At 63.3% G+C, this 228553-nt stretch carries 215 protein-coding genes and 4 pseudogenes (2 of these 219 running past the window's edge); 134 read left to right on the top strand and 85 right to left on the bottom strand.

The features are described from left to right. Positions 1-2397, bottom strand: partial view of a GH36-type glycosyl hydrolase domain-containing protein gene (locus JWJ88_RS11970; protein WP_205295577.1) — the 5' portion only. 5943 nt of this gene lie to the left of the window's left edge; 2397 of the gene's 8340 nt are visible here — the first part of the coding sequence; it begins with the start codon at positions 2395-2397; its stop codon lies beyond the left edge, outside the window. A 212-nt stretch (positions 2398-2609) separates the two neighbouring features. Between JWJ88_RS11970 and JWJ88_RS11975 the strand changes: the two genes are divergently transcribed. The 4 genes from JWJ88_RS11975 (at position 2610) to JWJ88_RS11990 (ending at position 7348) form a co-directional block, all read left to right on the top strand. Continuing rightward, positions 2610-3953: an esterase-like activity of phytase family protein gene (locus JWJ88_RS11975; protein WP_205295578.1), complete on the top strand. Its 1344-nt coding sequence runs from the start codon at positions 2610-2612 to the stop codon at positions 3951-3953. 162 nt (positions 3954-4115) lie between these two features. Continuing rightward, positions 4116-4457 carry a COG4315 family predicted lipoprotein gene (locus JWJ88_RS11980; RefSeq protein WP_407673905.1) on the top strand — a complete coding sequence of 114 codons (342 nt, stop codon included), beginning with the start codon at positions 4116-4118 and terminating at the stop codon, positions 4455-4457. 75 nt (positions 4458-4532) lie between these two features. Then, positions 4533-6113 carry a hypothetical protein gene (locus JWJ88_RS11985; RefSeq protein WP_205295192.1) on the top strand — a complete coding sequence of 527 codons (1581 nt, stop codon included), beginning with the start codon at positions 4533-4535 and terminating at the stop codon, positions 6111-6113. Then, the gene (locus tag JWJ88_RS11990) at positions 6110-7348 is read left to right on the top strand and encodes a hypothetical protein (protein ID WP_205295193.1); all 1239 of its coding nucleotides are present in this window, start codon (positions 6110-6112) and stop codon (positions 7346-7348) included. The genes JWJ88_RS11985 and JWJ88_RS11990 overlap by 4 nt, the downstream gene beginning before the upstream one ends. Before the next feature lie 9 nt (positions 7349-7357). On the opposite strand, the gene JWJ88_RS11995 is transcribed toward JWJ88_RS11990, so the two are convergent. Next, entirely contained in the window at positions 7358-9007 is a 1650-nt protein-coding gene (locus JWJ88_RS11995; protein ID WP_205295194.1) for a peptidoglycan-binding domain-containing protein, read from the bottom strand. A gap of 153 nt (positions 9008-9160) precedes the next feature. Continuing rightward, complete coding sequence (locus tag JWJ88_RS12000; protein ID WP_205295195.1) at positions 9161-9712, bottom strand: helix-turn-helix domain-containing protein; 552 nt, start codon at positions 9710-9712, stop codon at positions 9161-9163. 146 nt (positions 9713-9858) lie between these two features. Between JWJ88_RS12000 and JWJ88_RS12005 the strand changes: the two genes are divergently transcribed. From JWJ88_RS12005 to JWJ88_RS12095, 19 genes are all read left to right on the top strand, one after another. Beyond that, positions 9859-12306: a GcvT family protein gene (locus tag JWJ88_RS12005; RefSeq protein ID WP_205295196.1), complete on the top strand. Its 2448-nt coding sequence runs from the start codon at positions 9859-9861 to the stop codon at positions 12304-12306. Positions 12307-12631: 325 nt separating this feature from the next. Beyond that, a complete protein-coding gene (locus JWJ88_RS12010) occupies positions 12632-13147 on the top strand; it encodes a molybdopterin-dependent oxidoreductase (protein ID WP_240200231.1) in 516 nt (171 codons plus the stop codon). Continuing rightward, positions 13144-14571, top strand: coding sequence for a sensor histidine kinase (locus JWJ88_RS12015; protein ID WP_205295197.1), 1428 nt, complete (start codon positions 13144-13146; stop codon positions 14569-14571). Before JWJ88_RS12010 ends, JWJ88_RS12015 begins: the two co-directional genes overlap by 4 nt. After that, on the top strand, positions 14525-15169 hold the full coding sequence (locus JWJ88_RS12020) for a response regulator transcription factor (RefSeq protein WP_205295198.1): 645 nt from the start codon (positions 14525-14527) through the stop codon (positions 15167-15169). Before JWJ88_RS12015 ends, JWJ88_RS12020 begins: the two co-directional genes overlap by 47 nt. 65 nt (positions 15170-15234) lie before the next feature. Next, positions 15235-15576: a zinc ribbon domain-containing protein YjdM gene (locus JWJ88_RS12025; protein ID WP_205295594.1), complete on the top strand. Its 342-nt coding sequence runs from the start codon at positions 15235-15237 to the stop codon at positions 15574-15576. Between the two features lie 135 nt (positions 15577-15711). Continuing rightward, on the top strand, positions 15712-16452 hold the full coding sequence (fhuF, locus tag JWJ88_RS12030; protein WP_205295199.1) for a siderophore-iron reductase FhuF: 741 nt from the start codon (positions 15712-15714) through the stop codon (positions 16450-16452). Continuing rightward, positions 16449-17396: an AraC family transcriptional regulator gene (locus JWJ88_RS12035; protein WP_205295200.1), complete on the top strand. Its 948-nt coding sequence runs from the start codon at positions 16449-16451 to the stop codon at positions 17394-17396. The genes fhuF and JWJ88_RS12035 overlap by 4 nt, the downstream gene beginning before the upstream one ends. Positions 17397-17456: 60 nt before the next feature. After that, positions 17457-19583, top strand: a complete 2127-nt coding sequence (locus JWJ88_RS12040; RefSeq protein ID WP_205295201.1) for a TonB-dependent siderophore receptor — start codon at positions 17457-17459, stop codon at positions 19581-19583. A 69-nt stretch (positions 19584-19652) separates the two neighbouring features. Next, a complete protein-coding gene (locus JWJ88_RS12045) occupies positions 19653-21356 on the top strand; it encodes an ABC transporter ATP-binding protein (protein ID WP_205295202.1) in 1704 nt (567 codons plus the stop codon). Next, positions 21353-22324, top strand: a complete 972-nt coding sequence (locus JWJ88_RS12050; protein ID WP_205295203.1) for an ABC transporter substrate-binding protein — start codon at positions 21353-21355, stop codon at positions 22322-22324. Before JWJ88_RS12045 ends, JWJ88_RS12050 begins: the two co-directional genes overlap by 4 nt. Continuing rightward, entirely contained in the window at positions 22321-23295 is a 975-nt protein-coding gene (locus tag JWJ88_RS12055; RefSeq protein WP_205295204.1) for a FecCD family ABC transporter permease, read from the top strand. The genes JWJ88_RS12050 and JWJ88_RS12055 overlap by 4 nt, the downstream gene beginning before the upstream one ends. Next, the gene (locus JWJ88_RS12060) at positions 23292-24272 is read left to right on the top strand and encodes a FecCD family ABC transporter permease (RefSeq protein ID WP_205295205.1); all 981 of its coding nucleotides are present in this window, start codon (positions 23292-23294) and stop codon (positions 24270-24272) included. The genes JWJ88_RS12055 and JWJ88_RS12060 overlap by 4 nt, the downstream gene beginning before the upstream one ends. After that, positions 24269-25054, top strand: a complete 786-nt coding sequence (locus JWJ88_RS12065; RefSeq protein WP_205295206.1) for an ABC transporter ATP-binding protein — start codon at positions 24269-24271, stop codon at positions 25052-25054. The genes JWJ88_RS12060 and JWJ88_RS12065 overlap by 4 nt, the downstream gene beginning before the upstream one ends. A 175-nt stretch (positions 25055-25229) precedes the next feature. Next, positions 25230-27302: a TonB-dependent receptor gene (locus JWJ88_RS12070; RefSeq protein ID WP_205295207.1), complete on the top strand. Its 2073-nt coding sequence runs from the start codon at positions 25230-25232 to the stop codon at positions 27300-27302. 8 nt (positions 27303-27310) lie between these two features. Further along, complete coding sequence (locus JWJ88_RS12075; RefSeq protein WP_205295208.1) at positions 27311-27673, top strand: hypothetical protein; 363 nt, start codon at positions 27311-27313, stop codon at positions 27671-27673. After that, positions 27666-29093 (top strand): heme anaerobic degradation radical SAM methyltransferase ChuW/HutW, encoded by a 1428-nt coding sequence (gene hutW / locus JWJ88_RS12080; RefSeq protein ID WP_205295209.1) that lies wholly within the window; start codon positions 27666-27668, stop codon positions 29091-29093. The genes JWJ88_RS12075 and hutW overlap by 8 nt, the downstream gene beginning before the upstream one ends. After that, a complete protein-coding gene (gene hutX / locus JWJ88_RS12085; protein WP_205295210.1) occupies positions 29090-29611 on the top strand; it encodes a heme utilization cystosolic carrier protein HutX in 522 nt (173 codons plus the stop codon). The genes hutW and hutX overlap by 4 nt, the downstream gene beginning before the upstream one ends. Further along, positions 29608-30531, top strand: a complete 924-nt coding sequence (locus JWJ88_RS12090; RefSeq protein WP_205295211.1) for an SDR family oxidoreductase — start codon at positions 29608-29610, stop codon at positions 30529-30531. The genes hutX and JWJ88_RS12090 overlap by 4 nt, the downstream gene beginning before the upstream one ends. 111 nt (positions 30532-30642) lie before the next feature. Then, positions 30643-31587 carry a cation diffusion facilitator family transporter gene (locus JWJ88_RS12095; protein WP_240200232.1) on the top strand — a complete coding sequence of 315 codons (945 nt, stop codon included), beginning with the start codon at positions 30643-30645 and terminating at the stop codon, positions 31585-31587. A gap of 24 nt (positions 31588-31611) precedes the next feature. Here JWJ88_RS12095 and JWJ88_RS12100 read toward each other — a convergent pair whose 3' ends face one another. After that, positions 31612-32661 carry a substrate-binding domain-containing protein gene (locus JWJ88_RS12100; protein ID WP_205295212.1) on the bottom strand — a complete coding sequence of 350 codons (1050 nt, stop codon included), beginning with the start codon at positions 32659-32661 and terminating at the stop codon, positions 31612-31614. Between the two features lie 194 nt (positions 32662-32855). Between JWJ88_RS12100 and JWJ88_RS12105 the strand changes: the two genes are divergently transcribed. From JWJ88_RS12105 to JWJ88_RS12185, 17 genes are all read left to right on the top strand, one after another. After that, a complete protein-coding gene (locus JWJ88_RS12105) occupies positions 32856-33902 on the top strand; it encodes an ABC transporter substrate-binding protein (protein WP_205295213.1) in 1047 nt (348 codons plus the stop codon). A gap of 121 nt (positions 33903-34023) precedes the next feature. Further along, positions 34024-34833 carry an ATP-binding cassette domain-containing protein gene (locus tag JWJ88_RS12110; RefSeq protein WP_205295214.1) on the top strand — a complete coding sequence of 270 codons (810 nt, stop codon included), beginning with the start codon at positions 34024-34026 and terminating at the stop codon, positions 34831-34833. Then, entirely contained in the window at positions 34830-36071 is a 1242-nt protein-coding gene (locus tag JWJ88_RS12115; RefSeq protein WP_205295215.1) for a sugar ABC transporter permease, read from the top strand. Before JWJ88_RS12110 ends, JWJ88_RS12115 begins: the two co-directional genes overlap by 4 nt. An 83-nt stretch (positions 36072-36154) precedes the next feature. Then, entirely contained in the window at positions 36155-37051 is an 897-nt protein-coding gene (locus JWJ88_RS12120; protein ID WP_205295216.1) for a sugar phosphate isomerase/epimerase family protein, read from the top strand. Positions 37052-37233: 182 nt separating this feature from the next. Then, positions 37234-38340, top strand: coding sequence for an acyltransferase family protein (locus tag JWJ88_RS12125; protein WP_205295217.1), 1107 nt, complete (start codon positions 37234-37236; stop codon positions 38338-38340). Between the two features lie 167 nt (positions 38341-38507). Then, complete coding sequence (locus tag JWJ88_RS12130; protein ID WP_205295218.1) at positions 38508-39704, top strand: efflux RND transporter periplasmic adaptor subunit; 1197 nt, start codon at positions 38508-38510, stop codon at positions 39702-39704. A gap of 6 nt (positions 39705-39710) precedes the next feature. Beyond that, positions 39711-42815 (top strand): efflux RND transporter permease subunit, encoded by a 3105-nt coding sequence (locus tag JWJ88_RS12135; protein ID WP_205295219.1) that lies wholly within the window; start codon positions 39711-39713, stop codon positions 42813-42815. A 401-nt stretch (positions 42816-43216) separates the two neighbouring features. Continuing rightward, positions 43217-44440 carry an urea ABC transporter substrate-binding protein gene (locus JWJ88_RS12140; protein ID WP_205295220.1) on the top strand — a complete coding sequence of 408 codons (1224 nt, stop codon included), beginning with the start codon at positions 43217-43219 and terminating at the stop codon, positions 44438-44440. A gap of 9 nt (positions 44441-44449) precedes the next feature. Beyond that, positions 44450-45319: an ABC transporter permease subunit gene (locus JWJ88_RS12145; RefSeq protein WP_205295221.1), complete on the top strand. Its 870-nt coding sequence runs from the start codon at positions 44450-44452 to the stop codon at positions 45317-45319. Continuing rightward, complete coding sequence (locus tag JWJ88_RS12150; RefSeq protein WP_205295222.1) at positions 45319-46323, top strand: ABC transporter permease subunit; 1005 nt, start codon at positions 45319-45321, stop codon at positions 46321-46323. The genes JWJ88_RS12145 and JWJ88_RS12150 overlap by 1 nt, the downstream gene beginning before the upstream one ends. Next, positions 46320-47051, top strand: coding sequence for an ATP-binding cassette domain-containing protein (locus JWJ88_RS12155; protein ID WP_205295223.1), 732 nt, complete (start codon positions 46320-46322; stop codon positions 47049-47051). The genes JWJ88_RS12150 and JWJ88_RS12155 overlap by 4 nt, the downstream gene beginning before the upstream one ends. Then, positions 47044-47748 carry an ABC transporter ATP-binding protein gene (locus JWJ88_RS12160; RefSeq protein WP_205295224.1) on the top strand — a complete coding sequence of 235 codons (705 nt, stop codon included), beginning with the start codon at positions 47044-47046 and terminating at the stop codon, positions 47746-47748. Before JWJ88_RS12155 ends, JWJ88_RS12160 begins: the two co-directional genes overlap by 8 nt. A gap of 3 nt (positions 47749-47751) precedes the next feature. Continuing rightward, on the top strand, positions 47752-49266 hold the full coding sequence (locus JWJ88_RS12165) for an amidase (protein ID WP_205295225.1): 1515 nt from the start codon (positions 47752-47754) through the stop codon (positions 49264-49266). Next, the gene (locus JWJ88_RS12170; RefSeq protein WP_205295596.1) at positions 49266-50417 is read left to right on the top strand and encodes a transporter substrate-binding domain-containing protein; all 1152 of its coding nucleotides are present in this window, start codon (positions 49266-49268) and stop codon (positions 50415-50417) included. Before JWJ88_RS12165 ends, JWJ88_RS12170 begins: the two co-directional genes overlap by 1 nt. Further along, positions 50410-51045 (top strand): ANTAR domain-containing response regulator, encoded by a 636-nt coding sequence (locus JWJ88_RS12175; protein WP_205295226.1) that lies wholly within the window; start codon positions 50410-50412, stop codon positions 51043-51045. The genes JWJ88_RS12170 and JWJ88_RS12175 overlap by 8 nt, the downstream gene beginning before the upstream one ends. A gap of 82 nt (positions 51046-51127) precedes the next feature. Beyond that, positions 51128-52573: an NAD-dependent succinate-semialdehyde dehydrogenase gene (locus JWJ88_RS12180; RefSeq protein WP_205295227.1), complete on the top strand. Its 1446-nt coding sequence runs from the start codon at positions 51128-51130 to the stop codon at positions 52571-52573. 66 nt (positions 52574-52639) lie between these two features. Beyond that, a complete protein-coding gene (locus tag JWJ88_RS12185; RefSeq protein WP_205295228.1) occupies positions 52640-53806 on the top strand; it encodes an iron-containing alcohol dehydrogenase in 1167 nt (388 codons plus the stop codon). 92 nt (positions 53807-53898) lie between these two features. On the opposite strand, the gene JWJ88_RS12190 is transcribed toward JWJ88_RS12185, so the two are convergent. The 9 genes from JWJ88_RS12190 to JWJ88_RS12230 form a co-directional block, all read right to left on the bottom strand. Beyond that, positions 53899-54723 carry a sugar phosphate isomerase/epimerase family protein gene (locus tag JWJ88_RS12190; protein WP_205295229.1) on the bottom strand — a complete coding sequence of 275 codons (825 nt, stop codon included), beginning with the start codon at positions 54721-54723 and terminating at the stop codon, positions 53899-53901. Then, positions 54720-55412, bottom strand: a complete 693-nt coding sequence (locus JWJ88_RS12195) for an HAD family hydrolase (protein ID WP_205295230.1) — start codon at positions 55410-55412, stop codon at positions 54720-54722. The genes JWJ88_RS12190 and JWJ88_RS12195 overlap by 4 nt, the downstream gene beginning before the upstream one ends. Continuing rightward, complete coding sequence (locus tag JWJ88_RS12200) at positions 55409-56167, bottom strand: glycerophosphodiester phosphodiesterase family protein (protein ID WP_205295231.1); 759 nt, start codon at positions 56165-56167, stop codon at positions 55409-55411. Before JWJ88_RS12200 ends, JWJ88_RS12195 begins: the two co-directional genes overlap by 4 nt. Before the next feature lie 21 nt (positions 56168-56188). Next, entirely contained in the window at positions 56189-57037 is an 849-nt protein-coding gene (locus tag JWJ88_RS12205; protein ID WP_240200260.1) for an ABC transporter permease, read from the bottom strand. A gap of 56 nt (positions 57038-57093) precedes the next feature. After that, positions 57094-58023 (bottom strand): ABC transporter permease, encoded by a 930-nt coding sequence (locus JWJ88_RS12210; protein ID WP_205295233.1) that lies wholly within the window; start codon positions 58021-58023, stop codon positions 57094-57096. A 7-nt stretch (positions 58024-58030) separates the two neighbouring features. Then, a complete protein-coding gene (locus tag JWJ88_RS12215; RefSeq protein ID WP_205295234.1) occupies positions 58031-59008 on the bottom strand; it encodes an ABC transporter ATP-binding protein in 978 nt (325 codons plus the stop codon). Continuing rightward, on the bottom strand, positions 59005-59994 hold the full coding sequence (locus JWJ88_RS12220; protein WP_205295235.1) for an ABC transporter ATP-binding protein: 990 nt from the start codon (positions 59992-59994) through the stop codon (positions 59005-59007). Before JWJ88_RS12220 ends, JWJ88_RS12215 begins: the two co-directional genes overlap by 4 nt. A gap of 64 nt (positions 59995-60058) precedes the next feature. Continuing rightward, positions 60059-61690 (bottom strand): ABC transporter substrate-binding protein, encoded by a 1632-nt coding sequence (locus JWJ88_RS12225; protein WP_205295236.1) that lies wholly within the window; start codon positions 61688-61690, stop codon positions 60059-60061. Between the two features lie 345 nt (positions 61691-62035). After that, positions 62036-64201, bottom strand: coding sequence for a FepA family TonB-dependent siderophore receptor (locus JWJ88_RS12230; RefSeq protein ID WP_205295237.1), 2166 nt, complete (start codon positions 64199-64201; stop codon positions 62036-62038). A 229-nt stretch (positions 64202-64430) separates the two neighbouring features. Between JWJ88_RS12230 and JWJ88_RS12235 the strand changes: the two genes are divergently transcribed. From JWJ88_RS12235 to JWJ88_RS12265, 7 genes are all read left to right on the top strand, one after another. Continuing rightward, positions 64431-65150: a response regulator gene (locus JWJ88_RS12235; protein WP_205295238.1), complete on the top strand. Its 720-nt coding sequence runs from the start codon at positions 64431-64433 to the stop codon at positions 65148-65150. After that, the gene (locus JWJ88_RS12240; protein WP_205295239.1) at positions 65147-66514 is read left to right on the top strand and encodes an ATP-binding protein; all 1368 of its coding nucleotides are present in this window, start codon (positions 65147-65149) and stop codon (positions 66512-66514) included. The genes JWJ88_RS12235 and JWJ88_RS12240 overlap by 4 nt, the downstream gene beginning before the upstream one ends. A 31-nt stretch (positions 66515-66545) precedes the next feature. Beyond that, positions 66546-67670, top strand: coding sequence for a class I SAM-dependent methyltransferase (locus tag JWJ88_RS12245; RefSeq protein ID WP_205295240.1), 1125 nt, complete (start codon positions 66546-66548; stop codon positions 67668-67670). Positions 67671-67703: 33 nt separating this feature from the next. Beyond that, positions 67704-67904, top strand: a complete 201-nt coding sequence (locus JWJ88_RS12250; protein ID WP_205295241.1) for a hypothetical protein — start codon at positions 67704-67706, stop codon at positions 67902-67904. A 204-nt stretch (positions 67905-68108) separates the two neighbouring features. Beyond that, positions 68109-69305, top strand: a complete 1197-nt coding sequence (locus JWJ88_RS12255; RefSeq protein WP_205295242.1) for a calcium-binding protein — start codon at positions 68109-68111, stop codon at positions 69303-69305. A gap of 261 nt (positions 69306-69566) precedes the next feature. Then, positions 69567-70745 carry a glycosyltransferase family 87 protein gene (locus tag JWJ88_RS12260; protein WP_205295243.1) on the top strand — a complete coding sequence of 393 codons (1179 nt, stop codon included), beginning with the start codon at positions 69567-69569 and terminating at the stop codon, positions 70743-70745. 23 nt (positions 70746-70768) lie between these two features. Then, a complete protein-coding gene (locus JWJ88_RS12265) occupies positions 70769-72253 on the top strand; it encodes a UbiA family prenyltransferase (RefSeq protein ID WP_205295244.1) in 1485 nt (494 codons plus the stop codon). 17 nt (positions 72254-72270) lie between these two features. Here the strand turns inward: JWJ88_RS12265 and JWJ88_RS12270 are convergent, their stop codons facing one another. Continuing rightward, positions 72271-72636 (bottom strand): hypothetical protein, encoded by a 366-nt coding sequence (locus JWJ88_RS12270; RefSeq protein ID WP_205295245.1) that lies wholly within the window; start codon positions 72634-72636, stop codon positions 72271-72273. A gap of 270 nt (positions 72637-72906) precedes the next feature. Between JWJ88_RS12270 and JWJ88_RS12275 the strand changes: the two genes are divergently transcribed. Further along, positions 72907-74310 carry a hypothetical protein gene (locus tag JWJ88_RS12275; protein ID WP_205295246.1) on the top strand — a complete coding sequence of 468 codons (1404 nt, stop codon included), beginning with the start codon at positions 72907-72909 and terminating at the stop codon, positions 74308-74310. Between the two features lie 60 nt (positions 74311-74370). Here JWJ88_RS12275 and JWJ88_RS12280 read toward each other — a convergent pair whose 3' ends face one another. Further along, positions 74371-75855, bottom strand: coding sequence for an inorganic phosphate transporter (locus tag JWJ88_RS12280; RefSeq protein ID WP_205295247.1), 1485 nt, complete (start codon positions 75853-75855; stop codon positions 74371-74373). A gap of 267 nt (positions 75856-76122) precedes the next feature. On the opposite strand from JWJ88_RS12280, the gene JWJ88_RS12285 reads away from it, so the two are divergent. From JWJ88_RS12285 to JWJ88_RS12315, 7 genes are read left to right on the top strand one after another with little or no spacing between them, the layout of a single operon-like run. Further along, positions 76123-77085 carry an AAA family ATPase gene (locus JWJ88_RS12285; protein WP_205295248.1) on the top strand — a complete coding sequence of 321 codons (963 nt, stop codon included), beginning with the start codon at positions 76123-76125 and terminating at the stop codon, positions 77083-77085. After that, positions 77079-77915 carry a DUF58 domain-containing protein gene (locus tag JWJ88_RS12290; RefSeq protein WP_240200233.1) on the top strand — a complete coding sequence of 279 codons (837 nt, stop codon included), beginning with the start codon at positions 77079-77081 and terminating at the stop codon, positions 77913-77915. Before JWJ88_RS12285 ends, JWJ88_RS12290 begins: the two co-directional genes overlap by 7 nt. Beyond that, positions 77902-78231 (top strand): hypothetical protein, encoded by a 330-nt coding sequence (locus JWJ88_RS12295; protein WP_205295249.1) that lies wholly within the window; start codon positions 77902-77904, stop codon positions 78229-78231. The genes JWJ88_RS12290 and JWJ88_RS12295 overlap by 14 nt, the downstream gene beginning before the upstream one ends. Further along, positions 78228-79154 (top strand): VWA domain-containing protein, encoded by a 927-nt coding sequence (locus JWJ88_RS12300; RefSeq protein WP_205295250.1) that lies wholly within the window; start codon positions 78228-78230, stop codon positions 79152-79154. Before JWJ88_RS12295 ends, JWJ88_RS12300 begins: the two co-directional genes overlap by 4 nt. Next, on the top strand, positions 79151-80020 hold the full coding sequence (locus tag JWJ88_RS12305; RefSeq protein ID WP_205295251.1) for a VWA domain-containing protein: 870 nt from the start codon (positions 79151-79153) through the stop codon (positions 80018-80020). The genes JWJ88_RS12300 and JWJ88_RS12305 overlap by 4 nt, the downstream gene beginning before the upstream one ends. After that, a complete protein-coding gene (locus tag JWJ88_RS12310; RefSeq protein ID WP_205295252.1) occupies positions 80017-80628 on the top strand; it encodes a tetratricopeptide repeat protein in 612 nt (203 codons plus the stop codon). The genes JWJ88_RS12305 and JWJ88_RS12310 overlap by 4 nt, the downstream gene beginning before the upstream one ends. After that, positions 80622-81806 carry a BatD family protein gene (locus JWJ88_RS12315; RefSeq protein WP_205295253.1) on the top strand — a complete coding sequence of 395 codons (1185 nt, stop codon included), beginning with the start codon at positions 80622-80624 and terminating at the stop codon, positions 81804-81806. Before JWJ88_RS12310 ends, JWJ88_RS12315 begins: the two co-directional genes overlap by 7 nt. Positions 81807-81810: 4 nt before the next feature. Here the strand turns inward: JWJ88_RS12315 and JWJ88_RS12320 are convergent, their stop codons facing one another. Further along, positions 81811-82566, bottom strand: coding sequence for an IclR family transcriptional regulator (locus JWJ88_RS12320; RefSeq protein WP_205295254.1), 756 nt, complete (start codon positions 82564-82566; stop codon positions 81811-81813). A 106-nt stretch (positions 82567-82672) separates the two neighbouring features. On the opposite strand from JWJ88_RS12320, the gene JWJ88_RS12325 reads away from it, so the two are divergent. The 9 genes from JWJ88_RS12325 to JWJ88_RS12365 all read left to right on the top strand — a co-directional run bounded on the left by JWJ88_RS12325 (position 82673) and on the right by JWJ88_RS12365 (position 89834). Beyond that, positions 82673-83665, top strand: coding sequence for a TRAP transporter substrate-binding protein (locus JWJ88_RS12325; protein ID WP_205295255.1), 993 nt, complete (start codon positions 82673-82675; stop codon positions 83663-83665). A 60-nt stretch (positions 83666-83725) separates the two neighbouring features. After that, positions 83726-84232 carry a TRAP transporter small permease gene (locus JWJ88_RS12330; protein ID WP_205295256.1) on the top strand — a complete coding sequence of 169 codons (507 nt, stop codon included), beginning with the start codon at positions 83726-83728 and terminating at the stop codon, positions 84230-84232. Further along, positions 84229-85509 carry a TRAP transporter large permease gene (locus JWJ88_RS12335; RefSeq protein WP_205295257.1) on the top strand — a complete coding sequence of 427 codons (1281 nt, stop codon included), beginning with the start codon at positions 84229-84231 and terminating at the stop codon, positions 85507-85509. Before JWJ88_RS12330 ends, JWJ88_RS12335 begins: the two co-directional genes overlap by 4 nt. Further along, positions 85509-86570, top strand: a complete 1062-nt coding sequence (locus JWJ88_RS12340; RefSeq protein ID WP_205295258.1) for a beta/alpha barrel domain-containing protein — start codon at positions 85509-85511, stop codon at positions 86568-86570. Before JWJ88_RS12335 ends, JWJ88_RS12340 begins: the two co-directional genes overlap by 1 nt. Before the next feature lie 16 nt (positions 86571-86586). Next, the gene (locus JWJ88_RS12345) at positions 86587-87486 is read left to right on the top strand and encodes a DUF6282 family protein (RefSeq protein WP_205295259.1); all 900 of its coding nucleotides are present in this window, start codon (positions 86587-86589) and stop codon (positions 87484-87486) included. Continuing rightward, positions 87483-88232 carry an HpcH/HpaI aldolase family protein gene (locus JWJ88_RS12350; protein ID WP_205295260.1) on the top strand — a complete coding sequence of 250 codons (750 nt, stop codon included), beginning with the start codon at positions 87483-87485 and terminating at the stop codon, positions 88230-88232. Before JWJ88_RS12345 ends, JWJ88_RS12350 begins: the two co-directional genes overlap by 4 nt. 26 nt (positions 88233-88258) lie before the next feature. Continuing rightward, a complete protein-coding gene (locus tag JWJ88_RS12355; protein ID WP_205295261.1) occupies positions 88259-89161 on the top strand; it encodes a cupin domain-containing protein in 903 nt (300 codons plus the stop codon). Positions 89162-89298: 137 nt separating this feature from the next. Then, the gene (locus tag JWJ88_RS12360) at positions 89299-89535 is read left to right on the top strand and encodes a type II toxin-antitoxin system CcdA family antitoxin (protein ID WP_205295262.1); all 237 of its coding nucleotides are present in this window, start codon (positions 89299-89301) and stop codon (positions 89533-89535) included. Further along, the gene (locus JWJ88_RS12365; protein WP_205295263.1) at positions 89535-89834 is read left to right on the top strand and encodes a CcdB family protein; all 300 of its coding nucleotides are present in this window, start codon (positions 89535-89537) and stop codon (positions 89832-89834) included. Before JWJ88_RS12360 ends, JWJ88_RS12365 begins: the two co-directional genes overlap by 1 nt. Before the next feature lie 61 nt (positions 89835-89895). Here the strand turns inward: JWJ88_RS12365 and JWJ88_RS12370 are convergent, their stop codons facing one another. Genes JWJ88_RS12370 through JWJ88_RS12380 form a run of 3 tightly spaced genes read right to left on the bottom strand, consistent with a single transcriptional unit; the run spans position 89896 to position 93977 of the window. Further along, positions 89896-91002, bottom strand: coding sequence for an aminotransferase class I/II-fold pyridoxal phosphate-dependent enzyme (locus JWJ88_RS12370; RefSeq protein ID WP_205295264.1), 1107 nt, complete (start codon positions 91000-91002; stop codon positions 89896-89898). A gap of 12 nt (positions 91003-91014) precedes the next feature. Beyond that, on the bottom strand, positions 91015-92424 hold the full coding sequence (locus JWJ88_RS12375) for an FAD-binding oxidoreductase (protein ID WP_240200234.1): 1410 nt from the start codon (positions 92422-92424) through the stop codon (positions 91015-91017). Continuing rightward, positions 92421-93977, bottom strand: a complete 1557-nt coding sequence (locus tag JWJ88_RS12380; RefSeq protein WP_205295265.1) for an ABC transporter substrate-binding protein — start codon at positions 93975-93977, stop codon at positions 92421-92423. Before JWJ88_RS12380 ends, JWJ88_RS12375 begins: the two co-directional genes overlap by 4 nt. A gap of 172 nt (positions 93978-94149) precedes the next feature. On the opposite strand from JWJ88_RS12380, the gene JWJ88_RS12385 reads away from it, so the two are divergent. The 3 genes from JWJ88_RS12385 (at position 94150) to JWJ88_RS12395 (ending at position 97360) form a co-directional block, all read left to right on the top strand. After that, complete coding sequence (locus JWJ88_RS12385) at positions 94150-95082, top strand: LysR substrate-binding domain-containing protein (protein ID WP_205295266.1); 933 nt, start codon at positions 94150-94152, stop codon at positions 95080-95082. 80 nt (positions 95083-95162) lie between these two features. Continuing rightward, positions 95163-96203, top strand: a complete 1041-nt coding sequence (locus tag JWJ88_RS12390) for an aromatic ring-hydroxylating dioxygenase subunit alpha (RefSeq protein WP_205295267.1) — start codon at positions 95163-95165, stop codon at positions 96201-96203. A 2-nt stretch (positions 96204-96205) separates the two neighbouring features. Next, the gene (locus JWJ88_RS12395) at positions 96206-97360 is read left to right on the top strand and encodes a 2Fe-2S iron-sulfur cluster-binding protein (protein WP_205295268.1); all 1155 of its coding nucleotides are present in this window, start codon (positions 96206-96208) and stop codon (positions 97358-97360) included. 55 nt (positions 97361-97415) lie between these two features. On the opposite strand, the gene JWJ88_RS12400 is transcribed toward JWJ88_RS12395, so the two are convergent. From JWJ88_RS12400 to JWJ88_RS12415, 4 genes are read right to left on the bottom strand one after another with little or no spacing between them, the layout of a single operon-like run. Then, the gene (locus JWJ88_RS12400) at positions 97416-98447 is read right to left on the bottom strand and encodes a M14 family metallopeptidase (protein WP_205295269.1); all 1032 of its coding nucleotides are present in this window, start codon (positions 98445-98447) and stop codon (positions 97416-97418) included. Between the two features lie 12 nt (positions 98448-98459). After that, the gene (locus JWJ88_RS12405) at positions 98460-100070 is read right to left on the bottom strand and encodes an ABC transporter ATP-binding protein (protein WP_205295270.1); all 1611 of its coding nucleotides are present in this window, start codon (positions 100068-100070) and stop codon (positions 98460-98462) included. Positions 100071-100074: 4 nt separating this feature from the next. Continuing rightward, positions 100075-100878: an ABC transporter permease gene (locus tag JWJ88_RS12410; protein ID WP_205295599.1), complete on the bottom strand. Its 804-nt coding sequence runs from the start codon at positions 100876-100878 to the stop codon at positions 100075-100077. 59 nt (positions 100879-100937) lie between these two features. Then, positions 100938-101888, bottom strand: a complete 951-nt coding sequence (locus JWJ88_RS12415; RefSeq protein WP_205295271.1) for an ABC transporter permease — start codon at positions 101886-101888, stop codon at positions 100938-100940. Positions 101889-102097: 209 nt separating this feature from the next. Here JWJ88_RS12415 and JWJ88_RS12420 point away from each other — a divergent pair, with 209 nt between their 5' ends. Beyond that, positions 102098-102751 carry a GntR family transcriptional regulator gene (locus tag JWJ88_RS12420; RefSeq protein ID WP_240200235.1) on the top strand — a complete coding sequence of 218 codons (654 nt, stop codon included), beginning with the start codon at positions 102098-102100 and terminating at the stop codon, positions 102749-102751. A 163-nt stretch (positions 102752-102914) separates the two neighbouring features. Here the strand turns inward: JWJ88_RS12420 and JWJ88_RS12425 are convergent, their stop codons facing one another. Then, on the bottom strand, positions 102915-104348 hold the full coding sequence (locus JWJ88_RS12425; RefSeq protein ID WP_205295273.1) for a helix-turn-helix domain-containing protein: 1434 nt from the start codon (positions 104346-104348) through the stop codon (positions 102915-102917). A 146-nt stretch (positions 104349-104494) separates the two neighbouring features. On the opposite strand from JWJ88_RS12425, the gene aceB reads away from it, so the two are divergent. Beyond that, a complete protein-coding gene (aceB, locus tag JWJ88_RS12430) occupies positions 104495-106120 on the top strand; it encodes a malate synthase A (RefSeq protein WP_205295274.1) in 1626 nt (541 codons plus the stop codon). Positions 106121-106239: 119 nt separating this feature from the next. Further along, the gene (locus tag JWJ88_RS12435; RefSeq protein ID WP_205295275.1) at positions 106240-107850 is read left to right on the top strand and encodes an isocitrate lyase; all 1611 of its coding nucleotides are present in this window, start codon (positions 106240-106242) and stop codon (positions 107848-107850) included. A 104-nt stretch (positions 107851-107954) separates the two neighbouring features. Here the strand turns inward: JWJ88_RS12435 and metE are convergent, their stop codons facing one another. After that, a complete protein-coding gene (gene metE / locus JWJ88_RS12440; protein WP_205295276.1) occupies positions 107955-110291 on the bottom strand; it encodes a 5-methyltetrahydropteroyltriglutamate--homocysteine S-methyltransferase in 2337 nt (778 codons plus the stop codon). A gap of 93 nt (positions 110292-110384) precedes the next feature. Here metE and JWJ88_RS12445 point away from each other — a divergent pair, with 93 nt between their 5' ends. Then, positions 110385-111275, top strand: a complete 891-nt coding sequence (locus tag JWJ88_RS12445) for a LysR substrate-binding domain-containing protein (RefSeq protein WP_205295277.1) — start codon at positions 110385-110387, stop codon at positions 111273-111275. A gap of 18 nt (positions 111276-111293) precedes the next feature. Here the strand turns inward: JWJ88_RS12445 and JWJ88_RS22270 are convergent. Next, positions 111294-111443, bottom strand: a pseudogene (locus tag JWJ88_RS22270) (ATP-grasp domain-containing protein); the annotation flags it as partial. A gap of 52 nt (positions 111444-111495) precedes the next feature. Here JWJ88_RS22270 and JWJ88_RS21775 point away from each other — a divergent pair. Then, a pseudogene (locus JWJ88_RS21775) lies at positions 111496-111715 on the top strand (integrase core domain-containing protein); the annotation flags it as partial. A 143-nt stretch (positions 111716-111858) separates the two neighbouring features. Here JWJ88_RS21775 and chrA read toward each other — a convergent pair. After that, a complete protein-coding gene (gene chrA / locus JWJ88_RS12455) occupies positions 111859-113049 on the bottom strand; it encodes a chromate efflux transporter (RefSeq protein ID WP_205295279.1) in 1191 nt (396 codons plus the stop codon). A 219-nt stretch (positions 113050-113268) separates the two neighbouring features. Between chrA and JWJ88_RS12460 the strand changes: the two genes are divergently transcribed. Then, entirely contained in the window at positions 113269-113409 is a 141-nt protein-coding gene (locus JWJ88_RS12460; protein ID WP_205295609.1) for a hypothetical protein, read from the top strand. 318 nt (positions 113410-113727) lie between these two features. Here JWJ88_RS12460 and JWJ88_RS12465 read toward each other — a convergent pair whose 3' ends face one another. The 3 genes from JWJ88_RS12465 to JWJ88_RS12475 all read right to left on the bottom strand — a co-directional run bounded on the left by JWJ88_RS12465 (position 113728) and on the right by JWJ88_RS12475 (position 114696). Continuing rightward, positions 113728-114096 (bottom strand): DUF6481 family protein, encoded by a 369-nt coding sequence (locus tag JWJ88_RS12465; protein WP_205295280.1) that lies wholly within the window; start codon positions 114094-114096, stop codon positions 113728-113730. 43 nt (positions 114097-114139) lie between these two features. Next, a complete protein-coding gene (locus tag JWJ88_RS12470; RefSeq protein ID WP_205295281.1) occupies positions 114140-114364 on the bottom strand; it encodes a hypothetical protein in 225 nt (74 codons plus the stop codon). A gap of 119 nt (positions 114365-114483) precedes the next feature. Continuing rightward, the gene (locus JWJ88_RS12475) at positions 114484-114696 is read right to left on the bottom strand and encodes a cold-shock protein (protein ID WP_205295600.1); all 213 of its coding nucleotides are present in this window, start codon (positions 114694-114696) and stop codon (positions 114484-114486) included. Positions 114697-114723: 27 nt separating this feature from the next. On the opposite strand from JWJ88_RS12475, the gene JWJ88_RS22065 reads away from it, so the two are divergent. From JWJ88_RS22065 to rsgA, 6 genes are all read left to right on the top strand, one after another. Then, a complete protein-coding gene (locus tag JWJ88_RS22065; RefSeq protein ID WP_322985392.1) occupies positions 114724-115428 on the top strand; it encodes an MFS transporter in 705 nt (234 codons plus the stop codon). After that, positions 115391-115744, top strand: a complete 354-nt coding sequence (locus JWJ88_RS21780; protein WP_240200236.1) for a hypothetical protein — start codon at positions 115391-115393, stop codon at positions 115742-115744. Before JWJ88_RS22065 ends, JWJ88_RS21780 begins: the two co-directional genes overlap by 38 nt. Before the next feature lie 343 nt (positions 115745-116087). Next, positions 116088-117068 carry a zinc-dependent alcohol dehydrogenase family protein gene (locus JWJ88_RS12485; RefSeq protein WP_205295601.1) on the top strand — a complete coding sequence of 327 codons (981 nt, stop codon included), beginning with the start codon at positions 116088-116090 and terminating at the stop codon, positions 117066-117068. After that, complete coding sequence (locus JWJ88_RS12490; protein WP_205295282.1) at positions 117065-117424, top strand: DUF4186 domain-containing protein; 360 nt, start codon at positions 117065-117067, stop codon at positions 117422-117424. Before JWJ88_RS12485 ends, JWJ88_RS12490 begins: the two co-directional genes overlap by 4 nt. A 20-nt stretch (positions 117425-117444) precedes the next feature. After that, on the top strand, positions 117445-117987 hold the full coding sequence (locus tag JWJ88_RS12495) for a flavin reductase family protein (RefSeq protein ID WP_205295283.1): 543 nt from the start codon (positions 117445-117447) through the stop codon (positions 117985-117987). A 106-nt stretch (positions 117988-118093) separates the two neighbouring features. After that, positions 118094-119140 (top strand): ribosome small subunit-dependent GTPase A, encoded by a 1047-nt coding sequence (gene rsgA / locus JWJ88_RS12500; RefSeq protein WP_205295602.1) that lies wholly within the window; start codon positions 118094-118096, stop codon positions 119138-119140. Positions 119141-119240: 100 nt separating this feature from the next. Here the strand turns inward: rsgA and JWJ88_RS22185 are convergent, their stop codons facing one another. The 3 genes and pseudogenes from JWJ88_RS22185 to JWJ88_RS12510 all read right to left on the bottom strand — a co-directional run bounded on the left by JWJ88_RS22185 (position 119241) and on the right by JWJ88_RS12510 (position 120703). Continuing rightward, positions 119241-119399 (bottom strand): P-loop NTPase family protein, encoded by a 159-nt coding sequence (locus JWJ88_RS22185; protein WP_240200263.1) that lies wholly within the window; start codon positions 119397-119399, stop codon positions 119241-119243. Between the two features lie 128 nt (positions 119400-119527). Next, positions 119528-119892 (bottom strand): annotated as a pseudogene (locus JWJ88_RS22190) (ABC transporter ATP-binding protein); the annotation flags it as partial. Positions 119893-120172: 280 nt separating this feature from the next. Further along, positions 120173-120703: a dihydrofolate reductase family protein gene (locus JWJ88_RS12510; RefSeq protein WP_205295284.1), complete on the bottom strand. Its 531-nt coding sequence runs from the start codon at positions 120701-120703 to the stop codon at positions 120173-120175. Positions 120704-121086: 383 nt separating this feature from the next. Here JWJ88_RS12510 and JWJ88_RS12515 point away from each other — a divergent pair, with 383 nt between their 5' ends. Genes JWJ88_RS12515 through JWJ88_RS12530 form a run of 4 tightly spaced genes read left to right on the top strand, consistent with a single transcriptional unit; the run spans position 121087 to position 123255 of the window. Further along, entirely contained in the window at positions 121087-121446 is a 360-nt protein-coding gene (locus JWJ88_RS12515) for an ArsR/SmtB family transcription factor (RefSeq protein WP_205295285.1), read from the top strand. A 2-nt stretch (positions 121447-121448) separates the two neighbouring features. Next, on the top strand, positions 121449-121874 hold the full coding sequence (gene arsC / locus JWJ88_RS12520; protein ID WP_205295603.1) for an arsenate reductase (glutaredoxin): 426 nt from the start codon (positions 121449-121451) through the stop codon (positions 121872-121874). 14 nt (positions 121875-121888) lie between these two features. Further along, entirely contained in the window at positions 121889-122965 is a 1077-nt protein-coding gene (gene arsB / locus JWJ88_RS12525; protein WP_205295286.1) for an ACR3 family arsenite efflux transporter, read from the top strand. Further along, positions 122962-123255, top strand: a complete 294-nt coding sequence (locus JWJ88_RS12530; protein WP_205295287.1) for a hypothetical protein — start codon at positions 122962-122964, stop codon at positions 123253-123255. The genes arsB and JWJ88_RS12530 overlap by 4 nt, the downstream gene beginning before the upstream one ends. An 8-nt stretch (positions 123256-123263) precedes the next feature. Here the strand turns inward: JWJ88_RS12530 and JWJ88_RS12535 are convergent, their stop codons facing one another. Genes JWJ88_RS12535 through JWJ88_RS12545 form a run of 3 tightly spaced genes read right to left on the bottom strand, consistent with a single transcriptional unit; the run spans position 123264 to position 126625 of the window. Further along, positions 123264-124382, bottom strand: coding sequence for a TRAP transporter substrate-binding protein (locus JWJ88_RS12535; RefSeq protein WP_205295288.1), 1119 nt, complete (start codon positions 124380-124382; stop codon positions 123264-123266). A 48-nt stretch (positions 124383-124430) separates the two neighbouring features. Further along, positions 124431-126068 (bottom strand): TRAP transporter large permease subunit, encoded by a 1638-nt coding sequence (locus tag JWJ88_RS12540; protein ID WP_205295289.1) that lies wholly within the window; start codon positions 126066-126068, stop codon positions 124431-124433. Between the two features lie 8 nt (positions 126069-126076). Then, entirely contained in the window at positions 126077-126625 is a 549-nt protein-coding gene (locus JWJ88_RS12545) for a TRAP transporter small permease subunit (RefSeq protein ID WP_205295290.1), read from the bottom strand. Between JWJ88_RS12545 and JWJ88_RS12550 the strand changes: the two genes are divergently transcribed. From JWJ88_RS12550 to JWJ88_RS12560, 3 genes are read left to right on the top strand one after another with little or no spacing between them, the layout of a single operon-like run. After that, positions 126612-126989, top strand: a complete 378-nt coding sequence (locus tag JWJ88_RS12550; protein ID WP_205295291.1) for a hypothetical protein — start codon at positions 126612-126614, stop codon at positions 126987-126989. The genes JWJ88_RS12545 and JWJ88_RS12550 overlap by 14 nt on opposite strands. Positions 126990-127001: 12 nt before the next feature. Next, on the top strand, positions 127002-127205 hold the full coding sequence (locus JWJ88_RS12555) for a hypothetical protein (protein WP_205295292.1): 204 nt from the start codon (positions 127002-127004) through the stop codon (positions 127203-127205). Continuing rightward, positions 127180-128163: an aldo/keto reductase gene (locus tag JWJ88_RS12560; protein WP_205295293.1), complete on the top strand. Its 984-nt coding sequence runs from the start codon at positions 127180-127182 to the stop codon at positions 128161-128163. Before JWJ88_RS12555 ends, JWJ88_RS12560 begins: the two co-directional genes overlap by 26 nt. A 260-nt stretch (positions 128164-128423) precedes the next feature. On the opposite strand, the gene JWJ88_RS12565 is transcribed toward JWJ88_RS12560, so the two are convergent. Beyond that, entirely contained in the window at positions 128424-129329 is a 906-nt protein-coding gene (locus JWJ88_RS12565; RefSeq protein ID WP_322985193.1) for a GlxA family transcriptional regulator, read from the bottom strand. Positions 129330-129441: 112 nt separating this feature from the next. Between JWJ88_RS12565 and JWJ88_RS12570 the strand changes: the two genes are divergently transcribed. Genes JWJ88_RS12570 through JWJ88_RS12580 form a run of 3 tightly spaced genes read left to right on the top strand, consistent with a single transcriptional unit; the run spans position 129442 to position 133426 of the window. Further along, on the top strand, positions 129442-130602 hold the full coding sequence (locus JWJ88_RS12570; protein ID WP_205295295.1) for an acyl-CoA dehydrogenase family protein: 1161 nt from the start codon (positions 129442-129444) through the stop codon (positions 130600-130602). Positions 130603-130616: 14 nt separating this feature from the next. Further along, positions 130617-132650, top strand: coding sequence for an acetate--CoA ligase family protein (locus JWJ88_RS12575; protein WP_205295296.1), 2034 nt, complete (start codon positions 130617-130619; stop codon positions 132648-132650). Continuing rightward, the gene (locus JWJ88_RS12580) at positions 132647-133426 is read left to right on the top strand and encodes a carnitinyl-CoA dehydratase (RefSeq protein WP_205295297.1); all 780 of its coding nucleotides are present in this window, start codon (positions 132647-132649) and stop codon (positions 133424-133426) included. Before JWJ88_RS12575 ends, JWJ88_RS12580 begins: the two co-directional genes overlap by 4 nt. Here the strand turns inward: JWJ88_RS12580 and JWJ88_RS12585 are convergent. Further along, complete coding sequence (locus JWJ88_RS12585) at positions 133423-134364, bottom strand: GlxA family transcriptional regulator (RefSeq protein ID WP_205295298.1); 942 nt, start codon at positions 134362-134364, stop codon at positions 133423-133425. The genes JWJ88_RS12580 and JWJ88_RS12585 overlap by 4 nt on opposite strands. Positions 134365-134445: 81 nt before the next feature. Here JWJ88_RS12585 and JWJ88_RS12590 point away from each other — a divergent pair, with 81 nt between their 5' ends. The 7 genes from JWJ88_RS12590 (at position 134446) to JWJ88_RS12620 (ending at position 142689) form a co-directional block, all read left to right on the top strand. After that, positions 134446-135333 (top strand): BKACE family enzyme, encoded by an 888-nt coding sequence (locus JWJ88_RS12590; protein ID WP_205295299.1) that lies wholly within the window; start codon positions 134446-134448, stop codon positions 135331-135333. Positions 135334-135364: 31 nt separating this feature from the next. After that, a complete protein-coding gene (locus tag JWJ88_RS12595; protein WP_205295300.1) occupies positions 135365-136933 on the top strand; it encodes an ABC transporter substrate-binding protein in 1569 nt (522 codons plus the stop codon). Further along, complete coding sequence (locus tag JWJ88_RS12600) at positions 136930-138381, top strand: carnitine 3-dehydrogenase (RefSeq protein ID WP_205295301.1); 1452 nt, start codon at positions 136930-136932, stop codon at positions 138379-138381. The genes JWJ88_RS12595 and JWJ88_RS12600 overlap by 4 nt, the downstream gene beginning before the upstream one ends. Continuing rightward, positions 138378-139343 carry an ABC transporter permease gene (locus JWJ88_RS12605; RefSeq protein ID WP_205295302.1) on the top strand — a complete coding sequence of 322 codons (966 nt, stop codon included), beginning with the start codon at positions 138378-138380 and terminating at the stop codon, positions 139341-139343. The genes JWJ88_RS12600 and JWJ88_RS12605 overlap by 4 nt, the downstream gene beginning before the upstream one ends. A gap of 76 nt (positions 139344-139419) precedes the next feature. Beyond that, positions 139420-140202 (top strand): ABC transporter permease, encoded by a 783-nt coding sequence (locus JWJ88_RS12610; protein WP_240200237.1) that lies wholly within the window; start codon positions 139420-139422, stop codon positions 140200-140202. 4 nt (positions 140203-140206) lie between these two features. Then, on the top strand, positions 140207-141808 hold the full coding sequence (locus JWJ88_RS12615) for an ABC transporter ATP-binding protein (RefSeq protein ID WP_205295304.1): 1602 nt from the start codon (positions 140207-140209) through the stop codon (positions 141806-141808). Further along, entirely contained in the window at positions 141805-142689 is an 885-nt protein-coding gene (locus JWJ88_RS12620; RefSeq protein ID WP_205295305.1) for an alpha/beta hydrolase, read from the top strand. The genes JWJ88_RS12615 and JWJ88_RS12620 overlap by 4 nt, the downstream gene beginning before the upstream one ends. 174 nt (positions 142690-142863) lie before the next feature. Here JWJ88_RS12620 and JWJ88_RS12625 read toward each other — a convergent pair whose 3' ends face one another. The 6 genes from JWJ88_RS12625 to JWJ88_RS12650 form a co-directional block, all read right to left on the bottom strand. Beyond that, a complete protein-coding gene (locus JWJ88_RS12625) occupies positions 142864-144927 on the bottom strand; it encodes an ASKHA domain-containing protein (protein ID WP_205295306.1) in 2064 nt (687 codons plus the stop codon). A 15-nt stretch (positions 144928-144942) separates the two neighbouring features. Then, positions 144943-145890: a methyltetrahydrofolate cobalamin methyltransferase gene (locus JWJ88_RS12630; RefSeq protein WP_205295307.1), complete on the bottom strand. Its 948-nt coding sequence runs from the start codon at positions 145888-145890 to the stop codon at positions 144943-144945. Between the two features lie 31 nt (positions 145891-145921). Next, positions 145922-147088 (bottom strand): methylenetetrahydrofolate reductase, encoded by a 1167-nt coding sequence (locus tag JWJ88_RS12635; protein ID WP_205295308.1) that lies wholly within the window; start codon positions 147086-147088, stop codon positions 145922-145924. Then, a complete protein-coding gene (locus tag JWJ88_RS12640; protein WP_205295309.1) occupies positions 147085-147675 on the bottom strand; it encodes a methylenetetrahydrofolate reductase C-terminal domain-containing protein in 591 nt (196 codons plus the stop codon). Before JWJ88_RS12640 ends, JWJ88_RS12635 begins: the two co-directional genes overlap by 4 nt. A 196-nt stretch (positions 147676-147871) precedes the next feature. Next, positions 147872-148444, bottom strand: coding sequence for a DUF1638 domain-containing protein (locus JWJ88_RS12645; protein WP_322985206.1), 573 nt, complete (start codon positions 148442-148444; stop codon positions 147872-147874). A gap of 163 nt (positions 148445-148607) precedes the next feature. Further along, entirely contained in the window at positions 148608-149303 is a 696-nt protein-coding gene (locus JWJ88_RS12650) for a corrinoid protein (protein WP_205295310.1), read from the bottom strand. A gap of 201 nt (positions 149304-149504) precedes the next feature. On the opposite strand from JWJ88_RS12650, the gene JWJ88_RS12655 reads away from it, so the two are divergent. Beyond that, entirely contained in the window at positions 149505-151076 is a 1572-nt protein-coding gene (locus JWJ88_RS12655) for a trimethylamine methyltransferase family protein (protein WP_205295311.1), read from the top strand. Positions 151077-151490: 414 nt separating this feature from the next. Here JWJ88_RS12655 and JWJ88_RS12660 read toward each other — a convergent pair whose 3' ends face one another. Then, positions 151491-152534: a GlxA family transcriptional regulator gene (locus tag JWJ88_RS12660; protein ID WP_205295605.1), complete on the bottom strand. Its 1044-nt coding sequence runs from the start codon at positions 152532-152534 to the stop codon at positions 151491-151493. 209 nt (positions 152535-152743) lie between these two features. Between JWJ88_RS12660 and JWJ88_RS21790 the strand changes: the two are divergent. Both JWJ88_RS21790 and JWJ88_RS12665 read left to right on the top strand, forming a co-directional pair. Beyond that, positions 152744-152977, top strand: a pseudogene (locus JWJ88_RS21790) (IS5/IS1182 family transposase); the annotation flags it as partial. Between the two features lie 129 nt (positions 152978-153106). Then, positions 153107-154201 carry an IS630 family transposase gene (locus JWJ88_RS12665; RefSeq protein WP_205295312.1) on the top strand — a complete coding sequence of 365 codons (1095 nt, stop codon included), beginning with the start codon at positions 153107-153109 and terminating at the stop codon, positions 154199-154201. Positions 154202-154427: 226 nt separating this feature from the next. Here the strand turns inward: JWJ88_RS12665 and JWJ88_RS12670 are convergent, their stop codons facing one another. The 5 genes from JWJ88_RS12670 to JWJ88_RS12690 all read right to left on the bottom strand — a co-directional run bounded on the left by JWJ88_RS12670 (position 154428) and on the right by JWJ88_RS12690 (position 159373). Continuing rightward, a complete protein-coding gene (locus JWJ88_RS12670) occupies positions 154428-155513 on the bottom strand; it encodes an ABC transporter ATP-binding protein (RefSeq protein ID WP_205295313.1) in 1086 nt (361 codons plus the stop codon). Between the two features lie 4 nt (positions 155514-155517). After that, on the bottom strand, positions 155518-156336 hold the full coding sequence (locus JWJ88_RS12675; RefSeq protein WP_205295314.1) for an ABC transporter permease: 819 nt from the start codon (positions 156334-156336) through the stop codon (positions 155518-155520). Beyond that, on the bottom strand, positions 156333-157178 hold the full coding sequence (locus tag JWJ88_RS12680) for an ABC transporter permease (protein ID WP_205295315.1): 846 nt from the start codon (positions 157176-157178) through the stop codon (positions 156333-156335). The genes JWJ88_RS12675 and JWJ88_RS12680 overlap by 4 nt, the downstream gene beginning before the upstream one ends. A gap of 58 nt (positions 157179-157236) precedes the next feature. After that, positions 157237-158364 (bottom strand): polyamine ABC transporter substrate-binding protein, encoded by a 1128-nt coding sequence (locus JWJ88_RS12685; protein WP_205295316.1) that lies wholly within the window; start codon positions 158362-158364, stop codon positions 157237-157239. A 115-nt stretch (positions 158365-158479) separates the two neighbouring features. Further along, entirely contained in the window at positions 158480-159373 is an 894-nt protein-coding gene (locus JWJ88_RS12690; RefSeq protein WP_205295317.1) for a LysR substrate-binding domain-containing protein, read from the bottom strand. 97 nt (positions 159374-159470) lie between these two features. On the opposite strand from JWJ88_RS12690, the gene JWJ88_RS12695 reads away from it, so the two are divergent. Continuing rightward, positions 159471-160250: a creatininase gene (locus JWJ88_RS12695; RefSeq protein WP_205295318.1), complete on the top strand. Its 780-nt coding sequence runs from the start codon at positions 159471-159473 to the stop codon at positions 160248-160250. Between the two features lie 68 nt (positions 160251-160318). Here the strand turns inward: JWJ88_RS12695 and JWJ88_RS12700 are convergent, their stop codons facing one another. Next, the gene (locus JWJ88_RS12700) at positions 160319-161533 is read right to left on the bottom strand and encodes a M24 family metallopeptidase (RefSeq protein ID WP_205295319.1); all 1215 of its coding nucleotides are present in this window, start codon (positions 161531-161533) and stop codon (positions 160319-160321) included. Positions 161534-161942: 409 nt separating this feature from the next. Here JWJ88_RS12700 and JWJ88_RS12705 point away from each other — a divergent pair, with 409 nt between their 5' ends. Together JWJ88_RS12705 and JWJ88_RS12710 are read left to right on the top strand one after the other, a co-directional pair. Next, positions 161943-162284 carry an ArsR/SmtB family transcription factor gene (locus tag JWJ88_RS12705; RefSeq protein WP_205295320.1) on the top strand — a complete coding sequence of 114 codons (342 nt, stop codon included), beginning with the start codon at positions 161943-161945 and terminating at the stop codon, positions 162282-162284. After that, entirely contained in the window at positions 162281-162757 is a 477-nt protein-coding gene (locus tag JWJ88_RS12710; protein WP_205295321.1) for an SRPBCC family protein, read from the top strand. The genes JWJ88_RS12705 and JWJ88_RS12710 overlap by 4 nt, the downstream gene beginning before the upstream one ends. On the opposite strand, the gene JWJ88_RS12715 is transcribed toward JWJ88_RS12710, so the two are convergent. Next, positions 162733-163161, bottom strand: a complete 429-nt coding sequence (locus JWJ88_RS12715; RefSeq protein ID WP_205295606.1) for a Hint domain-containing protein — start codon at positions 163159-163161, stop codon at positions 162733-162735. The two genes, JWJ88_RS12710 and JWJ88_RS12715, sit on opposite strands and share 25 nt — an antisense overlap. 682 nt (positions 163162-163843) lie before the next feature. On the opposite strand from JWJ88_RS12715, the gene JWJ88_RS12720 reads away from it, so the two are divergent. Continuing rightward, a complete protein-coding gene (locus JWJ88_RS12720; RefSeq protein ID WP_240200238.1) occupies positions 163844-164359 on the top strand; it encodes a helix-turn-helix transcriptional regulator in 516 nt (171 codons plus the stop codon). A gap of 281 nt (positions 164360-164640) precedes the next feature. Here the strand turns inward: JWJ88_RS12720 and JWJ88_RS12725 are convergent, their stop codons facing one another. Continuing rightward, positions 164641-165618, bottom strand: a complete 978-nt coding sequence (locus JWJ88_RS12725; RefSeq protein WP_205295323.1) for a multicopper oxidase family protein — start codon at positions 165616-165618, stop codon at positions 164641-164643. Continuing rightward, positions 165585-166061, bottom strand: coding sequence for a multicopper oxidase domain-containing protein (locus JWJ88_RS12730; protein WP_205295324.1), 477 nt, complete (start codon positions 166059-166061; stop codon positions 165585-165587). Before JWJ88_RS12730 ends, JWJ88_RS12725 begins: the two co-directional genes overlap by 34 nt. A 206-nt stretch (positions 166062-166267) precedes the next feature. On the opposite strand from JWJ88_RS12730, the gene JWJ88_RS12735 reads away from it, so the two are divergent. Together JWJ88_RS12735 and JWJ88_RS12740 are read left to right on the top strand one after the other, a co-directional pair. Further along, on the top strand, positions 166268-167023 hold the full coding sequence (locus tag JWJ88_RS12735) for a FadR/GntR family transcriptional regulator (RefSeq protein ID WP_205295325.1): 756 nt from the start codon (positions 166268-166270) through the stop codon (positions 167021-167023). Next, positions 167020-168015 (top strand): MDR family oxidoreductase, encoded by a 996-nt coding sequence (locus JWJ88_RS12740; RefSeq protein WP_205295326.1) that lies wholly within the window; start codon positions 167020-167022, stop codon positions 168013-168015. The genes JWJ88_RS12735 and JWJ88_RS12740 overlap by 4 nt, the downstream gene beginning before the upstream one ends. 36 nt (positions 168016-168051) lie before the next feature. On the opposite strand, the gene JWJ88_RS12745 is transcribed toward JWJ88_RS12740, so the two are convergent. From JWJ88_RS12745 to JWJ88_RS12795, 11 genes are read right to left on the bottom strand one after another with little or no spacing between them, the layout of a single operon-like run. Continuing rightward, positions 168052-169710: an acyl-CoA synthetase gene (locus JWJ88_RS12745; protein WP_205295327.1), complete on the bottom strand. Its 1659-nt coding sequence runs from the start codon at positions 169708-169710 to the stop codon at positions 168052-168054. A 36-nt stretch (positions 169711-169746) separates the two neighbouring features. Next, complete coding sequence (locus JWJ88_RS12750; protein ID WP_205295328.1) at positions 169747-170139, bottom strand: rhodanese-like domain-containing protein; 393 nt, start codon at positions 170137-170139, stop codon at positions 169747-169749. Between the two features lie 2 nt (positions 170140-170141). Then, positions 170142-170711 carry a peroxidase-related enzyme gene (locus JWJ88_RS12755; RefSeq protein WP_205295329.1) on the bottom strand — a complete coding sequence of 190 codons (570 nt, stop codon included), beginning with the start codon at positions 170709-170711 and terminating at the stop codon, positions 170142-170144. Then, positions 170708-173023 carry a molybdopterin guanine dinucleotide-containing S/N-oxide reductase gene (locus tag JWJ88_RS12760; protein WP_205295330.1) on the bottom strand — a complete coding sequence of 772 codons (2316 nt, stop codon included), beginning with the start codon at positions 173021-173023 and terminating at the stop codon, positions 170708-170710. Before JWJ88_RS12760 ends, JWJ88_RS12755 begins: the two co-directional genes overlap by 4 nt. Before the next feature lie 12 nt (positions 173024-173035). Next, a complete protein-coding gene (locus tag JWJ88_RS12765; RefSeq protein WP_205295331.1) occupies positions 173036-174580 on the bottom strand; it encodes an acetolactate synthase large subunit in 1545 nt (514 codons plus the stop codon). Further along, positions 174577-176070, bottom strand: coding sequence for an FGGY family carbohydrate kinase (locus JWJ88_RS12770; RefSeq protein WP_205295332.1), 1494 nt, complete (start codon positions 176068-176070; stop codon positions 174577-174579). The genes JWJ88_RS12765 and JWJ88_RS12770 overlap by 4 nt, the downstream gene beginning before the upstream one ends. A gap of 3 nt (positions 176071-176073) precedes the next feature. Further along, positions 176074-176751: an L-fuculose-phosphate aldolase gene (locus tag JWJ88_RS12775; protein ID WP_205295333.1), complete on the bottom strand. Its 678-nt coding sequence runs from the start codon at positions 176749-176751 to the stop codon at positions 176074-176076. Positions 176752-176759: 8 nt separating this feature from the next. Beyond that, the gene (locus JWJ88_RS12780; RefSeq protein ID WP_205295334.1) at positions 176760-177806 is read right to left on the bottom strand and encodes a 2-hydroxyacid dehydrogenase; all 1047 of its coding nucleotides are present in this window, start codon (positions 177804-177806) and stop codon (positions 176760-176762) included. After that, positions 177803-179002: a CaiB/BaiF CoA transferase family protein gene (locus JWJ88_RS12785; protein WP_205295335.1), complete on the bottom strand. Its 1200-nt coding sequence runs from the start codon at positions 179000-179002 to the stop codon at positions 177803-177805. Before JWJ88_RS12785 ends, JWJ88_RS12780 begins: the two co-directional genes overlap by 4 nt. Then, positions 178999-179763, bottom strand: a complete 765-nt coding sequence (locus JWJ88_RS12790) for a CoA transferase (RefSeq protein ID WP_205295336.1) — start codon at positions 179761-179763, stop codon at positions 178999-179001. The genes JWJ88_RS12785 and JWJ88_RS12790 overlap by 4 nt, the downstream gene beginning before the upstream one ends. Continuing rightward, the gene (locus JWJ88_RS12795) at positions 179760-180557 is read right to left on the bottom strand and encodes a CoA transferase subunit A (protein ID WP_205295337.1); all 798 of its coding nucleotides are present in this window, start codon (positions 180555-180557) and stop codon (positions 179760-179762) included. Before JWJ88_RS12795 ends, JWJ88_RS12790 begins: the two co-directional genes overlap by 4 nt. Positions 180558-180781: 224 nt before the next feature. On the opposite strand from JWJ88_RS12795, the gene JWJ88_RS12800 reads away from it, so the two are divergent. The 4 genes from JWJ88_RS12800 to JWJ88_RS12815 all read left to right on the top strand — a co-directional run bounded on the left by JWJ88_RS12800 (position 180782) and on the right by JWJ88_RS12815 (position 185669). Continuing rightward, positions 180782-181930, top strand: a complete 1149-nt coding sequence (locus JWJ88_RS12800) for an ABC transporter ATP-binding protein (protein ID WP_205295338.1) — start codon at positions 180782-180784, stop codon at positions 181928-181930. Then, entirely contained in the window at positions 181927-183708 is a 1782-nt protein-coding gene (locus JWJ88_RS12805; RefSeq protein WP_205295339.1) for an ABC transporter permease subunit, read from the top strand. Before JWJ88_RS12800 ends, JWJ88_RS12805 begins: the two co-directional genes overlap by 4 nt. A 30-nt stretch (positions 183709-183738) precedes the next feature. Then, positions 183739-184818: an extracellular solute-binding protein gene (locus JWJ88_RS12810; RefSeq protein ID WP_205295340.1), complete on the top strand. Its 1080-nt coding sequence runs from the start codon at positions 183739-183741 to the stop codon at positions 184816-184818. Positions 184819-184913: 95 nt separating this feature from the next. Further along, a complete protein-coding gene (locus JWJ88_RS12815) occupies positions 184914-185669 on the top strand; it encodes an IclR family transcriptional regulator (RefSeq protein WP_205295341.1) in 756 nt (251 codons plus the stop codon). A 74-nt stretch (positions 185670-185743) separates the two neighbouring features. Here the strand turns inward: JWJ88_RS12815 and JWJ88_RS12820 are convergent, their stop codons facing one another. The 3 genes from JWJ88_RS12820 to JWJ88_RS12830 all read right to left on the bottom strand — a co-directional run bounded on the left by JWJ88_RS12820 (position 185744) and on the right by JWJ88_RS12830 (position 190756). Continuing rightward, positions 185744-186850, bottom strand: a complete 1107-nt coding sequence (locus JWJ88_RS12820; RefSeq protein ID WP_205295342.1) for a transglutaminase-like domain-containing protein — start codon at positions 186848-186850, stop codon at positions 185744-185746. Positions 186851-187139: 289 nt separating this feature from the next. Continuing rightward, positions 187140-189965: a hypothetical protein gene (locus tag JWJ88_RS12825; protein WP_205295343.1), complete on the bottom strand. Its 2826-nt coding sequence runs from the start codon at positions 189963-189965 to the stop codon at positions 187140-187142. Positions 189966-190129: 164 nt separating this feature from the next. Further along, positions 190130-190756 (bottom strand): TetR/AcrR family transcriptional regulator, encoded by a 627-nt coding sequence (locus tag JWJ88_RS12830; protein ID WP_240200239.1) that lies wholly within the window; start codon positions 190754-190756, stop codon positions 190130-190132. A gap of 249 nt (positions 190757-191005) precedes the next feature. Between JWJ88_RS12830 and JWJ88_RS12835 the strand changes: the two genes are divergently transcribed. From JWJ88_RS12835 to JWJ88_RS12850, 4 genes are all read left to right on the top strand, one after another. Then, the gene (locus tag JWJ88_RS12835; RefSeq protein WP_240200240.1) at positions 191006-192109 is read left to right on the top strand and encodes an acyl-CoA dehydrogenase family protein; all 1104 of its coding nucleotides are present in this window, start codon (positions 191006-191008) and stop codon (positions 192107-192109) included. A 100-nt stretch (positions 192110-192209) separates the two neighbouring features. Next, positions 192210-193415 (top strand): acetyl-CoA C-acetyltransferase, encoded by a 1206-nt coding sequence (locus tag JWJ88_RS12840; protein WP_205295345.1) that lies wholly within the window; start codon positions 192210-192212, stop codon positions 193413-193415. Between the two features lie 13 nt (positions 193416-193428). Further along, positions 193429-194688: an enoyl-CoA hydratase-related protein gene (locus tag JWJ88_RS12845; RefSeq protein ID WP_205295346.1), complete on the top strand. Its 1260-nt coding sequence runs from the start codon at positions 193429-193431 to the stop codon at positions 194686-194688. 72 nt (positions 194689-194760) lie between these two features. Beyond that, positions 194761-196347 (top strand): acyl-CoA synthetase, encoded by a 1587-nt coding sequence (locus tag JWJ88_RS12850; RefSeq protein ID WP_205295347.1) that lies wholly within the window; start codon positions 194761-194763, stop codon positions 196345-196347. 625 nt (positions 196348-196972) lie between these two features. Here JWJ88_RS12850 and JWJ88_RS12855 read toward each other — a convergent pair. Then, positions 196973-197545: a LuxR C-terminal-related transcriptional regulator gene (locus JWJ88_RS12855; RefSeq protein WP_205295348.1), complete on the bottom strand. Its 573-nt coding sequence runs from the start codon at positions 197543-197545 to the stop codon at positions 196973-196975. Positions 197546-197662: 117 nt separating this feature from the next. On the opposite strand from JWJ88_RS12855, the gene JWJ88_RS12860 reads away from it, so the two are divergent. Both JWJ88_RS12860 and JWJ88_RS12865 read left to right on the top strand, forming a co-directional pair. Further along, entirely contained in the window at positions 197663-198376 is a 714-nt protein-coding gene (locus JWJ88_RS12860; RefSeq protein ID WP_205295349.1) for a CoA transferase subunit A, read from the top strand. Next, positions 198376-199020 (top strand): 3-oxoacid CoA-transferase subunit B, encoded by a 645-nt coding sequence (locus tag JWJ88_RS12865; protein WP_205295350.1) that lies wholly within the window; start codon positions 198376-198378, stop codon positions 199018-199020. Before JWJ88_RS12860 ends, JWJ88_RS12865 begins: the two co-directional genes overlap by 1 nt. Before the next feature lie 467 nt (positions 199021-199487). Here JWJ88_RS12865 and JWJ88_RS12870 read toward each other — a convergent pair whose 3' ends face one another. The 6 genes from JWJ88_RS12870 to JWJ88_RS12895 form a co-directional block, all read right to left on the bottom strand. Next, positions 199488-200108 carry a class I SAM-dependent methyltransferase gene (locus tag JWJ88_RS12870; protein WP_205295351.1) on the bottom strand — a complete coding sequence of 207 codons (621 nt, stop codon included), beginning with the start codon at positions 200106-200108 and terminating at the stop codon, positions 199488-199490. A gap of 9 nt (positions 200109-200117) precedes the next feature. After that, entirely contained in the window at positions 200118-200861 is a 744-nt protein-coding gene (pssA, locus tag JWJ88_RS12875; RefSeq protein ID WP_205295352.1) for a CDP-diacylglycerol--serine O-phosphatidyltransferase, read from the bottom strand. After that, positions 200861-201541, bottom strand: coding sequence for a phosphatidylserine decarboxylase (locus JWJ88_RS12880; protein WP_205295353.1), 681 nt, complete (start codon positions 201539-201541; stop codon positions 200861-200863). The genes pssA and JWJ88_RS12880 overlap by 1 nt, the downstream gene beginning before the upstream one ends. 149 nt (positions 201542-201690) lie before the next feature. Then, a complete protein-coding gene (locus tag JWJ88_RS12885) occupies positions 201691-202965 on the bottom strand; it encodes a solute carrier family 23 protein (RefSeq protein WP_205295354.1) in 1275 nt (424 codons plus the stop codon). Between the two features lie 208 nt (positions 202966-203173). Next, a complete protein-coding gene (locus tag JWJ88_RS12890; RefSeq protein ID WP_205295355.1) occupies positions 203174-203782 on the bottom strand; it encodes a cytochrome b/b6 domain-containing protein in 609 nt (202 codons plus the stop codon). Position 203783: 1 nt separating this feature from the next. After that, positions 203784-204239, bottom strand: a complete 456-nt coding sequence (locus JWJ88_RS12895) for a c-type cytochrome (RefSeq protein ID WP_205295356.1) — start codon at positions 204237-204239, stop codon at positions 203784-203786. Positions 204240-204407: 168 nt separating this feature from the next. Between JWJ88_RS12895 and JWJ88_RS12900 the strand changes: the two genes are divergently transcribed. After that, the gene (locus JWJ88_RS12900) at positions 204408-204728 is read left to right on the top strand and encodes an ArsR/SmtB family transcription factor (protein WP_205295357.1); all 321 of its coding nucleotides are present in this window, start codon (positions 204408-204410) and stop codon (positions 204726-204728) included. A 27-nt stretch (positions 204729-204755) separates the two neighbouring features. On the opposite strand, the gene JWJ88_RS12905 is transcribed toward JWJ88_RS12900, so the two are convergent. The 4 genes from JWJ88_RS12905 to JWJ88_RS12920 are packed head-to-tail and all read right to left on the bottom strand — an operon-like array spanning position 204756 to position 206716. Beyond that, entirely contained in the window at positions 204756-205193 is a 438-nt protein-coding gene (locus JWJ88_RS12905; protein ID WP_205295358.1) for a YeeE/YedE family protein, read from the bottom strand. A 1-nt stretch (position 205194) separates the two neighbouring features. Continuing rightward, positions 205195-205620, bottom strand: coding sequence for a YeeE/YedE family protein (locus tag JWJ88_RS12910; RefSeq protein WP_205295359.1), 426 nt, complete (start codon positions 205618-205620; stop codon positions 205195-205197). After that, positions 205617-205820: a YgaP-like transmembrane domain gene (locus tag JWJ88_RS12915; protein ID WP_205295360.1), complete on the bottom strand. Its 204-nt coding sequence runs from the start codon at positions 205818-205820 to the stop codon at positions 205617-205619. The genes JWJ88_RS12910 and JWJ88_RS12915 overlap by 4 nt, the downstream gene beginning before the upstream one ends. A 2-nt stretch (positions 205821-205822) precedes the next feature. Further along, positions 205823-206716 carry an MBL fold metallo-hydrolase gene (locus JWJ88_RS12920; RefSeq protein WP_205295361.1) on the bottom strand — a complete coding sequence of 298 codons (894 nt, stop codon included), beginning with the start codon at positions 206714-206716 and terminating at the stop codon, positions 205823-205825. A gap of 222 nt (positions 206717-206938) precedes the next feature. Between JWJ88_RS12920 and JWJ88_RS12925 the strand changes: the two genes are divergently transcribed. The 4 genes from JWJ88_RS12925 to JWJ88_RS12940 all read left to right on the top strand — a co-directional run bounded on the left by JWJ88_RS12925 (position 206939) and on the right by JWJ88_RS12940 (position 209935). Continuing rightward, positions 206939-207253, top strand: coding sequence for a ribbon-helix-helix domain-containing protein (locus tag JWJ88_RS12925; protein ID WP_205295362.1), 315 nt, complete (start codon positions 206939-206941; stop codon positions 207251-207253). Positions 207254-207356: 103 nt separating this feature from the next. Next, entirely contained in the window at positions 207357-207752 is a 396-nt protein-coding gene (locus tag JWJ88_RS12930; RefSeq protein ID WP_205295363.1) for a VOC family protein, read from the top strand. Between the two features lie 50 nt (positions 207753-207802). Continuing rightward, the gene (locus tag JWJ88_RS12935) at positions 207803-208345 is read left to right on the top strand and encodes a Twin-arginine translocation pathway signal (RefSeq protein ID WP_205295364.1); all 543 of its coding nucleotides are present in this window, start codon (positions 207803-207805) and stop codon (positions 208343-208345) included. Positions 208346-208354: 9 nt separating this feature from the next. Next, positions 208355-209935: a GMC family oxidoreductase gene (locus JWJ88_RS12940; RefSeq protein ID WP_205295365.1), complete on the top strand. Its 1581-nt coding sequence runs from the start codon at positions 208355-208357 to the stop codon at positions 209933-209935. A 69-nt stretch (positions 209936-210004) separates the two neighbouring features. Here the strand turns inward: JWJ88_RS12940 and minE are convergent, their stop codons facing one another. Genes minE through minC form a run of 3 tightly spaced genes read right to left on the bottom strand, consistent with a single transcriptional unit; the run spans position 210005 to position 211865 of the window. After that, entirely contained in the window at positions 210005-210271 is a 267-nt protein-coding gene (gene minE, locus JWJ88_RS12945) for a cell division topological specificity factor MinE (RefSeq protein WP_205295366.1), read from the bottom strand. A gap of 2 nt (positions 210272-210273) precedes the next feature. Then, positions 210274-211092: a septum site-determining protein MinD gene (minD, locus tag JWJ88_RS12950; protein ID WP_205295367.1), complete on the bottom strand. Its 819-nt coding sequence runs from the start codon at positions 211090-211092 to the stop codon at positions 210274-210276. Positions 211093-211115: 23 nt separating this feature from the next. Further along, positions 211116-211865 (bottom strand): septum site-determining protein MinC, encoded by a 750-nt coding sequence (gene minC / locus JWJ88_RS12955; protein WP_205295368.1) that lies wholly within the window; start codon positions 211863-211865, stop codon positions 211116-211118. 319 nt (positions 211866-212184) lie between these two features. Here minC and JWJ88_RS12960 point away from each other — a divergent pair, with 319 nt between their 5' ends. The 9 genes from JWJ88_RS12960 (at position 212185) to JWJ88_RS13000 (ending at position 220212) form a co-directional block, all read left to right on the top strand. Next, a complete protein-coding gene (locus JWJ88_RS12960) occupies positions 212185-212832 on the top strand; it encodes a phosphoribosyltransferase (protein ID WP_322985245.1) in 648 nt (215 codons plus the stop codon). Positions 212833-212948: 116 nt separating this feature from the next. After that, entirely contained in the window at positions 212949-213917 is a 969-nt protein-coding gene (locus tag JWJ88_RS12965; protein ID WP_205295370.1) for a TRAP transporter substrate-binding protein, read from the top strand. 4 nt (positions 213918-213921) lie between these two features. Continuing rightward, the gene (locus JWJ88_RS12970; protein ID WP_205295371.1) at positions 213922-214416 is read left to right on the top strand and encodes a TRAP transporter small permease; all 495 of its coding nucleotides are present in this window, start codon (positions 213922-213924) and stop codon (positions 214414-214416) included. After that, entirely contained in the window at positions 214409-215698 is a 1290-nt protein-coding gene (locus JWJ88_RS12975; RefSeq protein WP_205295372.1) for a TRAP transporter large permease, read from the top strand. The genes JWJ88_RS12970 and JWJ88_RS12975 overlap by 8 nt, the downstream gene beginning before the upstream one ends. A gap of 330 nt (positions 215699-216028) precedes the next feature. After that, positions 216029-216208 carry a periplasmic nitrate reductase, NapE protein gene (gene napE / locus JWJ88_RS12980; protein ID WP_205295373.1) on the top strand — a complete coding sequence of 60 codons (180 nt, stop codon included), beginning with the start codon at positions 216029-216031 and terminating at the stop codon, positions 216206-216208. A gap of 9 nt (positions 216209-216217) precedes the next feature. After that, positions 216218-216556 carry a chaperone NapD gene (locus JWJ88_RS12985; RefSeq protein WP_205295374.1) on the top strand — a complete coding sequence of 113 codons (339 nt, stop codon included), beginning with the start codon at positions 216218-216220 and terminating at the stop codon, positions 216554-216556. Next, positions 216553-219048, top strand: a complete 2496-nt coding sequence (gene napA, locus JWJ88_RS12990) for a periplasmic nitrate reductase subunit alpha (RefSeq protein WP_205295375.1) — start codon at positions 216553-216555, stop codon at positions 219046-219048. The genes JWJ88_RS12985 and napA overlap by 4 nt, the downstream gene beginning before the upstream one ends. Further along, a complete protein-coding gene (locus JWJ88_RS12995; RefSeq protein WP_205295376.1) occupies positions 219021-219506 on the top strand; it encodes a nitrate reductase cytochrome c-type subunit in 486 nt (161 codons plus the stop codon). The genes napA and JWJ88_RS12995 overlap by 28 nt, the downstream gene beginning before the upstream one ends. Position 219507: 1 nt before the next feature. After that, on the top strand, positions 219508-220212 hold the full coding sequence (locus JWJ88_RS13000) for a cytochrome c3 family protein (protein ID WP_205295377.1): 705 nt from the start codon (positions 219508-219510) through the stop codon (positions 220210-220212). A gap of 25 nt (positions 220213-220237) precedes the next feature. Here the strand turns inward: JWJ88_RS13000 and JWJ88_RS13005 are convergent, their stop codons facing one another. Beyond that, entirely contained in the window at positions 220238-220996 is a 759-nt protein-coding gene (locus JWJ88_RS13005) for a prephenate dehydrogenase/arogenate dehydrogenase family protein (protein ID WP_205295378.1), read from the bottom strand. A gap of 505 nt (positions 220997-221501) precedes the next feature. Between JWJ88_RS13005 and rnk the strand changes: the two genes are divergently transcribed. Next, the gene (rnk, locus tag JWJ88_RS13010; protein WP_205295379.1) at positions 221502-221915 is read left to right on the top strand and encodes a nucleoside diphosphate kinase regulator; all 414 of its coding nucleotides are present in this window, start codon (positions 221502-221504) and stop codon (positions 221913-221915) included. Between the two features lie 226 nt (positions 221916-222141). Beyond that, positions 222142-222864 (top strand): spermine/spermidine synthase domain-containing protein, encoded by a 723-nt coding sequence (locus tag JWJ88_RS13015; RefSeq protein WP_205295380.1) that lies wholly within the window; start codon positions 222142-222144, stop codon positions 222862-222864. Here the strand turns inward: JWJ88_RS13015 and JWJ88_RS13020 are convergent. Then, entirely contained in the window at positions 222861-223763 is a 903-nt protein-coding gene (locus JWJ88_RS13020) for a mechanosensitive ion channel family protein (RefSeq protein WP_205295381.1), read from the bottom strand. The two genes, JWJ88_RS13015 and JWJ88_RS13020, sit on opposite strands and share 4 nt — an antisense overlap. Before the next feature lie 417 nt (positions 223764-224180). Next, positions 224181-225395, bottom strand: a complete 1215-nt coding sequence (locus JWJ88_RS13025) for a PQQ-dependent sugar dehydrogenase (RefSeq protein ID WP_205295382.1) — start codon at positions 225393-225395, stop codon at positions 224181-224183. 410 nt (positions 225396-225805) lie between these two features. On the opposite strand from JWJ88_RS13025, the gene JWJ88_RS13030 reads away from it, so the two are divergent. The 3 genes in view from JWJ88_RS13030 to JWJ88_RS13040 are tightly spaced (at most 12 nt apart) and all read left to right on the top strand, a layout consistent with a single transcriptional unit that may run on beyond the window. Further along, entirely contained in the window at positions 225806-226807 is a 1002-nt protein-coding gene (locus JWJ88_RS13030) for a glycosyltransferase (protein ID WP_205295383.1), read from the top strand. After that, entirely contained in the window at positions 226804-227709 is a 906-nt protein-coding gene (locus JWJ88_RS13035; RefSeq protein WP_205295384.1) for an NAD-dependent epimerase/dehydratase family protein, read from the top strand. Before JWJ88_RS13030 ends, JWJ88_RS13035 begins: the two co-directional genes overlap by 4 nt. 12 nt (positions 227710-227721) lie before the next feature. Beyond that, positions 227722-228553, top strand: partial view of a hypothetical protein gene (locus JWJ88_RS13040; RefSeq protein ID WP_205295385.1) — the 5' portion only. Its footprint extends 743 nt past the window's final position; the window shows 832 of its 1575 coding nt (coding positions 1-832); the start codon lies at positions 227722-227724; its stop codon lies off the right edge, out of view.

Raw genomic sequence — 228553 nt, forward strand, 5'->3', positions numbered from 1 at the left:
CGCCACCAGACCCGCCAGCATCAGCAGCACCGGCAGCAGGGTGCGGCGCAGGTTGTCGACGATGCGGAACCGCGCCAGCGCATCCAGACCGTTACGCAGATCCAGCAGATAGGGCAGCAACTGCCAGTCGCCGCGTGCCCAGCGATGCTGGCGAGACAGGTCCACGTCGAACCGCTTGGGATATTCCTCGATAAAGTTCACGTCGGTCGCCAGCGCGGCGCGCAGCCATGCACCCTCGATCAGGTCGTGGCTCAGGACCGTGTTCTCGCGGATCCCGTCCCGGGCCACGGCGAAGGCATCGACGTCATAGATCCCCTTGCCGGTATAGGTGCCCTGACCGAACAGATCCTGATAAAGATCGGATACGGTAAAGACATAAGGGTCCAACCCCTTGTCCTGCGACAGGATGCGCTGAAAGGGCGAGGTCTGGCTGCCGTGTTTCAAAAGCGAGGTGACGCGCGGCTGGATCAACCCGTGGCCACGCGTGATGCGCTGCCGCGCCGGATCATAGACCGGGCGGTTGACCGGATGGGCCATCATGCCCACCAGCATGCGCACGGTATCGCGCGGCATCCATGTATCGGCGTCCAGCGTCACGACATAGCGGATGCCCTGCGGCAGGCGCGGGCCGACATCGACAAAGCTGGTGTCGCGGCTGCCGCGCAGCAGGGCGTTCAGCTCGACCAGCTTGCCGCGTTTGCGCTCCCATCCCATCCAGACGCCCTCGGCCTCGTTCCATTGCCGACGGCGGTGCAGCAGGTAAAAGCGTTGCCCGGTGTGGGCGTATTTATCCGACAACGCCGCGATGCCACGGCGCGCATAGACCAGAAGCCCGGCGTCGCGCGGAGTGGTTTCCTCGGGCGCATCGGTGAAATCCGTCAGCAGCGCAAAGCTGAGCGCCGGGTCGGGATTGGCAAGGTAATGCACCTCGAGATTGTTGAGAAGGTCGTCGATGGTGTCGAGGCTGGTCAGCAGGCAAGGGATCACCACCAGCGTCGCGTATTCGGGCGGGATGCCGTCCTTGAAACCATAGGCGGGCAGTTGCGACGGCGCGATCAGCCGGCTGGCCAGAAAACGCATCAGCGCCAGCCCCGCATCCAGAAAGGCGGCCAGCGACAGCACGATCAGCGTGGCGGCCAATGCGCCGCTGGTCTGCGAGGGAACATAGACCAGACAGACCGCGATGGTCAGCACCATCAGCCCCGCCAGCGGCACGATCAGGCTGAGGATGCCATTGCGGCGCGCAAATCGCGCCAGCCGCTCGCGCCAGACCGGGCGATAGCCGCAATCGGCCTCGAACCGGGCGGCGTCGTCGCCCAACAGCACCACCGAAACCGGGATATCCGGCCGCCCCGCCGCCGCCAGAGCACGCTCGGCCACCTCGGGCTCAGTCAGATCGGAATGGCGCGCGATCATCTCGATACGGTTGCGGATCGCGTTGCGGGTCTGGGGCGCCAGATTCTGGTGGTCGGGATCCTCGCGCAGGATGGCTTCGGTCCGGCTGGTCGCCTCGAACCATTCGCGCCAGTTGATCTCGTCCAGACGCTTCAGCGCGCGGATGATATGGGCAGCCGAGACGTTGTTCGCGGTCTGGCGGTCATGTTCGCTGGCCAGCACCTGTTCGGCGGTCTTGCCCTGCGCCTCGAGCCGGCGGGCCAGTTCGGTGGTGATGGCATGGGTAAGGTCCATGCCCGCATGCAGGCGATAGATCACCTGCGCGACAAAGGCGGGGTTCTGCAAGGCCGGGCCAGAGACCACCTGATCGAATTCCGCAGGCCCCGGTTCATCCTGCGCCATCAGCCGGTCCATGGCGGTGTTGGCGTCGCGCCGGCCGCTGCGGGCGTGCTCAGTCTCTTCGCTCAGCCGCAACATGCGCAACAACAGCGCATAGCGCAGCATCGAGGGCAGCGACCACAGCTCTCCGATGGTCAGCCAGTCGACCTGCTGCGCGCCGGCGATGAAATCGGCAAAGCTGCGCTCGCGCAGATCGCCGTCCACCATGGCGACGTAATCCCATGCCAGCGCCAGCACGCGGGGAATCGGCTCGGCCGCCGGGGGGAAATGGTCGCGCGGCAACGAGCGCAGGAAGGTCGGGCTCAGGTCGCGGGTCAGGTGGCGATAGGTCTCGGCAATGGTGTGGTAATTGTCCAGCAGCCAGCGCGTGGCGGTGGTGATATGTTCGCTCTCGGCATCGGCCTTGAGCGCGGCCTGATACAGCGCGCGCTGATCGCGCGCCGCCTGACCCACATCGAAACGCGCAGCGCGAGGGTCGAAACCCGGGATCTGCAACCCCTGCTGCTGAAGCACCGCGCGCCCCGCCGCCTCGAAGACAGAGGCCGCCGTTGCCCCTGTTCCATCGCCGTCCCGGGTGTCGACCCCGGCCCCATCTGCTTGCATGGTTCCGTCTCACCCCGTCATTATGCCCCAGAGGAAAGGGCCGGGACCGCGGCGGGGTTCCAAAAAACCTGCACACATCGCCGTGCGGCAGGATATCCCCTCTGCAAGTCGCGTGGCCCGCCCGGCGTCACGAAGCTGACACCGCGCCGCCGCATCGCTGTCATCTGCCGGACTTAAAGAGGCGCATCGCGACGAAAAAAGGATTTCGAACCATGCGTCTTGGCCTTGCCCTGCTTGCCTGCTCCATCGCCCCCGCCGCCCTTGCCGAAGAGGTCTTTCCCGCCCGGCTGGCCGGTCACGCCGTCCTGCCCGCCTTTACCATGGTCCCGCCGCCGGCGGACGCCCCGCGAGATCTGTGGATTTCGGGTCGGTTCGCCGCAGGCGCGCGCAACGACGTGCCCATGTCCGTGATGGGCGATACCGGAGCGGCCTATGGCAGCCACCAGACCGGCATCGCGCTGCCGTTTCTGGGCCAGCCGGTGCAGGGCATGTCAGGCTTTGCCATGAACCGGGCCGAGGACGGCAGTTGGTTCACCCTGACCGACAACGGCTTTGGCGCCAAGGCGAACAGCCCCGACGCACTGCTGTTCTTTCACCGCATGCAGCCCGATTTCGCCTCGGGGCAGGTGACGCGGCTGGAAACGGTGTTCCTGCACGATCCCGACCGCAAGGTTCCCTTTCGCATCGCCAACGAGACGACCGAAAGCCGCTATCTGACCGGCGCCGATTTCGATCCCGAAAGCATCCAGTATCAGGACGGCGAGATCTGGATCGGCGACGAGTTCGGCCCCTATATCCTGCGGGCAACGCCGCAGGGGCGGGTGGTATCGGTGCATCAGACCATGCTGGAGGGTGCGGCGCTGGCCGGTCCCGACACCCCCGGCGTCGTCGTTCCCGCGCAACCGGGCACGGATTTCCGCGTGCAGCGTTCCGGCGGTTACGAAGGCATGGCATTGCAGCCGGGCACGGGCCTGCTTTGGGCGATGCTGGAAAAGCCGCTGTTGGGCAGCGACGGCCAGCCCGAGGGCGATTTCCTGCGGGTCATGACCTTTGACACCGCCAAGGCCGATTGGACGGGCGACAGCTATCGCTTCCGCCTGTCCGAGGGTGCCACGGCGATCGGCGATTTCAACTTTATCGACGAAACCCGCGCATTGGTCATCGAGCGCGACAACGGCGAAGGCGACGCCGCCCGCGCCTGCCCCGAGGGCGGCAGCGATCTGTCGGCCTGCTATCCGCAGCCAGCACAGGTGAAACGCGTGGTTCTGGTCGATACCGCCGGCACCGACGACGAAGGTTACATCCGCCGCATCGGCCATATCGACCTGCTGGACATCGCCGACCCAGACGGCAAGGCGCTGGCCGGCCTGCACCCGGCCGAGGGGAATTTCACCTTCCCCTTCTTCACCATCGAAGACGTGGCGCGGGTCGATGACAGCCACATCATGCTGGCCAATGACAACAACCTGCCCTTCTCGGGCGGGCGGCAGATCGGCAAGGCGGCGGACAACGAATTCATCCTGCTGTCGGTGCCGGAACTGCTGGCGGCGAAATAACCGCCGGGGCGCGCGGCGGCCCCGAAAACAATCGACGCCGGGCGGGGACGGGCCTATCATGTTCCCTGGCCGGCAGTCATGCGCCCCGCAAGGGAGCAGGCGAGGCCATGCGCCTGACCGGCCGGATTCCGATGCGGATGCTCCGGAGTGTGGATTATGAACATGGTTTCGATCTGTCTGGCGGCGGGGCTTGCCCTGCTGCCGCTTGGTGCCGCACAAGCCCAGACCCCGGTTGCGGGCGATGGCGGCATGGCGCTTTACACCTTCGATCAGGACGCGGACGGGAAATCCGCCTGCTATGACGATTGCGCCAAGAACTGGCCGCCCTATCTGGGCAACAGCGGCGAAGACAAGGGCGAGGGCTGGACGCTGGTCGAACGCACCGACGGCACGCAGCAATGGGCCTATGACGGCAAGCCCACCTATTACTATGTCGGCGACAAGGCCGCGGGCGAGGTGACCGGCGACGGTCGCGGTGGCGTCTGGCATGTGCTGAACGAATAGGCCGCGCGGACAAAGGGTTGCAACTTCCGCCCGGATGCTTTCCCTTCTTGCCGAAACCGCAAGAGGAGAAAGACCATGAGCCCGCTTGCCCGACGCCTTGCCGCCGGCACCGCCCTTTCGCTGGCACTGGCCGGCACCCCGCATGCCGAGCCGGCGCCGGTGACGAACAGCATCTTCTCCCCCGCCAATATCGCGGCGGGGGTGGTGCGCGGCATGGTCTCTTACGCGCGGATGGTGGCCGATATCCGCTATGGCGGGCTGGAGGTCGACGGCCAGCGCGGCGGGCTGGTCATGCGCGACCTCCAGATCTCCGGCGTCGGCAAGCACAAGAACTGCCAGATTTCGCTGGGCCGATTGCAGGTTTCGGGGCTGACCTTCTGGGGCGAGGACGAATCGCGGATGCGCTTCGACGCCTCGGATCTGTCGATTTCGAACAACTGCTTCGGCACCAATGCGGCGCTTATCGGCGTGGCGACGGGCAGCGCCCGCATCCCGCTGGATTCGCTGTCGGTCGATCTGCGCCAGTCGGCAGGCAGCGGCGCGCTAAGCGCAGATGTTCAGGCGATCAGCCCCGGCATCTCCCGCATAGAAGCCAGTGCGGATTTCGAATATGTGTCAATGTTCTCGCCAGATTTCTTCGAAAAAATCTCGGCAAAAGGCGGGCCCGTGGACGAAGATGGCAGCGACGGCGACAATCCGTTTGGCGACCTTGCGGCCCCGGATGACAGCACGCCACAGTTCGGCCTGCGCGGCACCCTGCGCGCCGCGCATCTGTCGGCCGAGAATCTGGGCATCTGGGAACGGCTGAAACCGCTGTTGCCGCCCGAGATGAGCCGGCCCGAAACCCTGCAGGCGCTGCTGACCGCCGAGCCGGGCAGCGACCTGCACCAGACGCAGCAGGGGTTGGTGCGCGTGCTGCAAGCCTTTATGGCCGAGCCCGGTCGCATCACCGCGGAAATCCGTCCCGCAGCGCCCATCCCCTTCGACACCACGCTGATCTCCGGGCCGGAAGAGGTGGCGACCCTGCTTCAGCCCCGCTTCCTGAACGCGCTGCCGACGCCTTCTGTCGCGCTGGTCGCAGATCCCGCGGATCGGGCGGATGCCCGCGCGCTGGGTCTGGCGCTGGCCACGGGGCAGGGCGTGCCGCAAAACAGCCGCCGCGCCATCGAGCTGCTGACACCCTTGCAAGAGGATGCCGAGGTGGCGCTGGCCCTTGCCGCGCTGACGAAGGGCACCGATCCGGCCGCGGCCTATCGCCACGCCTTGCGGGCAGCGTCGCTGGGGGCCGCAGGTGCCACCATGACGCTGGACCGGATCGAGGCGCGGCTGGACACGGCCGACCTGCTGGCGGCGCAAAGCCCGGCCGATGCGGACCTGCCCGAAGACAGCCTGCTTTCGGCCCCCGCCCTGCGCGATGCGGCATTGGCGCATGAACAGGGGCAAGGCGTGCCGCGCAGCTATGCGTTGGCATGGCGGCTGGCGGCGCTGGCCGCAGCGACGGGGGATGGTCCGGCGCAGGCGCTGATGGCGCGGCTGGACGCAAGGTTCGGCGCCGATCCGGCATGGATCCGCGCGCGCGACAAGGCGGCGGATCTGGCATTGGAGGACTGGACCCGTCACCGGCTGGCGCAACGTCTGGCGGGGGGACAGCGATGAAACGGCTGACCCTGCCGCTGCTCGTCACCCTGACCGCCCTGCCTGCGCAGGCCCAGTCTGATTCGCAGCCGGTCGAGCCCTCGGCCCTGTCACGGGAAATCGCGCAAAACGGCATCGCCCCCACGCTGGAACGGCTGCACGCACTGCCCACCCCCACCCCGGACGAGCGTTTCGCCATCGCCGGGCTGGAGTTTCTGGGCGCGGTCGAGTCCGCCTATCGCTGGCGCGTCAGCTATGGCATCGGGCCGGTCGGCGGCATGCTTTTCGGCTCGGCCGCCGATCTGCCGCAAGCCGTGCCGCCGCAGCCGATGCCGCCCGAGGCGCTGGCCCGGCAGGCCGAGGCCACGCTGGCCGCAATGGATCGCAGCCGCGCCGCGCTTGACGGGTTGGCCGCGGGCGCAGAGTTCGGGCTGGCGATCTCGCTGGACGATCTGTGGTTCGACGTGGACAGCGACGGCCGGCGCAGCCCGGACGAGGGCGCGGCCGAGCTCTTGGACGGCATCATCTGGTCCAGCCTGCCCGGCTTCGACTTCGAAACAGGAGAGCCCATACCGCCGGCCGCCTTGCCGGTGATCCGCTTCGACCGGGCCGATGCGGCATGGCTGACCGCCTATACCCATCTGGTCTCGGGCGGGGCAGAGCTGCTTTTGGCATTCGACCCGACGCCGAGCCTGCAAAAGGTTCTGAGCACGCGCGCCCGCATCGACGAAAGCCGTATGGCGGGGGACGAGGGTTTGTTGCCGGCGATGATGGACGATTTCATCGACCCGCTGGCCATCGCCATCGACATGTTGCGCCAACAGCCCGACGCCCAACGCACCCGCGCCGCGCGGGCGCATTGGCAGCAGACCATCGCCAACAACCGGCAATTCTGGACGCTGGTCGCGCAGGAAACCGACAATGCCGGCGAATGGATTCCGAACGACGCGCAGGTCTCGGCGACAGGCATCGCCTTTCCGCCCGGCACCGGCATCGCATGGCAGGCGGTGCTGGCCGATGGCGAGGCGTTGCTGGAGGGCAAGGCCACCATCCCCTTCTGGCGCGGGCCACTGGGGATAGACATGGGGGCATGGCTGGAAAACCCCGCGCCGCTGCCCGTCGATGGCGTGATCCAGGGCTGGGCGGTGGCCGGGTATTTCTCGGACGCGCCGCCGGTCAACCCGGAAAGCTTTCAGCGTTTCTCGGACATGCTGCTGGATACCGGGCCGTTTCTTGCCATGGTCATGCTGAACTAGCGGGGCAGGTTACTTGACCAGCTCGCGGATGATCGTGTCCAGCCCGATGCCGCCGATACCCCCGGTGCCGCCATTGCCCAACTGACCCTGATTAAGCAGCCGGGTGCGGCGCTGGCGGGCCTGTTCGGCATGCTCGCCACGCGGCCAGTTCTGCAGATATTGCGTATAGGACTGGACGGTATCGGTCTGCCGCGCACGCGCCCAGGCCCGATCCTCGCGCTCGTCTTTGGACAGGTTGTTGTCCGCCGCCGCCAGCCGCTGCCTTGCGTTCTGGGCATAGATGCCGTCGGGATAGCGATCCAGATAGGCGCGCAGGTTGGCCACGCCGCCCTTGGCCCCGGTTTGCTGCCAATAGGCCCTGTCCTGCTGGTCTCGGCTGGGCGCCACGTTGTTGGCCTGCGTGCGTATGGCGTTTACCTGCGCCGAGGTCAGATAGCCCGTCACCGCATGGCCGTTGCTTTGCTGCCAGCCCCGGATGGCCGAGCGCGAGCGCGCGCCAAAGATCCCGTCGGCGCCGCCGGTCGAATAGCCCAGCGTGTTCAACCGGCGCTGGATCGCGACCCGGTCGGCCCGCGACAGGTTCAGCCGGTTCTCGGTCAGTTCGGCCTGCGACACCTGACGCGGCGGTGTGACCTGACGGGGCTGCTGGATTTCGGGCTCGCGCGGCTGCACGGGGGCCGGGACGGGTGCGACGGGGGCGGGGGCTGGGCGCAGTTCGCTTAGCCGTCGTTGCGCAGCCTCGGCGAATTCGCCGCTGGGATAGCGCGCCAGATAATCCTCATATGCCGCGACGGTATTGGCCGCCGCCGCATCGGCCCACAGATCGCGGTCGGTCTGCGCCGTCCCCAAGGCGTCCAGCCGCGCCTGGGCCGCGGCCGAGTAAATCCCGCTGGGATAGCGGTCCAGATAGACGCGATAGGCCCCGGCCGTGTCTTCGGCCGCAGCCTTGGCCCACAGATCGCGGTCGCTTTCCAGCGGATCGGCGGTGGCAGCGGGGTCGCCCGCCGATTCTGCCGTGGCCGCGACCAGCACCAACTGCCCATCACCGCCCTCGGCCATGGTCAACCGATCGTCGGCGCGGATCGCGTCATCGACCGAGGTTCCGGGCTTGAGCAACGCCGCGGCCGCCGCGCTGGTCGCGGCAGCAGGACCCGAGATCACCGTCACCCCCTCGGGCGGGGTCAGCGGACCGATGCCGTTCTCCAGCCCGGCCGCATGTTCCATGCCCGCATCGTCCGAACCAAGCAGCAGGACCGCGCCCGGCTTTGCCTGTTTCATCAGGTCCAGCACCATGGACAGCGGCACGCCCTGCGAGCCGGCGCCGACCAGATCTGGCTTGTCGGCATCGGTGCCCATATACCATGTATCGCTGCCACCATGCAGAAAGCGGCCGTTCAGCAGCACGATACGCGCACCGGGGGAATCGTCGGGCCGCAGCAGATCGGCCAGCGCCTGCCGCACATCCTTAACAGCCAGATCGGCGCCCGCCACGGTGCGGAACCCCGCCGCCTTCATCGCCTCGGACGCGGGGCCGGCTTCCGCCTCGGCCAGTTCCGGCGCGTTCTGATAGCGTGCGTTGGCGATCACCACACCACGGTTCTCGGCAAGGGCCGGTCCCGCCGCCACCAAAGCGGCCAGAAGAACGGACAGGTGACGCATGGCTTTCTCCTTCATCGGCGGTGCTTCCTGCCACAATCGCCGGGCGGGAAAATTGTTCCCCGTTATGGCGCGTTACGCCGACCTAACAAGCCGGAACAGCACACATGGTTGCGAGCCCGGCGCGAGGTGAGCAAGGCTTTGCCGAAGGGACCGTCAGTAAATCGGCGGCGAGACGATCCAGATCACCTCGGCCGGCTCATCACCGGGGTTTTCCCATTCATAGGCCGCGCCGCTGAACTGAAAGCTGTCGCCGGGACCCAGTTCAAACCGGCGACCGTCGATTTTCAGGATCAGCCGGCCGGCGATCACCACGCCACCATCCTCTTTTTCCCGCGCCGGACGGAGGCTTTCGCTTTTCGAACGCGGCGCAAAGACCGAGCGGATCATCTCGAACCCGCCGGTCAGACCGGGCGAAAGCAGCTCTTCCGCAAGTCCGGTATCGGCCGAACCGATGCGGCTGCGGTCAGAGGCGCGCACGATCAACCCCTGCTCTTGGGGCTGTCGCGCGGCGGAACGAAAGAAAAAGCTGATATTCAGGTCGAACAGACCCGCGATCCGGCCCAGATCCTGCACCGAGGGCGTGGTCATGCCGCGCTCGACCTGGCTGAGCCAGCCGACCGAACGCTCCAGCCCCGCCGCGCAATCCGCGATGGTCATGCCGCGCGCCTTGCGCAGCGCCCTGATATCCTGGCCGATCCTGTCCATGCTGTCTTGCTAGGCGATGCCTGCCGGCTTGACCAGTAAAATGACGATTCATGGCCATTACCTCACCAAAATGAAAAATCGTGTTTGAAATTTCATTTTACAGTGTCAGGGTGACGAACAGGATTCTTTAGCCCAGAGATGTCACCATGCCCGATCTTCCCCGTTCCGCCCGCGTCGTCATTATCGGGGGCGGCATTTCTGGCTGCTCGGTCGCCTATCATCTGGCCGAGCGGGGCTGGACCGATATCGTCCTGCTGGAGCGCAAGCAGCTGACCTGCGGTACCACATGGCATGCCGCGGGGCTGGTCGGCCAGTTGCGCGCCAGCCAGAACATGACGCGGCTGGCTAAATATTCCGTCGATCTTTACCGCCGGCTTGAGGCCGAGACCGGGCTGGCCACCGGCTTTAGCCAGCGCGGTTCGATGACCGTGGCACTGACCGAGGCGCGGCGCGAAGAACTGTTGCGTCAAGCCTCGATGGCCCGTGCCTTCGGCGTCGAGGTGAATCAGCTTTCGCCAAGCGAAATCAAAACAATGTATCCGCATCTTGAGGTGTCCGACATCGTGTCGGGCGTGCATTTGCCGGGCGACGGGCAGGCGGATCCGACCAATATCGCGCTGGCTCTGGCCAAGGGCGCACGGATGCGCGGCGCCCGCATCATCGAGGGCGTCAAGGCCACCCGCGTCACCACCGACCACGGCCGCGTGACCGGCGTGGACTGGCAGGCGGGCGAGGAAACCGGCCATATCGCCGCCACCATGGTGGTGAACTGCGGCGGCATGTGGGGCAGGGACCTTGCGGCACAGAACGGCGTCGCCCTGCCGCTGCATGCCTGCGAGCATTTCTATATCGTCACCGAGGCGGTGCCGGGTCTGTCGCAGCTTCCCGTGCTGAGGGTCCCCGACGAATGCGCCTATTACAAAGAGGATGCGGGCAAGATCCTGCTGGGTGCATTCGAGCCGGTCGCCAAACCCTGGGGCATGAATGGTATCCGCGAGGATTTCTGCTTTGACCAACTGCCCGAGGACTTTGACCATTTCGAGCCGATCCTGGCGAATGCCGTCGCCCGCATGCCGATCCTGGCTGAAACCGGCATCCATACCTTTTTCAACGGCCCGGAAAGCTTTACCCCCGACGACCGCTATTATCTGGGCGAGGCGCCCGAGGTCGCGGGCTATTGGGTGGCTGCGGGCTATAACTCCATCGGCATCGTTTCTTCGGGCGGGGCAGGGATGGCGCTGGCCTCGTGGATGGACAAGGGCGAGCCGCCCTTTGACCTGTGGGAGGTCGATATCCGCCGCGCCCAGCCCTTTCAGCGCAACCGCCGCTATTTGCGCGAGCGGGTGACGGAAACGCTGGGCCTGCTTTACGCCGACCATTACCCCTACCGCCAGGTGGCCACCGCGCGGGGCCTGCGTCGCTCGGCGCTGCATGAACATCTGAAGGCGCGCGGTGCGGTCTTTGGCGAGGTTGCCGGCTGGGAACGTGCCAACTGGTTCGCCAAGGACGGTGAGCCGCGCGAATACCGCTATGGCTGGGGGCGGCAAAACTGGTTCCACAACAGCGCCGAGGAGCACCGCGCCCTGCGCGAAGGCGTAGGGCTGCTGGACATGTCGAGCTTTGGCAAGATCCGGGTCGAGGGGCGGGACGCGCTTGCCTTTCTGCAGCAGCTTTGCGGCAACGACATGGACGTAGCGGCCGGCCGGATCGTCTATACCCAGATGCTGAACCAAAGCGGCGGCATCGAAAGCGATCTGACGGTGACGCGGCTTTCCGAGACCGCCTTTCTGCTGGTCGTGCCGGGTGCGACGCTGCAACGCGATCTGTCGTGGCTACGCCGGCATCTGGGCGGCGAATTCGTCACCATCACCGACATCAGCGCCGCCGAGGCGGTCATCCCGGTGATGGGGCCGCGCTCGCGCGAACTGTTAGCCCGCGTCTCGCCCGACGATTTTTCCGCCGAGGCACACCCCTTTGGCTTGGCACGAGAGATCGAGATCGGGCTGGGATTGGCGCGCGCGCATCGGATCTCTTACGTCGGCGAGTTGGGATGGGAGCTTTACGTCAGCACCGATCAGGCCGCGCATGTCTTCGAAGAACTGGTCAGCGCCGGCGAGGATCTGGGCCTGCGCCTGTGCGGGCTGCATGCGATGGACAGTTGCCGCATCGAAAAGGCCTATCGCCATTTCGGCCACGACATCACCGACGAGGATCACGTGCTGGAGGCGGGCCTGGGCTTTGCGGTCAAGACCGGCAAGGGCGATTTCATCGGACGAGAGGCGGTGCTGCATAAGCGGGAAGCGGGCCTGTCGCGCCGATTGCTGCAATTCCGCCTGCGCGATCCCGAACCGCTGCTGTTTCACAACGAACCGATCCTGCGCGACGGCCGTATCGTCGGGCAACTGACCTCGGGCGCTTACGGTCATACGCTGGGCGGCGCCATCGGTCTGGGCTATGTGCCCTGCCGCCCGGATGAAACGGTCGCGGAACTGCTGGCCTCGGGCTGGCAAATCGAGGTCGCGGGCCGCCTGATCGGGGCCGAGGCCAGCATGAAACCGCTTTACGATCCTGCCGGCCAACGGACCGCCGGCTGACGTTCCCGGCTGGGAAATCCGCCCGCCGACACACCCTTTCCGCGAAACAGGCAAATCCTCACAACCAGTTGATGAGCCGGGGGAATGCGAGCCATTCCCCTGTTTTGGGGAATGGCCGCAACCCATCCGAACTGCCATGAATGCGCCTGTCCAAGGGGGTTCGTGCTGATTGCCGCGAACGCCTTCCCATCCCTTTTGGACAGGCGGTTTTATAACGAGTACGCCGGTCTGAACCGGAGGTGACGAGGATGGTATGCGTGGGCTGTACCTGAGCCCGCGCATGCCTGCCCGCCACTGTCCCGCCGCTGCTTTGGAGCCAGCCCGCATGCGTCCTTCGACCAAAGCGATCATCGGCAGAAGAGCATTCGTCCTGCTGGGGGCTGCGGCTTTTACGCCGGTCTCGCCCCTTTTCGCGCAAGCGCCCAAGGCGATGCTGACGATCACTGAACCGTCCGGCAAGGTCAGGGAACTGCAGGACGAGGATATCGCGGCACTGCCTTGGCAAGACATCGCCACGAAGACCCGCTGGACCGAAGGGGTTCAGAACTTTCGCGGGCCGTTCCTGCGCGACGTGCTGACCAGCGGTGGAATGACCCGGTCGGATCTTGCGGGGCGCAATCTTTTGATGAACGCGCTGAATGATTTCGGGATCGTCATGCCCGCCGACGATGCGTGGAACTATGATCCCATCCTTGCCCGCGAGATGAACGGAAAACTGATGCGGGTGCGCGACAAGGGCCCGCTATGGCTGGTCTTTCCACGAGATCACCGGGCAGAGCTGCAAAACGCCGTCATGGACGAACGCTGGATCTGGCAGTTGTTCGAAATCATCGTGTTATGACGCGTTTGCGGGGATCGCATTTTGCGCTTCTGACGATTGCATGTTTCGTTCTGCTGTTCATCTATTCGCTCGTCCAACTGGTCAACATCGACCGCGCCTTCCGCAGCGAGATCGTCGAGGGCAATTTATGGGTGGCGACACAGGCGGATCGCGAGGCGCAAAACCTGATGCTGACCCTGTATCGGGTCAGCCTGGACCGCGATGTCGCCGACGTTTTGCTGCGTTTCGACATCCTTTACAGCCGAATCACGCTGATGGCCGACGCGCCGCAGATAGCTTATTACCGCTCGATCGGCGCGGGCGACCAGGTCTTGCGCGCCCAAGTGATGCTGGATCGGCTGGATGAGGCGTTTTCGGCCGATGATTTCGACTTTACCGATGCCGGCGGATTGATGCCGCAGGTGGCCGCGCTTTCATCGGTCCTGCGCACCATCACCAATGCCACCGCGCTGGAAGAACGGCTCGACCGTAACACCCGACGCGAGACCGTGCTGCGGGTCATGCGATTGCTGCTGTTTGCGGCCGGCGGCACCTTTCTGACCGGCGTGGTCATGGCCGGCCAGCTTTGGCGGAACATGCGCCGCTCCATGCGCGCCCAATCAGAACTGCAAAGCCATCGGGCCGCGCTGGAGGAAACCGTCGTCGCCCGAACAAAAGAACTGCAAGAGGCGCTGGAGGTCGAACGCCGGGCGAAAGAGGTCTATCGCAGTTTTATCATCACCGTCTCGCATCAGTTCCGCACCCCGGTATCCATCATCCATATGATCGCGCAAAGGCAGTTGCGCAGCGACGATGCCTCGCTTTCGGACGCGCTTCGGCGCAAATTCAGGCGGATCCTTGATGCGGCTGAACGGCTGGAGCGGTTGCTAAGCAGTTTTCTGGCCTCGGCCAGTGTCGAGGGCAAGGATATCACGCTGTCGCGCCGGATCGTGGATCTGAACAAGATCGCCGGAATCGCCGTTGAGCAGATCAGAGAGGCCAATCCCAACCGGACCCTTGACGTCCGCCTTTGGAAACGGCCGCTGAAAATGGACGGCGACCCGGTGCTGTTGGAGCAGGTAGTGCTGAACCTGCTGTCCAATGCCGTGAAATACTCGGACCCCCCGAAACCGGTGCGACTGGAAACGGGGCGGAACGGCGCCCGGATCTTTTGCCGGGTCAAGGATTACGGCGCGGGCATTCCGCAATCCGCGCAGGGTGCGGTTTTCGACAGGTTTTATCGTGCGGCGAATGTCCACCGATTGCCCGGAGTCGGGGTTGGCCTGAGCCTTGTTCGTGATATTGTCGTGCTGCACGGCGGCGAAGTCACCTTCACGTCGCGCGAGGGTAAGGGTTCCGAGTTCACTGTTGCCCTACCGGCTACGGGAGAGCATGTCGATGTGTCGGGAGCACGCACCGGCCACCATTCTGTGTGTCGAGGATGAGGAATTCATCCTTGAGGAACTGGAAGAGGAACTCTCTTCCAGGGGCTATAGAGTCCTGACCGCGCTGAATGGCGACCAAGCCGAGTCCCTGCTGGCCGACTATCGCCCCGATATCGTGCTGTGCGACGTCATGCTGCCGGGTCGCAGCGGTGTCGAACTGCTGACCGACCTGCGCGCGTCGGGCAAGCTGGCCCATACCACTGCCTTCATCTTTCTGACCGCGCTATCGGATCGCGAGCCCCATCTGGCGGGGCTGCGCGCGGGCGCCAACGACTATCTTACCAAGCCGATCGACCTGGATCTTTTGCACCTGAAGATCGAAAATATCCTGACCTTCTCGCACCGGCTTCGTGATGGCGTTGCGGCTGCGGATGCGCCGCGCAACGTGCACCTGTCGCGCCGCGAAGAGCAGGTCCTGACCCTGCTGGGGCAGGGCGAGCGGACCGGGGCCATCGCATCGCGGCTGGAAATCTCGGAACATACGGTCAATCATTATATCAAAGAGTTGTATCGCAAGCTGGGCATCAACAACCGCGCGGATGCCGCCCGGGTGGCGATTGCACTGGGGCTGGTCGGTCGCAAGAAGTTTCGGGCCTGAACGGGGCGTGCGTGCGGCCTCGCACGCCATAGCCAACCGGAAAGCAAACGCTTACAATGACCGGCATGAGTGAAAGCCTGCCTCCGTGCCCCGAATGTTCGTCGACATACACCTATCAGGTGGATGCCCTTCTTACTTGCCCCGAATGCGGGCATGAATGGTCCCTGCAAGAGCAGGCCGACACCGAGGCCGAGGTGCGCGACAGCGTCGGCAACGTCCTGAAGGACGGCGATACCGTGACGGTTATCAAGGACCTGAAGGTCAAGGGGTCGTCCTCGGTGGTCAAGGTCGGCACCAAGGTGCGCGGGATCCGGCTTGTCTCGGGCGATCACGACATCGACTGCAAGATTGCGGGCATCGGACAGATGGGCCTGAAATCGCAATTCGTGAAAAAGGTCTCGGACTAGCATCTTCTCAGGAAGCCTGCGCCAAAGGCATTCTGGCGCAGGCCGGCAAACTGTCGATAGCCGCAAAACTTGACAGTTTATGTATGGTATAGGAAAAGGGCAGGGCACTTCGACCCTTTCCCCCGGCACCCGCCAATGTCGCATCACCTGCACCATGAACTGCGCGATCTGCTTGCCGGCCAGCATGACTGGTTGCTGATGCTTCTGGCGCAGGATGACGATCTGCGGACCCGCATCCCCTTTGCGCGGCTGACCGACATGCGGATTCTGGAGGGCCTGCTGCTGAAATTCGCGGCCTCGCAGCCGCAGGCGCCGCGCGGGGCAATCGTTTCGCTGTGGTCGCAGTATTATTTCGCCAGCCTTTGCTTGCCATTGGCGGCCTCGGTGCTGGTGACGGGGCGGATGTTCATGCCGCTGGACGGGTCCGGGGTTGTCTTTGACGATCAGGGCAAGCCAGCCGCCATTCAGTTGAGTATCCCCAAGACCCCGCGCAATCTGCCCGAATTGTCGCTATATCAGGCGATGAATGACCATCTGATTCCGATGACGGCGGTTCTTGCGCAGGCGGGCGGCATTTCCCAACGCGTGATCTGGGGCAACGCCTGCCATTACCTGGAATGGCTCACAAACTGGTTGGCCGAGGATGAGCGCCTGTCATGCGAAGGTGCGCGCCAGTCGCGGCTGTTCATGGACCGCGACCACCTGCCCGATGGGCGGGTCAACCCGCTGAAGGGTGCGATCCGCTATGAAGGGCTGGACAGGTTGCCGGAACTGCGCCGGCGCAAGGTTTGCTGCCTGCGCTATTGCATCCCCGGCACGGCGACATGCGGCGGGCTTTGTCCCAAACCCGACATCCGGCAAAGGGCTCTGGCATGAGCTTTCGTCCCCGCATGACATCCTTTGTCGAGGGAATCTCCCTGTCGCAACCGCTGGCGTGGCGCGCGATGGACGGCGTGGTCGTGGATTACTGGCAGGTCGAGGGCAAGGCCGGCGGCGGCGGCTATTACCTATCTCCCGACCCCCGCATCGTCATTTTCCTGGATGACATCACGCATTCGCTCCACCTGACCAAGGCCACGCTGGGCAAGGGTCATGCCGGCCGTCCAATGGGGCGGGCGATTTTCGTCCCGGCGGGTGTGCCGCTGTGGTCGCGGCTGGGTGCCGACGAAAAATTCAGCCATGTCGACCTGCATTTCGATGAGCCGCGGCTGGTCAGCCTGCTCGCGTCGCGGCTTGGCAGCGCCGGCTCGGCTCGGGCGCTGCAGGCTCCGGTGATCCTTGAACGCTCGCACGAGGCCGAGGTGCTGGGCGGACTGCTGGCACAGGAACTCAGCCATCCGCGCCATCACGACTTTTATGTCGAGACGCTGGTTCAGGGCATCCTTGCCTCGGTGCTGCCGCTGGCGGACATCGGCCACACGGTCGATGTGCTGGCGTCCCGGCAGATGCAGCGCGTGATGCATCTGGTCGAGGAAAACCTGCATCGCCGCATCTCGGTTGCCGAACTTGCCGAGGCGGTCGGACTGTCGGAAAGCTGGTTCGCCCATGCCTTCAAGCGGGAAACCGGCCAGACGCCGCTGCAATGGCAGACCCGCCGACGCATCGAACGCGCCCAGCAAATGCTGGAGCACCCCGACAGCAGCGTGGCCGATGTCGCGGCGGCCACGGGTTTCGCGGATCAGGCCCATTTGACACGGGTTTTCCGCAGCATCACCGGCAGCACGCCGGGCGCATGGCGCAAAAATTCCAGCAATTTGCACGTGCGGGCAGAGGATTCGTCAAAAAGGCGACAGAAATCGTCAAGACCTATGATCGGCTGACCTCCTAAAGACGAAGGGAACGGACGCCAAAGGCATTCCGCCCCATCCTCAGGAACTCAGATGATCAAAACCCGCTTTACGCTGCTGATGTTGCTGTCCTGCCAGACCGCCTTGGCTGGAGCCGCCTTCGCGCAAGATACGATCCAGCTTGATACGGTCGTCATCAACAGCCAGGCTGACGACGGCACCGGACCCGCCATCGGCGCCAATCCGATGACCCTGACGGGCGCGAAAACCGCGACCCCCGTGACCGAGGTGCCGCAATCCGTTGCGGTCATTCCCAGCGAAACGCTGCGGCAGGGCAATATCTCCAAGCTGGATGGGGCGCTGGCCTATACCTCGGGCGTGATCGGCCAGCCCTACGGTTATGACAGCGACACCAACTGGATCATGGTGCGGGGCTTTGCGGCGACGGCGAACGGCGTCTTTCAGGACGGATTGCCGAATTTCTCCTTTGGTTTCGGCGGCTTCTACGTCGACCCTCATATGGTCGAGCGTATCGAGGTGCTCAAGGGCCCGTCATCGGTGCTTTATGGAAGCTCGAACCCCGGCGGCATCGTCAACTATGTCACCAAGCAGCCCACGGGGCAGAATTCCACCGAGGTCGAGCTTGGCTTTGACGAACATGGCCGGGTCTGGACCTCGGTCGATCAGAACCGGGTCATCGACCGCTCGACCGCCTATCGCTTTCTGGGCAAGCTGGAACGTCAGGACGGCCACGGCGCATTCGAGCCGGGTTTCCACGGCCTGCTGTCCGGCTCCATCCGTCACGAGACGGCAGCCGGGGCCGAACTGAGCTTTGGTCTGGATTACCTGCGCATCGACGAGGACCATGTCGGCAATGCCTGGCTGCCCTATGTCGGTACCGTGGTCGATGCGCCATTCGGCCGGATCGACCGCGACTTCAACACGGGTGAGCCGGGTCACGACCGCTACGAACGCGATCAGGTCACGGCCCGCTTCGGCTTTTCCCAAGAAATCGGCGCCTGGCGGATCGAGAACAATGCGCGCATCGGCTGGTCCAATGTCGAAGAGGATTCGGTTTACGCCTATGGCTATGACGGCTTCGCACTGGAGCCAAGCGATCCGCAAGGAACCCTGTCGCGCCTTGTCTTCGACCATGAATCCGAAGCGGTCACATTCCTGAACGACACCCGCGCCTCGACCAAGGTCACATGGGGCGGTGCGGAACACAGCCTGCTTTTCGGCATGGATCTGAAATATTTCCGGCTTGACCAGATGCAGGCGTCGGCAGTGGCGCCCGGGCTGACGGTCGTCGATCCGCAATATGGCGCCGCCTTGCCCGCCGCTTTCCCCTATATCGATCAAAAGCTGACGCAGCGGCAGATCGGGTTTTATGCGCAGGACCAGATCCGCTGGGGCGACGGCTGGATCGCGACGCTGAACGCCCGCTATGACCATGTGAAAACCGAGGCGGGCGTGAACCGCGCAACGGGCGCCGCCGGCATGAGCCGGACCGATGGCCGGTGGAGCGGCCGTCTGGGGATCGCCAGAACGCTGCTGAATGGCGTGACGCCCTATGCCTCTGTCTCGACCTATTTCCTGCCCAAGATCGCTACGGACATCAGTGGGGCCACCTCGTCGCCCGAAACCGGCCGCCAGATCGAGGCCGGCGTCAAATGGCAGGCCAACGAGGATCTGCTGGTTACCGCCGCCGCCTTTGATATTCACCGCAACAACATCACGCAGGCCGTCATCGGCGGAATCACCCGCCAGTTGGGTGAAGTCCGGTCGCGCGGCATCGAACTGCAGGCACAGGGCAGGCTGACCGATTCCGTGCGGATCGAGGCCGAGGTGACCAAGCTGGATGTGGAAATTCTGGACGACCTGAGCCGGGCTGTGATCGGCAAGACGCCCTATTCGACGCCCGAGACCACCGCCGCCGTCCGGGTCAGCTGGACCCCGCAACAGGCCGCCGAATGGACGCTGACCGGGGGCGTGCGCTGGACCGGCAAAAGCTGGGCCGACAACGAAAATACGCTTCGCGTGCCCGACTATACCGTGCTTGATCTTGGTGCGACCCGGCAGTTCGAAGGCGGATGGGAAGCCAATCTTGCCGTCACCAACGTGACGGACAAGAAATACGTCTCCTCGTGCCAGACCGGATTTTGGTGCTATTACGGCGAAGGTCGCAACATCAGCCTGAGCATCCGCAAAAGCTTTTGATCTGCGAATGTGACGAAATTTGACCAAGCCCGCCGCGGTCTTTCCGGGGCGGGCTTGCGGAGCCCCATGATGTTGAAAGACTTTTTTGCCTATTATCGCCCCTGGAAGACCCTGTTTCTGATCGACTTTACTGCGGCAGTGGTCTCGGGGTTGCTGGAACTGGCATTTCCCGTGGCGATCCACAGCTTTATCGACGTGCTGTTGCCACGCGGCGACTGGTCGCTGACGCTGCTGGCGGCGGCGGCGCTTTGCGGCGTCTATCTGCTGAATGCCGGGCTGATGGCGGTTGTGACCTATTGGGGTCACATGCTGGGCATCAACATCGAAACCGAGATGCGCAGCAAGGCTTTCGGCCATATCCAGAAACTGTCCTGGAGCTTTTTCGACCGCCAGCGCACCGGCCACATGGTCGCGCGCGTCACCCGCGACCTCGAAGAAATCGGCGAAGTCGCCCATCATGGCCCCGAGGATCTTTTCGTGGCCGTCATGACCTTTGTCGGCGCCTTCGTCCTGATGATGCTGATCCATCCGCCGCTTGCCCTGATGACCGTCGTCATCGTTCCCGCGACCGTCGGACTGGTCGCGGTTTACGGCGGGCGCATGACCGCGACATGGCGCGCGATCTATGCCCGCGTCGGCAATTTCAACGTCCGGCTTGAAGAAAACGTGGGCGGCATCCGCATCGTGCAGGCATTCGCCAACGAAAACCACGAACGCAACCTTTTTGCCCATGACAACGCGATGTATCGCAAGGTCAAGCTGGACGCCTACCGGATCATGGCCGCCTCGCAGACGCTGAATTACATCGGCATGCGCGGCGTGCAGGTGGTCATCATGGTCGCGGGCGCGGCTTATGTCCTGAACGGCCAGTTGTCGGCGGGCGGCTTTGTCGGCTTCCTGCTGCTGGTCGGGGTGTTTTTCCGGCCGCTGGAAAAGATCGCCGCCGTGCTTGAGGTCTATCCGCGCGGGATCGCCGGTTTCCGGCGCTATCAGGAACTGCTGGCGGTCGAGCCCGACATCGCCGACATCCCCTCCGCGCGCCCGGCCCCCGAACTGAAAGGCGCGATCCGTTTCGAAAACGTCGATTTCGGTTACGATCCGCAGCGGCTGATCCTGAACAACATCGACCTTGAGGTCCGTCCCGGCGAAACGATGGCTTTCGTCGGCCCCTCGGGCGCGGGCAAGACGACGCTTTTGGCGCTGCTGCCGCGGTTCTATGACCCCACGTCGGGCCGCATCACCATCGACGGGGCCGATACGCGCGATTTCACGCTGGAAAGCCTGCGCCGTCAGATCGGCATCGTCAGTCAGGACGTGTTCCTGTTCGGCGGCAGCCTGCGCGACAACATCGCCTATGGCCGGCTGGACGCGAGCGAGGAAGACATCCTGCGCGCCACCGAATTGGCCCAGCTTTCGGGTCTGGTCGAGCAACTGCCCGACGGGCTTGACACCATCGTCGGCGAACGCGGCGTCATGCTGTCGGGCGGGCAAAAGCAGCGGGTGGCGATTGCCCGGATTTTCCTGAAGAACCCGCCGATCCTGATTCTGGACGAGGCGACATCGGCGCTGGACACCCAGACCGAGGCGGAAATCCAAAGCGCGCTGGAGCGTTTGGCGGTCGGCCGGACCACGCTTGTCATCGCCCATCGTCTTGGCACCATCCGCAACGCCGACCGCATCGCCGTGGTCGAGGATGGCCGCATCGTCGAACTGGGCAACCATGCCGAGCTTGCCCTGCGTGGCGGCCGCTATGCCAAGCTCAACGCCGCATGAAGACGCTTGCGCTGCTGGTCGCCCTGACCCCCGGACTGACGTCCGCACAGGATTTTCCGCAGCGTTTCGACAGCATCTTCGGCACGACGGTGGTCGAGGCGCGGCCTGAACGCGTCGTCTCACTGGGTTATGTCGCGCATGACGATCTGCTGGCGCTTGGCGTAATTCCGGTCGCACTGCGTTATTGGTATGGGCCTTATCCGGGCGGCGTCTGGCCATGGGCGCAGGCCGCGCTTGGCGAGGCCCGGCCCGAGGTGCTGCGCGGCGAAATCTCGTTCGAGCGCATCGCGCTGCTGGAGCCGGACCTGATACTCGCGGTGTCCTCGGGGGTCAGTGCGCAGGAATATCGGATGCTGTCGCGCATGGCGCCCACCATCGCCTCGGAACCGCGGTTCGGGGATTACAACACCCCTTGGGACGAGCTTGCCTTGACGGTCGGCCGGGCCGTCGGGCAAGAGCCAAAGGCACAGGCGCAGATCGACGCGATCCGCGCCCGCTTTGCCGTCATCCGTGCCGACCATCCCGAATGGGGCGATATGACTGCCGTTGCCGCGACCTATTCCGGCGGCGCGCCTGCGGTCTTTTTGCCCGGCGACACCCGCGCGGATGTGCTGAACAACCTGGGCTTCAAGACCCCGGACGCGCTGGCCCAACACGCAGGCGAAAGCTTTTACATGGAGTTGTCGGCCGAGGACCTGACCCCGCTTGATGCCGATGTGGTGCTGTGGATCGGCGGGACCGCAACGGCCGAAACCGTCGCCTCGATGCCTTTGCGCCCCAGCATGCGCGCCCCGCGCGAAGGCCGCGAGGTCTGGGCGGATGAGCTGATGGCGGGCGCACTTGGCCATGCCACGCTTTTATCGCTGCCATGGGTGCTGGACCACATCGTGCCGGAAATCGAAGCCGCCGCCGACGGCGATCCCGCGACGCCGGTGCCTTCGGCCCTTGCCGCCGGGTTGGTGCGATGAAGATGCCTGCCCTGATCGGATTGCTGCTGGTCGCGGCGGTCTTGTCGCTGACCATCGGCGCCCGCACCCTGCCTTTGGGTGCGATTTTGGGTGCAGTTACGGCATTCGACCCGGCCAACCCGGACCACCTGATCCTGTTCGGCCTGCGCCTGCCACGGCTTTGCGCCGGGCTGATCGCCGGGGGTGCGCTTGGTATGGCCGGGGCCTTGATGCAGGCGCTGACCCGCAACCCGCTGGCCGAGCCGGGCATCATGGGGATCAACGCCGGCGCAGGTCTTGCCGTGGTGCTTGGCGCGCTGGCCGGGCTGGGCGCGGCACAGGTCTGGCTGGCACTGATCGGCGCGGCGCTGGCCGCCTGCGCGCTGATCGCCTTTGGCGGCGCCCGCAGCGGAGGCATCGGCACGGCGCGGCTGGCGCTTGCCGGGATGGCGCTGAATGCCTTTCTGCTGTCGGCGATCACGGTGGCGGTGCTGGTCAGTTCCTCGGCGCTGGACGAATACCGCTTCTGGGTCATCGGCTCGCTGTCCGAGGCAGCCACGCGGCCTCTGGTCTCCATGGCCGCGGTCGCGGTTCTGGGCGGCGTCATCTCGCTGGCGCTTGGCGGTGCGCTGGACACGCTGGCGCTTGGCGAAGAGGCCGCGACCAGCCTTGGTCTGCGCACGGGTTGGGTCCGGCTGGGCGGTCTGGTCGCCATTGCCGCATTGGCCGGGGCGGCGGTGAATGTCGCGGGGCCGATTTCCTTCGTGGGGCTGATGGCGCCGCATCTGGCGCGCGCCTTCTCCGGCACGTCGCTGCGGCCCATCCTGCTTGCCTCGGGGCTGATCGGCGCGGTGGTGCTGATCCTGTGCGACGTCATCGGCCGGATCATCCTGCCGCCGGGCGAGGTGCGGGCGGGCACGATCACCGCCATTCTGGGCGGTCTGGTGTTTGTCGCGGTCGTCCGCCGCATCCGGCTGGAGGCGCTGGCATGAACCGCCTGCTCGGGCTGTCCCTTGGTCTTCTGGCGTTGGTCGTCATCGGCCTGACGGTGGGCGAGGTCGCGCTGCCGGCCTCCGCCTATTGGCAGGCCATGACCGGGGGCAGCCCCAGCACCGCGATGATCCTGTTCGAACTGCGCCTGCCGCGCATCCTGACGGCGGCAGGCGCAGGCGCGGCGCTGGGGTTGTCAGGCGCGATCTTTCAGATGCTCCTGCGCAACTCGCTGGCCTCGCCCGATGTCATGGGCTTCACCTCGGGCGCAGCGTTCGGAGCGATCGCCGCGCTGCGTGCGGGGGGTGCGGCGGGCATCAGCTCCAGCCTTGGCGCGGCAGGCGGCGGACTGGGCGCGGCCGTGCTGGTCTTTGGCCTAAGCCGCCGTCAGGGCCTGACCCCGCCGCTGCGGCTTGTCCTTGTCGGCATCGGCATCGCCGCCATCTTCGGCGCGGCGGCGACGATGCTTTTGTCGCGCATGCCGCTGACCGAGGCGGCCGATGCACAACGCTGGCTGGCCGGTTCGCTGGCCGCGCGCGACTGGCATCACGTCTGGCAGATCGCGATTTCTCTGGTCGTCGTCGGGTTCGGGGCCGCGCTGACCGCGCGGGCGCTGTCCTTGCTGGAGCTTGGCGACGAACTGGCCGGAACGCTTGGCCTGCGGGTCGAGCCGGCGCGGATCGGGCTGGCCTTCGTTGGCATTCTTGCGGCGACGGCCGGCGTTGCCGTGGCCGGGCCGCTGCCGTTCATCGCGCTGATGTCCCTGCCGCTTTCCCGCCGCATCGTGGGACAGGGCGGACCGGGCCTGCGCATGGCCGGTGCAGCACTGGCCGGCGCCGCCATCGCCGTGCTGGCGGATCTGATCGCGCGGCTGGGGCTTGGCGGCGTCCAACTGCCGGTGGGCGCATTGACCGGGCTGCTGGGCGGCCCCTATTTGCTGTGGCTGATCGCCCGCGAAATGAAGGAGGGCCAGCTATGACCACTGCCGCAAGGGGTCTTGGCGCATCGCATCTGACCGTGGCCTATGAGGACCGCCCGATCCTGCGCGACCTGTCGCTGACCCTGCCAGAAGGTCGCTTTACCGCCATCCTCGGCCCGAACGGTTGCGGCAAGTCAACCCTGCTGAAAACCTTTGCGCGGCTGATCCGTCCCCGGGCGGGGCAAGTCACGCTGGATGGGATGGACCTGCACGCATTGCCGCCCCGCAAGGTGGCGCAACAGCTTGGCCTGTTGCCGCAGGCCCCCATCGCGCCCGACGGCATCACCGTTTCCGATCTGGTGGCGCGTGGTCGCGCGCCATGGCGCGGCCTGCTGTCGGGCTGGAGCCAGCAGGACGAGGCCGCCCGCAGCCAAGCCATGCAGGCGACAGGCGTTTGCGAATTCGCCGACAGGCCCGTCGCCGAGCTTTCGGGCGGTCAGCGTCAGCGCGTCTGGATCGCCCTGGCTCTGGCGCAGGAAACCCGGCACCTGTTACTGGACGAGCCGACGACATGGCTGGACCTGCCCCATCAGATCGAGGTTCTGCGCCTGCTGCAGCACCTCAACCGCACGTCGGGGCGCAGCATCGTCGCGGTGCTCCATGATCTTAGCCTTGCCGCGCGCTATGCGGATCATCTGGTTCTTCTTGCGCCGGGACGACTGGTGGCAACCGGGACCGCGGCAGCGGTGCTGACGCCCGATAATCTGGCCGATGCGTTCGGGATGGAGGCCGTCATTCTGGACGACCCGATTTCGGGCACGCCGATCATCGTGCCGAAATAGCGCCCCGTTCCCCGCGACAATTCGCAGCAGGCAAAAAAATTGACCGGCCTTGACCAAATTTGGCGAAGGCGCGATTTTGTCGTGCGGGAAGTGATCCTGCCCCAATCAAGGGTGCCCAGCCCATCGCTAGGTTTTTCCTGAATACAAGTTGCCCGAAACGGGTGAAAGGAAAACCATGTCGATACCAAGGCATCCGCGCGCGTCCGCGTTCGTCGTCCTTATGTGCCTGACCACCGCATTGCCCGCCCTGGCGGAAACCGAGCAGGTCCTGCTGGACACCGTGACCCTGACAGCAACGGGGTTGCCCACCGACATCATGAACAACCCCGCCTCGGTCAGCGTGATCGAACGCAAGGACATCGAAAAATCCGCACAGGTTTCGGTTGCAAGGTTGCTGCGCGACATTCCCGGTATCCAGATCAGCGAAAACGGCATAGACCGCATCTCGATCCGCGGCGAGGGGGCGTCGCGGGTGGCCGTGCTGATCGACGGGCAAAAGCTTACCGATCACACCAATTACGGCCAGCCGATCCTGATCGACCCCGGCTCGATCGAGCGGATCGAGGTGGTGCGGGGTTCCTCATCCGTCACCTCGGGCAGTCAGGCGATCGGAGGGGTGGTCAACATCATCACCAAAAAAGGCGCCGATCAGCCCTTTGCGCTTTCGACGATGGCGGGATGGATGTCAGCCACCAACGGCTATCGTTATTCGGCCACCGCCTCGGGGACGGTGGATGCCGGGGCAGGGGCGCTTGATTACCGCCTGACCATCGGGCGGATGTCTCAGGACGACCTGAAGTATGCGGGCGGAACCGCCTCGCCGTCGGACACTTCGGACCGCACCGTATCGGGGCATCTGGGATACAGGCAGGGCAATCATTACTTCGGGCTGAAGATCCTGAACTATGATCTTGCCGCCAATGTTTTTGTCGACAACCCCGATTTCGTCATCCAGATGCCAAGGCGCGATCTGCGCAAGGCCGGCCTGTTCTACGAAGGCACGAACCTGACCCCTTGGCTGACCAGGCTGAGTTTTGATCTGTATCGTCAGACGGTGGACCGCAGCTTTCGCAACGATGTCCTGATGTATCCCGCAGGGACCATGCGATTGCAGGTCCAGTCGGAATCCGAGGATCGCCAGCGGACCACCGGCGCCAACCTGCGGGCCGAGATGCAGTTTTCGCAAAACAGCCGCACCGTGGCCGGGTTGGAGTTCACCGACGACAACCTGACCACGGACAAGTATTCCCGCACGACGGTGGCGCGCATCAACCCGCCCATCCCGATCAGCGACGTGACAAGCCTGCGTTACGACGACGCCACCATTCGCACCACCTCGGTCTTCGTGCAGCACGAGATCAGCCTGAACAAAGACCTGACCGCCACGTTGGGCGGTCGCTGGTATCATGTGAAGGCCAGCCACGATGCCTCGGTCACGGATGGGGTGGCGCGGCCTGCGTCCTCCAACAGCGACGATCAGGGGCTTGCCTCGGCCGGTCTGGTCTGGACGCCCGACGATACGCTGGCGCTGCGGGCCAATATCTCGCAAGGGTATATCTATCCGTCGTTGAGCGAGTTGTTCCTGACCACCACGGCCGGGGGAACGCCGATCATCGGCAACCCCGATCTGGCCCCGGAACGTGCGACCACCTTCGAACTGGGCGCGCGGCTGGATCGGGGCGATACCCTGCTGGACGCAACCTTATTCTATACCCGCGCCAAGGATTACATCGCCAGCATCCCGACAGACCAGACCGGGCGGACGCGGCAATACATGAACCTTGAATATGCCCGCACCTGGGGGGTGGAATTGCATGCCGAGCATCACCTGGCTGCGTGGAACCTGACGCCATATGTCACTGCCACCGCCCTGCAACGCGAGATTACCTATCAAAACGGCTTCAGCACCACCGATTCCGGCATGCCGGAGTTTTCGGGCCGCATCGGCCTGCGCAAGGACTGGAGCATGGGTTCCGTCGACGGGACCGTCGATCTGTTCGTGCATGCGGCCAGCGGAACGGCCCTGCGCGGCTCGGACGGGGTGATCGACCTGCGCTCGGCCAACGAGGCCAAGCTGAACCGCTCATCAGGCTATGGCACGATCAACCTGCATTCGACCGCGCAATTCGCCAATGGCGTTGCACTGACGGTCGAACTGAACAACCTGACCGACCGCTATTACGAGACCTGGGACTACATGCCCGGCGCCGAGCGTTCGGTGAACCTGTTCCTGACCAAGACTTTCTAAGGTGGATCATGCTGGAAACCATACTTCTGATGCTGACTCTGATGCCCGGGGGCGACGTGCGGGTCACGTTTTCCCATTCCGCGGATGCGGACGAATGCGAAGCCTATCGCGAGGTCGTTTCCGGCATTCTGGAAGAGGCCGGCAACCCGCCGCTGGTCGCCCTGTGCGGTGAAACGGATCTGCGGGTGACACCCTTTGTCCATGGCACCCGCCCCGAGGACGAAGTCCACCGCTATCGGGTCGAGCTGCCTTCGGCCGGGGGGTATCAGGTGACGCCTTTGCCGGCCGGAACCGCATGCACCCCCGCGCCTCAGGCCAATCCCGCGGTATATTGCGCGCGTTCGGCCCAGATGGTTCTGCCGAATGGCTGAACCGGCCCGCAGGATGCCGGGGGCCGGGCCTTCGCCCGCAGCGCCGCCCCCCGGTCAGGGCGAAAAGCCCTTGCCTGAAATCCACTTTGCCAACCGCAGCAACGATCCTCTGGCCGATGCCTTCCCCGACAAGCGCGCAGCCCATCCCTTTATCGGCATGCTGCCTGTGGCCGAAGGCGATGTGGCGACGCTATGGGCGGACATCCATTCACGCCCGCGCACCGCCCGCGGCGTGGCGTATATCCATGTGCCGTTTTGCGAAAACCATTGCCTGTTCTGCGGCTTTTACCAGAACCCCTGGCGCGAGACCGAAGGGGCCGGCTATGTCGACGCCATCGTCGCGCAGCTTGAAACATTCGCCCGCACCCCGGCCTGTGAAGGCCCACCCTTGCAGGCAGTCTATCTGGGCGGGGGCACCCCCACGGCCTTGTCGGGTCCCGACATCGCCCGTCTGGTCGGGGCAATCCGCCGCTATCTGCCGCTGACGCCGGATTGCGAGATCACGCTTGAGGGGCGAATCCAGTCCTTTGGCCGCGACAAGGCGCTGATGGCCTTTGATGCCGGGGTGACGCGGGTGTCGCTGGGTGTGCAAAGCTTTGCCGAACATATCCGCCAGCCCTTGGGCCGGCGCACCGGCACCGATGGCATCATGGCGTTTCTGGCCCAGTTGGTGGCGCTGGATCGCGGCGCGATTGTCGTCGATCTGATCTATGGCCTGCCCAACCAGCACCCCGAAGACGTGGCGCAGGACGTGCGCTGCTGTGCCGAACTGGGGTTGGACGGGCTGGACCTTTATTCGCTTAACCTTATCCGTGGCACGCCTTTGCTGACCGCCATCGAAAAGGGCAAGATGGCACCTGCGCCGACCACCGGCCTTGGCGCCTATTTCACCGCTGGCGAAGAAACCGCCGAAGCGCAGGGTTGGACCGCGATTTCCACCACCCATTGGCAGGGCTCGCTGCGCGAGCGCAATGTCTACAACCTCGCCGTCAAGACCGGGGCGGACTGCCTGGCCTTTGGCGCAGGCGCCGGCGGGCTTATTGCGGGGGCGCAGTATCGCGTAACCTCGGATCTGGCCGATTATGCCGCCCGTTCGGGATCGGACCAACCGCTGGCGCGCGGCATGATGCGCGCCGCCCCTGCCACCCCCGTCTATAACGCACTGAAATCGGGGATGGAGCGCGGGCGGCTTGATTGCCATGCCGTCGATGCCGCGCTGGCAGATGTTTGCGGCCCCGGTACCCTTGGATTTTCCGCCCATGCCGGGCCGCTTCTGAAGCAATGGCAGGCCGCCGGGCTGCTTGAACCGCATCACCGTTTTCATCGCCTGACCCGGGCGGGCCGCTTCTGGCAGGTGGCCATGACCGGGCGGCTTATCAACTGGCTTGGCCAGCACCCTGATCTTGGAGACCTGAAATGACGACCGAAGCCACACTTGCCGCGATCCGCGCCGCCCTGTCCGAGACGCCCCATGCCGCGCTGGAGGATATCGCGCGCAAGACCGGCACGACCCCGCTTGCCGTGCTGGACGCGCTGCCTGCGGGCGAGGTTTCGTCCTTGCCCGGCGACCTGCTGCCCGAAGTGATGGCCGACATCGCAGGCTGGGGCGAGATCACCTTTATCGTCAATACGCCCGGCGTGATCCTTGAGGTCAAGGCGCCGCTTGGACAGGGCGAAATCAGCGGCGATATGTTCAACCTGCACGACAAGGCGATCGGCGGGCATATCCATTACAGGGCATGCGCACGCGTGGCCTTTGTGCGGCGCAAGCTTTTCGGGATGGAGACCTGCTCGGTCCAGTTCTATGCCCAAGACGGGACCTGCATGTTCAAGATCTATCTGGGCCGCGACGAGAACCGCGCGCTCAAGCCCGAACAGATCGCGGCGATGGATGCGCTTGAGGCACGGCTGGTCCCGGCGGCGCGGGCTGCATCGTGACGGCGGGAACCGGACGGCTTGCCGGTCGCCATGTCGCGTTGATCGGCGCGGGCTATGCGGCACGCGAATTCGCGCGTCAGGCCATGGCCGCAGGCGCGCGCATCAGCGCCACCGCACGCGATGTGGCCAAGGCCAATGACCTGCGCACGGCGGGCATTTCCGTGCTTGCCATGGATGGACAGGGGCTTCGGCCTGATGCGCTGGCCGACGTGACCGATTTGCTGATCTCAACCCCACCGGGGCAGGCGGGTTGCCCGGGCCTTGCCCTGACCAGCCCGGCGCTACCCTTTGCCACGCATCTGGTCTGGATCGGCTACCTTTCCTCCACCGCGGTTTATGGCGATTGCGGTGGCGAGTGGATCGATGAAACCTGCCCCACTGCGCCGCGCACGGCCGATGCCAGGGGAAGGCTGCTGGCAGAAGAGGACTGGGGGATCGCCGCCACAGCCAAATATGCGGCTTACGATATCCTGCGGATTGCCGGGATCTATGGCCCAAGGCGCAATTTGCTGGGGATGCTGCGTTCCGGACAGGCAAAGGCCATCAACAAGCCGGGACAGGTTTTCAACCGCATACACCGTGACGATATCGCCGGCGCGGTGCTGGCTGCAATGCTTTCGCCTGCGGGCAAGCGGCTGACCAATCTTGCCGATGGTCACCCCTGCTCATCCGTCGAACTTATGCAGGGCGTTGCAGCGTTGCTGGGCATGGCGCCGCCGCCGGTGGTGCCCTTCGACGCATCGGCCCTGCCGCCGGGCATGGCCGGCTTTTATGCCGAGAACCGCCGCCTGCAAAACAACCGGCTAAGGGCATTGCTGGGTGGCGATCTGCGTTATCGCGACTGGCGGGCTGGCTATGCGGCGATCCTTGCCACGGAACCCGCGACCGCCCCGTCCGCCTTGGGCAACGCATCTGGTTAACTCCTGTCGGGGAACCGGCAAGCCGGGGAAGGGCTGCTTTGCGGGGCTTCCCCAGCGTCCGCTTCTTTGCAATTCTGCCGCCTGATGACACTGTCCAAGGGGCCTCGGGAAATGAAAGCGGTCGATGCCGGCATGAGCGAGGTTCGCTATCTGAAGCTTTCCTTCTGCGTCACGCTTTTGGTCGCAGCCATGGGGATCGTGATCGGGCTTTACTCGGGCTCGGCGGCTATTGCATTCGATGGCGTCTATTCGCTGGTGGATGCCGCGATGACGCTGCTTGCGCTTTTCGTTTCCCGCCTGATCGGGCTGTCCACCCAGCAAGGGGGCAAGGCGGCCGCGCTGCACGCCCGGTTTAACCAAGGCGTCTGGCACCTTGAACCGCTTGTGGTCGCCTTTGATGGCATGATGCTGATCGGCATCGCCGGCTATGCCTTCGTGAACGCGATCATGGGTATTGCCGAAGGCGGGCAAGAGGTCGATCTGGTCCCCGCCCTGACCTATGCCACGCTGACCTGCATGCTTTGTTTCGGCATGTTTTCCTATGGCCGGCGGTTGAACAAAAGGCTCGGCTCGGATCTTGTGGCGCTTGACGTCAAGGGCTGGCTCATGTCGGCCTCGATCACGGCGGCGCTGCTGGTTGCATTTGTCGGCGGGCTGGTCATGCGATATTTCGGGGCCGAGCAGTGGATCCCCTTTATCGACCCGGTGGTTCTTGCCGTCGTCTCGCTGGCCATCATCCCGGTCCCCTTGCGAGAGGTGCGTCAGGCGGTCCGGGAAATCCTGCAACTGACCCCGCAAGAGCTTCGCGCCCATGTCGAGGCGGTGGCGCGGAAATACGTGCAGGAACAGGGCTACGCGGGTCATTACGCCTATGTGGCCGAGATCGGCCGGGCGGTGCAGATCGAGCTGTGGTTCGTCCTGCCCCCCGACGCCCCGGCCTTGCCGATGCCGCATTGGGACGCGCTGCGCGACCGGATCGGCGCCGAGATCGGCGGGGACAACGATCATCGCTGGCTTACCATCGTCTTTACCGGCCAGCGGGAATGGGCGCAGTAGGGGCTCTGCCCTTGTTGCGACGGGTCACGGGGTGTCGAACAAGGTCGGGATCGAAACGATCCCCGGTGGGCCCGGCGCGGCCTCAAGCAGGTCGAACAGGGCTTTCAACATACTGGGCACGTCCTGCCGGACCATCAGGATCCTTGAATCAAGCGCCGCAACCAACGGGTCCCAGTCAAAGCAACCGATGCTGGGGAAAAGCCCGTCATAGAGGCGGCTTTCCTTGATCGCATGCAAAACGCCCTCAAGCGTGATGGTCGAGGTGACGAAGATCGCTTTCGGCGCGTTGTCGTGCTGCGCCAGATAATCCTTGAGCGCCAGATGCGCCTTTTCCTGCGCATAGCCCGGCGTCAGCACCATGGTTTCGTCGATGGCGATGCCCGCCTCGGCATGGGCATCGCGAAAGCCGCGCAGCCGTTCAGAGGTGCTGTGATCGGTGATCCTGCCGCCCACGAACAGTATCGGTCCGCCGGGCGGGCGCGACGAGGCGGAATCGGCAAGAATGCGGCGGGTCAGCACAAGGGCGCCGCCGTAGTTGTCCGAGATCACCGACGGCGCCAGCGTGCCCGGCAGGTCAAGGTTCATCGCGCGCACCCCCGAACTGGCGCAAAGCTCGCTGATACGGTCGGGGTCGGTCGCGCCGGTGGCGATCAGGCAATCGACCTGATGAGAGATCATCGCGCGGGCTGCCTGAACCTCCAGATCCGGGTCGCGCCGGGTGCAGGTGATGATCGGGAACAACCCCTTTGCCCGCGCCATTTCCTCGAACTGCTCGACGATCAGCCCGAAATAGCGGTTATCGTATTTCGGCACGATCATTCCGATCAGGTTGGACTTTTCGCGACGTAAGGCGCTGGCCTGCATGTTGATGGCGAAATCATGTTCATCTGCCAGCCGCGTGATCCGCTCGGCAAGGGCTGCGCTGATCCGACGCTTTTTCCAGGTCCCGTTCAGGACCGAACTGACCGCGGAAGGCGATGCCCCGGCAAGCGCCGCCAGGTCGTAGATCGTGGTTCGCTTTCCCGAAACGATGCGTGTGCCAGCCAATCTCTTCCCCGTCGTTTCGTCGACCATTCACTATCACCTTGACAGGCTCACCAAGCCATAACAACCTAGCTTCATCGGTTGAGCATGTAGATTCGGCCGATGCAACAGGGGAATTGTCCGGCGCTGAACTGCTGAGGAGGCAGGGGCAGACCGGCTGCGGAAACGGCATCGGACAAGTCGGTCGCCGACGGACGATGACGCCAACAAGGAGGAGGGGAAGAATGAAATATCTTGCATTGCCGGCGGCACTTGGGCTGGTGGCAGGCCTGCTGGGCAGCGGTGCCTGGGCACAGGGCACCGGCACCGTTGCCTTTCTGATGCCCGATCAGGGTTCGACGCGATACGAGGAACACGACTGGCCCGGCTTCAAGGCCGAGATGGAAAAGCTGTGCCCCGACTGCACGCTGATCTATCAAAACGCCAATGCCGACATGACGCTGCAACAGCAGCAGTTCAACTCGGCCCTGTCGCAGGGTGCGAAGGTGATCGTGCTTGACCCGGTGGATTCATCTGCCGCCGCATCGCTGGTGGCGCTGGCGCAATCGCAGGACGTCAAGGTCATCGCCTATGACCGTCCTATCCCGGATACCCCGGCCGATTACTATGTCTCGTTCGATAACGAAGGGCTGGGCTATGCGATTTCCAAGTCGCTGGTCGATCACATGAAGGCGTCGGGCGTGCCCGAGGGCGCAGGGGTGCTGCAAATCAACGGCTCACCCACCGACGCCGCCGCCGGACTGATCCGCGACGGCATCCATCGCGGGCTGCAGGATTCCGGCTACACGACCCTTGCCGAGTTCGACACGCCGGATTGGAAACCGACCGAGGCCCAGCAATGGGCAGCCGGGCAGATCACCCGCTTTGGCGACGACATCAAGGGCATCGCCGCTGCGAATGACGGCACCGGCGGCGGCGCCATCGCGGCGCTGAAGGCGGCGGGCGTCGATCCCTTGCCCCCCGTCACCGGCAACGATGCGATCATCGCCGCGCTGCAACTGATCATCGCGGGCGACCAATACAACACCATCTCGAAACCGTCGGAAATCGTGGCGGCGGCTGCGGCCAATGTCGCGGTTAAATTCCTGAACGGCGAAGAGGTCGAGGCCAAGACGACGCTTTACGACACGCCGTCGGAACTGTTCGTCCCTGCGGTCGTGACGCGCGAGAACATCAAGGCCGAGATATTCGACAACGGGATCCAGACCCCGGAAGAGGTCTGCACCGGTGAATATGCCGAGGGCTGCAAGGAACTTGGCATCCTCGAATAATCCCTCGGACGGGATATGACCGGGCGGCGCGTTTTTCGCGCCGCTTGCTGTCGGTTCCGCCGGGCCGCTCGGGTCCGGCAGATCCGGCAAATCCTACGCAACAGGACGAAAGACACACAGAATGTCGAATGAGACCCCGGCACCCGACCGCGGCGAAAGGATCCTTAGCCTCAGGGGGATATCAAAGAATTTCGGTGCGGTTTCGGCACTGACGAATATCGAACTGGACGTCCACGCCGGCGAGGTCGTGGCGCTGGTCGGCGACAACGGCGCGGGAAAATCCACGCTGGTCAAGGTGCTGGCCGGGGTTCATCAACCCTCAGCGGGCACGGTTGAATTCATGGGCCAGCCGGTGACGCTGGACAATCCCGCCACCGCGCTTGCTCTGGGCATTGCCACGGTGTTTCAGGATCTGGCGCTGTGCGAAAACCTGGATGTGGTCGCCAACCTGTTTCTGGGACACGAGATCAACCCGCTGCGCCTTGACGAGGTGCAGATGGAAGTGCGCGCCTGGACGCTGCTTCAGGAGCTCGCGGCCCGCATCCCTTCGGTGCGAGAGCCCATCGCCTCGCTTTCGGGCGGGCAGCGCCAGACCGTCGCCATCGCGCGCTCGCTGTTGCTGCAACCCCGGATCATCATGCTGGACGAACCGACCGCCGCCCTTGGCGTGGCGCAAACCGCCGAGGTCCTGAACCTGATCGAGCGGGTGCGCGACCGTGGGCTGGGCGTCATCATCATCAGCCACAACATGGAGGACGTGCGCGCCGTGGCCGACCGTATCGTGGTGCTGCGCCTTGGCCGCAACAACGGCGTGTTTACACCCGACGCCAGCAATCAGGATCTGGTCGCCGCGATTACCGGCGCGACCGAGAACGCCGTCTCGCGCCGCAGCCAGCGCAAAGCCGCCCAAGCCGAAGGAACCGACGCATGACCCAGGAGACCCGGAAACTCCTTGACCGTGCGGACGAACGCCTGCGTCAGGACGACAGCATCGCCGGGATCATTCGCGGATTTTGGGACCGGGTGCGTTCGGGCGACCTGGGGATATTGCCGGTCGCTGTCGGTCTTGTGGTGATCTCGGCCGTATTCACCACGCTGAATCCGCTATTCATCGCGCCGAACAATCTGGTGAACCTGCTGTTTGACTGCGCGACCGTCGGGGTGATCTCGCTGGGCGTGGTCTGCGTGCTGATGCTGGGCGAGATCGACCTTTCCGTGGGTTCGATGAGCGGGCTTGCATCAGCCTTGGTGGGCGTCATCTGGATCAAGATGGGCTTTCCGCTGCCGCTTGCCATTCTGGCCGCACTGGCAGCCGGGGCGATCATAGGCGCGATCTATGCCACGCTGCTGAACTGGATCGGCATGCCCAGCTTTATCTCGACCCTGTCGGGGCTGCTCGCGATCCTGGGGATGCAGCTTTACCTGCTGGGCTCGGGCGGCTCGATCAACCTGCCCTATGCCTCGAACATGGTGAAATTCGGCCAGCTCATGATCATGCCGGACTGGTTTTCCCATACCGTGGCGCTGTTGCCGGGGATTATCCTGCTGTGGGGCGGGATCGGGATCGCCCGCCGCCGCCGCGCGGTGGGGCTAAGCGCCCAGCCGCTGGGCCTGCTGTTGGTCAAGACGGTGGTGCTGACCGCCGCACTGCAGTTCGCCGTCTGGTATCTGAACCTTGGCCGCGGCGTGCCGTGGATGTTCGGGTTGTTCGTGCTGCTGGTGGTCATCCTGAACTATGCGCTGACCCGCACCAAATGGGGCCGCTCGATGTTTGCCGTCGGCGGCAACCGCGAAGCCGCGCGGCGCTCGGGCATCAATGTCAAGCGCATCTACCTTTCGGCCTTCATGCTTTGCTCGACGCTGGCCGCGCTTGGCGGGATGCTGTCGGCGGCCCGCCTGGCCTCGTCCAGCCAGCAGGCAGGGACCGGAGACGTGAACCTGAACGCGATCGCCGCGGCCGTGATCGGCGGCACCAGCCTGTTCGGCGGCCGGGGCAGCGCCTATTCCGCACTGCTGGGGATCATCGTCATTCAGGCGATTTCCAACGGGCTGACATTGCTGAACCTGTCCTCCAGCCTGCGCTACATGATCACCGGGGGGGTGCTGGCAATCGCCGTCATCATCGACTCTCTGGCCCGCCGGTCACGCGCAACCCACGGCCGTGGCTGATCCGACGGCACCATGACCGATACGACGCTTTCCGCCGCACGCCGGCGTCAGCGCCTGACATCCGCTGAACAAAGGAGATCAGCATGAAAAACCGCCTTGGGCTGCATGCCAATGTCTGGGTTGCCGGCTGGACCGAACCCGAGGCCGCCCGCGCCATCGACAAGACCGCCGAATTCGGTTTCGACCTGATCGAGATTTCGGCCATGGCGCCGCATCTGATGAACATTGCCGAGACCCGCAGGCGGCTGGATCAGGCCGGGATCGGCGTGACCATGTCGCTGGGGCTTGAGGCCGCCAAGGACATCTCGTCCCCAGATCCCGATCGCGTCCGGGCGGGCGAGACGCATCTGCTGGATATCGTGTCCGGCGCGCGGGATCTGGGCGCGACCCATATCAGCGGCATCCTGTATTCGGCCTTTCAGAAATACGGCGAACCGGCGACGGCCGCAGGCGTGGCGTCCTCGATCAACGTGATGCAGCGGGTGGCGGAAAAGGCGGCGGCAAGCGGCATCACCCTGGGGATGGAGGTGGTCAATCGCTATGAAAGCAACATCCTGAACACGGCGGCGCAGGGGGTGGAATACTGCCGCCGGGTGGGCGCACCCAACGTCAAGGTCCATCTGGACGTCTATCACATGAATATCGAAGAGGTGGACGCCGTTGCCGCCATCCATGCCACGGGCGAATATCTTGGGTATTTCCACACCGGAGAAAGCCATCGCGGCTATATGGGCACCGGCTCTATTGACCTTAAAGCCATCTTTCAGGCCCTGGCGCGCATTGGTTATGAAGGGCCGATCACCTACGAATCCTTTTCCTCGCGCGTGGTCGGCCAGCCGCTGACGGGCATTCTTGGTATCTGGCGCGAAACGTGGGAGGATGGCGACGACCTTGTCGCGCATGCCAAGATGTATACCCGGTCCCTGATGATCGCGGCGCAAAACTCGGTAACGCGGAGTGCAGCCCTGCCGGGCGGCTAAGCCGGGGTTTGGGCAAAGGGATTGGTGCCAGAACACGAAGTTGTCGCGTTTTGCGACAGCGTCGCGGGGCTTTAGAACTGAAAGGCGGCGGCCTCGGGCTCGGGGGCTGCGCGGATACGTCGGTTGTTGTGTGCAAGGCCGGCCCCTAGCCAGGATATGCAGGAACAGGGCGTAGTTTTTAAATGGTATCTTTTACAACCCAAATCCCCTCTGCGGAACCGGCAGCGGCCGCGGCGCAGGCTTCCAACCCCGAGACGAGAAAGCTCGACAGCTATCCGCTGTTCGACTGGCTGCGCATCATCCTTGCCTCTTTGGTGGCGCTTGGGCATCAGGGCATGCCGGCCCTTGGTCCCATCGACGCGACGCTGGCCGTCATCGTCTTTCTGGCGCTGTCGGGGTGGCTGATCGGAGGCATCCTGCTGACCACCTCGATCCCGGAACTGCCAAGGTTCTTCTTCAACAGGGCCACGCGGATCTGGATCCCCTATGCCTTCGCGGTGGCGCTGATCTACGGTCTGGCAGCATGGCGCGAAGGGATCGATGCGAACTGGTACAAGTACCTGTTTTACGACGTGACCTTTACCCACATCACCTTCACCCAATTCCCAAGGGCGATGTACGAACTGCCGATGGGCGGGACCGGCAACCATTTCTGGAGCATCTCGGTCGAAGAGCAGTTCTATCTTGTCGCGCCGCTGCTGATGCTTTTGCTGCCGTTCGGCAAAAAGCTCTGGACTTGGGTGGTGATCGCCGTGGTCCTGCTGGCGGCGCAGTCGATATTCGCGGCCATTGCGCTGGGGGTGGTGGCGGCGCTGATCGCGCGCGACTATCCGGGCTGGTATCGGACGCGGGATGCGCGCTTGCTGGTCTGGGTCGCGGTGATCGCAACCTTTGCGTTGTGCTGCCTGTTCGACACCGGACCCATGCGGGCGCTTTTCGCGGTGTGTCTGGTGCAGGGCCTTGCCCTGCCGGGCCCACGCGGTCAGATCGGGATGTTCCTGGGCGCAATATCCTATCCCTTTTACCTGAACCATTGGATGGGGGCATTCCTTGTCAACGGCGTCGCCAGGCATTTTGCGCCGATCCCCAATGCGCTGTGGATTCTGGCCGCCTATGTCGTGGCGCTGATCGCAGGGATCGTGACCTGGGCGATGATCGACAGATGGGTCATGCTGTCCCGCAATTCCTGGTCCACGCATCGGCGCGGCGTGGTGCTGGGGGCGCTGGCCTATGGGCTGGTGCTGATCGGCCTTGTCGGCGGCAGCATCATCTGGGCCAACGGCGGCTAGGCGGCAAGCAGGCGTGACCATGCCCGGGACTTGGGCGATCCGGCGAAAGTTTGCGACAATCGGCTGCGGATCGGGGCAGGAAACATAAAAATCGGTTTCCTCTCGGACAGCGATACGTGACTATGACAGGCTGAACGCGGCCCTGCATTTCACCAAGGACCTTCCACATGATCCATCGCAACCTTCTTCGACTGGCCCGGGCAGCCATCGCGCTAACCGCAATTTCCGTTGCCGGTCTGGCACATGCGCAGCAGATCCCCGCCATGGGTCCGAAACAGGTCGGTGTCGTGACGGTGAAAAACGAAGCCGTGCCCCTGATCAGCACGCTGCCCGGCCGCGCCATCGCACGGGACGCGGTGGACATCCGGCCGCGCGTCGAGGGGTTCGTGACCGAAGTGCTTTACAATCCCGGCCGGCCCATCACGGCCGGCACGCCAATGTTCCAGATCGACAGCACGGTCTATGACGCCGCGGTGGACGAGGCGCGCGCCAACCTTGCCGCAGCCCGGGCCGCCGTTCCACAGGCCGAAGCAGCCTATGAACGGTCGCGCCAGTTGCAGGGCACGGGGTCGAGCCAAGCTGCGCTGGAGCAGGCGCAGGCGGTGATGGAACAGGCGCAGGCCGCGGAAAAAGCCGCAGAAGCCGCACTGAAAACGGCAGAGGCGCGGCTGTCGTGGACGACGATCACCAGCCCGCTGGACGGGCTGCCCTCGGTCGCCAATGTCTCGCCGGGCGATCTGGTCTCGGCGGGGCAAAGCGACGCGCTTGCGACGGTCACGCAGCTTGATCCCATAGATGTGGACATGTTCGAGCCCTCGGCCCGGTTGCAGCGCCTGCGCGATCGGATCGAATCGGGCCAGATCAAGATGAGCGATGGGCTGAAGGCGCAACTGACGCTGGAAAACGGCGTCAGCTACGCCGCGACCGGCGAACTGGTCGCGCCGGGCTTTACGGTTTCGACCTCGACCGGGGCCCTCGATTTCCGCTTTCGCTTCGAAAATCCCCAGCGTCGCATCCTGCCCGGCATGTTCGTGCGAGGCCAGATCGAGATCGGCCAGATTCAGGCGATCCTCGTGCCGCAAATGGCCACGACGCGCGGCCGTGACGGCACGCTTTCGGCATGGGTGGTCAGGGATGGCAAGGCGGTGCGCAGCGCCCTGACCGAAGAAGGCGTCCAGAACAGCAACTGGATCGTGACCGGAGGGCTGGAGGATGGCGACCTGCTGATCGTCAACGGCACCACCGGCCTGTCCGACGGCGCCGAAATCGCTCCCGTCGCGGTAGAGATCGACGCCGATGGCGTCGTGCGCGATCTGGCACAGCCCGCCGACGGCGCCTCCACCCCGACCCCGGCGACGGAGTAGCACGGCATGGCACGTTTCTTTATTCACCGGCCGGTCTTTGCATGGGTTCTGGCCATCATCGTCATGTTGGCGGGGGTGTTCGGCCTTTCCAGCCTGCCTATCGCGCAATATCCCGACATCGCGCCGACGACCGTGCGGATCAGCGCCACATACACCGGCGCATCGCCCGATATCGTGGAAAACTCGGTCACGACGATCATTGAGGACGGCATGACCGGCCTTGACGGGCTGGTCTACATGACCTCGACCTCGTCGCAGGGATCGGCCTCGATCTCGCTGACCTTCGACGACAGCGTGGACCCGGACATCGCGCAGGTTCAGGTGCAAAACAAGCTGCAACTGGTGACGTCGCAACTGCCCGATGCGGTGCAAAGCCGGGGCGTCTCGGTCAGCCGCTCGACGTCATCGATCCTGCTGGTGGGCGCGCTGACCTCGACCGATGGCAGCTATACCTCGCTGGAACTGGGCGATCTGGTGGCGCAGGTGATCGAGGACCCGGTCAAGCGCACCACGGGCGTCGGCTCGATCAACTCTTTCGGCTCGGGCTATGCCATGCGGATCTGGCTCGACCCCGAGCGGATGCTGCAATATCAGATCACCCCCTCGGACGTGGTTTCAGCCGTTTCGGAACAGAACACCAACGTCACCGTCGGCAGCCTCGGCTCTCAGCCCACGGTGAAGGGGCAGCAGCTCAACGTGCAGCTTTCGGCGCAATCGCAACTCACCTCGGTCCGGGCGTTCGAGCGCATCCTGTTGCGCACGGACAATGACGGCGCGACGGTGTTTCTGGGCGATGTTGCGGATATCGAGATCGGGCAAGAGGACTACGGTTCCTCCTCGCGTTTCAACGGCATGCCGGCTGCGGGGTTCGGGGTGAACCTGGCGTCGGGGGCCAATGCCGTGGACACGGCCCGGGCCGTTCAGACGGTGCTGGCCGGGTTGCAAGGCGCGCTGCCGGCCGGGGTCAGCATCGTCTATCCCTACGACACCTCGCCCTTCGTCCAGGAATCCATCACGCAGGTCTATCACACGCTGATCGAGGCGGTGGTGCTGGTCTTTCTCGTGATCCTGATCTTTCTGCAAAGCTGGCGGGCGACGCTGATCCCGACGCTGGCCATCCCGGTGGTGTTGCTGGGCACGTTCGGCGTTCTGGCCTTTGCCGGAATGTCGATCAACACGCTGACCATGTTCGCGATGGTTCTGGCCATCGGCCTGCTGGTCGACGACGCCATCGTGGTCGTCGAGAACGTCGAGCGTGTCATGGAGGAAGAGGGGCTTGGCCCCGTCGAGGCGACCGAGAAAAGCATGGATGAAATCTCATCCGCGCTGGTCGGCATCGTGCTGGTGCTTTCGGCGGTGTTCCTGCCCATGGCCTTCATGTCCGGCTCTACCGGCGTGATCTACAGGCAGTTTTCGGTGACCATCATCAGCGCCATGGTGCTGTCGCTGGGGGTCGCGCTGATCCTGACGCCCGCGCTGTGCGCGACGCTGCTGCGCCCGCGCAAGCATGGCGACGGCATCGCGCCGGCGCGCTGGTTCAACCGCATGCTGGACCGCGCCACGGATCGCTATGCGGCGACGGTCGGAACCTTCGTCAAGCGGCCCTTTCGCTTTCTGATCGTGCTGCTGGCCTTCAGCATCGGCGCGTGGATGCTTTATCAGAAGCTGCCCGGATCATTCCTGCCGCAAGAGGATCAGGGCGTGCTGATGGTCATGGTCGAAACCCCCGAGGGCTCGACCGCAGAGCGCACACGGGCGCTGGTCGAAGAGGTCGAGCAATATGTCCTGACCGAAGAGACCGAGACGGTGGAAAGCGTCTTTGCCGCGCTTGGCTTTGGCTTTAGCGGCAGCGGTCAGCGCAATGCGATGATCTTCATCAAGCTCAGGGATTTTGCCGACCGCGAAGGTTTCGACGCCGCATCCCTGGCGACGCGGGCCAATATGCGCTTCATGACGAACCGGAACGGGCAGGTCTTTTTCCTGCAACCGCCCGCGATTCAGGGCATGGGCAATACCTCTGGCTTTACCATGCAACTGGTCGATCAGTCGGGGCAGGGGCAAGAGGCGCTGGCCGCCGCCGCCGATGAACTGGTCGCCCAAGCCACGGCGGACGGACGGGTATCCAACCTGCAGGGAAACGACGCCCCATTCTCGACCTCGCGCAGGATCGACATCGATCAGCAAAAGGCCGCGGCCTATGGCCTGTCGATCAGCGATCTGAACACCACGCTTTCGGTCATCTTCGCCAGCTCGAACGTCAACGATTTCTCGTTGGAGGGAGAGCTGCGCCCGGTGATCGTGCAGGGCACGCCCGCCGCCCGGATGCAGTCCGAAGACATTGAAAAATGGTATGTGCGCAACACGCAGGGCGACATGGTGTCCTTTGCCGCCTTCACCACGCAGGAATGGGACGAACAGGCGCAAAGCCTTGCCCGCTATGGCGGAACCCGCGCGATGGAGATTTCCGGCGCGGCGACGCAGGGCGTCTCGTCGGGCACCGCGATGGAGGTGATGGAGGAACTGGTCGCCGATATGGATGGCGGCTATGGCGCCGCCTGGACCGGCCTTTCCTATCAGGAACGGCTTTCGGGCAATCAGGCGCCGATGCTTTTCGCGCTATCGGCTCTGGTGGTGTTCCTGGCGCTGGCCGCGCTTTACGAAAGCTGGTCGGTCCCTCTGGCGGTGATGATGACGGTGCCCATCGGGATCGTTGGCGCCATGACCGCCGCGCTGGTCTTTGGCCAGTCGAACGACGTCTATTTCAAGGTGGGCATGTTGACGACCATCGGTCTGGCGGCGCGTAACGCCATCCTGATCGTCGAATTCGCCGAGATGCGCCACAAGCAGGGCAGCCCCCTGTTGGAAGCGGCGGTCGAGGCTTCGCGCATGCGTCTGCGCCCGATCCTGATGACCACGCTGGCCTTCATGCTGGGCGTGCTGCCCTTGGCGCTGGCCAGCGGCGCGGGCGCGGCGGCGCAGCAGTCCATCGGCATCGGCGTTCTGGGCGGCATTGCCACCTCTGCGGTGATCGGCATCTTCCTTGTCGCGGTCTTCTATGTCGCGGTGGTGCAAACCGTGCAGTATTTCAGCAAAAAGCCGGCGAAGGCCTGATCTGACCCCGGATTGCAAAGGCTGAGTTTTCCGCCTCCGAGCCGCCCAACCGGCGACCCGGGGGCACCATCATGCCGGTCTGGGCCTTGATCGGCAGGAGCCGGGATCTGGGTCGCAAAGAAACTTTGTAATGCCATCTTTACAGAGCCGCGCAAGATAACTAACGTCAGCCGCGAAACAGAAGTGGAATCTTTGCCCCGCGTCAAACGCGCCGCGGATCGGTTCTTCGCTTCGGGTGTCGACAATGGCGTTGACGCTGTTTCATCTCAATCAAATTGCAGCCGCCTGCATCTGCTCCCGGTCGTTGATCCTTGGGTCGTCGGTCGTGAATGCGGGATGATCGCCTGTCCCCCGCGGCGGTCGATGCGGGCAATGGTCTGTTCCCTACAGTGGAGATTCCCATGAAACTGACCCGTCGTCAGGCGTTGGGCGCCTTTGGTGCCGCCACCGCCATGAGCTTCGCCTCGCGTCTTTCCGCCCAGGAAGGGCCGATCACCGTATCGGCGCTGTACGACCAGTCCGGCGGCCTTGAATCCTATGGCCAGCCGATCGTCGATGCGCTGCGCTTTGCCGTGGACGAACAGAACGCCAAAGGCGGCCTGTTGGGGCGCGAGGTCAAGCTGAACGTCTATGATCCGCAGACGAACATGCAGCTTTATGCACAATTCGCCCGTCAGGCCGCGCTGTCGGACAAGCCCGCCGTGGTCTTTGCCGGCATCACCTCGGCCTCGCGCGAGGTGGTCCGCCCGATCATGCGGCAGTTCAACACGCTTTACTTCTATGCCAACCAGTATGAAGGCGGCGTCTGCGACCGCAACATGTTCGCGACCGGCGTGACGCCGGGCCAGACTGTCGAGAAGCTGGTGAACTATTCGGCGCAGCAGCACGGCGGCAAGGTCTATATCGTCGCGGCCGACTACAACTATGGCCAGATCATTGCCGACTGGGTCAAGAAATACACCGCCGACAATGGCGGCGAGGTTCTGGGCACCGAATTCTTCCCGATGGATGTGACCGACTTCAAGACCTCGATCTCCAAGATCCAGGCGGCGAAGCCCGACTATGTCTGGTCGGCGCTGGTGGGCGGCGCGCATATCTCGTTCTATCGCCAGTGGAAGGCGGCCGGCATGCTGGGCAAGATCCCGATGTCTTCGACCACCTTCGCGGGCGGCAACGAACATGTGATCCTGACGCCCGAGGAATCGAACGGCATCATGGTCTGCCAGAACTATCTGCAAGAGCTGGACAACCCGCTGAACAAGCAGTTCGTGACCGACTTCCATGCCAGGTTCGGGGCCAACTATCCCTATATCACCGAACTGGGCATGGGCGCTTATCAGGGCTTCCGGCTTTGGGCAGCGGGCGTCGAAGCGGCGGGTTCCGTGGATCGCATGGCGGTCATCGAGGCGCTGGAAAGCGGGATCTCGCTTGATGCCCCCAGCGGCCGCGTCACCATCGACCCCAAGACCCATCACACCACGATGGACGTCCACATCGCCCGGGTCGAGAACGGCGGGCTGATCCCGGTCGAAACGTTCGAGCAGCAGCCCCCCGCCGACACCGCCATGGTCTGCGACCTGATCGCAAACCCCGACGACAACCAGCAATACGTCATCGATTTCTAAGGAAAGCAGATGGATTTCGCGTCAGTCCTCATGATCGAAATCCTCGGGTCCATCGCCATTCTGGTGCTGATCAGCATCGGCTTGGCGGTGGTCTTCGGGATGATGAAGGTCATCAACATGGCCCATGGCGAGTTTCTCATGCTCGGGGGTTATGTCACCATCTATGGCACCAACCATGCCGGTTTCAGCTTTTGGGTCAGCGCGCTGATTCTTGCCCCCATCGTGGTGGGGCTGATCGGGCTGTTGCTGGAGTGGCTGGTGATCCGCCACCTCTATGGGCGCATGATCGACACCATGCTGGCCACATGGGGCATCAGCCTTGCCCTTGTCGGCGGCATGACCATGCTGGTGGGCAACACGACCACGGGGATATCGACGCCTCTGCCCAGCGTCAGCATCGGCGACTTTTCCGTCAGCGGCTATGTGATCTTTCTGATCGGGCTGGCCGTCGCGGTTTGCGCCCTGCTTTACGCGCTGTTCAAGCTGACCACCTTCGGCCTTTTGGCGCGGGCGACCACGCAGAATGCCGATATGGTGGCCGCGCTAGGCGGGAATCCGCGCCGCATCTATGCGCTGACCTTTGGACTGGGGGCGGCCCTTGGGGGACTGGGCGGCGCAGCGCTTGCCCCCTTGACCGGGGTGATCCCGACCATTGGCGCCTCCTATATCGCCAAGGCGTTCATCACCGTCATCTCGGGCGGTTCCGCGGTGATCGCGGGCAACCTTTCGGCCTCGGCCCTGTTCGGCACCGTGGGCCAGGTCTTTACCTATATTTACACGCCCGTCATCGGCGAGGTTGCGCTTTTGCTGACCGCAATCGTGCTGATCCGCGTGCTGCCCAAGGGCATCACCGGGCGTTTCTTCAGGAGGTCGATCTGATGGCGCGTTTCCTGCAATCCGCCGGCCTTCTTGGCATACTGGCGCTTGGTATGGTCCTGCCGGGATGGCTGGAACTGTTCACGGTCTACGAGATCACCATCTATCTGATCATGGCGGTGCTGGCGCTAAGCCTGGCCTTCGTCTGGGGCAAGGGTGGGATCATGTGTCTGGGTCAGGCCGCCTTCTTTGGGCTTGGCGCCTATGCCTGGGCCGTGGCGGCGATCAACTTTGGTCCCGGCCTGCCAGCCGTTGCGATCGCGATTGCCGTGCCCGCGCTTTTCGCGGCAGTGCTGGGCTATTTCATGTTCTACGGCCGGATCAACGACATCTATATAGGTGTGATCACCCTTGCGGTGACGCTGATCCTGTTCAACCTGATCAACTCGACCTCGGGTCCGCAATATCGCATCGGCGCGGCGCTTCTGGGCGGTTTCAATGGCATGACCGGCGTGCCCACCGTTGCCTGGCCGGGTGGAATGCCGCTTGATCCGGGCGAGATCTTTCGCCTGACGGTGATCGTTCTGGTCGCCTCGGTCGTTGCCATCTGGGCCTATCTCCGCACCACCCCCGGCAAGGTCGCCATCGCCGTGCGCGAAAACGAATACCGAGCAGAGCTTCTTGGCTATAACGTCGCGCAGTCCAAGCTGATCACCTTTACCCTTGGCGGCGCGTTGGCGGGGCTGGGCGGCTGTCTGTTCGCCAACTGGGGCGCATTCGTCAGCCCCACGATCTTCAGTCTGGTGCAATCGGCGCAGATCATCATCTGGGTGATCGTCGGCGGCCGAGGCACCCTGTTGGGACCGATCCTGGGCTGCATCGCGCTGCAATGGGCCACGACCAAGCTGGGAACGCAGCAGGTGGTGCAGGTCAATCTGGTTCTGGGTGTCGTCCTGGCCTTCTTTGTTCTGGTGGTGCCGCAGGGGATCCTGCCGATGATCACCAAGGCACTGGCCGCGCCGTTCGCACGCAAGACGAAACCCGCCACCACGGAGAGCCAGGCATGAGCGGCCAGATCATCCTGGAAGCCCGGGGCCTTGGCATCAGTTTCGGCGGCGTCGATGCGGTCAAGGCCGTCGATTTCGATCTGCGTCAGGGCGAGCTTCGCTGTCTGATCGGACCCAACGGCGCGGGCAAGACCACCTTCTTCCGGCTGCTCAGCGGGCAATATCCGCCGTCGCGCGGGACGATCACCTTTCGGGGCAAGCCGCTGAATTCCTTGCAGCCCTATCAGATCGCCCGGCTGGGGATCGGCATCAAAACCCAAGTCCCCAGCCTGTTCGAAGGCCTTAGCGTGGCCGAGAATATCGACATGGCCGCACGCCGGCGCGCCAAGGGCAGGGCGGTCAAGGCCATCGTGGACGACGTGCTGGAACATATCGGCCTGACCGACCTGCGCGACCGGGCCTGCGCCGAGCTGGCGCATGGTCAGCGGCAATGGGTCGAACTGGGCCAGATCCTTGCCTCGAAACCCGCCGTGGCACTGCTGGACGAACCGGCTGCGGGCATGACCCACAGCGAAAGCCTGAAGACCGTGCAGATCATTCGCGACATCACCAAGGAAAGCGCGGTGATCGTGGTCGAGCATGACATGGATTTCATCCGCCTGATCGGCGAGCGCGTCACCGTCTTTGAACGCGGCGCGGTCATCGCCGAGGGCAGCTTTGATCAGATAGCCAAGGACCCGCAGGTGCGGGCGGCCTATCTGGGCAGAAAGGAAACCGCCAATGCTTGAGGTAAAGGGCCTTTCATCGGGCTATGGCCGCGTGCCGGTGCTGCGTGGGGTCGGATTTTCGCTTTCGGATGGCGAATGCATCGGCCTTCTGGGCCGCAACGGCATGGGCAAGACCACGCTGTTGCGCGCCATCATAGGTGAATTGCCGACCTGGAGCGGCGAAATCAGCAAATCCGGTCAATCACTGAATGGCCGGAATACCCAAGGCCGCGCCAAGGCAGGGATCGGCTATGTGCCGCAGGGCAAGCAGCTTTTCAAACTGCTGACGGTTCAGGAAAACCTGCGCATGGGCTGCGTAAAGAATTTCCGCGGCGCCGACGCCAAGATTCAGCAGATGCTGGCGCTTTTCCCCCGTCTTGTCCAGCTGCTGGACCGGCAATCGGGCATGCTGTCGGGGGGCGAACAGCAGCTTGTAGCGCTTGCCCGTTGCCTTTGCGGCGATCCCGACCTGGTCCTGCTGGACGAACCGACCGAGGGCATCCAGCCCTCGATCTGCGACGAGATCATCGACGTGCTGATCCGTCTGCGCAAGGAACGGAACCTGTCGATCATTCTGGTCGAGCAGGACATCGATTTCCTCTGGTCGATCTGCGACCGCGTTCTGGCGGTCGACAAGGGCAGCGTGGTCAGGACCATCGACCCCAAAGCCCATGGATCGACGGAAGAGGCCAAGGCATTCATCGGCATCGAGGGCTAAGACGTGACGATCCGCAAACCGCAATATCAAGACATGCTCGCCGCCGATCAGGATCTGGGCCTTGGGCTTTCCGAACGCGACCTTCAGGCTTTCACCGCGCTGATGGACGGCGTGAGCCATGACTATGCCATCGTCGACGCGATGACGCCGGAACTGCCGCAGGTGCGCTATCCCCGCACGCCCGGCCATTACCCTTCGCCCGAGGAAAATCCCTATAACGCCTGGTATGTGAAAACCGAGGTGACGGGCCGCCCCGGTGGCCGGATTGACGGGCTGAACATCGCGCTCAAGGACAATATCATGCTGGCGGGCGTGCCGATGATGAACGGCGCCTCGACCCTGCGCGGTTATGTTCCCGACGTGGATGCAACCCTCGTCACCCGCCTTCTGGACGAGGGCGCCACGATCCGGGGCAAGGCGCAATGCGAATATTTCTGCGTCTCGGGCGGAAGCCACACCAGCGCTTTAGGTCCGGTCAGGAATCCGCATGACGAAACCCGCTCGGCGGGTGGTTCCTCATCGGGGTGTTCGGCGCTGGTCGCGGCCGGGCTGGTCGATGCGGCGATCGGCACCGATCAGGGCGGCTCGGTCCGCATTCCGGCCGCCTATACCGGTTTTGTGGGCATGAAGGCCACGCATGGCCTTGTTCCCTATACCGGCGTGATGCCGGTCGAGATGACGCTGGACCATGCCGGGGTAATGTCGGGTGACGTGCGCACCAATGCCCGCGTGCTTGAGGTCATCGCAGGTCACGACGGGCTTGACCCACGCCAGCGCCAGTTGCCCGAAAGCCGCGACTATACCTCGCAATGCGAGGCGGGAGCCCATGGGCTGCGCGTGGCGGTCATCGCCGAGGGATTCGGCTGGGAGAACTCGGAACCCGACGTGGATGCGGCGGTGCGCGCCGGGGCTGCGCGGCTGCAAAGCCTTGGCGCTACGGTGGATGAGATCAGCCTGCCCCTGCACCGCAAAGGCCATGCGATCTGGACCCCGATCGCCACCGAAGGAACCGTGAACCAGATGGAGGGGCTGAACTACGGCTCGAACTGGAAGGGACTTTACGTCACCAGCCTGATGCGCGCGCAGCAGGACTGGAGGGCACATGCCTCGGATTTTCCCGCCGATGTAAAGTCGGTGCTGCTTGCCGCGCATTACTTCCGCATGCAGTATCAGGGCCAGTATTACGCCAAGGCCCAGAATCTGGTTCGCCGGCTGAAGGCAGCCTATGAGACGGTGCTTGCAGACTATGACATGCTTCTGATGCCGACCGTTCCCATCAAGGCCCCCAAACTGCCGGATCCGGACTGCGGCCCGCAGGAATGGGTCGGCCGCGCGCTGGAGATGAACGCCAACACCGCCCCCTTCAACGCCACCGGGCTGCCCGCGATCAGCATTCCCTGCGGCAAGGCACAGGGACTGCCGGTGGGCATGATGCTGATCGGGCGCGACTATTCGGAAGCTACGCTATATCGCGCCGCTGCCACCTATGAGACGGCCTTCGACTGGAAGTCGCTTTGATGCAGCCTCTGAATATCCACCGCGAGGGCTGGCCGGTAGGCCTGTTGTTCTCGCGCGAAAGCCAGACGTCGGCGGTCGAACATGCGCAGGCCTGCGCCACGCTTCTGGCCATCGACGAGGTGAATGCGGCCGGCGGGATCGGCGGCGTTCCGCTGGTTCCCCGCCAATTGCCCATCGGGCCACGTCCCGACGACTATCGCCTCGCGGCCGAGCGGCTTTGCGACGAACACGATGTGCGGGTGCTGTTCGGCACCCATATGTCGAACTCGCGCAAGGCGGTGCTGCCCTTGATCGAAAGCCGGCAGGCGCTGCTGTTCTATCCCACGCTTTACGAGGGTTTCGAATTCTCGCAGAACTGCATCTATACGGGGGCGGCGCCGAACCAGAATTCGGTTCCGCTGGCCCGGCATCTGTTGCGCCATCACGGCCGGCGGGTATTTTTCATCGGCAACAACTATGTCTTTGCCCATGAATCGAACCGCATCATGCGCGATCTGTTCGAACAGGCCGCAGGCAGCGTGGTGGGCGAGGAATATCTGCCCTTCCATGCCTCGGACGAGGATCTCGCCACGGTCATGGCCATGGTCGAGCAGTTGCGGCCCGATTTCATCTATTCCACCGTTGTCGGCAGTGACACGATCCGCCTGCACGAAGCCTTTGCCCGCACCCGCGTTCGCGCAGGCGGCGGAGTGATCGCAAGCCTTGCCACCAACGAGGCCGATCTTGCACAAATGAGCGCCGATCTCTCCGAGGGGTTCCTGGCCGCCGCGCCTTGGTTCGCCACGCTGGAAAACCCCGAAAGCCGGGCCTTCCTGCAAGGTATGCGTGCACGTTTCGGTGCCGAAGTGCCTGTGACCTCGGGGGCGGAGGCCGCCTATTTTCAGGTGCATCTTTTCGCCCGCGCCGCGCGGGATGCCGGCGAGGCCACGCTTGAGGGCGTCCTTGACCGGCTTGGCGCGGCGTTCTTCGACGCGCCCGAAGGCCGGGTCAGGCTGGACGCCGCCACGCATCACACCTGGCTTTGGCCCCGGATCGGGCGGGTCAACGCCAAGAATGCCTTCGACGTGATCGAAGCCGAGAAAGGCCCGGTCAAACCCGAGCCCTATATGGTGCAGCACAGCTTTGGGGATGCGATGACCGACCATGCCTAAAGCCAGCGGGAAGCCGAAGATCAGCGATCTGAAAGGCACCAGGGTTCTGGTGCTGCTGCCTCCGGGACGCGAGGCCGAGGGTTTGATGACCCACTTGATCCGTATCGGCTGCCTGCCCCGGCTTTACTGGCCCATTCCCGAAACCCTGCCCGAAGACATCGACGTGATCATCGTCACCGTCGATTCCGATGCCCGGGCCGATGTGCGCGGACTGATCGCCCAGCTCGGCGACCTTAGCGCGCCCGTCATCGCGCTGGTCGGTTATGAGGACCCTTCGACCTTGCAACTGGTACTGGAGCTACGTGCGGCCGCGGTCATTGAACGGCCGGTCAAACCCTTCGGTTTGCTGACCAACCTGATGATCAGCCGCGATGTCTGGCAACGCCGCCGCAAGAACATCGAGCGCATCGCCGAGGCCGAAAACCGCCATCTGGCCCTGTCCACCGTCGAGGTGGCCAAGATCATCCTGTGTCATGTGCAGAAGATGGAGATGAGCCAGACCCACCGCTACCTGCAAAAGGCGGCGATGGACAGCCGCAGTTCGATCGAAAAGGTTGCCGAACGGATCATCGCCGAAAACGCCGCCCAGGCCGTGGCGTTGCGCGCGCCAAGCGACAGCCAGGGCTGATCCGCCCGACCGATGCTTCCCCAAGCGGGGCGGCGGTTTGCTGCCACCCTGTCCGTCAAACTTCTCAGGAAAGACCCGAAACGTGCCTAAGCTGAATGATCCGACCCTGATGCGCTCTGCCTGCCTTGTGAACGGCGAATGGGTCGCCGCCGCCTCAGGTGCCGTGACCCCGGTGTTCAATCCCGCCGACGGCAGCCTTGTCGGGCAGGTGCCCACCATGACCCCCGAGGAAATCCCGGCGGTGATCCTTGCCTCGCAGGCCGCGCAAAAGGGATGGGCCGCCCGTCCCGCCCAAGAGCGCAGCCAGATCCTGCGCCGCTGGTTCGAACTGATGATCGCCAACCAAGAGGATCTGGCCCGGATCATGACCGCCGAACAGGGCAAGCCGCGGGCCGAGGCAAGGGGCGAGATCGCCTATGCGGCAAGTTTCATCGAATGGTTCGCCGAAGAAGCCAAGCGCGTCTATGGCGACACCATCCCCGCGCCCCGGCCCGACCAGCGCATCACGGTGCTTCGCCAGCCCGTCGGGGTGACGGCGGCGATCACCCCTTGGAACTTTCCGGCGGCGATGATTACGCGCAAGGCCGCCCCGGCGCTTGCCGCGGGTTGTTCGATGATCGTCCGCCCCGCCGATCTGACACCGCTTTCGGCACTGGCACTGGCCGAGCTGGGCCAGCGCGCCGGCCTGCCTGCGGGCGTGCTGCAGGTGGTGACGGGATCGGCCTCGGGGATCGGCCGCGTGCTTACCGACAGCGAGGTGGTGCGAAAGCTTTCCTTTACCGGCTCGACCGAGGTGGGGCGGCTGTTGATGGCGCAATGTGCGCCCACCATCAAGAAGCTCAGCCTTGAGCTTGGGGGCAATGCACCCTTCATCGTCTTCGACGACGCCGATCTGGACGCGGCGGTCGAGGGGGCGATGCTGTCGAAATACCGCAACGCCGGCCAAACCTGCGTCTGTGCCAACCGTTTGCTGGTGCAGCGCGGCATCCATGACGCGTTCGTCGAGAAGCTGGCCGCCCGGGTCGCCGCGCTGAAGGTCGGGGACGGAATGGAAACCGGGACCGAGATCGGCCCAATGATCGAGCCGAAGGCGCTGGACAAGGTGGAAAGCCATATCGCCGACGCCTTGTCCAAGGGCGCAAGGCTGGTCACCGGCGGCAAGCGGCTGGGCGGGCTATACTTTCAGCCCGCGCTGCTGACCGGCGTGACACCCGCCATGGCCGTCGCACAGGAAGAAACCTTTGGCCCGATGGCGCCGGTCTTTGTGTTCGACACCGAACAAGAGGCCATCGCAATGGCCAATGACACGATCTTCGGGCTTGCCGCCTATTTCTTCACCCGCGACCACAGCCGGGTCATCCGGGTATCCGAGGCGCTGGAATACGGCATGGTCGGCCACAACACCGGGCTGATCTCGAACGAAGTTGCACCCTTCGGCGGCGTCAAGCAGTCGGGCCTTGGCCGCGAGGGCTCGAAATACGGGATCGAGGACTATCTGGAACTGAAATACCTTTGCAGCGCATTCTGACCGCTGCACCTGTCGGGTGGCACGCCGCTGCCCGGCTTTCCTTCACCAACAGACGGAAGACGAGACATGACCGATCCGATGAAAGCCTTTTCCTTCGACACGCCCGGCTCGATGCTGGTGGAATGGGGCGGCGCGGCCAGGATGGGCGAGTTGCTGGCGGATTGGTTCGACGCGCGCAACCTGCTGATCGTGACCGACAAGTTCCTGCATCAGGCCGGGCTGCTGGAACCCGCGAAAGCGTCTCTGGCCGCGGCCGGCTTCAGTGTGACGGTGTTCGACGACGTGGTCGCCGACCCGCCCGAGGCGGTGCTGATGTCCTGCGTCGCGCAGGGCAAGGCGGCGGGGGCAGATATCGTCATGGGTCTGGGTGGCGGGTCGTCGATGGACATCGCCAAGCTGGTCGCGGTGATGCTGGTCAGTCAGCAACCGTTGGCCGATCTTTACGGCATCGGCAAGGTCCGGGGCACGCGCGTTCCGCTGGTGCAGGTTCCCACCACCGCCGGCACCGGGTCCGAGGTCACCAACATCACCATCCTGACCACCGGCGAGACCACGAAAATGGGCGTCGTCTCGCATCAGCTTTACGCCGACCGGGTGTTGCTGGATGCCGAGTTGACGCTGGGCTTGCCTCCGGTCCAGACCGCGGCGACCGGGATCGACGCCATGGTCCACGCGATCGAGGCCTATACGAGCCGCCACCGCAAGAACCCGCTTTCCGACGTCTTCGCGCGCGAGGCACTGCGGCTGCTGGCCCGTCATCTTGTGCCTGCTTGCCAGAACGGCACGGATCGGGCCGCGCGCGAAGGCATGCTGATCGGCGCCAATTATGCGGGTCAGGCCTTTTCGAACAGCCCGGTCGCGGCTGTGCATGCGCTGGCCTATCCGCTGGGCGGGCATTTCCACCTGCCTCATGGCCTGACCAATGCGCTGATGCTGGGGCCGGTCCTGCGCTTCAACATGACCGCCGCCGCGCCGCTTTATGCCGAGCTTGCGGATGTGGTCCTTGGTCCCTCGGACGAGGGGGTGCAGGCCCGGTCGGCGGCCTTTGTCAGCTTCATGGAGGATCTGATGGACCGCTCTGGCGCGCCGCGCCGTCTGCGCGACGTGAACGTCCCCGAGGACAGCCTGCCGATGCTGGCGCGCGATGCGATGCTGCAAACCCGGCTGCTGGTCAACAACCCGGTCGAGGTGACCGAGCCCGACGCGCTGCGGCTTTATCGCGAGGCTTTCTGAAGGTCCCGGCGCGCGGCGGCCCTGGGTAGTTCGCCCCCTTCGGGGCATTCAGACGGCCGTAACAGCCGTCTGACAGGGCTGCGCCCGCTTGCTTAGCGCGCCAGACCGCGCGACTTCAGCCATTCGACGGAAGGCAGGATCTGCGATTTGTCGCGCAGCTCAAGGATCAGCCGCGGGTTCGAGGTCAGTTCGGCCAGCGCACGAAACACCTCGTGCCAGCGGATCGTGCCCTCACCGATGCCCCAGTGGCGGTCGGCATGGCCGTCGGCATCCTGCAGATGCACATGCTCCAGCCGGTTGCCGGCGCGGCGGACATAGAAATCCGCCGGCCCCGCCCCCGTCGAGCCATAGGCGTATTGCGCATGCCCCGTGTCGATCGACACCGCCATCGAGGGGGAGTTGAAGCTGTCGGCAAGAATGCGGCGGATGTCGGGGTCCTTGTCCTCGATATTCTCGACCACCATCGTCACGCCGGTTTCCTGCGCCCGCCGGACCACCGCATCCATGGTGGCATGACAGTTGTCCAGCACCCGGTCATAGGCCGCGCGGCCCGGGAAGTTGTCCAGATTGTTGTAATCCCAGGTGGTATAGGGCGAATGGATCACCATCTGCGTCGCGCCCAGATATTCGCAGACCTCCAACCCCTGCAGGAACTTGCGCGTGATGACCGCGCGCAGGTCGGGATCGGGATTGGCGATGCTCAGCCCCCAGAACGGCCCGTGGATGCCCAGCCGCCCGGTATAGCCCGCCAGCAGCGTCCGCGCCTGATCTGCCACGCTGCGCCAGTCGCCGTTCAGCAGATCGGCATCGAAAAAGTCCTGCAACTCCAGATCGCGGTTTTCGGACAGGATGAAATCCTGAAACTCGGCCAGCTCGCTTGTCTTCATGGCTGCGCCGAGCAGGGGAAGGTCGGTCATGTCAATTCCTTGATTTCAGGCCGCAGGGGCAGGGAAAATGTGGTCAGAAGGGCATGCAGTTCGGCCATGCCATGGACGACGTGATGGGCACCGGCGTCGTGCAGCACCTGCGCATGGCCGGCGCGATGTTCGGACGGACCCACAAAGCCGATGCCCAGACAGCCCGCATCCAGCCCGCAACGCAGCCCGTGGGGGTTGTCATCGACAAAGATCGCCTGTTGCGGCGCGACGCCCAGACGTTCGGCGGCAAAAAGCGCCAGATCGGGGGCGGGCTTGGGGGCCGACACATGCTCGGCGGAATAGATATGCCCGCCAAACCGATGCGCCAGAGAGGTGCGCACGATCGAGCGGTCCAGCCGGCGGATCAGCGAATTCGAGCAGACCGCCATCGGGATGTCGAAATCACCCAGCACGCGCTCGACCCCGTCGATAAGGGGGATGTCGCGGTCGAACATCTGAAACAAAAGCCGGTCGGCGGCCTCGAACACGGCGAAACCGTCCAGCCCGGCCTGTTCCATCCATTCCAGACTGGCCTGCGCCGAATTGCCCGAAAAGACCGCCGCCGCCTGATCTGCATTCATCGCCATGCCGGCTGTGGTGACGGCCTGGGCCAGTGCCCGACAGCCCATAGGTTCGCTGTCCAACAGCACCCCGTCGCAATCGAAAAGAAGCGCCTGGAACCGGCTCACTGCGCCATCTCCTGAGCCATCATCCCGCGCAGCAGGATCGGATCGTCCGACACCAGATAGCCCGGCGCACGGGCGATCCAGCGCCGCATCAGTTCGGCATCGTTTATTGTCCAGACCGTGCAGCGCTCCAGCAGGCCCAGCCGCGCGACCAGATCGAATTCCGCCTCGAAAAGCTGGTGATGAATGCCGATCACATCGATCCAGCCGCTGACGTCGCGCAGGAATGCCTCGAGCCCGCCCTGCCTGTCGGCCCAGTCCTGATTGACGGAAATCAGCCGGCGGAACTGGGGCGCCAGATCGCGGATGCCGCGAATGACGTTGATGTCAAAGGCATGCAGGACAGAGCGGCTTTCCAATCCGCGACGGCGCAGGATATCCGCCGCCATCGAGATCATGCGCGGATCGGTAAAGCCCTGTTGGTCGGGCTTGAGTTCGACCAGCAGGTCCGCCTTGCATGGCGCAAGAATATCCAGCACCTCGTCAAAGCTGGGCACGCCTTCGTCGATCAGCGCCCCGTCCGGGCCCTTCAGCCGCAGTGCCTTGCGGCTGGCGGGGGTCAGCGCGCGCACCGGACCGTGGCCGTTCGTCGTGCGCTCCAGCGTGGGATCGTGGATGACCACCAACTCGCCGGCATCGGTCAGATGCAGGTCGAACTCGATGCCGGAAAAACCCAGCCGGGCGGTTTCACGAAAGCCGGTGGCCGAGTTCTCGGCCCAGATATTGCGCGCGCCGCGATGCGCGATGATACGTGACATGGACAGTCTTTCAGGTTGAGGTTAACGAATTGTCGGGTCCATCTTGTCGCGCAGCCAGTCGCCCAGCAGCGAGATCGACAGCGTGGTGATCACGATCACGACCGAGGGCGCCAGCATGATCCAAGGCGCGCGCGTCAGGTATTCACGCCCGAAACCGACCATGTTGCCAAGCGACGATTGCGGCGGCTGCACCCCAAGTCCCAGAAAGCTGAGGCCGGATTCCATCAGGATGATCTCGGGGAAGGTCAGCGTCATGGATACGATCAGCGTCGAGGCGACATTGGGCAGGATGTGGCGCAGATAGACCCGCGAAGGGGTCGCCCCAAGCTGCACCACCGCAGCCGCATAGCCCTGCGCCGAGGCCGAGATGGCCAGACCGCGCGCGATACGGGCATAGCGTTCCCAGCCGTAAAGCCCCATCAGGCAGACCAGCAGGACCATCGAGGTGCCAAAGAACGCCAGAACCGCCAGCGACATAATCATGAAGGGCAGGGCGGCCTGAAAATCGGCCAGCGCCATCACCAGATTTTCGACCCAGCCGCGAAACTGGGCGGCCAGAAACCCCATCGTGGTGCCGAACAGGGCCGACAGGATCGTCGCACCGAATGCAATGACCAGCGACACGCGAATCGACTGGATCAGCCGCGACAGCACATCCCGCCCCAGCTCATCCGTGCCCAGCCAGTGCCCCGGCGTGCCAAAGGGCGCCAGCCGGGCGGACAGGTCCATCGTCGTGATCTCATAAGGGCGCAGCCAATCGGCAAAGATCGCCGTCAGCACCATCAGCAGCACCCAGACAAAGGCCAGCACGACCGAGGCAGGCATCAGCCGTCGGATGCGAGAGACAAGGCCGATGGGGGCGGGGGCCATCGGGGCCGAGGTCGGGGCCGGGGCGGCGGTTGCGTCGGACATGGCGGATCGTCTCCTTAATGCGCGGCGGTCTTGGCGCGCAGACGCGGGTCAAGCAGGCCATAGGCGAAATCCACGCACAGATTGGCGACCACCATCGAGGCCGCGATGACCAGCAGCAGGCATTGCACCACGGCCAGATCCCGGTTCGAGACCGAGACGACGATCAGCCGGCCGACTCCGGGCCATGAAAAGATCGTCTCTACCACCACGGCCCCGGCGATCAGCGCCCCGATCATGAAACCTATCAGCGTCACGATGGGCACCGCCGCATTCGGCAAGGCATGTTTCCAGACCACGTCGCGCCACGGCAGGCCCTTGGCCATGGCGGTGCGGATATAGGGCTGGCCCAGCACCTCGATCATCGCGGATCGGGAAAACCGTGCAAGAATACCGATGCCGCCGATGGACATGGTGGCGATCGGCAGGATCGCGTGCCTCCAACTGTCCTGCCCACCCGAGGGCATCCAACCAAGCTGGATCGAAAAGATCAGCACCAGCACCAGCCCAAGGACAAAGGACGGCATGGTAAAGCCAAAGATCGACAGCATGATGACGCCCCGGTCGGCCGCCGTCTCGCGGTGCAGCGCGGCATAGACCCCGGCGGGGATGCCGATGGCGATCTTCAGGATCAGGGCGGGCAGGGTGATCGCAAGGGTGGCGGGAATGCGTTGCAGCACGAGGTCGATCGCGGGCGAGCCGTCACGCATCGAAACCCCGAAATCCAGCACCATGATCTGTTTCAGATAGGCCAGGTATTGCCGCCACAGCGGGTCGTCGAAACCCCAGCGGGCGCGAAAGGCGTCGATGGCATCCTGCGGGGCGTCCGGCCCCAGCAGGATTTGCGCCGGATCGCCAGACATGCGCAGCACGACAAAGGCGAATGTCATCACTAGCAGGATGGTCAGCAAGGCCCGGGCCAGCTTGGTCGTTATGAAGGTCAGCATGGTTTCCTCAGGCGGCTGGCTGCAAACGGTCGGACAGCTTCAGGCAGGCGGCCAATCGGCCCTGATGGTCGCGAAGCTGCGGCACCGGACCTGCGCAATGCGCATCGGCCAGACGACAGCGCGGATGAAAGGCGCACCCCGAGGGGCGGGCGGCGGGGTTCGGCGGCTCTCCCTGCAACAGGATGCGGCCCTCCAGCCCCTGTCCCGGCCTTGGCACCGATGACACCAGCGCCTGCGTATAGGGATGGCGCGGGTCCGAGAAGATCACGTCCGAGGGCGCCTCTTCCACCACGCGGCCCAGATACATCACCGCCACCCGGTCGCAGATATTGCGCACCACTTTCAGGTCGTGGCTGATGAACACCATGGTCAGCCCGTTACGTTCCTGCAGGTCGCGCAGCAGGTTCACCACCTGCGCCTGAATGGACACATCCAGCGCCGAGACCGGCTCGTCGCAGACCAGAAACTGCGGCCCCGAGGCCAGGGCGCGGGCGATCACCACCCGCTGCCGCTGCCCGCCTGACAGCTCATGCGGATAACGGTCGGCCTGATCGCTGCGCAGGCCGACCTGCTGCATGAGCGTCTCGACCCGATGGGTCAGGTTCGCACCGCTGGCCAGATCGTGGATCTGCAACGGCTCGGCGATCTGGGCGGCGATGGTCATGCGCCGGTCCAGCGCCGCCAGCGGGTCCTGAAAGATCAACTGCATCTGCGCCCGCATTCGGCGCCATTCGGGCGTGCCGGTTTTCGGCATCGGCTGGCCGCGGAAAAGCACCTCGCCGGCATGCGGGGGCTCAAGCCCCAAGAGCATCCGGCCCAGCGTCGACTTGCCCGAACCGGATTCGCCGACGATGCCCAAAATCTCGCCCTTGCGCACGGTCAGGTCGATGCCGTCGACCGCCCGCACCACGGATTTGCGGCCCAGAAACGATTTCGCGGTGCCATATTGCTGCACCAGCCCGCGCGCCTGCAAAAGAATGCTCATGCCGGCACCCGGCTTTGCTGGTGCTGCGGGATGACAGCCGGTGCGACGGGGTGAAAGCACGACAACCGGCCGCCTTGCCGCTGCGGTTTCAGATCGGGCTGACAGGACTGGCACAGCGCGCTGGCGCCATCGCAGCGCGGCGCGAAAGCGCAGCCCAGCGGCAGGTGCCGGGGATCGGGCACGGTGCCGTTCACCGGCCGCAGCCGCCGGCGCCCGGCATCAAGGTCGGGGATCGCCGCAAACAGGCCCGAGGTATAGGGGTGGCGCGGCGACCGAAACAGCGCCGCAATGTCGTTCTGTTCTACGATCCGGCCGGCATACATCACGGCCGCCCGGTCGCAGACGGCCGAAACCGCACCAAGATCATGGCTGATAAAGACCATGGCCATGCCCGAATCGCGGCGCAGATTTGCCAGAAGATCAAGGATCTGGGCCTGAATGGTGGCATCCAGCGCCGTTGTCGGCTCGTCCGCGATCAAGAGGTCGGGCTGGCCGGCCAGCGCCATCGCAATCAGCAGGCGCTGGCACTGACCACCCGAAAATTCATGCGGATAAAGGTCGATCCGCGTCGCCGCCGAAGGGATGCCGACCTGATCCATCAGTGCGATGGTCTCGGCCCGTGCGGCGGCCCCGCGCAGGTTGCGATGCAGCCGCAGGCTTTCTGCGATCTGGCGGCCGACCTTTTGCACCGGGTTCAGCGACGACGAGGGGTCCTGGAAAATCATCGCGATGCGCGCGCCGCGCACCTTTTCGACCCGTCGGGCCGGGGCTCCGATCAATTCCTGGCCGTTGATCGTGACCGAGCCCTGGATGCGCGCCTTGCGCGGCAGCAACCCAAGGGCCGCCAGCCAGGTCACGGACTTGCCGCAGCCGCTTTCGCCGACCAGACCGACCGCTTCGCCCTTGCCGATATCCAGATCGATGCCGTGCAGAACCTGAACGCCATCGAATGCAACCTTCAGGTCGCGGACCGAGACAAACGTCACCCGTGTCGCTCCTTTTTGTCGAATGAATAAGGGGCAGGCCCACGGCCCACCCCTTTTTATGCGATCAGGCGTTCCAGTTCGTGGACCGGAAATCCATCGCGAAGGCCGGCGCGGCCTTCCAGTTCAGTTCGGATTTCATGCCGGTGAACACCGCGTTCTGATGCAGGATGTTATAGGCGGGATCCTCGCGCTCGCAGATTTCCAGCAGCCGCGCAAAGGCTTTTTTGCGGGTCGCGGCATCCATCGAGGTTTCCATGACCACCGAGAGCTGATCGACCTCTTCGTTCCAGAAGTCGCGCTTTTGCTGGGCCTCGCCGTTGGGGCCGAACTGCACGACCAGCGGCGTGATCGGATCGTTGATGTTGTTCGAGGCTGACCAGTCGCGCACGCCCCGCACACCTTCGGGATCGTGGATCTGGTCCCAGTTTTCCTTCATCTGGATTTCGACGTTCAGCCCGACCTGCCGCCACATCTCGACCAGAACCTGCGCCGAGGGCGTCTGGTTGGTGTAATAGTTGTTCAGCAGGCGATAGGGGATCGGATCGCCCTTGTAATTGGCCTGCGCCAGCAGCTCGCGGGCCAGTTCGGGGTTGTATTCCGGCGCGGCCCATCCGTCGATGAACATATCCGAGGCGCGATAGCTGTCGAATTGCATCCCTGCCGGGATTTCGGTCTGGCCGGCCCACAAAGCCTCGACAATGGCCTTGCGATCGACCGAATGGGTCATCGCGCGGCGCACCAGCGGATCGGCCAGAATATCGTTTTGCTTGTTGAAGACGGTGACGCGGTGGTTCCAGATGGTCGAGGACTGGATTTCCAGCCCCGGTGCCGCGGTGACCGTGGGCACCTGATCGGGCGGCAGGTCGCAGGCGAAATCATATTCGCCCGACAGCAGCCCGTTCACGCGGCTGGCAACCTCGGGCACCTCGACAAAGCGGATCCGGTCCAACGGCGGACGACCGCCCCAGTAATCGTCGAATGCCACCAGCGTCAGCGATACGTCGGGCCGGAACTCTTCGACCATATAAGGGCCGGTGGTGACGGGTTTGTTGGCCCATTCCGCATAAGAGCCGGCCTCGTCCCAGGCGCGGCGGTTGGCGATCTGCGAGCCAAAGGCGTAAAGCCGTCCCTCCAGCGTGATGTCCGGCGTCGCGTTCAGGAAGCGCACGGTGTATTTATCCACCGCCTCGACCCCGCGCAGGGCAGGCCACAGGCGACGGGCGATACCGGGAATATTGGCGGGCAGTTCCTTGGCGTTCTGCGGGCGGAAGCTCTCGGCATATATGGTCTTGCCGCCGGCCGGCTCGGTCCCCGCGAAAAGCCGCTCGTTCGAGAACGAGAACACCACATCCTCGGCGGTCAGCTCGTCGCCATTGTGGAAACGCACGCCCTGACGCAGCTTCAGCTCGATCGTCATGTCGTCCAGGCGCTTCCATTCCGTCGCCAGCCCCGGCAGTGGACCCTGGTTGCCCATCCAGTCGCGCTGGATCAGCCCTTCCCACAGGTTGGGAAAGAACACGCGCTCGCCCACATTGGACTGCTCGTTCCAGATATCCAGCGTATTGTTGTTGGTGATCTTCTGCACCGCGATGGTGATCGAGCCGCGCGTGCCCTGCGCGCGCAGATGGCGCGGCAGGATCAGCGATCCGGCGGCAGCCCCGAAAAGGCCAAGGGTATGGCGACGTGTGATCAGCATTTCTTTCTTTCCGTCCCAATCAGGAATCGAGCAAATTTTCATCGAGGCGACATTTACCCAGCGTCTATGTCCGTTGGGTGACCCGTTGATGAAGAAACCATGACTTCGATATGCGCCGGCCAGAGACCAAGGCGGCGTCGGAAAGATTACGGATAAGATTTTGGAAATTATGGATGAATATTGAATTCAGCAAGACGGGCGGGGCGCGCCTTGAAAGAACATCGCCTGAATTCCGGGTCGAGGGCGCGTAGTCTGCGCGTCACGACCGGATGCGCCGTGCCGCGAAAACGCAGGCACGCGCACCCAGACTGGCGGGCCACCCGCATGGGCGACCCGGTTTGTGTGTCAGAACGTCTTGTTCAGCGAAACATAGAAGGCGCGTCCCGGCTCGTTAAAGGTATTGGCGCCTTGGCCGGTGCGGAACAGCTGCTTGTTGAACACGTTGTTGACCCCGGCGGAAAGCTTTGCCGTGTCGGTCACATCCCAGGCCAGACCCAGATTCACCAGCGTATAGGACGGCCGTTCGTCAAGGTCTTCCTGCTCGATCCCGGTATGCACCGCCACGCGGGCGGCCTCGATCCGGCCGTAATGCGTGGCCGAGACGGTAAAGGTCAGGTCATCGCGCGCATACCAATCAAGCGAGGCGTTGATCGTGTGCTCGGGCACCAGACTCAGCGCGTTGCCGGTCCTCTTGTCACGTGATTCAAGCATCTTGGTCAGGTTGACGTTCAGGGCGTATTGCCCGCCGCCGAATTCGGTCGAGAAATTGCCCTCGATCCCCTCGATCACCGCTTCGGGGGTGTTTTCCCATTGCAGGATGGTTCCGCCGTCTGGACGGTCGCCACGGTCGGTAAAGCCGGGGGCGATACGGTTCTTATAGTCGTTGTGGAACCATGTCAGGCTGGCGTTGATGCCGTTGACGCCGCTATAGGCGACACCGATTTCCTTGTTGAAGCTGGTTTCGGCCTCAAGATCCGGATTGCCTTGGATTTCACACGGGGTGACGACACCGGGAGGGCAGCCCATCCCCATCGTGCTGTAGATATAGTTGGGGTTGAGCTGGAACAGGTTCGGCGCCTTGAATGCGCGCGCCAGACCGACCTTCATCGACCATTCGTCGTTGAACTGATAGGTCGTGTTCAGGCTGGGCGACAGGTTGGAACCAAAGGTATCGCCATAGTCGTAACGCAGGCCGGGCGTCAGCGTCAGCTTGTCGTTCCACATGATGTTGGCTTCGGCATAGAGGCCCAGCATGTGCTGTTCATCGCTGAGGGGCTGTCCGTCGTTGACGTTGCTGACCTGCGTGCGGTTCTCGTCTTCCAGAAACTCGCCACGGTATTCCGCGCCGAAAGTCAGGCGGCTGTCGCGGGTGCCCAGCGTCATCGGCAAGATCCACTCGGTCTTGGCGGTCACGCTGTCATAGGTGATCGTGGACTGATCCAGCGTGTTGATATTATCGGTGCTTCCGCCCGTCGCCGAGGTGCCGTTGCGGGTATTGCGGGTGTTTTCCCACTGGATATAGCTGTTGGATTCACCAAAGCTGTATTCGCCGCGATGCGTGGTCGACAACGTACGCCGCAGCATCCGGTTGGTTTCCAGCCCCAGCAGGTTTTCACCGTCCAGATCGGGCTGGATGCTGCCACCTGCGGAATCGCCCGAATAGCGGTTGCCCTGACGTGAAAAGTTGAATTCGAAATCGACCTCATGTCCGTCGATGGGCAACCAGCCCAGCAGCAGGCCGATGTCCTGGTTCACCACGCCTTCGCGCCCGGCATAGGGGGTTTCCAGTTCGGCTTCGGCGGCGGCATCGGCGTTCAGCTCGGTGCTGTCGGGGTCGGTCTTGCTGTAGTTGCCGAAAACGCGGAAGGACCAGTTTTCGTTCAACGGTCCCCCAAGCATGAAGTTGGTGCGGACGCTGCCGCCCTCGCGGTCGTCATCGGGCATGCTCATATGCACCCCGACCGAGCCGGTGAAGGTTTCGGGCCGCTTGGTGATGATGTTCACGACGCCCCCGGCCGAACCCGAGCCATAGCGGGCGGCAGCCGGGCCGCGCAGCACTTCGATCCGCTCGATCATTTCGGCGGGCACCCAGTTGGAATCGCCGCGGGTGTCGCGTTCCGCCTGACGGCCCATGCGGATCGAGTTGCGCGACATCACCGGCTTGCCGTCGATCAGGATCAGGGTGTTTTCCGGGCCCATGCCGCGCAGGTCGATCTGGCGGTTGTTGCCGCGCGTTCCCGAGACCGAGTTCCCGGTCAGGTTGACCCCCGGCATCTTGCGCACGATTTCGGAAATATCGTTGACGGGCGGGGCTTTCTGGATTTCCGCCGATGTGATGGTCGAGGCGCCAAGGGCCTGCTTGGCCTGATCCTCGGCCGAGATCACGATGGTATCCAGCACAATGGTCTCGCCGTCTTCGGATTGCGCGGCGGCGGAACCGGCAAGAAGCCCAAGGGACATCAGCAAGGATATGGAGGTGCCAGAAACAAGACGTGGATAAGCTGCGGACATCGCATGCTCCTGATTGGATGATCCTGTTGGCTAGCGAAGCGGCGGGCTGTCAGTGTGACTTCAAACATCCGTGTAGCTGTGTATCAATCAGCCAAGTGAACTGTTTTGTCTCGCTTTGTCGCAAAAGGGATGACCTGGGGGCACCGCATTGCCACAGATCGGGCCTGATGAAGGGGGCCAGGAATTTCCCACTTTCATTTCTGACTGATTTCCTATGATATAGCGCGCTATGACCGCCCCTTCCGCCCCCCAGATCCTGATTGTCGACGACGCACGCGATGTGCGCGAACCGCTGGGGCTTTACCTGCGCAAGCGGGGATTCAGGACGCGCCTTGCCGCAAACGCCGCCGAGGCCCGCAGGATCATGGCCGAGGCCGTTATCCATCTGGCCGTCGTCGATATCATGATGCCGGGTGAAAGCGGACTGAACCTGTGCCACGACCTGACGCGCGAAGGCGGGACCCCGGTGATCCTGCTGACCGCCCTTACCGAACAGGCGGATCGCATCAACGGGCTGGATATCGGCGCCGACGACTATGTCACCAAACCTTTCGACCCGCGCGAACTGGTTTCGCGGATACAGGCGGTACTGCGCCGCGTCCCCGCAAGCCAACCCCAGCCCAGCACCCTGCGCCGACGCTTTGCCACATTCGTCCATGACCCGCTGCGCGAACTGCTGCTGACCGATCAGGGACAGGAAATCGAGCTGACCAGCGGCGAAAACCGGCTTTTGGGCGCGCTGCTGGATCATCCGGGCGAAACCCTGTCGCGGATGCATCTGATGGACCTGATCCGCGGGCGCGAGGCCCGGGCCTATGACCGCGCCGTGGACAACCTGATCAGCCGCCTGCGGCGCAAGATCGGCGACGACGCCCGCGAAACGCGGCTGATCGTGACGGAATGGGGCGGCGGTTATCGCATGGCTGCCACGGTCGAGGAGTTGCGATGATCCGGCTGCGACGCCTTGTGCCCAGCGGTCTGGCCGCCCGCTTCTCGCTGTTGCTGATCGTGGCGCTGGTCGGCGTGAACGCGATCGCCGGTTTTCTGCTGGCACGCGAGGGATCGGGGTTTGACCAGGCGGTGCGCATCCAGCGCGACATGGGACGCTTGGTGGCATTGGTCACCGCGCTGGAAGAGGTCGATCCCGATACCGGCGCCACGATCCTTGCGCAAAGCGCCACCGGCTATACCCGGTTTTTCGTGGCCCCCGAACCCGTCCAGCCGGCCGGAGCGCGTTCTCTGCCCGCGATCGAACAAGAGGTCCGCGTCGCTCTGCCCGGTCATGCGGTGCGGGCATTCGATGGCGGACGAGAGATCTCGGTTTCCGATCAGCCCTTGCTGTTGCTGCTGTCCGTCCAGTTGGGCGAGGGCGCGCATCAAGGCCAATGGCTGAATTCGTTGCTTTATCCGCTGCCGCCGACACGGGCATGGTGGCGCAAGATCCCGTTCTTTATCCCGCTGGCCGCCTCGCTTCTGGGCACATTGGCCGTGGGGTTGATCTTTACCCGGCGCATGACGGCACCGTTGCGGGAACTCGCCACCGCCGCTTGGGCAGCCGGCCATGGCGACCGCAGCGTCCGCGTGACCGAGGTCGGCGCGCGCGAACTGCGCGAGGCGGCCGCCGCCTTCAACGACATGCAGCAGCGCATCGCCGATTTCGACGCCGAGCGGATGCGTCTGGTTGCGGCCATCGGCCATGACCTGCGCACCCCCATCACCAGCCTGCGCATCCGCGCCGAGATGGTCGAGGACGACCAGATGCGCGGCCCAATGATCCGCACGCTTGCCGAGATGGCGGTCATTGCCGACGACCTGCTGCGATACGGACACGACCGGCATGACGGAGAAACGCCTGTCGCGACCGATCTGGTGGCACTGCTGCATCAGCTTTGCGATGATCGCGGCGCCACGCTTGATGCCGACGGGCCTATCGCCCTGCCGTTGCGGCCAGTTGCGATAGGGCGCGCCCTTGGCAACCTGATCACCAATGCCATCCGGTATGGCGGCACGGCTCTGGTGCGCGTCCGGCAAACGGGCACGCAGATCACCATAACGGTCGAGGATGACGGCCCCGGAATCCCCCCGCATCTTCTTGAACGCGTATTCGAGCCGTTCTTCCGTGGCGAGGACAGCCGCAATCTGGATACCGGCGGTGCAGGGCTTGGGCTTTGCATCGCCCGCCGGATCATCGCCGAACATGGCGGCAGCGTGACCCTGGCCAATCGCGTCACGGGCGGGCTACGCGCCGAAGTCCGCCTTGGGCTGCGCCTCGCGGCCAGCCAAAGCGAAACCTCAACCGAAATCGCGGCCTGACCGTGCCCTTTCACCGCAAAAGGAGTGCGCCATGAACCGCGACCCAAGGCAGGATTATCTTGGCGGGATCGTCTATCCTGCGTTCTTCCACCGTGAGCAATCTCCGGTCTGGATCGCAGCAGTGGCCGCCGCACTGGGCCGTGCTGCCCCCGATCCGGCAACCGCACGCTGGTGCGAGATCGGCTGCGGGCAGGGCTACGGCGCCGCCGTTCTGGCGGCGGCAAATCCGGGCATGCGCCTGACCGGCATCGACATCGATCCCGACCATATCAAGGTTGCACGCGCCCGCGCCAAGGCGGCCGGGCTGGAAAATGTCGATTTCATCTGCGGCGATATCCGCGATCCTGCCCTGAATAGGGGCGAATACGACTATATCGTCACGCATGGCGTCCTGTCATGGGTGGGCGAGACGGTGCGCACCGCCATCGGGGATTTCGTCGCCGCGCATCTGTCGCAAAATGGTATCGCAGCCATTCATTACATGAGCGAACCCGGCGGCGCGGCATTTCGCGCCTTTCACGAGGTGTTCAAATCCGTGGCCCATCGCCCCGATCCCGTGGCCGAGGGTTTGCAGGCCCTGACCGCCATGCGCGACGCCGGGGCGGGGTTCTTTCAGCTTTACCCGCATGCCGGCCAGACGCTGGACAACCTGCTGCGCGACGATCCCGCCTATGTCGCGCATGAATATCTGAATCCGGTGTTTCGCCCACTGTCCTTTCGCGAGGTGGCCGCGGCGTTTTCCGACCGCGATCTGGGGTGGATCGGCAGCGCCACCCCCATCGAGAATATCGACGCGGTCTCATTGCCGGCCGCCGCCGCCAAAGTGATCGTCCCGATCCGCGAAACGGCGCTGCGCGAGACGATGAAGGACATGGCCCGCAACCAGCCGTTGCGCTATGACCTGTTCGCCCGGCCCGCGGCTTTGCTGAATAATCATGAGCATCTTCAACGGTTGCGGCTGTGGAACTGGCGGCTTCTGCCCGCGGCCCCACCACCCGGAGGATTGGTCTTCCAGACCCGCATCGGCCCGGTCGACGGCGACGCGCGGATCTTTCGCCCCTTGCTGACACGGCTGGGCCAGAGTCCGGCCAGCTTTGCCGAAATTGAACGGATCGAGCCCTTCTCCGGCCGTCCCGGCCTGCTGAATCAGGCCTAGCAAAGCCTGCTGTGGTCGGGTGCAGCGCATCCCGTGCTGCCGGTCGCCGATCCGACACCCTCGGCGCGGCTGAACCGGCATCTGCTGGCGCTGCATGCGCAGGGCCACGCCACGCCCGCGCTGGCCTGTCCCGCGCTGGGGTCGGGTCTGGCCTTTGGTCGCGACGACCTTGATGCGCTGGCGGCAGGCCGCGCCGGGCGGGATCTGCGCCACCTGACCGTGACCAGGCATTAGACAAAAAAGCCGACAACAGATTGCCAGCGGAGTGGTGGAATTGCCTGTCCCAGCCGGCGGCACCAACGACGGCGAGTTTCCGCTGCGATTCGGCCAGATGCCCGCGGGTTTCCGCCGCAGGTAAGGGAAGCTGCCGTTTCAGTAACGATTTAGACAAATATTATGGCTATATCACCCATAAAATCAACTTACCCGGAGTTTGACATGGCAGTGATCCGAGGAAACAATCTCAACAACACGATGCGGGGCACGACTGCAAACGACGTGCTTTGGGGGCTGAATGGTGCCGACACCTTCTATTGGAGGAACGGCATGGGGAATGACACCATTCACGGCGGGGATATTGCGGACAAATACGACGCCAACCCCTATACGCCGGGCAACCCCGGTGGCGACCGGCTGGTATTGCAGGGGACGCTGGGCGCAAAGATCACCTTCTCTACAACCGAGAATGGAATTGTCCACCTTGGCAACAACAACCTGACCTTTACGGGCATCGAGCGTTTTTTCGGCACGATGGGCAATGACGTGATTCGCGCAGGTGGCGCAACCCTGAATTCCGCGCATGGCACCACCCCGCAACACGGCCTGACCATATTTTCGCGCGGCGGTCACGACAACATCATCGCATCGCGGTTCGATGACATCATCGATGGCGGCGCAGGCAATGACACCATCAACGCCGGGGCCGGCAACGACTTCATTCACTCCAGCACCGGCAACGACCTGATCTATGGCGGGGTGGGCGATGAAAACATCCGCTGGGGCACCGGCAACAACACCCACAACCCCGGTCATGACACGATCTATGGCGGGGCAGGCAACGACCTGATCAACATCTGGATCAAGGACGGCGACATCTCGCGGCAGAACGAGGCTGCCGGCATCCGCGGCGTGTCCGTGACGATCGACCGGATCGGCGCCGCCAACAACTTCCACGGCCATGCGGCAACCAACATCGGTGGCAAGGCGTCGCTGGAGTTTTACGGTTTCGAACTGGGCTGGACCCACGCCGGCAATGACACGGTCAGCGCCGCGAACACCGTCGTCGGCGCAAACAAGGCCGGGTTCAACTTCAACACCCGCTGGGGGCATGACGTGCTGGTGGGCAGCCGTGGCAACGACACTCTGGTCGCGGATGAAGGCAAGGATACCGTTACCGGCGGGGCCGGAAACGACCAGTTGTGGATCGGCGAGGGCGAGCAGGGCGACGGCGACCGCGACGTGCTGATCTTCCGCAAGGGCGATGGACATGACACGGTGTTCGGGTTCGATACCGGCCTTGACGTGCTCAATCTGGGCGGGCGAACCTATACGGCAAGGGAAACCGCCGACGGGACACTGCTGAATTTCGGCGGCGGCGATACCGTCCTGCTGTCGGACGTGTTCGATTTTATCTAATTCTCGGCCGAACCCAAAAAAATCCGGCGCATGGCATATTGGTTGCCGTGCGCCTGATGGCGCATGATCGGGCCGGCATATCATGCCGACTCTGAACTCGCGGTTCATATCTGCGATTCCGCCTTGGCAAACAAGATGACCGGGGCCAGCAAAAATGTCATAGATGTCTTGGAGATATACCCGAATCAGAGCGGCGTGTTTTCTACAACTGTGAGGTGAAAAGTGCATATGTTCGACGGCATACCTTCACCCCGGTTATCCTTGATAATCCCCTTCACGCTGCTTGTTCTGGGAATCGCGGCACTGGTGCTTTTCGGCTATGTCGGAGTAGGGCGGGGGGCGAGCAGCTTTTCCTTTGACGCGCTGTATTTCTATGTCTCGGGAGAGATGTGGGAAATCGGATCCACCCCCTATGATCCGGTCCAATTCAAAGGCCAGATGGACGCCATCGCCAATATCCAATCGGTCAGCTACGCTTATCCGCCCAATTCCGCGCCATTCTCGCTTGCGCTGTCGGTGGGATCGATGGGTCTGGCGCAAATCATCATCGGCGCAATCAATCTTGCCGCTATTTTCGGCATTCTGGCCTTTGTTCATTATGCAATCCGCATGGATACATCGACCGCCACCGTTCCGGTTGCAGAGGTCCGCGCGGCCGAGATCGTCACCTGGGCGGTGATCATCGGCAATCCTTTCACAGCCCATGTGGTGTGGATGGGCCAGACCACGCTGTTTTCGGCCGCGTTCCTGCTGGGCAGTTGGCTGCTGGCCCATAAACGGCTTGACCTGCTGGCGGGGATTTTTCTGGGTGTAAGTGCGATCAAGCCGCAGCTCGCCTTTCTTGTCGGGTTCTGGTTCCTTCTGGATCGGCGCTGGCTGCTTGTCGTCGTCTCGGCCTTGACGGTAATCGTGATGTCGGGCTGGCCGCTGTGGGTCAACGGGCTGGATGGCTCGTGGCTGGCATGGGTCCATTCGCTGAGGGACTATCAAGAGGGCGGCTATAACACGCTGGTCTTCAAGCATGTATTCGGCCTGCGCAGCCTGCTTGCCGCACAGGGCATCCTGATCCCGTCGATGCTGCCGGTGGCGCTGGCAGGGGTCGGGCTGCTATATTGGTTCAGGGCGTATTACCAGCCCGTCTGGCTGATCGGACCGGTTCTGAGCATCTCGGTCCTGTTCCTTTATGCGCATGATTACGATCTGGCGCCGCTGGCCATCATGACGTTTCCGCTGCTGATCGCCGCCCGAGGCAGGCCGCTGGTCATCGCGGCCATCATCGCGCTGGCGGTCGTCATCTATTTCCCGCAACGCATATGGGAACGGCTGGACATGGCGGATTTCGCGCGCTCCAGAGAGGTGGCGCTTTTCGCGCTTCTGTCGCTTTACTTGGGCATTTGTCGGGTCACGAAGCGGGAACAGAACCTGAAGGTGGCATCTTGAGCGGTCGGGACGGATTGTCACCGATGTCGGCCGCAGGATCCGAGATCGGCGCGCTGGTCGGGCATCACGAACCGCCCTTGCCGCAAACCACCATCCCGCTGATTGTCGATCTGGACCGGACGCTGTGCAGATCCGATACGATGCACGAGGCGCTGATCGGGCTTGTCGCGTCGCGTCCGGTGTGGATCTTCCGCCTGCCTTCCTGGCTGTCGTCAGGCAAAAAGGGGTTCAAGCACGCGCTGGCCGACCAAAGAACCGTGGACCCGGCGCAACTGCCTTACGATCAGGACGTAGTGAATCTGATCGAAACCGCCCGTGCCGAAGGTCGGCAGGTGGCGCTGATTTCCGCATCGGATCACCGACAGGTCTCGGCGGTCGCGGATCATCTGGGGCTGTTCGACGAGGCCGTGGGCACCGGGGCAACCGGAGTGCCAGACAATCTTTCCGGTCAGGCCAAGGCCGATTATCTGGTCGGCCGGTTCGGCGAAAAGGGCTTTGACTATGTCGGCGACAGCGCCGCGGACCTCGCCGTGTGGGCGGTGGCGCGGCAGGCCTATGGCATCCGGGTCTCTGCCGGGACCGCGAAAAAGGCGCAGGCGCAGGGAACCCGGTTGCTGGCACTTGGGGAAGCGGTGCCCGAGTTGCCCGCCTTGCTGCGGGCCTGCCGGCCCCACCAATGGGCCAAAAACCTGCTGGTTTTGCTGCCGGTCCTGACAGCGCATGACCTAAGCCATCTGCCTGCAGCCCTGCTGGGCATGCTGTGCTTTTCGCTGGCCGCGTCGGCCATCTATATCGTCAACGATCTGGCAGATCTGCCATCAGACCGCGCGCATCCCAGAAAGCGGTTCCGGCCTTTCGCAGCCGGCATGGCCAGCGCGAAGAACGGGCTTATCCTTGCCTGCGGGCTGCTTGCTGTTTCCGGGCTTGCCGCGCTGCTTTTGCTGCCCGTGGCATTTTTCTGGACGTTGCTGGTCTATCTGGTCGTGACCTCGGCCTATTCATTTTCGCTCAAGCGCAAGATGATGGTGGATGTGGTCGCATTGGCTGCGCTTTATACGCTCAGGATCGTTGCGGGCAGTGCCGCGACGGGGATCGTCCTGTCGCCATGGCTGCTGGTCTTTTCCATGTTCCTTTTCTTTGCCCTTGCCACGATCAAGCGCCAGGCCGAGCTTGAGGACATGCTGGTGCGGGGTTCCGACAAGACGGCGGGGCGCAACATGATGGTGGGCGACCTGCCGATCCTGCAGGCCATGTCCATCGGCGCGGCGCAGGCGGCCGTGCTTGTCTTTGCGCTTTATTCGCAAGACCCGCAGGTTCAGGAAAACTTCAGCAAGCCGGATATGCTGCTGCTGATTTGCCCGGTGCTGTTCTTCTGGCTGGGCCGGATGCAACTGCTGACCAGACGCGGGCATATGACCGACGACCCCATCGTCTTCACCTTCCGCGACCGCGTGGGATTGATCTGCGGGGCGCTGATGCTGGCCATTTTCGTCATTGCCGGGCGGTAACACCGCCGCCCATGCCCTCAGGCGGATGAGCTTGCGATTGCAGTGACCAGCAGGCCGGTCACGATCAGGCCAAGGCCCAGCGAGCGCCCGATCCCTATGGCTTCCTGCTGCACAAGCGCATCGATCACCGTAAGCGACACCATGGCAAGGGCGGTGACGGCGGTATAAGTCAGGCTCAGCGAATAGACGCGGATCGCCGTGACAAAGGCGGTCAACAGCAGCCCCGCGCTGATCACCGCCATCCACATCCAGGCCGAGCCGAGGATGGACAGGATCAGGGCGCCGATATTCGCCGTGTCCAGACCCTGGCCGCCCTTTTTCAAAAACAGGTTCAGGGCCACATTCGCGCCGGCGGCAGTAACGATCAGGATCCAGTGGTTCATACGTGCAACAATCGTTGGAAGGTGTGCATCTGCATATCCCCACTCGGTCTGCAACTTGGGCAGGGCAGGGCCAGACTATGCCGGCTCTCTTTGCCGATCAAGTGACCCTCGCGTGGCTGCCGATATGATGGCGCATTTGCGACAGGCGCGGCACAGGGCGGCGCGTTGCAATTTCACCTCAATGGAATACAAGTCGGGACTACATATCGACACGGGAACCGGAGGCCCATCCGTGCGCGCATCTCAACGGGTCAGAAAGGATCGGTAGCCATGGCCGTGCTTGTGCTGCTGATGTGGCCCATTGTGATGATCTGGATGTTTTCCAGATTCGACCGGCAAAAGGCGCTGATCCTGTCGCTGGTGGCAGGCTATCTTGCGCTGCCTCCGCTTCTTACCTTCTTTGTTCCCGGCTTTCCCGGTTTCGACAAGCACTCGATCCCTAGCGTCGTCGCGGCGATAATCCTGGCGAGCAAGCAGGGCAGCGATCCCTTTCCCGACGCCCCGGCGATGGGTCCGATCATCAAGATGCTGCTGGCGATCTTTATCTTCACGCCTTTCCTGACCGACGTGCTGAACGGCGACGTGCTGATCGACGGGAACATCTACAGACCCGGGCTGACGGTGATCAGCGGCACAAGAGAGGTGATCCACGCCTTCTTCCTGGTGCTGCCGATGCTGCTTGGCTATCGCTACCTGCACGATTACCGTGGGGCAAAGCTGCTGTGCTGGTACATGGTGCTGGCGATACTGTGGTATTCCGTCCTGATGCTTCTGGAAATCAGGTTGAGTCCGCAGCTCAACGTCTGGGTCTACGGCTATTTCCAGCATGATTTCATCCAGACCATCAGGTATGGCGGATATCGCCCGATCGTGTTTCTGGAGCATCCGCTGTGGGTCGCCTCCATCGCCTCGGTGGCATTCGTGTTTGCCGTGGGGCTGATAAGGTCGGAAAAGATCCGGTTTTCCAGGCCGTTGGTGGGCTATCTTGCCTTTGTCCTTTTCATCTGCAAATCCGCCGGGGCGCTGATCCTGTCGGCATTCTTTATTCCCCTGATGTTTCTGTGCTCACCCAAGCGGGTCCTGCTGATCGCGGCATTCGCGACATCCGTGGCGATCCTCTATCCCGTCCTGCGCTCGACCCCGCTCTTGCCGGTCGAGAAGATCGTCGATCTGGCCATGAGCGCCTCGCCCGAGCGGGGGCGTTCTCTTGAGTTCCGCCTGATGAACGAGGAACGGCTGCTTGAACGGGCGATGGAAAAGCCCTTGCTGGGCTGGGGCGGTTCCGGGCGGTCGCTGATCGTCGATCCCTATGACGGCAACCTGATGGCCATTCCCGACGGCTTGTGGGTGATCTACCTGGGGTCGCGGGGGATGATCGGCTACCTGTCGGTGTTTCTGTTGCTGGCCGCGCCGGTCTATCTGATGTATCGCGCCGTCTCGAAACACAGGTCCGGCTCGACTTCCGAATATCAGTTGCTGGTCGCCATGGCGGTTGCCGTGACGATGAACATCATCGACCTGATCCCCAACGCCACGCTGACGCCCATCACCTGGCTGATCGCCGGGTCCCTTTTGGGAAATGCGGCGCGGGTCTATAGCGGGAACGCCGCGCCCACCACCATTCTTGAGGTCGAGCCGGCGTCCAGAAAACCCGGGTTGGCGACGATCCTTTAGGCCGCAACCCCAAGGGCAGGCCGGCCCGTGTGCCACAGGTCCGGGCAGCGGCTGGTTCCGTCAGGTCGGGATTTGCTGCAGGATCAGAAACAGGATCGCCGACAGGATGGCCGACGCCGGGACGGTCACGACCCAGGCCGCGGCGATGGTCAGCACATGCATGCGGCGGACCAGCTTGCGGCGGCGACGCTCATCCGGGGTAAGCTGCTCGGTCTCGGGAATGGTCATGCGGGACTGTTTCAGGCGCCGTTCGGCATCCCATTCGCGGAAAAACCCGACGCCGAAGATCGCACCCACCGCGATATGGGTCGAGCTGACCGGCAGCCCCAGCCAGCTTGCCACAATGACCGTGATCGCCGCCGACAGGGCCACGCAATAGGCGCGCATCGGGTTCAGCTTGGTGATCTGGCTGCCGACCATGCGGATCAGTTTCGGCCCGAACAGGCACAGGCCGACGGAGATCCCGAAGGCTCCGATCAGCATGACCCACAGCGGGATTGCCACCTCGCCGTCGATACTGCCGGTCTGCACGGTCTGCACGATGGCGGCCAGCGGACCGACGGCATTTGCCACGTCGTTCGCCCCGTGGGCAAAGCTGAGCAGGGCGGCGGACACGACCAGCGGGATGCCGAACAGAACCTTTACCGACTTGTTGCGATTCTCCAGCCCCTCTGATTGCCGGCGCGTGACCGGGATCATCAGTACCCAACACCCCAGACCGATCACCACCCCCAGCAGCAGCGCCGTTCCCATCGACACGTCGATGAGCTGTTTCAGGCCCTTCATCACCAGATAGGCGGCAAAAGTGCCCGCCATGATGCCGACCAGCACCGGAACCCAGGTGCGCGCCGCCGCGATCTTGTCGTCGCGATAGATGATGCGGCTTTTGATGAACCACAGAAAGCCGGTCGCCACGATCCCGCCCAACACGGGCGAGATAACCCAGCTTGCCGCGATTGCGCCCATTTGTCCCCAGTTGACCGCGCCGAAACCGGCGGCGGCAATGCCCGCGCCCATCACGCCGCCGACCACGGCATGGGTGGTGGACACCGGCGCGCCGATCCATGTCGCCAGATTGACCCACAAGGCCGAGGCAAGCAGCGCCGCCATCATCGCCCAGATAAAGGCGATCGGCGTGTCCAGCGCCTCGGGCGCGACGATGCCCTTTGCCACGGTCGAGACGACATCGCCACCGGCGATCAGCGCCCCCGCGCTTTCGAACACGGCCGCGATGGCGATGGCCCCGCCCATGCTGAGCGCATTCGCCCCCACCGCCGGGCCCATGTTGTTGGCCACGTCGTTGGCGCCGATGTTCAGCGCCATATAGGCCCCGAACACGGCGGCAGTGACAACGATCAGCGCCTCGCCGCTTTGTCCCAGCAGCAGGGCGGCCGCAAGTCCGGCAAGGATGATAAAGACAAAGGCGATGCCGGGCGCCACCAGAGGCCGCGAAACATAGGCAGCCGCCGATTCCAGATTTGCGAAGCGACCCAGATCACGATCCAGCGTCTCCAGGTGTCGGGCCTCAAGATCCTTGTCAGACATGTTCCGCCTTTCTGTTCGGGCGGGTGCTAGGAGGGAATCGGCGGCACATCAAGACGGGTGCGACACAAAAGCGTCATGATCTTATAACAATCAGCCGAAAACGCTGCGACAGGGGGCCGGCCCGGCGCGGCCACCCTCGGGCATGTCCCGGCACGCCGTGGCTGGCGGCTGCGACAGCTTCGCGATTAGTCCCTTAGTTCTAGTCCCGGATTTGGCGCTTTCCCGCAGGCCACACCCCATGTGAGCCTTGCGGGTGGGAGAGAGACGATGAATCAACAAAGCAAGTTTGCCGACAATTCCGTCGCCGCGCTGGTGCGGGATGTGGGCGCAGGGCTGATCGGCCACGAGCGCATGGTCGAGCGGCTGGTGATCGCGCTTCTGGCAGGCGGTCATGTGCTGCTGGAGGGGCCGCCCGGCATCGCCAAGACCCGCGCCGTCAAGCGGCTGGCCGCGCATCTGCCCGGAAAACATGCCCGCATCCAGTGCACGCCCGACCTGCTGCCCTCGGATCTGACCGGCACGCAGGTCTTTCGCGCGGACACCGGCGGTTTTGATTTCGTGCCGGGGCCGCTGTTTCATTCGCTGGTGCTGGTCGATGAGATCAACCGCGCACCGCCCAAGGTCCAGTCGGCGCTGCTGGAAGCCATGGCCGAGCATCAGGTGACGACCGGGGGCACGACGCGGCCCTTGCCCGATCCCTTCATGGTGGTCGCGACCCAGAACCCCATCGAGCACGAAGGCACCTTTCCCTTGCCCGAGGCCCAGATGGACCGGTTTCTGCTGCACCTGTTTCTGGACATGCCGGGGGCCGAGGCCGAGCGCGCAATCCTTGATCTGGTCGAGGCCGAGGCCTTGGCGCCTGCGCCCGCCAACGGCGCGGTGATCGCCGATGCCGATATCCATGCCGCGCGCCGGGCCGTGGCCGAGGTGCATCTGGCCCCCGCACTCAAGGACTTTATCGTCAGGCTGGTGATGGCGACACGGGCGGGCGGGATCGTCGCGGACCGGATCGAACATCCCGTCTCGCCCCGCGGGACCCTGGCCCTTGCCAGCGCGGCCCGCGCGCGCGCATGGCTGCACGGCCGCGACCATGCCCTGCCCGAGGATGTCGAGGATCTGGCCGAGGACGCGCTGGCCCATCGTCTTGTTCCCAACTGGCAGGCAACCAGCGAGGGAGGGAACGGCCGCAGCCTGATCGCCACCATCCTGCGCGAGATCCGCCCGTGGTAGGTGCCGCCTTGGCGCATCCCGGCCTGCGCCTGACTGCCGCCGAACTGATCGCGCTGCGTCCACCGGGCGGGGCGGATCGCCACCGCCCCGCCAGCCGCCGCCCCGGGGCAATCCCGGCGCGGGTGGCGGGACAGGGCATGGATCTGCGAGAGATCCGCGCCTTTGCCGACGGCGACGACATGCGCCGCATCGACCCCGGCGCCACCGCCCGGACCGGGCAGCTTCACGTCCGCAGCTTTCATGAAGATCGCGACGACGTCACCCTGCTGATCGCCGATTTCCGCCATGCGATGCTATGGGGAACCGGAGCGGCGCTGCGTTCGGTCCGGGGCGCGCGCTGGCTTGCGCGGATCGGCTGGCAGGCGGTTGCGCGGGGGGCCTCGGTCGCGCTGATGGCGGTCGGGGACGATGGACCGATGCTGCTGAATGCCGGCACGGGTGCTGCGCAGATGCAGGCGCTGGCCACGCTGATGGCGCAGGCCCATGACGCCGCGCTGAACCGCCGCGCGCATTGGACCGACCTCGCCCCGGCACTTGCGCAGGCGCGGCGGATGGTGCCGCCGGGGGGGCAGGTGCATCTGGCGACCGGACCCGATGGGCTTGCGGGCACCGATGCCGCGCTGTCGCAACTGGCCCGGGGGCGGCAGATGCGTATCCATCTGATCCTCGATCCCGCCGAGACCGCGCCGCCCACCGCCGCGCTGTCGGTCAGCGACGGCCATGCGACGCGCCACGGCCGGCTTTCCGTCTTTGATCCCGTGCCGCTGATGGCCCATCTGCGCGGCCTTGGCGTCGAAACCGAAACGGTCCTGCCCGATGACACAGGCTGAGCTTATCGCCGCACTGTCCCCAAGCCGCCTGCCACCTTCGCTTCAGGTGCTGGGCTGGCGCGACGGGCTGGCGTTGTTCGGGCTTGGCCTGCTGGCGGGGGTGCTGCTGGTCTGGCTGATCTCGCCCCTGCTGACGCGGCGTCGCTCGGTTCGTGCCCGCATCCGCGCCACCCGCGGTCTGGACGGGCAAGAGCGGCTGCTGGCCATCGCGCGCATCCTGGGCAGGCTGCCGAAACCGCTGCGCCCCGCCGCATATGGCGCCGCCCCCGTGCCTTGCGAGGATGAGGTCGAGCGACTGGCAAGGAGCCGCGAATGAGCTTCGCCTGGCCGATCGCATTCCTGCTGTTGCCCTTGCCGCTGCTGATCCGCCTGCTGCCCCCGGCGGCGGCGCGGGGCGGCCTGCGGGTGCCCGCGCATATTTTCACCGGCATCACCGCGCAAAAGGGGGCGGGTCGCGGCACGCTGCTGGCAGGGCTGGTCTGGACGGCCATGGTCATCGCCCTCGCCGGACCGCAGGTCAGTCGGACCAGCGACGTGCTGCCGGCCTCGGGGCGCGACATCGTGCTGGTGATCGACCTGTCCGGCAGCATGCAGAAAGAGGATTTCCAGTTGGACGGCCAACCCATTTCGCGTCTGGAGGCGGTCAAGCGAACTGCATCGCGCTTTGTCGCGGCGCGGCGAGGGGATCGGATCGGGCTGGTCATCTTTGGGGATCGCGCCTATTTCGCCCAGCCGCTGACCTTTGACGTCGATGCCGTCGCCCGTGCCATCGACGAGGCTCAGATCGGGATTTCGGGGCGGGCGACGGCGATTTCCGACGGGCTTGGGCTGGCGATGAAGCGGCTTGCCGCCAGCGAGGCGCCGACGCGCGTGGTCGTGCTGCTGTCGGATGGGGTCGATACCTCGGGCAATGTGCTGGCAAACGATGCGGCACGTCTGGCAGACGAACACGGCATCCGCATCCACACCATCGCGCTTGGCCCCGAGGATCTGGAAAACCAGCCCCAGTCCCGCGACGCGGTCGATACCAAAACCCTGCGCGAGGTCGCCGAACTCAGCGGTGGCACCGCCTTTCGTGTGCGCGGGCTTGAGGATCTGGAGGCAATGGCCGCAAGTCTGGACAAGCTGGAACCTAACCCGACCGAGCGGCCGCCGATGCGCTACTGGCACTCGCTATGGGTATGGCCGGGCGCGCTGGCGCTGATGATCATGGCGCTGATCGGATGGAGGCGCGGATGATCCTGCTGCGCCCCCTGTGGCTATTGGCGCTGCCCGCATTGGCCCTGCTGGCGCTGGCGATCTGGCGGCGGGGACCGGATGCGGGCGGGTGGCAGGCCGTGTTGCCGCCCCATATGCGCGCGGGTCTGGCGGCGCTTGGCCAGCTTGGCGTGGGCGCGGGCTGGATGCGTTTCCTGCCGCTGGCGGGCGGGGCGGCGCTGGCAGTCGGTCTGGCGGGGCCGGCGATCCAGCGGTCGGATGCGCCGGTGTTTGCGCAAAGCGACGCGGTGGTGATCGCCATCGACATGTCGCCCTCGGTCGCGCGGGGGCCGGCGCTGCAGGATGCGCAGGCCGCGGCCGCGGGGCTGTTGACGCAGCTTGCGGGTCGCCCCGTCGGGCTGATCCTTTATGCGGGCGAGGCCTATGCCGTCGCAGCCCCCACCGACGACTCCGCCACGCTTGAGACGCAGATCTCGGTGCTGGGCGCCGAAACCATGCCCGATGAGGGCTCGCGCCCCGCCGCCGCGATGGCGATGGCCGGGCAGTTGCTTCAGGGGCTGAAACGCGCCGATCTGGTGCTGATCTCGGACGGGGGCGGCGTCGATCAGGCGGCGCAGGCCGAGGCCGCCCGGTTGCGGGACGCGGAAATCCGCATCTCGGCCCTGACGGTATCGGGCGATCCGCCCTCAGACCCCCAGGCGCTGCGGACCGTCGCCGGCGGCCCCATCGCGCGTTTCGACGACCTCGACCCCGTGGTGCGGGCCCTCTCCTCGACCGGGCTAGAGCGCGATCCCGCCATGCGGTCGCTGCAATATCGCGATCTGGGCCCATGGTTGGCGCTGCTGGCGCTGCTGTCCCTGCTGCCGCAATTCCGGAGACAGGCATGAGAACTGCAGCCCTTCTGGTCCTGAGCCTTGCCTGTCTTGCCGTGGCCGGCCCCGAGTCGCTGGGGCGGCTGGCTTTGCTGGCCGGGTTGCCCGGCCTTGCCGCGCCGCTGTTGCCGGATCCGCTCGAAAAGGGCGTCGCGCTGTATCGCGCCGGTCAATATGACCGCGCCGACGCCGCTTTTGCCGCCTCGGGGCGCAGCCAGACCTATAATCGGGGTCTCAGCCTTGCCGCGAAGGGGGAATATCCGCTGTCGGTCGCCTATTTCGACGCGGTTCTTTTCGCCAATCCTGCCGATCCCGAAGCACGGCGCAACCGGGAACTGGTCAGCGCCATGTATCCCGCCACGCAGGGCGAAAGCGTGGTGCCGGGCCGGATCGAGGGGCACGGCGGCCTTGGCCCGGCCCAGGAAACACAGCAAACCTCGGCCGGCGTTCAGGATCCCGAAACCCAGCGCAGGATCGAGGCGCGCGGCATCGTGGCAAGCGACGACTGGCTGGCGACCATCTCGGACGATCCGGGCGAATTCCTGCAACTGCGCCTGCAGGCGGAATACGAACGGCGCGCGGGGCAGGGCCTTATCCGTCCACGCGAGGCTGAACCATGGTGATCCGCCTATTATGTCTGCTGCTTTGGGCGGCTCTGCCCGCACGCGCCGACACGCTGCGCCTGATCGTCCCCGATATGCGCCCGGTGGTGGGCGAGATGATCCCGGTCACGATCCGGGGGGAATATACCGGGCCGATCACGCTGGAAAAGATGACCTTCCCGGATTCGCCCGCCTATGACTGGACACAGGTGGCCCGCGACCGTTGGGCCGATGAACGGGTGGATGGCAAGCTGTTTCGCATTTTCGAACGGCGTGTCGCGGTTTTTCCACGCCAGCCCGGCACGCTGACCATTGGTCCTGTCACCCACCACCTGACCAAGGCCCAGGGCATGACGCGGAACACCGTCGAGGTAACGGCGCAGCCAGCGACATGGACGGTGGCGCCCTATCCGGGCTCGGGCCGGCCGCTGGCATCCAGCCACGTCACGGTCAAGGACGAGTTTTCGACCGATCCCTCGCGGTTGGGGCCGTCCGAGACCTTTACCCGCCGCATCACCCTGACTGCCGACGGCACCATGGCGCATCTGCTGCCGCCCCGGCCGTTGATCCGCGAGCCGTGGTTGATCAGCTTTGCCGCACCCGAAGTGCGCGAGACGCGGCTGACCGCCCAAGGTCCGGTCGCCGTGGCCATCTGGGAATGGAGCATGCGCCCCCACACCGGCGAAGTCGGTTCGCTGACGCCGATCCAGTTCCCGTGGTTCAACACCCAGATCCGCGAGATGCGCGGGGCCGTCACGCTGCCGGTCGAAATCGGCATCGCCGGCTTTGGCGACAATATCGGCGGCACCCCCGGCGCACTTCGGCGGGTGGTGATGCAGGGGGCAGCTTTTGCCTTGGCCGGGCTGGTTCTTGGGCTGATCGTCGCGTTGCCGGGGCGTGCACTTGCGCCGCGACGGTTGACCGCGCGGCTGCGCGGCATGTTGCCGAACCCCAAGCGGCGCGCCCTGCGCGATGCGGCGAAAACCGGCGACCTGATGGCGCTGCGCGGCGCCGCCGAAGCTTTCATCAGAGCCGAAAACCGCCTTGGCCGCAATCCCGACCCCGCGCCGCTGCGCGCATTGGACGAGGCGCTGTTTTCCGGCACGCCACCCGGAGAGTTCGACCGCAACGACTTCCTGCGCCGCCTTACCGCAAGGCGACAAGCGGCCAAGACTTTCAGCCACCGCGATCCGGCCTGACCGGCTATTTCCCCGCCCGCAGCCCGATTTCATGAGTCAAGGACAAAAGTGCCTCAAGCTGCCGGGGCGTCGGTTCAACCCCCAGATGCTGGATCGTCGCAATCAGGCCGATGCTGCCCAGAAGCTGGTTGCGCGGGCAATAGATAGGTGCGGCTATCGCATTGATTCCCAACAATGATTCTTCTGGCGCGGTTGCGTATCCCAATGCCCGGATCTTTTCCAGCTCCAGAACCAGAGCCGCTTTTGACGTGACGCTTTTCGGGGTGATCTGCGGCAATTTCTCGGGCAGGGCGGCCAGCAGGTCCGGCGAACCGAAGGCCAGAAACACCTTGCCCTGCGCCGATGAATGCAGGCTGAGTTCGCTGCCGGGCCGGACGCCGATCTCGATTGGCTGATTGCTGCTGAGCGTCGCCAGAATGAACGCAGAACGCGGCGCCGGAATGCTGAGAACCACGGCCAAGCCCAGATCGTCGCGCGTGGCGCGCATCAGGGGCAGGGCCAGTTCGGCCAGATTCGTATCCGCCGGGGCCCGCTGCGCCATCAGCCACAGCTTGGGCCCAAGCGCATAATGCGATGTGACCGGGTCCTGCACGATCATCCCGTGCTCGATCAGCGTGCGCAGGTGCTTGAACGCCGCCCCCTTGGCAATGCCGACCTCTGCCGAAATCTGCGTTACACCAAGGGACGAATCAGCAAACGCGATGCATTCGAGGATGCGCAGGCAGGTGTCCGCAGCCCGGACTGTCTCGGCCTTTTCCAATGTTTTTCCTCATGGTTTTACGCCTTCTCTCTGTGTTGACGACTTTGTCATGTCGTGTCAATATAAGAACAGCGTTCCCGACTAGGGAACACAGGAGGAGAGAAACATGATGAGAATTACCGCGGGTGTCCTGATGGGGGCCTTGCTGTCCACCGCCGCTTGGGCAGAGCCCGTTACGCTTCGCCTCGGCCATGCCGTGTTCGAACAGCACCCGATCCACGACACCGCGATCCGCTTCAAGGAAGCGGTCGAGCGGCTGTCGGACGGCGATATCAAGATCGACATCTTTCCCTCGCGTCAACTTGGCGATGTGAAGGAACTGATGGAGGGCGTGCAGTTCGGCACCGTGGACATGACCGTCAACTCGACCTCGGCCTATTCCACGCTGGAGCCCTCTATCGATGCCTTCCAACTGCCGGGGCTGATCCCCGACTATGAGGGCTTTGTGACCATGGCGAAATCGCCCGAGGCGCGGGCGATCATGGACAAGCTGGAAAACCACATGATGGTCGCTCTTGGGGTTTATGACGGCGGGCAGCGTCATTTCCTGACCGTCGGGGCGCCGGTCGAAAGCCTTGCCGACATGCATCACAAGAAAACCCGCGTGGCGCCCAACAAGATGTTTCTGGATGCCTGGCAGGCTGCCGGCGTGAACCCCACCCCGATGGCTTATGGCGAGGTCTATTCGGCGCTGGAAACCGGCACGCTGGACGCGGTCGAGATCAACCTGACCTCGATCGAAAGCGAAAAATACTATGAAATCGCCAAGGGCGTTTCCCTGACCGGCCACTACTTCTGGCCCAGCTTCCTGTTGATCAACCAGATAAAGTTCAACTCGCTGACCCCCGAGCAGCAGGACATCATGCGCCGGGCCGCCGACGAAGTCGTCGAGCCGCAGGTCATGGCGGTCAAGGACCTGGACGAACAGATCAAGGTGCATCTGGACGAGCTGAACATTCCGGTCGTGGCCCCCTCGGCCGAGTTCCGGGCCGAATTGCAGGCCGCCTTTGCGCCGGTGGTCCAGAAATACGAGGCCATTGATCCGCTGATCGCCGATTTCGCAGCAGCGGCCAAGCAACTGACCCCGGCCGCGCAGTAACGCATGGCGCGCGGGCCGCGTGCCCCGCGCCTTATGCCCGCGTCTTCAACGGAGAAAACCATGTCCAAGCTTTGGCGCGCCTATGTCGCTGCCGTGGAAGCATTCTGTTTTGCGGGGATCGGTGCGATCCTCGTGATCGGCACCATGCAGGTCGTCTGGCGCTATGCGTTCAACAGCTCGCTGTTCTGGTCGGAAGAGGCCATGCGCTATCTGATGATCTGGGTCGTGATGATCGGCGCGGGGCTTAGCTATTCGCGCGGCCAGTTCCTGGGCATGCGTCTGGCGGTGGACCGGCTGCCCGAGCGCCCGCGCCGCATCCTCAACCTGATCTCTGCGGTGCTGGTGCTGGTCTTTCTGGTGACGATCCTGTGGTTCGGCACGAAATTCGCATGGATGACCCGGTTTCAGTCGGCGACCGCCCTGGGATTTTCGATGTTCTGGGTCCATGGCGCGATCATCGTCGGGGCCGGCCTGCTGGCGATCCATGTCGGGCTAGGCGAATTCTTTGGAATCGGGCGTGAAGTGCGATCCGAAGAGCACCCCATGGGCGCGGAGGAAGCGCTGTGATCTGGCTTGGTTCGATCTTCCTATTCACGCTGGTCATCGGCATGCCGATCGCCTTCGTGCTGGGCATCAGCGCGCTTGGCTACTTCGTCTTTACCGGCCAGACCCAGTTCCTGATCGTCTTGCCGCAGCGGATGCTGGCGGGGATGGATATGTTCGTGCTGCTGGCTATCCCGCTGTTCGTGCTGGCGGGTGCGATCATGGATGTGGGCGGGCTGACGCGGCGCCTGATCGGTTTCGCGAATTCGGTCGTCGGCCGCTTTCGCGGCGGCCTGTCGCTGACCGCCGTCTGGGGATGCTTTCTGTTCGGCGGCGTCAGCGGATCGGCCGCAGCGGATGCGGCAGCCATCGGCACCGTGATGGTGCCCGACATGAAGCGGCAGGGCTATGATGTCGATTATTCGGCGGCCCTGATCGCCGTGTCTTCGCTGATGGCGCCGCTGGTTCCGCCCTCCATCGCCATGATCATCTATGGCGCGCTGTCGGGCACCTCGATCTCTCAGCTTCTGATCGCGGGGCTGGCGCCGGGCTTCATGCTGGCGGTGTTCCTGTCCGCCTATGCGGTCTGGGTTGCCCATCGCCGGGGCTATCCCAAGGCCGCCAAGCAGTCGCTGTCCGCAATCATGCACGGTTTCTGGCAGTCCATCCCGGTGATGATGCTGCCCATCATCATCGTTGTCGGTATCCGCGGTGGCATCTTCACCGCGACCGAGGCGGCGGCCGTCGCCGCGATCTACGCGCTGGTTATCGCAACCGTGGTTTACCGCGCGATGAGTTGGCGGTTTCTGAAGGACGCCTTTGTCGCCACCGCGATCATCACCTCGGCCATCTACTTTCTTGTCGCGGTCGCCAATGTCGCCGGCTTCATCTTTGCCATCGAGCAATTGCCGCAAAAAGCCGTCGCGCTGCTGACCGGGGTTTCGGACAACAAATACGTCATCCTGCTGATGGTGAACCTGATCCTGCTGTTTTTGGGCATGTTCCTGGACACCATCGGCGTGCTGATCCTGACGGTTCCGGCGCTGATGGCAATCGGCAACGTGCTGGGGCTGGAGCCTGTGCATCTGGGCGTCATGGTGGTCTTCAACGTGCTGGTGGGCTTTGTGACGCCGCCGGTCGGGCTGTGCCTGTTCGTGATCGCTGGCGTCACCGGCCGTCCGATGGAAAAGATCGCCTATCGCGCCCTGCCGATGATCGGGATCGCGTTGATCGTGCTGGCGCTGATTACGGTGTTTCCCGAAATATCGCTGTTCCTGCCGCGCGTGCTTGGGGCGTCGTGATGGCGGATCTGTCTGTCAGTATCGGCAGCATCGGGCTGAAGAACCCCGTTATCGCCGCTTCGGGCGAGCATCTGATCGACGATGGCGGGATCGCCTCGGCCATCGCGGCCGGGGCAGGGGCGGTGGTGATGAAATCCGCAAACGACTCTGCTGCGGCCCAACGCCAGCTTTTGCAGGCCGAATATGCGGCACTGGATGCTGGCTGGAACCGGGTCGGCTGGGGACCCGATGCGCCGCGCGATGTAACCTTGCTGACCCGGTCGGGCCTTACCCCGCTGTCGTTCGACGAATGGCTGGCTCAGGCCCGGCGCATGGACGGGGCGGCGCGGCAGGCGGATTGCGTCCTTATCGCCTCGGTCGTCATGGCCGGGATCGAAGATGCGGTCCTGCGCGCCAAGGCGGTTGAGGATGCCGGGCTGCGGGTGTTCGAATTCAACATCGGCACCCCCTATGCCACCCAGTCCGCCAAAGGTGCGGTCAGCACCGAGCTTTCGCCGGAACGGGTGGCGGAACTGGTCGGTCGGGTCACGACCGCCGTGTCGATCCCCGTCTGGGTGAAACTGTCGGGCCAGAGCGAGCGCGTCAGCGATCTGGTCGCCGCCGCCGTCGGCGCGGGTGCGGAAAGCGCCGTGATCGCCGGCCGGGCCCTGGGCCTTGTGCCCGATCTGGAGACCATGGCGCCGATGCTGGGCACAAGCTGCGGCATCGGCGGATACTGGAACCTGCCGCTGACCTGTCATTGGCTGGCCACGACCCGCGCCCGAATGGGGGGCCACCAGCCGCTGATCGGGATCAACGGCGCGACATCCGGCCACGACGTCGCGCGCATGATACTGGCGGGCGCATCGGCGGTGGGGCTGTCCTCGGCCGTCATGCTGAGGGGCTGGGACGTCATCCGCGACGCCGTTGCCGATCTTGATGCCTATTGCGCGAAACAGGGCCTGCCCGCCCGCGAGCTGATCGGGCGCGCGGCCGATGCGCGCCGCAGCTTTGCCGAAATGCCGGTCCTGGATCAGGTCTGGCGCAACCATATTCCCGCGCCATCGGTGCCGGGCGAATAATTCAGGAGGAATTCCGATGACTGCCGAACAAAGCCGCATTGACGATCTGATGAAGGGCGCGGTCGACCTGCATATCCATTCCGGCCCCTCGCTGCATCCGCGCAAGCTGGACCATATCGCCGCGCTTCGCGAGGCGGACGAGGCCGGAATGGCAGCCGTGCTGCTGAAGGATCATTACTATCCCACCATGCCGATCACGACGCTGATCAACCAGAACCTGGGTTTCAGGACCAAGGCCATCGGCTCGATCGTGCTGAACAACCCGCTGGGGGGGCTGAACCCGTCCGCGGTGGACTACGCCCTGAAGCAAGGGGCCCGTGTCGTCTGGATGGCGACGGCGCATGCCAAGAACCACATGGATCACGAGGCCGAAAAACCCGGCTTCAAGTTCCCGCAAAACAGCAAGAAGACCGTCGCCCCCATCCCGCTGACCCTGACCAACGAGGCGGGCGTCGTGCGCGACGAGGTCAAGCATATCCTTGATCTGATCGCCGAGGCCGATGCCGTCGTATCCGGCGGCCACCACCATGCGCGCGAACTTTTCCCGTTTTATGAAGAGGCGAAATCGCGCGGGGTAAAGCGCCTGTTCCTGAACCACCCGACCTATGTGAACGATTGCAGCTTGCAGGATGTCGCCTCGCTGGTCGGGATGGGCGTGAAGATGGAGCATTCGGTCTGCATGTTCATCCCTTCGACCTTCAAACTGTTCGATGAGGACCACCTGCGCGCGGTCATTGACGCGGCAGGCGTCGACAACACGTTTTTCGGCACCGATCTGGGCCAGAATGGCAACCCCAACCCGGTCGATGGCATGCGCCAGATGATCGCCATGCTGATCGGTCTGGGTTATTCGGACGACGATATCCGCAAGATGACCTCGACCATCGGGGCCGAACTGGTCGGGCTTGAAGCATGAGCGGACTGAAGGCGCGGATCAACGCCGGCGAGACGGTCCTTGGCACGTTCGTCAAAACTCCTGCCCCCCATGTCATCGAGTTGCTGGGGATCGCCGGGCTGGATTTCGCGGTGGCGGATCAGGAACACGCCCCGCTAGACCTTGGCGCAATGGACCAGCTTGCGCTGGCCGCGCGCGCAGTGGGGCTGCCGCTAGTCGCACGCTGCTGGGGACAGTCGCCGGCGCGTATCTCGCCCTTGCTGGATCTGGGCTGCACGGGCGTGATGGTGCCCCATGTCGCCGACAGCGAAACCGCCGAAAACGTCGTGGCCGCCGTCAAGTTCGGGCCGGGCAAGCGTGGATTGTCGCCCTCGCCCCGGGCGGGGAATTACGGAACCATGGGCGCTGCGGCCTATACCGCGAAAAGCGACGCGGAATCGGTGGTGATGGTCCAGATCGAGGACGCCGAAGCGCTGGATCGTCTGGACATGATCGCCAGCGTTCCGGGCGTAGACGTGCTGTTCGTCGGCCCTGCGGATCTGTCGCAATCGCTGGGCTGCGGCTTCCCCTCGGCCCAGCTTGACGCGGCAATCGTCCGCGTGATCCAGGCCGCGCGGCACGCGAATGTCGCCGCCGGGCTGTTCGTCGGCGACGAAAGCCAGATCGCCGCATGGCGCGAACGTGGTGTCAGCGTCTTTGTCTGCGGCTCGGATCAGGGGCTGGTGATAAAGGGCGCGCGCCGGATCGCAGAGGCGGGCAGGGCCTGACGCCCGCAACCCGGAAAGGATTTCAGATGTATAAAGACAAAGACCCTCGCGCCGCGATCTTTGCCGCGGCATCGACCCCACCGCGCACCGGCCTGATCGCCGAAGAGCAACTGGCCGAGTTCGACAAGACCCCTCCGCAAGAGGATGCCGAGGGCCGCAAGATCTGGTATCAGCGCGGCTGCAATTTCGTGCTGGCCTATGCCGAAGCGCAGCCCGGCGCGGCTTTCGCGCGCACGGCGCAGCCCGACGAATATGTCCTGCTGCTGCCCGACAGCCCGGCCGTGATCGAGGCGAACGGCGAAACCGTCACGGTCGCAGCCAATTCCATCGCCTTCGTGCCGCCCGGCAACAGCCGTGTCACGCTGCCCCAAGGCGGCCGCTTCGTGCGGCTGTTCACCAGCGCCTCGTCCGATCTGGTCGCGCTTTGCCCCAATGCCGGTGCCTATGCGGCGGGCCGCAGCCATATCCCGCACTTCGCGGCATGGCCGGAACCGGTCGGAGGCTTCAAGATCCGCACCTACAGCCTTGATGTGGCGCCGCAGGAAGGGCGCTTTGGCCGGATCTTCCGCTGCACCACCTTCATGGTGAACTTTCTGGACGTGCAGAAAGGCCCGCGCGATCCCAAGAAGCTTTCCCCCCATCACCACGACGATTTCGAGCAATGTTCGCTGGCCCTTGGCGGCAGTTTCACCCACCATCTGCGCTGGCCCTGGACGGTTGATCGGGGCGACTGGCGCGAGGACCGGCACATCGCCGTCGGCTCGCCCTCATCCTTGGTGATCCCGCCGCCGGTCATTCACACGACCGAGGCCAGCGGCCCGGAAACGAACGCGCTTGTGGACATTTTCTGCCCGCCGCGTCTGGATTTTTCGCTGCAGGACGGATGGGTGCTGAACGAAGCCGATTACCCCATGCCAGAGAGTTCCTGACCGCCCATCGAGCACAGCGCGGCAGCCGACAGGGGCTGGCGCGCTGTCGCCGATTTTCTCACAAGCGGCCCGGTGGGGAACAGGCTTGTCACGCATCACCATGCGCATATATGATGTGCATAAAGCGAGGTAAGATCATGCACGCCCATACTGCCCCCCGGAAACCCACGAACCTGACGCTGGATTCGTCGCTGCTGACCGAGGCCAGATCGTTCGGGGTGAACCTGTCCCAGGCGGCCGAGGCCGGCCTGCGACATGCCGTGGCCGAGGCAAAGGCAAAAGCCTGGCAGCAGGAAAACGCCGCCGCCCTTGCCAGCTCGAACGCATGGGTGGATGCGCACGGCCTGCCTCTGGACCAGTATCGGCAGTTCTGATGGCGCGTTTCGACGTCTACGCCAACCCCAGCGCAGTGGGCTATGTGCTGGATGTTCAGGCGGATGTGCTGAGCGGATTGAACACGCGCATCGTGGTGCCGCTGATGCCTTTGGCGCAAGCTCCGGTTCCAGCCAAGCGTCTCAACCCGTTGTTCGTGATCGGGGACGTGCCGCATGTGATGGTCACGCAGTTCATGGCCGCGATCCCCCGCGCCCTGTTGCGCAGCCCGGTCACCAACCTGTCGGGGCAGGACAGCGAGATCATGGCGGCGCTGGACATGGTTCTGGTCGGGTTCTGACGCGGTCGGGCTACCCTCCGCATCAGAAAAACCGCGCGCAGATGCAGCGCCGTGATGTCGGTTATACGCCGGCCCCCACCATCGCGACCGCCTGCAAAAAGATATCGTTCTCTGCCGGGGTCGAGATCGTGACGCGTGCCCAATCAAGGAACGGCTCTTCCTGCCAAGCCTTGATCAGCACGCCCTGACGACGCAATGCCTCGACGAAATCGGCGGCTTTGCCCGGCGTGCGGAAGAACAGAAAGTTCGCCTCGCTTGGCGCGACCTCATGCCCGGCCTGATGCAAGGCCTGGGCGACCCGGCTGCGTTCCGCAACGGTCAAGGCGACGTTGCGCTGAAGATGGTCGCGGTCTTGCAGCGCCGCCAGCGCGGCGGCCCCTGCCAAGGCGTTGACCGCAAAAGGATTGCGGGTCTTGCGCAGTGCCTGCGTCAGCGCCGGGTCCGAGCAGATGCCATAGCCCACCCGCGCGCCCGCCAACCCGTAGGCCTTGGAAAACGTCCGCAGCGAAATCCAGCTCAGCCCCGCATCGCGCAACATCGCCAGCGCGTCAAAGGACGCATCGCCTGCCAGATATTCGCGGTAAGCCTCGTCGAAAACCACAAGCACATGCGGGGGCACGCCGGCGATCAGCCGGGTGAACTCATCCCGCGTTATCGCCGGTCCGGCGGGGTTCGAGGGCGAGGAAAAGATCAGCACCCGCGTCCTTGTCCCCATCGCGCGCACCAGCCCATCCACCGGAAAGGACCAGTCCGGCAGAAAGGCGATCTTGTGGACCAACGCCCCGACCGCCTGCGCGCCGAATTCGTGCAGGCCGAAACTGGGACAGATCGTCACCACCTCGTCCCCCGCCCGCAGGACCGTGCGGAAAATGGCGTTGATCAGGTCTTCCGAGCCGTTGCCAAGGATCACGGCCTCGGGGGGAGTGTCGTTTTCCGCCCCGATCGCATCGCGCAGCGCCTGATCGGAGGCGTCGGGATAGCGCCCGGTCCCCGCGGCCGCATGCCGGATCGCCTCGACCGCGGCGGGCGAGGGGCCAAGCGGGCTTTCGTTGCTGTCCAGCTTGGCACGGGCCTCGATGCCATAGATCGCGCGGAACCGGTCCAGCGCCAGACCGGCATTGTAATCCGGCAGGGCGGCCACTTCGGGCCGTATCAGATCGCTTGTCATGTCGTTACGCCTTCACAGATCGAAAATCTTGCCGGGGTTCATGATCCCCGACGGATCAACGGCGCATTTCAACCGCCGCATCAGGTCCAGCGCCGGGCCATGTTCGGCCTGCATATAGGGCTTCTTGCCCAAGCCAACCCCGTGTTCCCCTGTTGCCGTGCCCCCCATCGACAGGGCCAGCTCGACCAGCTTGCGGCTGATGGCCATCCCGGTTTCAAGCTCGGCGGGATTCGCCGGATCGAACAGCAGCACCAGATGGAAATTGCCGTCCCCGACATGACCCATCAGCGGCGCCATCAGGCCGGTGTGCGCGATTTCGGCCTTGATCGCGGCGATGCAGGCAGGCAGTTGCGACAGCGGCACGCAGACATCGGTCGACAACCCCTTGATGCCCGGCCGCAGCGCCCGCGCCGCATAAAGGGCGTCATGGCGGATGCGCCACAGCCGCGCGGTGTCGTCGGGCGTCGTAGCCAGTTCGACCCGCACCGCCCCGGCATCCTGCGCCAGATCCTGAAACAGGGCGATGTCGTGGGCGACCGCCGGGGCAGAGCCGGTGATCTCCACCCACAGCGTCGGGCCGACCGGCAGATCGGTGCCGCAATAGCCGTTGATCGCCTGCATCTGCAAATCGTCGGCCAGTTCGATCCGGTTCAACCCCAGACCGAATTGCAGCGCCTCGACCACGCAGCCGGTCGCGGCATCCAGATCGGCAAAGCTGCACAGAACCGTCTGCGAAGCCGCAGGGATACCGAACAGCCGCAGGGTGACTTCGGTAATCACGCCAAGCGTGCCCTCGGCCCCCACGAACAGATGCGTCAGGTCATAGCCCGAGGCGGATTTGCGTGCCCGCCCGCCGGTGCGAATGATCTGGCCGTCCGGCAGCACCACCGTCAACCCCAGCACAAGTTCGCGCATCGAGCCATAGCGCACCGTCGTGGTGCCCGATGCCCGGGTCGAGGCCATGCCGCCAAGTGTCGCATGCGCCCCCAGATCGACCGGAAAGAACAGCCCGGCGTCCCGCAGTTCCTCGTTCAGCCGCTGGCGGGTGACACCGCATTGAACGGTGCAATCCATATCCTCGGCCCCGATGCGCAGCACCTGGTCCATCGCGGACAGGTCAAGGGTGATCCCGCCTTCGGGGGCCAGAACCTGCCCCTCGATCGAGGACCCCGCGCCAAAGGGAACGACCGGCGCGCCGTGGCGGTTGCAGATGGCCAGGACCTGCGCGACCTCTTGGGTCGAGCGGACCTTGACGACCGCATCGGGCAGCGCGGCGGAAATCCAGCTTTCCGCCGCGCCGTAATGTTCACGGGCCGAGGCCGAGACCAGAAGCCGGTCCCGAAAGACCGGCGCCAGCTCTTGCATTGCCGCACGCACGGCGGGACGGATCGCCCCGCCGTCGATCTTTGCCGCCTGCGTCACTCGGTGAACCACCAGCGTTCGCCGGCGCGCGCGCCGTCAAGCTCCCAGTCGTTGGCCAGTTCGCCATGCGCGACCTTGTCCGACACCGCATCAAGGAAATCGGCCCAGAGCGGGGCAACCATGCCGCCATCCGTGCTGATCAGCGACTGGCATTCCCAGTAAAGCTGCTTGCGCTTTGCCTCGTCCTTTTCGCCGCGTGCTGCGACCAGCTTTGCGTTGAATTCGTCGTTGTCCCAGCCGGTCTCATTCCAACTGCCGATGCTTTCGCGCGAATAGGCCAGGCTCAGCATCAGGTCCTCGTTGACGCGGCCGGACCATTTGGTGGCAAACATCGGGCGCTTGCCCCAGATATTCGACCAGTAGCCGTCATCGGGTTCGCGGCGCACGTCGATGGTGATACCCGCGCGGCTGGCCTGTTCGGCATAAAGCTGTGCCATGTCGGTGGCGCCGGTAAAGGGCGCTTCGGCCACATGCAGCGGCACCCGCAGCCCCGATACTCCGGCCTTTTCCAACAGCGCGCGCGCCTGATCCGGGTCATAGCTGTGCTGGGGAATATCCGGGTTGTGATATTCATAGGCTTCGGAAATCGGCTGGTCATTGGCGATCGAGCCAAAGCCCGACAGCACCTTGTCCAGCATCTCTTGCCGGTCCATCGCCAGTTTCATCGCCAGGCGCACATTCGGATCGACGAACAGCGGGTCGCGGGTGTCCATGCTGAAGGCGTAATGCTGCTTGCCCTTGGTCTGCAGCAGCTTGATGCTGGGCATCGCGGTCAGCAGCATCGCGGTCGCGGTATCGACCCCGCCCATCGCGTCGATCTGGCCGGTTTGCAACGCCGTGGTGCGGGCGTTCACATCGGCGATGCAGCGCGTCTCGATGGCGTCGAAATGCGCACGCCCTTCCTTCCAGTAGTTCGGGAAACGCACCACGCGGGCGCTGACGCCGGGTTCGAACGACTCCAGCGTATAGCCACCGGTGCCGATGCCCTTGTCAAAGTCGCGGTCGTCGGCCGGCACGATCACCATCGTGACCATCGCCATCAGCGCGGGGAAGCTGGCGTTGGGTGCCTCCAGCGTGACCTTGACCTCATCGGGGGCAACCGCCTGCACGTCGGTGATCTGCAACATCAGCGCCCGGGTTTCCGAAACGGTATCGGGTCCGCGATGCAGGTTGATCGAAAAGACCACGTCATTGGCATCCAGCGTCTTGCCGTTGTGGAACTCGACCCCCTGACGCAGCTTGAACGTCCACTCGGTCAGGTCGTCGTTGGCGCCCCATTCCGTCGCCAGCTCAGGGATCAGCGTCCCGCCCGGCCCGACCTCGATCAGGGCGTTGCGCAGTTGATACTGCACATGCATGGTAAAGCGGGTTTCATTAAGCTGCGGGTCCAGCGTGTCGGCAATGTCGAAATCTGCGATTGCCACCCGGAAGGTGCCGCCCTTGCGCGGCGCAGCCTGCGCCATCAGGGGCGAGGGGCGCAGCCCCAGCGAGGATGCGACGGCCAAAGCGCCGCCCCCCAAAAGCAACGAACGGCGATTGAAAATGAGCGCCATATAGCGTGTCTCCCTTGCTGATCTTCCGGTTGGCCGGTTGACAAGACTGTTGTCGTTTTTTTTATGTCTAGGCTAAAATAGGATACGTCGTGACGTGCAGACAATGCAGTTTGCCTGCTGGACCGGACAGGCAGGCTAAAATGACAGGCCGGTAGAAAACGGAGCCGCCACCTTGAAAACCTTGCTGCCACCCCTGCGCGCCTTGCAGGCCTTCGAGGCGTTTGGCCGACTGGGCTCAGTCAACGCTGCGGCCAGCGCGCTTGGCGTCACCTCTGGCGCCATCAGCCAGCAATTGCGCCTGCTGGAAGAGCATGTGGGCGCCGTGTTGCTGGTAAAAGACGGCCGGCGGGCGACGCTGACGCCGGCGGCCCGCACCTATCATGGATTGATTTCGCAGGGTTTCGGGCGCCTGATGCTGGCGCAGGACTATATCCTGTCCCATCGGCAAAGCGAGGAACTGACGGTTTCCGGATTTCCGACAATGATGTCGCATTTCCTGAATCCGCGCTTGGCCGAATTTCAGACAATGCACAAGAAAGTCGCAATCCGCGTTATCGCGACCCATCAGGAAGCCGATCCCTCCATGCTGGAAAACACCTTCCGGCTGACCTATGGCGAGGCATCGCAGCAATATACCCACTCGCGCGTCCTCTATACGGATCATTGTTTTCCGGTCTGCTCACCTGCTTTTCTCGATCGCTATCCCCAGGCGCGTGATCCCGCAAAACTGATCGACCTGCCGCTGATCGGTATCGACTGGGGTAAAAGCTACACCACCGAACCGCATTGGCGGGACTGGTTTACGGCGCAGGGGTCAGAGGATCCGCCCGCGATTCGGCAGGCCGCGGTCTATTCGGTGTCGGGGTTGGCGTTACAGGCAGCAATCGCAGGGCAGGGGGCGGTGCTGGGGCAGGCGTCATTCGTCCGCGAAGACCTGCGGACCGGGCGGCTGATCCGCCTGTCCGACGACAGTTTGTCGATGCCCGACCCCTATCACATCTGCTGGGGCGCGACGACGCTGGAGCAGCCGGTGGCGCGCGACTTTCTCAACTGGCTGGTTCTGATCACCAAGCCCCTGCGCAGCGCAAACCCTCAGCAGGACTAAACAATCCACTGTTTCTTTTAGCCTGAACTATTCCCGTTACGCCTATACATTTGGCCAAACAGCCACAAATAGGTGCAGCCATGTTTCTTAAGAACGCCTGGTATGTCGCGGCCTGGAGCCACGAGGTCACGAATAGCCTGCAGCAGATCATCGTCCTTGGCGAGAAGATCTGCGTTTTCCGCAACTCCGATGATGAGGTGATCGCGCTAGAGGATGCCTGCCCGCATCGCAAGCTGCCGCTGTCCAAGGGTCGGATCAAGGGCGACAATGTCGAATGCGGCTATCACGGGCTGACCTTCGACTGCGCGGGACAATGCGTCTGGGCGCCGGGCGGGGGGCGCATCCCCTCGGCCGCCAAGGTCCGGCCCTATCCGGTGCACGAAAAATACGGCCTTGTCTGGATCTGGATGGGCAATGCCGCCATCGCCGACCCCGACGACATCATCGACATCCCGAATTTCGACAGCCCCGATTGGGGCATCAATCGCGGCGCGGCGATGGAGTTGAAATGCAACTACCTGCTGATGTGCGACAACCTGCTTGACCCCACCCATGTCGCATGGGTCCATGAAAGCAGCTTTGCGCAGGCAGCGACCAAAGATACCCCGCTGAAGGTCACCCGCACCGAAAACGGCGTGATCGTCCACCGCTGGATGATGGGTGTCGAGCCGGCGCCCTTTTACAAGAAGATCGTGGAATTCGACGGCGACTGCGACCGGCTTCAGCATTACGAGGTCCGCTATCCCAGCCATGCGCTGATCCGCGCGGTCTTTACGCCTGCGGGCACCGGCGGGCCGGACGGGCAGTTGCACGAGAAAACCTTTGTCATGGACAGCTACAACTTCATGACGCCCACGACCGAATCCGAGACACGCTATTACTGGTTCCAGCTTCGCAATATCCGGCCCGACGACGCGGAACTTTCGCAGATGATGTCCGACGACGTGCGCAGCGCCTTCGAGGAGGATCGCGCCGTTCTCAACGAGGTGCAGGTCGGCATGACCGCCAAGACCTCGCCGCATATCGACCTGTCCATCGACGCCGGGCAGTTGCGCTTTCGCCGGCAGTTGGAGGCGATGATCGCGGAAGAGCAGATCGTCGATGAGAAGATGAGGGCCTGACCATGGCCAATGCGTTCCGTCGTTTTCGGGTTGCGCGCAAGCAACCCGAAAGCAGCGTCATCACCTCTTTTTATCTGGAGCCCGAGGACGGCGGCCCGGTGTGGGTCGCTAAACCCGGCCAATATCTGACCTTGCGGATTCCGGGCGCCAACCCGGTGCTGCGCACCTATTCGCTGTCCTGCGCGGTCGATACCGGGCCGCATCACCGCATCAGCGTCAAGCGCGAGGTGCAGGGGGCCGGCTCGGGCTGGCTGCACGATCATGTGGCCGAGGGTGACGTGATCGAGGTTGCCGCACCGCGCGGCAGCTTTGTTCTGGATGAGAACAGCGACCGCCCAGTGCTGCTGCTGGCCGGGGGGGTCGGGCTGACTCCGCTGCTGTCGATGCTGCACCGTCTGGCCGCAACCGACCGCCGCGTGTGGTTCATCCATGCGGTCGAAAACGGCGATGTCCATGCGCTGCACGACGAGGTGGCGGCGCTGGCCGCGGCATCGCAGGGCCGGATCACCGCGCGCAACGTCTATCGCACGCCGACGCAGGCCGACCGCGATGCAGGTCGTTTCGACGCCGAGGGCATCGTGGATCGTGCCCTGCTGCAATCGCTGCTGCCCATCGACAATTATCAGGTCTATCTCTGCGGGCCGACGCCCTTCATGGTGGCGATGTGGCGGCTGCTGACCGGTCTGGGCATCGCACCGGATCGCATCGCCTATGAGTTCTTCGGCAAGGGTGGCTCGCTGGCCCGGCTGGCCGAGGAAAAACCGGCGGTGGTCGCGCCCGCGCCGCATTCCCCCGCCCATGCGCCGAAATCGCTGGCCCGGCTGGAGTTCCTGACCGATCCCGATGCCCGCGCCGTTCCCGAACCGGCACATATCGCCAGCGCGGCAAGCCCCGCTGCGACCGGGGCCGAGGTGGTCTTTGCCCGCTCGGGCATCACCGCGCCATGGAACAGCGCCAGCCGGACCATTCTTGAACTGGCCGAAGCTGCCGGGCTCGAGCCCGATTTCAGTTGCCGCGAAGGCATCTGCAATACCTGTATCTGCGACCTGCGCGAAGGCGAGCTGGAATATATCAGCGATCCGCTGGACCCACCGCCCGCAGGACGGGCGCTGATTTGCTGCTCGCGTCCCGTGGGACGCGTGGTGCTGGACCTGTAACGACAGCGCCGGGCAGACTGCCCGGCGCGTTTCATTCGCCCACCGGGTCAGCCCGTTACGTCAGGGTATCGGGTGAGATCCCGGGCGTGATGGTCAGGACGTGATCGCCCGGCTGCACCATGGCCCCCGTTCGGCGGATTGCCACATATCCCGCGACCGGGGCGGTCAGGGTCAGCCGCTCTGCCCCAAGATCGAACAGCGGGTGCAGCTTGACCACGGGCTGCCCGGCCTCGACATGATCGGCCAGCCCCACCAGCGGCTCGGCCAGCGCCTGCGTCATCGCGGTCACATGCCGGCTGCCGCCGCCCATATCGACGAAACGCGTATCTTCCGCCTTGACTCGGCCCAGCCTGTCGGCGGCAGCATCGGTAATGATCCGCTGCGCGGCCAGCAGGCGCAGCGCGCCCTGCCATCCCAACCGCAGCGAGTCGCGCGACAGCGTTCCCATCCCGCCCAACTCGCAAGAGATCATCGCGCATCCTGCAGCCAATGCCGCGGAATCCAGATCGCCCCCGGTGCTGCCCATCGGCACCACCATGGTCCAGGGCAGCGCGAAAACTCGGGCCAGTTCCAGATTGTGCCGGTCGGCCTCGGCATTGCCGGTCAGGGTCAGATAGGTGGCATCCAGATATTCGCTCGTGCCGCCGCCCGAGTGAATGTCCAGCACAAGCTGCGCGCGCGGGATCAGGTGACGGGTCACAAAGCCGGCCAGCCCCCGCGTCGGGCCCTGTCCTTCGCCACCGGGAAAGGCGCGGTTCATATTGCCGCCATCCAGAGGCGAAATGCGGCTGCGGCTCGTCACCGCAGGCATGTTCAGCGCCGGCAGAAAGATTGCGCCGCCCAGCATATCCTCGGGCTGCAATTCGGCGAACAGCCGGCGGGCGATGATCTGGCCTTCGTATTCATCGCCGTGATTGCCGCCGACGATCAGCGCCACCGGGCCGGACCCCGAGCCGATCCAGCCGATGGGGCTGCGAATGGCGCTGTAGGCGTGGATATGGTCGGAATGGGCCAGGTCGACCCAGCCAGAGCGTTTGCCCGCCGCGTTCAGATCCAGCGCGCAAGAGATCGTATCGTAATAAAGCATCGTTGATCCTGTTCAGACGCTGCGGCGTTCGGCCAGCAGCCGGGTCAGCCAGTTCGGGTCCATTTCGGGAACCGAGGACAGCAGCTTGTCGGTATAGGGGTGATGGGGTGGGGTGAACATTTCATCCTTTGGCCCTTGCTCGACCACCTGTCCGTTCTGCATCACCACCACCTCGTCGGCAATCGATCGGACGGTGGCCAGATCGTGGGTGATGAACAGATAGCTAAGGTTCAGTTCGCTTTGCAGCCGGTCCAGAAGCCGCAGGATGCCTTCGGCGACCAGCTGGTCCAGCGCGCTGGTCACCTCATCGCAGATGATGAATTCCGGCTGGGCCGCCAAGGCGCGGGCAATGCAGATCCGCTGTTTCTGGCCACCCGACAACTCGCCCGGCAGGCGGTCGATGAAACGGTCGGGTTCCAGCTCGATCTGGTCCAGCAATTCACGGATGCGCTGTTCCTTTTTTGCGCCGCGCAGGCCAAGAAAGAACTCCAGCGGACGGCCGATCACATCGCGGATGCGGTGGCGCGGGTTCAGCGCGGTATCGGCCATCTGATGGATCATCTGCAAACGGCGTTGCAGGTCGCGCGGACGCTTGCGGCCGGTGTCGGGCAGTTCTGCGCCCTCGAATTGCACCCGGCCCTGCGTGGGGGCCAACAGTCCCATGATGACCCGCGCCGTGGTGGATTTGCCCGATCCGCTTTCACCCACGACCGCGACGGTTCGCCCGCGCGGGACCGAAAAGGACACGTTGTCCAGCACGACATGGCTGCCATAGCCTGCGGTGATGTTTTCCACCTGCATGATCGGCTGGGGGGCCGGACCCGGAGGACGCGGGGTCGGGCGGAACGCGCGCACGGCCCACAGGCTGCGGGTGTAATCCTCGCGCGGGGCGGCCAGCATCTCGGGCGTTGGCGCATCCTCGACCTCTTTGCCCTTCAGCAGCACCTTGATGCGGTCGGCCATCTGCGCGACCACCGCCAGATCATGGGTGATATAGATCGCGGCGGCGTTATATTTGCGCACCACGTCGCGGATCGAGGCCAGAACCTCGATCTGCGTGGTCACGTCCAGCGCCGTGGTCGGCTCGTCGAAGACGATCAGGTCGGGGTGGCAGGCCAGCGCCATGGCGGTCATCGCCCGCTGCAACTGTCCGCCCGAGACCTGATGCGGAAAGCGCAGTCCGATCCGTTCGGGTTCCGGCAGGCGCATGTCGCGGTAAAGCTGTTCGGCCTCGGCTGCGGCCTGACGGCGCGACATCAACTCGTGCTGGGTGGGGCCTTCGCAATACTGGTCGATCAGCCGCCACGCCGGGTTGAAGGCCGCGGCCGAGGATTGCGCCACATAGGCGATGCGGCGACCCCGCAAGCGGCGCAACTGGCTTTTGCCGGCCTCGACCAGCTCGTGCCCGTCGAAATTGACCGAGCCGCTGCTGATCCGGCATCCCGGCTTGACATAACCCATCGCCGCCAGCCCCAGCGTCGATTTCCCCGCGCCGGATTCACCGATCAGGCCCAGGATCTCGCCCCGTTTCAGGGTCAGGTCCACGCCTTTGACGATTTCGCTCCATCCCGTGTCGGAACGGGCCTCGATGTGCAGATCGCGGATGGTCAGCAGGTTTTCCATGGCGTTAATCCTTCAGCCCGCTAGACAGATGCAGCACCCAGTCAACCACCAGATTGACCGCCACGGTCAGCATCGCGATCGCCCCAGCCGGCAGCAGCGGCGCAAACCCGAAGGTCGCCGCCTGCCATGACGAGAAGTTGGCAAAGGCGATCAACCGCGCGCTTTCCCGCACCATCGACCCCCAGTCGGCAGTCGGCGGCTGCAGGCCCAGCCCAAGAAAGGACAGGGCCGAGATGAACAGAAAGACGAAACAGAACCGCAGCCCGAACTCGGCGATCAGCGGCGCGCTGGCATTGGGCAGAACCTCGCGGCGGATGACCCAGCCCAGCCCCTCGCCCCGCATCCGCGCGACCTCGATATAATCCATGGTCAGGATGCCCTGCGCCACCGCCCGCGACAGGCGAAAGACACGGGTGCTGTCCAGAACCGCGATCACCAGCACCAACGCAATGACCGAGGTGCCGGTGATGGTCAGGATCAAAAGCGCGAAGATCAGCGAGGGGATCGCCATCAGCACATCGACCACACGCGAGGCCAGCGTATCGAACCAGCCCCCCACCGTCGCCGCCAGCAAACCCGTCGTCGTTCCCAGCACAAAAGCCAGAACCGTCGTCAGCAGGGCGATGCCCACGGTATTGCGCGCGCCATAGATCAGCCGCGACAGCACATCGCGACCCAGAGCATCCGTGCCCAGCCAATGCGGCGCGGCCCAGGGTTGGTACTGGCGCCCGACCGCCGCAGCCTCGGGAAAGGGGGCCAGCAGCGGCGCAAATATCGCGACCACCGCATAAACGGCGATCACCGTCATGCCAAGCTTGGCCGAAAACGGCGCCTGGGCCGCCTGAGAAAGTATCTGTTTCACGCGGTTCACCTCGGATGCAGCAGGCGTGGATTGGATAGGATGCCCACCACATCGGCGATCAGATTCAGCAGGATATAGGTCGCGGCAAAGATCAGGCAGGCCGCCTGCACCACGGTCACGTCACGCTTGGCCACGCTGTCCACCAGCAACTGGCCCAGGCCGGGATAGACGAACACCACCTCGACCAGGACCACGCCGACGATCAGATAGGCAAGGTTCAGCGCCACGACGGTCACGATGGGCGCGACCGCATTCGGCAGTGCATGAACCGCGATGATCCGCCAGCGGCGAAGCCCCTTCAGCTCGGCCATCTCGATATAGGGCAGGGCCAGCAGGTTGACGATGGCCGCCCGCGTCATCCGCATCATATGCGCCATGACGATCAGCACCATGGTCAGGGCGGGCAGGAAGGTCGCATAAAGCCGCTCGGACAGTCCCATGCCCGGCGTCACCGCCGCCAGACTGGGAAACCAGCCCAGCCATGCCGCAAAGATCAGGATCAGGATGTAGGCGACAAAGAACTCTGGGAACGAGATCACCGCCAGCGACGAGGACGAGATGAACCGATCCAGCAGCGACCCCCGGTAAAGCGCCGAAACCAGCCCTAGCCCGACCGCCAGCGGCACCGCGATCACCGCAGCATAGCCGGCAAGGAAAAACGTATTGGCCGCTCGCTGCCCGATCAGGCTGGCGATGGGGCGTTGGTTGGCCAGCGACAGGCCGAAATCCCCCGTCGCCATGCCGCGCAGCCAGTTGACATAGCGCAGCATGGCTGGATCGTTCAGGCCGAACCGTTCGCGAAACGCGGCAAGGGTTTCGGGTGTGGCGGATTGTCCCAGGACTTCGGTGGCGATATCGCCGGGCAGCAGCTCGATGGCCCAGAAAATCACAATAGAAACAATGATCAACGTCAGCAGGCCGATGGCAAGACGTCGCAGGATAAGCGTAGCGATCATGAGTTCCTGGCTTCCATATGGCTGGACTTCATAGGATATATGGCTAGGTATAATCCCGATCAGGGACAGAAGGTCCAGTCATGTCAGATTAGCCAGCCTGCACTATACAGCAGCAATACTGACATCAGGGTCTCCCATGCCGCACTAGATTGTCCGCGGAGGCCACGATGAGTTCACCCACTACCTTTCGGGATATAAAGACAGACATAATGCGACGCATTGCCAGTGGCGAATGGGCGCCCGGATCGCGTCTGCCCAACGAACTGGATCTGGCGCAGAAATTCGGGGCTGCCCGGGCGACCGTCAACCGGGCGATGCGCGAACTGGTCGATGACGGGATCGTGGAGCGCAAGCGCAAGGCGGGAACCCATGTTCGCAGTGTCCCCCTGCGGCAGATCCGCCTGCACATACCCGTAGTGCGCGCCGAGATCGAGGAACAGGGCGCGGACTATCGCTATGCCCTGTTGCACAGCAATATCGGCCGCCCACCTGACTGGCTGCGGGCGCGGCTGTCGCTGCGTCCCCAGGACGAGGTGCGGCACCTGACCTGCATCCACTTCGCCGACGGCAATCCCTATCAGTTGGAGGATCGCTGGATCAACCTGACCGCCACCCCTTTGGCGCGTGAGGCTGATTTCTCGCAATCCGGCCCCAGCGAGTGGCTGATCCGACAAGTGCCGTTTTCGGATGTCGAGGTCAGTTTTTCCGCGACCGCCGCCGACACCGAGCAGGCCGAGAATATCGGCTGCGGCAAGGGCGATCCGCTGTTTCGGATCGAGCGTCAGACATCATGGCAACATCAGCCGATCACCTTTGTCCGGCTGATCTATCAGCGGGGCTATCGCCTGACATCGCGCTATTGACCCGTCGTTGCCGTGCTCATGCACGTTGTATTGCAGTTGATCTTGCGACGATCTGCACGGGACAGGCGAGTCGCTTCGCGGCTGCGGCAGGCGACCACTATGGCAGCCTTGCCATCGCAAATAAGGAAATCCGGCTTGCCCAAAATGTCGACGCACCCGGACATCAACTTTCCTCAAAACGAAAAATCGCAAGGCTGCGTTCGCGCTCATTCACGGTCAGTTTGCGGTTGATCGGGGCATGGGCCCGGGCGGGGCAGTTCTGACGCTCGCACAGATAGCAGTTCAACCCGATATCGATGGGACGGCTGCGGCCGAGGTCGATCCCGTCGGCATAGATCAGGCGCGGCGCATAGGCGACGTCGCAGCCCAGCCCGATGGCAAGCCGCTGCGCGGGTGCGCCATGACTGCCGCCCGCCCGGTGGACGGTGCGTGCGATCGAGAAGTAGCTGGTCCCTTCCGGCATACGGATCACCTGGGTCTGGACCTGATCCGGCGTCTCGAAAGCGGAATGGATGTTCCACAACGAGCAGGTGCCACCAAAGCGCGAGAACGGAAAACGCCCGGCACTGAAGCGTTTCGAGATATTCCCGGCCCTGTCCACACGCACGAAGAAGAACGGGATCCCCCGCGCCTGCGGGCGTTGCAGCGTGGACATGCGATGGGCGGTCTGCTCGAAGCTGGTGCCGAAACGGTGGCTGAGCAATTCCACATCATAACGGGTGCTTTCGCAGGCGGCCAGAAAGCGGCCATAGGGCATCAGCAGCGCGGCAGAGAAATAATTGGCCAGACTGACCCGCATCAGGCTTTCCGCTGCCGGATCGGGCAGCGCCGCGCCGGCAACAAGGTTGGCGATGATGTCTTCCGCCTCCAGCCGCGCCAGCAGAACGCCGATCTGGAAACGCCGGCTGGACTGTCCCAGCAGTTCCGACAGCAGCAGCTCCTTGCGGTGCTGGTCGAAACGGCGCAGCTGGTCGCCCATCACCGGTGCGGGCAGAATACGAACATGGATGCCATGCGCACCCAGCCTTGCGCTAAGCGCGACATGGGGTTCGTTGCGGTGCAGCGCCAGTTCGCCGGCCAGCGATTCGGCGGCACGGTCCAGTGCATCGACATGGTTGCCGCGTGCATAGAACCATGCGCGGACCCGCTCGACCGGGCGCGAGGTTTCGGCCAGTGCCTCGACCTTGTCGCGGTCGGTCATCGGGTTGTCGTCGGCCAGTTGCCGCACCAGCGTCTCGCGGTAACGATCGTGCAGTCGCACGAAGGCCGCAGCGATCCGGGGCGATGATTGCAGCACGGCCTCGATCTCGGCGCGCGGCAGGGTTTCAGCAACCACGGGATCCTTCAGCGCCGCAGCGAAATCCGCCGCCAGTTGCGCATCCGCCGAAGGCGCAAGTTCGGTGATGTCCAGGTTGTAGACTTCGGCCAGGCGCATCAGCAACCGCGCCGAGGCCGGGCGCTGGTCAGCCTCGATCAGGGTGATGTAGCTGGCCGAAACGCCAAGTTCCGCTGCCATTTGCGCCTGTGTCAGCCCCAGCGATTGCCGCAGCACCCGCAGCCGCTGGCCGATGATCAGTTTCTCTGCACGCGCTACCATCCCGGTCGCCTCTTGTGACAAAAGTTACAGATCCTGCCGATGTCATCTGACGGAAGTGACAGGAAAACCCGTTTCTTCAAAAGATATGCTGCAACAGCAGCATGACATTACTAGCCTGACAATACACGGAATCATCGGAGCCTGCCATGCCCCTGGATCACTCTGCCGCCAAGATTCAACAACCCGTCGTCCTGCGCGATGCCCCCGGCGCCGATCACGTCCTGACGGCCGAGGCCCTGGCGTTTATTGCCGAACTGCAGGCCCGGTTCGGCCTGCGGCGGCAGAGCGCGGTGGTTGCCCGCCAGCGCCGGCAGGAACGCATAGACCGGGGTGAGTTGCCCGATTTCCTGCCCGAGACAAGGGATATCCGGCAAGGCATCTGGCAGGCCGCACCGGTGCCGGACGTGCTGGCCGACCGGCGGGTCGAGATCACCGGCCCGGTCGACCGCAAGATGATGATCAACGCGCTGAATTCGGGCGCGCAGGTCTTCATGGCGGATTTCGAGGATGCGACCTCGCCCACCTTCGCCAATATCATCGCAGGCCATGCGAACATGCTGGACTATCGCGACGGCACGCTGGAATTCGAGGATCCGAAGACAGGGAAATCCTATCGTGTCGGCGCCAATCCCGCGCTGCTGATCACCCGCCCCCGTGGTCTGCACATGCTGGAATCGAACGTGCTGATCGGCGGGCAGCCGGTTTCGGCCGCACTGTTCGATTTCGGGCTAAGCATCTTTCACTGCGGTCGCGCACTGGCGGCCTCGGGGCGCGGACCATTCTATTACTTGCCCAAGCTGGAAAGCCATCGCGAGGCGCGGTTCTGGAACGACGTCTTTCTGTTCGCGCAGGAAAGAGTCGGTCTGGCGCCCGGCACGATCAAGGCCACGGTGCTGATCGAAACGCTGCCTGCCGCCTTTGAAATGGACGAGATCGTCTGGGAACTGCGCGACCATATCGCCGGGCTGAACTGCGGGCGTTGGGACTATATCTTCAGCTATATCAAGACACTGAGAAATCACCCCGCCTATCTTCTGCCGGATCGGGCCGAGGTGACGATGGACCGCGCCTTTCTGGCGACCTATGCCGCGCGGCTGGTCAAGGTCTGCCACCGCCGGGGCATCCATGCCATGGGCGGCATGGCGGCTGCGATTCCGGTCAGGAACGACGCCGCCGCCAATGAAGCCGCCTTTGCCAAGGTCCGTGCCGACAAGCAGCGCGAGATTGAGCTGGGCCATGACGGCACCTGGGTCGCCCATCCCGATCTGGTGCCGGTTGCGCGCGCCATTTTCGATGCGGCCATGCCTGGTCTCAACCAGATCCGCCGCCCGCGTCAAGATTACCGGATCGAGCCGGCCAAGCTGCTGAGCCCGCATCAGGGGCAGGTGACCGAGGCCGGGATCCGCAGCAATATCTCGGTCGCTATCGAATATCTGGCACAATGGCTGCAGGGCAGGGGCGCGGTTCCGATCAACCACCTGATGGAGGACGCCGCCACCGCCGAAATCAGCCGTGCCCAGCTTTGGCAATGGCGGCGGCACAACGCACCGGTGGTGCTGGCCGATGGCAAGGAAGGCCGCCTGACCGACGAATGGTTCGGGATCTTGGTGCAGGATGAGATCGTCCGCATCCTCGACCGTCTTGGCCCCAACGGCTTCCATCGCGGGCATTACGCCTCGGCCGCGCGGATCGTGCAGGAGGCGGTCATGGCCGAGGTCCTGCCCGACTTCATCACCACGCCGGCCTGTCAGGTCCTGAACGCCTTGGACTGATACCCGCATGGACATCATCCGCACGTTTTCCCCGTTTGGCGGTCCGATCCCGGACGAACGCCCCCCGGTCGAGGCCCCGCTGCAAACAACCCGAACCGACCATGCTGAAAGGAAGCATTATGAAGAACCGAAGGACTTTTTCGGAAATCCGTGCCGAACTCCTGTCCCGCTACCCCTCGGGGACTACGCCGGGCGGCGTTACGGTCGATGACATCGTGCAACTGAGGCTGCAGAACACCTATGACACACATCTGGATATCGCCCGCGATATGGCAGGCGTGATGCGGGCCGACATGGCCGCCTATGATGCCGACAGCAGCAAATTCACGCAAAGCCTTGGCTGTTGGTCGGGCTTTCACGCCCAGCAGATGATCAAGGCGGTCAAACGCCTGCGCGGCACTGCCAAGGGCACCTATGTCTATCTGTCGGGCTGGATGGTCGCCGGGTTGCGCAACCGCTGGGGGCATCTGCCGGACCAGTCCATGCATGAAAAGACTGCCGTGGCCGATCTGATCCAGGAAATCTATGTTTCGCTGCGGCAAGCCGACGAAGTTGCCCTCAACGACCTGTTCAAGGCATTGAAAGAGGCCGGGACAGAGGCGGAACGCCAGAAAGCCATCGCGGCCATCGACAATTTCGAGTCCCATGTCGTGCCGATCATCGCCGACATCGACGCCGGTTTCGGCAACGAACATGCGACCTATCTTCTGGCCAAGGAATTGATCAAGGCCGGCGCATGCGCATTGCAGATCGAAAACCAGGTATCCGATGCCAAGCAATGCGGCCATCAGGACGGCAAGGTGACGGTGCCGCGAGAGGATTTCATCGAAAAGCTGCGCGCCTGCCGGCTGGCATTTGAGGAGTTGGGCGTGGATGACGGCGTGATCGTCGCGCGCACCGATAGCCTTGGCGCCGGCCTTACCCAGAAGGTGCCGGTCAGCCAACAGCCCGGCGACCATGCCGCCGAATATATCAAGTGGCTGAAAACCGAACCGATCTCTGACGCCAATCCGATCCGCGAGGGTGAGCTTGCACTTTATCAGGGTGGTGAGTTCGTCAAGCCCGCCCGCCTGCCGAACGGGCTGTTTCCATTCAGGGAAAATACCGGCCGGGCCCGCGTGATCGAGGATTGCATCGCCTCGCTGCGCGACGGCGGCGCGGATCTGCTGTGGATCGAAACCGATACGCCGAATGTCGATGAGATCGCCGGTATGGTAAGCGAAATCCGCAAGGCGGTGCCCGATGCCAAGCTGACCTATAACAACTCGCCCAGCTTCAACTGGACCCTGAACCTGCGCAAACAGGTCCGCGCGCAGTGGATCGCCGAGGGTCGGATCAAGGGCGGCGACTATCCCGACGGCAACGAACTGATGAAGGCCGATTATGACGATACCGACCTGGGCCACGAGGCGGATGCACGTCTGCAACGCTTCCAGACCGATATTTCGGCGCGGGCGGGGGTGTTCCACAACCTGATTACCCTGCCCACTTTCCACCTGACCGCGAAATCGGTGGATGAACTGAGCCGCGGCTATTTCGGCGAGGAAAAGATGCTGGCCTATGTCAGAACCGTGCAGCGCGAGGAAATCCGTCGCGGCATCAGCGCGGTCAAGCACCAGCACGAGGTCGGCTCGGATTTGGGTGACAGTTTCAAAGAGATGGTGGCGGGCGAACGGGCGCTGAAGGCCGGCGGCCACGCCAATACCATGAACCAGTTTGCCGCCGAATAAACCGGGACAAGGCCGGGGGTCGCCTGCCTTTGGTGGATTCGCTCAACGACCCCGGCCTGTCGCGCCGCCCCCGGACCTTCGGGGGTGGCGTGTTCTGTGGTCGTCTATCCTGTCATTTCCTCGCAAGCACAGGCGGTGTCAGAGTGTCTGCCGCCTTCGACGGGCAATGGTGTCAGGTCGCCTTTGCGCAGGGCCTTTGCTGCCGCCACAAGATTTTTCAGCGACGCTTCGGTTTCGGCCCAGTCCCGGGTCTTCAGCCCGCAATCGGGGTTTACCCACAACCGCTCGGACGCGATCACGCTGGCGGCCTTGCGCAGCAGGGTGATCATGTCCTCTTGGGGTGGCACGCGGGGGGAGTGGATGTCCCAGACCCCCGGGCCGATCTCATTAGGGTATTCGAAATCGCCAAAAGCCGTCAGCAATTCCATGTCGGAACGCGAGGTTTCGATCGAGATCACGTCGGCATCCATCCGGGCGATGGCAGGCATGATGTCGTTGAATTCGGAATAGCACATATGGGTGTGGATCTGGGTTTCGTCACGCACCGGCGACGCGGACAGGCGAAAGCAATCCACCGCCCATTGCAGATAGCCGTCCCAGTCGGCCCGGCGCAGGGGCAGGCCCTCACGGATCGCCGGCTCATCAATCTGGATGGCCTTGATTCCGGCGGCTTCCAGATCGGCAACCTCGTCACGGATCGCCAGCGCGATCTGCTTGCAGGTTTCCGAGCGCGGCTGGTCGTCGCGCACAAAGGACCATTGCAGGATCGTCACCGGGCCGGTCAGCATCCCCTTGACGGGCCGGTCGGTCAGCGATTGCGCATAGCCCGACCATTCGACCGTCATCGGCTGGGGACGCGACACGTCGCCAAAGATCAGCGGCGGCTTGACGCAGCGCGAGCCATAGCTTTGCACCCAGCCAAACCGGGTGAAGGCATAGCCGGCAAGCTGTTCGCCGAAGTATTCGACCATGTCGTTACGCTCGAACTCGCCATGGACCAGCATGTCGAGGCCAAGGGCCTCTTGCCTGCGGATGCAGCTTTCGGTCTCGCGCTTCAGGAAGGCGTCGTAGTCGGCCGCTGAAATCCGGCCCTTACGATGATCGGCGCGAGCACGGCGGACTTCGGCGGTCTGCGGAAACGATCCGATGGTGGTGGTCGGAAAGACCGGCAGGTTCAGTTGCGCGGCCTGTGCCCGCTGCCGCACCTGATAGTGCGATCTGCGGCGCAAGTCATCGGGGCCGACCGAGGCCGAGCGGGACTTTACCTTTGGATCGTGGATGCGCGACGACGATGCGCGCGATGCGACAAGTGCCGCGTTTGCTGCCAAAGCATCGGCAACGGCGACCTGACCGTCGTTCAGCGCGCGGGTCAATGTCGCAACTTCAGCCAGTTTCTGGCGCGCAAAGGACAGCCAGCCTTTCAGTTCCGCATCCAGACCGGCCTCGGCATCAAGGTCCACCGGCACATGCAGCAGGGAACAAGAGGGGGCGATCTGGATGCGGCCCGTGCCGTGCAAGCGTGCTGCCGTCTGCGCCGCATCAAGGGCGCGGGCCAGGTCCGCACGCCAGACATTGCGCCCGTCGATCAGGCCAAGCGACAACACCTTATCCGGCCCGGCCTCCAGCACCCGTTTGATCTGTTCGGGTGCGCGGATCAGATCCAGATGCAACCCCGCCACCGGCAGCGACAGGGCCAGATCCAGATTGTCGTCCAGCGATCCGAAATAGCTGGCGAGCATGAGACGCGGCCCCGCTGTCGCGAGTTCCGCATAGGCGGTGGACAGTGCCCGGCGCTGTCCGTCCGACAGGTCTGTCACAAGGACCGGCTCGTCGATCTGCACCCAGTCCGCCCCTGCCTCGGCCAAGCGCCGCAGCACATCCGAATAGATCGGCAGGATCGCGGACAACAGGGTCAGCGGGTCCAGCCCCTCGGCCTTGGTCTTGCCCAATGACAGCCAGGTCACCGGCCCGACCAGCACCGGGCGTGTGTGGATACCAAGCGCCTTGGCCTCAAGGAAATCCTCGATCGGTTTCAGCGAGGCCAGCCGGAAGCTCTGCCCTTCCTCGAACTCCGGGACGATATAGTGATAGTTCGTATCGAACCATTTGGTCATTTCCATCGCCGGCGCCTCAGCCGTGCCGCGCGCCATCGCGAAATATTGCGTGGGCGCAACGTGATCCCCAACCGGTCCAAAGCGGCGCGGGACCGCACCCAGAACGGCAGTCATGTCCAGCACATGATCGTAGAAGGAAAAATCGTTCGACGGGATCACCTCGATCCCCGCATCGCGCTGCAACTGCCAATGTGCCGCGCGCAACCGCGCCCCTTCTGCGGCCAAATCATCGGCGGACAGGTTGCCTTTCCAATGCGCCTCGACGGCAGTCTTCAACTCGCGCCGCGCGCCGATGCGCGGAAATCCAAGGTTTGCTGCTTTCGCCATGTCAGTCTCCTGTTCCGATTACTGCCGGAATAGGGCTGACAACGCATGAACAGAAATGGTATATTCTCATAGATCAATGAACTGGTGTCATGCATGCTTGAACGTCAACATCTGTCCATTCTGCGCGAGGTGGACCGGCTGGGCAGCGTGACTGCTGCTGCGGACCGCCTGAACCTGACGCAATCCGCGGTCAGCCACACGATCCGCAAGTTCGAGGACCGCCACGGCATCGCCGTCTGGCAAAAGGAGGGTCGCGGGCTACGATTGACGCAGGCGGGCGAATACCTGCTGGCGCTGGCGCAGCGGGTTTTGCCGCAGATCGAACATGCCGAAGGGGTGCTGGCCGATTTTGCCACGGGTCAACGCGGCGCGTTGCGGGTGGGAATGGAATGCCATCCCTGCCAGCAATGGCTGATGCGGGTCGTCGCGCCCTATCTTGCGGCCTGGCCGGACGTAGATCTGGAGCTACGCAGCGCCTTCCGCTTTGGCGGCATCGCGGCCTTGTTGGGGCATGAGATCGACCTGTTGATCACGCCTGATCCGCTGGACCTGCCCGGCATCAGCTATCGCGCGGTTTTCGATTACGAACTGGTTCTGGCAGTGCCCAAGGCCCATCCAATAGGAGATATCGCGCTCCCCGCGGACCTGACCGCCGAGGTGCTGATCACCTATCCGGTCGAGCCGGCGCGACTGGATATCTTCACGCGGTTCCTTGTGCCGGGAAACTGCCTGCCGCGCCGCCACCGTAGTGTCGAGACCACCGAGATGATGCTGCATTTGGTGGCGGCTGGCAGGGGGGTCAGCGCCGTGCCCGACTGGCTGCTACGCGAAGAGGGTGCGGGTCTGCCGATCCGCGCGGCCCGGATCGGGGAGGGGCTGCCGAAGTCGATCCATCTGGGCACGCGAAGGGGCGAGGAACAGATCGACTATATCGCAGGTTTTCTTCGGCTTGCGGCACAAACCCAACCCGCACCGCTGGAATAGGGCGCGGAATCATCGGCTTCAAGCCATCCTGTCTATCGTCGCCGCGAGCTTTGCACGGTTGGCTGCATAAAACCCTGCAGCATTGATACAGTTCGTCTCCAACAGTCCCAGACCTTCCTCTGTGCGGAAAATGTCCATGACATCGGCTGGCGAAAAGCCTATATTCAGCCGAGACAATGTCTAGGCAAGCGCACCCGCGAATACTTGGCCTTGATCCCCGCTGTCCCGCGTGAGGGTTGCCCGGGAACTGGCGGCCCTATTCGAGGCCCGCAGCAAGCCCCAGACAGTGGTCAGCGACAACAGGACTGAGTTCACCTCGAACGCGATCCCGACCTTTGCTGACAACCACATACATCGCATCAGGAAAGCCAACTCGGAACGCCTTCATCGAAAGCTTCAACGACCGCCTGCGGGATGAGCTTCTCAACGAGACCCAGTTCCATCCCTGCATCACGCCCGGGCCAATCTGGGAGATCTTGCTGCGCGGCAATACACTTGGGAGCTGCCCTTCACGTAGAATGCAGCGAAACTCGGGCTGTCGAGGACGTGACGCGGGGCAGAACTGCCGGTCGTAGTTCTCCTTTCAGACCGCCATGGTCCCGGCCGCAGCACCGCCGAGAACGACGAGCCACGGTGGTGCTTTCCACGCGACCAGTGCCACGAAGCAGGCAAGAGCAACGGCGAAGTCGAGCATCGATACAACCGCGCTGGTGAACACCGGATTATAGAGCGCAGTGCCCAAAATTCCGACCACTGCCGCGTTCGCACCCTGCATGGCGGACTGCGCGATGCGGCGCGCGCGAAGCCACCCCCAGAACGGAAGGGCGGCAATCAACAGCAGGAACCCCGGCAGAAAGAGCGCAAGGAGTGCGATGGTCGCTCCGAAGACCCCATTCGGGGGCAGTGTCATGCTGGCTCCCAGCCAGGCAGCAAAGGTGAAAAGTGGGCCCGGCACAGCTTGTGTTGCGCCATAGCCGGTCAGGAAAGTACCCGCACTGACCCAGCCGGATTGAACGGTCTCTGCCTCAAGAAGCGGCAGGACGACGTGGCCGCCACCGAACACCAGCGCCCCTGCTCGGTAAAAGCTGTCGGCCAAGGCCAGCCCCTGGTTCAGGCTGGCAAAGACCGGCAGGGCTGCAAGCAGCGTGGCAAAGGCCACCAGTGCGGCGGCTCCCAGAGCCTTTGGCACCGGCACGGAGGACCGAGTTTCGTCGACGACCTGTCCGCGCCGCAAAACTGCGCCGGCACCGGTTCCAAAAAGGATGGCCAGCATCATTCCGACCGACCCGGGTGCAACGGCCAACAGCAGCACGGCCGCGACGGCGATGCTGGCTCGCTCACGGTCCGGGCAAAGGCTGCGCGACATCCCCAGCACGGCCTGCGCAACGATGGCCACCGCCACGATCTTGAGCCCATGCAGCAGCCCCTGTGCCAGCGGCCCCTCGATGCTTGTCGCGGTCAGGGCGAGGATGATCAGGAAAACGGCCGAGGGCAGCGTGAATGCCATGAAGGCGGCCAATGCGCCACCCCAACCCGCCCGCATGAGACCGAGCGCGAACCCGACCTGGCTGGATGTCGGACCGGGAAGAAACTGGCAAAGCGCGACCAGATCGGCATAGGCGACTTCGGACAGCCATCTTCGGCGCAGGACGAATTCATCCCGGAAATAACCCAGATGCGCGATCGGACCACCGAAGGATGTCACGCCCAGTTTCAGGAACGCGGCGAAGACCTCGCCGACGGAGCCGATGGACCGGGTAGGGGGATCAGCCATCTTGCCTGCCTGTCGTAGACTGTGCACACCGTTGCGTGCGTGAGATATCGGATTGATGACAGGCAGGAGAATACCCGTCGTAGCCGGAGGATAGCCGATGGGATTTCCGACCGGAATGGGTCGCCGACGCCAACCCTGCGCATCAAACCGCAATGACCGAATCCAACCCCGCACAGACCCGCCTGGCCTCGCGCCCCGCCATTCCCGGCAACGATCTGGATGCTGCGGATCGCCAGCCTGCTAATGGATGTCTCGTCCGAGATGATCAACGCGCTTTTGCCGCTGTATCTGGCCGGAGGGTTGGGGGCCTCGGCGCTGGAGGCGTCCGGGCCTGCCAGCCTTACTCTCGCCGCCGAGTGACGGCTATGGGAACCAGGCTCGCGGCAGCCTCGCGGACACGCTAAGGTTGAAGCGACGCGACAGCTCTGCGCGACCTGCCTGCCGTTCGTCGTGAGTACGAAGTGGCCGAGGCGTCATCGCGCAAAATCGTCGGGGAGGGCGAAAGTCATCTAAAGACATCGCCGCATCGCAGTCGAAGCAGCCTGGAGCACCAGACATCCGGGCATCAAGGGGATCCTCCGGCACCCGGCGCAAGACCAGTAATGCCGGAGAAAATGAACATCGCCCTAAGTTGGGAATTTGTATGCTCACTCTTAGGGCTTTGTCGCGCCGTTTTGGTCAGGCAGCGGCCATTGCAGCCGCCTTGCGCTTAGCATATCGCAGATCACGCTCTGCCTTGCGGGCGACCTCGTCCGCCACGACCCGGGCAATACGGTCGTCCATGGCGGATTTCCGAAGCTCAGTCTCGGCCGTCTTGGCCGCACGCTGCGCTGCTGCCTCCGATTCCAGCTGCTGCTGTTCTTCACGCTTTACTTGCTCGCGTTGCGCGCGCCGCTGGTCACGGGCTTGCGCAACGGCAACACGTTGAGCCAGCTTTGCGGCCTTTTCTGGAGCGGCCGTGGCTTGGGCCGTGCGAAAAGCATCAAGCATGGTTGCTTTGGCGGTAGCGGCATTTCCGCGACGGTCAGAGAATTCTTTGTTTCGCATTTTCTCTCATTGGATGGCCGTGTGTGATGGAGGTAAACGCGCATCAGGCCTGTTTCACGCATTTCCGCTGATCAATTGCCGAAGCGGCGAGCATATCACTCCGGGTTTTTTCAAGCCGCGCAGTGCGAAGCCGAAGCGTCTTTTCCGCACGCGCAGTTGTAATACTATCGTGCTCATTAAGTGCACGTTGACGGGCAAGAAACTGGGTCTGGGTTTTTCCAAAAGCTACTTCCGCCAGTTGTCTTGATTTACTGATTGTCTCGGTCATGGTCACACTTTCGGAAGGCCAGAAGGCCAGAAAACAAAGAGCCGGACAAAAATGCCCGACCCGGTGATTTTGGATTTCGCATGTCATGTTTGGGCTGTACGGCGCGAAAGCCCTGCAAATTAAGCCGCTTGCAGATTGCAGGCAGACATTTTGCCTGACTTGCTGTCGCGCTCAAGATCGTAGCCGATCTTTTGGCCCTCAACGAGATCGTGCATGCCGGATCTTTCAATCGCAGAGATATGTACGAAAGCGTCAGCGCCACCATCATCAGGTTGAATAAAGCCGAAACCTTTGGTGGAATTGAACCATTTTACTGTGCCGGTGGTCTCTATCCGCTTCTGGGTGTGCCCGGAGTGACCATGCTGGGCGCCGAGCTGCTGGGACTTGGCGCCGCGGGCTGGGCACTGGCGGCAGAGCCCTGGCAGTTGTTTGCGGCCGTGCTGGCGAGTGGTGCGGGATGGGTCGGCATGGGGGCGGCTGCAGTGAACGCGCTGATCGCCCCTTGGTTCGTCTTGCGCCGCCCGGCTGCGCTCGGCATGGCCTATAACGGTGCGAGCCTTGGCGGGGTGATGTTCTCACCGCTGTGGATCGCACTGATCGCAGCTATCGGCTTTGTGCCGGCAGCCCTGGCGGTCGGGGGCGTCATGGTCGCGGCGGTCGTAACTCTGTCGGTACTGGTATTCCGGCATACGCCTGAAAGCATGGGGCAAAACCCGGACGGGCGGACCGCCGCCATTCCGCGGATCAGCGCGCCCCAGGCCGGCGCGCCGGTCTCTCGTATGCTTTTCCGCAACCACAAATTCGTGACGCTGGCCATCGCCATGATGCTGGGTCTCTTCGCCCAGATCGGATTGTTGGCGCATCTGTTTTCGCTGCTCGTCCCGGTGCTGGGCGAAAGAGCAGCGGGTCTGACGATGGGATGCGCGACGCTGGCCGCGATCCTCGGGCGTTCAGTTGTTGTGTGGATGATGCCCGTGGGGGCCGAACCGCCGCCTTGTCGCTTCTTTGAGCTACGGAGTGCAGGTGATGGGATCGCTGCTGTTCGTCCTGGCGGTGGGGAATAGCGGCCCGTGGCTGTTTCTTGGCATCGCGCTGTTCGGGCTGGGAATCGGCAACGCCACTTCGCTGCCGCCGCTGATCGCACAGCAGGAATTCAGCCCGGTCGAAGCCGCCCGTATGGTGCCGCTGATCGTCGCCATCGGCCAGGCAGGCTATGCCTTCGCCCCGGCGGTATTCGGGCTGATACGCGGTGTGACCCGATCTGGCGAGACGGTCGGCCCGGCTCTTCTGTTCGCCTGTGCTGCCGCGATACAACTCGCTGCCATCGGCTGTCTTCTTGCAGGAAGAAGTGGAAGACAAAGAAAACAGGAGCAGGGATGAGTGCTGTTGGGTTCGGCCCCAACCTGTCGGTCATTGTGCAGAGCCATGCTGCGGCGCGACCCCTCAAAGCTGCCCTTCGTGTATCGCGCAGCATTTCCGGTGACGGGGGACGACTCGGCGAGTCCTTTCTTGGCGCTCGATACGCTCGCCCGGATTCTGCAGCAATAAGAGCGAGTCGAGAAAGCCGGAAGACATGCTGGAGTCCTGCCATATGATTCCGCTCCGCGCACAGGCTTTTATGGACTGGATTGGCACGCTGCATCGGCCATGCGAGAGTGGGGGCAGATGCCCATGACTGGAGGGGCCGATGACGACAGCGCCGCAGCCTGTTCCCACCGGCAGGATGGGGGCCATGGTCCTGCGCCGGACCGGTGGCCCGCTGGTCTGGGAGGAACGCCCCCTGCCACAACCGGGTCCGGGCGAGGTTCGGCTGCGCGTCGAGGCCTGCGCCGTCTGCCGCACCGACCTGCATGTCGTGGACGGCGATTTGCCGGGCGGGCCACTGCCCATCGTGCCGGGGCACGAGATCGTCGGCCGTGTCGAGGCGGCGGGGCCGGGCGTCACTCTTGCGGCCGGCACCCGCGTCGGCGTTGCGTGGCTGGGCCATAGCTGCGGCCATTGCCCCTATTGCGCCGAGGGGCGTGAAAACCTCTGCGACGCGCCGCAATTTACCGGCTTCACCCGCGACGGCGGCTTCGCCACCCATGTCCTTGCCGAGGCCGCCTACGCTTTCCCGCTGCAGGGTTTCAACGATCCGGTGGCCATTGCGCCGCTGATGTGTGCGGGGCTGATCGGCTGGCGCTCACTGAGGATGGCGGGCGAGGGACAGCGGATTGGGCTTTATGGCTTCGGCGCGGCCGCGCATTTGCTGGCGCAGGTGCTCCGCTGGCAGGGGCGCGAGGTTTACGCCTTCACCCGCGCGGGCGACGTGGCCGCGCAGGCCATGGCGCGGCAGTTGGGGGCCGCCTGGGCCGGGACGTCCGAGGAGATGCCGCCGGAACCGCTGGACGCCGCGATCCTGTTCGCGCCGGTCGGCGCGCTGGTCCCGCTGGCGCTGCGAGCGGTGCGGAAAGGCGGTCGGGTGGTCTGCGGCGGCATCCACATGAGCGACATCCCGTCATTCCCCTATGATATCCTGTGGGAGGAGAGGCAGATCATTTCGGTCGCCAACCTGACCCGCGCTGACGCGGTCGAATTCCTTGCCCTTGCGCCCAAGGCGGGCATCCGTGCCGAGACCACGACCTATCCCCTGGCCCACGCCAACGAGGCGCTGGAGGATCTGCGCCATGGTCGTTTCCAGGGTGCGGCGGTGCTGGTGCCGTGACCGGGGACGCGCTTTTCGCCCGTCTCGCCCGGTCGGATTTCCGCCGCCGGTTCCGGCTGGGACCGAGGGAGCGCGCCTATCTGGCCGCGAAGGGCACGGGGACGATCCGCAGCCACGCCGCGGATTTTATCGCAGCAAGGCTGGCACCGGCCCTGCCAAAGAACGATGGCAGGCAGACCCCGATGCGCGGCCATCCGGTGTTCATCGCCCAGCACGCCACCGCGACCTGCTGCCGATCCTGTCTTGCGAAATGGCACGCCATCCCGCCGGGTCGGGCGCTGACCGAGGCCGAACAGGCCCGGATCGTCGATATCCTCATGCGCTGGATCGAGCAGGGCGGGCTGCAAGACCGCTGATGGAAACGAAAGGAAGCATCATGCAGGAACTGCCGCTGGGCCGCGCCTTTACCCTGATCGAGCCGGGACCGGTAACCCTGATCACCACGAATGATGGCCGGCGGGACAACGTCATGACCATTACCTGGACCATGGTGATGGATTTCACGCCCCGTTTCGCCATCGCCACAGGCCATTGGAATCATTCCTGGACCGCGCTCAGCGCGTCCGGGGAATGCGTCATCGCCATCCCGACGATGGACATGATCGACACGGTGATCGGTATCGGCACCTGCTCGGGCGCGGAAGTGGACAAGTTTGAACGGTTCGGCTTGTCACGCTGTCCCGGGACGCATGTCCGCGCGCCGCTGCTCCGCGACTGCCTCGCCAATGTCGAATGCCGGGTGGTCGACATCATCGAGCCGCACGGCATCGTGGTGCTGGATGGACTGGCGGCATGGTTCGACGGCGACCGCAGCGAAAAGCGAACCTTGCATGCGGTGGGCGATGGCAGCTTTGTCGTCGATGGAGACAGGCTCGACCGCAGAGACGCGATGCGCTCGAAGCTACCCGAGGGGATATAGACCCAGTTGCGTGGAGTCAGCCGGACCAGCGCTGGCAAGAGGGCAAGGGAGCCATCTGTGCAATAATCCCGCAAGGCAAGGCTTGCATCAGCCAGCTATCGCGCCCATGCAGGTCATCGTGACCCATTCATCAGATCAGGCATCCATGGCGTTGACGGCCCTCGGGTGGTCGGCGTTTTTCGACGACCAACTGGAACCAGAGGAGACAGGCCTCGCCCGCATGCGCATCGCGACGGTCCATCGGGCCAGATTGACCGCGGAATCCACGTCCGGTCCGGTGAGGCTGACCCTTTCCGCCCTAGCCAATACGGCGGATTATGCCGTGGGAGACTGGGTTCTGGTCGAGTCCGGCACCCGGATGCTTGTGCGTCGACTGGACCGCAAGACCGTGCTGCAACGGCGCACCGAAGGGGGGCGGGTCCCGCAACTGATCGCGGCAAATGTCGACACGCTCTTCATCGTCTCTTCCTGCAATGACGACCTGAACCTTGCGCGGCTGGAGCGGTATCTGGCCCTTGCCAATGAGGCCGGGACGACGCCGGTGATCGTCCTGACCAAGGCTGACCAGGTCGCGGATGCCGGACCCTGGCGGGATCGGGCGGCAGACCTGCAACGCGGGCTGGAGGTCGTCACGCTGAATGCAAGGGCGCCGGATGCGGTCAAGGCGCTGGCCCGCTGGTGCGCAGCAGGACAGACTGTTGCCCTTGTGGGCTCGTCCGGGGTGGGAAAGTCCTCGCTGCTGAATACGCTCGCGGCCAAGGCGCCGGAAGAGGCTCAACTGACCGGCAGCATCCGCGAAGCCGACGCCAAAGGGCGTCACACAACCACATCTCGCTCGCTCCATGCGATTTCCGGTGGTGGCTGGGTGATCGATACGCCCGGCATCCGAACGCTGCATGTCAGCGACATTTCAACTGGACTGGACCAGTTGTTCGCCGAAATCGCCGAACTTGCGCCCGAGTGCCGCTTCAGGAACTGCACCCATGCCCATGAACCGGGATGCGCGGTCCGGGCGGCCGTTGCGGCTGGAACGCTTGATCAGGTGCGTGTTGAACGGTGGCGCAAACTTCTGGCGGAGAACCGGAGCAATACCCCTGTCCAGTCCGGGCCGCGTGGGAACAAGACGACGAAAACCCGCAGTAAACGAGGCTGAACCGCGCAAGTAGGAAAGGGATCCCGGCCCATTGTCGACCGTAGAGGGTGCGGCGACGCAGAAGCTCCCGTCGACGGGGCCGTGATGCGGGACATTGCCGTCATTCCCCAAGATGAATCGTTCTGTCCGGTGCGAGCGATATAGGGAATGCTTCGTCGTGGCTGATAACCAGCACCGCACCGTCATACGCATTCAGCGCGGCCTCCAGTGCAGCGATGTCGGCCAGATCAAGGTGATTGGTCGGCTCGTCCAGGATCAACAATCCAGGCGGCATGGCCTTAAGGGCACAGGCGAGACCGGCGCGCAAGCCTCGGTTCACCCGCCCGGCGCAAGGCATCTGCCGCACGGAAAGCAAACCGGGCCAGTAGCCGCATGGGCCGTGTGCATACCGCCCGAGGCTGCGGCCCGGCCCTTGGCGGCGTCCATCAGGATTGTCGGCTGCTCGCCCTTGGCCCGTGCCCGGCGCCCGGCACCGTCCTCGCGCGCCGCGCAGCATCAACGCGGGTCTTTTCCGCATGGGCAGGCGCTATAATTCCCGCCGTATCGGGTCGCTCCAAGCAAGGTCAGTTCGACAATGGCGTCCATTTCCTCCAGAAGCTCACGATCATGGCTGACGATGATCGCTCCACCTGTCCAGCCCGGATAAGGTCGATCACCGCCCTGCGCCCATCACGGTCAAGATTGTTTGTCGGCTCGTCCAGCAACAGAAAATCCGGCTCCGCAAAGATCAGGATCGCAAGAGCGGCGCGGCTGCCGATTTCGGCCCTTTACCACCGGGCGGCGCATCAAAGTGCTGCGCTGCAGTTTGCAGAAAGTTGCCATTCAAACATGTGCGGCGATCCCCCTTCGATATAGAAAGCAATGTGGGACCAAGCGGAGTTAATCCTGCCAAGCCCGACACCGAAGGATTTTCTGCCGACCTGATGGAGGTCACGGTCCGCTATTGATCGAGCTATCTATAGCAACTGCAATTCACTGAAATTGCGTATGTATCCGCGACTCAAAGTGAACCCGACACATCGGCGCAACTCCTCAGGCGAGAACGTAGGTCAACCTGATCACGTCCTTGCCAATTCGATCGCTGGCCACAAGGCGCAGCGGTGGCTGCGGACCCGCGAAGAACGGCTTGCCGTGACCGAGCACGACGGGATGAATGTACAGTCGATACTCGTCGACAAGACCAGAATCGGTCAGGCTCTGCGCCAACTCTGGTCCGGCAACTTCAATCTTGCCGTCAAGCTGAGTTTTCAGTCCGCGTATCGTGGCCTCGATATCGTGCTTAATGAGCGTGGCGTTTGGCCCAACGGATTTCAACGAGCGCGATACGACCCATTTTGGTTGGCTCCGCCACGCCGCCGCGTAATCACGTTCCGCCGCGTCCCATTCCGAACGATCTTCGTCCCAATACCGCATCACCTCGTACATGCGGCGACCATACACCATGCCTGTCAGACTGCGCACATCGTCGATGAAATGCCGAAAGAGGACGGGATCGGGCGCAAACTCCGTGTGGTCGATATACCCATCCAAGGACTGGTTCAGGGCGTAGACGAGTTTTGCCATGCCGGATCTCCTCCCCGGATTCCTCGGAAAAGCTGGTAGCGATGGTATGTAGAAAGGAGGTTCGTGACAATCAGGATGCTGCTTTGTCGGTGTGACCCAGCGAAGCGCAAACCGTCAGTCTCCGTCATTGCGAACGTAGGATTGGCTTAAGTTCGGTGCCGGCCTGCAGCCTTGCCGTGGACCCTGTGCCCGAAGGGCGGGCCGGCACCTCAGGTGTAACTTTCGCTGTGTGGTAGCTTCTCGATAGCAGCCGCTCGGGTCTGGCGCGACACCAGGTTGACCGTCACTGGGCTGAACCCTTGCCTTTCACTCAGCAGGTTATGGCTTGTCGCGAGCATTCAGCTCCGTTAGTATTAATCAACAACTATTGAGATGTTGATTCGATGTTGGAACCAGAAGCTCTATCCGCCTTCGCTGCCCTTTCCCAAGAAACCCGGCTCCGCATTGTGCGGCTGCTTGTCCAGGCCGGGCCGGAAGGCATGGCAGCCGGAGCTGTCGGTGAGGCCATCGGGGGCGCAACCACCTCGCGGCTTTCGTTCCACCTGACCCATCTGGAACATGCCGGGCTTGTGCAGTCTCGCCGCGACGGGCGCTTCATCATCTACACCGCCGTCTATCCGGCGTTGGCAGGTCTCGTGGAGTTCCTGATGCGCGACTGTTGTCAGGGCCATCCTGAAATCTGCGCGCCGGTCATGACTGCCCTGGTCTGCGACTGCGATCCCTCCGTTATCGAAAAGGCATGACCATGGATGTCGTGATCTATCACAATCCCGCCTGCGGCACGTCCCGCAACGCGCTCGCCATGATCCGCAACGCCGGTGTCGAGCCACATGTGATCGAGTATCTGAAATGCCCGCCGTCCCGTCAGATGCTGGTGCAGCTTATCGAGCGCATGGGAATTACGCCCCGCGCCCTGCTGCGCGAGAAGGACACCCCCTATGCAGAACTGGGACTGGGGGACGAGACGTTGAGCGATGACACCCTGATCGCTGCGATGACGGAGCATCCGATCCTGATCAACCGTCCCATCGTTGTCAGCCCCAAAGGCGCCCGCCTGTGCCGCCCCTCGGATGCTGTTCTGGATCTGCTGCCGCCCCAACAGGCCGCGTTCAGCAAAGAAGACGGCGAGCGGGTCCTGGACGATCACGGCAACCGCATCCGTTCCGCCTGATAGGGGGAAACACCATGACCAGCATTGCTCCGGCCCGCCGGCTGTCCTTTCTTGACCGCTATCTGACGGTGTGGATTTTTGCTGCAATGGCTTTCGGTATCTTGCTTGGGACGGTCTTTATCGGACTGCCCGAGGCGCTGAACGCCATGTCCGTCGGCTCCACCAATATTCCTATCGCCATCGGGCTGATCCTGATGATGTACCCGCCGCTGGCAAAGGTGCGGTATGAAGAACTGCCGCAGGTCTTTGCCGACAAGCCTGTGCTGATCCTGTCGCTGGTGCAGAACTGGATCATCGGCCCGGTGCTGATGTTTGCTCTGGCTGTAATCTTTCTGCGCGATCAGCCGGAATACATGACCGGCCTGATCCTGATCGGTCTGGCCCGGTGTATCGCCATGGTGCTGGTCTGGAACCAGCTTGCACGGGGCGACAACCAGTATGTTGCAGGGCTGGTGGCCTTTAATTCGATCTTCCAGATCCTGTTCTTCTCGACCTACGCATGGCTGTTCCTCACGCTTCTGCCGCCCCTGTTCGGATTGGAAGGCAGCGTGGTCGATGTGGGCTTCTGGACGGTGACCGAGGCCGTGTTGATCTATCTCGGCATGCCCTTCCTTGCAGGGTTCCTGACGCGGCGCGCCCTGATCGCACGGAAGGGGGCCGCGTGGTATCGGGACGTTTTCTTACCCAAAATCAGCCCGGTCACGTTGATTGCGCTGCTGTTCACCATTGTCGCCATGTTCAGCCTGAAGGGCGGTGATGTGCTGCGCCTGCCGTTTGATGCGCTCAGGATCGCGGTGCCCCTGACTCTCTATTTCGCCATCCAGTTTATGGTGAGTTTTGCAATGGGGCGCTGGATCGCACGGGATTATCCCCGCACCACGGCCATCGCCTTCACCGCTGCCGGCAATAACTTCGAACTGGCGATTGCCGTTGCCATTGCAGCCTATGGCTTGGCCTCGCCTGTCGCCTTTGCCGCCGTCATTGGCCCGCTGGTCGAAGTGCCAGTGCTGATCGCGCTGGTGCATGTGGCGCTCCGCCTTGGATCGCGCTGGTTTCCCGATAATGCTGTCCTGAAGGAGATCCGCACGTGATCCCCGATCTGCCCAATCTGACTGCCGATGCCCTGCGCCTGCCCAAGATCGACGGGCACCCGCGATCCCTCCCGACCGTGCCAGGCGCGCACTGCGGGAAAGATGCCTCGGATTCCGATCAAGGCCATCATCGCTTTATACTGTATGCAAGGGCGTTCAGCGCCAATTCCGTCTTCGCATTTTCGGCACTCTGGTCAGCAAACAGGTCGCACCCATCATCCCTTGACGATACCAAGGGATGCTTGAAAAAGCGGCAAATTGCTTGCCGCTCCTGCCAAATATGGGTGTGACCGTAATCCTATTGCTGATTTGCCGCCTGCGCACCGAAGACATAGCTGTCATAGGAGAATTCAGCGACACGGAACCATTCAAATCCCTCTTCGCGGAATTTTTTCCAGTCAGGATAGATCTTGGCCCATGCCGGGCTCTTTTGCGAATATTCCTCGTACAGCGCAAAAGCTTGCTTATATGCTTCATCCATCACATCACGCGGCAGCGGGCGCAATTGTGCGCCCTTTCCGACGAGTGATCGAATGGCAGTCGTATTTTTCACATCGTAAAGCGCCTGCATGTTGATATTCGCTGCATGGAAGGCAGTATCGAGAGCCGCCTTATACTCTTCTGGCAGCTTTTCCCATTCTCCGGGATTTATAAAGAAATGGATGGTCAGCCCACCCTCCCAGAAGGAGGGATAATAGTAATATGGTGCAATCTGATAGAAGCCGAGCCGTTCGTCATCATAAGGTCCGACCCACTCCGCTGCATCAATCGTACCGCGTTCGAGTGCTGGATAAATGTCCCCTCCGGGAAGCTGCTGTGGCACTACGCCAAGTCGTGACATCACATCGCCAGCGACACCGGCGATCCGCATTTTAATCCCTTTAAGATCCTGAAGAGAGTTGATTTCCTTTCGAAACCAACCGCCCATCTGGCTGCCGGTCGCACCGCCTGGGCGCGCCATCACCCCGTGGTCCTTAAGGAAATCGTCATAAGCTTCATTCCCGCCGGCGTGATAGAGCCACGCATTCTGGAGCCGTGAGTTCAAACCGAAGGGAATGGCCGAGCCGATGGCAAAAGCCGGGTCCTTGCCTGTAAAGTAATAGCCGCAGGTATGCGCGATCTCCACAGTATTTCCGGCCACAGCATCCAGCGCCTGCCCACCCGGAACAATCTCACCGGCCTGAAAAACCTGTATTTCGAATTTTCCGCCAGTCATCGCCTTGACACGCTCGGCCGCGAAAACGGCGCCGCCGTAAATCGTATCGAGGTTGTTTGGGAAACCTGAAGTCAAGCGCCAGCGGATGTTCGGCGCGGATTGGGCGATAGCAGGTGCGGCAAGCGTACCCGCTGCCGCGGCACCAAGCCCAAGGGTCGCAGATCTCTTAAGAAATCCGCGGCGTTCAATATTATCAGTCATCCTCTTTTCCTTTCCTCCCGTGATATTGTGCTTATTGGTGATGGCGAATTATTGTCCGAAGGTTGGTGGCGGTGGGATCTGACTTTCAGGATTGCCAAAGCTGGGCGCCGGTGGGGTTTGATCTGTCGGCGCATCAATACTTGGCGGCGGGGTTTGACCTGTCGTTGCGCCAAAACCCGGCGGCGCGGGGGTTTGCCCGGCGGTTCCCCCGAAAGTGGGCGGCGCAGCGCCAAAGCTTGGCGGAGCACCCCAAGGCGCAGTGTCGCCGCCTCCGCCCGGCAGGTTCAGCCTGACAGTTGCGGGATCAAATTCGACGGCATCGCCTTTGTAATGCATGACAAGCTGCGGAAATGAGGCCACGATCAGCACCATGATAAGCTGGATCCCAAGGTAGGGAATGGCCCCGAGATAGATCTGGTTAGACGTTATCGGTTGGATCAGTTCCCCCGTCACCTTATCGCGATACTGTCGCGCCGGTGCGACCGACCTCAGAAAGAAGAGAGAGAAGCCAAAGGGAGGATGCATGAACGAGGTTTGCATGTTGATCGCAAGCATGACCCCGAACCACACCAGATCGATCCCCAGCGACTGGGCCGCCGGCGCCAGCAGCGGGATGATGATAAAGGCGAGCTCAAAGTAATCCAAAAAGAACGCGAGAAAGAAAACCAGAAGGTTTGCTGCGATCAGAAAGCCCAACGTGCCGCCGGGGATCGAAGTCATCAGATGCTCGACCCAGATGTGACCGTCTACGCCATAGAAGGTTAATGAGAACGCCCGCGCACCCAGAAGGATCGCCAAGACGAAGGCAGAAAGCTTTGCTGTTGCGTAGATCGAGTCACGCAGCAGCGGCAGGGTCAATTTGCGCTTGATGAGCGCGAGGACAAGCGCACCCATGGCGCCCATCGCGCCGCCTTCGGTCGGGGTAGCGATGCCGAGAAAGATGGTGCCCAGAACCAAGAACACCAAAATAAGGGGCGGTATAAGCGAGGTCACGACCCGCAACAGCAGCCGGGCACCCCGGAGCGTGCGCGCTTCCAAGGGTAGCGCGGGGACCTTATGCGGCCAGATGATCGAGACTGCGACGATATAAAGCATGTAGAACCCGACCAGCACCAAGGCCGGAATCATCGCACCCTTGTACATATCGCCGACGGACCGCCCAAGCTGGTCGGCCAGAACGATCAGGACCAGCGACGGCGGCACGATCTGCGCCAGCGTTCCCGAGGCTGCGATCGTCCCCGCCGCAACCTTCCGGTCATAACCATAGCGCAGCATGATCGGCAGCGAGATCAGCCCCATCGAGATCACCGAAGCTGCAACGACACCTGTCGTTGCACCCAACAGCGCCCCGACCGCGATCACCGCGAATGCAATGCCGCCGCGCACCGGCCCGAAAAGCTGGCCGATGGTGTCCAGCAAATCCTCGGCCATCCCCGATCTTTCAAGGATCAGGCCCATGAATGTGAAGAAGGGGATCGCGAGCATCGTCTCGTTCCCCATCTGGCCGAAGATACGGTCAGGTATGGCGTGAAAGAGGTTAACCGGCAGCAGTCCAAGCTCTATCCCGAAAAGACCGAACGCAAGCCCGGTAAAGGCAAGTGCGAAGGCCACCGGGTAGCCGAACAACAGGATTACGATCAGACCCACGAACATCAGCGGGGCCATGTTTTCGACAATGAATTGCATGCGGGCCCTTACAGTTCTGCGGCGTCGGCGTCGGCCACCAGCACGGGATCGGGCAGATCCCCCCGGAGCCAGGCAATACGCTTGATGAGTTCAGAGATGCCTTGAAGGCCGAGCGACGTATACCCGATGGGAATCAGCATCCAGGCGGGCCACAGCACCAACCCGCCCGTATTGTTCGAGGTCTCGCCCGACGCCAGCTTGGCCATGAAGACAGGCCACGAAAGCCAGACGACAATCACGCAGAATGGCAACAGGAACAGGACGGTTCCGATGATGTCGACGTAGATCTGTCCGCGCCGTTTCATGCGGCTATATAGCAGATCGACGCGGACATGTTCATTGCTCATCAACGTCCAGGCTGATGCAAGCAGGAAGGCGGCAGAAAAAAGGTACCACTGGGCCTCAAGCCAGGCGTTTGAGCTGAGGCTGAATGCCTTTCGCGACACGGCGTTGGTCGCCGATATGACGATTGACGCGAGTATCAGCCAGGCGACGGCTTTTCCGATGAGTTCATTCACTCTGTCGATGGCGCGGGATAATGAGATGAGTGCCGTCAAACCTTACTCCGTTCAGGTCATGCGCGAGGCGTACATCCGACACAGTAATTTTCCCGCCGCAGATACGACAAGTTTTTTCAACGCCGAGACTAAGAAAATTTCATCGGAGCCCGTGTCGAACTCTGCAAAAACGACCACATTTTATCGTAACATATTTAAATTTAAAGAAAAAATATTTCCTGTGCCGGCAAGAAGGCCGAGCTCCTGCGACAATACCTTCTGTGGAGAGCTGGAACCGGCCCGCAACCCAAAGGACAAGGCTACACTGGCTGAGGCGCAGCCTTTCCGCAAAAGCGTTCCTGGGCGGCCGACAGGTTCGGGGAACGACACGACGGTCAGTCGGTGTGAGAGTCAGACCACCTAGGAACTGGCTCCCATGGCGGATTCAACCGGTCGTCGCAACATCTTCGATCATAAGGAATACGCGTGCGTCATCCCAGCGCAGGCGGCTCGCATTACGATTTCCGATTTCGGAAACCGGATTACGGCTATTGGTGGCTTTATTCATCGAAGTAGAAAACCACCTTTAACTGAAGCGAACAAGGAGCAAAGCAATGCAACATCGAATGCTTGGCACTGACCTTTCGGTATCCGCCATCGGTCTGGGGTGCATGGGAATGAGCGAGTTCTACGGCCCGCGCGACGATGCAGAGTCGCTGGCGGTTCTGCGACGTTCCGTCGATCTTGGCCTCGACTTTCTCGATACCGCCGACACCTATGGCCCGCACCATAACGAGGAACTGATCGGCCGTTTCCTTGCCGACAGCCGTGCGGACGTGAAGATCGCCACAAAGTTCGGCATTGTACGCAAGCCCGGCGAATACACCCGCACCATCGACAACAGCGCCGACTATATGCGCCGCGCCTGTGAAGGATCGCTTAAACGGCTGGGGGTGGACCAGATCGACCTGTATTACGTTCACCGCATCAATCGCGAACGTCCCATCGAGGAGACGATGGAGGCGCTGGCTGCGCTGAAACGTGAGGGCAAGATCGGCCATATCGGGCTTTGCGAGGTCAGTGCCGAAACGCTGCGCCGTGCCCATGCCGTTCATCCGGTGACGGCGGTGCAGACCGAATACTCGCTCTGGACCCGCGATGTGGAAGCCGAAATCCTGCCGACCTGCCGTGAGCTGGGCATCGGCTTCGTCGCCTATTCCCCGCTTGGCCGCGGATTCCTGACAGGCCGGTTTCAGGCAGGATCGCAGTTCGAAGAGGGCGATTTCCGTGCAACCCTGCCGCGCTTCGCACCGGAAAATGCCGCAACCAACGGTGCGCTGGTCGATGTCGTGCGCGGTATTGCCGCCGAGAAAGGCTGCACTCCGGCGCAGGTTGCGCTGGCATGGCTGCTGGCCAAGGGCGACGACATTGTGCCGATCCCCGGCACGAGGCAGATCAAGTATCTCGAAGAAAACGCTGCTGCAGCGTCAATCGAACTTGGAGAGGCAGAGCGCATCGCTCTCGAACAGGCCCTGTCCGGGCTGCCTGTTTCCGGAGAGCGCTACACCGCCGAAGGCATGAAGGGCGTCAACGCATGAGTGCCCTGGGACAAGATGCGATCGTTCGCATGACCGGCGTAGGCGGTGGCGAAAACTCAAAGCTCTCGGCATTTCGCCTGAACCAGCAACTCCCGGCACGGTTCGTGGCGGTGTAGGGGCGAATTTCATCGACATCTGTGCGTCGGCCTTTACCCGCTTACCATCCTTGCCAGATCCCATCAGGCCGCTGCTGAAGATGGGCCGCACGGCCTTGCCACACGTCAGATGCAGGACCGGCCTTCGCAAGGCGGATCGTGCTGTCAGCCGTTGCGCAGAGATGATGGCGTACAACCGAATTCCTGCCGGAAGGCGCGGCTCATCGCCGAGGCGTCGGCGTAGCCGCAACGGGTCGCAATTTCGGGGATGCTCTGCTTTGTGTGCGTGGCCAGCCTGCGGGCCTCGCGCAGCCTCAGGGTCTTGTAAAGCAGTTGTGGCGTGGTGCCCACCTCGGCCCGAAACAGCGCTTCCAATCCTTTGCGCCCAAGGCCCATTTCGGCGGCGATCTGGGGAATGGTCAGGGGAGCCTCGATATTGCGGCGCATCAGGGCGACAGCGGCGTGAATCGCAGCATCCGCATTCGCAAAGCTTTTCAAGGGCGGATCGCTGGTGCCATGCATGAACAGCGCCGCCACCTCGAGCGACAGCATCGGGCCGTGTTGTTCGCGGATCAAGTGCAGGATCAGCTCAAAACTTGTCGTAACTCCGCCGCAGCTCAGCCGGTCGCCGTCGACGATGAAGCGGTCGGGCCGGACCTCGACCTCGGGAAAGGCCTCGGCCATGGCGTCCAACTCATCCCAGTGTATCGTCGCTCGCCGCCTGTCCAGCAGACCTGCGGCGGCCAGGAGCCAGCTACCGGTATCCATGCCAACCAGTGCCTGGTAGCGCCGCTGTGCCGCCACCCGCAGAGCACGCAGGTTGGCGGCGCTGGCATGCTTGCGAAAGTCATAGCTGGGCATCACCGCCAGATAATCGCCGCCCTCGCTGCGGGGCAGGGCGATTTCGGGCACCACCGGCAGCCCGCTGGATGAAACGACAGGCATGCCGTCGATACTGAGAAAGCGCCAACGATACAGCGGTTTGCGCGAAAGCGTGTTGGCTGCCCGCAGGGGCTCGACCGCATTGGCAAGGCAATGATTTGAAAATTGGTCGAACAGCAGGATGTCCACCTGTCGCGATCTTTCGCTTTGCTTCCATTTTTGCATGGTGATTGGACAACCCTGCATGACCTGCCTGTCCGATCTGTTCCATCCTCTGCAAGAATCAGCAAGAGGAAGCGCGATGGATTTCGGGCTGAACGAAGAACAGCAGATGATCGTCTCGACGGTGCGCAGTTTCGTGGAAAACGAAATCTACCCGCATGAGGCGCTGATCGAACGTACGGGCCAAGTGCCCCATGAGCTGGGCAACGAGATCAAACGCAAAGTAATTGATCTTGGCTTTTACGCCTGCAACTTTCCCGAAGATGTGGGCGGCGCGGGACTGTCGCATCTGGACGTAACGCTGGTCGAACGCGAACTGGGCCGGGGATCCATGGCGCTGACCCATTTCTTTGGCCGCCCCCAGAACATCCTGATGGCCTGCACGGGCGACCAGCGCGAACGCTATCTGCTGCCGGCTGTGCGGGGCGAGCGCATGGATGCGCTGGCGATGACCGAACCCGACGCGGGCTCGGATGTGCGCGGCATGAAATGTCAAGCTTTGCGCGACGGAGGTGATTGGGTCGTCAACGGCTCCAAGCATTTCATTTCCGGCGCCGAACATGCCGATTTCTTCATCGTTTTCGTGGCGACCGGGACCGATGACACGCCGCAGGGGCCAAAGCGACGGATCACATGTTTTCTGGTCGATCGCGACACGCAGGGGTTTGAGGTGCGGGACGGCTATAACTCTGTCTCGCATCGCGGCTATCGCAACTACACGCTGTATTTCGACAACTGCCGTCTGCCCGATGCACAGGTGCTGGGCGAGGTCGATGGCGGTTTCAAGGTCATGAACGACTGGCTTTACGCCACCCGCCTGACGGTGGCTGCCTTTTGCGTGGGCCGTGCGCGGCGCTGCTTCAATCATGCCTTGCACTATGCCGCTGAGCGTCGCCAGTTCGGCCAGCCTATCGCGCGATTTCAAGGCATCGGGTTTCAGGTTGCCGACATGATCACCGAAATCGACGCCGCCGACTGGCTGACCTTGTCCGGCGCGTGGCGTCTGGACAAGAACCTGCCCGCCAACCGCGAGATCGCCAGCGCCAAGCTGTTTGCCTCGGAAATGCTGGCGCGAGTGACAGATGCGACGCTGCAGATCCACGGCGGCATGGGGTTGATGGACGATTTCCCGATCGAACGGTTCTGGCGCGACGCCCGCGTCGAACGCATCTGGGACGGCACATCCGAAATCCAGCGCCATATCATCAGCCGCGACCTGTTCCGGCCCTTGGGTGTGTGATGGCCGGGGAACCCATGGAAAGGCTGCTTCGTCCCCGGTCGATCGCTGCCGTGGGGGGCAGCGGCTGGTGCGGCAATATCGTCCGTGCCTGCCAGCGCATCGGCTATCAGGGGCAGCTCTGGCCGGTTCATCCCTCACAACCCCAGATCGGCGGCCTGCCTGCCTTTGCGCGGTTGGCCGATCTACCCGAAACCCCCGATGCGGTTTTCATTGGCGTGAACCGCGATGCTGCGCTGGGTGTCATGGCTGATCTGGCCGCGATGGGGGCCGGCGGCGCGGTCTGTTTTGCAGCAGGCTTTAGCGAGGCCGCAGCCGAACTGACGGACGGGGCCGCGATGCAGGACAGGCTTGTCATGGCGGCGGGGTCGATGCCCTTTCTGGGGCCGAATTGCTACGGTTTCATCAATGCGTTGGACGGTGCCGCGCTCTGGCCCGACCAGCACGGTTGCGACAGGGTTGATCGCGGCGTGGCCATCATCACGCAAAGCTCGAACATCGCGCTGAACCTGACGATGCAGCGACGCGGTTTGCCCCTTGGCTACGTGGTGACGCTGGGCAATCAGGCGCGGGTGGGCTTTGCCGAGGTCGGGCAGGCCCTGCTGGCCGATCCGCGCGTGACCGCCCTTGGGCTGCATATCGAGGGCATTGGCGATCTGCCCGGTTTCGAGGCATTGGCAGCGACCGCCCGCCATCTGGGCAAGCGCATCGTCGCGCTGAAGGTCGGGGTGTCCGATCAGGCAAGGGCGGCTACGGTGTCACATACGGCCTCGCTGGCCGGATCGGATGCGGCGGGGCGGGCGCTGCTGCGGCGCCTTGGCATAGCGCAGGTTGACAGCCTGCCGGTGCTGCTTGAAACCCTGAAACTCCTGCATGTCGCCGGTTCCTTGTCCTCGAACCGCATCGCGTCTCTGTCCTGTTCGGGGGGTGAGGCCAGCCTGATGGCGGATGCGGGGCTGGCGCATGGTGTCGATTATCCGGCGCTGAACCGGGCGCAACTCGATGCGCTACGTCATGCCTTGGGTCCCAGGGTCGCGCTGTCCAACCCTTTGGATTACCACACCTATATCTGGGGGGATCGCGAGGCGATGACGAATTGCTTTCGCGCCATCGCCGACCCGTCGCTGGCCATGACCTGTCTGGTGCTGGACTTTCCGCGGATCGACCGCTGCACGGCACAAGAGTGGGATGACGTGGTGACCGCGTTGGAATCTTCCCGCATCGGCAGCCCTGCGCCCGCGATGCCGCTTGGCCTGATTGCGACCTTGCCCGAAAACATACCTGAAGACATTGCATGGCGATGTGTCATGCAAGGAATCGTCCCGTTTTGCGGCATTTCGGAAGCAATGGCCGCGATTGCGGTCGCGGCAAGCCCTGTTCCGGTGGACGATCCAGCGCCGGTCTGGCCGCTTGGGCCCGAACCCGCTGTCCCGATCCTGCTGACGGAGGTGCAGGCCAAGGCTGAACTGGGGGCCCATGGCCTGCGCATCCCCAAAGCAAGCCCCGCGCGAACCGCCGATCAGGCTGCCGAAACTGCCGAACGGATCGGCTTTCCGGTCGTGCTGAAAGGTGAGGGCTTTGCCCACAAGACCGAAGCCGGGGCGGTGGTGTTGGATCTGTCCGGCACCGACACTGTCCGCGATGCCGCCCTACAGATGCAGGCGCCGTCCTTCCTGATCGAGGAAATGGTGACTGGCGGCATCGCCGAGCTTCTGATCGGCGTGACCCGCGACCCCCCTCATGGCTGGCTGCTGACCATTGGCGCGGGCGGCGTGCTGACTGAACTGCTGCGCGACAGCGCCGCATTGCTGCTGCCGGTGACGCGTGCCGATATTGAACAGGCGGTACGTGGCCTGAACATCTGGCCGCTTCTTCAGGGCTGGCGTGGTGCGCCTGCCGCCAGCCTTGACGCCATCACTGCCACTGTCATGGCGGTGCAGGATTATGTCCATACGACACCCCGTCTTGTCGAAGTCGAAATCAACCCGCTCATTTGTCGCACCGATGATGCCGTCGCGGTCGACGCGCTGATCCGAAGGGAAAATACATGAACCCGATCCGAACCGAAATCCGTGGCCATGTCTTCGAGGTTACTCTGGACCGCCCCAATGCCAATGCCATCGACCTCGCCACCAGCCGCATCATGGGCGAGGTCTTTACCTGTTTTCGTGACGACCCCGAATTGCGCGTTGCCATCCTGACCGGCTCAGGCGAGAAATTCTTTTGCCCCGGATGGGACCTGAAGGCGGCGGCGGGCGGCGATGCGGTCGACAGCGACTATGGTGTCGGCGGATTTGGCGGCTTGCAGGAATTGCGGGGGCTGAACAAGCCCGTCATTGTCGCCGTGAACGGCATCTGTTGCGGTGGCGGGCTGGAACTGGCCCTGTCGGGCGACATTATCCTGGCCGCCGATCATGCGACTTTCGCCCTGCCGGAAATCAGGTCGGGCACGGTTGCCGACGCTGCCTCGATCAAGCTGCCCAAGCGCATCCCCTATCACATCGCGATGGAAATGCTGTTGACCGGCCGCTGGATTGACGCGCCCGAAGCCGCGCGTTGGGGATTGGTGAACCGCATCCTGCCCTCCGACCGCCTGATGACCGCCGCGCGAGCACTGGCTGACGAACTGGCCTCTGGCCCTCCGCTGGTTTTTGCGGCGATCAAGGAAATTGTCCGCGAGGCCGAGGACATGAAGTTTCAGGACGCCCTGAACCGCATCACCAAAAGCCAGTTCGAAACCGTCGAAAAGCTTTACCGATCCGAGGACCAGATCGAAGGTGCGCGCGCCTTTGCGGAAAAGCGCGATCCGGTCTGGACGGGGCGCTAACCCCTCTGTGTTCCCCTGATGGTTTCTCCGAAATGCGCCCGATAGGCCCGCGCCAAGGTCGAGGCCGATGAAAAGCCCGTGCGAGAGGCGATCTCGTCCAGTGGCTGAGCGGAATCGATAGCCAGGGCACGGGCGTGAGACAGGCGGATCTGCCGGTAATATCCACCCGCAGCCATGCCCAGATGGGCGCGGAACAGCCTGTCCATGGTGCGCGTCGACAAGGCCGCCCGGGCCGCGATGGCCACCAGCGGCAAGGGGTGTTCGGCACTTTCGCGCATCGCCAGAATAGCGCGTTGCAAAGGGGCGGGCAGAGCGCGGTCGATCATGCGGGCCTGTCCGGCCATCGCGGGGTCCATATGGGTGCGACCGAACATATTGCCGACATCATAGCGTAAAGCGTCGTCGGCCCTTTGCCCGATCAGGTCCAGCGACCAGGATAAAACCCCCTGTGCGCCGCCCGCCGTGACGGTATTGCCGTCGGTGACCCAAGGGGCCGAGATGACCTCGACTTCGGGGAATGCCTCGGCCAACGCTTCATGTTCCATCCAGTGGATTGTGGCGCGACGACCGGCCAGCAACCCCGCCTCGGCTAGCATCCATGCGCCCGTGTCGATGCCGCCGACCAAGGGCAGTCCGCGGCCCTTTTGCAACACCTGCTGCAAGGTCACCCGGCGCAGATGATCACGCACACCATAGCCCGCGACCACGATCAACGCGTCCGTTGCGCCAACGCGGGGCAAGGCGATGTCGACTCCGATCGACAATCGCGAGGAACTGGTCACTACCGCTCCGTTAGGCGAGGCGATCTGCCACGAAAACAGCCGCTTTCCGCTAAGGTCCCGGGCCGCGCGCAATGGCTCGATCGCATTGGCCAACACCATGTTGGAAAAGCCGTCAAGCAGGAGGAATGTCAGATGAAAGGCTGAAAATGGCTGCATAGGCAAAGATTATGGCCGAATATGCATAACACACCAAGCAAATCCTCGTAACCTGAAAGGATCACCTATCCGAGGATTCCGATGAACCACGATGTATTCATCACCTGCGCCGTTACCGGATCAGGACAAAGCCACAAGAAATCCGACCTTGTGCCGGTCACCCCCAAGCAGATCGCCGATGCCTGTATCGAAGCCGCGAATGCCGGCGCCGCCATCGCCCATGTGCATGTCCGCGACCCCGAAACCGGCGCGCCGTCCCGCGATCCGGCGCTATATCGCGAGGTCGTGGACCGGGTACGCTCGTCCGATGTCGATGTTGTCCTGAACCTGACTGCCGGGATGGGTGGCGACATCGTGCTGGGTTCGGCCGAGGCGCCTTTGCCGCTTTCCCCCCAATCCGACATCGTCGGCGCGACCGAGCGGCTGGTTCATGTCGAGGAACTGCTGCCCGAGATCTGCACCCTCGACTGCGGCACGATGAACTTTGCCGAAGCCGATTATGTCATGACCAACACGCCGGGCACGCTTCGCGCCATGGCCGCGCGCATTCAGGCGGCAGGCGTGCGCCCGGAAATCGAGGTTTTTGACACCGGCCATCTGTGGCTGGCGAAAACGCTGGTGGATGAAGGTCTTATCGACGATCCTGTGATGATCCAGCTTTGCATGGGTATCCCTTACGGTGCCCCGAATGATCCCAACAGCCTGATGGCGATGGTGAACAATATCCCGGCGGGATGGGTCTATTCCATGTTTTCCATCGGGCGGATGCAGATGCCCTATGTCGCTCAGGCCGCACTTGCGGGCGGCAATGTCCGTGTGGGGCTTGAGGACAACATCTGGCTGGATCGCGGGGTTCTGGCCCGCAACGGCGATCTTGTCGAACGCGCCTCGACAATTCTGAATGCCATGGGCTGCCGCATTCTTGGCCCGGCAGAGGTGCGCGAAAAACTGAAGCTGACCCGCCGCTGAACGGCAGGGCGCCACAACAGGGAGAAAGAATATGACGATTCGCAACGGAATCTCGCGCCGCGGTCTGCTGGCCGGGGCTGCCGGCATGACCGCGACAGGCATCATGGCGGGTGGACTGATCCTGCCGCGCGGCGCCTTGGCGCAATCGGCACCGCAAAAGGGCGGCCAGTTCCGCATCGGCCATTCCGGGGGCGCGACCTCGGACACGATCGACCCGGCGACCTTTGCCGCCGGTCCGGTGGTGACGGCGATGCTGGCCGTTTGCAACAACCTGATCGAGATCGACGCCAAGGGGCAGGCTGTTCCCGAACTGGCGGAAAGCTATGAACCCGACGCCGAGGCTCGCATCTGGACCTTTCGCATCCGCGATGCGCAATTCGGTGACGGGCGCAAGGTGACGGCGAATGATGTCGTCGCATCCTTCAACCACCATCGGGGAGACAACACGGTCTCGGGGGCCAAGGGCGCTCTGGCGCAGGTCAGGGATATCCGCGCGGATGGCGACAATGTCGTGATGTTTGAACTGGAAAGCGGCAATGCCGATTTCGCCTATCTGACCTCGGATTACCATTTCATCATCATGCCTGCCAATAGCGACGGCACGCTGAACTGGCAGTCGGGGTTGGGCACGGGTGGCTATACGCTGGTTGATCACGAGCCCGGCGTCCGCATCACGCTGAAGCGCCGCGACGATTACTGGAAGCCCGACCGGGCGTGGTTCGACGATGTCACGCTGATGACCATCAACGACCCGACCGCGCGCCAGAACGCCTTGATGACCGGCGAGGTCGATGCCGTCAACGGCCCCGACCTGTCCACGATCCACCTGCTGCAACGCCGTCCAGGCATCACGCTGGTCGAAACTACCGGCACCGCACATTACACCATGCCGGCGTTCTGTGATGTCGCCCCCTTCAATGACGTCAATGTCCGGTTGGCGCTGAAACATGCGATCAACCGCCAGGAAATCATCGAAAAGGTGCTGCGCGGCTATGGCCAGGTGGCCAATGACAGCCCGATTGCGCCGGCGAACCGCTATTATGCGGCCGACCTGCCGCAAAACAGCTATGACCCCGACAAGGCGAAACATTACCTGCAAAAGGCGGGGCTCAGCGACCTGACGGTGGAGCTGTCGACCTCGAACGCTGCCTTTACTGGCGCTGTCGATGCGGCGCAGTTGTTTCAGCAGTCGGCCAAGGCGGCGGGCATCAATATCAATGTCAAACGTGAGCCCGAGGACGGTTACTGGTCGAACGTCTGGCTGAAAAAGCCGTTCTGTGTCGGCTATTGGAACGGCCGTCCGACCGAGGACGACATGTTCAGCCTGGTCTATTCCAAGGGCGCGGAATGGAACGAAAGCCATTGGGACAACGCCCACTTCAATGAACTGCTGCTGAAGGCGCGGGCCGAGCTGGACGATAACCTGCGCCGCGAAATGTATACCGAAATGCAGGGCCTTGTCAGTCAGGACGGTGGCACGATCATTCCGGTCTTCGTCAATTACGTCGATGCGCATAACGACAAGGTCGCGCATGGCGAGGTCGCGGGCGATCGCTTCTTCGATGGCTGGAAACTGGTTGAAAGGTGGTATGCGGCATGAAGATCGCAGCAATCGGTGGCGGCGTGATTGGCGGGGGCTGGATCGCGCGGTTCATCCTGAACGGCCATGATGTCAGCATCTTCGACCCGCACCCGGAAGCGCAGCGAATTGTAGGCGAGGTGATGGCGAATGCCTCGCGCGCCTATGACAAGCTGTTTCAGGCCCCCTTGCCGGAGCCCGGTCGCCTGATCTGGACCAGTTCCATTGCCGAGGCGGTGGCGGGTATGGATTACATTCAGGAAAGCGTTTCTGAACGGCTGGATCTCAAGCATCGCATCATTGCGGAAATCGAGGCGGCGGCGCCGAAGGATGCAATCATCGGCTCGTCGACGTCGGGTTTCAAACCGTCGGAACTGCGGCAGGGCGCGAAGCATCCGGACCGCATCCTTGTCACCCATCCATTCAACCCGGTCTACCTGCTTCCGGTAGTCGAGGTCGTGGGCGGCGGAAAGGCGGCGGATCGGGCCTCGGCGCTGTTGTCGCAGGTCGGCATGAAACCCGTGACCATCGCCCGCGAAATCGACGCCCATATCGGCGACCGCCTGCTGGAGGCCGTTTGGCGCGAAGCGTTGTGGTTGGTCAAGGACGGCATCGCCTCGACACAAGAAATCGACGATGTCATCCGCTACGGCTTTGGCTTGCGTTGGGCGCAGATGGGCCTGTTCGAGACCTATCGCATCGCCGGTGGCGAGGCAGGGATGAGACATTTCCTGGCGCAATTCGGACCTGCGCTGAAATGGCCCTGGACCAAGCTGATGGATGTTCCCGATCTGGACGATGCGCTGATCGACCAGATCGCCAGCCAATCCGATGCGCAATCGGGTGCCTATTCCATCCGTGAACTGGAGCGCATCCGCGACGACAATCTGGTCGGCATCTTTCACGCGCTGAAGGCCAACGACTGGGGCGCGGGCCAGCCCCTGCGCGAGGCCGAAAACCGTTTCTACAAACGCAAGGTTGCGGCACCGTCGACCTATCCCTTGATGCTGCATCAGGCGCGGGTCGGCGCGTCGTGGGTCGATTACAACGGCCATATGACCGAATTCCGCTATTTGCAGGTTTTCGGCGATGCGACGGACGCATTCCTTATCCATATGGGACTGGACGAGTCCTGGATCGCCAAGGGCTTCTCGGCCTACACGGTCGAAACCCACATCCGCCATCTGGCCGAGGTGAAGGCTGGTGAGAAACTGCGCGTTGAAACCCGTCTGCTGGGCCATGACGCCAAGCGCTTTCGCTTGCATCACCATATCCTGCGCGACAATGGCGACGAGGTTGCGACCGGCGAACACATGCTGGTCTTTGTCGATACGGCCAAGGGTCGCTCGACCTCCATGCCCCACCAGTTTCAGCACCGTCTGGAGGAGATCGCCCGGAAGGAAACCGGCCCCCTGCCTGACCATGCCGGAGCGGGGATCCGCACCCTTTGCACGCAGGGGGCGGAATGAGCACAAGTTCCCCCCTGACCCGCATGATCGTGTCACGGCTCGCCATTGGTCTCTTCACGCTCTTCATCATATCGATTCTCGTCTTTCTGGCGGTCAGCTTGCTGCCGGGCGATATCGCGCAGCAGATCCTTGGTCAGTCCGCCACTGAGGAAACGGTGGCCGCGCTGCGTCGTGACCTTGGGCTGGACCAGCCGCTGGTCACCCGATATTTCGACTGGATCAGCGGCATCCTGACCGGCGATTTCGGCACATCGCTGGCGAATGGCCGGCCGATCTCGGACCTGCTGGCGGCGCGGCTGGGCAATACGATGTTTCTGGCCGCTTATGCGGCAGTGATCGCGGTGCCTATCGCAGTCCTCCTTGGACTGCTTGCGGCACTGTGGCGCGGAACATGGTTTGATCGCATCGCCAACGTGGCAACGCTGTCCGCGATCTCGTTTCCTGAATTCTTTATCGCTTATATCCTGATGTTCTGGCTGTCGGTGCAGATGGGCTGGTTTCCGTCCATCGCCGATCCCGGCGTCGATCCGGGGCTGGGCGAGATGCTGTCGCGAGCCTTCTTGCCCGCGCTGACGCTGGTGCTGGTTGTTACCGCCCACATGATGCGGATGACGCGGGCGGCCGTCGTCAACGTCCTTGGCGCGCCCTATGTCGCCATGGCCCGGCTGAAGGGCGCGTCGCGCTGGCGCATCGTAACCCACCATGCGCTGCCCAATACCCTGGCACCGATCATCAACGTGATCGCGCTGAACATCGCATGGCTGATCACCGGCGTCGTCATCGTCGAGGTGGTCTTTGTCTATCCAGGCCTTGGCCAACTGATGGTCGACAGCGTCAGCAACCGCGACATACCGGTCGTGCAGGCCTGCGCACTGATCTTTGCGGCGGTCTATATCCTGCTCAACATCATCGCGGACGTGCTGGCGATCGCCACCAATCCGCGACTGCTGCATGCGAGGTAGGACGATGGTGACCGCCCCCCCTCGCAGATTAGGCACCTCAGCTTGGCGCTTGGTCCGGACGATACCGATCACGGCCATGCTTGGGATTGCGATCATCGCCGCCTACGCCGTGATCGCGATCTTTGCACCGCTGCTGGCACCCCATGGCGAGGCCGAAATCGTCGGCGCCCAGTTTGAGCCCTGGGGCAGCAACTATCTGCTGGGCACCGACAACCTAGGCCGCGATCTGGCATCCCGACTGATCTGGGGGGCAAGGAACACCGTCGGCGTCGCGCTGGCCACAACCGTGCTGGCCTTTGTGATCGGTGCGACCACCGGGCTGCTGGCCGCGGCGCTTGGCGGCTGGCCCGACATGATCCTGTCGCGCATCGTTGATATCCTGATGGCCGTTCCCGCACTGATCTTTACCCTGCTGGCGCTGTCCGCGCTTGGCCCGGGCATCTGGAACCTGATCATCGTCATCGCCGTTCTGGATGCGACGCGGGTTTACCGGCTGACCCGCGCCACCGGGATGAACGTCATCGTCATGGATTACGTCGAGGCCGCCCGCCTGCGTGGCGAAGGCACATGGTGGATCATTCGCCACGAGGTGCTGCCCAACATCGCCGCGCCGCTGATCGCGGAATTCGGCCTGCGCTTCTGCTTTGTCTTTCTGACGATTTCCGCGCTCAGCTTCCTTGGGCTTGGCCTGCCGCCGCCGATGGCGGACTGGGGTGGCATGGTGCGCGACAATGCGGCGCTGATCGCCTTTGGTGATTCCACGCCCCTGCTGCCCGCGGCCTGCATCGCGGTGCTGACCGTTGCCGTCAACTTTGTCGTGGACTGGATGCTGCACCACGCCTCTGGCCTGAAGGACTGACGCCATGCTGCTTGATATCCAGAACCTCAAGATCGAGGCACGAACCGACGACGGCTGGACCCCGATCCTGCACGGCGTCGATCTGCAGGTCGCCAAGGGCGAGGTCGTCGGGTTGATCGGCGAATCCGGGGCGGGGAAATCGACGCTTGGACTGGCCTCGATGGGCTATGCCGCGCCGGGACTGCGGTTTGCCGGCGGCAAGGTCGTATTCGACGGCACCGACCTGCTGGCGCTGCCCGATTCCCGACGCAACGCCTTTCGCGGGTGTCGCATCGCCTATGTCGCGCAATCGGCGGCAGCGAGCTTCAATCCCGCATGGCGGCTGATCGGACAGTTCTGCGAAGGCCCGAAAATTCACCATACGGCCAAGCGCGCAGAAGCAGAGGCCTTTGCCCGGCAGCTTTACGCCCAGATGCACTTGCCCGACCCCGACCATTTTGGCCTGCGCTTTCCGCATCAGGTCTCGGGCGGGCAGTTGCAGCGGGCGATGGTCGCAATGGCGATGGCCTGCCGCCCCGACCTTATCGTCTTTGACGAACCGACGACCGCACTGGACGTGACGACGCAGATCGGCGTGCTGGCCGCGATCCGGCAGGCGGTGGAAAACTTCGGTACGGCGGCGATCTATATCACCCACGACCTTGCCGTCGTCGCCCAGATGGCCGACCGCATCAAGATCATGCGCCACGGCCGCGAGGTCGAAGAGGCGCCGACCCGCCAGATAATGCAGGCCCCGCGCGAAGATTATTCTCGTTCGTTGTGGGCTGTGCGCGACTTCCAGAGGCCCGAGCGCGCGCTGCCGCAATCCAGCCACGCGGCGATCCGCATCGCGGATGTCACGGCGGGCTATGGTTCGGCGCTGGTGCTGAAGGATGTCGAGTTTTCGTTGCCGAAAGGGGCAACGGTGGCGGTCGTCGGCGAATCCGGTTCGGGAAAATCGACCACGGCGCGCGTCATTACCGGCCTGTTGCCCCCGATCAAGGGCCGGGTCGAGCTGAATGGCCAGACCCTGCCCCCGCGCTTTTCCGACCGCAGCCGCGAACAGTTGCGGCAGGTGCAGATGATCTATCAAATGGCCGATACCGCACTAAACCCGCGCCAGACCGTCCGCCAGATCCTGTCGCGCCCGCTGAGCTTTTATACCGACCTGACCGGGCGGGCGCGCGACGAACGGCTGGCGCAGCTTCTGGACCAGATAGAGTTGGATCCCAAGCGTTTCCTCGACCGTCTGCCCGGCGAATTGTCGGGGGGACAAAAGCAGCGCATCGGCATTGCCCGCGCGCTGGCAGCCAACCCCGAGGTCATCATCTGCGACGAGGTAACAAGTGCGTTGGATCAACTGGTATCCGAGGGAATCCTTCGCCTTCTCAGCCGATTGCAGGATGAACAAGGGCTGACCTATATGTTCATCACTCATGACATCTCCACTGTCCGGGCCATCGCGGACGAGGTTGTCGTCATGCGCCAGGGAGAGGTCATGGATCGTGGTGGCAAGGCCGAGGTCCTGGACCCGCCGCGCCATCCCTATACGGTCGAACTGCTGGCATCGGTGCCCCAACCCGACCCCGACTGGCTGACCCGCCGCATCGCCGAAGGTGTCGCATGATCAGCGACCCGCAAGTGCTGGATTTCATCGCCGCAACAGAAGCCGCCTATCCGGCCGAGGCGAATGGTGCAGGCCCCGATGACAACCGCCGCCATTACGATGCGATGTGCGCAGTGTTTCGCGGACCGCGTCCAGATGGGCTTCAGGTCGCAGACCACAATATCGGCGGTGTGCGCTGCCGTGTCTATGGGGCGGAAACGCCGGTTTTCGTGCTTTATCTGCATGGCGGCGGCTTTGTGGTCGGCGGGCTGGATAGTCATGACGACGTCTGTGCGGACATAGCCGATGCGACCGGGTTGCAGGTGATAGCGGTGGATTACCGGCTTGCGCCTGAACACCGCTGGCCCGCGCAGCTTGACGATGCCCGCGCAGTCTGGCGGGCTTTGTCCCGGCCGGGCATCGTCGTGGGCGACAGTGCGGGTGGGGCGCTGACGGCGGCGCTTTGCCTGTCGGAACGGGGGCGCCACGCACCACTTGGGCAGGTGCTGATCTATCCCGGGCTTGGCGGCGACGGCCACGCGCCGTCCTATACCGAAAATGCCGAGGCCCCGCTGCTAAGAAGCGTGGATATCCTTACCTATCACCGGCTGCTGCATGGTGAGCGTCCGGTCACGGACCCGCTGGCTCGTCCGTTGCAGGTGGCGGATCTGTCCTGTCTGCCGCCTGCCTTCATAGTGACAGCGGATATCGATCCGCTGCGCGATGACGGGCGCGACTATGCTGCCCGGCTGCGCAAGGCGGGCAATACCGTGCATCTGCGCAACGAGGCCGAGTTGCCCCACGGCTACCTGCGCGCGCGCCGCAGCAGCGACAGGGCAAGGCGCAGCTTTCAGGCGGTTATTGCAAAGATCGCGACCTTGGCCGCGCTGGATCCGCCCTGAGCTGCTGCCATCCAGCAGTCAAGCAGACAGCCGGATGGCGCTCTTGATCGTTTGGAACTGGAGGTCCAGTCTATCTTGGCCGGGCCCGCAGATGGGCGTTGCGGCGGCCTGCGACCAGCCTTTCCGGCTTGCGGATCGGAGGTTTTCTATAATGAAGACGCGCAAGCAGCAGTGTCAGCGGCGCCAGCGCGGGGTCGGACGCTTCTTGCGGCCGGGGCGGCGATGCATGCTGTCCGCACAGCCGTCGTTCGCTTCATTATGCGGCGGCAGCCTTACCTCTTTCACGAGGTTGGGAAACGAATCGACCTTGTGTGGCAAAGTCATGGCATCGACGAAAAGCTGCTGGAAATGCGGCTCCAAGGCGGTCTCGATCTTCTCGATACGCTGGACCGTCTGGACGATCTCGCGGCGGCAGTCGCGGTTCAGCAGCGCCATCATCGCACCGGTGCCGGCGGCATTGCCGACCGCCCGGACCTCGGACAGGTCGCAGTCGGGGATCAGGCCCAGCACCATCGCATATTTCGGATCGATGAAAGAGCCGAACGCGCCGGCCAGCCGGATCATATCCACGGCAGCCACGCCCTGCTTTTCCATCAGCAACCGGATGCCGGCATAAAGTGCGGCCTTGGCAAGCTGGACCGCGCGTACGTCGTTTTGCGTGACGGTGATCTGTGGGCAACCGTCGTGCAGCAGGTAGGAGAAAGTCCGGCCGTTCGCGACGATGCGCGGGCTGCGCGCGGCCAGCGCGCCGTCGATGGCACCGTCTTCCGAGACAATGCCGCAAAGATACAGCTCGGCCACCACCTCGACGATTGCCGAACCGCAGGTCCCGGTAACGCCCAGCCTTACCGCATCCTCCGGGAAACCCGGCTGATCCGACCACAGTTCCGAACCGATGATACGGAAACGAGGCTCCAGCGTTTCGCGGTCGATCCTGACCCGCTCGATCGCGCCGGGGGCGGCGCGCTGGCCGGACGAGATTTCCGCGCCCTCGAAAGCCGGGCCGGTGGGTGACGAGGCGGTGATGACACGCTGGCCGTTGCCAAGGACGATCTCGGCATTGGTGCCGATATCGATAAGAAGCATCATCCGATCCTGCCGGTGCGGGCCCTCGGCCAGCGTGGCTGCGGCGGCATCAGCCCCGACATGGCCGGCGATGCAGGGCAGCAGGTAGACATGCGCGCCCTCATTGGCCTGCAAGCCGAGTTCGGCTGCCGAAGCATGGATCGCGCCAGAAACGGCCAGTGCGAAAGGTGCCTGCCCCAGTTCGGTCGGGTCGATGCCAAGAAACAGGTGATGCATGATCGGGTTGGCCACGAAAACGGCATCAAGGATGTCGCCCGCGTCCACGCCGCTTTCAGTGCAAACTTGGCCGATCAACCCGTTGACGGCCTCGCGCACGGCCAGGGCCATCGCCTCGCAACCACCCGGGTTCATCATCACATAGGAAACGCGGCTCATCAGATCCTCACCGAGACGGATCTGCGGGTTCGATACACCCGAGGATGCGACCACGCGGCCCGACAGCAGCGATAACAGATGCAGCGCTATGGTGGTCGAGCCGATGTCGCAGGCGATGCCGTAAGCCTTGTTGTGCAGGCCCGGCCAGATGGCGAGAATTTCGGGACGCGCCCCGTTGTCGTCGTGATGGATCGCGACCGTGACGCCCCAGTTCTTCTTGCGCAGGATCTTCTGGAGCTGCGGCAGCAGCCGCAGCGGCACGGCGGGGTCGTGAATGCCCCAATCCCTGGTCAGCATTGCCTTCAGCCGGTCAAGATCGCCCAGCGGCTTGTGCATGTCGGGCTTGTCCACCTCGACATAGCATAACCTCACCGCGGGGTTGCGCTCGATCAGGCGGTCGCTGGCGGCCTTGCGCACCACCTGTGCGTTGACGACCGCATCTTGCGGCACCGCGACCACGAGATCGCCCTGAATGGTGGCCGAGCAGGAAAGCCGCCTGCCTACCGGCAGGCTGCGTATGCTTTCATAGCGCGCTTCCCGGCCACTCTTGGGCGATATGTGGTCGCAGGAGGAGACGATGCCGTGTTTGGCGAAGCCGCCCTCCTGCACCTCGATCTGGCAGCGCCCGCAGGTGGCGCGGCCGCCGCAGACGCTTTCGATATTGACGCCCAGCAGGCGTGCCGCCTCAAGCAGATTGGTGCCGACCGGAAAGCGCCCGCGCTTGCCCGACGGCATGAACAGGACCAGCGGATCCGTGGGATCAGAGGCGTTGGCCATGGCGTCGGATCACCTTCAGCCCTGTGCGCCCAAGCGCGCCCCGCGGCCGCCGCGCCTGCCGCCACCCGCCGCTGGAACCGATGCAGGTGCCGCATGTTCGCCGGGCCGCAAATCCCTGTAGGTGCGGATCCATGTCGCGCAATCCCGGTCGACACCGGCAAGCACGTCGGCAGAGCGCACGGCCTCCATCTCTTGCGGGCGGCAAGGGTTCATGATGGCGCTTGTCATGCCCGCGCCGATGACCATGGGGATGAAGCCGGCATTGATAGCGTGGCGATGGGGCAGACCGAATGAGATGTTGGACAGGCCGCAGGTCGTGTTTACCTTCAGTTCGTCGCGCAGGCGCCGCACCAGCGCGAAAACCTGAAGTCCGGCGTCGCCCAGTGCACCGATCGGCATCACCAGCGGATCGACCACCACGTCCTCGGGCTTGATGCCATGATCCATGGCACGCCGGACGATCTTCTGTGCCACCGCGAAACGCACGTCCGGATCCATCGAGATGCCGGTTTCGTCGTTGGAAATGGCGACGACCGGAACGTCGTATTTCCGCGCCAGCGGCAGGATGGCTTCAAGTTTTTCCTCCTCGCCGGTGACGGAATTGATCAAAGGCCGGCCTTTGGCGACCTTTAGCCCGGCCTCGATGGCTGCCGTGACCGAGGAATCGATGGCCAGCGGGACATCGACGAGATCCTGCACGATCTGCAACGTCCGGACCATCAGGTCCGGTTCGGTTGCATTGGGATCGACGGCTGTGACGCCGGCATTGATGTCAAGCATGGTCGCACCCGCCGCCACCTGTTCCAGCGCATCCTTGATGACCGTCTCGAAATTGCCCTCGACCATCTCGGCGGCCAGCTTCTTGCGCCCCGTGGGGTTGATGCGTTCGCCGATGACGCAGAACGGCCGGTCGAAGCCGATGGCGATTTCCCTTGTCGCAGACGCGACGATGGTGCGGGTCATAAATCTTTCCTCCAGAATGTATGAGGCTGCTTCATGTGGTGGGTGCCGAGGGGCCGGGCCCGGCCGCCGCGTCCTCATCCCTGCTGCCGATGTCGCGCAGGATCTGCTGCGGCGTTTCCAGCCGGGTGTCGTGAAGAATGTGGTCTAGCCGCCCGGCCATCAGGGCGTCGTCGGCCTTGGGTTCGCGCCGCCATGGCCTGCGGCCTTTCAGGATGCCCGATTCATGGACAATCTCGGCGACATATTCCTCCTGCCGGTAGGCCATGACGTGAATGCCCGCCACGCCCTCGATCTCTTTCACCTCGTCGATGATGTCGATGCACAGCCGTTTGCCCTCGCGCTTCTGGTCCACCGCGCCTTCCAGCCGCGCGATCACCGCATCGGGGATATGCACGCCCGGCACGTTGGCGCGCATCCACCGCGCGGTTCTGGCCGAGGTCAGCGGCCCCACGCCGCACATGATGAAGCATTGCCGGTGCAGGCCCAGATCGCGGACGCGGGCCATGTAGTCGCGAAACATCGAAACGTCGAAACAATACTGGCTCTGCACGAACTGCGCCCCGGCGTCGATCTTCTTGGCGAGCCGCAGCGGCCGGAATTCCCGGGGTGGCGCGAACGGATTGATCGCCGCGCCAAGGAACATCGCCGGGGGGGTCGTCAGCTTGCGGCCCGACAGGAACCGTTGCCCGTCGCGCATGGTGCGCACGGTTTCCAGCAGTGACATGCAATCGAGGTCGAAAACCGGCTTGGCACCCGGCTGATCACCCGCCTGTACGCCGTCGCCGGTCAGGCACAGCACGTTCTGCACGCCCATGGCCGCCGCGCCCAGCACGTCGCCCTGGATCGCAATACGGTTCCGGTCGCGGCACGATATCTGATAGACGGGGGCATAGCCCATGCGGGTTAGTAGCGCGCAGATGCCGACCGACGACATATGGCAGTTGGCGCCCGAGGCATCGACGGCGTTGATCCCGTCCACCCAGCCGTCGAACACCTTTGCCCGTTCGTAAACGTCTTCCGGATTGGCACTGTCGGGCGGGTTCAGCTCGGTCGTGACGGCAAATTCGCCGCGCCGCAACACCCTTTCAAGACGCCCGCGCGAGGAATGACCCGGTAGCGGATCAAGCGGCAGATGTGCGCCGACCGGGTTTTCGTCCTGCTGCGGCAGGTTTTCCCGATCATGTTGCAAGGGCTTCATGCCGTATCCCCCATCCGGGACCTGTCCTGTTCGGCCGCGGCTTTTGCGGTCGTACGCAACCATGACGAAGTTTCGAAAAGCGACTGATCAACCGGCTTCTGAACCCGCAATATCAGGTCGCCATGCGTCATATTGCGCGAGCCCTCCCACGCCTTGACCCAAACGCAGGGCATATCGGGCCTTACCTCGCAATGGCCGCCGGCACGGACGCCGCCGCAGGGACCGTTGCGCAACTGCTTGGGGCAGTTCATCGGGCAGGACATGCCGGTCGAAGACAGGATGCATTGTCCGCACATGCGGCAGTCGAACAGAACACCCTTTACTCGTTTTTCGATGAACCCGATTGGCCTTTCGGCGCGTGAATATCCAATCCTCCCCCATAATGGGTGAAGCGTCAGGAAGACTTTGGCGAAAACGCGATACAATCGTTCAAGGCCACGCGAATGACGTACCGACCAAAGGCGTAGCGACCAGCACAGGGGTTGGTGCTTTTGTGGCCAGGGCACCGGAGGCTTGCCGGTATTTGCAGCCGTGATTTGTCTTTGGCGCGTTGCCGGGACAATCGCAATATTCGTTTTGTCGGTCATCCTTTTCCCGCCTGCTGCGATAAGCGCCCTCCGGCGCCCGTGTGAGTGTTCCCGGTCGGGTAGCTGCAACCGCTTTAGCGGCCTTGGCATTATCCCGGCCATCGGGATCGGCCTTTCCCCATATATCCGGAGCATCGCCGCAAGCGTGTTCGTCAGCTTGCCACCGCGCGACGGCGACAGTTCCAAAAGCGACCTGTCATATTTCGGTGCAGGAGGCAGCCCGTGTCAGTGCCGGCCCCAGATCGCCAAGGAAAGTGACGCGCTTCTCGTAATCGAGTTCCAGCATGGCAGCCGCGTTCCTCGCCACCAGCTCCAACCGAGGATTCTCGGTCTGGGCAAGATAGACGACCTTTTGGTAGTTGGCGAAGAAGTCGCGGGCCAGTTCCGGGTGACGGTCGAGGCCAAGGGGCCGGATGAAGAACGCATCGAACTGGCGGCAAAGGAAATCCGTCATGTAAAACGAGGTGGTATCGGCTTCCGCCACTGCCGCAAATGCCTCGGCACCTTGATAGACAGCGAAGCAATGCGGCCCTTCCAGCCGTGCAACACCGTGTTTTTCCAGAACCTTGTCGAGCAAGCCGCCGGTGCCGCAATCGGCGTAGCCGATGAAGATGTGCTCATAGCCTGCTTTCCTGGCCTCGCCGACAGCCGCGTCAACAGCGCCAGGGATGCGCGCCGGATGGAAGTGCAATGAGGCCGGCAGGCATTGCAGGTCGAGATGGATGAGCCCGAGCGCCAACTTCACCGCCAATATCTCGCGCGCCAGCATGCCGCAGGCGATGACGAGAACCTTTTCTGGTGTCGTGCGCTGCATGTACTCTGCCACCCCGGATTACCTTGCGCATTCACGGCCACTGGAATTGGCCGGTGGAAAGCTGGCCATCCGCTCTGTCGTAGACCGGTTGCAGACCTGCGCAAGCGGCTGCATCGTGTCAGCCTGCGTGGATATTGTGTCTGCGCTTCATGAAATCCTTGGCCATTTCGACCGTAATGGCTGCGTCGCGGCAATAGGCGTCGGCGCCGACGGCATTGCCGAAATCCTCGTTAAGTGGTGCGCCACCGACAAGCACGAAGCAATCGTTGCGTATGCCCCTTTCCTTCATCGCATCGATCACCACCTTCATGTAGGGCATGGTCGTTGTCAGCAGCGCTGACATACCCAGGATGTCCGGTTTGTGCTCTTCAATCGCGGCAAGATAGTTTTCCACCGGGTTATTGATGCCGATATCGATGACATCAAAACCGGCACCCTCCATCATCATGCCAACGAGATTCTTGCCGATATCGTGGATATCACCCTTTACGGTTCCGATGACCAGCTTACCTTGCTGGGGTGCGCCGGATTCGGCCAACAGCGGGCGCAGGATATTCATCCCACTTTTCATGGCATTTGCCGAAAGCAGCACTTCGGGAACGAACAGGATGCCATCGCGGAAATCCTCTCCTACGATGCGCATGCCCTCGACCAGAGCCTGGGTCAGCACGTCGTAAGGCGACCAGCCGCGTGCAAGCAGAATATTCGTGCCCTCCTCGACCTCGTCCTTGAGGCCATCGTAAAGGTCGTCGCGCATCTGCTGCACAAGGTCCTCATTGTTGAGATCAGAGAGGTTGAGTGCGTTGTCAGACATCCTGAGACTCCGGAAAGCAATGATGTGCGGGGCAGATATCGGCGAGTTGCCGACTGACCTTCGGCAAGGCTAGCGCGCTATATCATCGCTCCGCTGTCCGATTTGCGACAGCGACTGACGCAGGCAAGCCACTCCACGGTCGCACCTTGAATACAATCCATAGCCAGATGGCGGCTGGCCGTCGGGAACGGGAGGCGGACAATGACGGAAAATGCGACATTGGCAGAAGAAAACGGCAGTCGGCGGGGTCGGGGCGATCGCGGGGGGGCGGCGGCCAGGCGTGCGGCGCGCTCGGGTGCGGGACCGTCCGGGCAACTGACCTATATCAGGCGGAACGTACCGTTTTACGAGGTGCTGGATGACGAGGCACTGGCCTTGATCGAAGCCAATGCCGACACGGTACTGGAAGAGGTTGGCATAGAGTTTCGCGACGATGCAGAGGCGCTGGCGATGTGGAAAGAAGCCGGAGCCGACGTTCGCGGCGAGCGCGTTCACTTTCCCAAGGGCTTGCCGCGCGCACTTCTGAAGACCGCCCCGCCGGTGTTTACCCAACATGCGCGCAATCCCGAACGCTCGGTGCAGATCGGTGGCGGCAGCACCATTTTCGCGCCGGTTTACGGCCCGCCGTTCGTTCGCGATTTGGACGGCAAGCGGCGTTATGCCACGATTGAGGATTTCCACAACTTCGTGAAACTGGCCTACCTTGCCCCGTCGATCCATCATTCCGGCGGCACGGTATGCGAGCCGGTCGATGTTCCCGTCAACAAACGCCATCTCGACATGCTGCTTGCGCATATGACGCTGTCGGACAAGCCATTCATGGGGTCGGTGACCGCGCCCGAGCGCGCGGAGGACACGGTCGCGATGGCCAAAATCCTTTTTGGCAACGAATTCGTCGAAAACAATACCGTCACGATCAACCTGATCAACGCCAACTCTCCCATGGTGTTCGACGACACCATGCTGGGTGCGGCCAAGGTCTATGCCCGTGCCAACCAAGCCTGCATCGTCACGCCCTTCATCCTGGCCGGCGCGATGAGCCCGGTGACGGTCGCAGGCACGCTGACACAGGTTCTGGCCGAGGTTCTGGCAGGAGCAGCTTTCACCCAACTTGTGCGGCCCGGTGCGCCCGTGGTGTTCGGCACCTTTGCGTCCTCGATCTCGATGCAGTCGGGGGCGCCGACCTTCGGCACGCCGGAACCATCGCTGGTTTCCTATGGCGCGGCGCAACTCGCTCGGCGGCTGGGGCTGCCATTCCGCACCGGGGGCTCGCTTTGCGCCTCGAAGATACCTGATGCGCAGGCAGCTTATGAAAGCGCCAACACACTCAATTCGACCCTGCTCGCCGGGGCCAACTTCGTGCTGCATGCCGCCGGATGGCTAGAGGGGGGCCTGTCGGCTTGCTACGAGAAATTTGTCATGGACGCCGATCAACTTGGCATGGCGCAGAAATTTGCCGCGGGCGTCGATCTGTCAGAGAATGGGCAGGCGCTGGACGCGATCCGCGAGGTTGGACCCGGTCAGCACTATCTGGGCTGCGCGCATACACAGGCCAATTTCCAGACTGCGTTCCACCGCTCGGACATCGCCGACAACAACTCGTTCGAGCAATGGGAGGCCGAGGGCCAGAAGAGTGCGGCGCAGCGCGCCAATGAGATTGCGCGGCACTGGCTGGAAAGTTACGAAGCGCCCCCGATCGATCCGGGCATTGCCGAGGGCCTGCATGATTTCGTCGCACGCAAGAAAGCTTCGATGCCGGACGCTTTCACATGAAAGCAACCGGCCGCGGGACGGAGAAAGATAGCGAAAATTATCCATGATGAGGTCTGGCGCAGTGCCGCGCTTACGAAAAAAGGGCGATGACCCGACCGAGCGCGTCTTGGCCGGGCTCGGACCATGCGGCCTGGTTCCGTGCAAAGGGCTCGATGTGGACGAACAACGCCCGGTGGGGCCAAGCGGCAGTCCGGCGCGTTCGGCGCTGCTTATCGGCTGACATTGCCTGAACACATAGCTTGGTGGATTTATTGTGGGAGGACTGCGCTTCGGATGTGCAAGCTCTCGATGGCACGGTCTGCGCCCGCAGCGGCTGCCTTTATGGCGTGGAAGGGCACTTTCCTGCAGATGCCCGGAAGCTTCACCAGAGAGCTTTTACCGCGTGTGAACAGGGTTCCGACGAAAGAGTTGCGATCAAGCATCCTTATCAAGAAATACCAGTTGTTTGCGTTCGCCACGCTCCTGTTGAGGCGAACGGGCGTAAAGCTCCCGGTAACATTTGGCAAAATGTGAGGCAGAGACAAAGCCGCATGCCACCGCCACCTCGATCACCGACAGCGACGATTGCATCAGTAAATGCCGCGCACGGTCCAGTCTGATCTCCAGATAATAGCGTGCCGGAGCGCGGCCCATCTCTTTTTCGAATAGCCGCTCGATCTGCCGACGCGACAGGCCGACATGGTTTGCGATATCCACCAAGGGCAGCGGCTCGGCAAGATTTGCCTCCATAAGTTCGATGGTGGTGAGCACTTTCGGGTTATGTACGCCAAGCCTTGCACGCAACGGCAGGCGCTGGCGGTCCCCGGGGCCACGAGCCCGGTCGGTCAGCAGTTGCTCGCACACGCGATTGACGACGCTTTCGCCAAAGTCATCGCCGATCAATTGCAGCATCATGTCAAGCGCGGCGGTGCCGCCGGCGCAGGTATAGATATTGTGGTCGACCTCGAATAAATCGGCACTGGCGTTGGCGGTAGGGAATGCTTCGGCAAAGCCGGGAAGGTTCTCCCAGTGGATAACGCACCGCCGACCCGAAAGCAGCCCTGCGCGGGCCAAGGCATATGCGCCTGTGCAAAGGCCGCCGATCGCCACTCTGCGACTGTTCACCTCGCGCAGAAACCCAAACACGGATTTCTGATGGTAGTTTTCGATGTTTAGTCCCGAGCAGACGATTACCATCGACGGGCGGTTCGATCCGGCCAGATTGCGTCTTTCGTCATCAAGGGACGTATCGACAGTGCATTCGACTCCGTTCGATGCCCGCACCGGTCTGCCGTCGATGCTGGCCAGTCGCCAGCGATACCTGTTATGGCCCAGCATGCGGTTGGCGGCGCGCAAAGGCTCCAACGCAGTTGCGAAGGCAATCATGGTGAAATCGGGCACCATGAAGAAAACGATCAAACGCCTGACAGCGTCGTCGCGGGTCAATTGTGCTTTCCTCCCAAAGCGAACCGCGAGCATCGGATGCTCGCGGTCATTCAAAGCGTCAGTCGAAAGATAATTGCCGTCAATGTTGCGCAGCGTCATCGTCCTGCGACATGGTGCCGCTGGTTGTGGACGATCTAGTATTGCCCCGCCTTGCAAGGGCCGGTTTGTCCCGAGAGCACCAGAGCTTGTGACTGAGACCAGTCTTCCGTTGAGGGCATTATTGATCGACTGCATGTCCCCTCACGGGAACTGCGGCCATGCTGAGCAACCTGCCAAAAGGCCGATTGGCTTCTGGTTGACGGGTCTATGATGCCAACTGGTTCAGAGATGCGTTAAAAGACAAGGGGATAAGAGTTAGGCCCGGTCGGAAGCGTCGTAGGAAGTCCGTCCGATACCACAAGCGTAACCACAAACGCCGCAGTCGCATCGAGATCATGTTCCGTAGGCTCAAGGGCTGGTCACGCGTGGCAACCCGCTAAGACAGGCACCCCATCGTATTCTTCTAAACAATCGCGCTCAGTTGGCTTTAACCATCAATGAGTCTGGACCCTATTCCCCCGGAACTGTAGTCCGTATCATTGATCCGAGCGGTTTCGGAGGATGCTATGGTAGGCCGGGTGGCGGACGAGGTGGTTCTGAGCGCCGCGGAGCGCGGGTTTCTGGAGGCTCAGGTTCGACGGCACAAGGCGGCGCGTTCGCTGTCGGACCGGTGCCGGATAATCCTGCTCTGTGCGGAAGGGCTGCAAAGCAAGGAGGTCGGCGCGCGGCTCGGAGTGCATGAGCATACTGTCGGCAAGTGGCGCAGACGGTCCGTCAGGGACCGGATCGAGGGGCTGACCGACGAATATCGTCCTGGTCGGCCCCGCACGGTGTCGGACGATCAGGTAGCCGAGGTGATCGAGCGGACACTGAACACCACGCCGAAGGACGCCACCCATTGGTCGATCCGCTCGATGGCTGTGGCGACGGGCCTGTCGCATACCACCATCCGCCGGATCTGGGCCGCCTTCGGCCTGCAACCGCATCGCAGCGAGACGTTCAAGCTCTCGACCGATCCGCTGTTCGTCGACAAGGTGCAGGATATCGTCGGCCTTTACATGGCCCCACCGAACCGGGCCATCGTGCTGTGCGTGGACGAAAAATCCCAGATTCAGGCGCTGGATCGGGAACAGCCGGTGTTGCCGATGGCGCCGGGTGTCGCCGAGCGGAGAACCCACAGCTATATCCGCCACGGTACGACCTCGCTGTTTGCAGCACTCGATATCGCCACAGGGGCGGTGATCGGCAAATGCTACAAGCGGCACCGGGCGACCGCGTTCCTCGACTTCCTGAAGCGGATCGATGCAACCTTGCCGCAAGGACGGGACGTGCATCTGGTGATGGACAACTCCGCCACCCACAAGACACCCAAGATCAAGGCCTGGCTCGCCCGGCGCCCGCATTGGCATGTGCATTTCACACCCACCTCAGCCAGTTGGATCAACCAGGTGGAGCGCTGGTTCGCAGAACTGACGCGCAAGCAACTGCAACGGGGCGTCCACCGCTCCACCGCCGACCTCGAGGCGGACATTGTCGCATTCATCGACGCGCACAACGAGAACCCCAAGCCCTACCGATGGGTCAAATCCGCCGACGAAATCCTCGCGTCGGTCAAACGCTTCTGCCAGAAAACACAGCAAAATCTATGTGCCGAAATTTAGATGCAGCTGACTAGGATAGCTATTCGCATGGACCCATAGTTACTCAAGGCTGTCGGCCAGGGATTCTTCCGGATTGCAGCATTTGGAACTGGCGGATGCGGACAAGCCGATGCGGCGGAAAACGTGAAGGGCAAGAACCGCCCAACATAAAATATTCCATAAGCCGAAAGATGAAGAAATCTCTGCGGATCATTCGATACTTGCGCACAATTTTCATCCCGGATCTTCATGCGAATACAAGATGCCCATCCTGGGGCGACCACGAAAGATGAAAGGTTTGGCCGATCGCCAAGGGCAAATCAGTCAATTCCTCATGCGCTTTCTGGACATGGAGTTCCTGACCATTTGCCGTTTCGAAATAGATCCTTGCGGTGGCGCCCACGAATTCTTCGCCGATCATGCGTGCTTGGATTGCATTCACCATGCCTTGCGGTGGGTGCAGGTGGACCTGCATCCTGGTGTCCAGCACGGTCAGGCTTGCCGATGGGTTCGATTCGGGAAGCTGGGCGCGGCTATCAAGCGCAAAAACACCGCTTTCTGTCGCAAGAACCGGTTGGCCTTCGCTGTTGCGCGTCACCTCTCCTGAAAAAATGTTGGAAGACCCCAGGAAGTCTGCGACAAACCGGGTCCGCGGAGTGCGATAGATTTCCTGCGGCGTGCCGATCTGCTCGATCTTGCCCCGGCTCATGATGACGACCCGGTCCGCCATCGAGAAGGCTTCCGTCTGGCTGTGGGTGACGTAGACGAAGGTGATCCCAGTCTCTCGCTGCAGGTTTTTCAGCACTGTCTGCATACGTACCTTCAAAGCGGCATCCAACGCCGAAAGCGGCTCATCGAGCAGCAGGATTTCCGGTTCGACCACCAGCGAGCGCGCAAGCGCGACACGCTGGCGCTGGCCGCCGGAAAGCTGGCTGATGTTACGGTTGGCAAACTCGGCGATCTGCATGCGGTCCAGCCATTGTTCGGCCCGCCGCCGACGCTCGGTGCGGCCGATGCCACGCATTTTCAGCGCGAATTCGACATTCTCGATCACGTTGAGAAAGGGAAACAGCGCCAGGCTCTGCCAAACCATCGGCGTATCGCGACTCCAGCTTGGCAGGTCATTGATCGGTTTTCCCGCAAGGCGGATCAGGCCCTCGCTGGGCGCCTCGAGCCCGGCCAGCATGCGCAATGTCGTGGTCTTGCCGCAGCCTGACGAGCCCATGATGGCAAGGAACTCGCCCTTGTCGATATGCAGATCCATCTTTTGCACGGCGGTGTAGGTGCCGAAACGCTTGGCGACGCCCTCAAAGGAAACCAGAGGTTCTTGCATCAAATCATTCCTTGTCGGTTGCGGGGCCGCGTCCCGACAGCAGCAACTGCGCCAGAATCACGAGCGTCATGGATGTTATGAAGACGAAGGTGCCGATCGCGTTGATGCGGGGGCTGACCTGTCCCTGAAGAAAGCCCAGCACCTTGACCGGCAGCGTCTCGTTCAGGCCTGACACGAACCATGCAATGGCGAATTCATCGAATGATACTGCCATGGTGATGAACAGTGCGCCCAGAATCGCCGGCCGGGTGAAGGGGATAATGACATGGCGCATCGCCGCCCATTCCGAGGCGCCGAGGTTCCAGGCGGCCGGCTCCAGCGACGGGTCCATCTGCGACAGCCGCAGCCGGATTACCGCCATGGCGAAGGGCGAGCATATCACCACATGGGCGATAATCACCGACAGCGCATTGCCTGACAGGTTGATGCGCGACAGATAGGCCAGCATCGCCAGCCCCATGATCACCACGGGAATGGTCGGCGGCAACAGTGCCAGCGCCAGATAGACCTGCTTTCCAAAGAACCGGTAGCGATAATCCGTATAGGCCGCGCCAAAGCCAAGCGCGGTCGAGACGATCCCCACGACGGCGCCGATCAGCAGCGTGTTGCGCAACCCATCCCAGACCAGCGGGTCCGAGGCGACGGCGCGATACCATTCCGTCGAAAAATGCCCCAACGGGATTGATGGAAAGCGATCCGAATTGAATGAGAAGACGAAGCTTGCAAGGATCGGCGCGAAGACGAACAGATAGGCGAGAAGGACATAGAGCTTCAGCGCGCCGTCGATCAGGGGGCTACGGTTCAGTTCGTTTTCCGGGTTCATTTCTCGCGCCCCTTGTAGGCAAAGCGGACCGAAAGGAAGGCTATCACCAGCAGCGTGGCAATCATTGTCAGTGCGATCACCGCGGCCCGCGGCCATTGCTGGCCGGATTTGGTGGTGTCGGTGATCAGGATGGACAGTGTGGTCGGGTCGCCTCCGCCCAGATAGATGGGGCTGACGAAATCGCCGAAACACAGGATAAAGCTGAATAAGGCAGCAATCACCAGTCCCACGCGGGCCGAGGGGATCACTACTGCGAAAACGGTGCGCAGCCTGCCGCAACGCATGTTGTGCGCCGCCTCGATCAGTGTCCGGTCCACGAAGATCAGGCTGAAGAGTTGCAGCAGGATGACCAGCGGCAAGCTCAGCGTCAGATAGCCGATCATCGTCGCGCCCACGGTATTGAGCAACCGGAACGGACCAAGTCCCAGCCACCCCAGCATGACGTTGATGATCCCCGCATCCGACAGGAAGACCTGCCAGGAATAGACGCGGACCAGATAACTGGTGAAAAATGGTATCACCATCAGGAAAACCGCCCATCGCTGGACGGCGGGCGACAGTTTGAAGGCGATGGCATAGGCGCAGGGAAAGGCCAGTGCGCTGGTCAGCACGGCGGCGGCTGCGGCCAAAGCCAGCGTCGTGCCATAGGCCTGCCAGAAGATCGGACGGCCATACATGGTTACCCAGTTTACCGTATCGAACCCCGGCTCCATGCGGAAATTCCGGACCGTCCAGAAGCTGAGGGCGATCAGGAAAAACAGCGGAAAAACAAAGAACAGAAGCTGCCAGATCAGCAGCGGCAATGAGAATGTCAGTCCGTAAAGCGAGATATGGCGTCGCATCGGCGGGCTCCGGCTGGGTATTCAGCGCGGCCGGCACCCGTGTCCGGCCGACATGGACTCAGGCGCTTTTGTAATCCGACCAGAAGTCGTTCCACTCTTCCAGCGATTGCTGCACGGGAAGCTGCCGATATTTGATGCGGCCCGAACGGATCATGTCCATGGCGTTGCTTTGTCCCGGGACCATGCCTTGACGCGCGGCCTCTTGCGGGTTTTCGGCGTTCAGAACGTCCCAGCCTTTCTCGTTGGGGATCAGGCAGGGATAGGCCGCCATCTGCGCCGATTTTGCCTGGCCTTTGGCCGAGGTGATATATTGGATCCACTTTTTCGCCAGTTCGGCCTTGGACGACCCTTTGCCGATCGAGAAGGATTCGGTGAATTGCAGCCCGCCCTGCTCGGGGATGACCGAGCGGACCTTGGCGCCGTTCTTTTCCAGCGTGCCCGTGATCCAGTCGCCGATCCCCGCAAAGGCCAGCATCTGCCCGTTGTTCAGCGATGAGAAGGTGCCGCCATAGTCGAAAAAGCCGCCGATCTGCCGCCGCAGCGACATGGTCTTTTCCTTGACGCCGTCCCAGGCGGCTGCGTCGATGTCATAGGGGCTGGCATTGCCGTTCAGCAGGCTGATCTGCCCCAGATTGGGCAGGTGCCAGTCGAAATGCCCAACCTTGCTCTGCAGCGCCGGGTCCCAGAACACGTCATAGGTCGACGCCTGCGCCTCGGTAAGGGCATCGGTATTGTAGGCGACCCCAAGAAAACCGAAGCGGGTGATGACCGAGTAAAGCGTATCGCCGTCCCAATGGCCCGGAAAGCGGTGGAACTCTGGAAAGAATTCGTCGAAGGGATAGTCGGCGGGGTCGAGTGCCTCGATATAGCCGGCCGCATTGAGCTGCTGAACATATTCCGCATCCGACAGGATCACGTCAAAGGTGCCGGGCGGGCTTTGCGAGATCAGCCCCAGCATGTTGTCGCCGCCGGTATAGTATTTCGGTACGAACTTGACGTTATTCTCGGCCTCGAATTCGGCCACGATATCTGGCTCGGCATGGCCATACCACGCCAGCATGGTCAGCTGCGTCGGCGCGGCAAATGCCCGGCGCGACAACATCGGTGTCGCCAGCGCCGCCGCCCCCAGCGACAGCGCCGTGCGGCGCGACATGCTGAGGTGCCGGCCTCGTTCGTCCTGTGTCATATCATCACCCTGTTGATTGTTTTGTTTGTTTGATGCGATCAGGCTAGGAGAAGGTTTCGCTCATGCAAAATCGGATATTTCAATCCTGACATTTGCGCGCGTTATGCCGGGTCTTTCAGACGGGCGCGGCATGAATCCCCGAGCCGACCCGATCCAGATCGGCCACCAGATCGCTGACCAGTTGCAGGCCGGCCGCAGACAGGCGGGGGTGTTTATAGAACAGACCCACCCGTAGCGGTTCCAATGCAGGAAAGCCCTCGGTTTCCGTCAGCACACGCATGCCGGGCAGCATGGTTGCACGGGTCAGCGCGGTGACGCAAAGTCCGTTCTTCACCGCATTCTGCAACCCTGTAATGCCGGGACCGGTATAGACGATCCGCCAGCGCCGCTCCATCGCGTCCAGCGCCTGAATCATCCGGGCACGATAGTCGCAGCCCTCGGGATGGGCCCCCAGCGGGACGGGGGCATGCGGGGGTAAGTAGAAGCCTTCGGCCGCGGCCCAGATCGGCTGCTCGGTCCACATGCGCGACAGATAGGGCATGCGCGTTGTCGGCATCATGGCCACGATGATATCCAGATCGTCCGAGCGCAGATGCTGGTGCAATTCGCGGGAAAGATCACAATGCACCTCCAATTCGACCTCGGCATGGCCGTGGATATAGCGCGTCAGCGTGCCTTGCAGAAAAGCCACGGCATAGTCGGTCGGCAGCCCGATTCGCAGAACCCCGGTTTTATCCGAGCGGTGGAAATAGCTTATCGCCTCGTCGTTGATGCGTACCATCTCGCGCGCATAGCTCAGCAGCGCCTCTCCTGCCGGGGTCGGCAGAATCGTGCGGCCCTCTTGCGCCAGCAGTGGTGCGCGCACCAGTTCTTCGAGCCGCCGGATCTGCAACGAGATGGCGGGCTGACTGCGTCCCAATGCTGCGCCTGCCCGCGAGTGACCGCCCAGTTCGACCACGGTGATAAAGGTGCGCAGCAGATCGGTGGGTAAGTTGGTGATACCAGCCATGGATTTATCCCTGCAATGCAATCATTGCGACTATATATTTCCTTTATAATCAACGAGAATTTCTAATTCCGGCACAGATTTCACAACAAGGTGCATCATGCCGGAAAAATCAGCATTCGCCGCCGAACTTGCCTGGCCCGACTATCACGCTGCGGTAAAGGACGGAGCCACGCCGATCCTGATTCCGATCGGTGCGATGGAGCAGCACGGTCATCACATGCCGCTGCATGTCGACGTGCTGCTGCCCACGGAATTTGCCCGTCGCGTGGCGCTGGAAACCGGTGCATTGGTGGCCCCGCCGTTTACCTATGGTTACAAGTCGCACCAGAAATCCGGAGGCGGCAACCATCTGCCCGGCACCACCAGCCTTGATGGCGCCACGCTGGTCTCGGCCCTGCGCGACGTGATCAAGGAATTCGCCCGTCACGGCGTCCGCAGGATCTGTCTGGTGAATGGTCATTATGAAAACTCCTGGTTCATCATCGAGGGGATCGACCTTGCGCTGCGGGAATTGCGCTGGGACGGCATCACGGACGTGAAGGTGGTTGTGGTGTCCTATTGGGATTTCGTCGGAGAGGCTGATATCGCGCGGCTGTATCCCGATGGTTTCCCCGGCTGGGAGTTGGAACATGGCGGGGTATTGGAGACATCGCTGATGCTTGTGCTTTACCCCCACCTTGTCGATCTGAGCCGCGCGGTGGACGTAGAACCGGCCAAGTTCCCGCCCTACGACGTTTATCCCGTGAAACCGGAATGGACGCCCGTATCGGGCACGCTGTCCTCGCCCAAGGAAGCCTCGGTCGAGAAAGGCCAGCTTTTGCTGGATGTCTGCACAAAGGGCATTGTCGACGCGCTGCGGGTTGAGTTCGGCACCTGATCCTGCCGGATGACATGCGCCGGGCCCGCGTTGGCGGGCCCGTTTTTCGTTTGCCGGTCCCCCAGGGATCAGTTGCGGATAACGTTGTGTTCGGGACCGAAAGGGAAGCCGGTGATGTTTTCGGCCCCGTCCTTGGTCACGATCAGAATGTCATGCTCGCGGTAGCCACCCGCACCGGGCACGCCCTCGGGCAACATGACCATCGGTTCCATCGAGACGACCATGCCGGGCTTCAGCTCGGTTTCGATGTCCTCGCGCAACTCGACCCCGGCTTCGCGGCCGTAATAGTGGCTGAGAACGCCGAATGAATGGCCATAGCCAAAACTGCGGTATTTCAGCAGGTCCCACTGACGATACATCTCGTTCAGCTCCTGTGCGATCTCGTTGCACTTGGCACCCGGCTTGATCAGTTCCAGACCGCGACGATGGACAGCCACGTTCTTTTCCCAGATATCAAGGCTGGCATCGTCCACACTGTCACAGAACATCGTGCGCTCCAGCGCGGTATAATAGCCGAAAATCATCGGGAAGCAGTTCAGCGACAGGATCTCGCCGGACTTGATTTTCTTGTTGGTAACCGGGTTATGCGCCCCGTCGGTGTTGATGCCCGACTGGAACCATGTCCAGGTGTCCATCAGTTCGACAAATGGGAATGAACCGGCGATTTCACGGATCATGGCGTTGGTCGAGGCGATGGCAACTTCATGCTCGGGCACGCCCGCCTTGACCGCATTGGCCACGGCCGCGCCGCCGACGTCGCAGATGCGGGCGCCTTCGCGGATCAGCTTGTGCTCTTCGGCCGACTTGATGCTGCGCATCCACATCGAGGGCTGGCCGACATCGACGAACTCTACCCCGGGCAAGGCCGCCTCAAGCTGGCGGCGGAAATCCAGGTTGACGTGGTCGAACTCGATCCCCAGCCGCTTGACCCCGGGGGTCAGTTGCCGCACAGCCCGGAAATAGTTGTCGCGGCGCCAATCGGTATAGGTCACGTTGTCGCCAAAGCTGCGCCGCCAGGGTTGGCCCCCGTCGATGCCCGCGCTGATGGTCGTTGCGGCGTTCTGGGTGATGACCATGCCGTATTTGCGGCCGAAATAGCAGTAGAGCCAGCCCGAGTAATAATTGATGCAATGATACGAGGTGAACAGCGCCGCATCGACGTCGTTTTCCTCCATCCAACGGCGCATGTCGTCCTGCCGCCGCTGCATTTCGGCGTCCGAAAAGGGAGAAAAATCCTTTTCGCCGTTATGCCATTCCATGACGTGCAGCATGTCGTCAGTCATGTGATCCACCCTCTCAAACAGTTGTGCTGGCAGCGAGAGTAGCGACGCATCTGCGATTGCAAAAATTTGTTCTGGTAATCCTCGTATTTGGCCCGCTGGGCCATGACTGCCGCTGATCCCGACCGTCTGCATCGGGCATTTTGGCAAGCGGCAGGAGGGTGGTGCCATCGCATTCGGCGTCCTGATCGTCGAGATGGAAGGTATCGGTGATAACCCTGGGCAAGCTTGGCCAATGACATATCGCCTATTGACACATCGAAATGAGACCTTCCTCACCGTTCATGGGTCCTGTGCCGACACAGCCAGCCGGCAGGCTGCGCCGAGATGCATCGAAATCTCGACAAGAAAACTTAGCCGACTTGCGAAGTTTTTCTTGGTCGTGGGGTCGGGATGAATTATAGTTAGCTGTATGGCTAAGCATGATCCCGATCTTTCGCTGATCTTCCATGCGCTGGCAGACCCGACCCGGCGTGCGATCCTGACGCGTCTGGCCGACGGGCCTGCGCCGGTAACCGCGCTGGCCAATCCCACGGGCCTGCGTCTGCCGACGGTGATGCGGCACCTTTCGGTGCTGGAACAGGCAGGGCTGATCGCCACGTCAAAGGATGGGCGGGTGCGATCTTGCGTCATCGTGCCCAAGGCGTTGGCCCCGGTGCGGACATGGCTCGATGAACAGCGCGACCTCTGGGAAGCCCGGCTGGACCGGCTGGACGATTATGTGCTGAAATTGATGGAGGAGCGCGAGAAATGACACCCGAACTGGATCCCGACACCGATCTGAGCTTTACCCGCACGCTGGCTGTGCCGCGGCAACTCATCTGGGAATGTTGGACGCGACCCGAGCATATCCCGCATTTCTTCGTGCCAGCACCGCATAAGGTGACCGCGGTGGATATCGACCTACGGGTTGGCGGGCGGTTCAATACAAGCTTCGATGTGGACGGCAATGTGATGGACAATCACGGCGTCTATCTGGAGGTGGTGCCGGGTGAGAAGCTGGTCTTTACCGATGGTTATACCGAAGGCTGGAAACCTGCGCCCGAACCGTTCATGACCGCGATCCTGCTGCTCTCGGATGCGCCCGGGGGTGGCACGACCTATACGGCGATTGCCCGCCACCGCAATCCCGAAACCCGCAAGTCGCATGAGGAAATGGGCTTCTTCGACGGCTGGGGCACGGTGGTCACGCAGTTGGAGGCCTATGCCAAGGGCCTGATGACATGAATTATCGCGGCCCCGGCCTTTGAGCGGCAGGGGGCCGGGGGGGCGCCGGGCGGGGTTTGCGCCGCATCCCGAAGTTCGGGAAACAGCGTGAAGATATCTTCGCGTGCAGCCGGACCTACGCCCATGAGCGCCTCCTTGCCGGTATAAAGCGACTCGGTTTCGGCACCGTTCGAGATCACGATTTCATGGCCATCAAAAAGGACGTGGAAATATTCCACCCCTTCGATGTCCTGCACAATATCGATGTCTTCGATCTGCAAGAGCTGCTTGGCAACGGCCAGCACTTCGGTCGCGCCAAACATCCGCTGCGCGATTTTCGAGCGAACAAGAATGCGGTGCTGCGGCGAAACAAGCAGGTCTGCCGAGGGCCTGCTTTGTCCAAACGCGCCGGCGCTGGTGCGGATGCGGCATACAGCGTGCCGTTCAGGACCGCGGCTTCGCCCAAGGTTTGCGGGCCGCCGTTATCCCCCCAGCCATCGCCGTTGTCGTTGTCGTTGTCCTCGAACATCCCATCGTCGTCATTCACCACCATGGAGGAAACTTCGTAGTCCGGATCAATGGTGACCTGAAATCCGACAAGACCCGCGCCGCTATCGCTGGTTATGGCCCAGGAGCCACCGCTGAAGTCCATGTCTGAAAGGCTGATATATGACAAATGGGGCATCGTTCACGATCTCCGTACATTATTCTGGGGTGGGACGCCGCAATGTGCGGTTTTTGCAGCCTGTGCATGGGCAGCCCGCCGGGCGCCCCCGTTGCACGAGGGCAAAGGCAGACCCGAACTTGTTTTATCGCTGCCGGGATGACCGTCTCATGCGGGTGCCCCGAGGCGGCTTGCAAAGCAAACCTCTACCTCCGAGGCCCCCAACCAAGACACTCGTTACCGTACAAAAACCGGCAGCGGCACATAAGCGCCGGACAGCGGCGGTAATCCTTGCCAGCGGGAAACGAAACGATGCGTCAGGATGAAGGGGGCAGGAACACCTGCTCCAAACCGCAATGGTCGGGGATTGTGTCATTATCCTGAAAGTAGTCATGCGGTAACCTCTTCGATTCCCTAAGGAAAGCTGCTATAACTTCACAGAAGTGGCGTGTTTCCGCATACACTACGACCCCTTGCTGCGCTACACCCGCACTCAAACTTCGCCTTTGGTCTGGACCCCCAAGGTAATCGCGGGGATGGGGGCCCCAGCCTATACAGAGATGATTTCCACCATCGGCATCAAGGGTGGCGCGACCATCCCGTTGCCTGCGGCCGAGGGAAAGTTCAGCGCCATCACCTTTCTGGCCTTCAGGCCCGGCATTCTTCCCCCCGATCAGGTCGGCGCGCTTTCCAAGGTGATCGGCTATACGGCGCTGTCCCGTCTTGACCATCTGGGCAAACTCTCTTTCCGCAAGACAGCCACTTCCGGCAGGCTCGACAGCCTTAGCGGCAAGCAGCGCCATATCCTGCATTGGGTCGCCTCGGGCAAAACCAACCTGGAGATCGCGATTATCCTGAATATTCCTCAGAAGCAGGTCGGTTACCACTTATCCAAGATTTTGCAAAAACTGGGTGTCACGACGCGCATACAGGCAGCGGCAATCTATGCCGCAAGGTGATCGCGCCCTGACAATGCAAGCGCCTTGGATGTCGGATGGTCCCTCTATTCGAGGGACTTCTGCCTACCGGACGGTTGCGCGGATAAATGCCTTTTGCGCGTTGGCTCAAGCAGTATCGGCCGGCGTTCGATGCCGAATATGACATCGGTGATCGGCGGAACACAGCAGAGTGCGATCAGATGCGAGAGTTCCGCGACGACCTGATCGCCGGGCCTGTGGCCTCAGACGACTCCGGCAAAGGACGCCCGGAACGTCTGGTCAATTAAAGGGTCCATCGACAGCTAACCTTGGCGCGTCGTGCAGATCGGGCCGTAAAGCGCCTCGATCCGAGCCTTTTCCAGCGCCGCCTCGGGGTCTTTGCCGACCACGAAATTCAGCATCATGCCGCCGTCCTCGTGTTCCAGCTTGTGACAATGCAGAAGGTAACGGCCTTCATAAGTGTCGAAGCGCACCAGTATATCGACCTGTTCGGGCGCCCATTTCAGGACCGTGTCCTTCCAACCCCGTTCCCAAGGTTCGACCTGATTGCGACCACGGCCACTGCGCTGGATGACCTGAAAATGGGCTCCGTGAATGTGGATTGGATGCGGGGCACCCTGCGCTGATTGGAAACGCCAGCGCTCAACCTTGCCAAAGGGAATGGCGAAATCGATCCGGGTCGGCTCAAAGGGCTTGTCGTTGATCGTGCTGTCCCCTTGAAAGGTGAATACGCGGTCAGGTTCGCTGCCGTGATGCACCAACGGCGTGATCGTCGAGAGCCGCTTGGGCAATTGCCAATGGTCCGGCGCCCCTTCGCGCACTGTGATCTCCAGCAGCGGGGCGGCGAAGCTGTCGTCGCGCAGACCAACCACCGTTCCCGGAGCGATCTTTCGCAGATCCAGGATCACGTCTATCCGTTCTGCTGGCCCCATCTGGATCTGATCCACCGGAACAGGGGTTTCGAGCAACCCCCCATCATTGCCGATCAGCGTCAGGGGCGCATCGGCTGATAGCCGAAAGACGCGGGCATTGGCGCCGTTCAGAATGCGCAGGCGCAATTGGCGGTTGGCCGCGTGGGCGCGCGGGTTCACCACGCCGTTAATCAGCGGCAGGGTGCCCTCCGAACCACCGGCATCGTCGGGAAAGAAGATCCGTCCCAGCGCATCAAGCTGAATGTCGCGCAGAAAGAGGAACCACTCATCTTCGCCGGAAGGCAGGCCGAGAGCCTTTTCTTCTTCGTCCTCAATCACAAAGAAACCGCCCAACCCATGCCATGCCATGCCTGTTTCGCCGTCGCGCCATGGGGATGCGGATGATACCAGCTAAGCCCGGCGCGCTGAAGAATGGGAAAGGCGACCTCGGCAGACTCACCCGGCAAAACGGGGTTTTGTGGCTGGCCGTCAGCCTCGGTCGGACAGATCAGGCCGTGCCAATGAAAGGTGGTTTCCTCATTGAGATGGTTAGCGATCCGAATGCGGAACTCTTCCCCCTTGCGGACACGGATCAACGGGCCCGGGCTGGTCTGATTATAGCCATATCCTCGGCTTTCAGCCGCAGTAAAGGGCAACCGGGCACGGCTGGCTGCAAGGATTTCACCAGAAGCCAGCTCGACCGGTCGCGGAAGCCAGGGACGGGACGCCGGCAAGGCAAGGCCGCGGATAGCGGGCAGGCCAAGACCTAGTGCGACAAGACCCGTCACAGCGGCACGGCGAGAGACAGCCATTATTCAGACCTTTTTTGTTGATTGGTCATGCTGGCTGGACGTGTCTGGCGAGCCGATGTTCGATTTGTTGTAACAGATGCCAGATCAGGCCGAGCCTGCCAAGCATGATGAGAACCTTGCCGCAAAGGCCATAGGCAATTTTATATTTGTCATACCTTTTATGTTTTGCGCTATTCTGTTAGCCTGCGTGAAACGAAAGGATGCCGATGACCCTGCAATATGACGAGATCGTACGCGGCGGTCTGGCCCGGCAGGTGGCCGACCTGATCCGAACCGCCATTCTTGAAGGCCGGCTTGCGGTGGACGAACGCCTGCCGACCGAAGAGGAACTGGCACGGCGCTTTGGCATCTCGCGTCCCACGGTGCGCGAGGCGCTCAAGGTGCTGGCGGCGCAGAACCTGATCCGCTCGCGCCGGGGGCCTGCGGGCGGCACCTTCGTCAACCGCCCCGATGCCGATGGCGCGGCGCGCACCATTACCGATACGGCGACGCTGCTGGTCGGCATGGGCCGTTTCGATATCGACGAGATCGTGACGGCGCGGATGCAGACCGAGGCGCTGTGCTGCCGTCTTGCCGCGCAGAATCGCGGCGATGACGATCTTGCGGCAATGGCCGCCGAGATCGCCTTGCAGCGGGACGAGGCACTGTCGGACGAGGAGTTCTGCGCCTCGGACGTCCGTTTCCATCGCGCGGTCGTGCAGGCCACGGGCAACGGCCCGTTGCAACTGATGATGCACGCGATGATCGAGAGCTTCATTCCGATCACCAATATGCTGATCTATCGCGATCACGAACGCCGCCGCACCGTTACTGCGCATGAACACATCCGCGCGGCCATTGCCGCCCACGACGCCGAGACGGCAGCGCGACTGATGCGCGACCATGTCGAAACCATGCGCACCGTGCTGGATCAGGCACTTGCTCGCCGCAATACCGACAAACCCTCAGGAGGAACCCCATGACCGAAACATTCCGTGCCCTGCTGATCGAGGATCAGGGCGGCAAGCCGGTGGCTGCGTTCCGCGACCTGACCCGCGATGCGCTGCCCGACCATGACGTCTTGGTCGAGGTCGCCTATTCGACACTGAACTACAAGGACGGGCTGGCGATCACCGGCAAGGGCCGCATTGCCCGCCGCCTGCCGATGGTGGCGGGGATCGATATTGCCGGCACCGTGGTCGAAAGTCGCTCGGATCGCTGGCAGCCGGGCGACAAGGTGATCGTGAACGGCTGGGGCCTGTCCGAAACAGAATGGGGCGGCTACAGCCGGTTCCAGCGACTGAAACCCGAATGGCTGACCCGCCTGCCTGAGCAGTTTTCGTTGCAGGACGCCATGGCTATCGGCACGGCCGGCTATACCGCCGCGCTTTGTGTCGATGCGCTTGAGGATTGGGGCGCGATCCGCCCCGGCGGCGCCGAGGTTCTGGTCACCGGTGCGGCAGGGGGCGTCGGCTCGACCGCGATCAGCCTGCTGTCGGCCAAGGGTTATACCGTCACTGCCGCCACCGGCCGGCCCGAGACGCATGATTATCTGGCCGGGTTGGGGGCTACCGGCTTTCTGGATCGCGCCACGCTGGCCGAAAAGGGCGGTGCGCTGCAAAAGGAACGCTGGGCGGGGGCCGTGGACAGCGTGGGCTCGACCACACTGGCCAATGTGCTGGCGCAGATCAATTACGGCGGCGCGGTCGCGGCCTGTGGGCTGGCGGGCGGCTTTGATCTGCCCGCGACGGTCATGCCGCATATCCTGCGCGGGGTTGCGTTGCTGGGCATCGACAGCGTGATGGCGCCGCAGGCAAAGCGCGACCGGGCCTGGGCGACGCTTGCCGCGCATCTGGACAAGGCGCATCTGGCCAGCATCGCGCGGGTCGAACCCATGTCGAAGCTGCCCGAGCTTGCGGCCGACATCGTCGCGGGCCAGATCCGGGGCCGCGTGATCATCGACATCGGCGCATAGGCTTTGCAGGGACCGGGGCGACCCGGTCCCATTGCCTTACACCGGCGCCCGCGCCAGCTCTGCTGCCTGCGTGCGCAGGGCGAATTTCTGGGTCTTGCCGGTCGAGGTCTTGGGCAATGGTCCGAAAACCACCCGCGACGGACATTTGTAGCCCGCAAGCCCGGTCCGGCAATGCGCGATCAGGCCGGCCTCGGTTTCCTCGCAGCCGTCGCGCAATTCCACGAAGGCGCAGGGGGTCTCGCCCCATTTCTCGCTGGGCATGGCGACCACCGCGCAAGCTGCAACCGCGGGATGGCGGTAAAGCTGTTCCTCGATCTCGATGGACGAGATGTTCTCGCCACCCGAGATGATGATGTCCTTGGAGCGGTCCTTGAGCTGGATATAGCCGTCGGGATGCATCACCGCCAGATCGCCGGAATGGAACCAGCCGCCGGCAAAAGCCGCCGCCGTGGCCTCGGGATTCTTCAGATAACCTTTCATCACCGCATTGCCGCGAAACATCACCTCGCCGAGTGTCTGGCCGTCGGCGGGCACGGGTTGCATGGTTTCCGGGTCCATCACCGCCAGATCGTCCAGCGACAGGTAGCGCACACCCTGCCGCGCCTTGCGCGCCGCCTGCTCGGGTGCGGGCAGCACGTCCCACGCGGGGTTCCATTCGTTGACCACGGCCGGGCCATAGGTTTCCGTCAGGCCGTAAAGATGGGTCACGCTGAAACCCGCATCGGCCATGGCACGCAGGACCGTTTCGGGTGGTGGCGCCGCAGCGGTGTTAAAGACCACCTGCTGGGGAAAGCTGCGTTTCTGTTCGTCCGGGGCGTTGAGCAGGGTGGACATGACAATGGGCGCTCCGCACAGATGCGTGATGCCGTGATCGGCGATGGCGTCGTAGATCGCGCCTGCACGAACCCAGCGCAGGCAGACCTGCGTGCCCGCCTGCACCGGCACGGCCCACGGGAAGCACCAGCCGTTGCAGTGAAACATCGGCAGCGTCCACAGATAGACCGGATGCTTGCCCAACCCGGCATGGATGACGTTGTTCAGGGCCATCAGGGCCGCGCCGCGATGGTGGCAAACGACACCCTTGGGGTTGCCCGTCGTGCCCGAGGTATAGTTCAGGGAAATCGCGTCCCATTCGTCGCCGGGCAGGGAGCCGGCAAATTCTGCGTCGCCCTCGGCCAGGAACTGTTCATAGTCCAGATCGCCGATGGGTTCTCCCTTGGGGTGGGGGGCATCGTCGGGATATTCGGCATCGTCAAAGTCGATCACCAGCGGACGGACCTTGGCCAGCGCCAGCGCTTCAGCGGCCATCGCCGAAAACTCGCGATCCACGATCAGTATACGGCTTTCCGCGTGGTCCAGCTGAAAGGCCACGGTTGCGGCGTCCGACCGGGTGTTGATCGAATGCAGCACCGCGCCCCCGGCCATCGGCACCGCGAAATGGGCGTGGATCATGGGCGGCGTGTTCGACAGGATAACCGAGACGGTATCGCCCCGGCCAATGCCCCGGCCAGCCAGTGCCGAGGCCAACCGGCGGCAATCGGACCAGAGCCGGGCATAGCTGTGGTGCTGGCGGCCATGGATCACCGCCGGGTGGTCGGGAGAGGTTCGCGCCGCCCGCTGCAGATAGGATATCGGCGTCATCGGCTGATGGTTGGCCGCAAGGCGGTCCAGTCCTTGGTCGTATTTGGTCATCATTCTCCCCTCGTCCGCCCCGGCAATCGGGGGCGGTGCTTATCCTTTTGCCGCACGCTCGGCCACCGGCTGGCCGGCCTTGCGCCATTCCCCAAAGCCGCCGCGCAGAGACCGCGCGTCCAGCCCCATCTCTTGCGCCACCCTTGCCGCCAGCAACGAGCGCCAGCCCGAGGCGCAGTAGAACACATAAGTCTTGCCCTCGGCAAAGCGGGGTTTGTGATAGGGGCTTTCGGGGTCGATCCAGAACTCCAGCATTCCGCGCGGGGCGTGAAAGGCACCAAGAATCATCCCTTCGCGCTCAAGCTCGCGCGGGTCGCGGATATCGACCAGGACCACCTGAGGATCGTCCCGCATCGCGGCCGCTTCCTCGATCGTGACCGATTGCACCACCGCATCGGCCTCGTCCAGCATCTGCCTGTAGCCGACCGCCATGATCAGCGACCCATCGCGTAGAATTCGTCATTGGGCCGCATGCTGGATACATTGGCAAGGCGGTTCGACATGCCGAAGAAGGCGGCGATGGCAGCGATGTCCCAGATATCCTCGTCGTCGAAACCATGGCTGCGCAGCGTCGCGAAGTCCTCGTCCCCAGCCTCGTGCGCGCGGGCCGAGACCTTCATGGCGAAATCCAGCATCGCCTTTTGCCGGGGCGTGATGTCGGCCTTGCGGTAGTTGATCGCCACCTGATCGGCGATCAGCGGATTCTTGGCGCGGATGCGCAGGATCGCGCCATGGGCGATGACGCAATACTGGCATTGGTTCACGGTCGAGGTGGCGACGACGATCATCTCGCGCTCGGCCTTGGTCAGGTTGCCGGGGCGGTCCATCAGGGCATCGTGATAGGCGAAGAAGGCGCGGAATTCGTCCGGGCGATGCGCCAGCGTCAGGAACACGTTCGGGATGAAGCCCGATTTCTCCTGCACCGCCTCGATGCGGGTGCGGATATCCTCGGGCATGTCGGCGAGGCTGGGAACGGCAAAGCGGCTGACGGGGGCTTCGGTCATGGGGTATTCTCCAGGTCGGGCAGGATTTCTGCCAGTTGTGATTGATAGGTCCGCATCGGGTCGCGGTTGTCGCCGGCATAGGGCGCGACGCGGATCAGGCAGGTATGGGCGGAACAACCCTGCCCAAAGGCCGAGGTGCCGATGTCCAGCGTCAGCACATTGGGGTTGCCCGAGATTTCCGGACCGTCCCCGACAGGCGTGAACCACGCCCCCGTTGGCAGCACGGCCACGCCGGGCGCGGTGTCGCTGCTGATGCAAGCCGAGGCCAAGCAGGCGCCCCGCGCGTTCCACAGCCGCACGGTCGCACCGTCTGCGATGCCGCGCGCCTGTGCATCGGCGGGGTTCAGTCGCAATTGTTCGCGCCCGTGGCGCTTGTCGGCCATGCTGGCCGCACCCGTCTCCAACTGGCTGTGCAACCGGCCCTGCGGCTGGTGCGAGATCAGGTGCAACTCGTCTCTTCCGGCCTTGCCCAGCCATTCGGCCGGCGGCAGCCACGCCGGATGCGGCAGGCAGTCGTCGTGTTCCAGTTGCGCCAGCGTCTTGCTGCCCAGCACGATCAACCCGCTTTCCGTATCCAGCGCGTTGCCCGCCGGGTCTTGCCGGAAACCGGCCAGATAGACATGGTTGCGCTGCACCGGCACCGGGGCGTGGCCGCGTTCCCAGAACGTCTCGAACGCGGGCATCAGGAAGCCATGCGCGCGCAGGGCGTGCGTGCGGCTTTCATCGTAAAGATGCCGGATCCAGCCCATCTCGTCCCGGCCCTCGTTGAAGGCAGGGCCTACGCCCAGCCGTTGGGCCAGCGCGTCGAAGATGTCGAAATCCGAGCGCGACTGGCCCAGCGGCGCGATGGCCTGCCGCATGGCCAGGATCAGGTCGCAGCGCTTGTTGCCCGCCAGATCGTTGCGCTCGATCGAGGTCGAGGCCGGCAGCACGATATCGGCCCGCCGCGCAGTTGCGGTCCACATCGGGTCCTGCACGATGATCGTCTCGGGTCGTGTCCATGCCTTGGAAAGCCGGTTCAGGTCCTGATGATGGTGAAAGGGATTGCCGCCCGCCCAATAGACCAACCGCGTGTCGGGATAGTTCCGCGTCTCGCCCTGATAAGTAAAGGGTGTGCCGGGATTCAGCAGCATGTCGCTGATCCGTGCAACCGGGATGAAACTGTCGATGGGCTTGGCCCCCTGCGACATGCCCGGCGACTTGCCGACCGAGAAGGGCGCACCCACTCCGCCAAGCGAGCCGTAGCCATAGCCGACGCCACCGCCCGGCAGGCCGATCTGGCCCACTACGGCCGCCAGCCCCAGCGCAGCCCAGAAAGGCTGCTCGCCATGATGGGCACGTTGCAAGGCCCAACTGACGGTCAGCATACTGCGGCTGTCCACCAGCCGCCGCGCCAGAGCCCGGATCGCGTCGGTGGGCAGGCCCGTGATGGTCGAGGCCCACGCGGCATCCTTGCGCTGCCCGTCCGCATCGCCGCCCAGATAGGCCAGGAATTCCAAAGACCCGCTGGTGCAACGGTGCAGGAAATCGGCGTCGTGCCGCCCGGCCGCCACGATTTCGCCCGCCAGTCCCAGCATCAGTGCCGCGTCGGTATTGGGTCGGATCGGCCACCACTCCGCGCCCACCCATTCCGGCAGGTCGTCGCGCAGCGGCGAGACATGGATCACCCGCACACCGCGTTCCGCGATCCGGCGCAGATAGCCCTCAAGATAATGCGCGCCGATGCCGCCGGCTTCGCTTTGTGCGGTGCGCGGCGACATGGCGCCAAAGACCACCAGCGTTTCCGTATTCTCGGCGATATCGTCCAGCGTATTGGCCTGCCCGCCGCAAGCGCGGTCGTCGCCCAGCACATGGCGCAGGATCACCGGACCGGCGGCGATGGAATAGGTATCGACATGGCCGGTATAGCCGCCGACCAGATTCAGCGTCCGCTTCAGCAGCGAAGAGGCATGATGGAACCGCCCGCAGGACGTCCAGCCATAGCTGCCGGCAAAGATCGAGGCATTGCCGTGGGTGTCCGCCACGCGCGTGATCTCGTTGGCGACCAGATCCAGCGCCTCGTCCCAGGGGACGGCGACAAAACGCTCAGCCCCGCGACCGCTGCGATCGCTGTGTTCGCGCTTGGCCAGCCAACCCTCGCGGATCATGGGCCGCAGGACGCGACGTTCGGGCCGGGCCCATTCGGCGACGGAATGGATGATGGCCGAGGGTGCGGGGTCCTCGGCCAGCGGTTCGACACCCGTGATCCGGCCATCCTCCACCAGGATGGTATAGGCGCCCCAATGGCTGCAATGCGGGATGCGGCGGATCATGGCTGGCCCCTTTTACAGCACGGCTTCGATCAGGAACGGCCCCTTGCGCGACATGGCGGAACGCAGCAGGTCGAAAAAGGCTTCCGCGGTATCGGCACGGGCGGCCTCGACCCCCATGCCATTCGCGATATGCACCCAGTCCAGCGCCGGATCGTCAAGGTCCAGCATTCGCCGGGCGTTTTCACCCGGGGCGCCCGCGCCGACATTCTTCAGCTCGCCATGCAGGATCTTGTAAAGACGATTGGCAAAGATGATGGTCACCACGTCCAGCCGCTCTCGCGCCTGCGTCCACAGGCCCTGCACGGTATACATGCCGCTGCCGTCGGCTTGCAGTCCGATCACTTTGCGGTCGGGGCAGGCCACGGCGGCACCGATGGCCATGGGGATACCCTCGCCGATGGCGCCACCGGTCAGTTGCAGGAAATCATGCGGCGCAGCGCCATGGGTCGAGCGGAAGAAATCCCGCCCCGAGCTTACGGATTCGTCGCAGACGATGGCGTTCTCGGGCATCAGATGCGCCAGCGCGATGGCGATGGCGTCAGGGGTCAGCGCGCCATTGGGCATGTCAGGGGCGCCGTGTTCCGTCAGCCGGGCGGCAGGAGCCATGCCGGTTTCCTGCGCCAGCGCCGCGATGGCCGCGGGCAGGTCGTCGTCTGCGTCCGCCATGGCGATCACGCGGCAGCCCTCGGGCAGCATCAGCCCGGGTTTGCCGGGATAGGCGAAGAAACCGACCGGAACGCTTGCGCCGATCAGCAGGATCTGCTCGGTCCCGTCGAAATTCGCCAGCGCCTGATCGATGACATAGGCCACGCGATCCAGTGCCACCCGGCCCGCGCCGCGCTGCATCCGGGCATTGGCCTGCTGCGCCATGATGCGGGCGCCGGTCTTTTGTCCGATACGGTCCAGCATCTCGGCCTGTGGCGCGCGCAGGGCGGTGCCGGTGACAAGAATGGTGGTGCGCTTGCCATTGCGCAGCGCCTCGGCCGCCTCGCGGATGCGTGCGGGGTCGGGCGTGGCGGGCGAGGGCAGGGCCACGACAGCGGGAACGGCGGCCGAGGTTTCCGTCCATGCCGCATCGGCATGCAGGATCAGGGTCGAGATGCCGCCCGCGCCGGTCCGTGCGGCGGCGATCGCCTGCGCCGTGCGCTCTCCCACAGCATCGGCGGACTCGGTCCGGCCCACCCAATGCGACATGGGCCAAGCAAGGCTGTCGATGTCGCTGGTCAGGGGTGCGTCATATTGCAGGTGATAGGTCGCATGATCGCCGACGACGTTCACGATGGGCGAGCGCGCGCGCCGCGCGTTGTGCAGGTTCGCCAACCCGTTCGCCAGCCCCGGCCCCAGATGCAGCAGGGTGGCGGCGGGCTTGTCGGCCATGCGGGCATAGCCGTCGGCGGCGCCGGTCACCACGCCCTCGAACAGACCCAGCACGCAACGCATCCGTGGCTGACGGTCCAGTGCCGCGACGAAATGCATCTCGGACGTGCCGGGATTGGCAAAGCAGGTGTCGATGCCGTTCGCCAGCAGGGTTTCACACAAAAGATCGGCGCCGTTCATGGGGTCTCCATCAGTCGTTCGGCCTCGGCACGCAGGTTGGAAAGCGGTTCCCAGAACGGGGCCGAGGCTTCCAGCAGCGCGGTAAAGAGGCGGTATTTGCGTTCGGCATAAGCTGCGACGGGACCGGGTTCGGGCGCAAGGCTTTGCTCGGGGTTGCCGATCCAGACGGCGGGGTCCGGCGCATCCAGCAGGAAACGTGCCCCGACGGCGGCAAGCCCGCGCAGCCCGGCATGAGAACCGGGGCTGCGCTGCACCGTGCAACCGGTCAGCGTCGCCAGGAATTGGGCGAAATGCCCGTCGCCCGCCAGCCCGCCGCCCAATGACAACGCGCCATCCGGCGCCCCCATCATTGCATGGCTGGCTCGGGTGACGAAGGCCAGCGCCTCGCGTCCCGCCCAGGCGATCTGCCCCGGCGTGGTTGCGGCGCCAAGTCCGAACAGGGCGCCGCTGGCATGGGGATCGGTCCAGGGCGCGCGCTCGCCGCCGGGCTCAAGGAAGGGGTGCAGGATCAGGGCCGAGTAGTCCGGCGCAGGCGCGGCGGGCAGGTCGGCAAAGCGGCGCGACAGATGCTGCAGCAGCGTGGCGCCGTTGAAACACGGGTGAAAGCACAGATAGCCGGGTCCCAGCGTGAATTGCTGGATCATTGCGCCGGCTGGGGCCTGCGACATGGCCGCCGGATCGTCCAGCAAGCAGGCGTGGATCGCGCTGGTGCCGAAGATCGAGGCACGGGTCACGCCCTGCCGACTGCCAAGACCAAGGCCGATCAGCGTGGCCTGAACATCGCCCGGTCCCAGCAGCACCGGCAGACCCTGCGGCAGGCCGGTCGCTTGGGCAGCCTCCTCCGACAGGCCGGCGCGCGCCGCGCCCACCGGGGAAAGTTCGGGCAATAGCTCGGTGCCACGCGACAGGCCAAGACTTTCCGCCACTACCGGCGTCAGCGCGCCGCTGCGCCAGTCGCCCCAGACCGGCAACAGTGCGGTCGGCTCGGCCAGCGCGCGACCGGTCAGCGACAGGAACAGCCATTCCTTTAACCGCAGGGCATGGGCGATCCGGGCGTGGCGGGCAGGGTCGTTCCGTTGCAGCCACAAAAGTTGCAGGCTGGCCGCGGCGGCGGTCGGTCGCGATCCGGTCGCCGCCTGCACCGCGTCAAGCGCCGGCGCCATGTCTGCCACCAGCCCGCGCGCGCGCCCGTCCAGCCATGTCAGTGCCCGCCCGACCGGACGGCCGGCAACATCCACCGGCCAAAGACCATCGCCCTGTCCGGTGACGATCAACCCCGCCACGTTTCCCGCAACCTGCGCCGCGCAATCGCGCAGCACAGCCAGAGCCTCGGCGCGGGTCAGGTCCATGTCCTGTTCGACCCGCAGCCCGTCGCGGTGCAGGGCACCGTTCGGACGCTCGGCCCCGGCCAACAGGCGACCCTGTCCGTCGAAGGCCGCCGCCTTGACAGAAGTGGTGCCGGAATCGAGGCAGAGAAGCACCGGAGCCATGATTCAGGATGCCTGTCGCAGCCCTTCCAGCGCAGCACTGCTTTGCTGGCCGTAGGTCTTGAACTTGACCAGAACCTCGGCGATCTGCTCGTCCGAGAGAACCGGGGGCTCGCCCAAAGGCAGGCACAGCAGATATTGCCTGGCCAGCTCCTCGACCGTGACGGCCAGCGCCAGGGCGCGGGCGATATTGGCATGGGCAGCGATGACGCCATGATGCGCCATCAGGCAGGCCCGGCGACCTTCCAGTGCGGTGACCACGCGGTCGGCCAGTTCCTGGGTGCCGAACAGCTCATAGGGTGCGCAGCGGACAGAGTTGCCGCCAGCAGCGGCGATGACGTAATGGATCGCGGGAATGTCGCGACCCAGGATCGACAGCGCCGTGGCATGGGTCGAATGGGTATGGACTACGGCGTTCAGGTCGGGCCGGGCTTGCAGGATGTCGCGGTGAAAACGCCATTCGGACGAGGGCTGGACCTCGCCTTCATAGGTCGCGTCCCAGTTCATCGCCACGACATGTTCCGGTTGCAGCTTGTCATAGGGAATCCCGGTGGGTGAGATCAGGAAGCCGTCGCCATGACGGACGCTGATATTGCCCGAGGTGCCCTTGTTGATGCCCAGCCGGTTCATGCTGCGGCAGGCTTCGATCAGTTCGGAGCGCAGGGCGCGTTCTTCTTCGGTCATCGGGAACCTCATTTGCAGGGGTGGAGCGGTGGCCGGCCGTCGACGATCAGCGCGATGTCGTGGGCAAGCATGGTGGCGGCCTTGATCGCGGAATAGCGCGAGGCGCCGGCGATATGCGGCGAAAGCGTGACATTGGGCAGTTTCAGCAACGGCCAGTCGGCGGGCGGCGGCTCGGGTTCGAACGTATCCAGCGCCGCGCCCTTGAGCTGTCCCGAAACCAGCGCGTCATAAAGCGCCGCATAGTCCAGAACCTGCCCGCGCGTGGTGTTCACGATATAGCCGCCCGGCTTCATCATCGCGATCCGCTCGCGCGAGATCATGCCCTTGGTTTCCGGCGTGACGCGGGGGTGCAGCGTCACCACGTCGGCGCGGGCCATCAGGTCGTCCAGATCAGCCTTTTCGAAACCGGCGGCCTTTTCCTCGGCGGTCAGTTCCTTGAACGGGTCATAGATCAGGATGCGGCAGCCAAAGGGTTGCAGCAGCCGCGCGACCCTTGTGCCGATGTCGCCATAGCCGACGATGCCCACGGTCAGTTCGCAAAGCTCGGGGCCGGTATTGGCATAGTGATAGAACTCGCGCCCGAACTCGCCGCTGGCCACGGTCATGTGGCCGCGGATCAGGTTGCGGGTTTCGGCCAACAGCGAGGCCACGGTGAACTCTGCCACCGCCGAGGCATTGCGGCCGGGCGTATTCACCACCGGGATGCCGCGTGCACGGGCCGCCGCCATTTCGATATTCACCGGCCCGCCGCGAGAGACCCCGATGGCCTTCAGCCCGGGCGCATGGTCCAGACTTTGGGCGGTGATCGGTGCCAGATGGGTGATCAGGATGTCCAGATCGCGCAGGAAGTCGAAATATTCCTCGGGCCGGCCGACGAATTCGCCGACGGGCAGGGTCGGGTCGTATTTGGTGGACTTCAGCCGCAGCGGCCAGTCGATCTCCATGCTGCGGATGTCGAGGTTGCGATCCGGCAGTTTCTCGCGCAGCGCAGTTTCAAAGAAACCGGGCTGCATGAAGCCGTCGCCGATAATACCGATGGTCAGGCTGTCCGTCATGCTTTTCTCTTGGCTTGCGGTTCGGGATCAAGGCCCGGCAGCACGTCGCGATAGCTGTCGGGGTCCAGAGCGCGTTCGGCCATGACCTCGGCGCTGTGCTGGGCAAAGGCGGGGGGCGCGCGGCGATAGCTGGCAGGGGTGCGGGACAGCTTGATCGGACTGCCAGTGCCCCGATATTCGCCGATGTCCACCACCATCTCGCGGTGGATCGTGTGCGGATCGGCAATCACCTGATCGATGCTGCGCACCGCACCGCAGGGCACGCCGGCCTTGATCAGCCGTTCCGACAGATCGGCGCAATCAAAGGGTGCCAGCGCCGCCTCCAACTGCTCTTTCAGCGCGTCGCGATTGATGTTGCGCTGGCTGTTGCTGGCGAAACGCGGATCGCCGGGCAGGTCGGGGCGGTCGATCATGGTGCAAAGCGTGGCGAATTGTCGGTTGTTTCCCACGGCCAGAAAGATCGGTTCGGTCCCGGTGGTGAAAGTGTCATAGGGGCAGATGTTGGGATGCGCGTTGCCCGAAGGCCCGGCCACCTTGCCCGACAGATAGTAATTCGGCAGATGCGGATGCAGCAGCGAGACGCCGCAGTCGTAAAGGCTGGCCTCGACGAACTGGCCCTTGCCACTGGTCGCGCGTTCGTTCAACGCCATCAGGATACCCAGCGCGGCATTCAGGCCCGTCACCATGTCCACCACCGGCAGGCCGACGCGCAGGGGCTGGCCGCCCTGTTCGCCGTTCACGCTCATGATGCCGCAAAGGGCCTGGATGGCGGCGTCGTATCCCGGCAGCCCGCCCCTGGGTCCGTCCGAACCGAAGCCCGAGACCCGGCAATGGATCAGCCGGGGAAAGCGGCGCGCCAATTCATCGTGCCCAAGGCCCCAGCGCTCCATGGTGCCGGTCTTGAAGTTCTCGATCAGCACATCGGCGTCTTCCAGCAGCGTCAGCAGCAACTCGCGCCCCATCTCTTGCGACAGGTCCACGGCGATGCCGCGCTTGTTGCGGTTCAGGCCAAGGAAATAGCTGGCCGCATCCCCCAGAAAGGGCGGGCCCCAGCCGCGCGTCTCGTCGCCTGCCGGGGGCTCCAGCTTGATCACGTCTGCGCCATGATCGGCAAGGATCTGACCGGCATAGGGACCACCCAGCACCCGGCTGGCGTCGACTATCTTGAGATTGGCCAGTGAGCCGGTATTGATCATGCGGTTGCCCCTTCGGAGATCATGGCCGCCAGGTCGCGGCGCCATTCGGCGGCGAAGGCGGGATAGGTTTCGGCAAGCTCGTCCAGGACCCGACCGCGCAGCAGCGACAGCGTGGCGGCATCGGGGGCGGGCGTCGCGGCGGGCGTCGCGGCATGCGCGAAGGCGAAGCCGGTCGCGGCGCGGATCTGTTCCAGATCATGACCGGGGTGGATGCTTTCCAGCGTGAAGCCCGGCCGCGTCTTGTCAAAGCTGAACAGCGCCTTGCTGGTCAGCAGCGCCACCGGCCCGCCGGGGCGATGGACGCCCGGCTCGCTGACCCCCGGGGCGCTGATGAAGTCGACCTTGTCCACAAAGACGCGGGGGGAGTGTTCTTCGCGGAACAAGATCACACGCGGCACGGTGAAATAAAGATAGGCCGAGCCGAAAGAGCCGGGCCAGCGCACCTTGCCCTGCGGATAGTCGCCCGCGCCGACAAGGTTCACATTGGCCTGTCCGTCGATCTGACCGCCGCCCAGAAAAAACGCATCCAGCCGCCCCTGTCCGGCGCTGTCGAACAGCTCGGCCGAGCCATTGGTGAAGAAATTATGTTCGACCGAACCAAGGATCGACAGCCGCACCTGTTGCCGCCCTTCATCCAGCGCGCGCCGCAGCATCGCGCCTGCGGCCGGCATGGGCGACGAGGCGCCGACCGCGACATGGCGCACGCCGTCCAGCAAGCGGGCAATGGTGCAGATCAGGATTTCGCGGGGCAGGGCAGTCATGCCGACACCTCTTGGGCCATGTATTCGGCAAAGCCCTGCGGCGTACGGGCGGCGGCGGCATAGCGCATCAGTTCGGCCGTGTCGGTGGCATATTCGCCCCAAAGCCCATAGGGCCAGGCCCCGCGCGGCGCATGCGCCACGGCGGTGACGTAAAGCGCGGGCAGGGTGCCCGCTGCGGTGATCTCATCCGCCAGCAGGCTGCGATCCACGATCCGCTCGACCGTGACCAGTGTTTCGGGCGCGGCATAGGCCATGGCGGCAAGTTCGCGGCGGCGGCCGATCCAGACATTACCGTCGCGGTCGGCCATGGGGGCATGGAAGATTGCCACATCGGGGCGGATTGCCGGGATCAGCGCGATGGGATCGCCGGGGCAGAGGGGATTGTCGATCACCCGCCAGTCGCTGCGATTGGCCAGCACATCCGAGCCGATCAGCCCGCGCATCGGCATGAAGGGCACGCCTTTTTGCGCCGCCATCAGCCCGGCATGGATCGCCGGGCAGGTTGCGTCGAGGATCTGGATGTCGCCTGCCCGCACCGCCTGATTGAAGCGGGGTGCGCCGCCGGCCTCTCCCAGCGAAACGGCGCTGGTTTCGACGCTGCGCACCAGCCGGGCACCGATCAGTTGATCGACCTGCAACCCCCCGGTCGGTACACAGACCAGGTGCAGATCGCCCGCGCCATGTTCGATCAGCGGCCGGGTCATCGCCATGGAAACACCGGCATAGTCCACCGGTAGCGCCAGCGACATGCCGGGCCGGATACGGCTGGCCAAGGCCCGTAAATCGTCTGGCATGATGTTTCCCCCAACCCTTCGGCGCGGTCAGCACCGTGTTCCAAATTATAGAACATCATTCTGAAAATCATGATAGGCAGAGCCAAACTTGCAAGTCAATCCATTCCTTTCTGCCAGTTTTAACCGTTTTTGCGTTGCGGTGCAGATTATCTTGACAAGTGGGCCAGAGCACCGAAAATGAAATACGGAATGACGTTCTGTAATATAGAACGCTGGAGGAGAGCATGGCGCAGACATTGGCGCGGCGCGAGTTGCGCCTTGAAACGCCGGAAATACAAGCGGCTGGAACCATCCGCTCGCAAGAGTCGATCGGCTCGGGCATATCGATTCGCAACGTGGTCAAGAGATACGGCAACTTTGTTGCGGCCGACCGCATCAGTCTGGACATCAAGCCGGGCGAATTCATTACGCTGCTTGGCCCGTCGGGCAGCGGCAAGACCACGCTGCTGAACCTGCTGGCGGGTTTCCAGGCTCTGGACGAGGGCCAGATTCTGGTCGATGGCGCGCCGATCCAGAACGTGCCCACGCATCGGCGCGGCTTTGGCATGGTGTTTCAAAGCTATGCGCTGTTTCCCAACATGACCGTGGCGCAGAACGTGGCCTTTCCCATGCGCATGGCCAAGATCGACCGCACGAACACCGATCGGCGCGTGGCGGAAACGCTTGAGATGATGCGGCTGTCGGATCACGCCGGCAAGTTGCCCTCGCAGATGTCGGGCGGCCAGCAGCAGCGCGTCGCCATCGCCCGCGCCATCGTCATGCGCCCGCGCGTCGTCTTGATGGACGAGCCGCTGAGCGCGCTGGACCGCCGGTTGCGCGAATCGATCCAGATCGAGATCCGCGAGCTGCACCAGACCATCGGCAGCACCATCCTGTTCGTCACCCACGACCAGTCCGAGGCGCTGACCATGTCCGACCGCATCGCGGTGATGGATGCCGGCCATATCGTGCAGATCGCCCCTCCCGCCGAGCTTTATCGTCGCCCACAAAGCCGGTTCGTCGCCTCGTTCGTCGGTGAAAGCAATCTGATCGACGCGCAGGTGATCGGCCGCAACGGCCGTATCCTGACGCTGCGCACACCCGCCGGCCATGTCTTCGAGGCGGAATCGCGCAACGGCATTCACAACGACAAGGCCACCGTGCTGGTTCGCCCCGAGCGGATCGCGCTGCATGACGCGCCTGTGCCGGGCAGCATGTCCGCGACCGTGACTTCGGCGCTGTTTCTGGGCGAGGTGCTGCGGATCGAGGTGGTGCTGGATGACGGCCAGACCCTGCTGATCCGCTGTCCCGACATCGCCGGGCGCGACCTACCCCCCGTCGGCGGGCAACTGCATATTGGCTGGGGCGCGGCCGACAGCTGGGTGCTGTCATGACCGATGCAAGCCTGAGCTCGACCGCCCGTGCCGACTTGGCGCAGCGGCTGAAGAATCCGGCGCTGCTGCTTGTGCCGGCGGTGCTGTTCCTTTCGGTGATCTACCTGCTGCCGCTTATCGACCTGTTTCGGGTCAGCATGTCCGGTCCGACCTGGTCCACGCATTTCGAGCGGGTGTTCACGGTTCCGCTTTATTGGGAATCGCTGCTGCGCACCATGCAGATCGCCTTTACGGTGGCCTGTCTTTGCGTGCTGCTGGGCTATCCGACCGCGTTGCTGATCCATCGCACGCGCGGGATCGTGCAAGTGCTGATCGCGACGGCGGTGATCCTGCCCTATTTCATCGCCATCCTGATCCGCACCTATGCGTGGATGGTGCTGCTGGGTCGCAACGGGCCGATCAACAAGCTGCTGCAAACATTGGGGCTGATCGACTCGCCCCTGGCACTGCTGTTCAACCGGGGGTCGGTGCTGCTGGGCATGACCGCGGTGCTGCTGCCGCTGATGGTGCTGAGCATTTACGCATCCGTCGCCCGGCTGGACCAGAGCTTGACGCGTGCCGCCTTGGCATCCGGCGCGGGGCCGCTGGCAGTGTTCTGGCGTGTGTTGCTGCCTCTGACGCTGCCCGGCATCGGCGCGGGGTTCCTGCTGGTCTTCGTGGCCGGACTGGGCTTTTTCATCACGCCGACGCTGCTGGGCGGGCCGGGCGACCAGATGTTCGCCATGCATATCACCCAGCAGGCCGATTCCATCACCGGCCAAGGCTTCCTGCAGGCACTGGCCGTGGTGCTGTTGGTGATCACGCTGGTCGTGGTGGGCGTGGCGGGCCGGATCATGGGTTTCGAATTCATCTGGGGCGGCGGCAAGATGGGCGATGCACCGGCGAAACCCGTCGCGGCGCCCGCTGCCCGTGCCCAGCCGCCACGTCGCGGCATCGCCATGATGCTGGCCGATTTGCTGGGCTGGCCACTGTTGCGGCTGATGGGTCTGCTGCCCGCCGGCTGGGGGCGCTGGACGGTGCGGATCATGGGCGGCTTCGTGATTACCGCGCTGATCGTGCCGATTATCGTCGTCATGGTGATCTCGTTCAGCAAGGCCAGCTACCTGACCTTTCCGCCGCCCGACTGGTCGCTGCGCTGGTATGAGAAATTCTTTTCCGACAGCAACTGGATGACGGCCTTCTGGAACTCCCTGGGCATTGCCACGCTGTCGGCGGTCATCTCGGTCAGCCTTGGCGCCACGGCGGCCATGGGCATCGTGCGCAGCAATATCCGCTACAAATCAGCGGTGATGCTGCTGCTGGTCAGCCCGATGATCGTGCCCCCGGTGGTGCTGGGCCTGTCGCTTTACGCGCTGTTTCTGAAACTGGGGCTGGTCGGCACCTATCTGGGCCTTGCCGCCGCCCATGCGATCGGCGGTATCCCCATCGTGGTGGTAATCGTCGCTGCCTCGTTGCAGGCGGTGGACCAGCGGCTGGAACAGGGGGCGGCCGTGCATGGCGCCTCGCCGCTGACCGTGTTCCGCACGGTGACGCTGCCCGCCATTGCGCCGGGATTGGCGGCGGCGGTATTTTTCGCCTTCCTGCACTCGTTCGACGAACTGGTGCTGTCGCTGTTCCTGTCCAGTCCACGCATGAAGACACTGCCGCTGATGCTGTGGGCCGACATCAACTATCAGTTGAACCCGGTTCTGGCCGTCGTCTCGACGCTAGAAGTGCTGCTGGTCGTGGGTGGCATCATTCTGGCCCGCCCCGTGCTGACCCGTGGCAAAGCCGCGTGAACCAAAGAAAATCCAATGGAGGAGGATGAAATGTTGCAAGTGAACAAGAAGGCAACCGGCATGGTCTCGGTGCTGGCTCTGGCCACGCTGCTGGCCGGCCCGGCGCTGGCCCAAGGCGAGGTGGTGATGCAGGACCCCGGCGGCGCTTATGGCGATGCGCTGCGCGAGGTGATGTATGCGCCCTTTGAAAAGGAAACCGGCATCGACGTGGTGACGGTGCAAGAGGCGCGTTCGGGCCCCCGCATCAAGGCGCAGGTCGAGGCCGGGAAGGCCGAATGGGACCTGACCTTCATCTTCGATCAGGAAACCAAGCTGCTGGGTGACTGTTGCCTGGCCGACATCGACTATTCCAAGCTGTCGCCCGAGGCGCAGAAGACGCTGGCGACGATGCCGGACAACCTCAAGCGTCCCAAGGGCGTGGCCTTGCAGGTGATCGGCGTTGGCATGGTCTATAACACCGACGTGTATTCCAGCGAGCAGCCGGAAAGTTGGGCCGATTTCTGGGACACCGAGAAATTCCCCGGCAAGCGTTGCCTGCCCGCGTGGCCGCGCTTTGTCATGGAGGCCGCGCTGATGGCCGATGGTGTGCCCAAGGACGAGCTTTACCCCGTCGACATGGAGCGCGCGCTGAAGAAGATCGCCGAGATCAAGCCGCATGTCTCGAAATGGTGGACGACCTCGGCACAGGCGCCGCAACTGCTGTTGGATGGCGAGGCGGATATGTGCATGGCCTATACCGGCTCGTCCTCGATCCTTGCACTTGAGGGCGCACCGCTTGAGGTCGAATGGAATCAGGGCTTTGTCTATTACGACTTCTTCTCGATCCCGAAGGGCGCACCGAACTACGACAACGCGCTGAAGTTGCTGTCCTGGCGGCTGGATGCCGAGCGTGCAGCCCAGCTGACCTCGGTTTATCCCGTCGCGCTGCCCTCTCCGCTGGTCTATGAGGCGGCGGATGCGGAAATCAGCAAATACTGGGCAAACAATCCCGAGAACCTTGCCAAGGCCATCGCATGGAGCCCGGATTACTGGGGCGCCGCATCGGGTCAAGGCACCACCACGAACGAGGAATACGGGCAGGAACAGCTGAACGCGCTTCTGGCGAAATGACGCCGGGGCCGACCTGTTCGGTACGGCCCCAAGCCATGTATAACAGTCGCGCGGGCCATTTTGGCCCGTGCCAGCAAGGGAAGACCAAGCCGGACATGGACAAGGCATTCATAAAGGGTTTGCGGCTGATCGAGGCGCTTGCGCTAAGCGACCAGCCGCGTGGCGTGACCGATCTTGCCAATGAGCTTGAGCTGACGAAAAGCAATGTGCATCGCCTGCTGGCCACCCTGATCTCGCAGGGTTACGTCCGGCAGGTGCCACCGCAAAGCCATTATGAGCTGACAACGCGCATCTGGGAACTGGGCAGCCATGTGATCCGCCGGATGGACCTGACCCAGATCGCCCGCCCCGCCATGATCCGGCTGGCCGAACAGACCGGAGAAACGGTGCATCTGTCCGTACTGGACGGCAGCGAGGTGGTCTATCTCGACAAGATCGAAAGTGCGCATCACATTCGCGCCCATACCAGTGTCGGCTCGCGCGCCCCGGCTTATACGGTTGCGACCGGCAAGGCGATGCTTGCCCATATGCCCGACGATTACCTGGATCGTTTCGAAGGGCGGATGGTGCGCTATACCGACACCACACGGACAACACTGGCCGAACTGCGCGATGACATCCGCCTTGCGCGTGAACAGGGCTATGCCCTCGTCCCCGAGGGCGAATGGCGCGACGGTATCGCCGCCTGTGCCTGCGCGATCCTGAATCGCTCGGGCGAATTGGCTGGGTCCATCGGCATGTCCGGGCCCGACTCGCGCATCAAGCGCAAGCAGCTCAAGGAAATTGCGCCGCAGGTGGTGGAGGCTGCTCGCGCCATCTCGCTTGCGCTGGGTTGTGCGCCCCGGGGCTGAGACGGTGGAATGCAACAAGCCCCTGTCGTTCCGAAAGGGCATCCGGTCCTGCCGGACGCCCTTTGGCGATGGCTTCAGATCTCTTGCGCGGTCATTTCATAGGTGAAGGCCTTGGCGTCCAGTTCGTTTAGCCGACCCTTGGCGTTCAAGCCCTGCGGATACATCAGGAAGGGCAGGGCTGCGTCCGCAGGTGCTCCGGGCAGGGTCACATCGCTGGCCGCGTTATAGGCGACCCAGTTGCCCTCCCAATTCCCGAACAGCGCCGCATTGACCGGCGCTACCAGCGGATGGGCCGGATCCTTGATCCAGTTGTCTGTCTCGGCACGCATCACCTTCAGAACGTCTGCGGGGTCCATGGCGACCCAACCAAGGCCCGACAACCAGACCTCGGCCCGGCAGTGCTGCGCGCCGGTCACATCGGGGCTGTTCGCGCCAAGCTGCTTGTAGCCAAAGGCCGACGGTGCCACGCGCACGCCGTAGATGTCGCGAGCCGGCACCCCCGAGGCACGGGCCAGTCCGACAAAAAGCCCGTTGAGATCAGCACATTTCCCGCCAAGCCCGGCGGTTGTCAGCGTGGCCTGAATATCGCCCGGCCCGCAGCCCGGAACATCCATGTTGCGATAGCAATGGTTCACGATCCATGCATAGATTGCGGCCACCTTTTCGCGATCCGTGCCTGCACCCTGAGTGATCTCGCGCGCGCGTTCCAGCACCACGCCGTCGAGAGGCTTCAGGCTGGATCCGTTCAACGCTGCCTCCAGCACGGCGGGATCTTCCTGCACGTCCGAGGTCCGGTTCCAGTCCACGGTGCGGTTGCGGGTCTGGAAGCGGCTGACCAGTTCCACCACCGGCTCGGAGACCGAAGGGTCAAAGCGGGCATGCAGCATCTGTGCTCCGGTGGCCGGATCGGTGACAAGGGCGGCTTCGGTCGCGTTCCCGGTGAAAGCATGATCCAGGGTTCGCTGGTAATCCGTTTCGACCGAGGGCACTGGCAACCAGATCTGGGTCGCACCCTGCGGCGCAAGCCTGACTTGGGTGCGCAGTTCGAAACTGCGCCAGTCATTGGGCTGCGGAGAAAATTCCGGGGTGCCGGGGGCCGCCCGCAACAGACCCGGCAAGGCAGGTAACGCAGCAGCGGTCAGGGCAAGTTTCAGAATATTCCGCCGATTGGTGTTGGTCATGATCTGTGCCTTTCGTTTGCGTGCTTTCGTATTGCAGTGATCCTGTATCTGGGTGCCGCGCGTTGATCGTGAGCCCTGTCGAGAGGGCTGCGGCTGGTTCATGCTGCCAGCCCGGTCCTGGTCAGATCCTCGCCCGGCCACGCATTAAAGCTAACTTGAAATGCCGTTGATTGTCACGCCCGGGTCGCCATCCCATCTGCCCGGAGTATGCTGGCCACACCTCATTCCCCTGGGTCTGTGGACTTACCCCGGTTTGCAAACGCAGCTTTAACGCCAGCTTGCCCTCGCTCTATTGCATATCACCCCAGATCACTTGCCAGCCATTCTTGCCCGGAATGAAGCGTGCATCCTGAACCTCCTGCCGGGCCGCCCTTTCGCCGAAGGTCCCGACCAGATCCTCAAGATTTATCGGCGCGCCGCCGGGGCCGATGAATTGTATGTCTTGCTGGAAATAACACAGGAAACCGCCGCCATCTGGCGAACAGGATATTTTCGTGATCGAGACCAGCTCGGAGGCAAAGCCCTTTTGTCCCGTCAGGACCGCAGGCAAGGTCAGGCACTCCAGCGCCCGCACCGGGTTGTTGCCGATAGCCGCAGTGCCTTGCAGACAGTCGTCTTCCATTTGCGAGATGGTCGCATTGACCGCGCGCACGCGCTCCAGCGCAAAGCTGGCGATGTCCCTAGCGGTCGGCTCATCCCGGCTGGGATCGCGACTGTTGTCGGTGATGGTAATCGCACGCAGTTCGGCCTCTTCCAGCGCGGCCTTATACACGGCGCCATATTCAGGCAGGCGCTGCATCGTCGCCTCATCGACATATTGCAGCGCGACGTCACGCACCGCCCCTTTCACGCCGCGGCCAGAGGGGACGTCCGCCAGAAGCTGTCGAAAGGCGTTAAGTACGGCCGGATCGTTTTCTATCATGGCGCGGCGCAGATACAGCGGCTCCATGCGCGGCCCAAGGTCGACACCAAAGCGGGCGCGCATCGCATCCGCGATCGGATCAAGCACCGCACCCATGCGCCGGGCTTCCGCAAGACCCTGCAACGAGACCGGCAGAGCGGGAACCTCTGCGATCACCGCGGTCACGTAATCACCGCTTATTTTCAGGGCGGGCGGCGCAATGCGATCATGCAGTTCGCGCCGTGCGTCAGGTAGAATATCCTCGTCAGCGATGCGTGCGGCCAACAGCAAAAGCTGATCCAGCGCACCATTCTCTTTGCTGCCGCCGGAAAGCGCGGGCAGGTCGCGGTCGATATCGGCGCGCAGGATATCCGTCCGTATCTCGCGTGCGCGAAGGGCAAGCCCATCGTCCAGCCGGTTGATCTGCTGCGCCGAAAGCTCTGCCGCACGGTCTTTGGTCCCGGCCTTCATCTGCTCTATCCGGCCAAGGGAATCCGCCGTGCTGGAAAGTGCCTGCGCCTCGTCCAGCGCAATATCCGCCCAACGCGACGATTCCGCCACATCGGTCAGCCGCTTGACCATTTCCCGAAAGCCCCTCTGGTGCCCGATGACATGGGCGCCGGCAAAGCCCACATCGGCCATTCCCTGTCCTTGTTCGCAATTCTCACGTATGAAACGGGCCAGCACATTGCGCTCTTCATCGTTCAGGAGGGCCAAGGGCAGGCCGAAGACCGGCTCAAAATTGGCATCGGTAAAGGCCTCGGCCAGTTCGCGTTGCAGGTTGCCGATCACTGTCCTGCGCATATCCTTGCCCTCGGAATAGGGGCGGATCCATTCGTGCAAGACCGCGCATTGCGCCTCGCGCGAACGCGCGGCGACCAGTGTTCCCCCAATCGTGTCGGGAAAGATCACGGGCGGGGTTTCGCCCGAGGCGACGGCATCGGCAAGCCCGGCTTCAGCGCGCTGCATGGCCAGGATTCTGACATTGGGTCGCGGCGGATCGCCGGGAGTGAAAGAAGCAGCATTGGTGAAATCGCCCTGCCGGATCAGCGCCACAACCTCAAGCGCGCCATTCGTTGTTTCCGACACCAGAAAGGCGCCAGCTTTCGCCAAGGGACCGACGGGACCCGAGGTATGGCGTCGGACCTCGGCTTGCGAAATGTCAAAGGCGCGCTGGCCGACCGGCAACATCACCTGCCATCCGTTCAGCTTTCCCACCGGCATCATGACGAGATGCAGTTTGCTGCGCTGTTCCATGGGCAGATGTGCCGGTGCGCTGAGACGAAGCTCGCCAAAACCGCCAGCCGTGCCATTTCGCAGCTCGAAACGCATGGCGATGGCGCCGTTCTGCTGCTCGGCGGTACCGACCCAACTGCCAGTCACTGTGTCAGGCAGGGGCGGGGTGTCGGGGGCGCCGGCATGGGTCAGCGTCACCTCGTCACAGCCGCGCATATTGATCTGGCCGCTGAGCGAGGGACCATCGCCCGCCAAGGACAAGCTGTTGATCGGCAGCCGCTGCCCGCCAGAGGAAAAATTACCAAGGCCCGTAAGTTCCAGTCTCCCTTCGGCGCTTTCGCCGCCAAGGACCGTGCGCTGCTCGATAGATGCGCCACCCTGCTGGCGGGCGGGCAGATGCACCCGGGCATCCGCCGCAACGCGATTGTCGTCGGTCAGAACGACCACCTCGATAGGGTGCGAAAGCGTGGTCTTGCGCGGGCCGCGGCAAGTCACCTCTCCCTTCCACAGCCCGGACGGCCCGCCCATGGTCGGCGGCACAGGTTCGCTGTTCGCATCCTCCAGCCGCGCGGCCATTTTCTCGGTCGACGCACCAAGGAACTTGTCGTTCAGGGTGCAACCCTCCATCTCGCCCTCGATCACGGCGCCGTCGTCGCGGATCCTGCCGTTCAGGGCGAGGGCCTCGATGCCCGGAGGGCGCTCGATCCAGTCGCGTGGCTGCAGCCGGAAGCCATCCGTGCCGCCCCGGCCCATGACCTTGTAGGCGCCTTTGTGGGCGCGACTGCCTGACCCCGTCTCAAAGGAAAAGGTGCCGGAAATGATGCCGTTCCCGGTCTGCTCGGTCTCCAGCGTGAAATGTGCGCCGCTGAGCGAATTGCAGGCATAGGTGCCCGACCATCGCCCGGTCAAAGGCTCGGCCAGCACAGAAGTCGGCGTAAACAAAAGAGCGAAGGACAGAAGGACGCGGGCCTGTAACATGACTGCCTCGGAAACAACCTTCGGCCCATCCTGAGCGCAAGCCGGGGTCCATGTCGACTTGTCTAAATGGACCGGCTTGCGGCAGGGGTGCTGTCTGCGCGATTTACAGCCCAGAGAGCGGTTCGGTTATCTTCGCGTTCCGTGGAACCACACGCGAGGGAAACTCACCGCCTTTCCAGCCCGCCCAGCAATGTGCGGACCATGTTTGAGGCGATGAATTCGGGGCTCATCTGACCAGAGGGCTCGTACCAGCGACCAATCCAGTTCAGCGCGCCGCTGAGCGTAAAGGTGATGATGCGGGGATCGCCGTGCTGCAAAGAGCCGTCATCCATGCCTGACTGCACGATCTCGCGCAACAATGCGTCGATTTCGCGCTTGAGCCGACGGAATTCGCGCCGGCTGTCAGCGCTCAACTCGCTGTCGGCGATCCGCGTGACGCAACGGCAAAAGTCCTTGGTCATGGCGATGGCATAGGAATGCATCACCGCCTCCAGCCGGTCACGGCCGGTATGCCGGCCCTCCGGCACGGTTTCCGCCGCGGTGCGAATCATTTCCAGTCCGCGCTTGACGCAGTCGAACAGGATTTCCTCTTTGCCCGAAACATACTGATAAACCGTTGGTTTTGTTACGCCCAACTGCTTGGCCACGTCATCAAGCGAGGTTGCGCGAAAGCCCTTTTCGTTGAACATCGCAACCGCTGTCTCCAGCACCACTTCGCGTTTCACATCGCCACGCCGCCGCAACCGGTCGCCCGGAATGGAACGGGTTTTTTTCGAAACGGGGTTTTGCACGTCTTTTTTGCTCCTCGGGCGATCAATGCGAAAGCGGACGATTTCGGTTGTATGATTATCTTACTCACCAGTAAGTTTGCGGCATCGGCGATTCGATCACGTGTTCGGCTCGTTGATCAAGGCAGCAGGGGTAACTTTATCCTTCTGTCTTTAAAAGGGCAGCGCCTGAGGGAGTGGGCGCCATGTTGCAGGGGGTAGGTAATGCAGGCGAACAGGCCGCGTCGCGCATGGGAATCTGACGAAGCCGCGATGTTTCGCGCATCCTTGCGCGCTTTTCTGGAAACCGAGGCCGTCCCGCGCGAGGAGGCTTGGCGCGAGCAGCGTTTTGTCGAGCGTGAGTTCTGGCACAAGGCCGGCGAGTTGGGTGCGCTTTGCCCCTCGATTCCGGTGGAATATGGCGGAAGCGGCGGCGATTTCACCTTCGAGGCGGTGATGGTCGAAGAGCTCGGCTACTGCGGGATCACCTCGTTCCAGCAGAATATCCATGGCACGATTGTCGCGCACTACATCCATCAATACGGTTCCGACGCGCAAAAAGCCGCGTGGCTGCCGAAACTTGCGACCGGCGAATGGATCGCGGCGATCGGCATGACCGAGCCCGGCGCCGGCAGCGACCTGAAGGCGCTGCGCACCAGCGCCCGGCGCGAAGGCGACAGTTATGTAGTGAACGGATCCAAGATCTTCATCACCAACGGCATGCTGGCCGATCTGCTGATCGTCGCGTGCAAGACCGATCCGGCACGGGGGGCCAAGGGCATTTCGCTTCTGGTGCTGGAAACCGAGGGCGCGCAGGGCTTCAGTCGCGGGCGCAACCTGCACAAGATCGGCATGCATGGCTCGGATACGGCCGAGTTGTTCTTCGAGGATGTCCGTATTCCCGCCGCCAATCTGCTTGGCGCCGAAAACGACGGTTTCGTCCAGATGATGACCCAGTTGCCGCAGGAACGCATGGGGGTGGCCATCGGCGCGCAAGCCATGGCCGAACACGCGGTAGAGTTGACGCAGTCCTATATGCGCGAACGCGAGGCTTTTGGGGGCCGGCTGCTTGATTTGCAGGTACCGCGCCACATGCTGGTCGATTGCCTGCGCGAAACCAGGGTCAGCCGCGCCTTTGTCGACGATTGCATCACGCGCCACAACAACGGCGAGCTGAGCGCGGCCGATGCCTCGATGGCCAAGCTTCACACCACCGAGATGCTGGGTCGGGTGATGGACATCTGCGTTCAGTTGCATGGTGGCTATGGCTACATGGAGGAATACCGCATCGCACGGATGTATGCCGATGCGCGGGTCCAGCGCATCTACGCCGGCGCAAGCGAGATCATGAAGGACATCATCGCACGAACATTGTGACGGCCTGCAGTCGGGCAGGGACAGTTATGAAACCAAGGGCTCAACGGAGAAGCCATCCGGCTGGATGGCGTAAACCGTCTGGCAACGAAACGAGGTCGGAATGACGGAAGCCTTCATCTACGATCACCTGCGCACACCGCGCGGGCGGGGACGTGCGGATGGCGCGCTGCACGAGGTGACGCCGGTCAGGCTTGCCGTGACGGCGCTTGATGCGCTGAGAATGCGCAGCCTGCCCGACACCGCACTTGTCGATGACGTCATCATGGGTGTGGTCGGGCCGGTGGGCGAACAGGGCCAGTGCCTGCCGCGCATCGCGGCAATCGCAGCGGGCTGGCATGAAAGCGTCGCCGGGGTGCAGATCAACCGTTTCTGCTCATCCGGGCTTGAGGCGGTGAACATGGGCGCGGCCAAGATCATGGCCGGGCAAGCCGACATGATCGTCGCGGGCGGCGTCGAGTCCATGTCGCGCGTCCCGATCCTTTCGGACGGCGGCGCCTGGGGCTCGGACCCTGCCGTGGCGATTCCGACCCATTTCGTGCCGCAGGGCATCTCGGCTGATCTGATCGCCACGCTCTGGGGCTATACGCGTGAGACGCTGGACGCCTGCGCGGTGGAAAGCCACCGCCGCGCGGCCGCGACTTGGGCTGCCGGGTATTTCGATGGGGCCGTGGTGCCGGTCCGCGACGCTTCGGGCGCGGTGATCCTGTCGCGGGACGAGACGGTGCGTCCCAATGCCTCAGTCGCCGATCTGGCCGCGCTGAAGCCCGCGTTCACCGGGCTGGGGGCGGCAGGCTTCGACCGCATCGCGTTGAGCCGCTATCCGCAACTCGCCGAGGTGACGCATGTGCATCACGCGGGAAACTCGTCGGGAATCGTCGATGGCGCGGCGGCAATTCTGCTGGGCAGCGCCGAGGCCGGGCGCAGCGCCGGCCTGAAGCCTCGGGCCCGGATCAGGGGATGGGCGGAGATCGGGTCGGAGCCGACGATCATGCTGACCGCCCCCTCATTCGCCGCCGAAAAGGCGTTGCGGCGGGCGGGCATGGCGGTTTCGGACATCGATCTTTTCGAAGTGAACGAGGCATTCGCCGCGATCCCGCTGCGTTTCATCGACGCGCTTGGCATCGACCCGGCAAAGGTGAACGTGAACGGCGGAGCCATCGCCATGGGTCATCCGCTTGGAGCAACCGGGGCGATCATCCTGGGCACCGCACTGGACGAGCTTGAGCGTCGCGGCCAGTCCACCGCTCTGGTGACGCTTTGCGTGGGTGCCGGCATGGGTGTCGCAACGATCATCGAGCGGGTCTGACGGAGGGACAAGGATGCTGAAGACAGACATTACCGAGGGTATCGCCACCGTATCCATAGATCAGGACGGGCAGCGCATGAACCTGCTTTCCACCGCGCTTGCGGTGGCGCTGGATGGGGAGTTCGCCAGGCTGTCGGCGGATCCGGCAGTGATCGGGATCATCCTGACATCCGGCAAGGCAACCTTCGTAGCCGGGGCCGATCTGACCGAGGTCACACAGCTTATCGAACGACGCGAGGTTGCCGAACTGGCGGTCCTTGGCCAGCAGATCCGCCGGATGGAGACCTGCGGAAAACCAGTCGTCGCGGCGCTGCCCGGCACCGCCCTGGGCGGCGGGCTGGAGCTTGCGCTTGGCTGTCACTACCGGATCGCCGCAGACGCGCCCGGTGCCGTTTATGGGCTGCCAGAGGTCGGGCTGGGCCTTCTGCCCGGCGCGGGCGGAACACAGCGGCTGCCGAGAATCGTCGGGCTGGAGCCCGCGCTGCGCATGCTGACAGACGGCAAGCCGATAGCGGCGGATCAGGCAAAGGCCATCGGCCTCATCGACGACGTGGTCACCACCGAAGGTCTGATGTCGGCCGCGCGCGCAGTTTTGGCCGAAGGTCGGGTTCCTGCCCAGCAGCCTTGGGACATGCGTGGCTTTCGGATGCCGGGAACGCCGGTGAGCAGCATCGAGGCATTCACCGCCTTCCTGATGGCGAACGCTGCGGCCACGGCACATGCAGGGCACTTTCAACCTGCCGCGGGCACCATCCTCTCGGCGGTCTTCGAGGGGATCCGCCTGCCCATCGAACGCGCGCTTGCCGTCGAGGCCGGTTATTTCGCCAAGCTTGCTGCGACCCACGCGGCGCGTGGACTGACCGAAGCGCGGTTCTTCCTGCGCCAGCGGATCGCCAAGCGCGGGCCTAATGTAACAGCCGTCGACAATCCGGAACTGACGGCGATTGCGGCAAAAGTCACGCAGGCGATGCAGCAGGAGGCCGCGCGCATCGCCGCCGAAGGGCAGGGCGCCAATGTGGTCCGCAACGCCGCAATCCGGGCCGGGCTGCCGCCGCTGGTGCCGCCCGCCCAGCCAGCCGCACAGGTCCCTGACGGTGAACCGGGCGATGCGGCGATGCTGGATCGTATCGCGCACCGTTTGCTTGACGCGGGCGCTGCGGCGGTCGCGGATGTGCCCGACGCGGATCTTGCGGCACTGGCCAGCATCGACCTTGCCGGCTACCCGGAATGGACCGGGGGACCTGCACTCTGGCGGGCAACCGCCGTGCATTAATCCAATCGACCGGCGCGGGGGAGTGCGCCGGCCGTATTCGCAGCACGCGAAGACAGATCGGAGGAGGACATCATGACGAACAACTCAGGGGAACTTGCGACAAGAATCCGCCACGCGGGCCGGAATACGATCGGGGACGCGCTGACCCGGGTGGCCAGCAAGTATCGCGACCGCACGGCGCTTGTCTTCGGCGACAGGACCTGGTCTTTCGCTGCACTGGAAAAAGCCGCAGATCGGGTCGCAGCCGGGCTGTTGGCCCAGGGGATAGCGCCGGGCGACCGGGTGGCGGCCTATGGGCGGAATTCGGATGCTTTTCTGATCCTGTGGCTGGCCTGTGCCCGCGCCGGCTTCGTCCATGTGCCGATCAACTATGCGCTGGTCGGACGCGAGTTGCATTACATCATCGAGAACTCCGGGGCTGTGGCGCTGTTCGTCGATCCGTCGTTGGAGGAAAAGGCGCATGAGGTTCTGGACGACCTGCCGGGCCTGCGGCTGCTGGGAACGCTTTTCGGGCGAGAAAAAGCCGATGTCCTGCATTTTGCCTGCGACAGCGCGATCAACATTCCTGCCGGGCTTGGCGATAATGTAGGCGACGACGATCTGGTGCAGCTTCTCTACACCTCGGGAACGACAGCGGCGCCCAAGGGCGCGATGATGACCCATCGCGCATTGATGGCCGAATATGTCAGCTGCATTGTCGAATTGGAGCTCTCGGTCCGTGACAAGGCATTGGCGGCGCTGCCGCTTTATCATTCGGCGCAGATGCATGTCTTCGTCATGCCACAACTGCTGGTGGGTGCGACCACTCTTCTGATCGAGGCGCCGCAGCCGGAATTGTGCCTGCGCCTGATCGAGGAACACGCCATCACCTCTTTCTTCGCGCCTCCCACGGTCTGGATCAGTCTGCTGCGTTGTCCGGCATTCGACAGCCACGACCTTTCCTCGTTGCAGTTCATCTATTACGGCGCCTCTATCATGCCGGTGCCGACGCTGCAGGAACTGCGCCAACGGTTGCCCGGTGCGCGGCCCTTCAACTGCTATGGCCAAAGCGAGATCGGACCATTGGCCACCGTATTGCGCCCCGAGGATCACGACGCCCGGCCTGCCTCGGCCGGAAGGGCGATCTTTAACGTCCAGACGCGGTTGGTGGACGAGAACATGCGGGATGTGCCGCCCGGCACGCAGGGCGAAATCGTCCATCGCTCGCCTCAATTGCTGGTGGGCTATTGGAACGCGCCCCAAGCAACGGCTGAAGCTTTCGCAGGCGGATGGTTCCATTCGGGCGATATCGGCGTGATGGATGAAGAAGGCTTCATCAGCGTTGTCGACCGTGTGAAGGACATCATCAAGACCGGCGGCACTGTGGTCGCCAGCCGCGAGGTCGAAGAGGCGCTGTTCATGCATCCTACAGTCCAAGAGGTCGCGGTCGTCGGCCTGCCTCATGATCGCTGGATCGAGGCGGTGACTGCAATCATCGTCCTGCGTCCCGGCCACCAAGCGGATGTCGACGGGTTGCATGATCATGCCAAGGAGCTGCTTGCCCCGTTCAAGGTGCCCAAACGCTTTGTCTTCGTGCCGGACCTGCCCCGCAATACGGCTGGCAAAATTCTCAAGAGGGATCTGCGGCAAAAGTTTGAAACGCTTTATGAAATTTCCTGACGCTTTGATGTTGTCAGGCTGAGTGCCGTGGTGATTTTATCATAATCGGCCCTTTAATCACGGGTCTCGGTCAAGCTTTTTGTTTGTGCCGAGATCATGATCCTTTCCGAGGTCGAGCCCTATGGTGTCGTTCAGGTCGGGTTGCAGTGCGATCCGCTAAGTCGGACTGACCAATGTCATCGTGACAGGCTTGGTCAATCCCGCGATCCGAGAGGATTATGGCGTGGGAGGTCCTTCACCCGCTCGGATTGCGGACCGTCCATCCAGTATGCAATATAGGATGACCTGCCAACTTCCACGCCACTAGCAACCTTGGGCGTTTTTATGCCATTGCGCGCGGCAAGCTTAGGTGAACCGATCTGATCGGATTTCTGCAATTAGTTTACATAATTCAGATTATCGAATTCACGACTATCTGGAGGGTGGATTCAAGTTGGAACTGCGACTTTGATGTAAAATCAGCGGATTGCATCAAGGAGAGCTTTCCATGCCCCAACCCTATCTGCATCTCGATCTCGATGAACGACGCAAGATCGCGCGCTGGCATGTCCGTCTTATGTAGTTTGATGCCATCCAACCGGAACCGGACGCCGCTCAAGCCGCCAGCTCCGCTGACGGCCCGCCGCTAACCCGAGCCGATATCCAGCAGCCGGCGCACCAGTTCGAAACTGTTGCGCACGCCCATCTTGCGGATCATGTTCGCGCGATGGACCTCGACCGTGCGGGGTGAGCAATCCAGCGACTTGGCAATCTCCTTGCTGGTGAATCCGTTGACCAGATAGCCGGCAATGCGCTTTTCCGTTGCGGTCAGCAAACTGGCCGCACCCACCGCCGATTCCAGAGGCCGATAAGTCCAGATCGCTAAGCGGTGCGGGTCGTGCTGATCCATGGTCCGACCCCTGCCCTCCATCCAGACGATCCGGCCGTCCTTGCGGCGCATGAATCGCTCGTCCTTGTAAAAAGGCCGTTCGCGCAGAGCCTTGCATGCGCGCTTGCCGACCAGATCGAAATCGGTCTGGCCCGGATAGAGGCAATGCATGGATCGCCCCTCAAGCTCTTGCGGGGTCCAGCCAAAGACTGTCTCAACCATCAGGCTGGCCCGGACGATGACGCGTTCGACCAGAACCAGCGTCGCATCGGGTGCGTTCTGGAAGCCAAGGCCGTCATAATCCCGGGTTTGCCAAACCGGTCGCTGCATCGGATACCTACTCGACTACGTATTCCTACGGATAGTGCATTTTCGCGACATACGACAGGGTTGATCGCGGCGGGCAAAAGGCCGACCGTCGGGGATCAACCAGATCGAGGCGTACGAATGACAGGATCGAACAAGATATATCCCAGCGCGGATGCGGCACTGGAGGGGTTGCTTGAGGACGGAATGCTGATCGCAGCCGGCGGTTTCGGGCTTTGCGGCATCCCCGAATTGCTGATCAATGCGATCCACAAGGCGGGGACCAAGGATCTGACCATCGCCAGCAACAATTGCGGCGTGGACGGGTTCGGGTTGGGCATCCTGCTGGACAGCCGCCAGATCAGGAAGATGATCTCGTCCTATGTCGGCGAGAATGCTGAATTCATGCGCCAATATCTTTCGGGTGAATTGGAGCTGGAGTTCAATCCTCAGGGCACATTGGCTGAACGCATGCGCGCCGGGGGCGCCGGCATTCCGGGCTTTTACACCAAGACCGGCGTGGGCACGGTGATCGCCGAGGGCAAGGAGCATCACGATTTCGACGGTGAGACCTATATCCTGGAGCGCGGCATCGTCGCCGATCTCGCCATCGTCAAAGGCTGGAAGGCCGATACCTCGGGCAACGTGATCTTTCGCAAGACGGCGCGCAACTTCAACGTCCCTGCGGCGAAATGCGGCCGCATCTGCATCTGCGAGGTCGAAGAGATCGTGCCCACGGGCAGCCTTGATCCCGATGCGATCCACCTGCCGGGCATCTATGTCCACCGTCTGATCCAGGGCGAACACGAAAAGCGGATCGAGCAACGCACCACCCGCAAGAAGGAGACCGCGTGATGGCCACCGAAATCAAGGGCTGGGATCGGAACCAGATGGCGGCTCGGGCCGCACAGGAACTGCAGGACGGCTGGTACGTGAACCTTGGGATCGGCATCCCCACGCTGGTGGCGAACTACATCCCCGAGGGCGTCGAGGTGACGCTGCAATCCGAAAACGGCATGCTAGGCATCGGTCCCTTTCCCTATGAGGGCGAAGAGGACGCGGACCTGATCAACGCCGGCAAGCAGACGGTAACCGAGTTGCCGCAGACCGCCTATTTCGACAGTTCGGAAAGCTTTGCCATGATCCGCGGCGGCAAGATCGCCATGGCGATCCTGGGCGCCATGGAGGTGGCTGAGAACGGCGATCTGGCGAACTGGATGATCCCCGGCAAGCTGGTCAAGGGTATGGGCGGCGCCATGGACCTTGTGGCCGGCGTGGGCCGGGTGGTGGTGGTCATGGACCACACCAACAAGGCCGGTGAATCCAAGGTGCTGCGGGCATGCACCCTGCCGCTGACCGGCAAGGGCGTGGTGGATCGGATCATCACCAACCTTGGCGTGCTGGACGTCGTTCCGGGCGGGCTGAAAATCGTCGAGCTGGCCGATGGTATCAGCGAGGCCGAGTTGCGGACAGCGACTGAGGCGGCGATTGTCGGTTGAGGGTTGGAGGGGGCCTCGGGCCCCCTCTTGCGGCTGACGCCGCAATTCACCCCCGAGGGTATTGGGGCAACGAAGAAGCCGGGGGCCGTCATTGCCGGCGACCGGTTGTATGACCAGAAGTGCCGGGTAGTTTCATTCACGAAAGGCATGGCAGTAATGGTGGCCCCGCGCGATGATCCTGCCGCTGAGCCGAAGCCGGCGAAGCATGGCGGGGTTGAGCGCTTGCCGGTTGCCGCGATTCCACCGCTTCCTGAAAGCGATCTGCGGCAAAAAGAAATGCCGGACCCAAGGGCCCGGCAGTCGATACTACGTCAAACCACCACAACTTGACTGATTAGTCAATTAACATAAACACCGATTCGTTGAAACTGGTTTCTAACCAGAAAGCGTCAGAATACCGGTGCGCGCACAACCGCTGGGCGATGAGCATTGCTTTCCCTTGCCTTGGGCAGGCCGTCACCGCAGCCTTAGCCCGCCGCCTTACCCAGCACCAGAAACGTCATCATTCCCAGCGGCGGCAGGGTCCGACGCTCTTCCAATTTCAGGGACTCCTGTCCCAGCACCCTTTCGATGTGGAAATCCGAATGCCAGCCGATGGTGTTGGCCAGAGGGGCGAAAATCCGTTCGACCGCTGCCATCGCACCGCGTTCACGCGCGAAATGGTTGGTGATGACGACCTTGCCGCCGGGTTTGCAGACGCGGGCGATCTCGGCCATCACCTGCTCGGGCTCGGGCACGACCGACAGCACATGCATCGCCGTAACGGTGTCGAAGTGGTTGTCCGGGAAATCCAGCGAACGCGCATCCATCTGCCGCAGCTCATGCACCTGCTTCAGTTCCAGCCGCTGCACCTTGGCGATGGCCTTGTCCAGCATGTCCTGGCTGAAATCGATGCCGGTCACCTGTATCTGCGGGCCGTAATGTTCCAGCGACAGCCCGGTGCCGACGCCGACCTCCAGCACGGATCCGCCGCGGCGATTGATATATTCCACCGCCCGGCGCCGGCCCATGTTGGTTACCGCGCCAAAGGTCCGGTCATAGATCGGCGCCCAGCGGGAATACGAGGATTGGACAGCTTCGATATCCATTGCCGTTCCTTATCGGTTCGAGGGACGTTCCCGGTCAATCCACGCCCAGATCACCATCGCGACATAGGCAAGGCAAAGCGCGATCAGCGTAACCCAGGCAAAAGTCAGCAGCGCCGCCCCGACAAAGGCCACGCCGACCAGCAGGAACTTGACGTTCCCGCGCGATATCTTTGTGGTCTTGAAGGACCAGGTCGGGATGTGGCTGATGAGAAGCAGCCCCACCAGTATCATATGCAGGCAGATAAGGATCTGCGGCAACACCGGCCGATCGGCAAAGGCAAAGGACACATACATCGGCAGCATCACCAACAGCGCCCCAGCCGGCGAGGGGATGCCTTCGAAATAGGCACTGTCCCGACACGGATCATCGGATTTGGTCGAGACATTGAAACGCGCAAGCCGGATCACGCAGCAGACGGCAAAGACCAGCACGCTGATCCAACCCAGCCCGCGAAAGTCCTTCAGTGCCCAGAAATACAGGATCAGCGGTGGGGCCACGCCGAAATTCAGGAAATCAGCCAGCGAATCCAGCTCGGCCCCGATCTTGCTGGAGGACCCCAGAAGCCGCGCGATCCGTCCGTCTATGCCGTCAAGGATGCCTGCGGCGATGATCAGCAGCGCTGCCAGCATGTATTCGCCCTGCATGCCACAGCGGATGGCGGTCAGCCCGGCGCAAACCGCAACGATGGTCAGCATGTTCGGCAACAACTGGACCAGCGAAAATTCGGTCTGCGGGCCGGTCGGCTGATCCATCACGCCTCCGCCTGCTGGGCCTGCGGCAGTTCGGCGATGACCGTTTCGCCCGCGACCATGGTCTGGCCGATGTCGACCAGCGGCACGACGCCCGGCGGCAGATAGACATCCAGCCGCGAGCCAAAGCGGATGAGGCCGAACCGCTCTCCGGTCCGCAGATTGTCGCCCGGTTTCACGAAACAGACGATGCGGCGCGCCACGAGTCCGGCAATCTGCACCACCGCCAGATCGCGCCCGTCGGCCATGCGGATGCGCAGGCCGTTTCTTTCGTTATCGACACTGGCCTTGTCGAGCGATGCGTTGAAGAACTTGCCGGGCCGATAGGCGACCGACACCACCTCGCCCGCGATGGGGCTGCGGTTCACGTGGCAGTTGAACACGCTCATGAAGACGCTGACCCGCGTCAGGGGGGCATCGGCCATGCCCAGTTCGGCCGGCGGCACGGCCGGCTCGATCAGCGACACCACCCCGTCCGCCGGGCTGACGATCAGGCCGGGGCGCAGGGGCGTCACACGCTCGGGGTCGCGAAAGAAGTAATAGCACCAGACGGTCAGGCCGACCCCGATCCAGCCCAACGGCTCCCATATCAGGAACAGCAGCAGCGTTGCCGCGGCAAAGCTTGCCACGAAGCGAATGCCCTCGCGGTGCATGGGCTTGATGAAGGTGTCGCGCATGCGCATTGGCGTTGTCCCCGGCTGAATGGCTGTCACTCATAATGGGATTGGCTCCGCACGCAATAGCGCAGCCTGCCATACATGTTTGTCGGCAGACTTGTGCCCGCCCGGTGGGGCGGCCCCGCAAGCAGCACGGGCCCGCCCCTTGCAAGGCGTCAGCGGCGGCCGATGCCCAGCAGTTGGTAAAGCAGCAGCGCCGCAAAGGTCGAGGTGCCGATACCGCCCAAGGCGAAGTTGCCGATATTGACGGTAAAGTCGCCCGCCCCAAGGATCAGCGCCACCCCCACGGTGAACAGGTTGCGCGGGTCCGAAAAATCGACCTTGTTGTCCACCCAGATCCGCGCCATGGCCGAGGCGATCAGGCCAAAGACCGACACCGCCAGCCCCGCCAGAACCGGCGCGGGGATGGTTTGCAGGACCGCGCCAAACTTGGGCGACAGACCCAGAAAGATCGCGATGACCGCCGCCATGGGAAAGATCAGCGTGGAATAGACCCGGGTCATGGCCATCACGCCGATGTTCTCGGCATAGGTGGTCACGCCCGTGCCGCCGCCCGCGCCCGCCAGCATGGTGGCAAGCCCGTCGCCTAAGAAACCCCGGCCGATATAGCGGTCCATGTTGCGCCCGGTGATTGCGCCCAAAGCTTTGATATGGCCAAGGTTCTCGGCCACCAGCACGATGGCGACCGGGGCGATCAGGCTGATCGCCGACCACTCGAACCGGGGGGCGGTGAAATTCGGCACCCCAAACCAAGGCGCGGCAGCGATGGCGGAAAAGTCGATACCCGGCACCATTCCAAGCCCGTTGCCAAAGCCCAGCACCAGCACATAGCCGAACAGCAGCGCAACCAGAACCGCGATCCGCCGCGTCGCCTGCCGCCCATAGACCGAAACCAGCGCCATGCACAGCACGGTCGCCAAGGCGATGCTGAGGTGGGCATGGCTGCCGTCCAACTGCTGGACCGCCACGGGGGCAAGGTTCAGCCCGATGGACATGCCGATGGCGCCGGTCACGGCCGGGGGCATCAGCTTTTCGACCCAGCCCGAGCCGATGGCCATCACGATCAGGCCGATCAGCGCATAGACAAAGCCCGCGGCGATGATGCCTCCAAGCGCCACGGCGATGTTTGGGTTCGGCCCGCCGCCGGCAAAGCCGGTCGCGGCCATGATGACGGCGATGAAGGCAAAGGAGGAACCAAGATAGCTTGGCACCCTTCCCCCTGTGATCACAAAGAACAAAAGCGTGCCGATCCCAGAGAAGAATACCGCGACATTGGGATCGAACCCCATGATCAGCGGCGCCAGGATGGTCGACCCGGACATTGCCAGCAAGTGCTGCAGGCTCATCGGCACGGCAGCGGCAAACGGCAGCTTTTCATCGGGTAGCACCGTGGCGCCCGCTGCGGGGCGCCAGTCAGGAAAATAGCCCATCACGTCTCTCGGATTCGGTTGCGTGACCAAGCTTTTGGGCGGGTTTGCAGAAAAATTCCAGTGGTAACCGCGCAATGACGCAATGAGCCTGTCCGGGACTAGGCCCCCTGCCCCGTCTATTGCCAGATGCCGGTTGGCATCGGGGGGCGCAAACCGGCGCCCCCCGAGTTCGGCCGCGCGGATGCCAGCCCATCCGCGGGCACGACGGCTACTTGCGGCCGCAAACGCGCTTCCAGCCGACAATCATGGGCCGGATCAGATCCTCGCGCTTCCACAGCCGATAAAACAGGATCGTCGCGACATGCAGCACCACCATCAGCATGATGACCTTGCCCAGAATGTCATGCCAGTTCAATGCCATGCGCGAGATCTTGGCACTGACCATCCGGGCCAGCGGGCCGGTGTTGACATAATCCTGCGGGTCGGCGACCAGTCCGATCGCGGCCTGCGCTGCCAGAACGACCAGCAGTGCGATCACGAACAACCCGCCAAGCGGGTTGTGCCCCGGCCAATAGCTGGGACGCCGCGCCGGGATATCGCGCAGATAGGCGAAGACTGCACGGGGACCGTAAAGACAGCTTCGGAACCGCGCCGGGCGTGGCCCGACAAAGCCCCAAAGCAAGCGAAAGACCAGAAGCCCGATCACTGCATAACCGAACAGGAAATGCAGCGTCATGATATCCGGGCCGAACCTGCCCAACCCCCAGGCCGAGGCAACGCAGATCACAAGCGCCCAGTGAAAGATCCGCAGCGGCAGATCCCACAACCGGATCACCTGCGTCATCTGCTGGGATGCCTCGGCACTGAAATCGCGCATCCTAGAAATCCTTGGCGCGATAGTCGTCGTGGCAGGCTTTGCAGGTCGCTCCAACCTTTCCGACTGCGGGGGCCATCGCCTTATGCCCGTCTCCGGCCACTTCGTTCAGCGCGGCAACCGCCTCGCCAAACGCCATGCCCTTGGCCCGGTAATCGTCGGGCTGCGCCCAGATCGCCGGCAGGGCGCGGGTCTTGCCAGCCAGTTCAGTGTTCGAGGTTCCGGGCATCAACAGGTCGTCATGCTGATATTCGGACAGTACTTTCAGATCGGCCGCAAGCGCCTTGGCCCGGTCGGCGTCATAAGGTGCCTCGCCCTGTGCCATGGCGCCCAAAGCGCCCATTTCCAGACCGACCAGTTTGTAAAAACCGATACGGGCGGCCGCGACATCCTCAGGCTCGGCCGCATGGGCCAGTGCGGGAAGGGTCAGGGCAAGGGCTGCCAGAATCATCTTGTGCATGAAAATCACCTCTTTGCTTGCGGATTTATGGCTCGCGCATGTGAACGAGGGGGTGGGGTAACATTCGTAATTTCGAATATTAATGCGTCAAACTGCCGCCACACAGATTTGTGACGGGCAATTCGGCTTCACCTTGACCGTATATTCGCAACATTGTAGTTATAGAATATGAGTATTAACGTCAGCATAGATCCCGAGGCGATGCGCGCGGCCGCTGACGAGGCAAGCGAGTTCCTGAAATCGCTGGGCAATCGTCACCGGCTGCTGATCCTGTGCCTGTTGGTGCAGGGCGAGAAATCCGTGGGCCAGCTTGCGGATTTTCTGGGCATCCGCGATTCGACGGTGTCGCAGCATCTGGCGCTGCTGCGGCGCGACAGGATCATCGCCGGCCGCCGCGACGGCCAGACGATCTGGTATCGCATCGAAAGCCAGCCCGCACGCAAAGTGATGGAAGTGCTTTACAGCGATTTCTGTGGCCGCAAGGGCTGACTTCTGGCCTCTAAGAATGGCCGCTTCCTATTGCTCGTTATCTGAACGGGCAGCAGACCCGCGCTGAACCGTCTTGGCGACGGCGATTCCCGCGATCATGGCCGCAACGAACAACACCGGCTCGGGACGCATAAGACCGATGGCAGGGATCGCGCCCCCCGGACAAAAGCCCGCCAACCCCCATCCAACACCGAACAGCGCCGAGCCACCCAGTAAGGCCAGGTCGATGTCGCGCCTTTGCGGCAGGTGAAAGCGCCAGTCGAAAACCGGCGCGGCATGGCGCAACACCAGCCGGTAGCCGATAATGACCACCATCAGCGCGCCGCCCATCACGAAGGCAAGGGAGGGATCCCAGGTTCCGGCGATATCAAAGAAGTTCAGCACTTTGGCCGGGTTTATCATCCCCGAAACCGCAATGCCTGCGCCAAAGACCAACCCGATCAGCAAGGCCGACAGCAAGGCCACCTCACATCCCTCCCACCAGGTGGCGCGTCACATAGACCGTCAGCCCCGCCGTCAGCATGAAGCAAAGCGTCGCCATGATCGAACGGCGCGACAACCGCGCCATGCCGCAAACCCCGTGCCCCGAGGTGCAGCCGCCGCTATAGGTCACGCCGATGCCGACCAGCAGCCCGCTAAGCACGGTCATGACCAGCGGCACCGGGCTGTCAAAGGCGATCCTTAGTCCACCCAGCCCGGCCAGCAGCGCGGGTGCGGCAACCGCGCCGGCCAGAAAGGCCAGCCGCCAGCCCCGGTCGCCTTGCGATGCAAAAGCCCCCGCCAGAATCCCGGTCATGCCGGCGATACGGCCGTGCAACGCCATCAAAAGCACAGCAGCCAAACCGATCAACCCACCGCCCAGCAGCGATTGCACGGGCGTGAACTCGGTCATTTCCGACCTGCTGTGCAGATGCCCAGCATCGCCCAAAGCGGGCAGAACCGCACCACGCCGGTCACGACCAGAACCAGCCCGGCAATCACCGACACCCAGGTCCAAAGCATCGAAAGTGCGGTCAGGAAGGGCAGCAATACCAGCACGACGCCCAGTATCAGCCGCAGCGCGCGTTCGGTGCTTCCAATGTTGATTTGCATCTTTAACTCTCCTTTGGTTCAGCCCAGGGGCCCCGCAACAGGTCCAGCGGGATCTTCAGATAGCGGCGGCCGTTCGATTCCGGCTCGGGCAGGCGACCGGCGTTGGTGTTGATCTGCAATGCGGGCAGGATCAGCCTGGGCATCGGCAGGGACCTGTCCCGCGCCTGCCGCGCCGCCACGAATTCGGCCTTGGTCCGGTATCGCGACATATGGATATTGCCGGCCTTTTGTTCGGCAACGGTGGATTGCCACAAGGGCTCGCGCCCGCCGGGGCAATAATCGTGCCCGGTAAACACCCGCATCTCGTCGGGCAATGACAGGATCGCCTGAATCGAATCCCACAGCATATGTGCGTCGCCCCCCGGAAAATCGGCCCGCGCGGTGCCGCTATCGGGCATGAACAGCGTGTCATGCACAAAGACCGCGTCGCCGATGACATAGGTGATCGACGCCAGCGTATGCCCGGGAGAGAACATCACGCGGGCCGGAATATCGCCGACCTGAAAGGTCTCGCCCTCGGCAAAAAGCCGGTCCCATTGCGAACCGTCGGTGGGGAAATCCGGCCAGTTGTAGAATTCCTTCCACAGCTTCTGCACGTCGATTACCTTTTCGCCGATGGCGGTGGGGGCACCGGTCCTGCCCCTTAGGTAATCCGCGGCCGAGAAATGGTCGGCATGGGGATGGGTATCCAGGATCCACTGCACCTCATAACCCCTTTCGGCGATGAAGTTCAGGATGCGGTCGGCCTCGATCGTGGCCGTGGCACCGGATTTCTCGTCAAAGTCCAGCACGGGATCGATGATGGCGCATTTTCCGGTCCGGGGATCCGCCGCCACATATTGCACCGAGCCGGTGCGTGTCTCGTAAAACCCAGTTACGTCCGGGGCATGGGTCATGGAAATCTCTCTCCCTCTGCTCATTGGAGCGATGCCGTAATCTTACATATTCGAGCATACGTATATATGCAATGCAATGCGGGTGCGTCCTATTGCCCATGTTGCCATAGCACACGGGGCCGGCAAGCTCTTAGGACGACAGTGGCAAAGCTGCGCAAGAAACTGGCAAGGCCCGCAACCCGTGCTATGATCGAAAGCCCAGCCAGTTCAGGATAACATGCCATGTGTGAAGTGTTCTCTCGCCAGGATCCGCGCCGTTACCAACCGGCGACCCGCAAGCTGCGGCTGAACGGACAAAGCACCTCGATCCGGTTGGAACAGGCTTTCTGGGACATTCTCGACGAGATCGCCGCAAGCGAAGGCATGGCCACGCCCGCCTTTCTGTCCACCCTGCAATCCGAGGTGCTGCAACTGCGCGGCGAGCCGGTGAATTTCGCCTCGCTGCTGCGCTGCACCTGTCTGGTGCAACTGGAACTGCGCGGCCGCGGCGCGCAGGACTTCCGCAAGGCAGCGGCGCAGGTTGCCAAGGCCGCCTGATCGCGGCCTTTGCGCAAGAAATCCGCCGCGTGGTAACATGATGCTACCCGCAGCGGCCCGGGCCTTCCGATACTGGTACAAAGATCGAAAGGGGAAAGCCCGCATGGCAAAGATTATCCATTCCATGATCCGCGTGCAGGACGAGGCGCGCTCGCTGGCGTTTTACAAGGCGGCCTTTGGGCTTGAGCCCGTCGAGCGGATGGACTTCGACAACTTTACGCTGGTCTATCTGGCGAATGCGGAAAGCAGCTTTGAACTGGAGCTGACCGTCAACAAGGGGCGCGAGGAACCCTATGACCTTGGCGACGGCTATGGCCATATGGCCGTCTCGGTTCCCGACGTGGATGCCGAACACCAGCGCCTGACCGATCTGGGCCTTGCCCCGCGCAAGCTGGTGGATTTCGCCCCCGGCGGCCAAGTGATCGCACGCTTTTTCTTTATCAAGGACCCGGACGGCTACGAGATCGAGGTACTGCAACGCGCAGGCCGTTACCTCTAGGCAGGCGGCCCGGTGGGGAGACCGGGCCAAACCAACTCAGGGAGGAGTTAATGAACATGACCCATCCATCCCCCTCTGGCAGCGATGTCAGGGGGTTGACCCGGCGCGGCCTGCTGGCGCGCGCCCTTGCGGCGGGGGCCACATGCGTGGTCGGCGCCGGCTTCGTGGCCGCCCGCGACGCGGCATGGGCGGTCGAGACCGCCGCGCTGAAACCCGAAACCATGGCGACGCTGATCCAGATGGCGCGCGATATCTATCCGCATGACCGCATCGCCGATCGGTTCTATGCCATCGCCGTCAAGACCCATGACGACCCCGAACAGGCCGGGATGATCGAGGCCGGCGTCAGCGCGCTGGACCTTGTGGCCCAAGGCCAGGGTTTCGACAGCTATCTGGCCGCGGGCTGGGAAAAGGACCGCGTCGCCATGCTGCGCATGATCGAACACACGCCCTTTTTCCAGACCATCCGCGCGGGGCTGGTCACCGGCCTCTACAACCAGAAAGAGATCTGGCCGCTCTTTGGATATGAGGGCGAAAGCTATTCGCACGGCGGCTATATCGAGCGCGGCTTCAACGACATCGACTGGCTGTAGGGGGCGAAAATGGCTGAGAATGTAGCAAAATTCGAACTCGACGACGCGTCGGTCGTGGTCATCGTCGGCACCGGTTCGGGCGGCGGGGTTCTGGCCAACGAACTGGCGCAAAGGGGCGTCAAGGTCGTGGCGCTGGAGGCCGGCGGGCGCTATCTGCCCGAGGATTACATCAACGACGAATGGGACAGTTTCGCGCAGCTAAGCTGGGGCGACATGCGCACGACCTCGGGGGACTGGCGCGTGGCGCGCGACTTTGCCACGTTGCCGGCATGGATCGTCAAGGCGGTGGGCGGCACCTCGATCCACTGGGCCGGCGCCTCGCTGCGCTTTCAGGAACATGAGTTCAAGGCGCTCAGCACCTATGGCCATGTCGATGGGGCGAACCTGCTGGACTGGCCGATTTCGCTGGCCGAACTGGAGCCATATTACGATCTGGCCGAGAAAAAGCTGGGCGTCACCCGCACCAACGACCTGCCCGGCCTGCCGGGGAACAACAACTATCTGGTGCTGGAAAAAGGCGCCAAAGCCGCGGGCTATGAAAAGGTCTCGACCGGGCACATGGCGATCAACTCGGTCGAGAACGACGACCGTATGGCGTGCCAGCAGACGGGATTCTGCTTTCAGGGCTGCAAATGGGGCGCGAAATGGTCCGCCGCCTATACCGACATCCCGCGTGGCGAGGCGACCGGCAATCTTGAGGTCCGCGACCAATGCCACGCGACCCGGATCGAGCATGACGATGACGGCAAGGTCACCGGCGTGCGCTATATCGACAAGGACGGGGCCGAGCAGTTCCAGCGCGCCCGCATCGTCTCCGTCGCCGGCAACTCGATCGAAAGCCCGCGACTGCTGCTTGCCTCGGCATCCGAGCGTTTCCCGGACGGGCTGGCCAACAGCTCGGGCCAAGTGGGACGCAACTACATGCGTCATACCACCGGTTCCGTCTATGCGATCTTTGAACGGCCCGTGCGCATGTGGCGCGGCACCACCATGGCCGGTATCGTGCAGGACGAGGCGCATCACGACCCCGAACGCGGCTTTGTCGGCGGTTATGAGCTGGAGACGCTGGCGCTGGGTATCCCGTTCATGGCGGCCTTCATGGACCCGGGCGGCTGGGGGCGAGAGTTCACCACGGCGCTGGACAGTTACGAAAACATGGCCGGCATGTGGATCGTGGGCGAGGATCTGCCGCAGGAAACCAACCGCATCACGCTGAACCGCAATGAAAAGGACCGCTTCGGTCAGCCGGTGCCCAACGTGCATTACGACGACCACCCCAACGATGTCGCCATGCGCGACCACGCCTATCGCGCCGGTGAACAGATCTATCGCGCGGCAGGGGCGACGCGGATCCTGCCGACGCCGCCCTATCCGTCAACGCATAATCTGGGCACCAACCGCATGTCGGAAAATCCGCGCGACGGGGTGGTGAACAAATGGGGTCAGACGCATGACATCCCCAACCTGTTCGTCTCGGACGGGTCGGTGTTCACCACGTCGGCGGCCGAAAACCCGACGCTGACCATCGTGGCGCTGGCAATCCGGCAAGCCGAACACATCGCCGGCGAGATCGAGAAAGGCGCACTCTGACACAGGAAAGCAGCCCGCCCTGTCACGGGGCGGGCTGTCTTGGGGCCGGTTGACCGACCGCGCTGGATATCAGGCTTTTGCCTGCTTGGCCGAGGGCATCTCGATATTGATTTCCAGACTGGACAGGTCGTCGCTGCGCTCTAGCTTGATATCGACCGCATCGCTGTCGATGTTCATGTGCCGGCGCACCACCTCCAGGATGTCGCGTTGCAGCAGCGGCAGAAAGTCCGGGCTGGTGTCCCCGCTGGCACGTTCATGCGCAAGCAGGATCTGCAGGCGCTCTTTTGCGGTCTGCGCGGAATTGGGCTTTCGCTGGCGGAATGAGAAACCGAACATGATCAGGCCGTCCGTCCCAGAAGCCTTTGGAAGAAGCCCCGGCGCTCTCCGGGGTTGGCCCGCATCTCGATCTGCTCGCCGACCATCCGGCCGACGGCGTCAAGATAGGCTTTGCCCGCCGGCGATTTTTCGTCCAGCGAAACCGGCGTGCCCTCGTTCGAGGCCCGCAGCACCGTGCCGCTTTCGGGAATGATACCCAGCAGCGGGATCGCCAGAATCTCCAGCACGTCCTGCACGCTCATCATTTCGCCGTTTTCCGACCGGCTCTGGTCAAAGCGGGTCAGCAAAAGCTGAGCCTTGACCGCGCTGCCGTCGCCCTTTTCCGCCAGCGCCGACTTGCTGTTCAGCAGGCCCAGCACCCGGTCGCTGTCGCGGACCGAGGACACTTCCGGGTTGGTCACGACCACCGCCTCATCGGCGTAATACATCGCCAGATGCGCGCCACGCTCGATCCCTGCCGGGCTGTCGCAGACGATATAGTCGAACTCTTCGCGCAGCTCGTCCAGCACCGCCTTGACGCCCTCTTTCGTCAGCGCGTCCTTGTCGCGGGTCTGCGAGGTCGGCAGCACGAACAGCTTTTCCAGCCGCCGATCCTTGATCAGCGCCTGTTTCAGCTTGGCGTCGCCCTGAATGACGTTGATGAAGTCAAAGACCACGCGCCGCTCGCAGCCCATGATCATGTCCAGGTTGCGCAGGCCCACGTCAAAGTCGATCACGACCGTCTTGTGGCCGCGCATGGCAAGCCCCGCGCCGATGGCGGCCGAAGAGGTTGTCTTGCCGACGCCGCCCTTGCCAGAGGTGACTACGATAACCTTGCTCACGAGCGTTTCCTTTCGATCATGGGTTATTTGAGGGCCTCGATGCGCAGCACCTCGCCCTGAAGATAGACCTGCACATATTGCCGGGGCGTATCGGCGCCCAGGTTTTCGCTGGTGCGGTAAAGCCCGGCGATGGCCAGCAGCTCGGCATCCAGCGCATGGCAGAAGATGCGCGCCGAGGTGTCGCCGTTCACACCTGCCAGCGCCCGGCCGCGCAGGCGGCCATAGATATGAATATTCCCTGCCGCGATCACCTCGGCCCCGGAACTGACCGAGCCGACGACGATCAGGTCGCCGCGATCGGCGAACACCGTCTGGCCCGACCGCACCGGCTGGGTCACCATGCGATTGGCCGGCTCTTTCGGGGCGGGGGGCGTCGGCACGGGTTCGGGGCGGCTGCCCTGACGCGAGACGCGTTCCAGCGCGGCGTCGCGGCCGCCCGGCAATGAGATCAGCCCGGCCTCGGCGGCTGCGCGGGCTTGTAGGGGCGTGCCGCCCTGAATGCCAAAGACCGACAGCTTGCGGCGGCGCAGTTCGGCGGTCAGGTGTGCAAGATCCTGCGCACTGTCCAGCCCCTCGGCCTGTTCCAGATCGATGACCAGCGGCGCATTGTCAAAGAACAGCGGCGTCTGGTTCAGTCGTGCCTCCAGCGCCTCGAAAAAGATCCGATCCGGCCGGCCGGTCAGATGAAGCGCGATGGCCGTGAAGTTGCGGCCGCGGATCTGTAAAGGCTTCACGGTCGCAACGGTCTGTGCCGCGCTTTTGCCGGATTGCATCTGTCTGCTCGGTTTCTGCTCTGTTTGTTCTTTGTGCCGGGTGGCGGACTGGACCAGCCCGTACCTTGGGCCATCTTCCTAATACGTCCCGGCGCTTGCGTCCATCCGCATATGCCTCCGTCATGATCTTCGGCGGATCCGTGCGCAGAAACCCCGTGTTCTGCCTGCCCCGCGCACCGGACCAGGCCACAGCGGACCTGCCCAGATGATTCGCCCCAAGGCCGGATACGACCGGAGCAGCGCCTGTCACCCATGATTCCCGGCACGGGAACATTCGGCCCAGCAGGGTGTTCTTTCCAGAATCAATTAAAGGGACATGATGTTCGCAAATCGCACGGACGCAGGCCGCCAGCTTGGCGCGGCGCTTTCCGAACACCGGGGCGAATCTCTGCTGGTCCTGGCGCTGCCGCGCGGCGGCGTGCCGGTCGGGCTTGAGGTCGCAAAGGTGCTGGATGCGCCGCTGGACGTCATTTTGGTGCGCAAGATCCGCGCCCCTGCGCACCCCGAGCTTGCCATCGGCGCCATCGTGGACGGCACCCCGCCGCAGTTGCTGCTGGATGACCAGATCGTCGCCGCAACCGGTGCGACGGCCGATCATATCGCCGAAGAAAAGGCCCTTCAGCTAGCCGAGATCCAGCGGCGGCGGCAAACCTATCGCGGCGGGCGCCCCCCGCCCCATACAAGCGGCCGCACGGTGATCGTGGTCGATGACGGCATCGCCACCGGCGCGACCATGCGCATCGCATTAAGGGCGCTGGCGCAATCAGGCGCAGCCAGGGTCATCGTCGCAGTCCCCGTCGCCCCGCCCGAGGTGCTGGAAATAATCCGTGCCGAGGCCGATGAGGTCGTCTGCCTGCGAACGCCCGAGCCGTTCTACGCGGTCGGTCTTCACTATCGCGACTTCGACCAGACCAGCGACGACGAGGTCATCCGCGCGCTGGCCGAGGCTGACCGCGCCAAGGGCTGAAAGCCGGCGCATCCACGGGCCAACGCCGGCCGGCCTGCAGTCCGGGGCGGCTAACGGGATTGCACATTGCTGCCGCCTCGCGCTAAATCCCTGCTGAAAATGGGGAGAGGTCCAGCATGAAACATGTCTTTGCCGCGGCGCTGTTCTGCGCCGCCTTCGCCGCGCCCGCAGTCGCGCAGGAAATCAAGATCGGCTATGCGCTGGCCGAAGACAGCCATTACGGTGCCGGCGCCAAGGCGTTCGAGGCATCGCTCAAGGAAAGCATGGGCGACCAGTTCACCTTCCGCCACTTCCCGTCCTCGGGTCTGGGCGGCGAGCGCGAGGTGCTTGAAGGGCTGCAACTCGGCACGGTCGAAATGACCATCGCCTCGGACGGAACGCTGACCAACTTCGTGCCCGAGGTGGGCGTGCTGGGCGTGCCCTTCCTGCTGCGCGACAAGGATCATGCCCGCCATGTGCTGGACGGCGAGATCGGACAGGAAATGCTGGCGAAATTCGAACCCGCCGGCCTGCATGCGCTGGCATGGGGTGAACAGGGCTTCCGCCACATCACCAGCAACCGTGGCGCGGTCGAGACACCCGCCGACCTGTCGGGGCTGAAGATCCGCACCATGGAAAACCCCGTGCACATCGAGGCGTTCCGCGCCCTTGGCGCCGCCCCCACCCCGATGGCATGGCCCGAGGTGATCGGCGCGCTGGAACAAGGCGCCATCGACGGACAGGAAAACCCGCTGTCGGTGATCGTCTCGGCCAAACTGGACGAGGTGCAGAAATTCCTGACACTGGACGGCCACGTCTATTCCTCGACCATCATCCTGGTGTCGCCTGCACTGTGGAACGGGCTGGACGACGACCAGAAAGCGGCCTTCGAAAAGGCGGCCAAGGATGCTGTCGTGGCGATGCGCGCCTATGTGGACGACGCCGACGAATCCGGCGTGGCCTCGATGAAAGCGGCCGGGATGGAGGTGAACGAACTGACGGCCGAGCAGAAAGCCGCCTTCCGCGACGCACTGGCCGAGCCCTACAAGTCCTATGAGGCGCAGTTCGGCAAAGAGATGATGGACCGTATCCAGGCGGTCGAATAACATCATGCGCCAGCTCGAACGCGCATTCGTCACGCTGAACGGCGCCGTCCTTGTCCTTGGGCTGGCGGTAATGTGCGTGATCGTCGGCTGGAACGTCGCCGGTCGGTATCTGACCGGCAACTCACTGACATGGGCCGATGAGGTGGCGCGTTATTCGATGATCTGGCTGACCTTCCTGGGCAGCGGTCTGGCGCTGCGCCACGGCGCCCATGCCGCCATCACCAACGCCCAGGATGCGATGCCCGACAGGGGCCAGCGCATCCTGCGGCTGGTTATCCTGCTGGTTCTGTTCGCATTCTTCGGCTTCATGGTCTGGGTCGGCATCGACTATATGAACCGGATGTCGATCCAGCGGTCGGCGGCACTGCAGGTCCCGATGAAATGGATCTATGCCGCGATGCCAGCCGGTTTCGCGCTGATGATCATCCACCTTGCGCTGATTGCGCCGCAATATCTGCGCGCGGGCTTGCAACATTCCGACGAGGCCGCCCTTGGTTGAGATCCTGATCGCCGCCTTCCTGATCCTGATGATCATGGGGATTCCCATCGCCTTTGCCTTGGCGATGGCCGCCTTTGCGGCAGTGGGCCTTTCGGGCCGCTATCCGCTGGTCGTCGTGGTAAAGGAAATGTTCACAGGTCTGGACAGCTTTCCGCTGCTGGCGGTGCCGTTTTTCATCCTTGCGGCCGAGATCATGTCCACCGGCGCAATCTCGCGAATGCTGTTGCGCTTTGCCTCGCAATTCGTGGGGCACCTGCGCGGTGGCCTGGGCTATGCCAATGTGCTGACCGGGACGTTGTTCGCCGGGATTTCCGGCTCGGCCCTGGCATCCGCCGCCGGGCCGGGCGCGATGATGGCCCGGATGATGGAGCGCAGCGGCTATTCCAAGGCGTATGCCGGGGCTCTGACCATCTCGGTCGCGGTGATCGACCCGATCATCCCGCCCTCGATCACCATGATCATCTATGCCTTGCAGGACCGCAACGTCTCGGTGGGCTCGCTGTTCATGGCGGGGATTCTGCCCGGCATCCTGATCGCGGGCCTGCTGGCGGGGGTGAACTGGTGGATCAGCCGCAAGCGTAATTATCGCAGCCTTGAGCCGCGCCCGCCGGCCGGGCAGATTGTCCGCAACACCTTTACCGCCCTGCCGGCACTGCTGCTGATCGTGCTGATCGTCGGTGGCATCCGCGGCGGCTATTTCACCCCGACCGAAGCCTCGGTGGTTGCGGTGTTCTATGCCATCATCACCAGCGCCGTGATCTATCGCGGGTTTACCCTGACGGACCTGTGGGGCGCGTTCCTGCGCTCGGCCATCATGTCGGTCGCGGTGTTGATGATTCTGGCCTCGGCCCGCGCATTCGCCTGGGTGCTGATCATCGAGGGCGTGCCACAGGCCATGGCCGATGCGGTGATCGCCATGGACCTGTCGCCCATCGCCTTTTTGCTGATGGTGAACCTGCTGCTGCTGGTTTTCGGCATGTTCATGGACCCGCTGCCGGGGGTGATGATTCTGGTGCCGATCCTGGCGCCCATCGCCTATAACCTTGGCATCGCGGCGGATCATTTCGCCATCGTGGTGATCGTGAACCTGACATTCGGGCTGATGACGCCACCGGTGGGCGGGCTGATCTTTGTCGTGGCCTCTGCGACCAAGCAAAAGCCTTCGGCACTGATCCGGGAGTTGCCGCCGTTCTTCCTGGCGGCCCTGGCTTCGCTGCTGATTCTGACCTTCGTGCCTGCGCTTTCGACCTGGCTGCCCAAGATCAGCGGCTTTGCACGATAACCCCGCATGAACCCCGCTTTCGTGCGGGGTTTTTCGCCCGCAGGCATGGTTTCCGCTTGACCTTTGATACGTTATGTTTCAACGTGCATAACGTATGGGACAGGCAGGAAATCCCATGCGCAGGGACCGGGCGACGCGGAAACTCCGATGTATCAGCCTGTTGATAAATCCTGATTTTCCTGCCGGCCACATGACCGCCCACGGGCTGGTCCCGGATGACTTGTCCGCGCATATTCTGCGCCGGACGGTTTTTGCGTGGAAACTTTCCTTGATTATTCACGGTTCTGTGCGAAACTGAACTAAAGCGTTTACACGCATGGGTTGCCAGCAATGATCGACTCCGCACCAGTTCCCAATCATCCCCAGCACCGGAAACGGGATGAAATCATCGCATTCCTCATCCTTGCCGTGGTGATCTGGCCGATCCTGTCGGTCGTGATCGTCGGTGGCTTCGGTTTCATGGTCTGGATGTGGCAAGTCATCTTCGGACCCCCCGGACCCCTTCATTAGAGAGCGGCCATGCGCGAGCCAGACAGGACCTCCATCCAGCGACGCGACATTCTGACCGGAACCCTGAAAAGGGACGGCGAAGTCGAATCACGCTTCATCCACATCTCCAGCGCCATCGTCACGACCCGGCCCGAAAACGCGGCCGCCCTTGCCCGACACCTCGCCACCCTGCCGGGAACCGAGGTCCACGCCGTCGAGGGCGCCAAGATCGTCCTGGTGCTGGAGGGTGGCTCGGTGGGCGAGATCGGCGGGCGCATGGCCCAGATCTCGGTCATGGAGGGGGTGTTTTCGGCCAATCTGGTCTTTGAACAGATCCTTCCCGCTGACGAGAACGAGGCGCAGGCATGACCATCTCACGGCGCGAATTGCTCAAGGCGCAGGCGGCGGGGATTGCCGCGCTGGCTGCCAATATCCCGCTGTCCTCGCAGGCGCAGCCTGTGCCCGGCGGCGTCGAATCATTGCAGATCAACTGGTCCAAGGCGCCCTGCCGCTTTTGCGGCACCGGCTGCGGCGTGATGGTCGGCGTCAAGGAGGGGCGCGTCGTCGCCACCCATGGCGACCTGCTGGCCGACGTCAATCGCGGGCTGAACTGCGTCAAGGGCTATTTCCTGTCCAAGATCATGTATGGCGCCGACCGCCTGACCCAGCCGCTTTTGCGCAAAAAGGACGGGGTCTATGCCAAGGACGGAGAGTTCACCCCGGTCAGTTGGGAAGAGGCCTTTGACACCATGGCCGAACAGGCCAAGCGCGTGTTGCGGGAAAAAGGCCCCACTGCACTTGGCATGTTCGGTTCCGGCCAATGGACCATCTTCGAAGGCTATGCGGCGACCAAGCTGATGCGGGCGGGGTTCAGGTCAAACAACCTTGATCCCAATGCGCGGCATTGCATGGCCTCGGCGGCCTATGCCTTCATGCGCACCTTCGGCATGGACGAGCCGATGGGCTGCTATAACGATTTCGAACACGCGGACGCATTTGTGCTGTGGGGTTCGAACATGGCCGAGATGCATCCGATCCTGTGGACGCGGCTGACGGACCGGCGGCTGGGGCATCCGCATGTCAAGGTCGCGGTGCTGTCGACATTCACCCATCGCAGCTCGGATCTGGCGGATATTCCCATCGTCTTCAAGCCGGGCACCGATCTGGCGATCCTGAACTATATCGCCAATCACATCATCCAGACCGGCCGGGTGAATCAGGATTTCGTCGATCGCCACACCACCTTCGTGAAGGGCGCGACCGAGATCGGCTATGGGCTGCGCCCGGACGATCCGCGCGAACTGGCCGCACGCACGGCCGAGGACCCGGCGGCGACCACGCCCTCGACCTTCGAGGAATTCACCGAACTGGTCAGCGAATACACGCTGGACAAGGTGGCCGAACTCAGCGGGGTCGAGGCGGGCTTTCTGGAGCAACTGGCCGAGCTTTACGCCGACCCGGATCGCAAGGTCATGTCGCTGTGGACCATGGGTTTCAACCAGCACGTGCGCGGCGTCTGGGCCAACCAGATGATCTATAATATCCACCTGCTGACCGGAAAGATCTCGGAACCCGGCAACAGCCCGTTCTCACTGACCGGCCAGCCCTCGGCCTGCGGCACGGCGCGCGAGGTGGGCACCTTCGCCCATCGCCTGCCCGCCGACATGACCGTGACCAATCCCGAACACCGCAAGCATGCCGAGGAGATATGGCGTGTCCCCGAAGGCATCATTCCTGAAAAGCCGGGGATGCATGCGGTGGAACAGGACCGGGCACTGCATGACGGCAATCTGAATTTCTACTGGATTCAGGTGAACAACAACCTGCAGGCCTCGCCCAACAGCAGCGGCGAAGCATGGCCGGGCTATCGCAACCCGGAAAACTTCATCGTCGTCTCGGACGCCTATCCAACGGTGACCACGCTGGCGGCCGACCTGATCCTGCCCGCCGCCATGTGGGTCGAGAAAGAGGGCGCCTATGGCAACGCCGAACGGCGCACCCATGTCTGGCACCAGCTTGTCAACGCCCCGGGCGATGCGCGCTCGGACCTGTGGCAGTTGATGGAGTTTTCCAAACGCTTCAGCACCGACGAGGTCTGGCCCGAGGACATCCTGGCAGCCAACCCCGACTATCGCGGCAAAAACCTGTTCGACGTGCTGTTTCGCAACGGCGTCGTGGACCGCTTTCCCGTATCCGGCATGGACCCCGATTTCGCCAATCAGGAATCGCATGATTTCGGCTTTCACGTCCAAAAGGGCCTGTTCGAGGAATATGCCGCCTTCGGACGCGGGCACGGCCATGACCTTGCGCCCTATGACACCTATCACGAGGTGCGCGGCCTGCGCTGGCCCGTGGTCGAGGGACGCGAGACCTGCTGGCGCTATCGCGAGGGGTTCGACCCATATGTCGAACCCGGAACGGGTGTGCAGTTCTATGGCAACGACGACAACAAGGCCCGCATCATCGCCGTGCCTTACGAGCCGCCGGCCGAATCGCCGGATGATGAATACAATATCTGGCTGGTGACCGGCCGGGTGCTGGAACATTGGCACTCGGGCTCGATGACCATGCGCGTGCCCGAGCTTTTCCGGGCATTTCCCGGCGCCGTCTGCTTCATGAACCCCGAGGACGCCCGCGGCATGGGCTTCAACCAGGGGACCGAGGTGCGCATCGTGTCGCGCCGGGGCGATATCCGCTGCCGGATCGACACGCGCGGACGAAACCGAATGCCGCGCGGCGTGATCTTCGTGCCGTGGTTCGATGCCAGCAAGCTTATCAACAGGGTGACACTGGACGCCACGGATCCCATCTCCAAACAGACGGATTTCAAGAAATGCGCGGTCAAGATCCTCTCCGTCTGATCCGCCCCGCCGCCATGGCCGGGCTGGCAGTTGTCGCATTGGTCGGCACGGCCTTGTCGCAGGCCGAACCGGCGATCCAGATCATACCGCCGCTTACCGGCTGGCCCGAGCCCATGGTTCAGGGGCAGGTTCCGCCGCTGGGCCGCCCGATCACCGACGATGTGCGCCGGATGCGCAATTATCCCGAACAGCCGCCCATCATCCCCCATGCCATCGACGGCTATCAACTGACCCTGCACACCAACCGCTGCATGGAATGCCACAAGCCGGAATATACCGAAGGCTCGGGCGCGCCGATGATCAGCGTCACGCATTTTCAGGACCGCGACGGGCAGGTGCTGACCGACGTGACGCCGCGCCGCTATTTCTGCACCGCCTGCCATGTCCCGCAGACCGATGTGAAACCGCTGGTGCCCAACAATTTCCGCGGCCCCTACCTTCGCTTGGGGAGCCCGTGACATGAGGGGGATCATCCGCTGGGTCTGGGGCCGGGTCACGTGGTTCTGGCGCATCATCAGCCGGCCCAGCAGCTTTCTCAGTCTTGGGTTTCTGACACTGGGCGGCTTTATATTCGGCGTGATCTTCTGGGGCGGCTTCAACACCGCGCTTGAGGTCACCAATACCGAGAAATTCTGCACAAGCTGCCACGAGATGCGCGACAACGTGTATCAAGAACTGATGCCGACGATCCATTTCTCGAACCGCTCGGGCGTCAGGGCCAGTTGCCCCGACTGCCATGTGCCGCATAACTGGACCCGCAAGATCGCCCGCAAGATGCAGGCCTCGAAAGAAGTCTGGGGCAAGATCTTCGGCACCATCAGCACCCGCGAAAAGTTTCTGGAGCACCGGCTGGAACTGGCCCAACACGAATGGGCGCGGCTTCAGGCCAATGATTCACTGGAATGCCGCAATTGCCATGCCGCGGTGGCGATGGATTTCACCAAGCAGACCCGCCGCGCGGCCGAAATCCATGAACGCTATCTGATCTCGGGGCAAAAGACCTGCATCGACTGCCACAAAGGCATCGCGCATCAACTGCCCGACATGACCGGGATCGAGCCGGGCTGGCTGGAACCACCCGAATTGCGCGACGACAGTCAGGCATGGCTGGGCGACCGGGGTGAAGGCGTCCGCCACTATCTGGCCACGATCGAGACGCAATAGCAGCCAAGTCAGCCACGCGCGCACCTTACGCGCGGATGTCGCCCCCCTGCCCCGCGTCCGGCAACGCTGGCTGGGCCAGCAGTTGGACGAACCTGTCGCGGATAACCGAAACATGCGGATTGCCGCAGGTCACCGCATCGAAAACCTCGGGTGCATCGGCGGCCACCATCTCAAGCGCCTCGGCCAGCAGATCAAAGCTGCGGGTGCGGATCAGCGGATGCGGCTGAAACCCGGCCATGGCCCGTGCCAGCAGATGCGTCAGCCCCTGCGTCAGCGCGGCCTGACGGTCATGCTCTTCGGGCGTGGTGACGATGACCTTCAGCCCCAGTACCCGCCGCAAAAAAGCCGCGATCCGGCGCCATCCCGTTCCCCGCACCGGGCACAGCACCACCCGGCCCCCCGCGACGCCTGCGGGCATGCTTTGCGGCCCGAACAGCGGATGCGAAGCCAGGATCTGAACCCCTGCAGGCAGGATCTGCGCCATCAACCCGGCCGGCCCCTGCTTGACCGAACAGACATCGGTTACGACCTGCCCGGCCCGCAGATGTGGCGCCAGACGGTGCAGGCACTCCCCCAGCGCCGGAACCGGAACCGCCAGCACCACCACGTCAAAGCGACCCGCCTGCTGGGGTCCGACCACGGCATGACCCAGAAGGCGGGCCTGTGCCTGCGCGGCGGGATCGGGGTCACTGACGGCAACCGCCAGATGGGGCGAAACGGCGCTGGCGATCAGGCGGCCAAAGGCGCCAAAGCCAAAGATCAGCACGGAAGGCAGGGGGGACATGGGACGATCCTTTGGAAAAAGAGCGACGCCAGAGGTCAGGTTGGTTCCGAATGCACGACCGCTGGCGACAGGACAGCGGTGGCATGGCAAGGCATTCCGCTGCTCAGGGCAGCGGGTAATAGCGTTTCGTGAAAGCTTTGGCCTTGCAGATCATGGCAGCGCCAATAGTCCTGCCGCCGGCACGGGTCAAGTCCCTGCGACATGCCGCACGGCCTGGACGGGTCCGACCCCAAAGCGGCAATGCCCCCTTTTCCGGCAAAAGGCCGGTTTTCGCCCCCTCTCTCGACTCGGCGCGGCGGCGCGGATAGAGTGTGGTCATGATTGCGCAACTTTCCCCTCGCAGGGGCCGGTTTCATACCGGTTTGCTGCTGATGCGCCCTCTGCCCCGGGCAGAGGCGTCTTTGCGCTGACCTCCCCCCGGGGATTTTTCTGATCCAGCCAACCAAACGCCCGACCGGCCGCATGGCGGCCATGGCAAGGCATTTAATGATTTGAAGGAGCCGACATGGCCAGAACACCGCGACCGCCGGTCACCATAACCAGCGACACGCTCGACCGGCTCGAACGCCTTGCCGAAGGTTCGCTGGCGCGCAATCCCGACCTTGCCGACCGGCTGCTGACCGAACTGGCCCGCGCCCGCGTGCTGGCCCCCGAGCGGATGCCCGCAGATGTCGCAGCCATCGGCAGCGCCGTCACCTTCCGCGACGAAACCATGGGACGCGAGCAGACCGTCGTACTGGTCTGGCCAGAGGATGCCGATATCGCCGCCGGACGGGCCTCGGTGCTGACACCGATCGGCGTGGCGCTGATCGGCCTGCGGGCCGGTGCGCGCTTTACATGGGACACCCGTGCCGGCGAAACGCGCGAACTGACGGTCCTGACGGTCGAACGGGCCGATCCGGTCAGCCCGGCGGCATAATCAGGATGCGCTCGATGCGACCCGATGGATTGCACAAGGATTGCGGCCCCGCGCCGCGACCCCGCCTTGCGCATCCTTCGGCGATCTTTCCGCTGCTGATCGGTTTCAGGGCCAACAATGTTCCGGGGTTGTCCGCGCGCTGAACGCCGGGCAACCCAAGGTCATCATCCGAAACCGTCAAGCAACCACCGGGGGGCCATGGCCTGCCCGATGTCGGGAATAGATCATGTCCATCTGGAACACCCTGGCCCGCGCCGACACCGCGGCGGGCGACGAAATCCTGCTGCGCCAACGCGGCGCCCTGTACGAAATCCGCTTCAACGGGTTGGAGCTGATGTCCAACATCAACCACCAGTCCGAAACCGTTCTGGCCGAGCTTAGCCTGCGCCTGCATGGTCGCCACGATGCGCGCGTGCTGATCGGCGGGCTGGGCATGGGATTCACCCTGCGCGCCGCGCTGGAACTGCTGAGCCCCACCTCGGAGGTCACGGTTTGCGAGTTGATCCCCGAGATCGCCCAGTGGAACCGCGACCGGATCGGCCATCTTGCCGACCATCCGCTGTGCGATCCGCGTATTGATCTGCGGGTCGCCGATGTGATGGAGGTGTTGCTGGAACATCGCGCTGCCTTTGACGTGATCCTGATGGATACCGACAACGGGCCGGATTTCACCGTGCGTCAGTCGAATGGCCGGCTTTACGGCGACAGTGGGCTGGCGGTTCTGCGCAAGGCGCTGCGCCCTGACGGGATCGCCGCCTTCTGGTCGGCCACCGCCTCGGAATCCTTCGAGCGCGTGCTGGACGCCCAGCCCTGGCAATGGCGACGCGACGACATCCAGCTGATCGGCGGGCGGGTCGACGCCTTTCACCACATCTATCTGGCCTCGGCCGATATCGGGCGGATCGACCCGACGCATGCGACCCCCCTGCCCGCGCTGGCCATGTCCTAGCACTCGTCGCAGGGTTTCGGGCCGGCCGCCAGCCGGATGCCCTGCTGGCGCAACGCGGCGTCGATCAGGCTGAACACCTCGTTGCGGCAGGCCAGCTCGCGGTCGTGCTGGGGTACCCAGTATTTCACCCGATAGGTGATGCCGGTGGGGCCGTATTCCGTTACCTGCACCTCGGGCGGCTTGCCGCCCGAGATCGTCCGCGCCGTGGCGGCGGCCTCGGCGATCAGCCGGCGCGCCTCGGCCACCGGCAGATCGGCGGGCAGGGTCAGTTCGGCATGGTCGCGGTATTCCTGACGCGGCGCGCTGAAGTTGGTGATCCGCCGGGCCGAGATCTGACTGTTGGGCAAGATCACATAGGTGCTGTCGCGGCTGACCAGCCGGGTGGTGCGCCAGCCGATCTCTTGCACCCTACCCTCGGCCAAGGTCTCGATCCGCACCCAGTCGCCAATGCGAAACGGTGCCTCGATCCCCAGCGCCAGCCCGGAAAACACGTCGGCCAGGACATTGCGGATGGCAAAGCCCAGCACCGCCAGCACCAGTCCCGATCCGGTCAGGAACCCGGACATGTCCTGCCGGAAAAACAACGACAGGCTGGCCAGCGTGGCGACGGCCAACAGCACGAACCACAGCAGGTCCAGCAAAACCTTGGGCACCGGACGCCGGCCCTTTTTGCGCCGCAACAGCCGCCGGGCGGCAATGCCGTGGGCAAGGCTGGCACCCGCAAAGCACGCCACCGAAAGCCCGGCATTGCGCAGCGGCCCCGCCCAAAGCTGCAAGGCCGACAGGTCGGGATAGCGCCGCGCCAGCGGTTCGGCGACCGTGGCGATGGCCAAGGCGGCCGCCACGGCCGCCGCCATTCGCCACAACGACATGGGCCCCGGGGCTTCATCTTTCCCCATCATCGCCCCCTTTGCCACCCGGCCGCCGCGGAATGCGGCGCTGTTCGGGAATCGGGAACGGCAACGAAAACGGAGAGCGGCAGATCGGACATCGCCGGGCAGCGGCCCGGGGTACGTCTTCTCCGCAATGCGGACAAACCGCCGGCAGGAAGGCGCGTAGCATGACAGAACCTCTTGGAAAAACGGGCTGGATTCACCTCACCCCGGCCTGCCGTTCACGCCTTGCGTGTCAACGGGGCCGGGGCAAGCCAAGCGCCTGTTCAAGACGCATGGCGAATCTGACCAAGCCGAAGCTTTCCAAGACGACCCCCTTATTTCTGCAAATCCGACAGGGGCAAAGGCCCCGCCAGTCAAGATGGCTATTATTTATTTCTTTTCAAGCCTCTTGGATCGACCGGCGGGGCGCGGGCCAAGCCCCTATTGGGGTGTCGTCCCGCGCCGAGACAGGCGGATCAACTGCCCGGGATCGTCGTCGATCAGCACCAGCAAGGCACCGTCGGGGGCGATTTCGATATCGCGCACCCGCCCGATCCCGGATGCGAGGCGCTGTTCGCCGACCACCCGGTCGCCCTCGATCTTGAGCCGCACCACTTCCTCGACGCGCAGACCGCCTATCAGGGCGTCGCCCTGCCATTCGGGAAACATCGCGCCGTCATAGAACACCATGCCGCTGGGGGCGATGACCGGGTCCCAGTAATAAACCGGCTGCTCCATTCCATCCTGACTGGTCAACCCCTGCCCGATCGGGCTTTCGTCATAGTCCAGCCCATAGCTGATGACCGGCCAGCCGTAATTGCGCCCCGCCTCGGGCCGGTTCAGCTCATCCCCACCCATGGGGCCGTGTTCGACGGTCCAAAGCCGGCCTTGCAGGTCAAGGGCTGCGGCCTGAATGTTGCGATGACCATAGGACCATATCTCGGGCCTCGCCTCGCCTTCGGCAAAGGGATTGCCGGGGGCGGCCTCACCCGTCGCGGGGTCCAGCCGCAGGACCTTGCCCAGATGATGGGTCAGATCCTGGGATACGGGGTCATCGGGCGGGATGCCGCGGTCGCCGGTGGTGACATAAAGATAGCCGTCAGGACCAAAGACCAGCCGCGATCCGAAGTGATGGGGCGATTCGACACCCGGCTGTTGGCTGAAGATCACCCGCATCTCTTCCAGCGCCAAGCCATCCTGCGACAGCCGGCCGGTTCCGACCGCCACGCCGTTTTCACGGTTGCCGCGCGGTTCGGAAAAGGTGAACCAAACCTGCCGCGTGGTGGCAAAATCGGGCGCAACGGCCACGTCCAGCAAGCCACCCTGAATGCGGGCATCGACCTCGGGCAGGCCCTTGATCGGCGGCGAGAGCGTGCCGTCGCGATAAAGCCGCAGCGCCCCCACCCTTTCGGTCACAAGCATCCCGCCATCGGGCAAAAGCGCCATTCCCCATGGGTGCTGCAGCCCTTCGATCAGCGGAGTGCGCATCAGCCGAGGCGCCTGCGGGATGACCGCGGCCCGTGTCTGACCGGCAAAGGCCGGGCTTTGATCAGCAGCATTGGGAGGGTAGGAGTTGAAATCGTCGGCCTGGGCCACCGACAGCCCGGTCAAAGCCAGCGCAACGATGGCCGCAAGGGGGCGCAGGGGTAAAAACATGATTCTCCTAACCTGAAACTTCTGACCTGCCGGCGCCAAGGCCGGAATCTGCAACGCGATTGGCCGCAATCATCCCCATCCGGCCGCGCCAATGCAAGCAGGTTGGGCAACAAGGATAAAACCCGCAGAGGTTGTTTCGCGCGATTATCTTACAAGCCACAAAATGCTTGTTTTTTATCATTTATGCGGGCAGGCTCAGGTCATCTAAAGCACTTGATCGCAATAGAAATATACAGAAATGCAAGCTTTATGATCGTTGGCGGCTTTCGCGCCGCCAGCCTTTATAAAGTGGTGCCCGCGACAGCACTCGCAGCCAAATAATTCATCCGTGTTTTAAACGAATACACCATGTTGAAGCGAAAACTCTGGGCCATGCGGATATGTCGGATATTTCTGGATCACACGGTATCATGGTCAGCATTGTCGTGCCGATATATAGCGGCAGCGATTATGTAGAGCCGCTGGTGGCGGCGCTGGATGATCTGAGACGTCAATGGCAGGAACAGGAAACCCCGTTTTTCCTGGCCGAGGTCATTTTCGTCGACGACGCCGCCATCGACGATTCCGCCGCCAAGATCGACCGGCTGGGTCAGGTGCATGACTGGATCGTGCCACTGCACCTGTCGCGCAATTTCGGCCAGCATCCGGCAACCATCGTCGGTATCCTGCACAGCGCCGGCGATTGGGTCGTCACGATGGACGAGGACCTGCAACACCGGCCCGAAGTCATCACCGAAATGCTGCGCAAGGCGGTCACGGACCATGCCGATATCGTTTATGCCAACCCGACCTCGACCGTGCATGACGCGGCGATCCGCGACCTGTCATCGCGCAGTTTCAAACGCTTGATGCAATGGCTGACCGATAACCCCAGCCTCTCCAGCTTCAACAGTTTTCGGCTGATCCGGGGTCCTGTGGCGCGGGCGGCCGCCAGCGTCTGTTCGCACGACACCTATCTGGACATCACGCTAAGCTGGTTCACGCAAAGCGTGCGTTCGATCCGCGTGAATATGAAGGACGAAAGATATATCCGAACCGGCCGCAGCGGCTATAGCCTCAAGACGCTTTTTTCGCATGCATGGAGAATGATATTCTCCAGCCAGATCAAATTGCTCAGGATGGGCGCCATTCTTGGATTGATCGCAATGGTCGTTTCCGTTCTGGCGTCGATCTATTTCCTGACCATCAAGCTGCTTTACCCGACCGAGATACTGGTCCGGGGTTGGACCTCGCTGTTTTTGGCCATCATGTTCTTTGGCGGACTTTCGGCCTTTATGCTGGGTATCGTGCTGCAATATCTTTCGTCGCTTGTTCTTAAGGTGCACGGCAAGCCGACCTTTTTCACCATAGATCGCTCGGGTGACGCACCTGTGGCGCAATGGTTTGAAACCCGCACGGATTTGCCGCGATGAAGCTTTTGCAGATCGACGGCAAGGAACCGGTCTTGGTAACGCTGTTCGGCCTTGGGCTGATCGGCAGCGCCGTGGATCGGGCCCTGCGATTGCGGTTTGCGGCACAGGGCCGGGAAATTGCCTATGACTGGCACGACGCCGCGCTGCGCCAGACACAGAGGGCGGCGATATGCGAGGCGCTGCCGGACGGATGCAGGGTTGCCGTGGTCTGGACCGGCGGCCAAAGCGGCTTTGCCGCAGGCGACGCCGAGATGCGGCAGGAAACCGCCCTGCTCGCCGAACTGATCCGCATGGCCGAAGAGTTGCGCCGCGACCGGCAGGTGGATTTCCACCTGATAAGCTCGGCCGGGGGGTTGTTCGAAAGCCAGACCCATTGCTCCATCGAAAGCCAACCCCGGCCGCTGCGCCACTATGGCATGGGAAAGCTGATGCAGGAACAAGCCTTGGCCGGCGCCGGGATGCTGGACCGCCGCTATGTCTATCGGCCCAGTTCGGTCTATGGCACCACCCGCACGAAACGCGTGGGTCTGGTTACGGCGCTGGTGTCGAACGGACTTAGCGGCAGGACGACACGGATCTCGGGCAATCCGAACACGCTGCGCGATTATGTTCTGGCCGATGACATCGGCCATTACATCGCCCGCCAGATCGCCCATCCCGCAAATGCCCCAACGATGCAAACCCTGCTGTTGGCAAGGGGGCGGTCGGCTTCGGTCTTTGAGGTGATCGAGCGGGTCCGGGAACGGGTTGAGCGGCCCTTGCTGCTGCAATTCGATCCCCATCCCTCGAACACGCGCGACATGAGCTTTCTGCCCTCGGCATTGCCGCGCGACTGGCAGGCGACCTCTTTGGTCGCCGGGATTTCCCGGGTCGCCACCATGGCCCGCAGCGGCATAGCCTGAAGGAGCGCACCCATGTCCGTGCTGTCCCCCTCCTATACTTTCGCAAGCCGCGGCCCGGCGCTGTTTCGCCGCGCGATGATCGGGCTGTGGCTGCTGTCTGCCCCAATCCTGTGCGTGCTTTACCTGAAGGTCGAGCCTTCGCCGGATCAGGCGCAGTTCGACTATATGGGCTGGATGGCCACGCAGGGACATCCGTTTTACGCGGGCAGTTTCGACATGAACTGGCCGGGCGGAATGCTGCTGCATCTGGCAGCGGTCCGGCTGTTCGGGGCCGCCCCATGGGCCTGGCATCTTGCGGATTTCCTGCTGATGCAGGCGGCAACCATCGCTGCGGCGGTATTCCTGTGGCGGGCAGGATTCCGGCTGGCGCCGGTGATCGCGCTGGTGCTTTACCCACCGATCTATGTCACCGCCGGGGGGTGGATGGCAGGGCAGCGCGACATCGTTGCGATGGGCCTGCTGATCATCGCCTGCTGCGCCATGCTGGTGCCCGCAAGCCGCGAACGGTGGGCGTTGTTCTGCGCCGGACTGCTGGTCGCCTGCGCGGTAATGATCCGCCCCACCTATCTGTCCGTGCTGGCCGGTCTGCTGATCCTAGAGGCGATGCCGCGCACATGGGTCCAGCAGCCGCGCCGCCATGGGCCGGGGGCACGGCTGGCGGCAATTGCGGCGGGCTTCGCGCTGGTCGTGCTGGCGGTCGTGACATGGGCGCTGGCAGTCGGCAATCTGGACGACTGGTATCAGCAATCGGTGCTGTTCACTTCGCAGGTCTATGCCGATGAAGCGCCCATGGACATGGTGCAGACGCTGGTCGTGCTGTTCACGCAATGGTGGCACTGGCTGA

This window comes from Paracoccus methylovorus (genome assembly GCF_016919705.1).
Lineage (GTDB): Bacteria > Pseudomonadota > Alphaproteobacteria > Rhodobacterales > Rhodobacteraceae > Paracoccus > Paracoccus methylovorus.

Bases quoted from the DNA above. Each gene is read 5' to 3' on its own strand.
- JWJ88_RS11975 (WP_205295578.1), top strand. From the start codon at position 2,610: ATGCGTCTTGGCCTTGCCCTGCTTGCCTGCTCCATCGCCCCCGCCGCC.
- JWJ88_RS11980 (WP_407673905.1), top strand. From the start codon at position 4,116: ATGGTTTCGATCTGTCTGGCGGCGGGGCTTGCCCTGCTGCCGCTTGGT.
- JWJ88_RS11985 (WP_205295192.1), top strand. From the start codon at position 4,533: ATGAGCCCGCTTGCCCGACGCCTTGCCGCCGGCACCGCCCTTTCGCTG.
- JWJ88_RS11990 (WP_205295193.1), top strand. From the start codon at position 6,110: ATGAAACGGCTGACCCTGCCGCTGCTCGTCACCCTGACCGCCCTGCCT.
- JWJ88_RS11995 (WP_205295194.1), bottom strand. From the start codon at position 9,007: ATGCGTCACCTGTCCGTTCTTCTGGCCGCTTTGGTGGCGGCGGGACCG.
- JWJ88_RS12000 (WP_205295195.1), bottom strand. From the start codon at position 9,712: ATGGACAGGATCGGCCAGGATATCAGGGCGCTGCGCAAGGCGCGCGGC.
- JWJ88_RS12005 (WP_205295196.1), top strand. From the start codon at position 9,859: ATGCCCGATCTTCCCCGTTCCGCCCGCGTCGTCATTATCGGGGGCGGC.
- JWJ88_RS12010 (WP_240200231.1), top strand. From the start codon at position 12,632: ATGCGTCCTTCGACCAAAGCGATCATCGGCAGAAGAGCATTCGTCCTG.
- JWJ88_RS12015 (WP_205295197.1), top strand. From the start codon at position 13,144: ATGACGCGTTTGCGGGGATCGCATTTTGCGCTTCTGACGATTGCATGT.
- JWJ88_RS12020 (WP_205295198.1), top strand. From the start codon at position 14,525: ATGTGTCGGGAGCACGCACCGGCCACCATTCTGTGTGTCGAGGATGAG.
- JWJ88_RS12025 (WP_205295594.1), top strand. From the start codon at position 15,235: ATGAGTGAAAGCCTGCCTCCGTGCCCCGAATGTTCGTCGACATACACC.
- fhuF (WP_205295199.1), top strand. From the start codon at position 15,712: ATGTCGCATCACCTGCACCATGAACTGCGCGATCTGCTTGCCGGCCAG.
- JWJ88_RS12035 (WP_205295200.1), top strand. From the start codon at position 16,449: ATGAGCTTTCGTCCCCGCATGACATCCTTTGTCGAGGGAATCTCCCTG.
- JWJ88_RS12040 (WP_205295201.1), top strand. From the start codon at position 17,457: ATGATCAAAACCCGCTTTACGCTGCTGATGTTGCTGTCCTGCCAGACC.
- JWJ88_RS12045 (WP_205295202.1), top strand. From the start codon at position 19,653: ATGTTGAAAGACTTTTTTGCCTATTATCGCCCCTGGAAGACCCTGTTT.
- JWJ88_RS12050 (WP_205295203.1), top strand. From the start codon at position 21,353: ATGAAGACGCTTGCGCTGCTGGTCGCCCTGACCCCCGGACTGACGTCC.
- JWJ88_RS12055 (WP_205295204.1), top strand. From the start codon at position 22,321: ATGAAGATGCCTGCCCTGATCGGATTGCTGCTGGTCGCGGCGGTCTTG.
- JWJ88_RS12060 (WP_205295205.1), top strand. From the start codon at position 23,292: ATGAACCGCCTGCTCGGGCTGTCCCTTGGTCTTCTGGCGTTGGTCGTC.
- JWJ88_RS12065 (WP_205295206.1), top strand. From the start codon at position 24,269: ATGACCACTGCCGCAAGGGGTCTTGGCGCATCGCATCTGACCGTGGCC.
- JWJ88_RS12070 (WP_205295207.1), top strand. From the start codon at position 25,230: ATGTCGATACCAAGGCATCCGCGCGCGTCCGCGTTCGTCGTCCTTATG.
- JWJ88_RS12075 (WP_205295208.1), top strand. From the start codon at position 27,311: ATGCTGGAAACCATACTTCTGATGCTGACTCTGATGCCCGGGGGCGAC.
- hutW (WP_205295209.1), top strand. From the start codon at position 27,666: ATGGCTGAACCGGCCCGCAGGATGCCGGGGGCCGGGCCTTCGCCCGCA.
- hutX (WP_205295210.1), top strand. From the start codon at position 29,090: ATGACGACCGAAGCCACACTTGCCGCGATCCGCGCCGCCCTGTCCGAG.
- JWJ88_RS12095 (WP_240200232.1), top strand. From the start codon at position 30,643: ATGAAAGCGGTCGATGCCGGCATGAGCGAGGTTCGCTATCTGAAGCTT.
- JWJ88_RS12100 (WP_205295212.1), bottom strand. From the start codon at position 32,661: ATGGTCGACGAAACGACGGGGAAGAGATTGGCTGGCACACGCATCGTT.
- JWJ88_RS12105 (WP_205295213.1), top strand. From the start codon at position 32,856: ATGAAATATCTTGCATTGCCGGCGGCACTTGGGCTGGTGGCAGGCCTG.
- JWJ88_RS12110 (WP_205295214.1), top strand. From the start codon at position 34,024: ATGTCGAATGAGACCCCGGCACCCGACCGCGGCGAAAGGATCCTTAGC.
- JWJ88_RS12115 (WP_205295215.1), top strand. From the start codon at position 34,830: ATGACCCAGGAGACCCGGAAACTCCTTGACCGTGCGGACGAACGCCTG.
- JWJ88_RS12120 (WP_205295216.1), top strand. From the start codon at position 36,155: ATGAAAAACCGCCTTGGGCTGCATGCCAATGTCTGGGTTGCCGGCTGG.
- JWJ88_RS12125 (WP_205295217.1), top strand. From the start codon at position 37,234: ATGGTATCTTTTACAACCCAAATCCCCTCTGCGGAACCGGCAGCGGCC.
- JWJ88_RS12130 (WP_205295218.1), top strand. From the start codon at position 38,508: ATGATCCATCGCAACCTTCTTCGACTGGCCCGGGCAGCCATCGCGCTA.
- JWJ88_RS12135 (WP_205295219.1), top strand. From the start codon at position 39,711: ATGGCACGTTTCTTTATTCACCGGCCGGTCTTTGCATGGGTTCTGGCC.
- JWJ88_RS12140 (WP_205295220.1), top strand. From the start codon at position 43,217: ATGAAACTGACCCGTCGTCAGGCGTTGGGCGCCTTTGGTGCCGCCACC.
- JWJ88_RS12145 (WP_205295221.1), top strand. From the start codon at position 44,450: ATGGATTTCGCGTCAGTCCTCATGATCGAAATCCTCGGGTCCATCGCC.
- JWJ88_RS12150 (WP_205295222.1), top strand. From the start codon at position 45,319: ATGGCGCGTTTCCTGCAATCCGCCGGCCTTCTTGGCATACTGGCGCTT.
- JWJ88_RS12155 (WP_205295223.1), top strand. From the start codon at position 46,320: ATGAGCGGCCAGATCATCCTGGAAGCCCGGGGCCTTGGCATCAGTTTC.
- JWJ88_RS12160 (WP_205295224.1), top strand. From the start codon at position 47,044: ATGCTTGAGGTAAAGGGCCTTTCATCGGGCTATGGCCGCGTGCCGGTG.
- JWJ88_RS12170 (WP_205295596.1), top strand. From the start codon at position 49,266: ATGCAGCCTCTGAATATCCACCGCGAGGGCTGGCCGGTAGGCCTGTTG.
- JWJ88_RS12175 (WP_205295226.1), top strand. From the start codon at position 50,410: ATGCCTAAAGCCAGCGGGAAGCCGAAGATCAGCGATCTGAAAGGCACC.
- JWJ88_RS12185 (WP_205295228.1), top strand. From the start codon at position 52,640: ATGACCGATCCGATGAAAGCCTTTTCCTTCGACACGCCCGGCTCGATG.
- JWJ88_RS12190 (WP_205295229.1), bottom strand. From the start codon at position 54,723: ATGACCGACCTTCCCCTGCTCGGCGCAGCCATGAAGACAAGCGAGCTG.
- JWJ88_RS12200 (WP_205295231.1), bottom strand. From the start codon at position 56,167: ATGTCACGTATCATCGCGCATCGCGGCGCGCGCAATATCTGGGCCGAG.
- JWJ88_RS12205 (WP_240200260.1), bottom strand. From the start codon at position 57,037: ATGGCCCCCGCCCCCATCGGCCTTGTCTCTCGCATCCGACGGCTGATG.
- JWJ88_RS12210 (WP_205295233.1), bottom strand. From the start codon at position 58,023: ATGCTGACCTTCATAACGACCAAGCTGGCCCGGGCCTTGCTGACCATC.
- JWJ88_RS12215 (WP_205295234.1), bottom strand. From the start codon at position 59,008: ATGAGCATTCTTTTGCAGGCGCGCGGGCTGGTGCAGCAATATGGCACC.
- JWJ88_RS12225 (WP_205295236.1), bottom strand. From the start codon at position 61,690: ATGCTGATCACACGTCGCCATACCCTTGGCCTTTTCGGGGCTGCCGCC.
- JWJ88_RS12230 (WP_205295237.1), bottom strand. From the start codon at position 64,201: ATGTCCGCAGCTTATCCACGTCTTGTTTCTGGCACCTCCATATCCTTG.
- JWJ88_RS12235 (WP_205295238.1), top strand. From the start codon at position 64,431: ATGACCGCCCCTTCCGCCCCCCAGATCCTGATTGTCGACGACGCACGC.
- JWJ88_RS12240 (WP_205295239.1), top strand. From the start codon at position 65,147: ATGATCCGGCTGCGACGCCTTGTGCCCAGCGGTCTGGCCGCCCGCTTC.
- JWJ88_RS12245 (WP_205295240.1), top strand. From the start codon at position 66,546: ATGAACCGCGACCCAAGGCAGGATTATCTTGGCGGGATCGTCTATCCT.
- JWJ88_RS12255 (WP_205295242.1), top strand. From the start codon at position 68,109: ATGGCAGTGATCCGAGGAAACAATCTCAACAACACGATGCGGGGCACG.
- JWJ88_RS12265 (WP_205295244.1), top strand. From the start codon at position 70,769: ATGTCGGCCGCAGGATCCGAGATCGGCGCGCTGGTCGGGCATCACGAA.
- JWJ88_RS12270 (WP_205295245.1), bottom strand. From the start codon at position 72,636: ATGAACCACTGGATCCTGATCGTTACTGCCGCCGGCGCGAATGTGGCC.
- JWJ88_RS12275 (WP_205295246.1), top strand. From the start codon at position 72,907: ATGGCCGTGCTTGTGCTGCTGATGTGGCCCATTGTGATGATCTGGATG.
- JWJ88_RS12280 (WP_205295247.1), bottom strand. From the start codon at position 75,855: ATGTCTGACAAGGATCTTGAGGCCCGACACCTGGAGACGCTGGATCGT.
- JWJ88_RS12285 (WP_205295248.1), top strand. From the start codon at position 76,123: ATGAATCAACAAAGCAAGTTTGCCGACAATTCCGTCGCCGCGCTGGTG.
- JWJ88_RS12295 (WP_205295249.1), top strand. From the start codon at position 77,902: ATGACACAGGCTGAGCTTATCGCCGCACTGTCCCCAAGCCGCCTGCCA.
- JWJ88_RS12300 (WP_205295250.1), top strand. From the start codon at position 78,228: ATGAGCTTCGCCTGGCCGATCGCATTCCTGCTGTTGCCCTTGCCGCTG.
- JWJ88_RS12305 (WP_205295251.1), top strand. From the start codon at position 79,151: ATGATCCTGCTGCGCCCCCTGTGGCTATTGGCGCTGCCCGCATTGGCC.
- JWJ88_RS12310 (WP_205295252.1), top strand. From the start codon at position 80,017: ATGAGAACTGCAGCCCTTCTGGTCCTGAGCCTTGCCTGTCTTGCCGTG.
- JWJ88_RS12315 (WP_205295253.1), top strand. From the start codon at position 80,622: ATGGTGATCCGCCTATTATGTCTGCTGCTTTGGGCGGCTCTGCCCGCA.
- JWJ88_RS12325 (WP_205295255.1), top strand. From the start codon at position 82,673: ATGATGAGAATTACCGCGGGTGTCCTGATGGGGGCCTTGCTGTCCACC.
- JWJ88_RS12330 (WP_205295256.1), top strand. From the start codon at position 83,726: ATGTCCAAGCTTTGGCGCGCCTATGTCGCTGCCGTGGAAGCATTCTGT.
- JWJ88_RS12340 (WP_205295258.1), top strand. From the start codon at position 85,509: ATGGCGGATCTGTCTGTCAGTATCGGCAGCATCGGGCTGAAGAACCCC.
- JWJ88_RS12345 (WP_205295259.1), top strand. From the start codon at position 86,587: ATGACTGCCGAACAAAGCCGCATTGACGATCTGATGAAGGGCGCGGTC.
- JWJ88_RS12350 (WP_205295260.1), top strand. From the start codon at position 87,483: ATGAGCGGACTGAAGGCGCGGATCAACGCCGGCGAGACGGTCCTTGGC.
- JWJ88_RS12355 (WP_205295261.1), top strand. From the start codon at position 88,259: ATGTATAAAGACAAAGACCCTCGCGCCGCGATCTTTGCCGCGGCATCG.
- JWJ88_RS12360 (WP_205295262.1), top strand. From the start codon at position 89,299: ATGCACGCCCATACTGCCCCCCGGAAACCCACGAACCTGACGCTGGAT.
- JWJ88_RS12365 (WP_205295263.1), top strand. From the start codon at position 89,535: ATGGCGCGTTTCGACGTCTACGCCAACCCCAGCGCAGTGGGCTATGTG.
- JWJ88_RS12370 (WP_205295264.1), bottom strand. From the start codon at position 91,002: ATGACAAGCGATCTGATACGGCCCGAAGTGGCCGCCCTGCCGGATTAC.
- JWJ88_RS12380 (WP_205295265.1), bottom strand. From the start codon at position 93,977: ATGGCGCTCATTTTCAATCGCCGTTCGTTGCTTTTGGGGGGCGGCGCT.
- JWJ88_RS12390 (WP_205295267.1), top strand. From the start codon at position 95,163: ATGTTTCTTAAGAACGCCTGGTATGTCGCGGCCTGGAGCCACGAGGTC.
- JWJ88_RS12395 (WP_205295268.1), top strand. From the start codon at position 96,206: ATGGCCAATGCGTTCCGTCGTTTTCGGGTTGCGCGCAAGCAACCCGAA.
- JWJ88_RS12400 (WP_205295269.1), bottom strand. From the start codon at position 98,447: ATGCTTTATTACGATACGATCTCTTGCGCGCTGGATCTGAACGCGGCG.
- JWJ88_RS12405 (WP_205295270.1), bottom strand. From the start codon at position 100,070: ATGGAAAACCTGCTGACCATCCGCGATCTGCACATCGAGGCCCGTTCC.
- JWJ88_RS12410 (WP_205295599.1), bottom strand. From the start codon at position 100,878: ATGACGGTGATCGCCGTTTATGCGGTGGTCGCGATATTTGCGCCGCTG.
- JWJ88_RS12415 (WP_205295271.1), bottom strand. From the start codon at position 101,888: ATGATCGCTACGCTTATCCTGCGACGTCTTGCCATCGGCCTGCTGACG.
- JWJ88_RS12420 (WP_240200235.1), top strand. From the start codon at position 102,098: ATGCGACGCATTGCCAGTGGCGAATGGGCGCCCGGATCGCGTCTGCCC.
- JWJ88_RS12425 (WP_205295273.1), bottom strand. From the start codon at position 104,348: ATGGTAGCGCGTGCAGAGAAACTGATCATCGGCCAGCGGCTGCGGGTG.
- aceB (WP_205295274.1), top strand. From the start codon at position 104,495: ATGCCCCTGGATCACTCTGCCGCCAAGATTCAACAACCCGTCGTCCTG.
- JWJ88_RS12435 (WP_205295275.1), top strand. From the start codon at position 106,240: ATGAAGAACCGAAGGACTTTTTCGGAAATCCGTGCCGAACTCCTGTCC.
- metE (WP_205295276.1), bottom strand. From the start codon at position 110,291: ATGGCGAAAGCAGCAAACCTTGGATTTCCGCGCATCGGCGCGCGGCGC.
- JWJ88_RS12445 (WP_205295277.1), top strand. From the start codon at position 110,385: ATGCTTGAACGTCAACATCTGTCCATTCTGCGCGAGGTGGACCGGCTG.
- chrA (WP_205295279.1), bottom strand. From the start codon at position 113,049: ATGGCTGATCCCCCTACCCGGTCCATCGGCTCCGTCGGCGAGGTCTTC.
- JWJ88_RS12460 (WP_205295609.1), top strand. From the start codon at position 113,269: ATGCTGCGGATCGCCAGCCTGCTAATGGATGTCTCGTCCGAGATGATC.
- JWJ88_RS12465 (WP_205295280.1), bottom strand. From the start codon at position 114,096: ATGCGAAACAAAGAATTCTCTGACCGTCGCGGAAATGCCGCTACCGCC.
- JWJ88_RS12470 (WP_205295281.1), bottom strand. From the start codon at position 114,364: ATGACCGAGACAATCAGTAAATCAAGACAACTGGCGGAAGTAGCTTTT.
- JWJ88_RS22065 (WP_322985392.1), top strand. From the start codon at position 114,724: ATGCTGGGCGCCGAGCTGCTGGGACTTGGCGCCGCGGGCTGGGCACTG.
- JWJ88_RS21780 (WP_240200236.1), top strand. From the start codon at position 115,391: ATGGGATCGCTGCTGTTCGTCCTGGCGGTGGGGAATAGCGGCCCGTGG.
- JWJ88_RS12485 (WP_205295601.1), top strand. From the start codon at position 116,088: ATGGGGGCCATGGTCCTGCGCCGGACCGGTGGCCCGCTGGTCTGGGAG.
- JWJ88_RS12495 (WP_205295283.1), top strand. From the start codon at position 117,445: ATGCAGGAACTGCCGCTGGGCCGCGCCTTTACCCTGATCGAGCCGGGA.
- rsgA (WP_205295602.1), top strand. From the start codon at position 118,094: ATGCAGGTCATCGTGACCCATTCATCAGATCAGGCATCCATGGCGTTG.
- JWJ88_RS12510 (WP_205295284.1), bottom strand. From the start codon at position 120,703: ATGGCAAAACTCGTCTACGCCCTGAACCAGTCCTTGGATGGGTATATC.
- JWJ88_RS12515 (WP_205295285.1), top strand. From the start codon at position 121,087: ATGTTGGAACCAGAAGCTCTATCCGCCTTCGCTGCCCTTTCCCAAGAA.
- arsC (WP_205295603.1), top strand. From the start codon at position 121,449: ATGGATGTCGTGATCTATCACAATCCCGCCTGCGGCACGTCCCGCAAC.
- arsB (WP_205295286.1), top strand. From the start codon at position 121,889: ATGACCAGCATTGCTCCGGCCCGCCGGCTGTCCTTTCTTGACCGCTAT.
- JWJ88_RS12535 (WP_205295288.1), bottom strand. From the start codon at position 124,382: ATGACTGATAATATTGAACGCCGCGGATTTCTTAAGAGATCTGCGACC.
- JWJ88_RS12540 (WP_205295289.1), bottom strand. From the start codon at position 126,068: ATGCAATTCATTGTCGAAAACATGGCCCCGCTGATGTTCGTGGGTCTG.
- JWJ88_RS12550 (WP_205295291.1), top strand. From the start codon at position 126,612: ATGAGTGCCGTCAAACCTTACTCCGTTCAGGTCATGCGCGAGGCGTAC.
- JWJ88_RS12555 (WP_205295292.1), top strand. From the start codon at position 127,002: ATGGCGGATTCAACCGGTCGTCGCAACATCTTCGATCATAAGGAATAC.
- JWJ88_RS12560 (WP_205295293.1), top strand. From the start codon at position 127,180: ATGCAACATCGAATGCTTGGCACTGACCTTTCGGTATCCGCCATCGGT.
- JWJ88_RS12570 (WP_205295295.1), top strand. From the start codon at position 129,442: ATGGATTTCGGGCTGAACGAAGAACAGCAGATGATCGTCTCGACGGTG.
- JWJ88_RS12575 (WP_205295296.1), top strand. From the start codon at position 130,617: ATGGAAAGGCTGCTTCGTCCCCGGTCGATCGCTGCCGTGGGGGGCAGC.
- JWJ88_RS12580 (WP_205295297.1), top strand. From the start codon at position 132,647: ATGAACCCGATCCGAACCGAAATCCGTGGCCATGTCTTCGAGGTTACT.
- JWJ88_RS12585 (WP_205295298.1), bottom strand. From the start codon at position 134,364: ATGCAGCCATTTTCAGCCTTTCATCTGACATTCCTCCTGCTTGACGGC.
- JWJ88_RS12590 (WP_205295299.1), top strand. From the start codon at position 134,446: ATGAACCACGATGTATTCATCACCTGCGCCGTTACCGGATCAGGACAA.
- JWJ88_RS12595 (WP_205295300.1), top strand. From the start codon at position 135,365: ATGACGATTCGCAACGGAATCTCGCGCCGCGGTCTGCTGGCCGGGGCT.
- JWJ88_RS12600 (WP_205295301.1), top strand. From the start codon at position 136,930: ATGAAGATCGCAGCAATCGGTGGCGGCGTGATTGGCGGGGGCTGGATC.
- JWJ88_RS12605 (WP_205295302.1), top strand. From the start codon at position 138,378: ATGAGCACAAGTTCCCCCCTGACCCGCATGATCGTGTCACGGCTCGCC.
- JWJ88_RS12610 (WP_240200237.1), top strand. From the start codon at position 139,420: ATGCTTGGGATTGCGATCATCGCCGCCTACGCCGTGATCGCGATCTTT.
- JWJ88_RS12615 (WP_205295304.1), top strand. From the start codon at position 140,207: ATGCTGCTTGATATCCAGAACCTCAAGATCGAGGCACGAACCGACGAC.
- JWJ88_RS12620 (WP_205295305.1), top strand. From the start codon at position 141,805: ATGATCAGCGACCCGCAAGTGCTGGATTTCATCGCCGCAACAGAAGCC.
- JWJ88_RS12625 (WP_205295306.1), bottom strand. From the start codon at position 144,927: ATGGCCAACGCCTCTGATCCCACGGATCCGCTGGTCCTGTTCATGCCG.
- JWJ88_RS12630 (WP_205295307.1), bottom strand. From the start codon at position 145,890: ATGACCCGCACCATCGTCGCGTCTGCGACAAGGGAAATCGCCATCGGC.
- JWJ88_RS12635 (WP_205295308.1), bottom strand. From the start codon at position 147,088: ATGAAGCCCTTGCAACATGATCGGGAAAACCTGCCGCAGCAGGACGAA.
- JWJ88_RS12640 (WP_205295309.1), bottom strand. From the start codon at position 147,675: ATGACCGACAAAACGAATATTGCGATTGTCCCGGCAACGCGCCAAAGA.
- JWJ88_RS12645 (WP_322985206.1), bottom strand. From the start codon at position 148,444: ATGCTGGCGCGCGAGATATTGGCGGTGAAGTTGGCGCTCGGGCTCATC.
- JWJ88_RS12650 (WP_205295310.1), bottom strand. From the start codon at position 149,303: ATGTCTGACAACGCACTCAACCTCTCTGATCTCAACAATGAGGACCTT.
- JWJ88_RS12655 (WP_205295311.1), top strand. From the start codon at position 149,505: ATGACGGAAAATGCGACATTGGCAGAAGAAAACGGCAGTCGGCGGGGT.
- JWJ88_RS12660 (WP_205295605.1), bottom strand. From the start codon at position 152,534: ATGCTCGCGGTTCGCTTTGGGAGGAAAGCACAATTGACCCGCGACGAC.
- JWJ88_RS12665 (WP_205295312.1), top strand. From the start codon at position 153,107: ATGGTAGGCCGGGTGGCGGACGAGGTGGTTCTGAGCGCCGCGGAGCGC.
- JWJ88_RS12670 (WP_205295313.1), bottom strand. From the start codon at position 155,513: ATGCAAGAACCTCTGGTTTCCTTTGAGGGCGTCGCCAAGCGTTTCGGC.
- JWJ88_RS12675 (WP_205295314.1), bottom strand. From the start codon at position 156,336: ATGAACCCGGAAAACGAACTGAACCGTAGCCCCCTGATCGACGGCGCG.
- JWJ88_RS12680 (WP_205295315.1), bottom strand. From the start codon at position 157,178: ATGCGACGCCATATCTCGCTTTACGGACTGACATTCTCATTGCCGCTG.
- JWJ88_RS12685 (WP_205295316.1), bottom strand. From the start codon at position 158,364: ATGACACAGGACGAACGAGGCCGGCACCTCAGCATGTCGCGCCGCACG.
- JWJ88_RS12690 (WP_205295317.1), bottom strand. From the start codon at position 159,373: ATGGCTGGTATCACCAACTTACCCACCGATCTGCTGCGCACCTTTATC.
- JWJ88_RS12695 (WP_205295318.1), top strand. From the start codon at position 159,471: ATGCCGGAAAAATCAGCATTCGCCGCCGAACTTGCCTGGCCCGACTAT.
- JWJ88_RS12700 (WP_205295319.1), bottom strand. From the start codon at position 161,533: ATGACTGACGACATGCTGCACGTCATGGAATGGCATAACGGCGAAAAG.
- JWJ88_RS12705 (WP_205295320.1), top strand. From the start codon at position 161,943: ATGGCTAAGCATGATCCCGATCTTTCGCTGATCTTCCATGCGCTGGCA.
- JWJ88_RS12710 (WP_205295321.1), top strand. From the start codon at position 162,281: ATGACACCCGAACTGGATCCCGACACCGATCTGAGCTTTACCCGCACG.
- JWJ88_RS12725 (WP_205295323.1), bottom strand. From the start codon at position 165,618: ATGGCATGGCATGGGTTGGGCGGTTTCTTTGTGATTGAGGACGAAGAA.
- JWJ88_RS12730 (WP_205295324.1), bottom strand. From the start codon at position 166,061: ATGGCTGTCTCTCGCCGTGCCGCTGTGACGGGTCTTGTCGCACTAGGT.
- JWJ88_RS12735 (WP_205295325.1), top strand. From the start codon at position 166,268: ATGACCCTGCAATATGACGAGATCGTACGCGGCGGTCTGGCCCGGCAG.
- JWJ88_RS12740 (WP_205295326.1), top strand. From the start codon at position 167,020: ATGACCGAAACATTCCGTGCCCTGCTGATCGAGGATCAGGGCGGCAAG.
- JWJ88_RS12745 (WP_205295327.1), bottom strand. From the start codon at position 169,710: ATGATGACCAAATACGACCAAGGACTGGACCGCCTTGCGGCCAACCAT.
- JWJ88_RS12750 (WP_205295328.1), bottom strand. From the start codon at position 170,139: ATGGCGGTCGGCTACAGGCAGATGCTGGACGAGGCCGATGCGGTGGTG.
- JWJ88_RS12755 (WP_205295329.1), bottom strand. From the start codon at position 170,711: ATGACCGAAGCCCCCGTCAGCCGCTTTGCCGTTCCCAGCCTCGCCGAC.
- JWJ88_RS12760 (WP_205295330.1), bottom strand. From the start codon at position 173,023: ATGATCCGCCGCATCCCGCATTGCAGCCATTGGGGCGCCTATACCATC.
- JWJ88_RS12765 (WP_205295331.1), bottom strand. From the start codon at position 174,580: ATGAACGGCGCCGATCTTTTGTGTGAAACCCTGCTGGCGAACGGCATC.
- JWJ88_RS12770 (WP_205295332.1), bottom strand. From the start codon at position 176,070: ATGGCTCCGGTGCTTCTCTGCCTCGATTCCGGCACCACTTCTGTCAAG.
- JWJ88_RS12775 (WP_205295333.1), bottom strand. From the start codon at position 176,751: ATGACCGAAGAAGAACGCGCCCTGCGCTCCGAACTGATCGAAGCCTGC.
- JWJ88_RS12780 (WP_205295334.1), bottom strand. From the start codon at position 177,806: ATGACGGACAGCCTGACCATCGGTATTATCGGCGACGGCTTCATGCAG.
- JWJ88_RS12785 (WP_205295335.1), bottom strand. From the start codon at position 179,002: ATGATCAATACCGGCTCACTGGCCAATCTCAAGATAGTCGACGCCAGC.
- JWJ88_RS12790 (WP_205295336.1), bottom strand. From the start codon at position 179,763: ATGACTGCCCTGCCCCGCGAAATCCTGATCTGCACCATTGCCCGCTTG.
- JWJ88_RS12795 (WP_205295337.1), bottom strand. From the start codon at position 180,557: ATGCCAGACGATTTACGGGCCTTGGCCAGCCGTATCCGGCCCGGCATG.
- JWJ88_RS12800 (WP_205295338.1), top strand. From the start codon at position 180,782: ATGGCGCAGACATTGGCGCGGCGCGAGTTGCGCCTTGAAACGCCGGAA.
- JWJ88_RS12805 (WP_205295339.1), top strand. From the start codon at position 181,927: ATGACCGATGCAAGCCTGAGCTCGACCGCCCGTGCCGACTTGGCGCAG.
- JWJ88_RS12810 (WP_205295340.1), top strand. From the start codon at position 183,739: ATGTTGCAAGTGAACAAGAAGGCAACCGGCATGGTCTCGGTGCTGGCT.
- JWJ88_RS12815 (WP_205295341.1), top strand. From the start codon at position 184,914: ATGGACAAGGCATTCATAAAGGGTTTGCGGCTGATCGAGGCGCTTGCG.
- JWJ88_RS12820 (WP_205295342.1), bottom strand. From the start codon at position 186,850: ATGACCAACACCAATCGGCGGAATATTCTGAAACTTGCCCTGACCGCT.
- JWJ88_RS12825 (WP_205295343.1), bottom strand. From the start codon at position 189,965: ATGTTACAGGCCCGCGTCCTTCTGTCCTTCGCTCTTTTGTTTACGCCG.
- JWJ88_RS12835 (WP_240200240.1), top strand. From the start codon at position 191,006: ATGTTTCGCGCATCCTTGCGCGCTTTTCTGGAAACCGAGGCCGTCCCG.
- JWJ88_RS12840 (WP_205295345.1), top strand. From the start codon at position 192,210: ATGACGGAAGCCTTCATCTACGATCACCTGCGCACACCGCGCGGGCGG.
- JWJ88_RS12845 (WP_205295346.1), top strand. From the start codon at position 193,429: ATGCTGAAGACAGACATTACCGAGGGTATCGCCACCGTATCCATAGAT.
- JWJ88_RS12850 (WP_205295347.1), top strand. From the start codon at position 194,761: ATGACGAACAACTCAGGGGAACTTGCGACAAGAATCCGCCACGCGGGC.
- JWJ88_RS12855 (WP_205295348.1), bottom strand. From the start codon at position 197,545: ATGCAGCGACCGGTTTGGCAAACCCGGGATTATGACGGCCTTGGCTTC.
- JWJ88_RS12860 (WP_205295349.1), top strand. From the start codon at position 197,663: ATGACAGGATCGAACAAGATATATCCCAGCGCGGATGCGGCACTGGAG.
- JWJ88_RS12865 (WP_205295350.1), top strand. From the start codon at position 198,376: ATGGCCACCGAAATCAAGGGCTGGGATCGGAACCAGATGGCGGCTCGG.
- JWJ88_RS12870 (WP_205295351.1), bottom strand. From the start codon at position 200,108: ATGGATATCGAAGCTGTCCAATCCTCGTATTCCCGCTGGGCGCCGATC.
- pssA (WP_205295352.1), bottom strand. From the start codon at position 200,861: ATGGATCAGCCGACCGGCCCGCAGACCGAATTTTCGCTGGTCCAGTTG.
- JWJ88_RS12880 (WP_205295353.1), bottom strand. From the start codon at position 201,541: ATGCGCATGCGCGACACCTTCATCAAGCCCATGCACCGCGAGGGCATT.
- JWJ88_RS12885 (WP_205295354.1), bottom strand. From the start codon at position 202,965: ATGGGCTATTTTCCTGACTGGCGCCCCGCAGCGGGCGCCACGGTGCTA.
- JWJ88_RS12890 (WP_205295355.1), bottom strand. From the start codon at position 203,782: ATGCGCGATTTCAGTGCCGAGGCATCCCAGCAGATGACGCAGGTGATC.
- JWJ88_RS12895 (WP_205295356.1), bottom strand. From the start codon at position 204,239: ATGCACAAGATGATTCTGGCAGCCCTTGCCCTGACCCTTCCCGCACTG.
- JWJ88_RS12900 (WP_205295357.1), top strand. From the start codon at position 204,408: ATGAGTATTAACGTCAGCATAGATCCCGAGGCGATGCGCGCGGCCGCT.
- JWJ88_RS12910 (WP_205295359.1), bottom strand. From the start codon at position 205,620: ATGACCGAGTTCACGCCCGTGCAATCGCTGCTGGGCGGTGGGTTGATC.
- JWJ88_RS12915 (WP_205295360.1), bottom strand. From the start codon at position 205,820: ATGCAAATCAACATTGGAAGCACCGAACGCGCGCTGCGGCTGATACTG.
- JWJ88_RS12920 (WP_205295361.1), bottom strand. From the start codon at position 206,716: ATGACCCATGCCCCGGACGTAACTGGGTTTTACGAGACACGCACCGGC.
- JWJ88_RS12925 (WP_205295362.1), top strand. From the start codon at position 206,939: ATGTGTGAAGTGTTCTCTCGCCAGGATCCGCGCCGTTACCAACCGGCG.
- JWJ88_RS12930 (WP_205295363.1), top strand. From the start codon at position 207,357: ATGGCAAAGATTATCCATTCCATGATCCGCGTGCAGGACGAGGCGCGC.
- JWJ88_RS12935 (WP_205295364.1), top strand. From the start codon at position 207,803: ATGAACATGACCCATCCATCCCCCTCTGGCAGCGATGTCAGGGGGTTG.
- JWJ88_RS12940 (WP_205295365.1), top strand. From the start codon at position 208,355: ATGGCTGAGAATGTAGCAAAATTCGAACTCGACGACGCGTCGGTCGTG.
- minE (WP_205295366.1), bottom strand. From the start codon at position 210,271: ATGTTCGGTTTCTCATTCCGCCAGCGAAAGCCCAATTCCGCGCAGACC.
- minC (WP_205295368.1), bottom strand. From the start codon at position 211,865: ATGCAATCCGGCAAAAGCGCGGCACAGACCGTTGCGACCGTGAAGCCT.
- JWJ88_RS12960 (WP_322985245.1), top strand. From the start codon at position 212,185: ATGTTCGCAAATCGCACGGACGCAGGCCGCCAGCTTGGCGCGGCGCTT.
- JWJ88_RS12965 (WP_205295370.1), top strand. From the start codon at position 212,949: ATGAAACATGTCTTTGCCGCGGCGCTGTTCTGCGCCGCCTTCGCCGCG.
- JWJ88_RS12970 (WP_205295371.1), top strand. From the start codon at position 213,922: ATGCGCCAGCTCGAACGCGCATTCGTCACGCTGAACGGCGCCGTCCTT.
- napE (WP_205295373.1), top strand. From the start codon at position 216,029: ATGATCGACTCCGCACCAGTTCCCAATCATCCCCAGCACCGGAAACGG.
- JWJ88_RS12985 (WP_205295374.1), top strand. From the start codon at position 216,218: ATGCGCGAGCCAGACAGGACCTCCATCCAGCGACGCGACATTCTGACC.
- napA (WP_205295375.1), top strand. From the start codon at position 216,553: ATGACCATCTCACGGCGCGAATTGCTCAAGGCGCAGGCGGCGGGGATT.
- JWJ88_RS12995 (WP_205295376.1), top strand. From the start codon at position 219,021: ATGCGCGGTCAAGATCCTCTCCGTCTGATCCGCCCCGCCGCCATGGCC.
- JWJ88_RS13000 (WP_205295377.1), top strand. From the start codon at position 219,508: ATGAGGGGGATCATCCGCTGGGTCTGGGGCCGGGTCACGTGGTTCTGG.
- JWJ88_RS13005 (WP_205295378.1), bottom strand. From the start codon at position 220,996: ATGTCCCCCCTGCCTTCCGTGCTGATCTTTGGCTTTGGCGCCTTTGGC.
- rnk (WP_205295379.1), top strand. From the start codon at position 221,502: ATGGCCAGAACACCGCGACCGCCGGTCACCATAACCAGCGACACGCTC.
- JWJ88_RS13015 (WP_205295380.1), top strand. From the start codon at position 222,142: ATGTCCATCTGGAACACCCTGGCCCGCGCCGACACCGCGGCGGGCGAC.
- JWJ88_RS13020 (WP_205295381.1), bottom strand. From the start codon at position 223,763: ATGGGGAAAGATGAAGCCCCGGGGCCCATGTCGTTGTGGCGAATGGCG.
- JWJ88_RS13025 (WP_205295382.1), bottom strand. From the start codon at position 225,395: ATGTTTTTACCCCTGCGCCCCCTTGCGGCCATCGTTGCGCTGGCTTTG.
- JWJ88_RS13030 (WP_205295383.1), top strand. From the start codon at position 225,806: ATGGTCAGCATTGTCGTGCCGATATATAGCGGCAGCGATTATGTAGAG.
- JWJ88_RS13035 (WP_205295384.1), top strand. From the start codon at position 226,804: ATGAAGCTTTTGCAGATCGACGGCAAGGAACCGGTCTTGGTAACGCTG.